Origin of the sequence: Microbacterium testaceum StLB037 (assembly GCF_008763945.1) — a bacterium.
In the GTDB taxonomy this organism is placed as follows: Bacteria; Actinomycetota; Actinomycetes; order Actinomycetales; family Microbacteriaceae; genus Microbacterium; species Microbacterium testaceum_G.
In genome coordinates, this window is record NZ_VTQH01000001.1 from 265,360 (window position 1) to 495,044 (window position 229,685).

The following is a 229,685-nucleotide window of genomic DNA, read 5'->3' on the forward strand; positions in this document are numbered from 1 at the left end:
TCGTGCGGCGCCGCGACCCCGGCTGGGGTTCGGCGGATGAGGCTCAGGATGCCACCGAAGCGACGTTCTTCTACACGAACGCCGCTCCGCAAGCGGCCGGGTTCAATCAGTCGAAAGAGCTGTGGCTCGGCCTCGAAGACCACGTGATCGCCTACGCCGAGTCGACCGATCAGCGTCTCGCGGTGTTCACGGCACCGGTGCTCGGGGGCGACGACCCGCCGTATCGCGGCATCCACGTGCCGCTGAGGTTCTGGAAGATCGCCGCGTGGCGCCAGGGCGACTCTCTCGGCGCGGCCGGGTTCGTGCTCGATCAGAGCGACCTCGTCGACACCCGGCAGGGGCTCGTGGTTCCCCCGCTCGGGGCGTTCCGCACGTTCCAGGTGCCGATCGCCGAGATCGCGGGCGAGGCCGGCATCGACGTCGGGGCGCTGGCCGGTGCCGACACCCTCGTGCGACGGGGACTGCGGCCGGTTGCGGCGCGAGAGCTCCGGGGGGTCGCCGATATCGTGTGGTGAGACCCGGGCGGTGCGCACGGGCCTATGACGCCGGGGCGGCGCGTCCTAGCATGAGCGCGTGAGCGGCTTCACCCCGACGGGCGTACGCCTCCCGCCGATGAGTCGGGGGCGTCGCCTCGCGGTGCGCGGGTACTTCGGCACCCTCGCCGTGGGACTGCTCGTGACCCTCATCGCCCAGTGCATCCTCACGGCGTCCGAGGGGCGGAGTCTCGCGAACACGTTCAGTTACTTCACCATCCAGTCGAACGTCCTCGTCCTGGTCACCTCCGCGATCCTCTGCGCACGACCGCGCCCGTTGGGAGCCACGTGGTGGCGGCTTCTCCGGCTCGCGGCCCTGGTCGGCATCACCGTCACGGGCATCGTGTACGTGCTCTTCCTCGCGCGCTCCGTGCACCTGACCGGACTCGCGGCGCTGTACAACCAGGTCTTCCACCACGCGGCACCGCTGCTGACGCTCGTCGGCTTCCTCGTCGTCGAACCCCGCCAGTCCTTCCGCTGGAGCGATCTCGCCTTCCTCGGGTGGCCGGTGGCGTGGCTGGTGTACACGATGATCCGCGGAGCCTTCTTCGACCCCCGGTTCACCGGCTTCGCCCCGAAGCCCAGCAACTACCCGTACCCGTTCCTCGACCCGAGTCAGGCGCCGCTGGCCGAGATCATCGGGTCGATCGCCTTCGTGTTCGTTCTGCTGCTCGCCGTCGGGGTCGCCTACGTGTTCGCCGACCGACACAAGCCCTTCCGGCCCGGCCGCCGGTGAGTCTGTCCCGGGTGGCGGTGCCCGGCGGTCGCGCCCGCGCGACCTAGCGGACCCGCACCGCGTGCAGCAGCGTGTCGATCGCTGCGGCGGAGTGGCCGTCGCGCAGCTCAGCGTCGGCGCTCGTCCGGGTGACCCGCTCGCAGCGCTCGATGCGGAAGCGGTCGTCGAGTGCTCCGCGCAGCAGTTCGGGCGAGTAGAGGATGGTCGGGTCGCTCGGCCCGTGCCCGCCAGCGGCGATGTTCTCGACGTCGTGGCCGAGGACGATCAGGGTGCCGCCGGGCGCCACCCAGTCGGCAATGCGCGCGACGGCCGCCGCACTGTCGGGTAGGTGCAGGTAGCACGAGACGACGAGGTCGACGAAGGCCTCGGGATGCCAGTCGTGTACGTCCGCGGTCGTCCAGGTGACGGAGTCGCCCCCGGGCCGCGCTGCGGCGAGCGCGAGGCCCGCGCTCGAGAAGTCGACGCCCGTGCACGCCCACCCACGGTCCGCGAGCCAGAGTGCGGTGCGGCCGTCGCCGGTCGCGACGTCGATCGCCGCTCCCGGGGTGAGGGCCGCGGCGATCTCGCGTACGACGGCGGGGGGCTGCGTGGCCCAGACTCCCCCGGCGGAGGCGCGGTATCGCTCGTCCCACTGCGCGGCATCCATTCCGTCTCCTTCTGCTCGGGTCCACCCTAGGTCGGCGCCCGCGGCTCTCGGGCCCACGCTCGGCGATCCGCACAACCTCAGCCCGAAACCCCGAACCACGACTGAGCCTGCGCGAATAGCTCGCCCTGCGCCATGCCGGCACCCTCGCCGGGCATAACCTCAGCGATCCGCACAACCTCAGCCCGAAACCCCGAACCACGACTGAGCCTGCGCGAATCCCTCACCACGCGCCGCGCCGCGCCCCGCCCGCGCCTCGGACAGCCTCAACCCCGAACCCGATGCCGACAGACCCCGGGCGAGTCCTCACCACCCCACCCCGGGCAGCACGAAACCCCGCCACCCGCACCAGCGGGCGACGGGGCTTCATCACGGGGTCACTCCCCCGACAGACCACCCAGCAGGTGCCCGAACGAACGGCCCTCGCCGAGGTAGGACGACGGGTCGAACGGGTCGGCGTCGCGGACGGGTTCGCGAGCGGCGATGGCATCCGCGAGCTCCCGCGCGCCGCGGTCGACGCGCGAGCCGAGCGGAGCGACCTCGTCGGCATTCGCACCCCAGTCGCTGGATGCCGCGAACACACCGGTCGGCACGGGGTTGGCGTGCAGGTAGGTGAAGAGCGGGCGGATCGCGTAGTCGATCGCGAGCGAGTGCCGAGCCGTGCCGGCGTTCGCGCCGATCAGCACGGGGGTTCCCGCGAGCGCCTGCGGGTCGAGCACGTCGATGAACGACTTGAACAGCCCCGAGTAGCTGGTGGAGAAGATCGGCGTGACCGCGATGATCCCGTCGGCCGAGACAACCGCGTTGATCATCTGCTCGAGGGCGGGCGGGGCGAAACCGGTGAGGAGGTTGTCGGTGAGGTCGTGCGCGTAGTCGCGCAGCTCGAACACGTCGGCCGTCGCGTCGATCCCGCGCTCACGCAGCTCCGCGAGTACGGCGTGGCTGAGCCGGTCGCCGAGCATGCGGGTCGATGACGGCGTCGACAACCCGGCGGTGACGACGGCGATGCGGCGAGCGGCGGACATCACGCGCCGATCTTCGTCGCGGCCGCACCGAAGGCACTGCCCGAGCGAGGCGCGGCATCCTGGTACGGGCTGCCCGCGACCATGTTGTCGCCCCGGTTCGCGCCCGGAACCGCCTGTCGCGGGGCCGCACCGGCGTAGATCTTCTCGACCTGATTGGCGTGCGTGGGCGCGTCGGGCACCTCGGCCGGACGGTTCTTCTGCAGCTCCTTGCGCAGCACCGGCACGACCTCGGAACCGAGGATGTCGAGCTGCTCGAGCACGGTCTTGGTGGGCAGACCCGCGTGGTCGATGAGGAACAGCTGACGCTGGTAGTCGCCGAACGTCTCGCGCATCGCGGCGTAGCGGTCGATGATCTGCTGCGGCGAGCCGACGGTCAGCGGGGTCATCTCGCTGAAGTCCTCGAGGCTCGGGCCGTGACCGTAGACCGGCGCGTTGTCGAAGTACGGGCGGAACTCGCGCACCGCGTCCTGCGAGTTGGCGCGCATGAACACCTGGCCGCCGAGGCCGACGATCGCCTGCTGCGGTGTGCCGTGGCCGTAGTGGGCGAAACGCTCGCGGTACAGCGTGATGAGGCGCTGGTAGTGCTCCTTGGGCCAGAAGATGTTGTTCGCGAAGAACCCGTTGCCGTAGTACGCGGCCTGCTCGGCGATCTCGGGCGTGCGGATCGAACCGTGCCACACGAACGGGGGCACCCCGTCGAGGGGACGCGGGGTCGAGGTGAAGCCCTGCAGCGGAGTGCGGAACTTCCCCTCCCAGTCGACGACGTCTTCACGCCACAGCTTGTGGAGCAGGTCGTAGTTCTCGATGGTCAGCGGCAGACCCTGCCGGATGTCCTTACCGAACCAGGGGTACACCGGTCCGGTGTTGCCGCGGCCGAGCATGAGGTCGGCGCGACCGCCGGAGACATGCTGCAGCATCGCGAAGTCCTCGGCGATCTTCACCGGGTCGTTCGTGGTGATGAGCGTCGTCGAGGTCGTGAGGATGAGTCGCTCGGTCTGGGCCGCGATGTACGCGAGCGTCGTCGTGGGCGACGACGACCAGAACGGCGGGTTGTGGTGCTCGCCGAGGGCGAAGACGTCGAGGCCGACCTCTTCGGTGTGCTTCGCGATCGTGAGCGTGTCCTTGATGCGCTGAGCTTCGCTCGGCGTCTTGCCCGTGGTGGGGTCCTGGGTGATGTCGCTCACCGTCATGACACCGAACTGCATTCCGGGCCAGTTGCTCGTCTCACTCATGATGCGCCTCCTACTTGTATGCACCTGAATATACATGGGGAAACGCGTACGGCCGAGCTTTATTCCGAACGCGCCGCCCGAACCACCGAGAAACGCTCGCTGCACCGGGAAACGCGTTCGGCGAGCGTTTCCCGGTGCAGCGAGCGTTTATCACTCGGATGAGGAGGCCTAGGCCCCCAGCAGCCCGGCCCCCAGCAGCCCGGCCCCCACAGAGGCTCCCGCAGCCGGCGCGGGTGGCACGGCCCACAGCCCCGAGCCGACGTGGCGCACGTATTCGTTCATGGCATCCGTCGACAGGGCTTTCTGCACCGTGATGTAGCGCTGCGGGCTCTTCTGGAACGACAGGAAGAACAGCCCCGCGTTCAGACGCCCCAGATCGGTCGTGCCGTCGACGAAGTTGTAGCCGCGGCGCAGCAGCCGGATGCCGCCGTTCGTGTCGGGGTGCGCGAGCCGCACGTGGCTGCGCGGGTCGATCGCCGGTGTTCCCGCCGCCCCCGCCGCCGCGAAGTCGGGCGCGGTGAACTCGTCGCCGCCCGACAGCGGGGCGCCCTTCGCTTTGTCGCGCCCGATCACGCGGTCCTGCTCGGCCAGGCGCGTGCGGTCCCAGGTTTCGATGAGCATCGAGATGCGCCGCGCGACGAGGTACGACCCGCCCGCCAGCCACGCCGGACCCTCGGATGCCGAGACCCACACGTTCTCATCCAGAGCGGCCGTGTCGTCGGCGAGGATGTTGGCCGTTCCGTCCTTGAAGCCGAAGAGATTGCGCGGAGTGGTCTGATCCGCGGTGGTCTTCGACGTGCGGCCGAAGCCGAGCTGCGACCACCGGATGGTGGCTCGCCCGAACGCGATGCGGCTGAGGTTGCGGATCGCGTGGACCGCGACCTGCGGGTCATCGGCGCACGCCTGGATGCACAGGTCGCCGTCGGAGCGCAGCGGGTCGAGGTCGTCGCCGAGGAACGCCGGCAGCCGCTCGAGACCGTCGGGACGCTGCCCCTCGAGACCGAAACGCGCATCGAACAGCGAGGGACCAAACCCGAACGTGATGGTGAGGTTGCTCGCGGGGAGCCCGAGCGCCTCGCCCGTGTCATCCGGCGGGGCCTCGGGCGAGCCACCCACGGCGCCCGTCGCCGTGACCTCGAGCCCCTGCATCATGCGCGTCGCCGCGTACGTCCAGTCCGAGAGCAGCTCGGCGAGGTCGTCGCGGGTCGTGCGGGCCATCATGTCGTACGCCGCGAAGTGCAGGTGCTCCTGCACGGGTGTCGTGATGCCGGGCTGATGAATGCCGGTCGTCGCCGCCGCGGCATCCCTCCCCGCTTTCTGCTGCTCGAGGGCGTACGCCTGCCCGCCGACGAGACCCGCTCCGGCGCCGACCACGAGCCCCGTCGCGCCAGCGCCGAGGGCGAGGCCCATCAGTCCGCGGCGAGACAGGCCCGCGGCATCCGGGGTCTGCTGCTCTTCTTCGGCCACGCTCACTCCAGGATCGTCACCGTGAGCTGCGACAGCGGCTCGGCGAGGGCGTTGATGAGGTCGGTGAGCTGGCGCTTGTCGGCCTCGGTGATTTGGCTGTAGGGGACGAAGCCGGCCTCGAGCGAGCCGTACTTCGCCAGCGCCGCCTCGAGGTCGGCGTACCCGCCGTCGATGCGCGAGACGAGCGCCGCGCCCTTATCGCCCTTCGAGTCGGCGAAGTCGCGCACGAGCGAGAACGCCATCTTCGATCCCTCGACGTTCGCCGCGAAGTCGTTGAGGTCGGTCCCCGACCACCAGTCCTCTTCGCCGCTGATCTTGCCGGTGGCGACCTCGTCGAGCAGCGCGATCGCGCCGTTCGAGATCCCCGCGACGCCCTGCGTGGTCAGCGCCTCGGTGAAGGCGTCGGAGTGGACGTAGTCGTAGAGCTCCTGCGTGTCGGAGATGAGCTTGTCACCGTAGGTGGCGCGCTCGGCCGTCGTCGAGGGCGCCCAGTTCTTCCACGCCGGGGTTTCGCCGTCGGCGTTCAGCGCGTCCTGAGCGGGGACCCACAGGTCTTTCTCGATGCGGTGGAACCCGGTCCAGTCCAGCCCCTCTGCCACGGCGTCGACCTCGCGGTAATCGATGCGCGGGTCGAGATCGCCGAGCGCCTCGGCGATCGGTTCGATGCGCTCGTAGAACGCGCGCACGCGGGGGAACTGCTCCTTCGCTGCCGCGTCGTCGCCCGACTCGTAAGCGGCGGTGAACGTCTGCACGGCGGGGATGAGCTGGCCGACCTGGTCTTTCACGAACGCCGCGTAGAGGTCGACGGCCTGCTGCTTCTGCTCGGCATCCGGTCCGCTCACGGCGACCGCGTCGCCGGTCACCGAGAAACTCGCCCGGCCCACGCCGTCGCCGACCATGCCCGGCTTGCACAGCGTGAAGTAGTCGCCGGGCTGGGCCACGACCGTGAGGTTGCGCGAGGCACCGGGGGCGATGTTCTCGACCTCCCCGACGATGCGCAGACCATCGGATGCCAGCAGGTAGAACTCCGTGACCTGGTCGCTCTTGTTGCTGACGTCGAAGGCGACGGTGCCGCTCGGGGCGGTCGCCGCTGACACGGCGCAGCCGTCGTCGGTCGACGTGACCGAGAGGGCTCCGGAGGCGGCAGCGTCGGATTTGGCGACGCAACCGGAGAGGACGAGGGCGGCCGCGCCGGCCACGGCCGTGGCCGCGAGGAGGCGAGTCGGGTTCATGATGCTCCGTTCGGAAGGAGGGAGGGATGCCGCGGCGTCGGGCACGCGAGCGGCGTCGGGGGTTTACGGTGCGGCGGGAGCCGCGCCGGGGGTCGAGGTGACGGCGGCGGGAGCCGCGCCGGGAGCCGAGGTGACGGCGGCGGGGTCCGAGTGGGTGCGCGGGGCGGCGGTCGCCGCGGTGGGCTGCGCGTCGAGCGACGCAGCGGAGGTGGCTTCGACCGGGCGGCGCGGCCGCCGGTGGGCGCGGACGCCCCGCACGAAGAGGGGGACGACGACCGCAACGTAGGCGAACCAGGCGAGCACCTGGAGCCAGGTCATCTGCGGCATGAATCCGACCGTGGCCTGCAGGAGCGCGGCGAGGGGCCCGTCGGGCGCGATCGCCCCGGAGACGTCGAAGGCCCAGCCGAAGGGGAAGCCGGACCACCCGGTGGCCACCAGGCCCGTCGCCGCGTCGACGGGGGCACCGGCGCCGAAGGGTCCGGGAAGCGCCCCGGCCTCCTGCAGATCGTGGAACGCGTAGGCGAGTACTCCCGCGGCGACGACGACGAGGAACCCGCCGGTCCACGTGAAGAACCGGGAGAGGTCGAGACGCAGCATGCCGCGCGCGATGAGCCAGCCGAGAACGACCGCGGCGACGAGGCCGAGAAGGGCGCCCAGCAGCGCGAGAGGGGCGTCGCCGAACGACTGCACCATCGACCACAGCAGCAGCGTCGTCTCGACGCCCTCGCGCGCGACCGACACGAAGCCGATCGCCACCAGCGCCCACACTCCGCCGCGGAGCGCTTTGTCGACGCCGCCCTCGAGGCCGGCCTTGAGCGTGCGTCCGGCGCGCTGCATCCAGAAGATCATCCACGTGACCATCGCCACCGCGAGCAGCGAGAGGCCGCCGCCGAGCAGCTCCTGCGCCTCGAAGGTGAGCATGTACGCGCCGAAGGTGAACACCGCGCCGATGGCGAGCGCGAGCGCGACGGCCAGACCGACACCCGCCCACAGTCGCGGCAGGGCGTCGCGGCGGTCGAGACGCGAGAGGTAGGCGACGAGGATGCCGACGACGAGGGCGGCTTCGAGGCCTTCGCGGAGGCCGATGAGGAAGGTGGCGAGCACGGGCGGGTGTTCCGACTTTCGTTTCTCGGGTGGGAGCCGCGGCGCTGCGGGTAGGTAAGGACAGCCTCACCTGACCAGCACACATTACGCAAGTCGATGGACCATTCGCACCCCGCCGATCGGCGGGGATTGCCTGTCCTCACCCCTGGACCGAGGCGTGACGGTAACCGTCGGCAACATTCCTGCGCCCGCCACCGGTGACGACCTAGCCTCGACGCATGTCCGACCTGAATCTCCCCGTGCTCGACCTCTCGCTCCTCGACCAGGGTCCGGATGCCGCCTCCCGCTTCCGCGACGAGCTGCGCGCCGCGACCCACGACGTCGGCTTCTTCTACCTCACCGGAACCGGCGTGAGCGCCGAGCTCGAGGCGCGCCTGCTGCAGGCGGCGAAAGACTTCTTCGCCCTCCCCGAGGCCGACAAGCTGTCGATCGAGAACGTCACGAGCCCCCACTTCCGCGGGTACACGCGCGTGGGCGGCGAGCGCACGCAGGGGCGGGTCGACTGGCGCGAGCAGATCGACATCGGCCCCGAACGCGAGCCGATCACGACCCCCGACGGCCCCGGCTACGACCGCCTCGTCGGACCCAACCTGTGGCCCGCGGCCCAGCCCGAGCTGAAGGACGTCGTCACCGAGTGGCACGACCACCTCACCGGCGTCGCCCGCAAGCTGCTGCGCGCGTGGGCGCTCGCCCTCGGCGCCGAAGAGCAGTACTTCGACCGCCACTTCGGCGACCCTCAGACCCTTATCAAGATCGTGCGCTACCCCGGCAAGGACGACCCGACCCCGCAGCAGGGAGTGGGCGCGCACAAGGACTCGGGCGTCCTCACGTTGCTGTGGGTCGAGCCCGGCAAGGGCGGCCTGCAGGTCGAGCGCGACGGCGAGTGGGTCGACGCTCCCCCGGTCCCGGGCGCCTTCGTCGTCAACATCGGCGAGCTGCTCGAGTACGCCACGCAGGGCTACCTCCGCGCGACGAACCACCGCGTGATCTCACCGAAGTTCCCGGACGAGCGCATCTCGGTGCCGTTCTTCTTCAACCCGGCTCTCGACGCGCGCCTGCCGATCATCGAGCTGCCGGCCGAGCTCGCGGCCGAGGCGCGCGGCGTCGAGGACGACCCCACCAATCCCATCCACGCCACCTACGGCGAGAACGCCCTCAAGTCGCGCCTGCGCGCCCACCCCGACGTGGCCGAGCGCTGGCACCCCGACCTGGTCGCCGCGCGCGCGGCATCCTGAGTCTCCTCCGCCGCCGCCCGCGGGGTGCCGGCCACCCGTCGCACCTCGCCACCCGCCGATAAACGCTCGCTGCACTGGAAAACGCTCGCCGAGGGCGTTCTTCGGTGCAGCGAGCGTTTATCGCGGGTCTGGCGCCGACCACGGACCGCGCGTCACGCCGCGGTCACCCGGAAACGCCGAAGGCCGCCCCACACCGTGGGGCGGCCTTCCAAGAATGTTTTGCGCGATAGAACGCTGGTGCGATTAGCGACGCAGACCGAGACGCTCGATGAGCGAGCGGTAACGGTTGATGTCGACGTCCTGCAGGTAACCCAGCAGGCGGCGGCGCTGACCGACGAGCAGGAAGAGCCCACGGCGCGAGTGGTGGTCGTGCTTGTGGGTCTTGAGGTGCTCGGTGAGGTCCTTGATGCGCTGCGTCATCATCGCGACCTGCACCTCGGGGGATCCGGTGTCACCGGGGTGCGTCGCGTACTCTTCGATGATCGCCTTCTTGACGTCTGCTTCGAGTGCCATAGATGGGATCCCCTTCCTTCTCATTGCGCGGCGCCCGTCACGGGATGTGCGAGCTCTCTTTATCCGCGGCCGATCGAACGGCAACCGCATGAGTCTACCAGCATCGGGATGCCGGCACCGCACCGGTCCGCGACGCCCGGTGTCGCAAGGCCTGGCGTAGCCTCGAGCCGTGCAGCTCACCGTCCGCGTCAAGCCCGGAAGCCGGCGGGGTCCCCTCGTCGAGGACACCGAGGACGGCCTCGTCGTCCATGTCCGCGAGCGCGCGGTCGACGGCGCGGCCAACAACGGCGTCGTGAAGGCTCTGGCCGCCCACTTCGCCGTCGCCCCGCGCGACGTCGAGATCGTGCGCGGCCACATCGCTCGCATCAAGCGCGTCGAGGTCGACGCGTGAGCGTTCGCCAGAGCGCCTTCATCGACCTGCGTCCCCTCACCACCTCCCCCGCCTTCGCGCGGCTGTGGGTCGGGTCGACGCTCGCGGGGCTCGGCGGACAACTGACGATCGTCGCGGTCATGCTGCACGTGTTCGATCTCACGCAGAGCACCTTCGCGGTGTCGATGATCGCCGTCGCCGGTCTCCTGCCGATGGTCGCCGCGGGGCTGTACGGCGGGATGCTCGCCGACGCCTTCGATCGGCGCACCGTCGCCCTGGTGGCCGCCGTCATCACCTTCGCCTCGACCGCGCTGCTGGCCGTCCTGGCCTGGACCGGCCTCGAGACCGTCGGGTGGCTCTTCGCCCTCAGCGTCGTCAACTCCGCGGCCAACTCGATCGTGTCGGCCACGAAGTCGGCCATCACCCCTCGCCTCATCTCCCGCGAACTGCTCCCCGCGGCCGCCGCGCTGCAGGGCGTCACGGTCGGGATCATGGTCATGGCCGGGCCCGCGCTCGCGGGAGTGCTCGTCGCGGTCGCCGGTTACGCCTGGACGTACTCGCTCGACGTGCTGCTGATGACGTCGCTCTTCCTCGGCCTCTGGTCGCTGCCGCGCCTGCGCCCCGAGGGCGAGGTCGTGCGCCCCGGACTGGCGTCCCTCCGCGACGGCGCGCGCTTCCTCCGCCGCGCGCCCAACATCCGCCTGCAGTACATCCTCGACATCCTGGCCATGACCTTCGGCCAACCGGTCGCCCTGTTCCCCGCGATCGGGGCGGTGCTGCTCGGCGGCGGGGCCGTCACGACGGGCGTCCTCACCGCCGCCGTGGCCGCGGGCGCCTTCCTGTCGAGCCTGTTCTCGGGGCCGATCGGGCGCGTCCGCCGCCAGGGGCTGGGCATCGAGCGTGCCATTCAGGTCTACGGCCTGTCGATCGCCCTCTTCGGCGGCGTGCTCCTCGCCGCCTCGCTCGGCTGGCTGCGTCCCGCCCTCGTCGACGAGACCCACGCCGCCGTCGCGCTGATCGCCCTCGCCGCGATCGTGCTGGCCGTCTCGGGCGCGGCCGACAACGTCAGCGCCATCTACCGTTCGACCATGATGCAGGCGGCGGTTCCGGATGCCATGCGCGGCCGTCTTCAGGGCGTGTTCATCGTCGTGGTGGCCGGCGGACCCCGCGTGGGCGCCCTCTACGCCGGAACTCTGGCGACCGTCGCCGCCCTATGGGTGCCGCCCCTGTTCGGCGGCATCCTGATCCTCGCCCTCGTCGGCACGCTCGTGCGCTTCTCGCCGCGCTTCCGGCACTACGACGCCCTCGACCCGCAGCCCTGACCCCGGCGCGCGCGCGACGGCGCGTCCCTCCGGTTCAGCGCCCCTGCGGTTCGGCGTCCCCCGGCGCACAGCTGCCGACCGTCGGCGGATAACGGACGTCGCATCGCCCGGGCACCCGCGATGTCGCACCTGCGCCCTAGGGTCGGGATCGTGGCATCCTCTCCCGCTCCCTCCCCCGTCTCGATCGCGGTGCAGTTCGTCCTCACCGGAATCGTGTGGGGATCGAGCTTCCTCTTCATCGCCGTCGCCCTGACAGGCATGACCCCGGCGCAGGTCGCGGGTGGACGGCTGTTGTTCGGGGCCCTCGCCCTCGCGGCCATCGTGGCGGTCCGCCGAGAGCGACTGCCTCGCGGCCGGCGGGTCTGGGGTCACCTGTGCGTGCTGTCCCTGAGCTTCTGCGTCGTGCCGTTCCTGCTGTTCGCGTGGGCCGAGCAGCACGTGTCCTCGGGCCTGGCGAGCATCTTCAACGCCACGACGCCGATCATGACGGCGATCATGGCCTGGGCGGTGTTCCGCGTCGAGAGCCTCAAGCTCGGGCAGCTGATCGGCATCGCGGTGGGGATCGCGGGCGTGATCGTCATCATCGCGCCAGGCGCCGTGGCCGACATCGGCGACAGCACCATCGCCCAGGTCGCCCTGCTGGGAGCGACCGCCTGCTACGGCTTCAGCCTCGCCTACATGCGCCGCTTCCTGGGCGGCACGGGGCTCTCCGGCATCGCGTTCGCCTTCGGGTACATCGGTCCCGCGGCGACGTTCATGGTGCTGCTCTCGCCGGTCATCCTCGCCGAGCCGATGCAGCTGAGCCTCCCAGTCGTGGGCAGCATCGTCGCCCTCGGCGTCCTGGGCACCGGCATCGCCTACGTCTGGAACCAGAACACGCTGCGCGCCTGGGGCCCCACCCGTGCCTCGACCGTCACGTACATCACGCCGGTGGTGGGGGTGGCCCTCGGCATCCTGGTGCTGGGTGAGCGCATCTCGTGGAACGAGCCCGTGGGCGCGGCGGTGGTCTTCGCGGGGATCCTGCTCGTGCAGCAGCGCATCCGTCTCCCGCGCCGATCACCGGCCTGAGCCGCGGTGCGAAAGCGACGGTGGCCCCGGATGCCGAGCACCCGGGGCCACCGCGAGGGGTTCAGATCCGCAGCGCGAGCTGCGGGCGGATCACGCCTGGAGCGCGAGCTGCAGGTCGAGCTCGATCGTGACGTCCTTGCCGACGAGCACGCCGCCGGTCTCGAGGGCGGCGTTCCAGGTGAGACCGAAGTCTTCGCGGTTGACGACCGTCTTCGCGGTGGCGCCGGCCTTGTAGTTGCCCCACGGGTCGGTGCCGAAGCCGCCGAAGTCGAGGGCGAAGGTGGCGGGCTTGGTGATGCCGCGGATGGTCAGGTCGCCGTCGACGAGGAAGTCGCCGTCTTCGAGGCGGACGCCGGTGGAGCGGAAGTCCATCGTCGGGTAGGTCTCGACGTCGAAGAACTCTGCGGAGCGGAGGTGCTGGTCGCGACCCTCGTCCTTGGTGTCGACCGAGGTGACGTCGACGGACGCCTCGACGGTGGCCTCGAGGGGGTTCTCCGGGGCGACGATGGTGGCGCTCTTCATGCCGAAGGTGCCGCGCACCTTCGAGATCATCATGTGGCGCACCGAGAAGGTGACCTCGCTGTGGGCCGGGTCGAGGACCCAGGTGCCGGCCTTGTAGCCGGGGATGTCGAGGGCGGTGGTGTCGGTCATGTCACTCCTAGAGGTCTGGGGAGCCGCTTCGGCGTCCTGCGGGGGAACAACTCCCATTCATCCGAATGTATTCCACGATCGAGGAAAACGACGAACCCGAGGGAGCCGCAGCCCCCTCGGGTTCGTGAATTCTCGGTGAAGAACGCCCGATCAGCCGACCTTCAGCAGGTCGATGATGAAGATGAGGGTCTTGCCGCCCAGGAAGTGCCCACCGGCGGGACCGTAGGCCAGGTGCGGCGGAATCACGAGCTCGCGGCGTCCGCCGACCTTCATGCCCGGGATGCCGTCCTGCCAGCCCTGGATCAGGCCGCGGAGGGGGAACTGGATGCTCTCACCACGACCCCACGAGGAGTCGAACTCTTCACCCGACTCGTACTCGACACCGGCGTAGTGCACGGTGACGGTGTCGCCGGGCTTCGCCTCGTCGCCGTCGCCGACGATGATGTCGCGGATGACGAGGTCGGAGGGGGCGGGGCCGCTGGGAGCGTCGAACTCCGGCTTGGTGCGATCAGTCATGAGTCCATCCAAGCACGAAGGGCGCCTCCGCGAAGCCCCTGGACAGCGTCCCGGAGAAAGACTCAGCGCCCGGTGCCGCGGCGATGCCTGCGTGTCTACCGGGCGCTGAGTTGGCCTACAACGATGGTGCCCCCGCCCTTCGGCGGTGTCAAGACCCCGGCGCGCGGTCGGGTCAGGGCCGCAGCAGCGCCGCCCGCGCGGCGGTCGTCCGCTCCAGCAGGTACCGCTCGGTGGCGGGGGCGTGCGGGTCGCGGCCCGACAGTGTGCGTTGGCGGGCGGCGGCGAGAGCCGTGGCATCCGTGATGAAGCCCTTCATCACCGCCGAGCGGTCTCCGGGCAGCGTGCGCGACCAGGCAAGGGCCGAGCGCCGCCCCGGCCCGGTCGCGAGCATGTCGACCTCTTGAGGGGTGAACCACCCCGCCGCGGCATACTCCCCCAGTCGCGCTCGGGTCAGTCGCGATTCCTCGCGGCGCAGGGCCAGGATGCCGAGGATGAACAGCACGAACAGCGGCACCTGGAGCGCGGCGTACAGCTCGAAGAAGTCGAAGAAGGTGGCGGAGCCGTTCCAGAGGGCGTGCAGCACGATCGCGCCGGCGACGCCGGGAACCCCGTAGCGCAGCGCCGCACCGGTACGCAGGCCCCGGCGGGCCGCCAGCCCGAATGCGAACCCCGTCAGGCTGGTGAACATCACGTGGGCGAAGGGCGAGAGCACGGCGCGCAGGAAGAACGTGCTCGCGACCTGCCCGGGGCCGCCCTCGAGATAGCTGATGGCGAAGTACTGCACGTTCTCGGTCAGGGCGAAACCCGCCCCGATGAGGGCGCCGTAGACGATGCCGTCGACCGGACCGTCGAACGCGCGGCGGGCGAACGCGAAGATCAGCAGAACCCCGATCCCCTTCGCGATCTCTTCGACGACGGGCGCCTGGATCACGCTGCTGAAGGCAGCCGGTTGCGGACCGAGGATGAGTGTGACGACGAGGTCGACACCGAGCGCGATCGCGACGGCGGCGATCGCGCCCCACGCGACGGCGAAGACGAGCAGACGCCGCGGCTCGGGCTCCCACCGGTCGATGTAGCGCACCGCGAACCAGACGATCACGAACGGGATGGCGGCGAGCACGAGCCCGATGAACGACGCCGCGGTGCCCAGGAACCCCGTGAAATAGCGCACCAGCAGGGCGAGCAGGGGCACCAGGAGCACGGCGACGATCCACAGCGCCAGACCACCCCGACGTGAGCCGGGCGGCGTGGCCGAGACCGCCGCCTGCGGGGCCGTCGAGATGCGCGGCGGATCGGCCGACCCGGGCTGCGACAGCGGGGAGGGGTAGCTCATGGGGTCAGCCTAGGGGCGGCTTCCGACACGGCATCCGGGGCTTGCGGGCTGCCCCACCGCGCGGGGCCGGGTAGCGTGGAGGCATGCGCTTCGCCCACGTCCGTGCACAGGAGGGGGCGGAAGCCCCCCGTCTCGTCAGCGTCCACGACGAGGAGTTCTCGTTCGTCGACGAGGTCTTCGCCGGTGCTCCGAGCACCCTCGAGCAGCTGATCGCCGGCGGCGACGAGCTGCTGGAGCGCGTGCGCGATGCTGCGGCCACGGCTGCGCGGCATCCGCTCTCCGGCATCCGCTACGCCTCGGCGGTGCTCGCTCCTCCCTCCATCCTCGCCGTCGGTCTGAACTACGCGGCGCACTCGGGCGAGCTCGGCCTCAAGACCGACGCCGGCCCCACCGTCTTCGTGCTCTGGCCCAACTCGCTCAGCGCGCACGGCGAGACCACCTCGTGGCCGCGCTCGCTCAGCGAGGCCGTCGACTACGAGGCCGAGCTCGGCGTCATCATCGGGCGGCCCGGCCACGACATCAGCGAAGAGGACGCCCTCGACCACGTGTGGGGCTACACGGTCGTCAACGACGTGACGGCGCGCAACATCCAGTTCTCCGAGGCCCAGTGGTCGCGCTGCAAGTCCTTCGACGGGTTCACCCCGACCGGCCCCTTCGTCGTGACCGCCGACGAGATCCCCGACCCGCAGGATCTGCACATCTGGACCGTCGTCGACGGACACACGGTGCAGGATGCCAGCACGGGCCAGATGGTGCGGTCGGTGGCGACGCTCATCCACAAGCTGTCGGAGTCGGCGACGCTCCTGCCCGGCACCCTCATCTCGACCGGCAGCCCCGGGGGCGCCGGCTACTCGCGCGACCCGCAGATCTTCCTGCGCGACCGCTCGACCGTGACCGTCGGAATCGACGGCATCGGCGAGCTCACCACGCACTGCCGCATCATCGACTGATCAAGTGACGCACGGCGAAGGGCCGGAACGATCGCGTTCCGGCCCTTCGCTGTTCGTGCGGCTCAGCCCTCGACGACGCTGTCCGCGGCCCGCTGGATCGGAATGGCGGCCGTGACGGCCTGCAGGCCGGAGAGGCGCGCGGGCGAGATCTGCTTGATGACCTCGTCACGGGTCATGAGTCCGGCCTCGACGACGAGATCGGCGACGTTGCGGTGCGTGAGCAGTGCGGTCTTGGCCAGGGCCGCGGCCGCCGCGTACCCGATGAAGGGCGTGAGGGCCGTGACGACGCCGACCGACGAGCCGACCATCGCGCCGAGACGCTCGCGGTTGGCCGTGATGCCGTCGACGCAGTTGACCCGCAGGGTCCACATCGCCTGGCGCATCCACGTGATCGACTGGTAGATCGAGTGCGCGATGACCGGCTCGAAGGCGTTGAGCTGCAGCTGTCCGCTCTCGACGGCCATCGTCACCGTCATGTCGGCGCCGACCACCGAGAAGGCGACCTGGTTCACGACCTCGGGGATGACCGGGTTGACCTTGCCGGGCATGATGCTCGAGCCGGCCTGACGTGCGGGCAGGTTGATCTCACCGAGACCGGCCTGGGGGCCGCTCGAGAGAAGTCGCAGGTCGTTACAGATCTTCGACAGCTTCACGGCATTCCGCTTGAGCGACGACGAGAACGACATGAACGCGCCCGTGTCGCTCGTGGACTCGACGAGGTCGGTCGCCGTCTCGAGGTCGAGACCCGTGATCTGGCGCAGGTGCCGCAGCACCGCTCCCCCGTACCCGGCGTGGGCGGTGATGCCGGTGCCGATCGCCGTCGCGCCCATGTTGATCTCGTAGAGCAGGTACGCGTTCTCGGTCAGTCGGTTGTAGTCCTCGCCGAGCGTCGTGGCGAAACCGTGGAACTCCTGGCCGAGCGTCATGGGCACGGCATCCTGCAGCTGGGTGCGTCCGACCTTCAAGACGTCGTGGAACTCCTCCGACTTCGACAGGAACGCCTTGCGCAAGAGGTCGAGCTCTTCGAGCAGGCTCTGCAGGGTCAGGCTCAGGCCGATCTTGATCGCCGTCGGGTAGACGTCGTTGGTGGACTGGCTGCGGTTGGTGTCGTCGATGGGCGATAGGAAGGCGTAGTCGCCCTTCTCGCGTCCGGCCATCTCGAGGGCGATGTTGGTGATGACCTCGTTGGCGTTCATGTTGGTCGAGGTGCCCGCCCCGCCCTGGATGACGCCGACGGTGAACTCGTCGTGGAACTCCCCGTCGATCACGCGCTGAGCGGCGCGGTCGATCAGGTCGGCCTTGTCGTGGTCGAGCACGCCGATCTCGCGGTTGGCACGGGCCGAGGCCTGCTTGACCATCGCGAGGGCCCGCACGAGGTCGGGATAGACCGAGATGGGGCGCTTGGCGATCGGGAAGTTCTCGAGGGCGCGGGCGGTGTGGATCCCCCAATACGCGTCGGCGGGGATCTCGAGCGATCCGAGGGAGTCGGTCTCGGTGCGGGTGCGCGTCATTGCGTCCAAAGCCATGTGGGAGTCCTCGTGGGTGTCATGGTGGAGTGGGATGCCACGAGCCTAACGAGCGCGCGGGTGGGGGTCAGTGGACACGGCGGATGGTCGTCCGATCCGCACCGGCCGCCGCGTCTATTGCCGTGGCGTGAAGGCGGCGAGGGGCCGCGTGCCGCCTTACGAGGGCTTGCGCGAGAACGCCTCGAGGCGTTCCTCGGGGCTCAGCTCCGCCATGCGCGCCGTCCACTCCGGGGTGAACACCCCCGACGCCTCGGCGTCGACCACGGGGACGACGGCGTGCGTGATCGTGTCGTCCCACACGTGGACGAGGTGAAACGAGCGACCGGCATCCATTCCATTGACCGCGTCGGCAGGACGGGCGAGATCCATCGTGTAGCAGGAGGCGGACGCGACGCTCACCGGCACCCCGGCGAAGGTCCCCGAGGTCGAGTAGTGCAGGTGGCCGGCCAGGATCGCGCGGACGTCGCTGCCCGCGATCGCCGCGGCGAGGCCCGCCTGATCGCGCAGCTCGAGGATGTCGAAGAACGGGATGTGACTGGGCAGCGGCGGATGGTGCAGGGCGAGGACCGTGCCGAGCGGGGCGGGGGTCGACAGCTCCGCCCGCAGCCACTCGAGCTGCGCTGCGTCGAGGTCGCCGTGATGCCACCCCGGGACGGTGGAGTCGAGGGCGATGAGCCGCAGCCCGCCGAGGTCCCACACGCCCGTCACGGGCTCCTGCGTCGGCTCGGCGTCGAGCAGGCCCGCGCGCAGGGCGGGGCGCTCGTCGTGGTTGCCCGCGACCCACACCACCGGAGCGCCGAGGCGCGCGGCCCAGGGCTCGACCGCCTCGCGCAGGGCACGGTAGGCCTCGGGCTCGCCCAGGTCGGTGAGGTCGCCCGTGAACACCACGGCATCGGGCCTCACCCCGGTCGCCTCGGCCGCGTCGAGCGTGCGGCGCAGGTGCCGAGCGGTGTCGTAGCGGTCGCCGAGCAGGCGGTCGCCACCCAGCAGGTGGGTATCGCTGAGGTGGAGGATCACGCGCGCCGCGGGCGCGTGCTGACCGAATTGCACGGATGCCATGCCCCTCAGCCTACGAGGGACCTCCGACATCGCACCGGGCGGGGTCGGCGGCGTCAGTGGTTGAACAGGATCAGCAGCAGCGCCCCGAGCACCGCGGCCGCGCACACCCCGAAGCAGAGGTAGGCGCCGACCAGCGACACGCGCTTCTGCGCCTCGCTCAGCGGGTTCTTCTTGGCGGCTTTGGCCACCGCCTTCTCGGCACGGCGCTTCTGCTTGTCGCTGAGCACGGTGATGGCATCCGTGAACTCGGCCGGAGCGACCAGGGGCGGACGACCGCCGCGAACGAGCAGGCGCAGGCCCAGCGCGTAGAAGGTCACCACGATCGAGGCGCCGAGGATGGCGGCGACGAAGACGTGGAGGAAGGCTTCCCAGTTGATCAGCATCAGGCGTCCTTCTCGGCCTTGTCGCGCTCGAGTCGGCGCTGACGGCGCGTGGGTCCGGGCTTGCGGGGTACCTTGACCGCGGCCACCGAGTCGGCGACCTCGCTCATCGCGTTGGCCGAGGTGACCGAGTCGCGACGCGAGCGCAGGAACAGGCCGAGGATGATGACGACGGCGATCACCGCATCGACGGCCACGCCCCAGCCGCCCAGCCAGACGACGATGAGAGCCGCAGCAGCACCGACGGCACCGGCGGCGGGGAGGGTGAGCACCCAGCCGATCATGATGCGGCCCACGGTGTTCCAGCGCACGGTCGAGCCGCGGCGGCCGAGACCCGAGCCGATGACCGAGCCCGAGGCGACCTGCGTGGTCGACAGGGCGAAACCGAGGGCGCTGGATGCCAGGATCGTGGCCGCCGTGGAGGTCTCGGCCGAGAAGCCCTGCGCCGGTTTGACGTCGGTCAGGCCCTTGCCGAGGGTGCGGATGATGCGCCAGCCGCCCATGTAGGTGCCGAGCGCGATCGTCAGCGCGCACGCGAAGACGACCCAGAGCTGCGGGTCGGGGTTCGACGTCGACTGCCACCCCACGGTGATGAGGGCGAGGGTGATGACGCCCATCGTCTTCTGCGCATCGTTCGTGCCGTGGGCGAGGGCGACCAGCGACGAGGTGAAGATCTGCCCCCAGCGGAAACCGTCTCGGCCGTCGGCCTTCATGTCGTAGCGGCGGGTGATGCCGTAGGCGATCTTGGTGACCGCGAAGGCGATGATCCCTGCCGTGAGAGGGGCGATGAGCGCGGGCAGGATGACCTTGCTGAGCACGACGCCCAGGTCGATGGCGGATGCGCCGACACCCACGAGGGTAGCGCCGATGAGGCCGCCGAAGAGGGCGTGCGACGAGCTCGAGGGCAGGCCGAGGAGCCAGGTCAGCATGTTCCAGGTGATCGCGCCGATGAGGCCCGCGAAGATGATCGGCGGGAAGATGTCGGGACTCAACTGGTCTTCGCGGATCATGCCGCCCGAGATGGTCTTGGCCACCTCGGTCGACAGGAACGCGCCCACCAGGTTGAGGCTGGCCGCCAGCAGGACGGCGACTTTCGGCTTCAACGCACCGGTGGCGATGGGCGTGGCCATCGCGTTCGCGGTGTCGTGGAATCCGTTGGTGAAATCGAAGAACAGTGCCAGCGCGATGACCAGCACGATGATGAGGGCTGCGCTCTCCACCGTTCGCTTTCCGTGAGAAGGAGGAAGGGATGCCGACGGGATCGGCGCGACGAACGAAGAGTTCACCTGGAGTTCGACCCTCGTTCATCGGGGTCGACACGACATCCTTTCACCGAGGACGGCGGTGGTCAAACTTGCGGGCGCGGGGGTGCCGGCATCCTGTGCATACTCCCGGACCGATGTCGGACGGGCGCACTAGCGTGGAACGGTGACCGACCTCGACCCGAAGCTCGCCCCGCCCGTCGCCGACCGCCGCCCCGTCGCGCGCACCCACCACGGGGACACGTTCGACGACCCCTATGAGTGGCTCCGCGCCAAAGACGACGCCGAGGTGATCGCGCACCTCGAGGCCGAGAACGCGTACACCGGCGAGCGCACCGCGCACCTCGGCCCCCTGCGCGACACGATCTTCGGCGAGATCAAGGGCCGCACGCTCGAGACCGACCTGTCGGTGCCGGCGCGGCGCGGTGACTGGTGGTACTACGGCCGGACCGTGGCGGGGGCGCAGTACGGCATCCAGTGCCGCGCTCCTCTCGACTCCCCCGACGACTGGACCCCACCGACCCTCTCGCCGGACTCCCCCGTCCCCGGCGAGCAGGTGCTGTTCGACGGCAACGTCGAGGCCGAGGGCACCGACTTCTTCTCGCTGGGCAGCTTCGAGATCTCCAACGACGGCACGCGGATGCTCTACGGCATCGACACCGCCGGCGACGAGCGGTACACCGTGCGCGTACGCGATCTGGTGACGGGCGAGACGCTGCCCGACGAGATCCCCGGCACCTTCTCCGGCGCCACGTTCTCGCCCGACGGGCGCTTCATCGTCTACACGACGGTCGACGACGCCTGGCGCCCCGACACCGTGTGGCTGCACGAGATCGGCACCGCGGTCGCCGACGACGTGAAGCTCTTCCACGAGCCCGACGACCGCTACTGGGTGGGCGCCGACTTCACCCGCAGCGACCGCTTCCTGATGATCGAGATGGGCTCGTCCATCACGAGCGAGGAATGGATCCTGGATGCCGACGACCTCCGCGGTCAGCCCCGCGTGGTGTGGCCGCGGCGCGAGGGCGTCGAGTACTCCTCCTCGCACGCCGTGGTCGACGGCGAGGACGTGCTCTACATCCTGCACAATGACGGCGCCCTCGATTTCGAGCTCGTGCGGGTCTCGGCATCCGACCCTCAGGGCCCCCGTGAGACGGTGATCGCCCACGAGTCCGGCCACCGGCTGCTCGGCGTCGACACCTTCCGCGACTGGGGCGTGGTCGGTTACCGCCGCGACGGACTCGCGCGTCTGGGCATGCTGTCGTACGCCGACGGGGCCGTGACCGAGATCGCGTTCGACGAGCCGCTGTACAGCGTGGGCACGGGCGGCAACCCCGAGTACGCGCCGCCGGTGCTGCGCCTCGGGTACGGATCGTTCGTGACCCCCGGAACCGTGTACGACTACGTCGTCGAGACCGGTGAGCTGCTGCTGCGCAAGCGCCAGCCCGTGCTGGGCGGCTTCGACCCCGCCGACTACGGGCAGGCGCGCGTGTGGGCCCCCGCCGACGACGGCACGCAGGTGCCCGTATCGCTGGTGTGGAAGCGCTCGTTCGGCGAGCCCGGCTCCTCGCCCCGCCCGGTGCACCTCTACGGCTACGGCTCGTACGAGCACTCGATCGAGCCCGGCTTCTCGGTGCCGCGTCTGTCGCTGCTCGACCGCGGCGTCGTCTTCGCCGTGGCGCACGTGCGCGGAGGCGGCGAGATGGGCCGGCAGTGGTACGAGGACGGAAAGATGCGCGCGAAGCGCAACACCTTCACCGACTTCGTCGCCGCGGGTCGGCACCTGGTGTCCGAGGGATACACGACGCCCGACCGGATCGTCGCCGAGGGCGGCAGCGCCGGCGGCCTGCTCATGGGTGCGGTGGCCAACCTCGCCCCGGAGCTGTTCGCCGGCATCCTCGCCGACGTGCCGTTCGTCGACGCGCTCACGACGATCCTCGACCCCTCGCTGCCGCTCACGGTGATCGAGTGGGACGAGTGGGGCGACCCGCTGCACGACGCCGACGTCTACGCCTACATGAAGTCGTACTCGCCGTACGAGAACGTGCGCGAGGGTGTGCAGTACCCGCGCATCCTCGCCGTCACCTCGCTGAACGACACTCGCGTGCTGTACGTCGAGCCCGCGAAGTGGGTGGCGCGTCTGCGCGAGGTCGGCGCCGACGCGCTGTTGAAGTGCGAGATGGTGGCCGGCCACGGCGGCGTCAGCGGCCGCTATAACGCCTGGCGCGAGCGCGCGTTCGAGATCGCGTGGCTGCTCGACGTGCTGGGCCTGACGGACTGACCCGCGCCCGCGTCCTGCCGAACGCCCCGTCGCCTCGCGCGGCGGGGCGTTCGCCGTGCGGCGGGGGGCGGGGCGGTGCGTCACGAGAACAGGAGAAGTCACGAGAACAGGCCCGGACAGCGAATTCCCCCCTGTGTGCGTCGCGTCTGCTGTTCTCGTGACGTCGATGGTCGGCGGCAGCCGCCGCATCGGCTCCTCCCCAAGGCAGTTCTCTGCGGAACCATCCCCAAACGTCGGTCGGCGACGGTCGTGGGCGGCACCGACCAGCCAGCCTTGAGAGATGGAGCTTGAATTCGTCACCTGGTTGACGCGACGCGGCGGCGTCGCGCACACCTCCTCGGCTGCCGCCGCGGGCTACACCCCGCGGACGATCGCGGCGGCGGTGGCGGCTCGAAAGGTCGAACGCGTTCGGCGTTCCTGGATCGTCACGCCCGACTGTCTCGCGAGCCGGAAGCGCGCGGCATCCGTCGGCGGCCGGGTGACGTGTGTAAGCGCCGCCGAGCATCACGGACTCTGGACGCCGAGCAGCGATGACGATCACGTGTGGGTGCCCGCTTCAGCATCGCGCCTCGACGCGAGGGGCATGCTACTGCACCGCGCCACCGCACCCGTTCCCATGGCCCGCACCGATCCCTTCGAACCGATCGTCAATGTGCTGTTCCACGTGGCCCGTTGCCTCCCTCCCGCCGACGGTCTCGCAGTCTGGGAGTCGGCGCTGCGCGCGAAGAAGGTGGATGCCGACACACTCACGGCGGTGGGATGGCGCTCCACCCGCGCCGCGCGGTTCGCGCGCGTGGCGACGTTCCTCTCCGACTCGGGCCTCGAGACCCACTTCCGCGAGATGATGCTGGCGCTCGGTATCCGCCTGCGACAGCAGGTGTGGGTCGACGGCCACCCGGTCGATGCCGTGATCGGTGAACGTCTCGCGGTGCAGTTAGACGGTTTCGCCTTCCACAGCTCGCCCGCGGATCGACGTCGCGACCTTCGGCAGGACGCGCGGCTGATCCTGCGCGGGTACACCGTCCTCCGCTTCGACTACGTGCAGATTCTGTTCGAGCCGGACTATGTGATCGACACCGTTCGGCTCGCGATGGCGCAGGGTCGGCATCTCAAGACGTTCGTATGAGCCCGGGAGACGGCGCGAGCGCTTTGCGCGTTCCTCGCGCGTCACGAGAACAGGCGATGTCACCGAAACAGGGGAAACTCGCTCCAAAGGTCCTGTTCTCGTCGCACCTCCTGTTCTCGTCACCAGCAGACGGCATCGGCTTCAGACTCGCCCGGGAGGCGCGACTGGCATGGCGGCCTCACGCGTCTCCAGAACAGGCGATGTCACCGAAACAGGGGAAATCCGCTTCAACCGTCCTGTTCTCAATGCAGGAGCCTGTCTTCGTCACGGGCGTGAGGCAGACCCCGCCTCACGCTCAGCGCCCCGGCCTGCACAACGCTCAGCGCCGCCCAACGCTGAGCGCCCCGGTCCGCCTAACGCGGACGCCCCGCCCCGCACGAGAGGGGACGGGGCGCCGAAGAAGCAGCGGCAGGATCAGCCGAACAACGCGGCGGCCTCCTCGTAGCGGTACAGGGGCACGCTGTTGAGCTCGCCGAGGGCGTCGGCGAAGGGGACGCGCACGATGTCGGTGCCGCGCATCGCGACCATCTGCCCCCACGCTCCCTCGTGCAGAGCGTCGGCGGCGTGCAGACCCAGGCGGGTCGCGAGCACGCGGTCGAAGCCCGACGGCGAACCGCCGCGCTGGATGTGGCCGAGCACGGTCGAGCGGGTCTCGATGCCGGTGAGGCGTTCGATCTCGGGCGCCAGCAGCTCGCCGATGCCGCCGAGGCGCGGGCGGTTGAACGCGTCGAGGCCCTTATCGCTGAAGGCTTCGTCCATGCCCTTGAGCTTGAAGCCCTCCGAGACGACGACCAGGGGCGCGCGACCGCGGTCGTGCGCCCGGGTGACCTGCTCGACGATCTCGTCGATCGACATCGGCACCTCGGGGATGCAGATCACGTGGGCACCCGCGGCGATTCCCGCGTGCAGCGCGATCCAGCCGACGTGCCGACCCATGACCTCGGCGACCATGCACCGCTGGTGCGAGTCACCTGTGGTGCGCAGGCGGTCCATGGCATCCGTCGCGATATTCACGGCGGTGTCGAAGCCGAACGAGTAGTCGGTGGCGCGCAGGTCGTTGTCGATCGTCTTGGGGACGCCGAGGACGTTGATGCCGTCGTTCGACAGACGGTCGGCGGCGGCCAGCGTTCCCTCGCCGCCGATGGCCAGGATGCCGTCGAGCCGGTGCCCGTACATGGTCTTGGAGATGTTCTCGGCGCCGCCGCGCGCGCCCTCGTAGGGGTTGGTGCGGCTCGTGCCGAGGATCGTGCCGCCGACCTTCGACAGACCCTTCACCTCGTGGCGCGTGAGCGGGAAGAAATCCCCGTCGACCACGCCGCGCCAGCCGTCGCGGATGCCGACGAACTCGATGTCGTAGTTCGTCGTGCCCTTGAGCACGACGCCACGGATGACCGCGTTCAGCCCGGGGCAGTCGCCGCCGCTGGTCAGGATGCCGATCTTCATGGGCAGAGTCCTCTGGTGCTGTGTGTCGGGTGGAGGGGGGCGGCGCCGTTGCCGTCTTCGACCTTATCGCCGCGGGCGGGACCGCTGCCACACGGTGACGAAGGGGCGGACGGATGCCGGGACCCCGCGCCCTGACCGGAGCGGGGCCCCTTCCGGCGGCGCACCGGACGGGCGGATGCCGGGCACCCAGCCCCCGGCCCCCGTCGATGGCGCCATGAGAACAGGACACTGCACCGGAAACAGGCCGTTCCGTCGGGAATCGACCTGTTCTCGTCGCGCCCCCTGTTCTTGTGGCAGCCGAGTCGCTCCCCCGCGCGCGCGTCTCGACGCCCCGCCCCGCCCGCAACGCACGAACGCCCCGGCGCCGAAGCGACCGGGGCGTCCGTGGCGAGGGGACTCAGGCCTTGCCGAGCGCCTGACGCAGCAGGTGCATGAGGGCCGAGAGCTGCACCGAGTCGCTCGAGCCGGGCTCGATGGCCTGGCCGTCGAGGGCGCGGGCCGCGAGGCCCTCCTTCGAGTCGATGAGCTCCGCGATCTTCGTGTCGATCGTGTGCGCGGCGATGATGCGCCACGCGGTCACGGGCTCTTCCTGACCGATGCGGTGCACGCGGTCGATTGCCTGCGTCTGCTCGGCGGCGGTCCATGACAGCTCGGCGAGCACGACGTTCGATGCGGCCTGCATGTTCAGGCCGACCCCGGCGGCGGTCAGCGAACACACGGCGATCCCCACATCGGGGTCGCTGTTGAACGCGTCGATCGCAGCCTGGCGCGCCGTCGAGGTCTGCTCACCGCGCACCGACACGGCCTTGAGGCCGGAGGCTTTGAAGTGGGCCTCCGCGGCATCCATCACATCGATGTGCTTGGCGAAGAACACGACCTTGCCGACCGAGCGCTGCAGCTGCACGGCGTAATCGGCGGCGAGGTGAGCCTTGGCCTGACCGATGCGGCGGACCATCGTGAAGACGTTCTCGCTGCCCGAGCCGGCGGCCTTGCTTTCTTCGAGCTCGCCATGGGCGACGAGACGCACGATGTCTTCATCGATCTCGCCCGCGGCCAGGCCCCGGTCGCCGCGCGCCTCGATGATGCGGCGGTACTTCGCGGCCAGTCGCGCGCCGAGTTCGCGCTCGGCCTGGCGAATCGAACGACCGTACTCGTCGTCGAGCTCCACGGGAAGGTCGGCCACGAGCTTATCGGGCAGGTCGGCGGCGACGTCCTTCTTCTTGCGTCGGACGATGCCCATCGAGATCACCGCTTCGCGCGCCTCGGGGTAGAACGCCTTGTCCGCGGGCGTGAGGCCCGTGGCATCCAACTTCTCCATGAGTTCGGGGCCGGGCTTCTCGCCGTTGGTCCACCCGAGGAAGCGCCAGATCGCGTCGAAATCCTCGACGTCGTTGATCAGCGGGGTACCGGTGAGCGCGAGAAGGAGCGGATCACGGGTCTGCTGACGGACTCGGGATGCCAGCGCCAGCACGTTCTGCGAGCGCTGGGACGTGAGGTTCTTGATGAAGTGGGCCTCGTCGACGACGATGCCCTTCAGCCCGATTGACGACAGCCAGGACAGGTGCCGGTCGAGGATCTCGTAGTTGACGATGAAGACGTCGGCGAAGGCATCGATGTCGGCACCGCCGCCCGAGATCACGGTCGCGCGACGCTGCGGCGTCCACCGCTGCACCTCGCGGGCCCAGTTCATCTTCACGACGTTGGGCACGACGACCAGGAGCGGGTAGGCATCGGCGACGGATGCCGCGAGCACCGACTCCGCGGTCTTGCCGAGGCCCGGCTCATCGGCGAGCAGGAAGGAGCGGTGTCCGGTGCGGACGGCCTCGAGGAAGCGCGACTGGTGCGGCATGACCTCGAGTCCGCGCGGCGAGAGCCGGTCGAACTCGGGTACGGGCGGGAGCTCCATGCTCGCGGCCGACCCGCCGGCGCCGGTCTCGAACGCCTTGTACAGCGGGCCCATGAGTTCCCAGCCGTCGAGGCGGCGACGCGGGGCATCCCCGGTCGCGCGGGGCGTGAGGTCGGGCGCGAGGAAGGGGTTCGCCATCTGACGCGCCTCGATCGAGGGCGGGACGACCTGCTTCTCGGCCAGGGCCGCCGGGACGACGGGTGCGACCTTGGGCGTGTTGTCGGTGATGATGAGCTCGTCCGGCGGCAGCTCCGCCCCGGATTCGAGCAGCCAGTCGCGACGCATGCGGCGGGCGACCGGTGAGGTGGCCTGATCCACCTCGAGCAGCTGGATCAGCGAGGTGTCACGCGCGGCGGTCTTGGCGAGGATCGTGGCGACACCGTCGAGACGCTTCAGCAGCTCGGCGCGCGCGGCGTCGGTGATCTCGGTGTCGGCCTTGACCCGGGCGCGCTCCTCGCGGACGAGGAAGGCGATCACCTGGAACTTGACGCGGTTGGTGGGCCCGAGCTTTCCGCGCTGCGCCTTCGCCTCGATCTCGCGCACCTTGCGCGCGAGGATCGGGATGACGGGTGCTTCGTCGTCGCGTCGGGATGACGTGGTCTTCCTGCGTCGTTGGCTGGAGCCTCGGGACGCGGTTGCCGTAGTCGGCATGCTCCTCCTGAGCGTGTCGTCCGGATGACAGTCCGGAGCGTCCGGCGAATGCCGGTGGATCAGTGACCCCGGGAGTTCGTCGCGCGAACCGCCGCCGGAGAAGCGGTGTCGGCGACCCGCAACGCGTCTACGCCATAACGGCTCGCGAGGACAGCGGGAATCGGAGTCGCCACCATTCTAGCGGCCGACGACCGCTTTCCGCGTGAGGTGTCAGAATTTGTCGCCGCGGAGAGCCGCGAAGCGACAAATCCTGGCGCCTCACGCGCAGCGAGTCAGCCCGCGCGTCGCAGCCGCAGGCTGTTCAGCACCACGAACACGCTCGAGAACGCCATCGCCGCCCCGGCCAGCATCGGGTTCAGCAGACCCAGCGCGGCCAGGGGCAGCGCCGCGACGTTGTACGCGAACGCCCAGAACAGGTTGCCGCGGATGATCCGCATCGTCCGGCGGCTGAGGGAGAGGGCGGTGACGATCCCCCGCGGGTCGTCGCGCATGAGGGCCACGTCGCTCGCGTGCAGCGCGGCATCCGTCCCCCCTCCCATCGCGATACCCAGATCGGCGGATGCCAGGGCGGCGGCGTCGTTGACCCCGTCGCCGACCATCGCGACGGTGCGCCCCTCCGCTCGCAGCGTCGTGATGGCCGCGACCTTCCCCTCGGGCAGCACCCCGGCGCGCACCCGCTCGATGCCCAGTTGCTCGGCGACGGCGCGGGCGACGTGCTCGTTGTCGCCGGTGAGGAGCACGGGCTCGAGCCCCATCCGCTTCAGCTGCGCGATCGCCGCGGCGCTTTCGGGACGCACGGTGTCGGCCACCTCGATGACGACCCGGGCGCTCATCGCCCCGTCGCGACCGGCCCACCCGGCGACCACGACGGTGCCGCGGCGCTCCCCCTCATCGACCGCCTGGGCGAGCGTCGCGGGCAGCTGCCCTCCGAGGTCGGCGGCCAGCGCCGGGCGACCCGCGAAGACGCGCACGTCGTCGACGGTTCCCGTGACCCCGCGCCCGGGCAGGGCCTCCAGATCGGCGGCGACCGGCCCCTCCCCCGCCGCGGCCACGATCGCGTGGGCGATCGGGTGCTCCGACCCGCGCTCGACCGCGGCGACGCGCCGCAGGGCGTCCGCGGCATCCTGTGCCTCGACGGTCGTGACCCGCGCGACGCTCATGCGTCCCGAGGTGAGGGTGCCGGTCTTGTCGAGCACGATCGTGTCGATGCGCTCGGCGGACTCCAGGGCGGCGGGACCCGTCACGAGGATGCCGAGCTGCGCCCCCCGCCCGGTGCCCACGAGGATGGCGATGGGGGTGGCGAGCCCCAGGGCGCAGGGGCACGCGATGATCAGCACCGCCACCGCCGCGGTGAAGCCGGCGGCGACGGGTTGCCCGGCGACCAGCCATGCGACGAGGGTCAGCGCGGCGAGCGCGATGACGACGGGAACGAACACGCCGGAGATCCGATCGGCGAGGCGCTGCACGCGGCTCTTGCCGAGCTGGGCGTCTTCGACGAGGCGGGCGATGCGGGCGAGGCGCGTCTGCTCGCCCACCCCGGTCGCGCGCACGACCAGCCGGCCGCCCGAGGCGATCGTGCCGCCGGTGACGGTGGATCCGGGACCGACGTCCACGGGGAGGGACTCGCCCGTCAGCATGCTCTCGTCGATCGACGCGCGTCCTTCGAGCACGTCTCCGTCGGTGGCGACGATGGCTCCCGGACGCACGACGAAGACGTCGCCGACGGCGAGCCGGTCGATGTCGATGCGGCGCCCGTCCGCGAGCTCGGCCTCGCGCGCGCCAAGGTCGAGCAGGGCGCGCAGGGCCGCCCCGGCCCGCCGCGTGGACCGCTGCTCGATCACGCGCCCCAGCAGCAGGAACACCGTCACCGCCGCCGCGACCTCGAAGTACACGACCGCGGAGGCGTCGTGCACCGGGCCGAACAGCATGACCTCATGACGGATGCCGATCCGCCCGGCCGTTCCGAACACGAGAGCCCACACGCTCCACAGGTAGGCGGCGAAGGTGCCCAGGGTGATCAGCGTGTCCATGGTCGCGGCGCCATGGCGGGCGTTGCGCAGCGTCGCACGGTGGAACGGCCACCCGCCCCACAGCACGATCGGCGTCGAGAGAACGAGCGACACCCACTGCCACCCCGGGAACTGCCACGCCGGGATCATCCCGAGTGCGACGACCGGCACCGCGAGAGCGAGCGAGACCCACAGCCGCACGCGCAGCGGCGTGGATCCGGGGGCGTCGCCGGTGTCGTGGACGTGACCGCCGTGATCCGCGTCCTCATCGAGCGCTCGACCCGTTGTGGCGTCGATCTCTCCGCCGGGGGCGGGGACGGCGACGGGCTCGGGCGTCGGGGTGCCGGCATCCGCTCGCTCCTCCCGCCGGGATTCGTCCGGGGCGACGGATGCCGAGGGGCCCGGCGCTGCGAGAGGGGTGGCGGAACGCGGACGAACGGTGGCGTCGTAACCGGCGGAGCGGACGGCGTCGACGAGCGCCGTGGGGTCGAGGTCGGCCGGGTACCGCACGCGCGCGGTCTCTGTCGCGAGATTGACCGCGGCCTGAACGCCCTCGACCCGGCCGAGCTTCTTCTCGACGCGGGCGACGCAGCTGGCGCAGGTCATGCCCTCGATATCGAGCACGGCTTCCGCGGTCGGCGCTTCGGTGTTCTCGCCCATGGCTTCTCCTCCGGTCACTCCGTTCAGAACAGGATACCCCCTGGGGGTATTCCTTGGGCGGGCGGATCGCACGCCGCCACCCGCCCCGGGCACTGTGCGCGACCCTACGCTGGAGTCATGGCCGAGACGATGACACGCGAGCAGCGGGTCGTGCTGGCGGTCGCCGTTCTGGCGTCGTTCGTGTCGTTCCTCGACGGGACCGTGGTCAACGTCGCCCTCCCCGCGATCGCCGGCGAGCTGGGTGGCGGTCTGTCGACGCAGCAGTGGGTCGTCGATGCCTACCTCGTGACCCTCGGGGCGTTCATCCTCGTCGCAGGATCGCTGAGCGATGTGCTCGGGCGGATCGTCGTGCTGCGGATCGGCCTCGTCGGCTTCGGCCTGACCTCGCTCGCCATCGCCGCGGCCCCCACCGCCGAGTTCCTCATCGTCGCCCGGGCTCTGCAGGGCGTTGCCGGAGCACTGCTCGTCCCGAGCTCGCTGGCGCTGATCACCTCGACCTTCCGCGGGCCCGCGCAGGCGCGCGCGATCGGCATCTGGACCGGGGCGACCACGGTCGCCATGCTCGCCGGCCCCCTGGTGGGCGGCATCTTCGTCGACACGCTGTCGTGGCGTCTGGTGTTCCTCGTGAACGTGCTGCCCATCGCGGTGACGCTGTGGTTGCTCATCCGCCTCGGGCACCGCGACCACCGTCGACCCGACGCGCGCGTCGACATCCTCGGCGCCGTCCTGTGCGCCCTGGGCCTGGGCGGCATCGTCTTCGCCCTCATCGAGCAGCCGAACCTCGGGTGGGCATCGCCCGTGATCTGGGTCCCCGGGCTCGTCGGCATCCTGTCGTTCGCGGGTTTCCTCGTGCGCCAGCGGACCGCGCGCGACCCCATGATGCCGCTCGACCTGTTCCGCTCCCGCAACTTCTGGGCGGGAAACCTCACGACCGTCTTCGTCTACGCCGCCCTCTCGCTCAATGGCTTCGTCTTGAGCGTGTACCTGCAGCAGGGCGCGGGGCTGCCGGCCACCCTCGCGGGGCTCGCCTCGCTGCCGAGCACGGTGCTGATGATCCTGCTCAGCTCACGGATGGGTGCCCTCGCGGGTCGCTTCGGACCGCGTCTGTTCATGACGCTCGGGCCCGTCGTGATGGCCGGCGGGGCGCTGCTGCTCCTGAGCGTCGGCGACGACTTCGACTACTGGACGCAGGTGCTGCCGGGCGTCATCGTGTGGGGGTTGGGCCTGACCGCCACGGTGTCGCCCCTCACCGCAGCCGTGCTCGGCGCGATCGACACCGAGCGCTCGGGCATCGCGTCGGCCGTCAACAACGCGGTGTCGCGCGTAGCGGGCCTTCTCGCGATCGCCGCCGTGTCCGCCGTCGTCGGGGGCTCGCTCGATCTGGGCGGGTTCCATCGCGCGGCCGTCTTCACCGCCGTGCTGATGCTGCTCGGGGCTGCGGCGTCGTTCCTCGGCATCCGGAATCACCTGTCGCGGCAGGACTGAGCTGCGGTCCGGGCGGCGCGTGGGTCGGGTGATGTTTTCGCTCGCACCGGCGTGGCCCCGGGACCACCAACAACGCCCCGGGGCCACGAAACCCGCCCCGAAAGTGACGCGTCAACGCTCCCCGCGTTCCCCTCGCGCCGGCGTGGCCCCGGGGCCACGAAACCCGCCCCGAAAGCGTGCGTCCGGCGCTCAGTGCCCGGTGCCCAGCACCCCGGCGCACACCCCCGCGCTCAGCGCAGGATCGCCCGCGCCCGCTCGACGTCGTCGGCCATCTGCACGAGCAGGGCGTCGATGCCGTCGAAGGCCGTCATCTCGCGGACGCGCTCGACGAAACGCACCTCGACGTGGTGCCCGTACAGGTCGAGCCCGGTCTCATCGATCACGTAGGCCTCGACCTGGCGCGCGTGCACGTCGTCGAACGTCGGGTTCGTGCCGACGCTGATCGCGGCCGGGTAGCTGATGCGGCGCGCCCCGTCGACGTCGACGAGCCAGCCGGCGTAGACGCCGTCCGCGGGGATGAAGCCCTCGAGGTCGGGCGAGAGGTTGGCGGTCGGGTAGCCGAGCTCGCGACCGCGCTTGAGTCCGTGCACGACCTCGCCCCAGACCGACGGCGCGCGACCGAGCAGACGCGCCGCCGTGGTCACGTCGCCGGCCGAGAGGGCCTCGCGAATCCACGTCGACGACACCCTCCGGTCGGCGTGCACCGCGCGCACGTCGTCCACCACGTCTACGCGGAAGCCGTGCTCGGCACCCATGCGCTCCAGCAGGTCGGGGTCGCCCGCTCCCCCGGCGCCGAAGCGGAAGTCACGGCCGACCAGGACCGTGCGGGCCTGCAGTGCCTCGACGAGAACCCGCAGGACGAAGGCGTCGGCGGGAATCGCGGCGAGCTCCGCGTCGAACGTGAGCAGCAAAGTGGCGTCGACTCCGGCGCGCTCGAGCAGCTCCAGCTTCTGGTGCGGGCCGATCACGTCGGGCGGGCACTTCTCGGGACGCAGCACGCTGAGCGGGTTGCGGTCGAAGGTCACGGCCACGACCCGCGCACCGTCGGACGCGTCGATGCGCGCGCGGTCGATCACGGCACGGTGCCCGGCGTGCACGCCGTCGAACTTGCCGATGGCCACGACCGAGGGACCGAAGTGCGCGGGCACCTCGGACGGGTCGCGGAAGACGATCACCGCGACGCCCGACGGTGGCGCGTGAGCCACCAGAGTCCGACGAAGGGCAGCACCAGCGGGATGAACAGGTACCCGTAACCGTAGATCGACCACACCGTCGGGTGCTGGAACAGCTCGGGCAGCACGAGGCTCAGGGTGCCCACGACGAGCACCCCCACCAGTTCGAAACCGATCGCGATCCACGCGACCCGGTACCAGACAGGACGCGCCGAGAACACGAGGGCGAGGGTCGCCAGGATGTAGACGACCGCCGCGAGGGCCGACAGCGTGTACGCGAGGGGGGCGTCGTCGAACTCGCGCACGATCTGCACGAACGAGCGGCCTGTGGCGGCGAGCGCCATGATGCCGTAGACGACGACGAGGACACGGCCGATGCCGGTCATCCCCCGGGAGCGGGTGGGAGCTGTGGATGCCATGACCTCACGATTCTAGTTCTCCCGCGGCCGGAGTGCCCGGCGCTCGCCCCGGGGTCCCGGCATCCGGGGTCTCAGGCGATCTGCACGGTCCAGATCTGGTGCATGCGCCACACCATGACGGCGACGGCGAGGGCGGCGACACCCATGACGACGGTGCTCCAGCGGCTGCGTTCCAGCAGGGCCCAGGCCGCGCCGGCGACGGGCACGAGGGCGGCCGAGACGAGATACGTCCAGAACTCGAGCAGGCTTCCGGTCGGCGCATTGCCGGCCAACGGCGCGATGATCGCGACGACGATCTGCACGATGAGCAGCAGCTCGATGAGCGCGAGGGAGCCGACGGTCACATCTCCCGGTCGGCGGCCGATGAGCCCCGCCGTGATCGCCACGAGACCCGCGAGCACCGCGATCCCCACCTGTACGAGGGTGAACCACAGGATCATCGGGCGGCCTCCTCGGGCATGTTCATGGCGCTCTTGAGCTGCGTGCCGCGCTTCTCGACGATGCCCACGAGGCGCCCGTCGGGGTCGATCGCGGCGGCGACGGCGCCGGTCAGGCGTCCTCCCCCGTCGATGCGCTTGCCGTGCCGCAGATCTCGCGCTTCGTCGGCGCCGACGGCCAGGGCGCCCACGACCACCGCGGCGGCCGTGGCCGGCTCGACGAGGGCGTCTTCGGCGATGTCATCGACGGATGCCGCGGCCGAGACGTCGAAGGAGCCGATGCGCGTACGACGCAGCGCCGTCAGGTGCCCGCCCACGCCGAGGGATCGACCGAGGTCGCGGGCCAGGGCGCGGATGTACGTGCCGCTCGTGCAGTCGACGACGACGTCGAGCTCGATCGTCACGCCTTGCCGGCGCGTCTCGCGGACGTCGAAGCGCGAGACGGTGACGCGTCGCGCCTTCAGCTCTACCTCCTCGCCCGCCCGGGCGAGATCGTAGGCACGCCGGCCGTCGACCTTGATCGCCGAGACGGTGCTCGGCACCTGGTCGATCTCTCCGGTCAGCTGCGCGATGCCCGCGACGATCTGGTCGTCGGTCACTGCGGAGGCGTCCGTCCGCAAGGTTTCGACCCCGTCGGCGTCGTCGCTGTCGGTCTCGACGCCGAGCAGGATCGTCGCCTTGTACGTCTTGTCGGCGCCGACGATATAGGTGAGCAACCGAGTCGCGCCCTCGACCCCGAGGACGAGCAGGCCCGTCGCCATGGGGTCGAGCGTGCCGGCGTGGCCGATCTTGCGCGTGCCGAGGGCGCGGCGGGCCCGCGAAACGACGTCATGGCTGGTGATGCCTCCGGGCTTGTCGACCAGGAGGATGCCGGGACGCACCATCAGCAGAAGTCCCCGAACACCTGCACCGGGTGCGTCGGGTCGGAGTTCTCGACGATGACGGAGGCCGCGACGCGCGGTCGCGCGGTGTGGACGTAGTGCTTCTGCGCCTCGGGCAGCTCGGGCCGTGGTTGCCCGACCGGAGGATTGACCTCGAGCCACACCGACCAGTTCCACAACCCCCGGCGCGCGGGCGTCTGCAGGAACACTCCGTCGACCACGAGCACGGCGTCGCCTTCCCCGGCGCGGAACGGTGCCACGACGGACTCGCGCACGTCGGTCTCGCCGTCTTCGACGCTGGCCCGGTGCACGGGCGTGCCGTCCTCGGCCACCGCGGAGGCGAAGCCGTCGGCGAAGACGCGGGCCCCCTCGGCATCCAGCCCCTCGATCGCCACCACCACGCGCCCCGCGCGGTTGTTCTGCCGCATGAGGTCGCGCAGGCTGCGCTGGAGGGTCTCGACGGGGTTCTCGCTCGACATGCTTCCAGCCTACGGTCGACCTCCGACATCGGACCGCCGCCACCCCCGACCGCTCGTTCACGCTCCCGACGGCGCGCCGGGCCGGGGCCGGGCGAGCCTAGGCTGGAGGGATGCCAGCCCTCGCCGCCCCGCTCATCGAGTGGTACCGCGACGCGGCGCGCGACCTTCCCTGGCGCCGCCCGGGGTTCGGGGCGTGGGGCACGCTGGTCAGCGAGTTCATGCTGCAGCAGACGCCGGTCGCGCGCGTCATCCCGCACCTCGAGGCGTGGCTCGAGCGCTGGCCCACCCCCGCCGATCTCGCGGCCTCTCCCCCGTCCGACGCGGTCACGCAGTGGGCGAACCTCGGCTATCCGCGCCGCGCGCTGTGGCTGCACCGGGCGGCGGTCGAGATCCGCGATCGGCACGACGGCGTCGTCCCCCGCGAGGTCGAGGCCCTCCTCGCCCTCACCGGGATCGGCGATTACACGGCGCGCGCGGTCGCGGTCTTCGCCTACGGCGACCGGCACCCGGTCGTCGACACGAACACCCGGCGCGTTCTCGCGCGCGCGGTCGAGGGCGTGGCGCAGCCCGGCCCCCCGCACCGCCGTGATCTCGAGCGGATGGATGCCGAGCTCCCCCGCGACCTGCTCGAGGCGGCCGTCGTGAACGCCGCCGCCATGGAGCTCGGCGCGATCGTCTGCACGGCCCGCGCGCCGAAGTGCGACCTGTGCCCGCTCGCCGCGCAGTGCGCGTGGCGCGCCGCGGGATACCCCGCCTCCGAGGACCGGCGGCGTCGGCAGGCGAAGTACGAGGGCAGCGACCGGCAGGCGCGCGGCGCGGTGCTGAAGCTCCTTCGCGACGCGGCCCCGTCCCCGATGCCGCTGTCCGCGGTGCTGCCGGACTGGCCCGACGCCGCCCAGCGCGACCGGGCGATCGACTCGCTGATCGCCGACGGCCTGGCCGAAGCGGACGACGACCTCCTGCGGCTGCCGGGCCATCCGGCATCCTGAATTCCTCGTCCGGGCCGCGTGCCGCGCTCCGGACATCTCCGCCGTCTTCGGGCGATCCGGGCTGTTCTCCCCCGCCGGTTCGCGCGTTCGTCCGAAGCCCGGTACGCACCGCGCCGGGGACGACGACGGCCGGATGCCACCCCACTCAGGGGCGACCTCCGGCCGCGTGCGTCGAGGCTCAGGCGCGCGGGGCGTCCTCGTCGTCGATCTCGTCTTCGGGGTCGTCGTCTTCGTCGTCTTCGCGCGGCTTGACGTACGGGTCGGCGTCGCCGGCGTAGGCGGCCGAGGCGGCCAGGCCCGCGACGGATTCGTCGCGCTCGCGCGCTTCGCGCAGCAGCGCCGAGATGTGGTCGGCGTTCTCGGGGATGCCGTCGAGGATGAACTCCAGCGACGGGGTGAGACGCGTGTTGAGGTGCTTGCCGACCTCGCTGCGCAGCATGCCCGTCGCCGACTTCAGCGCCGCGGCCGTGTCGGCCCGGTGCGCCTCGTCGCCCATGACGGTGTAGAACACCGAAGCGCGCTGGAGGTCACCCGTGACCCGCACGTCGGTGATGGTCACGAAACCGAGCCGCGGGTCGCGCAGCCCCTTCTCGAGACGCTCGGCGAGCACCACGCGGATCCGGTCCGCCACCCGTGCCTGTCGTTCCCCTGCCACAGCCTTCTCCTTCTTTCTCCATACCGCCGCGAGTCGAGTGCCCCGTGGCTCATCGCCGGGTGGCGGTCCTGACGAAGGAGCGTACCCAGCGGAGGCCGGAGGGGTGTGCATCTCCGAGAGCATCGGGGTAGGGGCCCCGCTCTGCTCTCGGAGATGCACACCCCGCAGGCCGAAGCGGGGGCCGCACCCGAAGGCACGACCCCCGCTTGACGATCAGCCTCGCGGCTTCTCGACGAGTTCCGTCGTCTCGATCTCGTCGCCGACCTGGATGTCGTTGAACTTGCCCAGGCCGATACCGGCCTCGAAGTCCGTCCGCACCTCGGTGACGTCGTCCTTGAAGCGACGCAGCGACTCGATGGCCAGGCCGTCGGCCAGCACGACACCGTCGCGGATGACGCGGGCCTTGGCGTTGCGCGTGATCGTTCCCGACCGCACGATGACACCGGCGATGTTGCCGAACTTCGAGGAGCGGAACACCTCGCGGATCTCGGCGACACCCGACTGCACCTCTTCGAACTCCGGCTTGAGCAGACCCTTGAGCGACTGCTCGACGTCGTCGATCGCGTTGTAGATGACGGAGTAGAACCGCACGTCGACACCCTCGCGGGCGGCGCGCTCGCGGGCCTTCGTGTCGGGACGGACGTTGAAGCCGATCACGATCGCGTTGTCGATCGTGGCCAGGTTGATGTCCGACTCGGTGATCGCACCCACACCGCGGTGGATGATGCGCAGCTGGACGCTGTCGTCGACCTCGATCTTGAGCAGCGACTCTTCCAGCGCCTCGACGGCACCCGACACGTCACCCTTGATGATGAGGTTGAGCGACTCGACCTTGCCCTCTTCGAGAGCACGGGTGAAGTCTTCGAGCGAGATGCGCTTGCGGGCCTTGGCCAGCTGGGCGTTGCGCTCGGCCGCTTCACGCTTCTCGGCGATCTGACGGGCGGTGCGGTCCTCCTCGGTGACGATGAAGACGTCGCCGGCGCGGGGCACGGAGTTCAGACCCTGCACCTGGACGGGACGCGACGGGTAGGCCTCTTCGACCGCTTCGCCGTTCTCGTCCATCATCGCGCGGACGCGGCCGTAGGCCGTTCCGGCGACGATCGCGTCGCCGACGCGCAGGGTTCCGGACTGGATGAGCACCGTGGCGACCGAACCGCGACCCTTGTCGAGCTTCGCTTCGATCGCGACACCGCGGGCCGCCTTGTTCGGGTTGGCCGTGAGGTCGAGGCCGGCGTCGGCGGTGAGCAGGACCGCATCCAGGAGAGCCTGGATGTTGAGGTTCTGTCGCGCCGAAACGTCGACGAACATGACGTCTCCGCCGTACTCCTCGGCGACCAGACCGTACTCGGTGAGCTGCTGGCGCACCTTGGCGGGGTTGGCGTCGGGCTTGTCGACCTTGTTGACCGCGACCACGATCGGCACGTTCGCCGCCTGGGCGTGGTTCAGCGCCTCGACCGTCTGGGGCATGATGCCGTCGTCGGCCGCGACCACGAGGATCGCGATGTCGGTCACCTGCGCACCACGGGCACGCATGGCGGTGAACGCCTCGTGACCCGGGGTGTCGATGAAGGTGATCGCGCGCTCGATGCCCTCGTGCTCGGTCCAGATCTGGTACGCACCGATGTGCTGCGTGATGCCGCCGGCCTCGCCCGCGACCACGTTGGTCTGGCGGATGGCGTCGAGCAGTCGCGTCTTACCGTGGTCGACGTGACCCATGACGGTGACCACGGGAGGACGGATCTCGAGATCGTCCTCGCTCTCGGCCTCGAGCTCGGCATCGAGGTCGAGACCGAAGCCCTCGAGGAGCTCCTTGTCTTCGTCCTCGGGCGAGACCATCTGGATCTTGTAGCCGAGCTCCTCGCCGAGCACCTCGAAGGTGGCCTCGTCGAGCGACTCGGTCGCGGTGGCCATCTCGCCCAGGTTGAACAGGATGGTCACGAGCGTGCCGGGCTGCACGGTGTAACCGCGCAGGGCCTCGAGCTTGTCCGCGAAGTCGGCGATGGAGGCACCGCGACGAAGGCGGATGATCTCGCCGTTGCCCTTCGAGACGTTGACGCCGCCGACGACCGGCGCCGACCGCATCTCGAATTCCTGCCGCTTCGCCCGACGCGACTTACGCTGCTTCGACTTGCCGCCGCCCTTACCGAAGGCACCTGCGGTACCACCGCCGGGGCCACGGCCACGGCCACCGCCGCCACCGGGACGACCGGCGAAACCGCCGCCGCCGGGAGCGCCGCCACCGGGGCGCTGGAAGCCGCCACCGGCACCGCCGGGACGACCGGGACCGCCGGGACGCTGCTGGAACGGAGCGCCGGGACGACCGCCGCCACCGGGACGACCGGCACCACCGGGGCGCGGGGCACCGGGACGCGGGGCGCCGGGGCGCGGAGCCTGCGGACGCGGGATGTTGCCGGGGGTCGGGCGCTGGCCCATGCCCTGCGCCGAGGCGAAGGGGTTGTTACCCGGGCGCGGGCCGGACGGACGCTGGCCCATGCCCTGCGACGAAGCGAAGGGGTTGTTGCCCGGGCGGGCTCCACCCGGACGCGGGGGCGCGCTCGGACCGGGCTTGGGGGCACCGGCGCCGGGGGTCGCTCCACCGGGGGTCGGCGCGGTCGAGCCGGGGCTCGGGGGCGACGACGGAGTCGACGGCTTCGCCGCCGGCGTGGCCGCGGGGGCCTCGGAGGCGGGGGCGGATGCCGCGGGTGCGGCCTGAGCCGGAGTCGCCGCGGGAGCGGCGGGAGCCGCAGGCTTCGCGGGGCCGGGGGTGGGGCCCGAGGGACGGGCACCGGGGGTCGCCGCGGGACGCGCGGGGCCCGGACGGGCTCCGGGGCGCGCCGCGGGCGCGGCGGAGGAACCGCCGCCGGCCGGGGCCGACGAGCCCTCGGCCGCGAGGGCGGCGCGGAGCTTACGGGCCACCGGGGGTTCGATGGTGGATGAGGGGCTCTTGACGAACTCGCCGAGCTCCTTCAGCTTCGCAAGCGCGACCTTGCTGTCGACGCCGAGCTCGGAAGCGATCTCGTGCACGCGTGGTTTAGCCACAATTCTCCTGTCTGAGGGCCTACCCCGGACAGGGCAGACCGTTAGTTGCGGACGGGTCTCATTTCGAGCCGTTCACTTCGTGTCCATAGCCGTTCAGCCTTTTCGCTGGAGGTGTGATTCGAAGGTCTGCGTGTCAAGCGGGCCTGATACACGCAATGCTCGTACGAAGGCGCGGCGCGTGAGAGCTTTCCTCACGCATGCGTCCGTCTCGTGCACCCACGCTCCCCGCCCGGGAAGGACCGCTCGCTCATCTGCGACGAGGACCGATCCGTCGGCGACCACACGCAGAAGCGAGGATCGGGGGGCGCGTGCGCGGCATCCGACGCACGTTCGTACGGGTTCCATCCTACACCTCGCGATCGTGGGGACGATCGGACCCTCAGTTGTCTTCGAGGATGCTGTCGGGCTGGATGTCGATCTTCGCGCCGGTGAGCTTGGCGGCCAGGCGGGCGTTCTGGCCCTCCTTGCCGATCGCCAACGACAGCTGGTAGTCGGGCACGAGCGCGCGGACGGCCTTGGTCGTGGCATCCAGGACGAAGGACGAGGTCACCTTCGCGGGCGACAGCGCGTTCGCGACGAAGCGCGGCAGCTCGGCGTCGTAGTCGATGATGTCGATCTTCTCGCCCGCGAGCTCCTCGGTCACGGCGCGCACGCGTCGCCCGAGCTCTCCGATGCACGCGCCCTTGGCGTTGACCGTGGGGTCGGTCGCCTTCACGGCGATCTTCGAGCGGTGGCCGGCCTCGCGCGCGAGCGAGACGATCTCGACCAGGCCCGCGGCGATCTCGGGAACCTCGAGGGCGAAGAGCTTGCGCACCAGCCCGGGGTGGGTGCGCGAGACGGTGATCTGCGGGCCCTTGTTGCCCTTCGACACGCTCGTGACGTAGACGCGCAGGCGCGAGCCGTGCGCGTACGTCTCACCGGGAACCTGCTCCTCGGGCGGGAGGATCGCCTCGACGGTGCCGAGGTCGACGTGCACCATGCGCGGGTTGGGGCCCTGCTGGACGACACCGGCGACGATGTCGCCCTCTTTGCCCTTGAACTCCCCCAACACGGCGTCGTCGGCGATGTCGCGCAGACGCTGGCTGATGACCTGCTTGGCGGCGAAGGCGGCGATCCGGCCGAAGTCGTCGGGAGCCTGCTCCTCTTCACCGATGACGGCACCCTCGTCGTCGGTCACGGGCGTGAAGATGCCCACGTGACCGGTCTTGCGGTCGAGCGAGGCGCGAGCGCCCGACGGGATCTCGCCGGTGGGCGAGATGTGCTTCGCGTAGGCGGTGAGGATCGCCTGCTCGATGATGCGCGCGAGTTCGTCGAAGGGGATCTCCTTCTCGCGTTCGATCGTCTTCAGAAGTGCGAGATCGATGTCCACAAGGCCCTCCGTTGTTCAGCTTTCGTCGGCACGACCGGCGCCGACAACCCTCCTACGATACCCGGGATGCCACGACCCTCGCATCTCGGCGGACGATTCCGGATGCCAGGACCTCACGGATCACAGCGATTCGAGGGGATTCGCGGCGAGCTTGGCCACCACTCCCCCGTCCACCAGGCGCTGGGCGGCGGTATCGGGCTTGCGCGCCGCCTGGTCGAGCACGCACGCGCCGAACTCGGCGGCTAGAGCTCCGCGCGGGTGAGCGGCGAGCACCTCGCGTCGGAAGTCCTCGGGCAGCGCGTCGGGGCGGGCACCCGAGATGTCGAGGCCCGTCGCGATCTCGAGCAGGTGCCCCTCGGCATCCATCGACGGATCCACCCGCGGCCAGTTGTGTCGCACGATCACCTCGAGCGCACGCTCGCGTCGGGGCTGCTCCCACCCCGCGCCCGCGGTGAGCGCGACACCGACATGGCCGGCGGCGTGCTCGTACGAGATCGAGTGGTTGTCGAACTCCGTCACCGTGCCGATGTCGTGCAGGACGGCGGCGACGTACAGCAGCTCATGATCGATGTTCCGGATGCCGTCGACCACCGCGAACGCCTCGGCCCACAGCCACGACCGCAGCGCGTGCGCCGTGATCGCCGGCGATTGGTATTGCCGGGCGAGCGCGAGGGCACCCCGGGCGGCGAGGGTGTCGGGAACGGTGAAGTCGCTGATGTACACGGGCCCTCCGGGGTCGAGAGGCTTCCACTCTCGCGCAGGTCGCCCCCACGACGCCGTCGCCGGCCTGCCAGCCTTCGCAGCCTTCCCGCCAGCCGCCGTGCACAACGCAGGAGAGAACGGCGCAACGCGCCGCGATGCCCCCACGGTTCCGGGGTGCGCTGGCCACGCGGCCCCCGGATCTCCGGAGTTGTACACGCACCGCGCCCGGCACCGTCCCGCATACCGCCGACAGAATGACGGATGCCGCGACCTCGGGCGCTCGCCCGGGTCACGGCATCCGGAGACCGCGTCAGCTCACCGGGGTGGCGTGCCAGATGCGGTCCAGGTAGTCGCGCATGGCGCGGTCGGACGAGAAGTAGCCGCTGCGGGCGACGTTCAGGATGGCCGCGCGGACCCACCCGTCCTGGTCGGCGTAGGCGGCGTCGACGCGGTCCTGCGCGTCGAGGTACGACGAGAAGTCGGCGAGCGCCATGAACCGGTCTTCGTACAGGAGGTTCGACACGAGGGGCTCGAACACCGTGCGGTCGCCGTCCGAGAAGGCGCCCGAGGCGATGAGGTCGATGGCGCTGCGCAGCCGCTCGTCCTTCTGATAGAAGTCGGCGGGACGGTAGCCCTCGGCCCACAGCGCCTCGACCTCGGGCTCGCTCATGCCGAAGAGGAAGAAGTTGTCGTCGCCCACGAGCTTGCGGATCTCGACGTTCGCGCCGTCGTCGGTGCCGATGGTGAGGGCACCGTTGAGGGCGAGTTTCATGTTGCCCGTGCCCGACGCCTCTTTGCCGGCGAGGGAGATCTGCTCCGACAGGTCGGCGGCGGGGATGATGCTCTCGGCGAGGGTGACGTTGTAGTTCGCCGGGTAGAGCACCTTCAGCTTGCCCTGCACGCGCTCGTCGGCGCTGACCACCTCGCCGACGGCGTTGATGAGATGGATGATGCGCTTGGCCATGCCGTAGCCGGGGGCGGCCTTGGCACCGAACAGGAACGTGCGCGGCTGCACGTCGGCGACGTCGAGTCGACCCGACACGATCCCCTCGTAGGTGCTCACGATGTGCAGCACCTTGAGCGTTTGCCGCTTGTACTCGTGCAGGCGCTTGATCATGACGTCGAGCATGTGGCCGTCGTCGAGGGGGTCCTCGCCCCGCGCCTCGAGCACGCGGCTCAGGCGACGCTTGTTCGACGCCTTGACCGCGGCGAAACGCTCGCGGAAGTCGGCGTCGTCGGCCAGGGCCTCCAAGCCCCGCAGGCGCTCGAGGTCGACGGTCCAGCCGGCACCGAGCGCCTCGGTGATGAGGGCTGAGAGGTCGGGGTTGGCCAGACGGAGGAAGCGGCGGGGCGTGACGCCGTTGGTGACGTTGGTGAACTTGTCGGGCCACATCTCGGCGAAGTCCCTCAGCACGTTGTCGCGCAGCAGCTGCGAGTGCAGCTCGGCGACGCCGTTGACCTTGGAGCCCGCCACCGTGGCCAGGTAGGCCATGCGCACCGAGCGGTAGGGGTGCTCGCCGATGATCGACATGTTGCGGATGAGCATCTCGTCGTCACCGAAACGCTCGCGCACCTCGAGCAGGAACTCGTCGTTGATGCGGTAGATGATCTCGAGGTGGCGCGGCAGCAGACGCCCGAGCAGGTCGACCGACCACACTTCGAGCGCCTCGGGAAGCAGCGTGTGGCAGGTGTACGCGAAGCACTTCTGGGTGATGGCCCAGGCGGCATCCCACTCGAGCTTCTTCTCATCGACGAGCACGCGCATCAGCTCGGGGACGCCGATCACCGGGTGGGTGTCGTTGAGCTGGAAGATCACGCGCTCGGGGAGCTTGTCGAGGTCGAAGTCGTCGGGCAGCACGTGCTCGATGAAGTCGGCGATGGATGCCGCGACGAAGAAGTACTGCTGCTGCAGGCGCAGCTCTTTTCCCTGGGGCGTCGAGTCCTCGGGGTAGAGCACCTTGGAGATGTTCTCGGCGAAGGTCTGAGCGCGCACCGACTCGACGTAGTCGCCGGAGTTGAAGGTGTGCAGGTCGAAGGCGTTCGTGGCCACCGCGCGCCACAGGCGCAGGGTGTTCACGCGGCCGTTGTGGTAGCCCGGGACCATCATGTTGTACGGCACCGCGAGCACGTTCCACTCGGGAATCCAGCGGGTGCGCTCGACGCCGTCGTCGTCGTAGGTCTCGGTGGTGCCGGCGAACGAGATGGTCTGCGCGGCCTCGGGGTGGGCGAAGTCCCACGGCGAGCCCATGCGCAGCCACGCGTCGGGCTGCTCGATCTGCTGACCGTCGGCGAAGGCCTGGCGGAAGATGCCGTACTCGTAGCGGATGCCGTAGCCGATCGTCGGCACGCTCATCGTCGCGAGCGAGTCGATGAAACAGGCCGCGAGGCGTCCGAGACCACCGTTGCCCAGGCCCGGCTCGATCTCGACCTGACGCAGGTCGTCGATGTCGATGCCGCACTGGGCGAGAGCCTCGGTCGCGATGTCGGTCAGGCGGGCGGCGAGCAGGTTGTTGTCGAGCTGGCGCCCCAGCAGGTACTCGGCCGAGAGGTAGCAGACGGTCTTGTTCTGCTGGGCCTTCTGCTGCGCACGATCGTCGAACCAGCGCGCCATGAGGTAGTCGCGCACGGTGTACGCCAGCGCGAGGTACTGGTCGTTGACGTCGGAGGTCGACAGCGTCACGCCCTGGTCGAAGTTCAGGTTCTGAAGGAACTGTTTCGCGAACCCGTCGACGGATGCCGCGGGGGCGACGACCGGCGCGATGGCGAGCGGGTGAGTGGGACGCAGCTCTGAGGTGTTCTCGGGCACCATCCGACCGTAATCAGATCGGCACCACCCTGCCAAGACGGCAACGGCCTTGACACAGGATCTTCACCCGTTCGCCGCACGAGCGCCTTCGGCGGGGGAGGCGAGTGGATGCCGGAAACCCGCGCCGCAACCGGATTGCCGCGCGGGCCGGGATCGGCATACGGTGCGCAGATGCCCTCCTCCGCTCGCGTCGCCGCCCGCGAGGCGGAGGCCAACCCCGCGTTCCGCGTCACCGCCCGCGCGGGGTACGTCGCCAACGGCATCCTGCATCTGCTCATCGGCGGACTCGTGATCGCAGTGGGTCTCGGGGCGCGAGAGGACAGCGATCAAACGGGGGCGTTCCGCGCGCTGGCCGCCGTACCCCTCGGGGCGGCGGCGCTGTGGTGCCTCGCGATCGGACTCGTCACGCTGGGGGCGTGGCATCTGCTGCAGGCGTTCGCGCCGCGGCGCCTCACGGTGTGGCGCCGCATCGGGCGGATTCTGACCGAGGCCCCGCAGGGCGTGGTCTTCGTCGCGATCGGTCTGGTCTCGGCATCCGTCGCCCTCGGCGCGCGCCCGCGGGCCGAAGAGGCGGCCGAGACCCTCAGCCAGGGGGTGCTGTCGTGGCCCATCGGAGGCTTCGTGCTGGGGACGGTGGGCCTCGCGGTCGCCGGCGTCGGGATCGGGTTCGTCTGGATGGGGCTGCGACGGTCGTTCCACTCCAAGGTGCGCACGCCGGACGGACCCGCCGGGTTCGCCCTCACCGCGCTGGGCGTCGTCGGCTTCCTCGCGAAGGGTGTGGCGCTGATCGTCGTCGGCGTCCTCGTGGTCGTCGCGGCGGTCACCGTCGAACCCGACACCGCGGGAGGGCTCGACGGGGCGACATCGGCGCTCATCGCGCTGCCCGCCGGGCCGGTCCTGGCGGCGCTGGTCGGGCTGGGTTTCCTCGCCTACGGGGTGTTCACGATCTTCCGTGCGCGCTTCGCCCGGCTCGACGCGTAGCCGGTCTCAGTCGAGGTCGGGGTTGCGCCCGGTCCGCTCCCCGGTCTCGAGGGTGGCGATCGCCTCGTGGTCGTCGGCATCGAGCGTGAAGTCGAAGACGTCGCCGTTCTCGCGGATGCGCTCGAGCGACACCGACTTGGGGAACACGACGAGTCCGCGGTCGAGGTGCCAGCGCACGACGACCTGAGCCGGGGTCTTGCCGTAGCGCTCGGCGATCCGGGCGAGAACGGGCTCGTCGAGCAACCCGCCGCGCGCGAGCGGCGCCCACGACTCGGTGACGATCTCGTGCGCGACGTGCCAATCGACGAGCTCGTCCTGCGGGAAGCGGGGGTGCAGCTCGACCTGGTTCACGGCGGGGAGGACCCCCGTCTCGTCGCGCAGGCGCTCGAGGTGCGGTGCCGAGAAGTTGCTGACGCCGATCGAGGTGGCCCGCCCCTCCTCCTGCAGGCGTTGGAGGGCTCGCCAGGTGTCGACGTAGCGGTCGGCGCTCGGGATGGGCCAGTGGATCAGATAGAGGTCGACGCGGTCGAGGCCGAGCTTCGCGGCGCTGGTGTCGAAAGCGCGGAGCGTCTCGTCGAACCCCTGGTCGTCGTTCCACACCTTGGTGGTGATGAAGACCTGGTCGCGGTCGAGACCCGACGCCCGCAGGCCCTCGCCCACCTCGGCCTCGTTGCCGTACAGGGCGGCCGTGTCGATGTGGCGGTAGCCCGCGGCGAGCGCACCCTCGACGAGGCCGGCCGTCGCCTCGGCGGGCACCTTGTAGGTGCCGACGCCCAGCTGCGGGATCGTGGAGCCGTCGGACAGGGACAGACGCGGGGCCGAGATCATGGCATCCACGCTACCGAGGGATACAGCCGTGCGGACGACGAAACGGCACCCCTCCCGGCGGATGCGGGACGGATGCCGTTTCGGTACGGGATCAGCGCGTCAGCGCCGCCACGGCGTCGTCGACCGACACCGTCTCGCGTTCGCCCGTGCGGCGGTCCCACAGCTCGACCTGGCCCTCGGCCGCGCCGCGACCGACGATCAGGATGCGGGGGATGCCGACGAGCTCGGCATCGCCGAACTTCACACCCGGCGACACCTTGGGGCGGTCGTCGTAGAGCACGTCGAGACCGGCGGCCTCGAGCTGGTCGGAGACGGATGCCGCGAGCTCGAACGCCGCCGCGTCACGGCCGGTCGCCACGACGTGCACGTCGAAGGGCGCGACCGACGTCGGCCAGATGAGCCCCTTGGCGTCGTTGTTGAGCTCGGCGATGATCGCGAGGATGCGGGTGACGCCGATGCCGTACGAACCCATCGTGACCGTGGCGAGCTTGCCGTTCTCGTCGAGCACCTTCAGCCCGAGAGCCTCGGCGTACTTGCGGCCGAGCTGGAAGACGTGGCCGATCTCCATGCCGCGCGCGAGCTCGACCGGGCCGGAGCCGTCGGGGGCGGGATCGCCCTCGCGCACGGTCGAGACCTCGACGAAGCCGTCGCCGACGAAGTCGCGGCCCGCGACGAGCGAGTGCACGTGCTTCTGGTCGATGTTGGCGCCCGTGATCCAGGCGGTTCCGTCGACGACGCGGGGGTCGAGGTAGTAGCGGATCTTCGTCGCCGACTCCTCGCCCAGCACCGCACCCGTCGGCGACCAGGGGCCGATGTAGCCCTTCACCAGCAGCGGGTTCTTCGCGAAATCGGCCTCGGTGGCCGCCTCGACCTCGGCGGGGGCGAAAGCCACCTCGACGCGCTTGTCGTCGACGTCGCGGTCACCGGGAAGACCCACGACCACGAGCTCGCGGGTGCCGTCGAGGTGCGTCAGGGCGAGCACGACGTTCTTCAGCGTGTGCGCGGCGGTCCACTGGGTCGCCTCGGCGGTGGCCTGGCCCGCGATACCGGGCGCGGGGGCGTCGAGGTGCGCGTTCGAGTGGTCGACGAGGGTCGCGATCGTCGGGGTGTTCGGCGAGTCGAAGACGACCGGCTCGGGCTGCCCCTCGATCGGCAGAGCGTCGGGGACCACCGTCGTGAAGGCCTCGACATTGGCCGCGTAGCCGCCCGCGGACCGCACGAACGTGTCTTCGCCGATCGGGGTCGGGTGCAGGAACTCCTCCGACTTCGATCCGCCCATCGCGCCGGCGTCGGCGGCGACGATCACGTATTCGAGACCCAGGCGGGTGAAGATGCGCTCGTAGGCGTCGCGCTGAGCTTGGTACGACGCGTCGAGCCCGGCATCCGTGGCGTCGAACGAGTAGGCGTCCTTCATCGTGAACTCGCGGCCGCGCAGCAGGCCCGCGCGGGGTCGGGCCTCGTCGCGGTACTTGTCCTGGATCTGGTAGATCGTCAGGGGCAGGTCTTTATACGACGAGTAGAGATCCTTCACCAGCAGGGTGAACATCTCCTCGTGCGTGGGCGCGAGCAGGTAGTCGGCGCCCTTCCGGTCCTGCAGGCGGAACAGCGCGTCACCGTACTCCTCCCAGCGGCCGGTGACCTCGTAGGGCTCGCGCGGCAGCAGCGCCGGGAAGTGCACCTCGAAAGCGCCCGCGTTCGCCATCTCCTCGCGGACGATCGTCTCGATCTTGGCCTTGACCCTCAGACCGAGCGGCAGCCACGCGAAGACGCCGGGGGCGTTGCGACGGATGTAACCGGCGCGCACGAGCAGGCGGTGGCTCGTGACCTCGGCATCCGAGGGGTCTTCGCGAAGCGTGCGGAGGAAATAGTTCGACAGACGGGTGACCACGAGAGTCGAGTCTAGAACGCGGGGGTGGGAGGGGCGGATGCCAGGGGTCACCCGAGCGCGCCGATGATGTTCGCGGCGAGGGCGCGCATCTGCTCCTGCGTGAGATCCGTGCCCACCGCCTCGATGATCCCCCCGTCGGCGTCCGCCCGCAGGCGCCCGCCGACCCCGTTCGCGGGTGGGATCCACCACGCCGCACGGGCACCGTCGACCTGAACCGGGATGCCCCCGAACCGCTCCACCTCGCTCGGGTCCGATTGCAGGCCTGCGGCGATGCTGAGCCGCAGGGTGAAGAAATCGGGGTCATCGGCGGAGGGAGGGGCGACCGAGCACCAGGCGGCGGCGCCGCGCCCGGTGAGGACGTCCCACTCCTGGCCCTGCGGGACGTTGTCGGTTCCCACCGGTTCGAGCCCGACACGTCCGAGGGTCTGCTCGACGGCGCCCCGGAGCCGGTCCTGACAGTCGTCGAGATGCCAGGCCGCCGCCGGAAGCGCCCGCTCTGTCCCCGGCGACGTGGCTGCGCGCGGTCCCACCGCTGCTACGGCGTCCATCGCCACGGAGTCGCTGCTCGCGTATGCGGAGACCCACGCGTCCCCGAAGCGCTCCGAGTAGTCGCACGGCCCACCCTCGCAGACGGGGGCGACGCCGATCTTCGCGCGGACGGCGTCCGGCACGACGGAGTAGGGAAGAACGCTGACGCCCACCGACTGCCACCCCGAGGAGTCCTGGGTCCGCCAGTGACACGAGATGCCGCCCAGCGATCGAGCGTCCCAGACGGACAGCCCCTCCCACAGACGCATCGGAACACCGACCACCGAAGAGGCCGCACTGTCGTCAAGGACAGCCGAACAGTCGCCGCCGAAGGCGAGGACGGGCGCCGTGGCGAGGGGGGTGGGTGCCGGGGTGGGGGTCGACACGTCGGTGGGCGTCGCCGTCGGCACCGGTTCCGCCGTCACGGTCGGGCTCGGCGACGGCGTGGTCGCGATCTCGGGTGCGCTGAGCGTCGAGGTCACCGTCACTCCCCCGGCGATCGCGACGACGAGGACAGCGGCCACGGATCCCGCGATCCAGGCGTTCCCGTGCGCCCCGACGGGCTTGATGTCGTGAGCGCCGCCCACGATACGGGCGCGCAGGGCTGCGCGCTCGGAGGGCGTCAGTTCGTCGTTCATGCCCGTGCCCCTTCCAGCGCGAGCTCATCGCGCAACTTCGCTTTGGCGCGGGCGAGCCGCGATTTGACCGTTCCGGCCGGGATGCCGAGCGCCTGGGCGATCTCGCGCTCTGCGTACCCCTCGAGCACCGACAGCACCACGACCGCCTGCTCGCGTTCGGGGAGGCGTTTCAGCGCCGAGAGGACCCCGCTGTCGTCCGAGGATGACGTCGACGCCGGCTCGGCGACCAGCGCCCGATCCAGCAGCGCGCGATAGCGCCGGCTCGAACGCTCCAGATTCCGCGCGGTGTGCGCCACCGTCGTCAGCAACCACGGCAGCGGCGACCCGTCGACCAGACGCACCGAGGCCCGCTTGCGCCACAGCTCGAAGAACGCCACGGTGACGGCATCCTTCGCATCCTCCCGGTGAGTCAGCAGACGGGACGCATGGCGGAACAGCCGCGTCTCGTGCCGGTCGAACAGCGCGGCGAGCGCGAGCTCATCGCCTTGGAGTACCCGGTCCCACAGCCCGGCGTCGTCTTCATCCACACTCAGTAGTGTCCGCGGAAGAGCCATGGGTTCCCGCATTTGCGCCTCGGTGGATAACGGAACGGTGACGATCGGGCCGTCCCGGCTTCACCCCGTCCTGCGCCGCACCGTCACCGCCGGCCCGCCTCCTATGGTGAACGCATGCGCAGCCCCTGGATCGCCGTGACCGCAACCGGCGTGGCCATCGTGCTCGGCGCGGGGCTGTGGGGCACCGTCGGTGCGGCGGCGCTGGCGGTCTCGCTCGCCACCTCGGCCTCGCCCGACACGTGGGGGGAAGACTTGCCCGTGCCCTCCGAGCCCGGCCCCTCGGCGGACGAGCTCGAACCCCCCGCCGACGAGCTCGACCCGTTCGCGATCACCGAGGTCTACGAGGTGGGCGCCGACGGCACCCTCTCTCCCGAGCCCACCCCTGAGGCGGCGGAGGTGTGGGCGGGCATCGAGCGCGTCTTCACCCCACGCGGGGCGGCCACCCGCATCGAGGAGCTGCGCCTCGGTCGCGACGTGTCGAGCGACACGATGGCCTGGGTGTCACGGTCTCAGTCGGGCGAGTACTGGACGTTCGCGGCGAACCTCTCCTACGCCGACGACAACGATTATTGGATGGCCACTCTGGTGCACGAGTACGCGCACGTGCTCAGCCTGGGGCCGGAGTCGTCGGACACGTTCACCGAGACCTGCGACACCCTGTGGACGGGTCAGGGATGCCTGCTCGCGGATGCCGATCTCCTGACGTTCTCGGACCTGTTCTGGGCCGACTACACCGACGCCCCGGACGCCGACAACATCGACGTCGACATCGCGGAGGCGTTCTACGCCGCTCACGAGCAGGACTTCGTCGACGCGTACGCCGCGACCAACGTCACCGAGGACTTCGCCGAGAGCTTCCTCAGCTACGTGAGCGAGGACGCGGTCGAGGGCGACGACCTGCTCTCGCGGAAGATCGCGTTCTTCGGCGAGTACCCGCGGTACGTCCTCGTGCGCGAGCGCTTGCGCGCCGAACTCGGGTGGGGCTGACCACTCGAGCGTCTCACTACCGGGGTTTCGCTGAGCTCGGGGACGGCTGACGGGTGCCGAGGGGCGTCTTCCTCGCAGATCGGCACGAACCTCGCAGAATCCCGCGGAAATTCTGCGACATTCGTCGCCTTCTGCGATTCCGGGCCGCGCCGCGTCACCGCACCCGCCGCCCCGGTGCCGGTCAGGCCACCCGCCGCCCCGCGTGCAGCACCGTGCGCACCACGAGTCCCGCGACCAGCGCCCAGAACGCCGCGCTCACGCCGAACACCGCGATCCCGGATGCCGCGACGAGGAACGTGACCACGGCCGGCACCCGCTCGCCGGGGTCGTCGATGGCCTGTTGCACGGCCGAGCCGAAGGCCCCGAACAGCGCGACGCCCGCCACCGCGGGGATGACCCCGGCCGGAGCCAGCAGCACGATCGCCGCGAACGCCGCCGACAGCGCGCCGAGCACCAGGTAAGTCGTCCCGGCCGAGACGCCGGCGACCCAGCGCTTCTTCGGATCGGGGTGCGAGTCGGGGCCCGCCGCGATCGCCGCGCTGATCGCGCCGAGGTTCATCGCGTGTCCGCCGAAACCGGCCGCGGCGGCCGAGCCCAGCCCGGTGACCAGCATCGCGGGGCGCCAGGGGATCGTGTATCCGAGGCTGCGCATCACGGCGACGCCGGGCACGTTCTGCGACGCCATCGTCACCACGAACAGGGGCAACGCGATCCCCACGACCGCCCCGACGGTGAGCGAGGGGGTGGTGAACTCGAGCCGGGGCAGGAGTGAAGCGGCATCCGTGTCCACTCCCGAGCGGGTCAATTCCACTGCGACCACCGCGATCGCCGCGACGAACGCGAGCGGCACGGCCCACCGGGGCAGGAATCGGGATGCCAGCAGCCACACGATCAGCACGGGCGCCACGCCCCAGGGGTCGTTCACGAGACCGGTGAACGGCGCCACGCACAGCGGCAGCAGGACGCCGGCGAGCATCGCCTGCGCGATCGACGGGGGGATACGGGCGATGAGCGCCCCGAGCGGAGGGAACAGCGCCGTGCACAGGATGAGCGCTGCCGACACGAGGAACCCGCCGACCACCGCGGGCCACCCGCCCTCGACCGTTCCGGTCGCGGCGAGCAGCGCGACGCCCGGGGTCGACCAGGCGACGGTGATCGGGATGCGGTAGCGCCCCGCGAGCACGATGCAGCCGATACCGACGACGAGCGTGATCGCGAGTAGACCGCTGGCTGCCTGCTCGGGGGTCGCGCCCACGGCGCGCAGACCCGTGAGCACCACCGCGAAGGTGCTGGTGAAGCCGACGAGGGCGGTGACGACCCCTGCGATGAGCGGGCGGGCGAGGGAGGCGGGAGGAGTCTCGGTCATGAGACTTCCGACGCTATCGGAACAAAAGCCGAACGCCGGCGGTCCAATCCGCTTCGCGCGGACCGCGGTGGCCGGGTCAGGCCGTGATGACCTGCGCGGTGCCGGTGGCGGCGTCGGGCCCCATCTCGTCGGCGAGGCGGTTCGCCTCTTCGATGAGGGTCTGCACGATCTCGGACTCGGGCACGGTCTTGATGACCTGACCCTTGACGAAGATCTGTCCCTTGCCATTGCCCGAGGCGACCCCCAGGTCGGCGTCGCGCGCCTCGCCGGGACCGTTGACGACGCAGCCCATGACGGCCACGCGCAGCGGAACGGTCATGTCCTTCAGGCCCTCGGTGACGTCGTCGGCGAGCGTGTAGACGTCGACCTGCGCACGCCCGCACGAGGGGCACGAGACGATCTCGAGCTTGCGCTCGCGCAGGTTGAGCGACTGCAGGATCTGGTGGCCCACCTTGACCTCTTCGGCCGGCGGAGCCGACAGCGAGACGCGGATGGTGTCGCCGATGCCCTCCGAGAGCAGGATGCCGAAGGCCGTGGCGCTCTTGATCGTGCCCTGGAACGCGGGCCCGGCCTCGGTCACGCCGAGGTGAAGCGGCCAGTCGCCCCGCTCCGCGAGCTGGCGGTAGGCCTTCACCATGACGATCGGGTCGTTGTGCTTGACCGAGATCTTGAAATCGTGGAAGTCGTGCTCCTCGAACAGCGAGGCCTCCCACACGGCGCTCTCCACGAGCGCCTCGGGCGTGGCCTTGCCGTACTTCTCGAGCAGGCGACGATCGAGCGACCCGGCGTTGACGCCGATGCGGAGCGAGACGCCGGCGTCCTTCGCCGCCTTGGCGATCGCGCCGACCTGGTCGTCGAACTTGCGGATGTTGCCCGGGTTCACGCGCACCGCGCCGCAGCCGGCGTCGATCGCCTGGAAGACGTACTTCGGCTGGAAGTGGATGTCGGCGATGACCGGGATCTGGCTCTTCTTGGCGATGATGTGCAGCACGTCGGCGTCGTCCTGCGACGGCACCGCGACGCGGACGATCTCGCACCCGGATGCCGTGAGCTCGGCGATCTGCTGAAGAGTGGCGTTGATGTTGGTCGTGGGCGTCGTGGTCATCGACTGGACGCTCACGGGGGCATCGCCGCCCACGAGGACCTTGCCGACGCGGATCTGGCGGGTCTTGCGACGGGGCGCGAGGGTCTCCGGCACGCGGGGCATTCCGAGGTTCACTGCAGGCACGGCCTCAGCCTACGCCGCCCGCGCCGCACGGCGGCTGAACCGGCGCCGAGAGGGCGCTGTGGTAGGTTCGGCGCCATGCGCGTTCACACATCCTGGTGGCCCACCGTCTAGGCGGTGCGCGCATGCAACAGACCGCCCTCCCCCTGGGGAAACCGGGCGGTCTTCGTGTTTCGGCGGCCGCAGGGGACTCCCCGCTCAGCACAGACGGAAAGACTTCTCGATGACCGTGCTCGACCCCTCCCCCCTGTTCGCGGACCTCGTCGCGGGCTCCGCCCCCTTCGCTCTCATCGCCCGTGACGGGGCGACCGTCGAGGTGCTCACCGGAGACGTCGTCGACGTGGAGCTACTCGCCGACATCCCCCTGACCGACGCCGACGGAGTGGCGCGCGAGGTGCTCGCCCTGGTGCCGTACCGCCAGGTGCGCGAGCGCGGTTTCGTCTGCCACGACGACGGGGCACCGCTGAGATGCCTGGTGATCGAGGACCGCGTGGCCGTGCCGCGGGCGGAGGCTCTGGCATCCCTCCCCTCCTCCCCCGTCCCCCTCGTCGACGCCGGGTTCGACATCAGCGACGAGGACTACGCCGACATCGTGCGCCGCGTGATCGCCGAGGAGATCGGCCGCGGCGAGGGTGCGAACTTCGTCATCCGCCGCGACTTCGTCGCCGGGGTCGACGTCGATCCCCGCACCGCCGCCCTGACGTGGTTCCGCGCGCTGCTGGAGCACGAGAAGGGCGCGTACTGGACCTTCGCCGTCGTGACCGACGACCACATCGCCGTCGGCGCGAGCCCCGAGGCGCACGTGAGCGCGAAGGACGGCATCGTCACGATGAATCCCATCTCGGGCACCTTCCGCCACCCGGCGGGAGGTGCGACCGCCGAGACCCTCGCCGAGTTCCTGCGCTCGACCAAAGAGACCGAGGAGCTCTTCATGGTCGTCGACGAGGAGCTGAAGATGATGAGCGCCGTCTGCAGCGACGGCGGACGCATCACCGGACCGCACCTGAAAGAGATGTCGCGCCTCACGCACACCGAGTACATGCTGCGCGGCTCGAGCGAGCTCGACCCCCGCGACATCCTGCGCGAGACGATGTTCGCCCCCACGGTCACCGGCTCTCCTATGCAGAACGCGTGCACGGTCATCGCCCGGCACGAGAGCGTTCCGCGCGGCTACTACTCCGGGGTTGCGGCCCTGTTCACCCCGAACGGCTCGACCGAGGGGCCCACGCATGACCTCGACGCGCCCATCCTCATCCGCACCGCCTACCTGGTCGACGGGCGCCTGCGCGTCCCCGTCGGAGCGACGCTCGTGCGCCACTCCGACCCCGACGGCGAGGTGGGCGAGACCCACGGCAAAGCCGCCGGCGTGCTCGGCGCCATCGGGGCGATCCCCCGCGACGTCCCGGCCGCACCCGCCGCGAGCGACCCCGACGCCCCCGCCGCCCCGCGTCGCCCGCTCGCCGAGGATCCCGCGATCGCCGAGCTGCTGGCATCCCGCAACGATCGTCTGGCACCCTTCTGGATGAACCCGCAGGACCCCGACGGATCGGGCCCGTTCGCGGGACGCACGGCTCTGGTGGTGGATGCCGAGGACCGCTTCACCACGATGCTCGCCCATCAGCTGCGCCACCTCGGTCTCGACACCCGGATCGTGCACTGGTCCGAGGCGACGGATGCCGAGATCGACGCGGCCGATCTCGTGGTCTCGGGTCCCGGGCCCGGCGACCCCCGCGACGACAGCCCGCGGATGAGCGCGATGCGCCATGTCGTCGGACGCCGCACCGCGCGTCGCGATCCGCTTCTCGCGGTGTGCCTGAGCCACCAGATCCTGGCCGACTCGCTCGGCATCGAGCTCATGCCGCTCGATCGGCCCCACCAGGGTCTTCAGAAGAGCGTCGACGTGTTCGGCGAGGACGCGTCGATCGGGTTCTACAACACCTTCACCGCGCGCGTGAATCCGGGCGACCGTCGGGGGATCTTCTACGGTCCCGACGCACCCGTCACCGACCTCGAGATCGACGTCGCGGCCGACCCCGTGACCGGCGACGTCTACGCCCTGCGCGGGCCGGGCTTCGCCAGCGTGCAGGGGCACCTCGAGTCGATCCTGTCGCGCGACGGCATGCGCACGCTGGAGCGGCTGATCGCCCACGCGCTCTAGGCACGGTGCGGCTCGACGGAGAGCCGGGTGCGCGCGACCGCGTGCCGGACTCCGGCGTTCCGGGGCCATCGGCCCGTTCCGAGGCGCTGCGACAGCGGGAAACGCGTATCCGGTCCGGAGCCCGGCACGCCCCGCGGTCCGCGGAGCCCAGCTGGCGCTTACGGGCACGGCGGCTCGGCGAGCGCGCATCGGGCGTGTCGATCCGCCCGGCTAGAGCAGCTGGACCGGGTTGACGACGTCGGCGAGGAACAGCACGCCGCCCGTCGCCACGAGCAGGATCACGACGACGAAGGTCACGGGCACGAGCTTCGTGGCATCCACGGGGCGCGCGACGGTGCCCCGCAGGCGCGCGATCCAGCGCTTGACTCCGTCCCACAGCGCCACGACGACGTGACCGCCGTCGAGCGGCAGCAGCGGGATGAGATTGAAGACGAACAGGGCGACGTTGAGGCCGCCCAGCAACGTGATGATGGTGCGCACGCGATCGAGGATCGGTGCGTCGACGGCGGCGATGTCGCCCGCGAGCCGGCCCGCACCGACCACGCTCATGGGACTGTTCGCATCACGCGGCTGGCCGTTGAGCGTGTCGGCGACCACGTCGTAGATGCGCGCCGGGAACTGCGACACGATCTGGGCGACGGTGCCGATGTACTGCCCCGTCGCTTCCAGGCTCGTTCCGATCGGCTGGGGCACGAGCGCGCTCTGCGGGCTGATGCCGGCGAACCCGACGGTTTCGTACTCGGTAGCGCCCGACGCGTCGACGACCGGGCGGCCGTTCGCGTCGGTGACGGCGCGATCGGTCGTCGCGGGGGTGAACTGGACGGTGCGGTCGGTCCCGTCCCGGTTGACGACCACTGACAGTTGCTTTCCGGGCGAGCGCTGGATGATCGCCGCGGCCTCGGCGAACGTCGACACGGGCGTGCCGTCGATCGAGACGAAACGATCACCGGGCTGGATGCCGGCGGCGGCAGCGGGGGCGACCGGATCGCTGGACGTGCACTCGGTGCGCCCCTCGCTCGCGGGGATCACGCATTGCGAGACCGAGGCGACGGTCGTCGTCCCCTGTGGGATGCCGATCCCGCTCAGCGCGATGGCGAACAGCACCACCGCGAGGACGAGGTTCATCACGGGACCGCCGAGCATGATGATGATCCGCTTGTAGACGGGCAGCTTGTAGAACACGCGGTCGTCGGCGGCGATCAGGGTCTCGGCGTTCGCGTCGCGGGCGTCCTGCACCATGGTGGCGAAGAACCGAGAACGCTTGGTTCCGGGTTTCGCGTCCTCCGGAGCGGGCGGATACATGCCCGCCATGGAGATGAACCCGCCGAGCGGCAGCACCTTGACGCCGTACTCCGTCTCGCCGATCCGCTTGGACCAGAGCGTGGGCCCGAAGCCGATCATGTACTGGCCGACACGCACGCCGAAGAGCTTGGCGGGCAGGAGGTGCCCGACCTCGTGCAGCGCGATCGAGACGGCCAAGCCGAGCACGAGCACGACGACGCCGATGAGGAACGCGATCGCAGTCACCCGCCGACGATACCGCCGCTCGGCTTTGAACCGCCCGTGCGGCCCCGATGCGGTGTCTGTGCGACCCCGGGTGAGACAATGGACTCGATGTCCTCCGCCGCACCCTCGAACCTGCCGCCCGTCCTCCGACCGGAGAACCCGCCGCGTCGCGACCTCGCCGAACTCGCCCGACGCTACGGCGTGCGCACCGTGGGCGAAGTCGACGGGACGACTCTCACCGGTATCACGCTGGCCACCGCCGACCTGCGGGCGGGCGAGGCCTTCGTCGCCATCCGGGGCGTGAATCGCCACGGCGCCGAGTTCGCTCCGACCGCGGCCGAACGCGGCGCGGTCGCCGTCATCACCGACGCCGCGGGGGCGGAGATCGCCGGTCCCACGGGTCTGCCGATCGTCGTCGTCGACGACCCCCGAGCGCTGCTGGGCGACCTGTCGGCCTGGGTCTACGGCACCGGCCCCGACGACGATCTCCCCCAGCTGCTGGCGACCACCGGCACCAACGGCAAGACGAGCGTCTCGCATCTGCTCGAGGGCATCCTCGGCCAGCTCGGCGTCGTCACCGGTCTGTCGTCGACCGCCGAACGTCACATCGCGGGCGAGGTCATCGTCTCGCGGCTGACCACCCCCGAGGCCTCCGAGTTCCACGCCCTCCTGGCGCTCATGCGCGAGCGCGGCGTGCAGGCGGTCGCGGTCGAGGTGAGCGCCCAGGCCCTCACGCGTCACCGCGTCGACGGACTCGTCTTCGACGTCGCGGGCTTCACGAACCTCACCCACGACCACCTCGACGACTACGCCGACATGCGCGAGTACTTCGAGGCGAAGCTCCCCCTCTTCCGCCCCGACCGCGCCCGTCGCGGCGTCGTGTGCCTCGACTCCGCCTCGGGCGCCGAAATCGCCGCGCGCGCCGAAATCCCCGTCGTCACCATCGCCACACCGGCGATCAGCGAGAACGCCGCCGCCGCGGCATCCGCCGACTGGACCGTCGAGATCGTCGACGAGCGCCAGGAGGGGACCGAGTTCACCCTCAGCGACGGCAAGGGGCGCTCGCTCACGACGGTCGTCCCGGTCATCGGTCGGCACATGGCCGCCAACGCCGGTCTCGCGATCGTGATGCTGCTCGAGACCGGGTACACCTGGGAGCACCTCTACAGCACCCTCGACGGCTCTCACATCGAGGCGTCCCTGCCCGGCCGCACGCAGCTCGTGTCGGGTTCCGAGGGCCCCGCGGTCTACGTCGACTTCGGTCACTCCCCCGACGCGTTCGAGAAGACGCTCGCCGCGGTCCGGCGCGTCACGCCCGGCACGGTCGTGATGGTCTTCGGCGCTGACGGCGACCGCGACGCCACCAAGCGCCTCGACATGGGCCGCACGGCGGTCGAGGGCAGCGACATCCTCGTCGTGACCGACCACCACCCCCGTCACGAGAATCCGGATGCCATTCGCGAGGTGCTCGTCGAGGGCGCGCGCCGCGCACGGCCCGACGCGCAGATCCTCGAGTTCACCCCGCCCGAGCGCGCCATCCTCGAGGCCGTGAAGCTGGTCGGCGAAGGAGACGCGATCCTGTGGGCCGGCCCCGGCCATCAGGACTACCGCGATATCCGCGGCGTCCGCACGCCCTATTCGGCGCGCGAGCTGTCGCGTCGGGCGCTGCGCGCGGCGGGCTGGCCCGTGCCCGCCCCGCAGTGGCCCGTGCCGTACCCGGCCGACAGCACCCCGTCGTCCGACCCCGAGCGTCCGGTCGACTTCCCGGCCTGAGTCCGGTCGGGTCGACGCGTTCGGCCGCGGCGCGCTCCGGCGTGCCGCACAACTCCTGCACTTCCGGGTTGCGGTCGCCGCTGTGGGGCGGACCGGGCCGGGTGGTGCAGGAGTTCTGCCGCCGCCGGGCTCAGGCGCGCGCCGGGCTCAGTCCGCCGCCCGCCGGGCTCAGGCCGCGGCGATGATCTCGTCGGCCGTGCGGCGCGCCCAGGCCTCGGCCGCGGCGAGGGACTCGCGCGTGAGCGCCGCGGGCGGCTCGTGGCGGTCGACGACGCGCGCGATGAGCTCGACGATCTCGAGGAAGCCCAGTCGCCCCTCGTGGAACGCGTCGACGGCCTGCTCGTTCGCCGCGTTGAAGACGGCCGGGTACGTAGCTCCCGCGCGCCCGACCTCTTTGGCCAGGGCAACGGATCCGAACGCCTTCTCATCGAGCGGCTCGAAGGTCCACTGCGAGGCGCGCGTCCAATCCAGCGGCGCGCCCACGCCCGAGATGCGGTGCGGCCAGTCGAGGCCGAGCGAGATCGGCAGGCGCATGTCGGGCGGCGAGGCCTGCGCGATCGTCGACCCGTCGACGAACTCGACCATGGAGTGCACGATCGACTGCGGGTGCACGGTCACCGCGATGCGGTCGTAGGGCACGTCGAACAGCAGGTGCGCCTCGATCACCTCGAGACCCTTGTTCACCAGCGTGGCGGAGTTCGTCGTGACGACGCGGCCCATGTCCCAGGTGGGGTGGGCGAGGGCCTCGGCCGGGGTGACGTTCGCCAGCTCGTCCCTCGAGCGCCCCCGGAAGGGGCCTCCGGATGCCGTGAGCACCAGCCGTCGCACCTCACCGGCGTGACCCGAGCGCAGCGCCTGAGCAATCGCCGAGTGCTCGGAATCGACCGGGACGATCTGGCCCGGAGCCGCGAGCGCGGTGACGAGCTCGCCACCGACGATCAGCGACTCCTTGTTGGCGAGGGCGAGGGTGCGCCCCGTCTCGAGAGCGGCGATCGTGGGGCCGAGCCCCACCGAACCGGTGATGCCGTTGAGCACCACGTCGGCCTCGACGTCGCGCACGAGCTGTTCCGCCTCGACCGCGCCGAGAGCGGTGTGCTCCACGCCGAAGGCCGCGGCCTGCGCCTCGACGCCGGCACGGTCGGTGCCGGCGGCCAGGCCGACGACCTCGAAGCGGTCGGCGTTGTTCGCGATGACGTCGAGCGCCTGCGTCCCAATCGAACCGGTGGAACCGAGGATGAGGACGCGGCGCATGCCCTCAGCCTACTTAGCCCGCCGTCTCGACGTGCTGGACGCCCAGGATGTCGACGACGAAAAACAGGGTCGAGTTGGCGGGGATGTCTCCCTGCGCCTGATCGCCGTAGCCCGCCGACGGCGGGATCACCACGACGACCTGCGAGCCGACGGTCTGCCCCTCGAGCGCCTGACGGAACCCGTCGACGACCTGGTTGGTCACGAACTGCGCGGGGGTGCCGCGCTGCCAGCTCGAGTCGAAGACCTGACCGCTGTCGTAGAGCGCGCCGGTGTACTGCACGATGACCTGGTCGCCGGGGTTGACGGTTTCGCCCGAGCCCTGGCGCAGGTTCTCGATGCGCACCTCGGTGGGGGCTGCGGCGGTGGGCTTGGGAAGCATCTGCTTCCCGTCGGCGTCGGTGGTGGTCGTGGGCGCGCCGTTGTCGTCGAACGTCACCGTCGGCATGCCGTCGACGGGGGCGACCTCGGTGCCCTCGGCGCGGGTGGCCAGCTCCGAGATGGCGTCGGCGACGAGCACGAACGCGGGCGAGCCCTCGCCGAGCGTGCCCGCGGGGAACGACGAGACGGTGCGCGAGCCGAGCGGCACGCACTGGAGGGCGGCGCCGAAGATCTGCTGCGGGGAGATGAGGGTGTCCATGCCGTTGGGCGCGGTGTCGACCGTCTGCAGCTGCACTTCACCAGAGTCGGTGTAGATCAACGTGAAGCTCGCCTTGAGCACGTCCCCGGCCTCGATCTTCTGGCCGGTGCCCTCGATGAGGGTCGTCCGCTGCAGCGCGGTGGGCGTGTATCCCTCGGGCAGGGTCACGGCCACCTTGTTCTGGAAGTCGCCCGAGACCGTGAGACCGTCGGGGGCCGGAGCATCGGCGAGCGCGCTCTGGCACTGGCTCGCGTCGGCCGTGCCGGTCGCATCGGGCGTCGACGCCTGATCGGGCGAGCCGGCGCACCCGGCCAGCAGCAGTGCCGCGGCGGCGACGACGGACAGGGAAGCGATCGGGCGGAAGCGCACGGGTGACCTCTCGAGCGAAGACGGGGAAGCTCCATCCTCCCGCATCCTGCTTTGCCGCGGCTGAGAAGCACGTGCACACCCGCCCGATCGATACGCGCATGCCCGTGCGCGTACACGCGCGCACCATGCGCGCCCGGGCATGCGGCGGCGAGTAGCCTCGACGGGTGAGTTCCGACCTGCCCGCCGAGACCCCCTCGACCGTCCCGGAGCAGATGGGCGCGACCTACCGCCTGGGTCGATTCCTCATCGCCCCCCTGGCCCGGGCCGTCTACCGCCCCCGCATCGAGGGGCGCGAGAACGTGCCGCGCACCGGCCCGGTGATCTTCGCGAGCAACCACCTGTCGTTCATCGACTCCATCGCCATCCCCGTCGCGGCCCCGCGGCCCGTGCACTTCATGGCGAAGTCGGCCTACTTCGAGAAGTGGGCGTCCCGGCAGTTCTTCACCGCGATCGGCGCGATCCCGGTCGAGCGCGGGGCCGGGCAGAAGGCACTCGACGCCCTCGACCAGCAGCGCGCCCTCCTGGAGGACGAGCGGGCGGTGGCGCTCTACCCCGAGGGCACGCGATCGCTCGACGGCCGCCTGTACAAGGGCCGCACCGGGGTCGCCTTCCTCGCGCTGCAGACCGGTGCCCCCGTGGTTCCGGTGGGCCTCATCGGCACCGATAAGGTCATGCCGGTCGGGGCGAAGATCCCCACCACCAAAGAGCGCATCACCGTGCGCTTCGGAACGCCCCTCGACCTCTCCCCGCACGGCGCTGCCTCGTCGGGCCGCGCGCGTCGCGGCGCCACCGACGAGATCATGGCCGCGATCCACGCCCTGAGCGAGCAGGAACTCGCCAACGCCTACAACGAGGCGCCCGCGCAGAACCCGATCGAGCGCATCAAGCAGGTGCTCCCCCACGAGCGCCTCTGAGGCACGGGCCTTTTCGTCCTTGACGTGACGGCGCCCGGCGAGCAGGGTCGAAACCGACGGCCCGGACCGTCGTCGCCACAACGAGGAGGCACCGTGAAGAAGTTCGTCAACGACCCCGCCGACGTCTTGGCCGAGGCCCTCCGCGGCATCCAGGCCGCTCATCCGGAGGTGCGGGTGGATGCCGAGAACCGGGTGATCCTGCGCGCGGAGCCGACCCGCGCGGGCAAGGTGGCGCTGGTGTCGGGCGGCGGTTCCGGGCACGAGCCGATGCACGGCGGTTTCGTCGGGCGCGGGATGCTCGACGCCGCGGCCGCCGGCGAGGTGTTCACCTCACCGACCCCCGATCAGGTTCTCGCCGCGACCCAGGCGGTCGATTCGGGTGCGGGCGTGTTGCACATCGTGAAGAACTACACCGGTGACGTCCTGAACTTCGAGATGGCGGCCGAGCTCGCCGACGCGGAGGGCGTCCGCGTCGAGTCGGTCGTCGTCGCCGACGACGTCGCCGTGACCGATTCCACCTGGACCGCGGGACGGCGCGGCACCGGCACCACCGTGATCCTCGAGAAGGTCGTCGGTGCTCTCGCCGAAGAGGGGGCCGACCTCGACGCGGTCGCCGATCTCGCGCGCCGAGTCTCGGCCGCGGGCCGGTCGATGGGCGTCGCCCTCACCAGCTGCACCGTTCCCGCGGCGGGCCGCCCCACCTTCGAGCTCCCCGACGACGAGATGGAGGTCGGTGTCGGCATCCACGGCGAGCCCGGCCGTTCGCGCGTGAGGTTGGCATCCGCTCGAGAGATCGCGAAGCTCATGGTCGACCCGATCGTCCACGACTTCGGCGAGGCGGTGGGGCCGGCGATCGTCCTGCTCTCGGGCCTCGGCGGAACCCCGCTGATCGAGCAGTACCTGCTGTACGGCGAGATCGCGCCCCTGCTCGCCGAGGCCGGCGTCGACGTCCAGCGCGTGCTGATCGGCGACTACATCACGAGCCTCGACATGGCCGGGGCCTCGCTGACCGTGGTGAAGGCCGACGACGAGATGCTGCGCCTGTGGGACGCCCCCGTCGTGACCCCCGGGCTGCGGTGGGGCGCATGAGCGGCACCGTCTCGACCGACGATCTGGTGTCGTGGATCCGCGCGTTCCGCGACGCCGTCCAGGAGCACAAAGACGAGCTCACGCGCCTCGACTCCGAGATCGGCGACGCCGACCACGGCTCGAACATGGCACGCGGCCTCGACGCGGTGGTCGCCAAGCTCGACCCCGCTCCCGCGACCCCCGCCGAGCTGTTCAAGACGGTCGGCATGACCCTCGTGTCCTCCGTCGGCGGCGCCAGCGGCCCGCTGTACGGCACGCTGTTCCTGCGCATGGGTCCCGCCCTCGGAACGGAGGGAGGGGTGGATGCCGACACCCTCGGCGCCGCCCTCCGAGCCGGTGTCGAAGGGGTCGTCGCCCGCGGCAAGGCCGAGCTCGGCGACAAGACGATGATCGACGCCCTCTCCCCCGCCCTCGACGCGTGGGACGCCGCGAGCGTCGACGGACTCGCTGCGGCCGCCCGCGCCGCCGCAGAGGCCGCCGCCCGCGGGCGGGATGCGACCGAACCGCTCGTGGCACGGAAGGGTCGAGCGAGCTATCTCGGCGAGCGCAGCGCCGGCCACCTCGACCCGGGGGCGAGCTCCGCGACCCTGCTGCTCGAGGCCCTGCGCGACACCCTCGAGGCCGCCGCGTGATCGGGCTCGTCGCCGTCTCGCACTCGCGCGCCCTCGCCGAGGCCGCCGTGCACCTCGCCCTGCAGATGGGCGGAGACTCGCCCCCGATCGTGCGCGTCGCGGCGGGAGGACCGGATGACGACCTCGGAACGGATGCCGTGGCGATCGCCGCCGCGATCGACGACGCCGATTCCGGAGACGGCGTCCTCGTGCTGATGGACCTCGGTTCCGCCATCCTCAGCGCCGAGACGGCCCTGGAGTTCGTGGCCAAGCCCGACCGGGTGCGCCTGAGTTCCGCCCCCTTCGTCGAGGGGCTCGTCGCCGCGGTCGTCGCGGCCGCGGGAGGAGCCGACCTCGAGACCGCGGCCCGCGAATGCGCCACCGCCGCCGCGGCGAAGGCGCGTCAGCTGGGCGGGGACGCCGCAGAGCCGGCATCCGCTGCGCTCTCCCCCGCCGGCACCGCCGGCGCGGAGGGGTTGTCGTTCGAAGCCGTCGTGATCAACCCCTCGGGCCTGCACGCGCGTCCCGCCGCCACCTTCGTCAAGGCAGCCTCGCGGTACGACGCCGAGGTGCGCATCGCCGATCTGGAGACGGGGGCCGACGAGGTGTCGGGGCGGAGCCTGCTCGCGCTGATGGCGCTCGGGATCCGGCAGGGGTCGCGGGTGCGGGTGAGTGCGGCGGGACCGCAGGCGCAGGCCGCGCTCGACGATCTCCGGGCCCTGATCGACGACGGCTTCGGCGAGCGCTGAGCGCGCGGCGCGACCGGGGTCAGCGCGTGACGCTGAGCAGACGCCGAGCGAGCGACTCCTCGACGACCAGCTCGGTCACGAGGTCGGCGGCGAGCGCGCCGCGCAGGCCGTCGAGCTTGGACAGGCTCGACACGACGCAGAACCGACGCGGGATGCGCCGGACCGTGTCGAGGTCGGGTCCGCTCGAGCGGGCGTTGAGCTCGGGGATGTCGCTCGAGCCGTCGGCGCGGTAGAACACGGTGGCGCAGTCGCCGACCACGCCCTCGCGTTCGATGACCGCACGGTCGCGCTCGTCGAAGTAGTCGCCGCTGTACACGTGCGAGGGCACGTCGGCGTGGGGCGAGCCGAGGCCGAAGACGAACAGGCCGACGCGCTGCTGGATCTCGAGCACGGAGCGCACCGAGCGCTCGCGCCACATCGCCTGCTTCGTGTGCGGGTCGTCGAACAGCGCGGGCACCGGGAATTGGTGCACGGACGACGACCAGGCCGCCCCGAGCTTGGAGAGGATCTCCCCCGCGTACGGGATGCCGGAGGTGCGGACGTTGGCCGCGCCGTTCATCTGGACGATGTGGGTGTCGTGCACGTCTTTATGCGGGACGTGGCGGGCCACGGCCGAGAGGGTCGATCCCCACGCGACGCCGACCGTCATCGACGATTCGACGCGTTCGGCCAGGATGCGGGCGGCGGTCAGGGCGGTGCGTTCGAGGCGCTCCGCCTCGGAGGTGCGCGCGGGGGTGGGCACGACGTGCGCGGTGATGCCGAAGCGATCGGCGATCCGCTGGGCCATCTGACCACGGGCGTCATCGGGTGGGCTGATCGAGATGGTGACGAGCCCGACGTCGCGGGCGTGCTGCAGCAGGCGCGACACCGACGACCGGGAGACCCGCATCTCGTGTGCGATGGCATCCATCGTGAGGTCTTGCATGTAATACAGCTGCGCCGCGCGCAGAGCGTCGCGGGAGCGCTCCTCGGCCTGCGTCACCACCGTCGGGTCACCTTCATGAACACCATTCTGCACGTTTGTTCAAGGGGCTTGCAACAACGTGCAGACAGGCGCATTGTGATCGTCGTACCAACAACGAAAGGTCGCAGTCGACATGTCGTCCCCCGCAACTCCGCTCCGCGCCGACGTCCAGGCGCTCCGCGACGCCGAAGACCTCGACGTCCTCATCATCGGAGGGGGCATCAACGGCCTCGCCACCCTCCGCGACCTCGCCCTGCAGGGCGTGAGCGTCGCGCTCGTCGAGCGCGGCGACTTCGTCTCCGGTGCCTCCTCGGCCTCCAGCCACATGGTCCACGGCGGTATCCGCTACCTCGAGAACGGCGAGTTCCGCCTCGTGAAGGAAGCGGTGACCGAGCGCAACGACCTGCTGAAGACGGCCCCCCACTACGTCAAGCCGCTCGAGACGACGATCCCGATCTACAAGACGTTCTCCGGCATCCTCTCGGCGCCCTTCCGCCTGCTCGTGACGCACGGTCGCGGCAAGCCCAACGAGCGCGGTGCCCTGCTGATCAAGGTCGGCCTCATCATGTACGACACCTTCTCGCGCGACGGCGGGTCGGTGCCCCGGCACAAGTTCCTGGGCAAGAAGAAGTCGCTCGCCGAGCTGCCCAAGCTCAACCCCGACCTCGCGTACACCGCGACGTACTTCGACGCCTCGATGCACGACCCCGAGCGCATCGCCCTCGACGTGCTGCGCGACGGCATCGAGGCCGGCGCCGGACGCACGCAGGCCGTCAACTACGTCTCGGCCGTGGGCGCCGACGCGAACGGCGTCCGCGTGCGCGACGAGGTCTCGGGCGAGGAGTTCAGCGTCAAGGCGAAGGTCGTCCTCAACACGGCCGGCCCCTGGACCGACCTCGCCAACAAGGCGATGGGGCTCGACACCACCTTCATGGGGGGCACCAAGGGCTCGCACATCGTGCTCGACAACCCCGAGCTGCTCGCCGCCACCGGAGGACGCGAGATCTTCTTCGAGCACTCCGACGGCCGCATCGTGCTGATCTACCCGCTCAAGGACCGCGTCCTGGTCGGAACCACCGACATCGACGCCGACCCCGCAAAGCCAGTCGTGTGCACGGACGACGAGATCGAGTACTTCTTCGACCTCATCGGACACGTGTTCCCGACCATCGGCGTGGACCGCTCGCAGATCGTGTACACCTTCTCCGGCATCCGCCCCCTCCCCCGCCACGATGACACGGCCCCCGGCTTCGTGTCGCGCGACTACCGCATCGTCGAGGACGAGATCGCGGGCGTTCCGGCCATGAGCCTGGTCGGGGGGAAGTGGACCACGTTCCGCGCTCTTGCCGAGCACCTCAGCATGAAGACGATGCAGAAGCTGCGTCGTCCCCACCGCGTCAGCACCCAGGGCCTGGCCATCGGCGGCGGCGCGGGCTTCCCCGCCACCCCCGAGCAGCGTCGTCGCTGGATCGCTGCGCGCACGAATGCGCACTCCGCCGAGCTCGTCGAGACGATGCTGGAGCGCTACGGCACCCGCGCCGACGCCATCCTCGCCGCCCTGCCCGCCGAGCCCACGCCGGTTCCCGACGCCGCCGGGTACTACCGCGAAGAGCTCGCCTTCATCGCGAAGAACGAGCAGGTCGTGCACCTGATCGACGTGCTGCTGCGCCGGACGCACCTCGCCTTCGTCGGCGGGATGACCGAGCGCACGCTGCACGAGGTCGCCGAGGCCGTAGCCGAGCCCCTCGGTTGGGACTCCGCCCGCGTCGACGACGAGGTGACCCGTACTACGGAGATTCTGCGCTCCGCCCACCGTGTCGACCTGGCACAGGCCGGAGTGGCTCGAATCTGAGAGAACGTGCGGGCGCGCCACCTGTTGCGCGCCCGCACGTGAGCCATAGGTTCGGAGCACCGAGCCGCACTACCACCCGAGCCGAAGGTGTCCGGGTGACGAAAGAAAGGTCGATGACGACATGCAAGAAGTGAACTTGGGGCTGTACTTCCTCTCGGAGGTCGTCGGCACCGCGATGCTCATCCTGTTGGGCTGTGGCGTGGTCGCCAACGTGGCCCTCGCCAAGACCAAGGGCAACGCCGGCGGCACCCTGATGGTCAACTGGGGTTGGGGCCTGGCGGTCTTCGCCGGTGTCATCGTCTCCGCGTACTCCGGCGCTCAGCTGAACCCCGCCGTCTCCATCGGCCTCCTGGTCGCCGGCAAGATCGCCTTCGTCCAGTTCCTCGTGGCCGTCGCCGCGCAGATGGTCGGTGCCATCATCGGCGCCGTCCTCGCCTGGGCTTCGTACAAGCAGCACTTCGACGACGAGCCCGACCCGGCCGCCAAGCTCGGCGTGTTCTCGACGGGCCCCGCGATCCGCTCCTACGGCTTCAACTTCCTCACCGAGGTCATCGCGACCTTCGTCCTGGTCTTCGTGATCTTCGGTTTCGCCGATTACGGCGTGGCCAGCGTCGGCGTCCCGGCCGGCATCGGCGGCCTCTCTGCCGTTCCGGTGGCCCTGCTCGTCGTCGGTATCGGTGCCTCCCTGGGTGGCCCGACCGGTTACGCGATCAACCCCGCCCGTGACCTCGGCCCCCGCATCGCCCACGCGATCCTCCCCATCAAGGGCAAGGGCTCGAGCGACTGGGGCTACTCCTGGGTTCCGGTCGCCGGCCCCCTCGTCGGTGGTCTGCTCGCGGGTCTGCTGGCCCCCGTGCTCCTCGGCCTCGCCAACTGAGCACTCCCCGGCGGGGGTGTCGCCCGGCGCCCCCGCCCCCTCTTCTCTTCCTCTTCACCCGTTACAGACACTGACAAAGGAGTCCATCCATGGCCGACTACGTCCTCGCCATCGACCAGGGCACGACCTCGACGCGCGCGATGATCTTCGACAAGTCCGGGAGCGTCGTCTCCGTCGGACAGAAGGAGCACGAGCAGATCTTCCCGCGCGCGGGATGGGTCGAGCACGACCCCGCCGAGATCTGGCGCAACACCCAGGAGGTGATCGGTCTGGCCCTCAGCCGCGCCGACATCACCCGTCACGACATCGCCGCCGTCGGCATCACCAACCAGCGCGAGACCGCGGTGGTCTGGGACAAGAACACCGGCAAGCCCGTGTACAACGCCATCGTCTGGCAGGACACGCGCACGCAGTCGATCGTCGACCGCCTCGCCGACGGCGACCCCGAGCGCTACAAGAGCATCGTGGGCCTGCCGCTGGCGACCTACTTCTCGGGCACCAAGATCGTCTGGATCCTCGAGAACGTCGACGGAGCCCGCGAGAAGGCCGAGGCCGGCGACCTGCTGTTCGGCACGACCGACACCTGGGTGCTGTGGAACCTCACCGGCGGTATCGACGGCGGCGTGCACGCGACCGACGTCACCAACGCCAGCCGCACGCTGTTCATGGACCTCGAGACGCTGTCGTGGCGCGAGGACATCCTCGCCGACTTCGGTGTGCCCGCCTCGATGCTCCCCGAGATCCGTTCCTCCTCCGAGGTCTACGGCACGGTCGAGTCCTCGTCGCTGCTGCGCGAGACCCCGATCGCGGGCATCCTGGGCGACCAGCAGGCTGCGACCTTCGGCCAGGCGGCCTTCGACCCGGGTGAGAGCAAGAACACCTACGGCACGGGCAACTTCCTCATCTTCCAGACCGGTGAGGAGATCGTCCACTCCAAGAACGGCCTGCTGACCACGCTCGGCTACAAGCTCGGCGACCAGCCCGCCCGCTACGCCCTCGAGGGCTCGATCGCCGTGACCGGCTCGCTCATCCAGTGGCTGCGCGACCAGCTCGGCATCATCTCCTCGGCCCCCGAGGTCGAGAAGCTCGCCGAGAGCGTCGACGACAACGGCGGCGTGTACTTCGTGCCGGCGTTCTCGGGTCTGTTCGCCCCCTACTGGCGTCCCGACGCCCGCGGCGCGATCGTCGGTATGACCCGTTACGTCAACCGCGGCCACATCGCCCGCGCCGCTCTCGAGGCCACCGCCTTCCAGTCCCGCGAGGTGCTGGACGCCGTCAACGCCGACTCCGGCGTCGACCTGGCCGAGCTCAAGGTCGACGGCGGCATGACCGCCAACGACGCGCTGATGCAGTTCCAGGCCGACATCCTGGGCGTGCCGGTCGTGCGTCCCGTCGTGGCCGAGACCACCGCCCTGGGCGCCGCGTACGCCGCGGGTCTCGCGGTCGGTTTCTGGGACAACCTCGACGACCTGCGCGCCAACTGGCAGGAAGACAAGCGCTGGGAGCCGAACATGGACGACGGCGAGCGCGAGCGCGAGCTGCGCTTGTGGAAGAAGGCCGTCACCAAGTCGATGGACTGGATCGACGACGACGTGCGCTGATCCCGCACCTCACGTCAGGAACCCCGTCGGCTTCGAGCCGGCGGGGTTCCGTCGTTCGCGAGACGCCGGGTTCCCGGCATCCGGACGCCGAATATGACTCCGGATGCCGGGAACTCAGCGCTGCGGCTTGGGATACGCCGCGCGCACGGCGTCGGACTGCAGGTAGTCGGAGACGCCGATGAGCAGGATCGCGAAGAGGATCTGTTCGGTCACGACCCAGAAGGGGTAGAGCCCCGGGATCGCAGCGAGCACGAGCGCCACGACCGGGAAGATGCGGCTGAACAGCTGCAGGCGCCGGAACGCCCAGTACCACCCGGCGCGAGCGCGCCAGAGGAAGTAGAACAGCGTGGTCGTGATCGCCAGGACCACGAGACAGCGCATCCACACGGCGATGCCCACGTCGTCGCCGTTCAGGGTCATCACGAGCGCGACGACGACCGTCGCGACGCCGAGCACGAAGCCCGCCGCGAGCAGGATCGTGATCGCGCGGAAGGCGCGCCGCACCTTCGGATCGTGCGAGACGTCGACGCGGTGGTCGGCCTGCCGACCTCCCGCGAACCGATCGAGGCGGCGCAGGGCGGGTTCGAGCTGCATGCGCTCACTGTACGACGGCGCGGACGCGCCTCGAATCAGCCGGCGACGACCTCGGGCTCGTGGCGCACGGGGAAGTTCACGGAATTGGCGATGAAGCACCACTCGCGGGCCTGTCGGTGCGCCGCCAGGGCCGCCTCGACCATCGACTCGTCCGCCACACGGACGCGCGGGCGCAGCACGACCTCGGTGAAGGCTCCCCCGCCGTTGCCGTCCTCCTGCAGGGTGCCCGAGGCGTCGTCCTCGTAGCCGGTCACAACGACCCCTACCTTCACGCACGCGTAGAGGTACGACAGCAGATGACACTCGCTCAGCGCCGCGATGAGCAGCTCCTCGGGGTTCCACTTGGCCGGGTCGCCCCGGAAGGGCTTGTCGGCGGATGCCGCGATGGCGGGCTTCCCGTCGACCTCGAGGGTCACGGCCCGCTCGTAGTCGCGGTACCCGCTCGTGCCCGACCCCAGGTCGCCGGTCCAGGTCGAGCGCAGGCGGTAATGGTGCTCTCCGTTCATGCGTCCAGTCTGCCTCTCTAGCATCGCGTGAGTCGCCATGATCGGTCGCTTCGAGGGGATTCGAAGCGACGAATCCTGGCGACTCACGCGGGCCAGCGCCCCGGGGCGGAGGGAACCGGCGGGATACCATGGAGGGATGCCCGCAACACCCCCCGCCTCCGTCGAACTCGCCGTCGTCGACCGCAACGGCTTCGTCGAATCCCGTCACTACGGCGTCGCCGTGGTCCTCGCTCCCGACGGGTCCGAGAAGCTCACCCTCGGCGAGGCGAGCGCCCTCTTCCTCCCCCGATCGAGCATGAAGCCCCTGCAGGCCCTGGCGTGCCTGTCCGCGGGAGCGGAGCTGGCCGACGAGCGTCTCGCGATCTCGATGGCGAGCCACGCGGGCACCGAGCGTCACGCCGAGGTGGCCCGTGGCATCCTGCAATCCGCCGGCCTCACCGAAGACGACCTGGGCTGCCCCGCCGCGTGGCCGACCGACACGGCCTCGCGCGACGAGATGGTCCGCGACCACGCCTCGCCCTCGCCGTTGCGCATGAACTGCTCGGGCAAGCACGCCGCGATGCTGCTGACGTGCGTCGCCAACGGCTGGAGCACGGGCGACTATCTCGACCCGCAGCACCCGCTGCAGGCGCACATCCGCGAGGTGATCGAGCGCCTCGTGGGCGAGCGGACGACGACCACCGCGATCGACGGCTGCGGCGCGCCCGTCTACGCCATGAGCCTGGTGGGGCTCGCGCGGGCCATTCAGCGCATCGCCACGTCGTCGGAGCGCTCCCCCTTCGCGCTGCACCGCAGCGCCGGCACGCTCGTGCGCGCGGTGAAGGAGCACCCCTGGACGATCGACGGTCCCGGGCGCCCCGACACGGTCGTCATCGAGCGACTCGGCGTCTTCTCGAAGATGGGCGCCGAGGGCGTGCAGGTCATGACCGCACCCGACGGCACCACCGTCGCCCTCAAGATGCTCGACGGGTCGAACCGTGCCGGTCACGTCGTCGCCCTGCGTCTGCTCGAGCGCGTCGGTGCCCTCGGCGCGCAGGAGGTCGCCGACACCGTCGCGCAGCTCTCGCTCGCGGTGCTCGGCGGCGGCCGAGAGGTCGGCTCCATCCGTTCCGCCGTCTAGCTCCCGGCATCCGCCCCGCTGAGGGCGGCCCCGGTCAGATCCCTCCGTCGACCGATCGGGGGTGGGCGATCGGCTCGTCGGGGACGAGCACCTCGGTCTCGCGGTTGAGGCTCTCGCCCCGGAAGAACGGCTTCGACCCCGGGAACACGAACCACAGCGCCATCAGCACCACGCCGATGGCCAGGGCGCCGACTCCCACGACGAAGGTGCCGCCGATCCCGAACAGCACGGTGTTGCCGTACTCGGGGTCGTACATGTCGATCGCCGACTGCACGAACGCGTAGGTCAGCATGAGCGCGCCGAGCAGGGGCAGGATGCCACGGTAGACGAGGTTCTTCGCCGAGGCGAACAGCTGCCGACGGTAGTACCAGACGCAGGCGTAGCCGGTCATGGCGTAGTAGAACGCGATCGCCAGGCCCAGCGACAGGATCGAGTCCTGCAGGATGTTGTCGCTGATGATCGTCATGCCGACGTAGTAGACGCTCGCGACGACGCCCATCACGAGGGTCGAGAACGACGGGGTGCGGTAGCGCGGGTGCACCGTCTGGAAGCGCCGCGGCAGCGCCCGGTACGCCGCCATGGCGAGCGTCCCGCGAGCGGTGGGAAGGATCGTGGTCTGGGTCGACGAGACCGCCGAGATCAGCACCGCGACGATGAGCACCCATCCGAACGGGCCGAACAGTTCATCCTTCAGCGCGAGGAAGACGTCGTTCGAGTTCTCGGGGTTGGCCAGGCCCGCCCCGTCCTCCCCGACTCCCGCGTACATCATCGCGGCGACGGTCACCGTGACGTAGGTGCCGAGCAGGATCACGGTCGTGAGCAGCGCCGCCCGCCCGGGGATGCGCTTCGGGTCCTTCGTCTCCTCGTTCAGGGCCAGGCAGGTGTCCCACCCCCAGTAGATGAAGAGCGCGAGCAGCACGGCCTCGGTGAAGCCGCTCCAGTCCGTGAAACCGAACGGGTTGAACCACGCCAGGTCGAACGGTGTCGGATTCGGGGCCGTACCGTCGAAGAACTTCCACAGGGCCAGGACGACGAACAGGGCGAGCACGAGGTACTGCACCGCGAGCAGGATGTTCTGGATCCGCTCGCCGATCTCCACCCCGCGGTAGCTGACGTAGGTCATCGCCGCGATGAAGGCGACACCGGTCGCGGTGACCAACGGCACGTTCTCGGCGAGCGAGCCGTCGCCGACGAGCGACCACAGGTACACCCCCGCGATCTGGGAGAGGTTGGCGAGCACGACCATGCCGGCCACCGCGACGCCCCACCCGCCCATCCACCCGACCCACGGACCGAAGGCCTTCGTGCCCCAGGTGAACGTCGTGCCGCAGTCCGGAACCTCGTTGTTCAGCTCGCGGTAGGCGAACGCGATGAAGAGCATCGGGATGAAGGCCAGCACGAACGCGATCGGCGCCGAGGCCCCCACCGCCAGTACGACGAAGCCGAGCGTGGCCACGAGGGAATACACGGGGGCGGTGGATGCCAGACCGATCACGGTCGAGCCCCACAGGCCCAGGGTGCCGGTGGCCAGGCCCTTGCCTGCCGTCCGTTCGGGTGCGGAGGTCATATGCCGAACGTAGAATCCGCGGGTTCCCGCGGTCAAGATGAATTTCAGGCGGAGCGGCGAACGACGTCGAGCACGACGATCGAGATGTTGTCGCGGCCGCCGTTCTCGAGCGCAGCGGCCATCATGGCGTCGACCGCCGCGGCCGGATCGGCGTTCGCCTCGAGGAAGTGGCGGATGCCGAAATCGGTGAGCTCTTTCGTGAGCCCGTCGGAGCAGATCACGAAGCGGTCGCCGTCGAGCACGTCGAGACGGAGGTAGTCGGGCTTGACGCTGTCGCTCGGGCCGACGGCGCGCGTTATGACGTTGCCGTAGGGATGGTTCTCGGCCTCTTCGGGGCTGAGCCGCCCCGCCGCGATGAGCTCCTGCACGACCGAGTGGTCGGTCGTCACCTGGACGATCTCGCCGTCGCGCAGGAGGTAGACGCGGGAGTCACCGATGTTCAGGGTGACCCAGTGCGGTTCGTCCGTCTGCGTCTCGAGGTAGACCCCGGTGAGGGTCGTGCCGGTGCCCTCGTCGGTCGTCTCGGGGTGGGCCACGATGTCTTTGACCGCGCGGGACAGAGCCTTCTCGATGTTCTTCGTCGAGACGGGCCCGGTCGCCACGACGGCGCGTAGGCGCTCGACCGTGCTCGCGCTCGCGATCTCGCCGCCGAGGTGTCCGCCCATGCCGTCGGCGACGACGAAGAGCGGGTAGTCGGCGAGAACGGCGTCCTGGTTCACCTCGCGACGGCGCCCCACCTCGGTGCTCGCCGCCCACGACAGCTCGAGCACCGTCTCACCGAGCGGGACGGTGCGCGTGTGGGTGGTCACCTCGGGCACGAAAGATCCTCCGGTTGGCCGACGACAGCGCCGGCGGAACCGCACGGCCCTGTCATCCTAGTCGACGCGCGCCCCCGATCCGGGGATGCGCCACACGTGTGCATCCGCACCGGATCGTTCACCCCGCGGCCGGATCGGCGGGCAAAGGCAGGATGCCGTCGATCTCGGCGAGGTCGTCGGCGCTCGGCGTCCACGCCGTCGCCGCCGCCGCATTCGCCCGCACCTGCTCGGGACTCGTCGCTCCCGCGATGACGCTCGCGACGACCGGACGAGCCAGGAACCACGCGAAGGTCGCCTCGAGCATCGTGATGCCGCGCGCATCGCAGAACGCCTGGTAGCGCTCGAGTGCGTCCCAGGGCGCATCGCGCCACAGGTGCGGCCGCTGGCGCATGATGCGGCTCCCCTCCGGTCCGCCCTCTCTCGTGAACTTCCCGGTGAGCAGGCCGTTGTGCAGGGGGAAGAAGGGCAGGAAGCCCAGACCGTACCGCTCGGCCGCGGGCAGGACCTCCCGCTCGGCGGCTCGGGCGAGCAGGCTGTACTGGTTCTGCGCCGAGACGAACCGCACGCCCCGCGCGGCATGCTCGGCCTCGGCGATTTGCCAGCCCGCGAGGTTGGAGTGCCCGGCGTAGCGGATCTTGCCCTCGCGGACCAGGTCGCCCAGCACGTCGAGCGTCTCCTCGATAGGGGTCGTCGGGTCGGGCGTGTGCAGTTGATAGAGGTCGATCCAGTCCGTACGAAGTCGCCGCAGCGAATCCTCGACCGCACGGCGGACGTGCGTGCGGGAGCCCTTCGACCCGCCCGGCACCGCCGGGGCGAAATCGGCGTGCCCGAACTTCGTCGCCACGACCACCTGATCGCGCCGACCGTCGAGGGCCTCTCCCATGAGGGTCTCCGACAGGCCGAACTCCCGGCCGTACATGTCGGCGGTGTCGAGGAAGGTCACTCCCGCCTCGATCGCCGCGTCGAGCACAGCCCGCGTCCCCTCGATCGTCTCGGTCGCCGTACCGGCGCGGCCGAAGTTGTTGCACCCCAGCCCCACCGCGGAGACGCGGAGTCCGGAACGGCCGACGGTGCGAAGCGGAAGTGCGGGAGAGGTCATCCCTCCACGCTATCGCCGCGAACGGCGAAGGGCTCCCCGCGATGGCGGGGAGCCCTTCGGTGAGGTCAGATCCGGGGATCGGCCGGCGGAGCCGGGGGCGGCGGGGTGGTCCCCGTCGCGGGCGGCGGCGGGGTCGTGCCGGTGGCCGGCGGGCTGTAGGGCTGCTGCGCCGGGGGCGCTCCGTAGCCGGGACCCGCGTATCCGCCGCCGTTGCCGGCGACGGGCTGGCTCGGCTGGACCGGGATGCCGTTCCACACCGTCTTGTCGGCGAGGAAGGTGTTCGCCCACGGGGCCGGTGCGATCGCGGGGTTCCAGCGGTTGTTGCTGAACGCGACGATCGCGAGCCAGATGAGCGCGCCGATGCCGGGGATCAGCCAGAGCAGGAGCAGGGGCCAGTCCTTGCCGAGCTTCAGGCCGATGCGCCACGAGTACATGACCGCGACGGCGATGATCGCCAGGCTGAAGACCGGACCGATGATCGGGATGTTCGACAGCACGCTCGACGCGACAGCGACGATCAGAACCACCCAGGGCGAGACGTCGCCCAGCTTCGCAGCCACCAGGCCGTTGTACACGGGCACCCAGGCGCGCCACTTGCCCTGCACGCCGGCCTTCTCGAAGATCTTCATGTAGAGGAACGACGAGATCACGTAGGCCGCGAGGGCGAGGATCAGCAGGATCGGGACCAGGACGAGCAGGAAGGCGAGGGCGGCGACACCGCTCCCGTCGTCGTAGTAGTAGGAGTCACTCATTCGAGTTCCTTTCCAAGCGAGTGCGCGGAGAGCGTCCGCGCACCCCCCGCGCCTCACATGCTAGCGAAGCTGAGACTTTCCTGATAGGGGCGCGCCCATGTCATACAATCAGGGCCGTCTCCGCGGAGCCACCGGCACGCACGATCCATCCGGCGTCGCGCGCCCACGTGACGAGCTCGTCCACGGAGCCGATCTGCGCCTGCCCCGAGGCCAGCGCGCGGACGAACTCCCCCTTCGCCCTCTTGTTGAAGTGATTCAGCGCCCGCGCCTGCCCGCCGGAGTCCTCGCTCATGACGCGCACGTACGTCGACGAGAGGTCGTCGGGGACCGGCCCGAGCGCGGCATAAGCCTCCGACCGCAGGTCGAGGACGAAGTCCGGACGCGCGAGCGTCCACGCCTCCCGCACGGCGTCCGCCCAGATCCGCCGGAGCGGCGGAACGCCCGGCAGCGACGTCCCCGCCGCGAGCCGATAGGCCGGGATGCCCTCGAGCGCACCGACCGGACCCAGAGGCGCCGACTGAATCATCACGTGTTCTCCGAGCCACGAGCGCGCAACGGCGTCGAGGCTGCCGGCATCCAGGGCATCGAAGAGGACCCCGGTGTACCGATCGATCGCGGGCATGGTCGGCGCGGTCCGCAGAGCAGCGTTGTCGCCGATCTCGTGTCGACGCGCGGCGCTGATCTTCAGCACGCGCGCGGCCTCGTCCGGGTCGGCGGACAGGGCGACCAGTGCGTCGACGACCGTCTCACGGGCGGAGCGGAGCGACGGCAGGGCGAGAGCACCGAGATCGAGCGGTGGACCGTCGCCCCCGGGGCGCTTGGTCTCAGAGGGTGGGAGCAGGACGAGCATGGGTCCTCCGGGAAAAGACGACGCGCGCCGCCCGAACATCGGGCGACGCGCGTCGAGAGAAGAGACGACGTCAGGAGACGAGTGCCGCGTTTCCGGCGACGATCGTGAGTTCGTCGTTCGCCATCGACAGGAAGCCGTCCTCGGCGTTGGCGAGGATCTTCGAGCCGTCGGTGCGGGTGATGCGCACCTCGCCCTGGGCGAGGATCGCGAGGACCGGTTCATGACCCTGCATGAAACCGATCTCACCCTCGACGGTCTTGGCCACGACGAGCGAGGCCTCCCCCGTCCACACCTCGGCGTCGGCCGACACCAGGCTCACGCGCAACGACATGTCAGCCGTTCTCCTTCTGGATCTGCGCCCACTTGGCCTCGACGTCGGAGATGCCACCGACGTTGAAGAACGCCTGCTCGGCGACGTGGTCGAAGTCACCCTTGACGATCGCGTCGAACGACTCGATGCTCTCCTTGATCGGGACCGTGGAGCCCTCGACACCGGTGAACTTCTTGGCCATGTAGGTGTTCTGCGAGAGGAACTGCTGGATGCGACGTGCACGCGACACGACGATCTTGTCCTCTTCCGAGAGCTCGTCGACACCGAGGATCGCGATGATCTCCTGCAGTTCCTTGTTCTTCTGGAGGATCTGCTTGACGCTGGTGGCCACGCGGTAGTGGTCGGCACCGATGTAGCGCGGGTCGAGGATGCGGCTCGTCGAGGTCAGCGGGTCGATGGCCGGGTAGAGACCCTTCGACGCGATCTCACGCGAGAGCTCGGTGGTGGCGTCGAGGTGCGCGAACGTCGTCGCGGGAGCCGGGTCGGTGTAGTCGTCGGCGGGCACGTAGATCGCCTGCAGCGAGGTGATCGAGTGACCACGCGTCGAGGTGATGCGCTCCTGGAGCACACCCATCTCGTCGGCGAGGTTCGGCTGGTAACCCACGGCGGAGGGCATGCGGCCGAGCAGCGTCGAGACCTCGGAACCGGCCTGCGTGAAGCGGAAGATGTTGTCGATGAACAACAGCACGTCCTGCTTCTGGACGTCGCGGAAGTACTCCGCCATCGTCAGGGCCGAGAGGGCCACGCGAAGACGCGTTCCCGGCGGCTCGTCCATCTGGCCGAACACGAGGGCGGTCTTGTCGAAGACACCCGCCTCTTCCATCTCACCGATGAGGTCGTTGCCCTCACGGGTGCGCTCGCCGACACCGGCGAACACCGACACGCCACCGTGGTCCTGCGCGACGCGCTGGATCATCTCCTGGATGAGGACGGTCTTGCCGACGCCGGCACCGCCGAAGAGGCCGATCTTTCCACCCTGCACGTACGGGGTCAGGAGGTCGATCGACTTGATGCCGGTCTCGAACATCTCGGTCTTGGACTCGAGCTGGTCGAAGCTGGGCGCCTTGCGGTGGATGCCCCAGCGCTCGGTGATCTCGACCTGCTCACCGGGAGCGGCGTTGAGCACCTCACCGGTGACGTCGAAGACCTTGCCCTTGGTGACGTCGCCGACGGGCACCGAGATGGGGCCGCCGGTGTCGCGCACCTCCTGACCGCGGACGATGCCGTCGGTCGGCTTGAGGGCGATCGCGCGGACGAGGTCGTCGCCGAGGTGCTGGGCGACCTCGAGGGTGATCTCGGTCGACTCGTCACCGATGGTGATCGTGGTCTTCAGCGCGTTGTAGATGTCGGGGATCGCGTCGTGCGGGAACTCGATGTCGACGACCGGGCCGGTGACGCGCGCGACGCGTCCGACGACGGCCGCGTCGGTCTTCTCGGCGGTGAGGCTCATGGCTTCTTCTCTCCTTGGGAACTTACTTGCCGGATGCCAGGGCATCGGCGCCGCCGACGATCTCGGCGATCTGCTGCGTGATCTCCGCCTGACGCGCGTTGTTGCGCAGACGGGTGTAGTCGGTGATGAGCTTGTCGGCGTTGTCGCTGGCCGACTTCATGGCCTTCTGGGTCGCGGCGTGCTTGGCGGCCGACGACTGCAGGAGGGCGTTGAAGATGCGGCTCTGGACGTAGACCGGCAGAAGCGCATCGAGCACGGTCTCAGCGTCCGGCTCGAACTCGTAGAGCGGGTAGATCTCGGCCTGGCCCGGGGCCTCATCGGCCTCGAGGACCTCGAGCGGGAGCAGACGCACCGATTCGGGCGACTGCGTCATCATGCTGACGAAGCGGTTGTACACGAGGTGGATCTCGTCGACGCCCTCGTTCTCGCCACCGGCGCGGTACGCCTCGAGAACGGCATCCGAGATCTCCTCCGCCGTCGAGAACTGCGGGGTGTCGGTGTCACCGACCCACTGCGCGGCACTCGCCATGCGGCGGAACTGGAAGTAGCCGACGGCCTTGCGACCGACGAGATAGAACACCACGTCCTTGCCCTGCGAACGCAGGAGCTCCGCCAGCTCGAGGGCCTCGCGGAGGATCTGCGAGTTGAACGCGCCGGCGAGGCCGCGGTCGGAGGTGAAGACCACCACGGCCGAGCGGCGGATGTTCTCGCGCTCGGTCGTCAGCGGGTGGTCGACGGAGGAGTGCGTGGCCACCGCGGAGACGGCGCTCGTAACGGCCCGCGCGAAGGGCGATGCCGCGCGCACACGCGCCATCGCCTTCTGGATGCGCGAAGCCGCGATGAGCTCCATCGCCTTCGTGATCTTCTTGGTCGTCTGAGCAGAAGAGATCTTCTGCTTATAGACCCGCAGTTGTGCGCCCATGATTCCGTTCTCGTGTCGTCGCTATCAGCGACGGCCCTTGACGATCCGCTCCTGGTTGACGTCTTCCGCCTCGGCGGCGTCGACCTTCTCGGCGCCGACGACGCTCGAGTCCTTGCCGGGCTGGAATTCCTTCGCGAACGCGTCGATCTTCTGCTCCAGCTCGGCGAGGGTGTCGTCGCCCAGCGCGTTGGTCTCGCGCAGGGTGTCGAGCACGGTCGAGTTGCGACGGAGGTAGTCCAGCAGCTCGCGCTCGAAGCGGAGCACGTCGGAGACCTCGACGGTGTCGAGCTTGCCGTTGGTGCCGGCCCAGATCGAGACGACCTGCTCCTCGACCGGGTACGGCGAGTACTGCGGCTGCTTGAGCAGCTCGGTCAGACGCGCACCACGGGCGAGCTGACGACGCGAAGCCGCGTCGAGGTCGCTCGCGAACATCGCGAAGGCCTCAAGCGAGCGGTACTGCGCGAGCTCGAGCTTCAGCGTTCCGGACACCTTCTTGATCGACTTGACCTGGGCGTCACCACCCACGCGCGACACCGAGATACCCACGTCGACCGCGGGACGCTGGTTGGCGTTGAAGAGGTCGGACTGCAGGAAGATCTGGCCGTCGGTGATCGAGATCACGTTGGTCGGGATGTACGCCGAGACGTCGTTGGCCTTGGTCTCGATGATGGGAAGACCCGTCATCGAACCGGCGCCGAGCTCGTCGGACAGCTTCGCGCAACGCTCGAGCAGACGCGAGTGCAGGTAGAACACGTCGCCGGGGTACGCCTCGCGGCCCGGCGGGCGGCGCAGCAGGAGCGACACGGCACGGTAGGCCTCGGCCTGCTTCGACAGGTCGTCGAAGATGATGAGGACGTGCTTGCCGCCGTACATCCAGTGCTGGCCGATGGCCGAGCCGGTGTAGGGGGCGAGGTACTTGAAGCCGGCGGGGTCGGAGGCGGGCGCCGCGACGATGGTGGTGTACTCCATCGCGCCGGCGTCCTCGAGCGCGCCCTTCACCGAAGCGATGGTCGAGCCCTTCTGGCCGATCGCGACGTAGATGCAGCGCACCTGCTTGTTGACGTCGCCCGACTCCCAGTTGGCCTTCTGGTTGATGATCGTGTCGATCGCGATGGCCGTCTTACCGGTCTGGCGGTCGCCGATGATCAGCTGACGCTGGCCGCGGCCGACGGGGATCATGGCGTCGATGGCCTTGATACCGGTCTGAAGGGGCTCGTGAACGCTCTTGCGCTGCATGACGCCCGGCGCCTGTAGCTCGAGGGCACGACGACCCTCGGTCGCGATCTCGCCGAGACCGTCGATCGGGTTGCCGAGCGGGTCGACCACGCGACCCAGGTAGCCGTCGCCCACGCCGACCGAGAGGACCTCGCCCGTGCGCGTGACGCTCTGGCCTTCTTCGATGCCGGCGAAGTCGCCGAGGACGACCACACCGATCTCGTTCTCGTCGAGGTTCTGAGCGAGGCCCAGCGTGCCGTCCGCGAAGCGGATGAGCTCGTTGGCCATGACGCCCGGAAGGCCCTCGACGTGCGCGATGCCGTCGGCCGCGTCGACGACGGCGCCGACCTCGGTCGCCGCGGCGCCGGTGGGCTCGTAGGCGTTGACGAAGTCCTTCAGCGCGTCACGAATGACGTCGGGGCTGATAGAGAGATCTGCCATTGTCTTCCTTCGTTCGTGGGGCACTCGGCCCCCAGATCCACGCCCACTCGGGCGGAAAGTCTTTAGCCTGCGATCCGCTGGCGGAGGTCAGCGAGACGTGCGGACACGCTCGCATCGATGACGTCGTCCGCGACCTGCACGCGCAGTCCGCCGACCACCGTCGGGTCGATCACGGTGTTCAGCGTGACCGCCGAACCGTAACGTGCGCTGAGAGCGTTCTGCAGACGGGTCTGCTGCTCGGCGCTCAGGGGGGCCGCGGCGTAGACGGTCGCGACGATGCGCGCGCGCTGATCGGCGACGATCTTCTCGGCGCGACGCAGCAGAGCGCGCACGCGGCGACCGCGGGCGTTCTGCACCAGCGACGACACGATGAGCGCCGTGCCCGCGCTCACGCGACCGTCGAGCAGCGTCGACACGAGCGAACCCTTCGCCGACGCGTCTCCGAGACGACCGCCGAGGGCCAGCTCGAGCTCGCCGTTGGCGGCGACCGTGCGCGAGAACGAGAACAGCTCGGGCTCGATGTCGTTCGTCTCGGCGACCGCCGTGGCGCGCACCGCGAGCTCTTCCAGCCCCTCCACGAACTCGGCGGAGTTCGACCAGCGCTGCTGGGCGGCGCTCGTGAGCAGGGCCACCGTGGTGGGCCGGTACGACGAGCCGAAGACGCCCGACACCAGGGCCGCGCGAGCGGCGGCCGGCGCCGACGAGTCGGACAGCGCGCCGCTCAACTGCGCCGAACCGCTCACGGCACCGACGGCCGCGAACAGCTCGCGCGCGACGTCGAGATCGACCCCCGACGCGGAGGCCAGGGCCTCCGACGTCGAGGTCCGCGCCTGAGTGGTCGCGCTGCCCATTACTTGGCCGCCTTCTCGGAAGCTTCGAGCTCGGCGAGGAAGCGGTCGACCACGGCGTTGGCACGCGCGTCGTCGGACAGGCTCTCACCGATCACGTTGCCGGCGAGGTCGACCGCGAGGGTACCGACCTCGGAGCGCAGCTGGACGAGGGTCGCCTGACGCTCCGCCTCGATCTGCGCGTGCGCGGACGCGGTGATGCGGGCGGCGTCGGCGGTAGCGGCCTCGCGCGCCTCGGCGACGATCTTGCGGCCGTCCTGCGTGGCGGACTCGCGGATCTCACCGGCTTCGCGACGCGCTTCGGCGAGCTGTGCGGTGTACTCCTCGAGAGCGGCTTCGGCCTGGCGCTGGGCCTCGTCGGCCTTCGCGATGTTGCCCTCGATGGCAGCACTGCGCTCGTCGAGCAGCTTCGCCATGCGCGGCAGGGCGACGCGCCACACCACGAAGATGATGACGACGAAGCACACGGCCGACCAGATGATGTCGTAGACCGCGGGAAGCAGCGGGTTGTGCGCTTCCCCCGCGGGCTCCGCGGCGAGAGTGACAAGAGCGTTCAGCATCCTGTCTCCTTACAGTGAGTCGAGAGCGGCCGGGATCAGGTGAAGATGAAGCCGGTCGCGATACCGATGAAGGCGAGCGCCTCGGTGAAGGCGATACCGATGAACATCAGGACCTGCAGGCGGCCCGCGAGCTCGGGCTGACGGGCGACGCCCTCGATCGTCTTGCCGACGACGATGCCCACGCCGATGGCGGGGCCGATGGCGGCGAGACCGTAGCCGATCGTGGCGACGTTACCGGTGACCTGGGCGAGAACCGTAGTTGCGTCCACGGGTTTTTTCCTTTCGTTGGGTGGCTCGGCGTGCGCCGGGCCGCTCAGTGCTCTTCTGCGACCGCGAGCTGGATGTAGACCGCGGTGAGGATCGCGAAGACGTACGCCTGGAGGAAGGCGACGAAGATTTCGAACAGGGTGAAGGCGAAGCCGAAGGCGAGGGAGCCGGCGCCGAGGGCGGTCCACCATCCGCTGAGGTCAACGACGAAGAACTGCGTCGCGGCGAAGAACAGCACCAACATGAGGTGGCCGACGACCATGTTCATCAGCAGACGCAGCGTCAGGGTGACGGGGCGGATGATGAACGTCGAGAGGAACTCGAGCGGGATGATCAGGATGTAGAGGAACCAGGGCAGCCCGGGAGGCATCAGCGAGTTGCGGAAGAAGCCGCTCGGGCTCTTCTTGATGCCCGCGTAGATGAAGGTGACGTAGGCCACGATCGCGAGCAGCATCGGGACGGCGATGACGCTGGTACCGGCGATGTTCAGGAACGGGATGACACCCGTGATGTTCATGAACAGCACCATGAAGAAGATGGTGGTGAGGATCGGCAGGAAGCGCTTGCCGTCCTTGCGGCCCAGGATGTCTTCCGCGATGTTGACGCGGACGAAGTCCAGGCCCATCTCGGCGATGCTCTGGAAGCGACCGGGGACGACCTTCATGCGGCGCGTGCCGAGCACGAGGAAGAGGACGAGGGCCAGCGTCGCCAGCATCTGCGTGAGGTTGATACGCGTGATCGCGAAGATCGTGCCCTCGAACAGCACCGCATCGGGGAAGAACTCCGAGATGGACGGCGGGTGGAACTCGGCACCCGCGGACGCGAAGTTCGTGATCAGGGTCGCAGCTTGAGTAGTCAGCGCTGGCTCCAGCTTCGGGGCATCGGTGTGAACCGTTGCGACGATGGTCGGTGATTGTTACCCGAAGTGCGAGCCTGGAGAAGAGTTCCGATCGCGGGTGGGTACTTACCCCACCCTATCAAACTCCCGGCGGATCCATGAGTCCGGCCGCGACGATCGTCTCGCCGCCGGAGTAACGTGCCGCCGACGCCCGGGGCATGGGGTACGAGCCGCTCAGGAGCGGCGATCGCCCGCGTCGGGGTCGGTGGGCAGGGTGACATCGCTCACGCTGGGGATGCGCATACGCAGCAGCACCACGACGTCGACGGCGAGCGAGGCGATCACGCTCACGACGAGGGCGACGTAGAAGACGACCGGATCGACCCAGCCCTGCCCTCGCAGGACAACGATCGCGACGATGAAGAGGATGAGCTTGAGCAGCCACCCGCCCAGGACGATCCCGAAGAAGATCGGAACGTAGAGCGGGTCGCCGAACCAGCGGTTCGCCACCAGGATGCTGATGGCGGTCACGGCGAGGAAGATCGCGCTGACCGCGACACCCGACAGCGCACTGCCGAGGCCTCCCCCTCCCCCGACGAGGAACCCGACGACGGCGCCCACCACGAGCAGCACCGCCGTCACGATGCCACCCCAGACCAGGGCGGTGCGCAGCACCGGGGTACTGGAGAGGGGTCGACGGGGGGCGGGCGAAGCAGCGCTCATGAGGGGGACTCCGGTCGGGTGGGTCGGGGGCGGCGGGACAGCCGCAGACGGTGCTGGGAAGGAAGGAGCGTGAGCACGACGCACGCGACGACGCCGATGACGCCGAAGACGATGCCGAAGGCGTAGTCGCCGGGCCACCCCTGCTGCGTGCCGATGTACATCAGGAGGAACGCCAGGCTCACGACGGCGGTCCAGCTGTAGAAGATGAGGACGGCGTCGCGGTCGGTGTGACCCATGTCGAGCATGCGGTGATGCAGGTGCTTGCGGTCGGGCGAGAACGGCGACCGCCCTGCCCATTGACGGCGGGCGACGGCCAGGGCGAAGTCGAGCAGGGGCAGCAGCACGATCACCACCGGTAGCAGGATCGGGATGAAGGCACCGAGCAGCTGCGAACGGCCGATCTTCTCGGGGTCGAGCACCGCCGGATCGAGCTGACCGGTGATGGCGACCGCGGAGCTGGCCATGAGCAATCCCAGCATGAGGGCGCCGGCATCGCCCATGAAGAGCTTGGCGGGCGTCCAGTTCATGGGGAGGAACCCGAGGCAGGCTCCGACGAGTACGGCGGCGATGAAGGAGGCGAGGTTGAAGTAGGTGCTCGCGCCGGTGTCGCGCACGAGAAGGTACGAATACGCGAAGAAGACGCCGTTGGCGATGAGGCAGACGCCGGCGACCAGGCCGTTCAGCCCGTCAATGAAATTGACCGCGTTCATGACGACGACCAGCGCGAACACCGTGAGCAGGAAGCTCACCCAGCTCGAGCCGACCGTCAGCGCCCCGATCGGCAGCGACAGGATCTGCAGCTGCCCGAACCACGCGATGATGCCGGCCGCGACGAACTGCGCCCCGAGCTTGATCATCCAGTCGAGGTCCCACAGGTCGTCGGCGACGCCGACGAGCACGATGAGCAGCACCGCGCCCAGGAGCGAGAGCACCGGCACGGGGTCGACCCAGAAGATCGCGAAGTAGGGGTTGCGGCTCGACAGCGCGAAGGCTGCGACCACGCCGAGGAACATCGCCACACCGCCCAGGCGGGGGGTCGGCGTCTTATGTACGTCGCGGTCGCGGATGCCGGGGTACAGCTTGAACCGCAGCGCGAGCTTCCACACCACCCACGACAGCGCGAGCGTGACCGCCGCCGTGAACAGGATGGTGAGGAGGTATTGGGTCACGGACCCGGCGCCTCGGCATCCGGGGTCGTCGCAGTCGGCGCCGCGAGGGGGTCCGCGACGTCGTCGACGGGGTTGGGCTCGAGCAGGTCGCCCACGACGGCGCGGAGTCGGTCGCGCGAGATCGCTCCCTCGCGCAGCACCCGGATCTGCGGCTCCGCTCCCCCGACGAGGGTCGTCGCGTCGATGATCGTCGAGGCGATGCCCGTCTCGCTGACGCCGGCGTCGAGGTAGACCGCCACGCTGTCGCCGAGCATGTCGCGTGCGGAGTCGATGTCGACGGCCGCCGCCCGACCGGTCAGGTTCGCGCTCGACACGGCGAGGGGACCGGTCTCTTCGAGGAGTTCGAGCGTCATCTTCTGCGCGGGCATGCGCACCGCGACGGTGCCGTGGGTGTCGCCGAGATCCCACGACAGCGACGGCTGCGCGGGCAGCACGATCGTGAGGCCCCCCGGCCAGAACTCGCGCACGAGGTCGTCCACCGCGGGCGGGATCTCGGCGACGAGCGCCCGCAGCGTCCCGACCCCGGGCACGAGGACGGGCGGGGGCTGCTGGCGTCCGCGGCCCTTCGCCTCGAGCAGGCCCGCAACGGCGCGCGCGTTGAACGCGTCCGCGGCGATTCCGTAGACGGTGTCGGTGGGGAGCACGACGAGTTCGCCTCGGCCGATCGCCTGACGCGCGTGGCGCATTCCGGACAGCAGCTGCGACTCGTCTCGGCAGTCGTAGACGGGTGACATAACGCGCGCCAGTCTAGTCGCGCGCCGTTGCGCGCGTGGTCACGGGCGGGTGGCCGTCGTGGCGCGGTCCCTGCTCGTCAGATCGGGGTGGGTCTCGGCCGAGCGCCAACCGTCGGCGGTGAGGATCTCGCGGATGGCCGCCCCCTGCCACTCGCCGTGCTCGATGACGATGGTGGCCCCCGGGTGTCCGAGGCGCAGGCCGACGCGACTCAGGTGGCGCACGGCATCCAGTCCGTCCGGTCCCCCGTACAGCGCCGCCGGCGGGTCGTACAGGCGCACCTCGGGATCGCGCGGAATCGCCTCGTCGGGGACGTACGGAGGGTTGGATGCCACCACCGACACGGTTCCGTCGAGCTCGGGGAACGCGTCGGCGAGGTCGACGAAGGCGAGGGTCACGTTGTCCGCTCCGATGCGGGCGACGTTCTGCTTCGTCCAGACGAACGCGTCGACGGAGTTCTCTGCCGCGAAGACCCGGGCGTGGGGAACCTCGGTGGCCATGGCCAGCGCGATGGCTCCGCTCCCGGTGCCCAGATCGACCGCGATCGGCGCCGGCGAGGCCACCGAGCGCAGCGCGTCGATCGCGAGCTGGGCGACCATCTCGGTCTCGGGGCGCGGGACGAACACCCCCGGCCCCACCTCGAGCTCCATCGAGCGGAAGGGCGCGAGACCGGTCAGATGCTGCAGCGGCTCGCGGGCCGTGCGCCGATCGAGCAGGGGCGCGAGGGCCCGCGCGGCGGGCTCCGGCATGCGGTCACCGCGGATCGCGGCCGCCTGCACGCCGCCGCGCGAGGTGTCGAGCACGTGCGCGACGAGCAGTTCGGCATCGACCTGCGGGTCGGGCACCCCCGCTCGAGCGAGCCGCTGCGCCGCGGCGCGGACGACGTCGGCGACCGAATCGACCGGAGGGGCGGGGGGCGGAGGGGTCTCAGGCATGACGGGAGCCCAGCCTAGTCGCGCGGCGTCACACGGACCGGCGGTGTCGGAGCGCTCGCCTAAAATGATCGCGTCCCGACCGACGGCGAAAGGCGAGCCATGCCCGGCATCCACTCCGACATCACCTCTGCATTCGGCGACACGCCGCTGGTGCGGCTGAACCGCGTGGCCGAGGGCGCCGGCGGGCAGATCCTCGCGAAGCTCGAGTTCTACAACCCCGCCTCCAGCGTCAAGGACCGCCTCGGCATCGCGATCATCGACGCGGCCGAGGCCTCGGGCGAGCTGCAGCCCGGCGGCACGATCGTCGAGTCGACCAGCGGCAACACCGGCATCGCCCTCGCGATGGTCGGCGCCGCGCGCGGGTACAAGGTCATCCTCACCATGCCCGCGTCGATGTCGAAGGAGCGCCGCATCCTGCTCAAGGCCTTCGGCGCCGAGCTCGTGCTCACCGACCCCACCAAGGGCATGTCGCACGCGGTCGACGAGGCCAAGCGCATCGTCGCCGAGACACCCGGCGCCGTGTGGGCGCGCCAGTTCGAGAACGAGGCGAACCCCGCGATCCACCGCAAGACCACGGCCGAAGAGATCCTGCGCGACACCGAGGGCAAGGTCGACTACTTCGTCGCGGGCATCGGCACCGGCGGCACCATCACCGGTGTCGGCCAGGTGCTGAAGGAGCGCGTTCCCGGCGTCAAGGTCGTGGCCGTCGAGCCCGCCGACTCCCCCGTACTCACGAAGGGCCACCCGGGTCCCCACAAGATCCAGGGCATCGGCCCCAACTTCGTGCCGGCGATCCTCGACCGCGACATCATCGACGAGGTCATCGACGTCGAGTTCGACGACGCGATCCGCCTGGCCCGCGAGACCGCGGCGAAGGACGGCATCCTCGTCGGAATGTCGTCGGGTGCGGCCATCTGGGCCGCCCTCGAGGTCGCCCGTCGCCCCGAGGCGGCCGGCAAGAACATCGTCGTCATCATCCCCTCGTACGGCGAGCGGTACCTGTCCACGGCGCTCTACGAGCACCTGCGCGAAGACTGACGTGGGGGTCCTCTCCCGCGTCCGTGAAGACATCGCCTCGGCCAAGCTCCGCGACCCCGCGGCGCGCGGTGGTCTCGAGATCGCTCTGCTGTACCCGGGTCTGCACGCCGTGTGGGCCTACCGCATCGCCCACCGTCTGTGGCGGCGCGGCCTGCGCTTCCCCGCGCGCGCGCTGTCGCAGGTCACGCGCTGGCTCACGGGTGTCGAGATCCACCCCGGCGCCACCATCGGCCGCCGCTTCTTCATCGACCACGGCATGGGTGTCGTGATCGGCGAGACGGCCGAGGTCGGCGACGACGTCATGCTCTACCACGGCGTCACCCTGGGCGGTCGTCAGCGTGAGGGCGGCAAGCGCCACCCCACGCTGCACGACGGGGTGGCCGTGGGCGCGGGGGCGAAGATACTCGGCCCCATCACCCTCGGCGCGCGCTCGGTCGTCGGCGCGAACGCGGTCGTCACCCGCGATGCCCCCGTCGACAGCGTGCTGGTGGGCGTTCCCGCGAAAGCCCGCACCCGACGCACCGGCGAAGACACCCGTGCCCTGCTGACCACGCCCGAGTACTGGATCTGATCACATTGCCCGTGCGCGCGGAGCCGTAGGCTCGTGAGGTGCCCCGTCTCCACGACCTCTCGCTCGTGGCGCAGCTCGATGCGCTGCGCGTCGGCGACCTCTCCCCCGCGGAGCTAACGGTTCACTACCTCGACCGCATCGACAGGCACCGGGGTCTCGGGGCCTTCGCCGAGGTGACTCCGGATGCCGCGCTCCGGCGGGCCGCCGACCTCGCCCGACCCGCCGACGGGTCGCTGTGGGGCCTCCCCCTCGCCGACAAAGACCTCGTCGCGCGCGCCGGCGTGCCCACCCGGTACGGCTCGCGATCGCGGGTCGACCACGTGCCCACGGCATCCGATCCCCTCGCTGTCGCGCTCGACGCCGCGGGGGCGATCAACCTCGGCAAGACGAGCACGTCGGAGTTCGGGCTGACCGGGTTCACCGAACCGCTCATCCACGCGCCCGCGCGCGACCCGTGGCGCGAGTCCGCCGGCGCCGGCGGGTCGAGCGGCGGCGCAGCGGTCGCGGTGGCGGCGGGGCTGCTCCCCGCGGCGGTCGGTTCGGACGGTGGCGGTTCGATCCGCATCCCCTCGGCGACCGTGGGCGTGGTGGGCGTGAAGCCGTCGCGCGGGCGGCTGCCGATCGGCTCGGGCTTCGACTCGCCCGACGGGCTGTCGGTCACGGGGCCGATCGCGCGGTCGGCCGAGGACGCCGGGCTCCTCCTCGACGCCCTCGTCGGTCTCGCCCCCTTCCGCTACGCCACGGCGGCCCCGGGCGCCGGGCCGTTCGTCGAGGCGGCGCGGCGCGCGCCGGGCGCCCTCCGCGTCGGCGTCACCACCGTCTCCCCCTGGGACGACGCCGAGGACATCCGCCTCGACGCCGACGCGAAGACCGCGTTCGACACCGCCACCGCCTGGCTCGACGACACCGGACACGCGGTGACGGATGCCGACTGGCATCCGTTCGGCTATGCGGAACTCTTCCACGTGCTCTGGCGCGCGAGCGCCGCGCGCATCCCCCTCAGCGACGCCGACGCGGAGTTCGTCGAGCCCCTGACCGCGTGGCTCGTGCGGGAGGGACGCCGGCTCGGCGCCCTCGAGCTGCTCGACGGGCTCGCCGCCGCGCGGGCTTTCGAACGCCGCACGATCGCGGACTTCGCGGGTTTCGATGCCGTGCTCATGCCCGCCCTCGCGCAAGCGCCGCAGCCGGTCGGCGCCTACGCGGGCCACAGTCCCGAGCGCACCTTCGCGATGCAGGTCGAGTACGCCCCCTATTCGAGCTTCGTCAACGTCGCGGGGCTTCCCGCCCTGACGATTCCGGTGACGACGGACGCCGGGGGCCACCCGGTGTCGGTGCAACTCGTCGGGCGGCCCGGCGGTGAGGCGGTGCTGCTGTCGCTCGCCTCCCAGCTCGAGGGCCGCCGCGGTCCGCTCCCCCACCCACCCGCCTGGGACGCCTGACGCCCACCCCGACACAACGCAGGAGATCCGGTCTCTGTCGGCCTCCGGCGCCGGTCAGCGGACGGGCGGCGTCCGGGAATCCTGCGTTGGGGTCCCGGAAGGGCGGCCGTCAGCCGGACAAACCCGCCGCGGCGAACGCGCGCGCGTAGATCTCGCGGATCACACCCTCTTTGCGCGCGTTGTATTCGCTCATCAAGCCGTCGGTGGCCACCGCGCGTTTGACGGCGGCGTACCGCTCTCGATCAGCCTCGTCGGCGCGCAGCCAGTCGCGGAAGATGCGGTGCCGCGCGGCCTCGGGGCTCTCGGGCGGCCACACGTGCAGGTTCGCAGCCGGGTCTGCGGAGACCAGGCAGCGGTGCCCGAGCCACCACGGCTCGCGCACCCGCAGCACGAAGCCGAGCGTCTCGAGGGCGGGGACGTACGCGTCCTCGTCATCGGTGTCGGCGACCGTCAGGTCGATGTCGATGACCGGCTTGGCGGCCAGCCCGGGCACCGACGTCGAACCGACGTGCTCGACCTCGAGAGCGCGGTCTCCCAGCGCCTCGACGATCCGAGCGCGGAGCGTCGCGAAGACGTCGGGCCAGGCGGCATCCGGATCCACGATCTCGATGCGCCGCACCTGCTCGGGGACACCGACCCACGGCGAGAGTCCGGGCGGGGGCGGGGTGTCGTCGAACGACACGATCTGAGCGGCGGTGAGCACCACCCGAGCTTAGGAGTCGGCGAGGGCCGCGAGGCGCGCTTCTTCGTCGGCGGTGATCGCCGACTCGATGATCGGGCCCAGGGCGCCGTCCATCACCTGATCGAGGTTGTACGCCTTGTACCCGGTGCGGTGGTCGGCGATGCGGTTCTCAGGGAAGTTGTACGTGCGGATGCGCTCGGATCGGTCCATGCCGCGGATCTGCGATTTGCGGGCGTCGGCGGCGACGGCGTCGCGCTCCTCCTGCTGCTTGGCGAGCAGGCGGGCGCGGAGCACGCGCATGCCGGCCTCGCGGTTCTGCAGCTGCGACTTCTCGTTCTGCATCGACACGACGATCCCGGTGGGCACGTGCGTGATGCGCACGGCGGAGTCGGTCGTGTTGACCGACTGACCACCGGGGCCCGATGAGCGGAAGACGTCGATCTTCAGGTCGTTCGGGTCGATCGCGACCTCTTCGGGTTCGTCGACCTCGGGGAAGACGAGGACGCCGGTCGTGGAGGTGTGGATGCGCCCCTGCGACTCGGTGGCGGGCACGCGTTGGACGCGGTGCACACCACCCTCGTACTTCAGGTGCGCCCACACGCCCTGGGCGGGGTCGCTCGAGGAGCCCTTGATCGCGACCTGGACGTCTTTGTAACCGCCGAGGTCGGACTCGGTGCGTTCCAGCAGCTCCGTCTTCCAGCCCATGGATGCCGCGTACTGCAGATACATGCGCAGGAGGTCGGCCGCGAACAACGCGCTCTCCGCTCCCCCCTCGCCGCCCTTGATCTCCATGATCACGTCACGGGCGTCGTCGGGGTCACGCGGGATGAGCAGGCGCCGCAGACGCTCCTGCGTCTCGGCGACGCGCTCCTCCAGAGCCGGCACCTCCTCGGCGAACGCCTCGTCTTCACGGGCGAGCTCGCGGGCGGCATCCAGATCTTCGGATGCCGCGGTCCAGGCGCCGTAGGCGTGCACCACGCGGCTGAGCTCGGCGTAGCGCCGGTTCACCCGCTTGGCGCGCGCGGCATCGGCGTGCACCGCGGGATCGTTCAGCTCGAGCTCGACCGCCTTGTGCTCGTCGAGCAGTCCGCGGACCGACTCGAACATCGAGGGCACCGACATGGCGTCAGGCCGTCGGCTCAGCGGATGCTGTTGTCGTCACCGCCGCGCGCGGGCGCCGGGATCGACTTCTGCATCTGCACGAGGAACTCGACGTTCGACTGCGTCTCCTTGAGCTTGCCGAGCACGACCTCGAGGGCCTGCTGGGGCTCGAGACCGGCCAGCGCGCGACGCAGCTTCCAGGTGATCTTGACCTCGTCGTTCGACAGCAGCATCTCTTCGCGACGCGTACTCGACGCGTTGACGTCGACGGCCGGGAAGATGCGCTTGTCGGCGAGCTGGCGGTTCAGGCGCAGTTCGCTGTTACCGGTGCCCTTGAACTCCTCGAAGATGACGTCGTCCATCTTGGAGCCGGTCTCGACCAGGGCCGTCGCGAGGATCGTGAGCGATCCGCCGTTCTCGATGTTGCGCGCGGCGCCGAAGAAGCGCTTGGGCGGGTACAGCGCCGAGGCGTCGACACCACCGGAGAGCACGCGGCCCGAGGTGGGGGCGGCGAGGTTGTAGGCGCGGCCGAGGCGGGTGATCGAGTCGAGCAGCACGACCACGTCGCGCCCGAGCTCGACGAGACGCTTCGCGCGCTCGATGGCGAGCTCGGCGACCGTGGTGTGGTCTTCGGCCGGGCGGTCGAACGTCGAGGCGATGACCTCGCCGCGGACGGTCCGCTGCATGTCGGTGACCTCTTCGGGACGCTCGTCGACGAGCACGACCATGAGGTGGACCTCGGGGTTGTTCGTCGCGATCGCGTTGGCGATCTGCTGCAGCACGATGGTCTTGCCCGCCTTGGGGGGCGCGACGATCAGGCCGCGCTGGCCCTTGCCGACGGGGGCGACCAGGTCGATGATGCGCTGCGTGAGCTTCTCGGGACCGGTCTCGAGGCGGAGGCGCTCCTGCGGGTACAGGGGCGTGAGGTTGGTGAATTCGACGCGCGCCGCGGCATCGTCGACGGACAGGCCGTTGATCGAGTCGACCTGCACGAGGGCGTTGTACTTCTGGCGCCCCTGCTGCTCGCCCTCGCGGGGCTGCTTGATGGCGCCGACGACGGCGTCACCCTTGCGCAGGTTGTACTTCTTCACCTGGCCGAGCGAGACGTAGACGTCGCTCGGGCCGGGCAGGTAGCCCGTGGTGCGCACGAACGCGTAGTTGTCGAGCACGTCGAGCACACCGGCGATGGGAACGAGGACGTCGTCCTCGCCGATCTCGGTCTCGAACTCGTCGCCCGTGGTGTTCTGGCCGCGGCGCTTGTTGCGCTGACGGTTGCGGCTGTTCGCCGCCCCGCCCTGCTGCTGCTGGGCCTGCTGGCCGTTCTGCGCGTTGTCGCGCTGGCCGTTCTCACGCTGACCGTTCTCACGCTGACCCTTGTCGGCCGCCTCCGCCTCGTCGGCGGCGGGCGCCGGGGCCTCGGTCTTGTCGGCGTCGGCCTTGTTGCGGTTGCGGTTGCGGGAGCGGCTGCGACCCCGGCCGCGGGCCGGCGTCTCGTCGGCCTGCTCGGTGCCGTCGGTCGCGGCGCCCTCGGCCTGCTCGGCGTCCGTCGACGCGGATCCGGCGGCGGCGTCGCTCGAGGCGGCGGCGGGCGCGGTCGCGGCGTCCGTTGCGGCAGCCTCATCCGAGGAGGCTTCGGTCGCGGGGGCCTCTGCCTGGGTGGCTTCGGCGGCGGGGGCCTCGTCGACGGTCGGCGTCTCGGCGGCGACCTCGGCGTCGGCGGCGACATCGGCGGCGGTGGTGACGGGCGTGGTGGCGTCGGCGGGCTCCGCGACGGCCGGGGCCTCGGCGGCGGCGGCGTCCGCGGCAGCGGCGTCCACAGCAGCAGCCTCTGCGGCAGCGGCCTCGGCCGCGGCCTTCTCTTCGGCGGTGGCGCTCTTCGCACGGCGCGGGGCGCGCTTGCGCGGGGCGCGAGCGGGCTTCTCGGCGGGCGCGGGCTCTTCCACCGGAGCCTCGGCAGCAGGCGCCTCGGCAGCGGCGGCCTCGTCCGCCGCGGGGGCGTCGGCGGCGGGCGCGGCGTCGGTGGCGGGCGCGGCGTCGGCGGCGGGCGCGGCGTCAGCGGCGGGCGCCTCGGCCAGAGTGTCCTCGGTGAACAGCGCCTCGGGCTGCGCGTCGGCGGCAGCCGCGTCCGCCTCGGCGGGCTCCTCCGCGGCGGGGGCGTCAGCGCCCTCGGCGGCGGCCTCGGTGGCCTGTTCGATGTCGGTGCCCTGTGCAGCAGCGGTGGGCTGCTCGTCGGTCTCGGCGCCCTCGGGCGCGTCGACGGGCTGGGTCTCGGAGATGGACTCCACGAGTGCTCCTCAGAAAATGACGGTGATCAGATCGCGCTTCGCCAAGCAGAACGCAGACGAAGGACACCAGCGGTTCGGGAGAGTGCAGCCGTTACCGGGTTCGCGATGTGTTGCGGATTTCGCAGGTGGTGCAGAGGCTCAGATTCGCGAAGTTACGCGGAACCCTCTGCGTTTTTCACTGTACCACCCTTGACGTCGACGGCGAGCATGAGCGCCTGCCACGGAATGTCGACCACGGATGCCATAAGATCTGCGGCTGCAAGTCGCTGCCCCGGCCCGTCGGCGAGCACGAGCACGCTGGGTCCGGCACCCGAGACGACGGCGGCGTAGTCCTCGGCCCGCAGCGCCCGCACGAGGCGGTCGGTCTCGGGCATCGCCTGCGCGCGGTAGTTCTGATGCAGCTTGTCTTCGGTGGCCGCCATCAGCAGCTCGGGGCTCTGGGTCATCGCGGCGATCAGCAACGCCGAGCGCGAGACGTTGAACACCGCGTCCTCGCGCGGCACCTGCAGCGGCTGGAGGCTCCGGGCCACGGCGGTCGACATCGTGAAGCTCGGCACGAACACCAGCGGCGAGACGCCGCGGTGCACGATCAGTTGCTTGTGCTGGGGGCCCTCGGCATCCATCCACGCGATCGTGAGGCCGCCGAACAGGCCCGGGGCGACGTTGTCGGGGTGCCCCTCCAGCTCGGTCGCCAGGCGCAGCAGGTCGACGTCGCTGAAGGCGACCTCTCCCTCGAGCAGGCCCTTGGCGGCCAGGATGCCGGCCACCACGGCGGCGCCGGACGAGCCCATGCCTCGCCCGTGCGGGATGACGTTGTGCGCGGTCAGTCGCACCCCCGGGAGGGTGCGGCCGACCGAGGCGTACGTGTGCGCCATCGCGCGCACGACGAGGTGCGACGCGTCGCGGGGGACGTCGGCCGTCCCCTCTCCTTCGACCTCGATCTCGAGGCGGTCGCCGTCGAGCTGCTCGACGACGAGCTCGTCGTAGACGCTCAGCGCGAGACCGAGGGTGTCGAAGCCGGGCCCGAGGTTAGCGCTGGTGGCGGGAACGCGGACGGCGACCCGACGACCGGGGCCTGAGCTCACGCGGTCACCGGCTGCAGGTCGAGCACGGAGGCGACCTCCGAGGTGGCGGCGTCGACGACCGTGGGCGTGACGTCGGTGCCGTCGGCACGACGCAGAGCCCACTGCGGGTCTTTGAGCCCGTGGCCCGTGACCGTGAGGACGACCTTGGCCCCGGCGGGGATGACCCCGGCCTCGGCCCGCTCGAGCAGACCCGCGACGCTGATCGCCGAGGCGGGCTCGACGAAGATGCCCACCTCTCCGGCGAGGATCTTCTGCGCCTCGAGGATGCCGGCGTCGTCGATCGCGCCGAAGTAGCCGTCGGTGTCGTCGCGCGCCTCGAGGGCGAGCTCCCACGACGCGGGGTTGCCGATGCGGATCGCGCTCGCGATGGTCTCGGGCTGCTTCACGACCTCGCCGCGCACGAGCGGTGCGGAACCGGCGGCCTGGAAGCCGAACATTCGGGGCACGCGCGTGGCGACGCCGCGGGCGGCCTCTTCGCGGTAGCCGCGCGAGTACGCGGTGTAGTTGCCGGCGTTCCCGACCGGGATGACGTGGAAGTCGGGGGCGTCGCCGAGGACCTCGACGACCTCGTACGCCGCGGTCTTCTGACCCTCGATGCGGTCGGGGTTGACCGAGTTGACCAGGTGCACCGGGTAGTGGTCGGCGAGCTCGCGGGCGATCTCGAGGCAGTCGTCGAAGTTGCCGCGGATCTGGATGAGGCGGCCGTTGTGGGCGACGGCCTGGCTGAGCTTGCCCATGGCGATCTTGCCCTCGGGCACGAGCACCGCCGCGGTGATGCCGGCGTGGGCGGCGTAGGCCGCGGCCGAGGCCGAGGTGTTGCCTGTCGAGGCGCAGATGACGGCTTTCGCGCCGTGCTCGACGGCCCGCGAGAGGGCCACGGTCATGCCGCGGTCCTTGAACGAGCCGGTGGGGTTCATGCCCTCGTACTTGACCCACACGTCGGCGCCGGTGCGACGCGACAGCGCGGGTGCGGGCAGCAGCGGCGTGCCGCCCTCGCCGAGGGTGACGACGGTGGAGGCGTCGGTGACACCCAGACGGTCGGCGTATTCGCGGAGGACTCCGCCCCAGAGGTGTGCCATGTCAGTTCCCTTCCACACGCAGCACGGAGACCACGCGCTCGACGACGCCGCTTGCGGCGAGACGCTCGACGGTCTCGCTCAAATCCTGCTCGCGGGCCTTGTGTGTTCCGATGACCAGGCGGGCCGAGCCGCCGGTCTGAGTGGTCTGGTCCGCCTCGATGACGGTCTGCTCGACGGTCGCGATCGACACGCGCCCCTCGCTGAGGATCCCGGCGACGGTCGCCAGGACGCCCGGCTGATCGTCGACCTCGAGGGTGATCTGGTAGCGCGTGATGACGTGCCCGATCGGCACGGCGGGCAGGTTCGCGCGCGTCGACTCGCCGACGCCCACACCGCCGGCGATGTGACGACGCGCGGCCGAGACGACGTCGCCGAGAACGGCGGAGGCCGTCTGCACGCCCCCGGCGCCGGCGCCGTAGAACATCAGGTCGCCCGCGGCCTCGGCCTGGACGAAGACGGCGTTGTTGGCGCCGTGGACGCTCGCGAGCGGGTGCGTCCGGTCGACGAGAGCGGGATAGACGCGAACCGAGATGGACTCCGAGCCGTCGGCGGCCGTCAGGCGCTCGCAGACCGCGAGGAGCTTGATGACGTAACCGGCGTGACGCGCCGACTCGATCATCGCGGCGTCGACCGAGGTGATGCCCTCGCGGTGGACGGCATCCAGGGGAACCGTGGTGTGGAAGGCGAGGCTCGCGAGGATCGCCGCCTTCTGCGCGGCGTCGTAGCCCTCGACGTCGGCGGTGGGGTCGGCCTCGGCGTAGCCGAGGGCCTGCGCCTGGGCGAGCACGTCGGCGAAGTCGGCGCCCTCGGTGTCCATGCGGTCGAGGATGTAGTTCGTCGTGCCGTTGACGATGCCCATGATCCGCACGACGCGGTCGCCGGCGAGCGAGTCGCGCAGCGGCCGGATGATGGGGATGGCGCCCGCGGCGGCGGCCTCGTAGTAGACCTCGGCACCCACCTGGTCGGCGGCCTCGAAGACCTCGGAGCCGTGGGTGGCCAGCAGCGCCTTGTTGGCGGTGACGACGTCGGCGCCCGAAGCGATCGCGTGCAGCACCTGCGTGCGGGCGGGCTCGATGCCGCCCATGAGCTCGATGACGATGTCGCTGCCGACGATGAGGGTCTCGGCGTCGGTGGTGAACAGCTCCTGCGGCAGCTCGACGTCGCGTTTGGCGTCGAGGTTGCGCACGGCGATGCCGGCGAGTTCGAGCTTCGCGCCCGCGCGGTCGGCGAGCTCGTCGCCGTGCTTGAGCAGCAGGTCGGCGACCTGCGAGCCGACGGCGCCGGCGCCGAGGAGCGCCACGCGGAGCGTGCGGTAGTCGGTCATTCGGTGTCTCCGTGGGGTGTAGCGGAAGAAGCGGATGCCGGGATCCCGGCGTCGCGCGAGAGGAGGTCGTCGATGCTCTCGCCGCGGACGATCACGCGGGCCTGTCCCCCGCGGACGGCGACGACCGGGGGGCGCGGCGTGTAGTTGTAGTTGCTCGCGAGCGAGAAGCAGTAAGCGCCGGTGGCCGGCACGGCGAGCAGGTCGCCGGGGGTGACGTCGGCGGGGAGGTACTCGGCATCCACCACGATGTCTCCCGACTCGCAGTGGTGGCCGACCACGCGCGAGAGCGCCGGCGTGGCGGAGCTCTCGCGCGAGACCAGCCGTGCCGAGAAGTCGGCGCCGTAGAGGGCGGGCCGGGCGTTGTCGCTCATGCCGCCGTCGACGCTGACGTAGGTGCGGTCGAGGTCTTCGCCCGCGGTCACGGTCTTGACCGTGCCGACCTCGTAGAGGGTGACACCGGCCTGACCGACGATCACGCGGCCCGGCTCGGTGGCGACGTCGGGCATCGGGATGCCGCGCACCGCGCACTCGTCGGCGATGGCGTCGACGATGCCGTCGGCGATCTCTTCGATGGGCTTCGGGTCGTCGACCGAGGTGTACGAGATCCCGAAGCCGCCGCCGACGTTGAGGAGGGGGATCTCTCCCCCGGCCAGCAGGTCGGCGTGCAGGTCGACCAGGCGGGCGGCCGACTCCCGGAAGCCGGAGGAGTCGAAGATCTGCGAGCCGATGTGGGCGTGCAGGCCGACGAAGCGCAGGCTCGGCAGCTCGCGGATCCGGGCCACGGCCTCGGCCGCCCCCTCGAGCGAGAAGCCGAACTTCTGGTCTTCGTGGGCCGTGGCGAGGAACGCGTGGGTCTCAGCATGGACGCCGGTGCGCACGCGCACGAGCACCGACTGCACGGCACCCCGGCGCTCGGCGATCGCGGCGAGACGCTCGATCTCGATCGGGCTGTCGACCACGACCGAGCCGATGCCCACCTCGACGGCGCGCTCGAGCTCGGACACGCTCTTGTTGTTGCCGTGGAAGCCCAGGCGCGCGGGGTCGGCGCCCCCGGCGAGCGCGACCTCGAGCTCCCCGCGCGTGCACACGTCGACCGAGAGCCCCTCGTCGACGACCCAGCGCACGACCTCGGTCGACAGGAACGCCTTTCCGGCGTAGTAGACGCGGGCCCGGATGCCGTGGCGAGCGGCCGCGGCGTCGAAGGCGGAGCGAGCGCGACAGGCGTGGGCGCGCACCTCGTCTTCGTCGAGGACGTACAGCGGCGTGCCGAAGCGGTCGCGCAGGTCGAAGACGGAGACCCCGCCGATCTCGACGGAGCCGTCGTCGACGCGGTGCGCCGAGGCGGGCCAGACGGAGGCGACGAGCTCGTTCGCTTCGGCCGGGGCGGTGAGCCAGTCGGGCACGAGCGCGGAGTGCGAGGCGGACACAGGGGGACCAATCGGGTTTTGCGGCGACGCGACGGCCGCGGATCACGGCTCCCACCCGCGCGGAGAGTCACGCGGCGGGCAGTCCTTGCAGTCTAGGGCACGACGTATGCCGCCCCTTTCCCACGCGACCCTCGCGGTCAGACCACGAAACGCCCGCCGGCGATCGTCAGGGTCTGAGGCCGCGTGGTCAGCGCATCGACCCGCGCGCTGTCGCGATACACGCGCACGCGGTCGACCTCCGCGGCGTCGACGACCAGGGTGAAGCCGTCGGCGATCGCGAGACCGTCGAGGGCGGCGACCACCTTGTCGTGCGTCTCGTCGCCGTTCACCGAGACCGTCGCGAGGTCGGTGCCCGCGGCATCCCGCAGCGTGAGCTCGTAATAAAGACGCCCCTGGAAGTAGTAGTCGTGGGGGCGGATCCCCGTCGAGGTCGCCGTGAGATGCGTGCCGTCGCGGCTGATCCCGACCCAGCCGGAGAGCCAGTCCATGATGCCCACGAACTTCAGCCCCGAGGCGACGGTGACCGGCGCCGTGCGCCACAGGGCCTCGAGGGTGCCGTCCGCGCCCTGCAGCACGACCGTGATGTGACCGCTGTCTGCGCCGAGGTCCTTCGCCGTGGACTCGGCGGCCACGAGCGTGCTGGTCGCGCCGCCGAGAGTGGACAGGGCCGTCACCCGCGCGGACGCGCCGTCGTGCTCGCCCAGATCGATCGAGCCGTCGACGAGCGAGAGCGCTCCGACGGGCAGGTCGTAGCCGACGGAGCGTTCCACGACGGCATCGTGGGAGTCGACGGCGACCCAGATCGGGTTCTGCAGCGCCGGGTAGGCCGAGAGGGATGACAGGACGGATGCCGACACCGGAACGCCCCACTGCGTGAAGAACGGTCCGAGATCGCGGTCGGCGACCTGGGACGCCATCTCGGCGAAGAGGTCTTTCTTGTCCTGATCGGGCTCCGGCATCGACCCGCCGCGGATGCGTCGCACGCGGTACGCCTGGTTGAGCGCGGGGTAGAAGCCGTCGCCGAACGATCGGCGCAGCTGCTCGAACAGGTACAGGCCCAGGAAGGGGTCGTCCGCGGTCAGTCGCTCGTGGTCGCGCTGGTCGAGCGGCTGCGAGAGGTACTGCGCGACGCGGTCCTTCCGGTCAGCCTCGTCGTCGAGGCGGTTCTGCCCGGTGAGCCGGTGCTGCAGGATGAGGGCCGAGATGTTGACGGTGACCTCCATCAGACCGCTCCAGCGATAGACGGGCGCCTGGAAGGTGTGCCCCACCTCGTGCCAGACGCCCCAGCTGTCGGTGTCGGTCAGCAGGGTCTCGCTCGCTCCCGTGTCGATCTGGAAGCACACCCATTGGCTGGTGGCGAACGCCCAGCCGCCGCCCGAGTCCGGTCCGCCGAAATAGACGCGTCCGGGCAGCTTCCGCCCGATCCCGACCGCCGCGTACGACAGGCCGTAGACGTCGCAGGTGTACTCCACGACCCGATCCAGACGCAGGATCACGTCGGCCGGATCCCAGGCGACCGCGCGCGCCGCCAGGTCGTCGACGAGGCGACGCTGCACATCGGCGAAGGCGCGCTGCCCGACGAGGGTGACCGCGGGAGCGCTCGGCCACGCCGCGAGCTGCGCGGCGAATTCGTCCGCTGTCGTCCGATCCTTCACCCACACCGGGTGCGGGGCTCCCCCGCTGAGGGTCAGCTCGACGGTGCGGTCGACGGACGTGTTCTGCACGTAGACGATGCCGTCCTGCGAGGCGATGACGTTCTGCCGCCCGGCGACGAGCGCGGTGGCCACGAGCTCCGTCTTCTGCCCGCCGTTGAGGTCTCGCCACGGCCCCCGGGTCCCGATGATCAGCGACACCGTCGTGGGCGCGTCCTCGGGCACGAGCACCTCGAGACTCTGGCCGGAGAGAACGTATCGGCCGGTCGGCTGGAGGTCGCTGTGCGGGAACTGCCGGTTCTCGAGGTTCACCACGTCGTTCTGCCGTCCGTGCGGCAGCGCGCTGACGCGGGTCGATCCGCCCGTCACGTCGTGCGCCACGACCCCTGCGGCGCGGACCTCGAACGTCGTGCTCGCCGTCCCGGACGCCGAGGACACCGTGAGGGTGCCCGTCTCGGCGATCGCGCCGGTGCGGACGCGCAGGGTCGTCTCGAAGACGCCCGAGTCGTCGGTGAGCCCGGACGGCTGGTCGATCACGCCCTGGTCGGGGTCGCCCAGCCAGAGGGCGAGCGCTTCTCCCCCGCGGCGGGCTCCGGTGTCGTCGACGCTGGTCGCACGGACCGTCAGCACCTCGTCCGGGTACGCCCACGGGCGAGACGTCGTCACGTCCCAGATGCGGACTCCGCTGACCGCCCACGCGGGCGTCGCCACGACGGTGGACACCGCGGGGACCGCCCAGGCTCCCGCGACGAGGACGGATCGGCGGGTGAGGGAAGAGGTCATCGGTCGCCTTTCACGGCACGTGCGGGGCCCGGGGCACGACCGAGCGGACGACGGGATCCTAGGTCTGATCGCGCGACGCGCCGGCTCGTTCGTCCCGGCCGCCCGACGGGTGAACCCGCAGGCCGGTCTTCGGCCCTGGGCCGCCCGCGGGTGAAAGAAGTGACCGTCCAGGGTGAGTCTTGGAGCGACGACAGCGGAGTCCCGCACCCGGCCCGAGGCCGCGCCTCCCGACGGCTCTACGGTAGGCCGGTGACCCCTTCCCTCCCCGCCGAACAGCTCATCGTCGACGCCGTCGGCGCCCGTATCGGCATCGACGTCTCGGGGCTCGACGCGACGGGTCGCGCGGCGATCGCTCGCGCGTGGGAGGACGCCCTCGCCCCCGGCTCCACTGCCGCCCTCACCGTCGTCACCCCCTCCACCGACGCACCTCTCGCCCAGATGCTGTCCGACCTGTCGAGCACCGTCACCCAGGCCGCGATCTCCGCGGGCCGCGGCACGCTGCTCCTGCTGCACGCGGCGGGACTCGCCACGGCCGACGGGCGGGTGAGCGTGCTGGTCGGCCCCTCGGGCGCGGGCAAGACGACGGCCACGCGCACCCTCGCCCGCCACCGCGGATACGTCACCGACGAGACGGTCGGCATTCGCGCCGACGGGACGGTGCACCCGTACCGCAAGCCGCTGTCGGTCATCACCGAGGGCCACGCGTTCAAGGTGCAGTCGTCCCCGGGCGAGCTCGGCCTGCGGCCGCTTCCCGACGCGCCGTTGCGCGTGGGCCGGTTCGTCCTCCTCGACCGTCGCGCGGAGCCGACGCCCGCGCGGCTGACGCCGATCGCCGACTCCGAGGCGCTGACCGCCCTGGCCCCGCACTGCAGCGCCCTCGCGGTGCTCCCCCGGCCGCTGCGCACGATGGCGCGCCTTCTCGGCGAGACCGGTGGCGCCCTGCGCGCGGAGTACTCCGAGGCGAGCGACCTCGTCGCACTCCTGAGCGACATGGATGCCGCAGAGCTCGCGCTCCCCTCCGGGGAACCGACCGACCCGTCGGTCGAGCACGACATCGCGCTGTCCCTCGACGACGGCGCCCCCGCCCCTCGCTACCGCAGACCCGAGGTCGCCGACTGGGTGCCCCTGACTGGCGGCCGCCTCGCGGTGCTCACCGCCGCGCACGACGGAGGCGGCACCCTCCGCGTCCTCGCGGGCCTCGCTCCCCTGCTGTGGGATCTCGCCCCCGGAGCATCGCGCGCCGCCGTGGTGCGGGCCATCGTCGACGAGATCGGCGATCCGGCCGCGGAGGCCGGGGTGCTCGGCATCCTGGACGAACTCGTCGAGGCGGGGCTCCTCGAGCTCTCGAGCTGAGTGCTCAGCCGCAGGTGCCGTCGCTCTGCAGCGCCGGATCGTTCAGGATGCCGCCGGCCACATCGAACGTCGCGACGAGGTCCTGCCCCTGGACGGTGGCGGAAGTCAGGGTGAGGCCCGCCGGAAGTCGGTCGGCGATGCACAGGCTCGTCGTCTTGAGCACCGAATCGGCGACGCCGCCGAACTGGGAGCGCAGCGTATCGGCGTCGATCGCGTTGCCGCCCACCTGGAACGTGGACGGCGTGAGGGTGAGATCGCCCGCGTCGGCGCCGGGGGTGACCCCGATGCCCACGGGGATCGCGATGCCGAAGAGCGAGAGCGAGGTCTCGATGTTCACGTCGGGCGCGGCGACGGTGACGGAGCTGGCCGGGAGGTCGGGGACCTCGGAGAGCAGCGCCTTGAGCTGGTCTGGGTTCAGGCGCACCGAGGCCACTCCCCCGTCCGCCGCGGCGTCGCCCGAGACGGGCACGCCACGGAGGTCGACGCGGACGTCGCCCGTGATGGGCCCGAGGGTGACGTCGTCCGACGACACCGTCACCTCGTTCAAACGCCCGCCGAGCAACTGCGGCAGGACCAGGCCCGCCACCGACACGGCGACGTCCTGGTCGTCGGGCAGGCCGACGTTCTTCACGACGAGCGAGCGCACCGTGCTGGTCACGACCGAGCGCGCGATGAACTCCGCGGCGACGACCGCGCCGGCCAGCAGCACGACCGCCACCACCAGGACGGCGATCCAGCGACCGGTCCGGCGGCGGGGAGCCGTGGCATCCGTCATCGTCTACATCCGCTCCGGAGCGCTGACGCCAAGGAGGTCGAGGCCGTTGCGCAGCACCTGACCCGTGGCGTCGTTCAGCCACAGACGCGTGCGGTGGACCGACTCCACGGGTGCGTCGCCGAGCGGGATGACACGGCAGTTGTCGTACCAGCGGTGGTACAGGCCCGCAAGCTCCTCGAGGTAGCGCGCGACGCGGTGCGGCTCGCGGACCTCGGCGGCGAACGCCACGACGCGCGGGTACTCCTGGAGCGCGCCGAGCAGCGCCGACTCGGTCTCGTGATCGAGCAGTTCGGGAGCGAACTCGGAGCGGTCGACGCCCGAGTCGGCGGCGTTGCGGGCGACGTTGTGCGTGCGCGCGTGGGCGTACTGCACGTAGAAGACGGGGTTGTCGTTGGTGCGCTTCTGCAGGATCTCGGGGTCGAGCGTCAACGGCGAATCGGCCGGGTAGCGCGCGAGCGAGTACCGCAGGGCGTCGGTGCCGAGCCACGCCTGCAGATCGTCGAGCTCGACGATGTTCCCCGCGCGCTTGGACAGGCGCGCGCCGTTGATCGAGACGAGCTGACCGATCAGCACCTCGATGTCCTTCTCGGGGTCGTCTCCCGCCGCGCCGGCGAGGGCCTTGAGGCGGTGCACGTAGCCGTGATGATCGGCACCGAGCAGGTAGATCTTGTGCGCGAATCCGCGGTCGCCCTTGTTGAGGTAGTACGCGGCGTCCGCGGCGAAGTAGGTGTACTCGCCGTTCGAGCGACGGATGACGCGGTTCTTGTCGTCACCGAAGTCGGTCGTGCGCACCCACACGGCGTCGTCTTCGTCGAAGACGTGGCCCTGCTCGCGCAGCCGGTCGACGGCCTCGTCGACGAGACTCGGCTGTCCCTCGATGCGGGCGTGCAGATCGCGCTCCGAGAACCAGACGTCGAAGTGGACGTTGAAACGCGCGAGGGAGGCCTGGATCTCGCCCAGCTGGAAGTCGTAGGCGAGCTCGGTGGCGACCGCGATCTGCTCCGCACGGTCGAGCTCGAGGATGTCGGCCCGGGCCGCCCGCACGCGCTCGGCGAGAGCGGCGATGTAGGCGCCGCCGTAGCCGTCTTCGGGGGTCGGCTCGCCCGCGATCGCGGCGACGACCGACCGGCCGAAGCGTTCCATCTGCGCGCCGGCGTCGTTGATGTAGAACTCGCGCACGAGCGTTGCGCCACTGGCCAGCAGGACGCGGGCGATCGCGTCGCCGAGAGCGGCCCAACGGGTGTGGCCGATGTGCAGCGGACCGGTGGGGTTGGCGCTGACGAACTCGAGGTTGATCGTGTTGCCGCGCTGGCTGTCGTTCGTTCCGAACGCCGCCCCCTGCTCGACGATCTGGCGCGCGAGCGCGCCGGCGGCAGCGGCGTCGAGGCGGATGTTGATGAAGCCGGGGCCGGCGACCTCGACGCTGGCGATGCCGTCGACGGCCTCGAGGCCCGCGGCGATCTCGGCCGCGAACTCGCGCGGGTTGGCGCCGACGACCTTCGACAGCTTGAGCGCGGCGTTCGACGCCCAGTCGCCGTGGTCACGGTTCTTCGGCCGCTCGAGCGGGAGGTCGGCCACCGTGATCCCGGCCGACGACCCCTCTCGTCGCCCCTCGGCAAGGGGGGCGATGACGGTGAGCAGGGCGGCGGAGAGGGCTGCAGGATCCATAACCCTGCAAGTCTAGGGCGCGGCGCCTGGGAGGCCGCGTCAGGCGATCCGCACCAGGGCCCGGTGATCGTCGGGCTCCGCCGCGGGGGCGTCTTCGAGCACGGCATCCACCCTCATCCGCTCGAGTCCCACGTACCCGCCGTGGAAACTGAGGAAGGCGCAGTCGGCCGCATCGCGCCCCGTAGCGATACGCACGAGCGAGCGCCGGTCGGCGAGGCGTGTCGCGTCGACGACGTACCAGGCGCCGTCGAGGTACGCCTCGGCGACGGCGTGGAAGTCCATCGGCTCGAGCCCGGGAGCGAAGCACGCGGTGTAGCGGGCGGGCATGTCCATCGCGCGCAGGAGAGCGATCACCACGTGCGCGTAGTCGCGGCAGACGCCCTGGCCTGTGGACAGGGTCGTCACGGCACTGTCGGTGCCGAGGCTGAGCCCGGGCGTGTAGGTGACGGTGGATGCCACGAAGTCCGACACCGCGGTGAGCAGCTCGCGCCCCGACAGACCGCGGAATTGCCGCCGGGCCTGGGCGAACACCTCGTCGGACTGGCAGTAGCGGCTCGGACGCAGGTAGCCGATCGTGTCGAGATCGGTCGTGCGAGGGCTCTCGGCGGAGCCGGAGACGACCGCTTCGTAGCGCACCGAGAGGGGGCCCTGGTCGGCGGTGAGCCGGTGCAGTCGACTGCCGGCGTGGTCGACGAGCTCCGTGGGCGCATAGGTGCGATCGCCCTGCGAGAACGTCAGGTCCTCGCTCGCGAGGGGTGCGCCCTGGGCGGCGGTGATCTGGAAGATGAGGTCGACGGAGGCCCCGAGATCGAGGTCGAGTTCAGCGGTCACGCGGCGCGGCACCGGGCAATCCTCGCACGCATTCCGACCCCCTCGGCGCGCGTTGTGCGAGGCGGCTCAGCCGTCTTTCTTGCCCGGGCCCTTGCCGCCCCCGGGTCCCTTGTCGTCTTTTCCGCCCGGACCCTTGTCGTCGGGAGCGGGTTGCGAGGGCCCGTCTCCGCCGTCGTCGGTGACGGTGTCCTGCGACTGTTCGGGAGCGAGTTCCGTCGACTCCTCGGTCGATGAACCGGTCGACGAACCCGTCGACGATTCGGTCGTCGGGGTGGGCTCGGGGCTGGGCACGAGCGAGGTGAGATCGGCGCGGACGGTGGCGATCCGATTCAGGATGCCGTCGGCCTCGTCGGCCGTGATCTCGCCGGCGTCGCGACGGGCGATCACGTCGGCCTCGAGCGCGTCGAGGCTCGCCAAAGCGGAGGCGTAATCGCCGGTCGAGGCCTGGTCGGCGACCGTCTGGACGTTCTGCTGCCACGCGGTGGGGGCCTGCGCCGGCGGGGTGCACGCGGCGAGGGCCACGGATGCAGCGAGCAGGAGCCCGGCAGCGGGAGCTGCTCGCCGGATCACGGACCCACCTCCTGGTACAGGTCGTCCATGTGCTGATCGAGGGGCTGCGGAAGGGACGGCAGGGCGGGCTCGGTCGTCCCGCCGGCCCCGCCGACGGCCGCGGCGACGCCGATGCCGCCCGCGGCCAGGAGCACCGCGACGATCACGCCGATGACGAGCGCTCGACGCGACGGCGTGCGCTTCGCCTCGCGGGGCGCCGTCTTCGCGGACGGCTCGAAGACGCGGGTGGGCGCCGTGCTTCCGCCGAGGGCGGCCGTGGTCAGCGAGGTGGCCGGCAGCGAGGGGGCGGGAGGGGGCACCGAGACGCCCGACAGGGTTCGGAGCGCGACGATGAGGCTCGTGGCATCCGGTCTCTCACTCGGCTCGATCGAGGTCATGCGCTCGAGCACCTCGCGCCACGCCGCGGGAATCTGCGCGGGGATCTCGGGGGGAGCGACGAGCCGCGCCGCCAGCGCCTCGTGCGGGGTGCGGGAACCGAAGGGACGAGAGCCGGTCAACGCCTCGAGCAGGACGAGCCCGAGCGCGTAGACGTCGCTCGCGGGGCCCGCCGGCATCCCGCGCGCCTGCTCGGGGCTGAGGTAGGCCGCGGTGCCGATCACGGTGTCGGCGCGGGTCACGCGCGTGGCGCCGACGAGAGAGGCGATGCCGAAGTCGGCGAGGGTCGCGCGCGGAGTCTCGCCGGTGTGTGCGGCGGGGCGGATGAGGATGTTGGAGGGCTTCACATCGCGGTGGACGATCCCCCGGGCGTGGATGACGGCGAACGCCTCGGCGATCTCGCGGCCGATGCGGGCGACCTCCGGCCCGGGCAGTGCTCCGCGCGCGATGCGATCGGTGAGCGTCGGCCCCGAGATGAGCTCCATCGCGAGATAAGCGGGCTGCGCGTCGAGCTTCGCGTCGTAGAGGGTGACGAGCGACGGGTGCGACAGCGAGGCGAGCAGCCGGATCTCGGAGCGGACGCGTGCGACGTCGGACGGATCGGCGCCGTCGCCATCGATGACCTTGAGGGCGAGAGTGCGCTCGAGAGCGGTGTCGACGGCCTCGTAGACGCGCGCGTACCCGCCCTGGCCGATCACGCGACCCAGCCGATAGCGCCCGTCGAAGAGGTCGTCGACGGCCGGGTCGTAGGCGACGGTGGGGGTGGGTTCGGTCATTCTCGTACTCCGGGGTCGGACCCCGTGGACTCAGACGAGGTCGTCGTTCGAGGAGCGCGTGGTCGAACGCGTGACCTGCGCTCCCCCGACTCCTTCGGTGCGGGTGACCGTATCGGTTTGGCGGCGACGCACCAGCAGGACGACACCGATGAGGAAGACGATGACACCCGCCCCCATCATGATGTAGCCGATCGTGGTGAGGTCGACGAACTCGTTCGGGAGGTTGACCGCGAAGGCGAGGATGGCGCCGATGACGAACAGCGCGATGCCGGCTCCGATGCTCATGACAGACCCCTTTCGAAGGTGACCCCAGCATCCCAGTCGCCCTCGAAATCGCGGTGTGGTCTTGACAACGGCTGTCAAGACGGGGGCGGAGTACTCGAGACGGGTGTCACATGGATGCCATGAGCCAGAACGACGTGACCACCCGATCGAACCGAGGCCAGTGGGAGAACGCGGTCGAGGGTCGCCCCGACCTCTCGGCGAGCTTCTCGAGCCGCGAGGAGGCGGTCGATCAGGGCCGCGCCGTCGCCGACGAGCTGGGCTCCCGGCACATCGTGGAGGATGCCGAGCCGACGGGCGCGGTCACCGACGAGGGCTGAGCCCGCGGAAGGCGAAAGGCCGCGATCGGAGGATCGCGGCCTTCTTCGTGTGCCCCCGACAGGAATCGAACCTGCGACCTTTGGTACCGGAAACCAACGCTCTATCCCCTGAGCTACGGAGGCGGACCGGTCAAGGTTAGCACCGCGGCGCGGCAGGCCCTGACGCGCGGGGCGGGGGCCGACACGCCGACGCCCGCCCCGCGGCATCCGGATCATTCGTCGCCGATGACTCCGATGCCCGTCGCCTGGTGGTCGGCGTTCGGGTCGTCCTTCGAGGGGGCCTTCGCGCCCTCGTCGGGGTCGTTCTCCTGGCTGGGCTTGACCGTGGGGTCGTCGCCGAGGTCGGCGGCGTCGTCGGCCGGCGCGGAGTTCTGCGGGTCGCTCATGGGATTCCCTTCGTCGCGTACCGCTCCAGCCTGGCAAGACAGCGGTCGGAGAACACCGGCTTGACCGCGGCGGTGGTCGGGCCTAGCGACCCAGGAGCCGAGCGGCTGGAGCCCTATCGACCGAACAGCCCGCGGAACCGACGCCCCACGGACTGCGTCAGCAGCACCTGCCGACCGTTGACGTCGACGGCGAGCACCGATCCGCCGATGCCGCCGGCGCGTCCGGGCTCGGCGTCTCCGCGAACGTACGCCTCGGCCACGTCGACGTACACCGCGAGCAACTGTGCGCTCTGGTCCTTCGAGGTGTTGGCGTCGACGATCTGCAGGCGGTGGCCCGTGTCCGTCTCGACCGAGAACCAGCGGGAACCCGGCGTCGTCACGACGGCCCAACGCTGGCCCCGCGACAAGCGCGCCCACGCGGCGCCGTCACGCAGCTCGGTGGTCACGTCGAGATCGGCCTGGGCGATGACGAGCACCTCGAGCATGGCCAGCGCCTCGGCCGCGGTGACGTAATCGCCGCGGTCGGCGCTCAGTCCACCCCACTCGAATCTGCGCTCGCCCATCACCCCTCCTCCGCCCTCGTCCTGCCACGAGCGTAACCCCGCGGGCGGGCAGGCGGACCCGCACCCGGCGAACACACGGGACAGGCGGGGGGCGCCGCGTCAGACCGAGCGGAGCCGGTCGTCGGGGTGCAGGCTGCGCAGGGGCACCGAGCCGTCGACGATCGCCCGGATCGCGCCGGTGCTGACCTCGAGTTCGGCCGAGATGCGCTCGAGGGCGGCTCCCGACGACACCGCCGAGCGCAGCGCCGCGACCGCCGCGTGCGAGGTTTCGACGATGTCGTCGGCGGTGCTCTGGACGAAGGCCGCGAGCCGGACCCGGGCCAGCCGGATGCTCGCGCTCTGGCGCTCCCTCCCGTCGGTGGGCTCGGGGCGGTGGGCGACGGTACGGGCTCGATCGAGCGACATGGATCTCCACTCCGGGGGGAAGCGTCCGCCCGCGCGGCTTCGCGGGCTTCCGCTCCATCGTGGCCGCGGGGCCGCCTCGGCCGCATCCTCCGAATGGTGTATTTCACCCCTCCGGAGGACGGATGCCATGACTGCGGCGCGGCAGTCACGGCATCCGGTCTCAATCGCCCTTCACGTTGACGATCTGATGCAGCGTGTGCCGTACCGTGACGAGGTCGGCGGCGTCGGCCATGACTCGGTCGATCGGCTTGTAGGCCTGCGGGATCTCGTCGATGAACGCGTCGGTGTCGCGGTACTCGATTCCCGCCATCGCCTCGCGCAGCTGCTCGTGCGTGAAGGTCTTGCGGGCGGCCGAGCGCGAGTACTCCCGGCCCGCACCGTGCGGCGAGGAGTTCAGGGCGACGGGGTTGCCCCTCCCCTCGACGACGTACGACGCGGTGCCCATCGAACCGGGGATGAGCCCAGGCCGACCGGCGTCGGCCATGATCGCACCCTTTCGCGACACCCACACCCTCTTGCCGAAGTGCATCTCCGACTCGGTGAAGTTGTGGTGGCAGTTGATGCGCTCGCGCTCCTCGACGGGGGTGTCGAGGAAACGTCCGAGCTGGTTCGCGACGCGGTCCATCATCTCCTCGCGGTTGAGCAACGCGAAGTGCTGCGCCCACCGGAGCTCGCGGATGTACCGCGTGAACTCGGGCGGGCCCTCGACCAGGTAGGCCAGGTCGGGGTGCGGGAGCTCGATCCACCATTGCTTCGTCAGGCGCTGGGCGACACCGATGTGGTGCTTCGCGATCCGATTGCCGACGCCCCGCGAGCCCGAGTGCAGGAACATCCACACGTCGTCGTTCTCGTCGAGCGAGATCTCGATGAAGTGGTTGCCGCTGCCGAGCGAGCCGAGCTGGTGGCGCCAATGGCCCGCGTACGAGGCAGGGTCGAACTCGGCCTTCTCGGCGAGCGCCTCGAGCTCGGCCACGCGCGGCTCGGCGGTGGCGACGATCTTGCGATTGTCGCGCCCGGCCGACAGCGGGATGGCGCGCTCGATCTGCTGCCGCAGTGCCGACAGGTCTCGGCCGGTCACGTCGACGGCCGTGAACTGCGTCTTGACCGCGATCATGCCGCAGCCGATGTCGACGCCGACGGCCGCGGGCATGATGGCCCCGAGCGTCGGGATGACCGAGCCGACCGTCGCGCCCAAGCCCAGGTGGGCGTCGGGCATGAGGGCCAGGTGAGGGTAGATGAACGGCATCCGCGACGAGGTGCGTGCCTGCTCGATGGTCGTGTCATCGATCAGGCTCGCCCACGACACGAGCCGTTCGGTGAGCTTCTGCATGGGTCCTTTCCTTCGTGTGGTGCGCTGCTGCGCGGGGAGTCGAGCCTGCGGACGAGGCACTCCCCCACACGGTGGAAAGAGAAACGCCCCGACCTGACGGTGCGGGGCGCGAGAAGACGGATGTCTAGACGACCGGCGCCGGAGGGTACGACGAGGGGAGGAACGGCAGGTATTTCGCCTGCTGCTCCGGACGCAGATCGCGCTTCGCGGTCATGCTCTCGTCTTTCCTCGGCTCACCGTGCCGACCGGCACGGACTTGAGAAGATAACGGATGCCAGAAGCCGTTGACAACGCTCCCGGCGCGTTTCACCCGGGACGGGGCGTCTCTCACCCGTCGGCTCAGGCCTCGATCGGCTGGTCGAAGTCGTAGTCGAGGGGCTCGTCCTCGTCGTCCGACTCCGGCTCGACGGCGCGGAGATGGGGCCGCGGGAACAGACGGTGCTCCTTGAGCTCCGCGGCGGCGTGCGAGAAATCCGGTTCCTCGTCGTGCCACTCCACCGGTGCCGAGAGCACGTCGTTGCCGACGCCGATGACGAGCTCGGCCTGAGCGACCGTCCGGTCATCGGTGACGATGGGGATGCTCACGGCCTCGGCCTGACCTTCCTTCGCCACCGCCGCGGTCAACTCGATCAGCGCCGCCGCGACGTCGTCGGTGGTGATCACGGTCTCGCCGGCATAGGTCACGCATCGCATACGGCCACTGTGACGGAAGGTCGCTCGCGACGCAGGTGGCTTGCCCGCCGACCGGGTGTGAGGTACGGCTCAGTCGCGACGCTGCGCGGACCGGAACATCGCCTCGTCGAGTTCGAACCACACCGCGCGCACGGTGTCGAACTCGCCGAACGGTTCGGGCTGAGGATCACTGAGGGAGAGGCGGTAGCCGCGAGGCAGATCGTCTACGTGCTGTCCGTCGCGCGGGCCGCCGACGAGCACGTAGATCACGGGGACTCGACCGCCGGGTGGTCCACGGCGACGCCGTCCACGGCATCGCTCATGCGTCGGAGGAAGGCGACCACCGCGGCGGACTCGTCGGGGGTCATGTCGATCACGGCCGCGAGCATGCGATCGTGCATGTTGCCGAGAGTCTGTCGGACCTCGGCGTGAGCGCGGGGCGTCGCCTGGATGAAGATGCTGCGCCGATCGTCGGGGTTGGCCGCGCGGGTGACGTGACCCGAGCGTTCCAGGCGATCGAGGATGGCCGTGGTCGAGGCGGTGGAAAGACCGAGATACCGGGTCAGCTCCCCCGGCCGCACCTGACGGGTCGAGTCGCGCAGGAGATAGCGCAGGACGAGGAGTTCGTTCTCTCCCATCGACATCGAGTCGCGCGTGCGCCGCCGCATGGCCACCTCGGCCGCGCGGTAGATGCGGAGCGCCTCGAGGACGGCTTTGCCGCGCTGACGACGATCGGCTGGCTCATCGCCGTACCAATACGTGACCTCCGGCGGGGCGTCTGAGACCGCGGGCCGGAGAGACGTGGTGTCGACACCGGTCATGGCACACTCCTCCCGCTCGTCCGCCGACTATACCTCGGAAATAATAGTTAGACAAACTAGTTACTAGTCGAGTATGTTCTACGTATAGCTAATCGCTTTTGAAGGGAGTACCCCATGGGCCACCTGTTCTACGGAACGTCGACCGAGTCGATCGTCATCCCCGACCGACTGCTCTCCCACATCAAGGTCGTCACGACCACCAAACTCCGCCGCAGCGAGAGCTTCACGCTCAGCTGGACGCATGTCGACGGCACCCCCGGCCGATCCACGCTGTGGCTGCAGCCCGCCATCCCCCTGCGCTTCGTCTTCGACTCCGCCGAGCCCGAGACGCTCAACGCCACCGTGCTGAAGAACATGGCCGACCTGGCGAACTCCTCGGCCGGCCTCGTCGTCGACCTGAACGCGGAGATCCCCGCGAACGACGCCGCGCAGCGCCCCCAGCCGGTGCGCGCTTCCGCTCCGGCCCGTCGCCGCACCCTCTCGGCAGCGGCCTGACATGGACACCTCCTCCGGATCTCCTGCTGCCCTGGCCTCGGCACGCGTGATGTGGGCGAAGGTCGACACGGGCTTCTGGGTCGCTCATCGCGGCGGCGAGTATTTCGGCTGCGTCGATCAGGTCGCGGGCGGCTTCGTCTCGCGTGACGCCCACGGCGTGCCCGTAGGCCGCTACGACGCGCTCGACATGGCGAAGGCGTCGTTGCGCTCGACGACCCACCCCGTCAACGTCTCGCGCCGCCGTCGGCTCGAACGTGCCGCCGTGCTCACGGCGACCGGCGTCGGCGGTACGGCCCTGGCCCTGGCCCTGACCGCCGGCGCACTGGCTCCGTTCCTGTGATCCCCGTGGGCGACGTCGACCTGCGCGACGAGGCCGACGACTTCGAGGACGCCGCGAGCGCCGACTTCGTCGAACGCTTCGGGATCGTTCCGCTCTGAGCCCGTCGAGCCCCTGGACACGGGTCGCGCTCCGTGCCAGCGTCGAACCCCACCACGAGGAAGAGGACGACCATGGCCCCGAACGACGGACGCGCAGAAGACGCACCCGACCAGGACTCCAACGGCGCGGGGAGCGAGTCTCCGGAGGAGGGTGCTGCCGCGCAGCAGGACGCTGACGAGGCCGCCACCCCCGAGGGCTCCCCCACGGGCGACATCGGCTGACGCGGCTCAGAAGGCGTAGCGCACCCGGCAATACGGGAGCGTGCGGGCGATGAGGTCGGTGAGCGCGGCGACCGCCTGAGCCTTCAGCGGGTGGCGGTAGCGGACGTTGACGGCCCCGTTCTGCGAGCGCTTCTCTTCTTGCACCGCCGGAGTCCACAGCAGCTCCTCGCCCCGGGGGTGCCACCCGAGGTTCACCTCGTGCAGCCCCTCGTTGTGCGTGAGAAAGATCACCTCGCACGCCAGTTGTGCCTTGGCCCTCGGGTGCAGCGCGGCGTCGAGGTGCTCGAAGAGCTCCGCCCAGTCGGCGAGCCACGTCGGCGTGAGGATGACGGGCGAGAAGTTGACGTGCACCTCGAATCCCGCGTCGACGAAGTCGTTGATCGCGGCGATCCGCTCGGCCATGGGCGAGGTGCGCAGGTCGGTGACCTTGGCCGTGCTCGCCGGCATGAGCGAGAACCGGATGCGCGTCCGGCCCGCTGGATCCCAGTCGAGCAGGTCTCGGTTGACGAACTTCGTCGCGAACGACGCTTTCGCGGTGGGCGTCATGCGGAACAGGTCGCAGACGTCGCGCACGTTCTCGCTGATCAGGGCGTCGACCGAGCAGTCGCCGTTCTCGCCGATGTCGTAGACCCACGCGTCGGGGTCGCACTGGTTCGGCTCGGTCTTGGGACCGCGCGCCGCGACGTGTCGCGCGAGGTGCCGGGTGATCTGGTCGATGTTCGCGAACACCGTGATGGGGTTGCTGTACCCCTTGCGCCGCGGGACGTAGCAATAGCTGCAGGCCATGGCGCAGCCGTTCGAGAGCGAGGGGGCGATGAAGTCGGCCGAGCGGCCGTTGACCCGCGTCGTCACGCTCTTCTTCACACCCAGGACGAGCGCCTCGGTCTTGATGCGCACCCAGCGGGCGACGTTCGTCTCGTCGCCGTGCACCTCGGGGATCTGCCAGTGCGAGGCGATCGGCACGATATCGGCCTCGGGCCAGCGCGCGACGATCTCGCGTCCGCGCTCGAGCTCGAGGGCGGCGTCTTCGGCGTAAATGCGGGTGACGCGCAGCAGGTTCTCGCGGGGGACGGCCATGATCCCGTTCTACTCGGGGGTTCCGACATCGGCGGTTCCGGGCTGCGGCTGACACCGCGGACACCACCAGGTCCGCCGCTGCTCGGGGTCGTTCTGCACCTCGTCGCGCACGCGCACGCGCGTTCCGCACCGCAGACACGGTCGGCCGGCGCGACCGGCCACCCAGTGCGAGGAGCCTTTCCTCCGGTCACCGGTCGTCACCTGGTACATCCCGGGCACGGTCGCCGAGATCCGCAGGCACCGCGCCGCGAGCGCCGTGAGCGCGTCGAGATCGGTCGTCCCGATGGGGGCGAACGGATGGATGCCGCGGAGGAAGGCGAGCTCGTTCACCCACAGGTTGCCGAGACCGGCGATGGCCGTCTGATCGAGAAGCGCCGCGACGAAGGCCCGGTCGGGGCGCATCGAGAGTCGGCGCACCGCCTCGGCGGCATCCCAGTCCGCGCGGAGGGGGTCGGGGCCGAGGTGACCGATCGCGTCGCTCTCGCGTGCGGTGGGGACCAGCTCCACGACGGGGAGGTCGAGGCCCCACACCTCTCGCCCGTCTTCCAGGCGCAGGCGCACCCGCGCCGTCTCACGAGCGGAGCTCGGCAGGGAACGCCCGGCCCGGGTGATGGTCCAGCTCCCCTGCATCCGCAGGTGGGTGTGCAGGGTGGAACCGTCGTCGAAGCGCGTGAGCAGGTGCTTGCCGTGGGTGTCGTACTCTTCGACGCGGAGTCCGGCCAGAGAACGACCCGCGGCGTTGCCCGACCGCAGCTCCCCGTCGCGCACCCGCGCGCCGCGGGTCGCGACCTCGAGACGTCTGCGGAGTCGATAGACGCTGTCCCCCTCGGGCACGACTACCCGGCCGCGGTGAGCAGCTGGTCGTCGCGGGGAGCGAGGTCGGGGCGCAGACGCGTGCCGAACTCGTGCCGCAGTGCGCTGAGCGCGGCCTGCCACCCCGCGAGACCGTGCACGCCCGGACCGGGGCTGGTCGACGACGAGCACAGGTACACGCCTTTCATCGGCGTGCGCCAGGGATCGGGGCTGTAGACCGGGCGTCCGAGAAGCTGCGTGAGCGTGGGTGCCCCCGCCGAGATGTCCCCACCGGGGAAATTGGGATTCCACGCCGCGATGTCGACAGCTGTCCGCGACGAGGAGGCGAGCACGGTGTCGCGGAATCCCGGAGCGAAGCGCTCGATCTGTCGGACCACGGCCTCCTCCCGGTCGGCGGGACTCCCCGACGGCACGTGCGTGTACGCCCAGAGGACGTGTCTCCCCTCGGGTGCGCGCGTGGAGTCGAACAGCGTCGGCTGCGCGGCCAAGACGTAGGGGGCGTCGGGCAGGTCGCCGCGGGCCACGGCGTTCTCGGCAACCGCGATCTCGGACCGGGTGCCGCCGATGTGCACGGTGCCCGCGCGGGCCACGTCGGCGTTGCTCCACGGCACCGGATCCGACAGGGCGAAGTCGACCTTGGCGACACCGCCGCCGTAGCGGAACCTTTCGAGAGCGCGGCGATAGGCCGCCGGCATCCGGTCTCCGGCGAGTCGGATGAGCGAGCGCGGGGTGGTGTCGAGCAGCACCGCCCGGGCCGGGGGCAACTCGTCGAGGGAGGTCACCTCGACGCCCGCGTGCAGGACGCCGCCGTGGGCGCGGATGTCGGCGATCATCGCATCGGCGATCGACTGACTGCCCCCGACCGGGATCGGCCAGCCGCGGCCGTGACCGTAGGTGGCGAGCACGAGGCCCGCTCCCCCGGCGGCGAGGCTCGGTTGGTGCAGGATCGTGTGGGCGGAGACGCCGGTGATGAGACTGGGCGCGATCTCTTCGCGGAAGCGCGCGTTCCACCACGGCCCGCCCTGTTCCAGAGCCCGGATGCCGAAGAAGAACGCCGCGAGGGGATCGCCGGGAATGCGCAGCAGGGCATTGCCGGTGAAGTCGGCGACCCCGCGCAGGTGCTCGACGAGGGGGCGCATCAGGCGCTCGTACGCCGGGCCGTCGACGCCGAGCCCCTCCGCCGCGCGCGCGAGGTCGCGATAGGCGAGGCCCGCCCGGCCGCCGTCGAGGGGGTGGGCGTACGAGATCTCGGGGACGAGGAGAGGGATGCGGCGGTCGAGGCCGAACTCGCGGAAGAACCACGACTCCAGCGCCAGGGGGTGCACGGCCGACCCGACGTCGTGACGGAACCCGGGCAGAGTGAGCTCGGCGGTCAAGGCCGCGCCGCCGAAGGTCGCGGACTTCTCGTAGACAGCCACCGAGAGGCCCGAGCGGGCCAGGGTGACGGCGGCGGCCAGACCGTTCGGTCCGGAGCCGACGATGATCGCGTCGTAGCTCTCGCTCATCGGTCGATCGGCTCCTTCTCGGCGGTGGACTCGTGTCCCAGAGCAGCGGCGCCGCCCGTCGTCCCGGGTGCCCCGCCCTCGGCGAGGTAGGCGAGGCGGTGCAGGGTCTCGGCGTTGCGATACCGCGTGATGGCGTCGAACACCGTGTCGGGCAGGAGCTTCGTGGGGCCGGTGACGGGCTCCTCCTGGATGCGCACGACGCAGCGGTCGCCGCGGGCCTTCACGTCGATCGCGACGCGGGCGACGCCGATGGGTCCGCCGTGGGGTTCGAGCACCGCCCGCCGCGGCGGATCCCACTCCCGCATGACGGTCGTGTCGTTCACCACCAGCGGCCACGACCCGAAGGAGTGATGAAGCGTCGATCCCTCGGCGGGCCACGACTCGGCGACATCGCGCATGCGCGAGGTGCCCACCACCCACAGCGGGTAGAGCCACCCGTTCGCGAGCACCCGGAAGACGTCGTCGGGGGTGCAGTGCAGCAGACGCACGTTGCGGGCCATGGGGCGTTCCTCCTCGGCATCCGGGATCGATGACGCGGACCCGTCGGCCCGCGTGACACCGCCCACGCTACGGCCCCCTTCCGACACCCGTCGCGGAGGTTGCTTCTCGGCGCCTCGACCGATAGCGCTCAGGCTGCCGCCGGGAGGACGAACCACGCTCGCGTGCCCCCCGCGGGAGAGGCGTCGAGGCCGATCGTGCCGCGGTGCGCCTCGACGATGCGGCGACAGGTCGCGAGGCCGATGCCGATCCCCTGCACCTCGGCGCCGTGACCGCGCTGCATCGGTTCGAAGACCCGCTCGCGCAGGTCCGGCTCGACGGGATCGCCATTGTCGTCGACCGAGACCCGCCACCCGTCGGGGAGCGTTTCGACACTCACCGTGATGCGCGGGACCTTCTCGGCGGCGACCGTGAACTTCACCGCGTTGGCGATGAGGTTCTGCAGCAGCACGCGCAGCAGCGTGTCGTCGGCCCGCACGGGGGTCGCGGCCTCGACCGTCACCTCGGCGCCGGTGCTCACGAGCACGCCGTCGAGGTCTTCGAGCACGGCGTCCACCGTGTCGGCCACGTCGACCTCGGTCACGTGCGGGCGGGCGCCGCCCATGCGCGCGAAGTCGAGCAGGTCGGTCACCATCGCGGTCATACGCCCGGCGGCGGCCTCCGCGCGCGAGAGGGACTGCGCCGCGCGCGGCGCGTCGACCATCTCGGGGCTGTCGGCGGCGAGCTCGAGGAACCCGCTCAGCGCCGTGAGCGGATTGCGCAGGTCATGGCTGACCTGCACCGCGAAGCTCTCGAGCTGAGCGTTCGAGGCGAGCAGATCGCGCTGCACCCGGCGTAGTTCGAGAACGTCGATCACCTGGTGCGCGAGCAGATCGAGGGCGCGGCTACTGGCATCCGAAAGCTCTCCGACCTCGTCGTCGAAGACGCAGAGCGTGCCGATCGCGACCCCCGCCGGAGTGACGAGCGGGCTCGAGGCGTAGAACCGCACGTGGGCGATCTCGCCGGTCACGAAGGCGTTCTGGGCGAAGCGGGCGTCGATCCGCGCGTCGGGGACGACGACTCTGCCCGGGGTGCCGATGACCGCGGCGCACATGGAATCCTCGCGCGAGCACGAGGCGGCCTGGATCCCGACCGCCGCGACCTGGTGCTGCATACGGTCGTCGATGATGTTGATGACCGCCGTGGGCACATTGCACACGGTGGCAGCGAGCTCGACGAGCCCCTGCAGATCGGGTTCCGGCGGCTCGCCGACAAGGCGGTACTGCGCGATCGCATCGCGCCTGGTCACATCGTGTGCGGTGGACACCTCGGCCCCTTGTCGTCGAATCCCCGCCGAAATCCTAGCCGCACTCGGGTACACCGAGGCAGCGGGAAGCGGAAGGGGCTCGCGCACCGCCGGCACGAGGCGGAGAGTCGTCCCATGAGCACACCGACCTTCCCCCAGACCCCGTCCGATCCCTCGCAGCCGGCGCCGTCGGAGCCCATCGCCCCGAACCCCGCCGAGCCGACCGCCCCGACTCCCGCGGAGCCGACCATCCCCCTCCCGCCCGAGACGGAGCCTGCGCCCGCCGGGGCCTCCGACTCCTCGGCCGGCGCGTTCGCGACCACCGAGGAGGGCGCGACGGGATCGGCGGAGATGGATGCCGACAACGCCGCCGAACAGGATGTGGTCGACGCCGTCGATCCCGGTGGGCAGCCCGACTGATCCCCGGGACGACGAAGAGGGGCGGTGCCTGACGGCACCGCCCCTCTTCGTCTGTCAGCGCGAGATCACGGATTCCCGCGCGTCCACAACAGCAGGATCGCGACGGCCTGGAGCACGAGACACCCGACCAGGATCGCCGTCCGGCGGCGCGGCGTCGAAGACCACCGCTCGTCGCCGAGCAGCGGGGCCATCGGCATGAGCAGGCGGAACGTGCTCTGCTGCGGCAGGAACACCGCGAAGATGTAGACGCCGTAGCTGAAGCCGTACGCGACGACCATGAGACCGAGCTTGCGGACGGGGCGCGACCAGATGAGCGCCGCGAAGGCGACGATCAGCGCGATCACGAGGATGATGCCCACGACGCCCAGGTGCGTACCCGCCTGGCGGAACCACGGGGTGAAGGGCGTGAACTCGTCGTTGCCGACGTAGTCGAGCCACCAGCCGAGCTCGGTACGGATGTAGGCGTTGTGCGTGCCCGTCACGTACTGCGCGATGTGGTTCCACGACAGGCCCGCCGCGGCGATCACGAGACCGGATGCCATGAGCGAGAGCCACTCCCGCATCGGGAAGGGGTCGACCTTGCGGCGGAAGAACCGCACGAGGAACACGATGCCGAGGGCCAGCCCCAGGGCCAGGACGCCGGGACGGGTGTAGGCCGTGATGAGGCCGATCGGCAGGATCCACAGGTAGCGCCGTTTGATGGCGAGCAGCATGCCCGCGAACATCAGCAGCATGAACAGGCCCTCGCTGTAGCCGATCACGAAGAGGAACGACATCGGAGCGAAGGAGAAGAAGACGACGGCCCACCAGGCCGGCTGCGGCTTGGTGACCGTGCGCATCAGCACGAACAGCAACCAGGTCGCGCCCAGGCTCGCACCCAGGCTCAGAAGCACGGCGACCGGCTGCCAGCCCAGACCCGTGGTACCCGACAGCACGCGGACCAGGGTGGGGAACACCGGCAGGAACGCCCAGTTGTTCGGGAGGATGTCACCCGAGACGTTCATCGGCAGCGACATCGGGTAGCCCTGCGCGGCGATCTGCCCGTAGCGGTCGGCATCCCACCCGGTGAGGTAGTCCCAGAAGGTGCCGAGGCGCTCGCCGTCGGGACCGAAGCCCCAGCGCGCGGCCTTGGCGATGGAGTAGAAGCCCCACAGCATGCCGAAGTTGACCACGCGGGCGAGGGCCCACAGGATCAGGATCTTCGTGAAGGCGCCGCGCTCGACCGGGACGATGCCCTCGGGCTTGCGCAGGACGTCGCGCCCGTACTGGGCGAGGGCACGGCCGAGGCGCGAATCGCGCACTCGATCGAGTCGACGCTGTCGCCCGATGACGGGTGACGGGCGTGTCGCGGGGGCAAGCTCGCTCGGCGGTGCGCTCACTCGGAACCTTTCACAGGGGAAGACATGGGCGAGTGACGACGGTGTCTGGCCCGGACAAGTGCAGTTGGGCAGGATCGTACCGGATGAAACCGAACGTTCCATCCGGTTGACTTTCGGCGAAATGCCCTGGTCAGTGGGCGTCGCCCACCAGCTTCAGACCGACGACGCAGCCCACGAGCCCCAGGACGAGCAGCACCTTCACGAGCGAGACGGTCTCGGTTCCGCTCACCATCGCGACCACGACCGTAAGCGCGGCACCGATCCCCACCCACACCGCGTAGGCGGTTCCGGTGGGGATCTCGCGCATCGCGAAGGCGAGACCGCCCATGGATGCCACGAGCGCGACGCCGAAGATCACGCTCGGCCAGAGCTTGGTGAAGCCCTCGGTGCGGCCCAGGGCGGTGGCCCAGACGGCCTCGAGGATCCCGGAGAGGATGAGGACGATCCAGGACATGGCTGTGCTCCTTGGCCAGTCTTGTCGCTGTCCGGGTACTGATCCCTCGTCCGGGGACGCGGGTCGGCGTCCGGGGTCCAGCGTAGCGAGCCGTCCTGGGCAGTGCCCGTGCGCCCGCTCCCCCGCCCCGTCGCCCCGCGGCGGGCGTAGGCGGGCGGGGGTAGGCGCGGGTGGGAGTGATCAACGCTCGCTGCACGGACAAACGCCCGCTGCGAGCGTTTCCGAGTGCAGCGAGCGTTTATCACGACGGGGGGCGCCGGCCGGGCGCGACCGCGAGTCGGCGGAGCGGCCGGGGCGCCGGCATCCGGGATCAGATCAGGAAGATGGATGCCGAATCGGGATTGTGCGCGTGCACGAGGACCCCGAAGACGACGGCGTCGAACAGCAGGTGCACGGTCACGACATACCAGAGCGAGCGGGTCTTCAAGAAGAGGAAACCCTGCACGATCGCGAACGGGATCGTCAGCAGCGGGCCCCACGCCTGGTAGCCGAGCTCCCACAGGAACGACACGAACACGATCGCCTGCAGGAGGTTGGCGGTGAGGTCGGGGAAGTGACGGCGCAGCAGAACGAAGACCGTGCAGATGAAGAACAGCTCGTCCCAGATGCCGACCGCGCCCACGCCCACGAAGAGGCGGCCGATGAGCTCGGGGGTGACGACCTCGGGCCAGTTGCGGTAGACGCCCGAGGTGATGAAGTAGAAGGGCAGGATGAGGTAGCCCAGCACGATGACCCCGCCCAGCCACGCCCACTGCCACCAGGTCCAGCGTCCGCCGCCGCGCCACGGGAACGAGATCGCGCGGTCCCGGTACACGAACCGCGAGATGACGTAGGGGACGACGACCGCCCCGCCGAGCGCCAGGGTGAAGCGCACGAACGCGGCGTTGTCGAGCTCGGCGTGCAGCGGGATGAGGCTGACGATGAACTGCCCGACCGCGACGAGAGAGATGTCGCGGGCGATGCTCGGCTCCTCGCTGCGGGCGAGGGCGACGCCATTGCGGCGATCGACGAGAACGGCGGATGCCACCGCGAGGGCGAGCAGGATCCAGCCCAGCCACACGATCTGGACGACGAAGAGGGCCGGGGCGGCGAGGCACACCGACAGTGCCGGGATCAGCTTGGGCGTCCACGTGGAACGCTCTCGGACCGGCACCGCGGTGTGCGCGGTCACGGCGAAACCCGCGTGTAGGTGAGGTCGCGGATATCGCGGCCGACGCGCAGGCCCTTGCGCTCGAAGGCGGTGAGCACGCGGCCCTCGAAGCGCTCGGCCCACTCCCCCGCGAAGGCCCGTTCGAAGCCCGGGGCCTCGTCGAGCACGTCGCGCATCTGGTCGGCGTAATCCTGCCAGTCGGTCGCGAGGCGGAGCGTGCCGCCGGGGCGGATCGCCTGAGCTGCGATGCGCGCGAACTCGGGGGCGACCAGGCGGCGCTTGGTGTGCTTGTTCTTGTGCCAGGGGTCGGGGAAGAACACCCAGAGCTCGTCGACGGATGCCGCGGGCAGCAGGTGCTCGAGCGCCTCCGGCGCGTTGGCCTCGACGAGGCGGAGGTTCTTCACGCCCTCGCGATCGGCGTCGAGCATGGTGCGGGCCAGGCCCGCGGTGAAGACCTCGACGGCGAGGAAGTCGGTGTCGGGTGCGGCGGCGGCGGCCGAGACGATCTGGTGGCCCTGGCCGGAGCCGATCTCGACGACCAGGCGCGCGGTGCGACCGTAGACCTCCACCGGATCGACTGCGGTGCCCGGCTTCACACTGGTCGCGGCGGCGGTGCGCTCGACCGGAAGCAGGTAGAACGGCGAGAGCTCCGCCCAGGCGCGGTCCTGCGCCTCCGACATGCGGCCACTGCGACGCACGAACGACACCGGCTTGTCTCGGAAGACGGGGGCGGTGGCATCCATGTCGTCCAGGCTAGGCGAGCCCTCGGGGGTGTGCCGAACGGGCACCTTGCGGCCGCTCACGGGACGGTCACGAAATCGATGAGTTCCTCGACCCGACCGAGCAGGGCCGGCTCGAGGTCGCGGAAGGTGGTGACCTTCGACAGGATGTGCTGCCACGCGCGCGCGGTGTCGGCCTGCTCCTCGGCGGGCCAGCCCAGGGCGCGGCACACGCCGACCTTCCATTCGATCCCGCGCGGCACCTCGGGCCAGGCGGCGATGCCGAGGGCACGGGGGGTCACGCACTGCCACACGTCGACGAAGGGGTGGCCGACGATGCGCACGTGCGCACCGTGGCGGCCGCGGGCGATCTTCTCGGCGATGCGCGACTCCTTGGAGTTCGGCACGAGGTGGTCGACGAGCACGCCGTACCGGCGCTCGGCGGTCGGGGGCTCGGCATCCAGCTTCTCTTCGAGCAGGTCCACGCCCTCGAGGAACTCCACGACGACGCCCTCGGCGCGCAGGTCGGCGCCCCACACCTTCTCGACGAGTTCGGCGTCGTGCTTGCCCTCGACGAAGATGCGGCTCGCGCGAGCGGTGCGCGCGCGCTGGTCCTCCGCCGCGAACGATCCGGACGCCGTGCGGGTGCGCCCCTTCGGCGCGGCGGCGGGAGCTTTGAGCACCACGGGCTTGCCGTCGACGAGGAACCCGCCGCCGAGCGGGAACAGGCGGCGCTTGCCGAAGCGGTCCTCGAGCTCGACGTTCATGCCGTCGACGCGGGTCACCGCGCCGACGAAGCCGTCGCCCGCGACCTCGACGACGAGATCCGCGGATGCCGGGACCTCGGCGGGTCTGATGCGTCCGGCGTCGCGCCACCCGCGGGCGAGCACGTCCGTTCCGTAACGGTCGTCCATGGTGTACCTCCGAGGGATCGAGCCTAAGCGGCGCTCCCGTGCGCTCTCAGCGGACGCGCCGCTCCTCCCTCCGTGTCGGTGGTCGTTTATAGGGTGGACCCATCCGGCGAAGCGAAGGGGACCGCATGAGAAGGCAGACCGTGTGGCACACGATGACGGTGCTGCTGCTCGCGTTCGTCGGCGTCCTCGTCGCTCCCCTCAGCGCGGCGGCGATCCCCCCGCCGACGCTCGGCTCGAGCTACGTGCTCGATCAGGCGAACGCCCTGACCGACGCGCAGGAGGCCGAGGTCCAACGGCGCCTGCTGACGCTGTCGGAGCAGACCGGGCTCGATCTCTGGGTCGTCTACGTCGACGCGTTCCAAGACCCGCCCGGGGCCGACGACTGGGCGAACGAGACCGCCAACCGCAACAACCTCGGGCCGCACCAGTACCTGCTGGCCGTGGCGATCTCGGGCGACACGTTCCAGTACTACCTCTCCGGCGACGTCGACGCGGGGAGCATCTCGGCGGCTCAGCTCACCTCGATCGAACAGAATCAGGTCGAGCCCGCGCTCGAAGCGGGCGACGATGCAGGAGCGGCGATCGCCGCGGCCGACGGCCTGCGAACCGCCCACGCGCAATCGGGCGGCAACATGCCGAACCCTCCCCCGACCCCCGCGACACAGAACGGTCCGGCCATCGTTCCGATCGTGCTCGTCGGGGTCCTGCTGCTGGCCATCGCCGCAGCCCTCGTGTGGCTGGCGATCCGTCGACGCCGTCGCGGGTCGACGGCCGCCGGGGGCGGGGCTCCGACCGAGAGCGTCGAAGACCTCTCCCGTCGCGCCGGTTCCGCCCTCGTCGCCACCGACGACGCCCTCAAGACGAGCGAGCAGGAGCTCGGGTTCGCCCGCGCGCAGTTCGGAGACGAGGCCGCGGCGCCGTTCACCGAAGTCCTGGCCCAAGCCAAGGCCGACCTCGATCGGGCGTTCTCGATCCAGCAGCAGCTCGACGACGACACCCCCGAGACCCCGGAACAGCAGCGAGCGGGATATGCGGAGATCCTGCGCCTCTGCGCCGCCGCCGATGAGGCACTGGATGCCAAGGCGGCGGCCTTCGACGAGCTGCGAGCCCTCGAAGCCGACGCACCGTCCGCACTCGCCGCCGTCCGCCGAGACCACGCGACCGTGGCGGCGGCGCTGAGCGAGACCGAGGCGGGGCTCGAGCGGTTGCGGCAGCGCTTCACCGACGACGCCGTCGCCACCGTCGCCGACAACCCGGCCCAGGCCCGAGCGCGCCTCGATCTGGCGAGCGCCCAAGAAGCGGCGGCCGATACCGCCCTCGCCGCCGGCCGCACCGGGGAGGCGGCCGTCGCGATCCGCGCCGCCCAAGCGGCCGTGGCCCAGGCCGACACCCTCGAGCGCGCCGTGGGCACCCTCGATGCGGCCCTGTCGGATGCGCAGCAGCGCGTCACCGCCCTCGTCGCCGAGATCGAGGGCGACCTCGCCGCGGCGGCACAGCTGCCCGATTCCGACGGGCGGATCGCCGCGGCCGCGGCCTCCGCGCGGTCGCAGCTCGACGGCGCGCGCGCTTCGCTGTCGGGTCCCCGGACGAACCCCGTGCGGTCGCTCGAGACCCTGCAACAGGCGAACGCCACGATCGACGCCGTGCTCGACGAAGCCCGCGACGCCGCCGACCGCCGACGTCGCGCCGAGAGCCAGCTCGACGCGACACTCGCTCAGGCCCGCGCCCAGGTGACAGCGACCGAAGACTTCATCTCCGCGCGTCGCGGAGCGGTCGGAGCGACCGCGCGCACGCGTCTCGCCGAGGCCGGCGCGGCCCTCGTGCAGGCCGAGCAGCTCCGCACCGCGGATCCGGTCGCGGCCCTCGCCGCCGCGCAGCGTGCGACCCAGCTCGCGAGCGCCGCCGGTTCCGCCGCGCAGAACGACGTCGGATCCTTCGAGGGCGGCAGCGGAGGCGGCGACATGATGGGCGCCATCCTCGGCGGCATCGCCGTCAACGCGATCCTCGGCGGAGGGCGCTCCCGCGGCGGCTTCGGCGGCGGGGGGTTGGGCAGCCTCGGCGGGCTCGGCGGCCTGGGCGGGGGTCTCAGCTCCGGCGCCGGCCGATCGCGCGGCGGCGGCTTCGGCGGAGGGTTCTCCGGCGGGCGCTCCCGCAGTGGGGGCGGCGGAGGCTTCTCCGGCGGCGGGCGCAGTCGCGCCGGGGGCGGTCGAGGATCGCGCCGCTAGTCCACCCCTCGCGCGCGCCCCGCCCGATCACAGACAATTCGTAGTATCCGCCACCAGACTCGACACCGTCGCCCTCAGGAAGGAACACCACGCATGGCCAAGCAGTCCATCTTCGGTCGCATCCAGACCCTCGTCCGCGCGAACGTCAACGCGCTCCTCGACCAGGCCGAGGACCCGCAGAAGATGCTCGACCAGCTCGTCCGCGACTACTCGAACTCGATCGCCGACGCCGAGTCGGCCATCGCCGAGACCATCGGCAACCTGCGTCTGCTCGAGCGCGATCACCAGGAAGACGTCCAGGCGGCGGCCGAGTGGGGTAACAAGGCCCTCGCCGCCAGCCGCAAGGGCGACGAACTGCGCGCCGGCGGCAACCTGAGCGAAGCCGACAAGTTCGACAACCTCGCCAAGATCGCCCTCCAGCGTCAGATCACCGCCGAGGGCGAGGCCAAGGCCGCCGCTCCCACCATCGCCGCGCAGACCGAGGTCGTCGACAAGCTCAAAGACGGCCTCAACGGCATGAAGACCAAGCTCGAGCAGCTCAAGGCCAAGCGCAACGAACTCACCGCCCGCGCCAAGGTCGCCGAGGCCCAGAACAAGGTGCACGACGCCGTCAAGTCGATCGACGTGCTCGACCCGACGAGCGAGCTCGGCCGCTTCGAAGACAAGATTCGCCGCCAGGAGGCCCTCGCCGCCGGCAAGCAGGAGCTCGCCGCCTCGAGCATCGACGCGCAGTTCAACGCGCTCGAAGACGTCGGAGAGCTCACCGAGGTCGAGGCCCGGCTCGCCGCCCTCAAGGTCGGCGGCCCGCAGCGCGCCGCGATCGACGCGCCCAGCCCCGACCAGGTCTGATCCGCCACCGCGAGTGCACCGCCCGGTCGATCGGGCGGTGCACTCGCGTCTCCCGGTGAGGGAATACCGCCATGACTCGATTCATCGTCGCCCCGCAGTGGCAGGGGTCGTCCTCTTCGCGCGCGATGCAGCTCGTCGACGGCGCGGAGGCCATCGCGGGCGATCTACCCCGCGCGTCCACCACCGTCCTCGAGGCGCCGGCCGAGGCCGGTGACGCACAGGGCACCCGCGTTCAGCGGATCAGCGCGCTCGTGCGCATGCGCGAACGCATCGAAGACGCCATGCGCGTGTCCGACGAGCCGGCCGTCGTCGTGGGCGGGGACTGCGGAGTCGCCCTCGGCGCGGTGTCGGCCATCGCCGGCGACGACCTCGCGGTCGTCTGGATCGACGCGCACCCCGACTTGAACACCCCCGATTCCTCTCCCAGCGGAGCCTTCACGGGCATGGTCCTGAGAGCGATCGCCGGCGAGGGCGAGCAGCTCCTGCGCCTCGAGCCGGGAATCGCGCCGTCCCGCCTCGTGCTCGTGGCCACCCGCGCCTGGGACGCCGAAGAAGAGGCGTTCGTCGCCGCTCACGGCGTCACCGTGGTCCGCGCCGATGAGCTCGGCTCGCCCGATGCCCTGGCTGAGGCCGTCGCCGCCACCGGCGCGACCCGCGTGCACGTGCACGTCGGCCTCGATGCCCTCGACCCCGCCGAGATCGCCGGCGTCGCCCAGGCCGTTCCCTTCGGCGCGCGGACGGCGGAGGTCGTGGCATCCATTCGCCGTCTTCGCGAGCGTCTCTCGCTCGCCGGCGCGACCCTGACGGAGTTCTCCCCGTCGAGCCCCGAGGCGGCCGTCGAGGATCTGGGAACGATCCTGCGCCTGATCGGAGCCCTGGCGTGAGCCCCCTGCCTCCCCCTCCCCCGGGTTGGCGGGAGCGTGCGGAGAAGGCGGTGGCGCGCGGGCGCCGCTTCGACCGCTTCATCCCGCGGGTGCTGCTCGACTCCCCCGTCAGCCGCGTCGGCTATTGGTACGGCTGCACCGTGGGGTGGGTGTGGGGCTCGCTCTGGAGCACGGGCCGCATCGAGAAGCGTCAGGGCCTTTGGGTGTTCCGCGGGCTTCCGTCGTGGGCGTTCCCGCGCGGAGGGGTCTGCGTGGGCGGTTGCTTCCTGACCGGCGACGATCGACCGACCGACATCGTCCTCGGGCACGAAGCGGTTCATCAGCGCCAGTGGCGTCGCTATGGCTTCCTCATGCCGGTGCTCTACGCCCTCGCGGGGCGCGACCCGCTGCGCAACCGATTCGAGATCGAGGCGGGGCTGATCGAGGGCAATTACGTCCGCCGCGGGAGCTGACCCGCCCACCGACGTTGGGCGCGCCGCGCGCGAACTCAGAGATCCGCACAACCTCAGCCCGAAACTGCCGCAGGCGACTGATCCTGCGCGAATCCCTGAGCGAGCGACCACGCAACCCGAGGAAGTCAGCGCGCGGCCACGCCGCGCACAAACTCAGCAATCCGCACAACCTCAGCCCGAAACTGCCGCGGGCGACTGATCCTGCGCGAATCCCTGAACCACGCCCCCACACGGGCGCGCGAGTCGAACCCGCCTCAGCGCGCGGTGGCGAGGCCGAAGCGCTCGGGCGTGTGGATGGCCTGCGCGTCGACGCCGTGGCGCGTGACGAGTTCGTCCACGATCTCGGCCGTGCCGAGGTAGCCGCCGAGCAGGATGACGCGCGTCGCGTCGTCGTCGCAGCACAGCATCTCGCCGGCCCAGCCCGAGACGGCGCGCGACAGCGCCTCGCCGACGGCACAGCCGCGTCCGGTCCCCGGGGCGCCGCCTCGGCGCGAGCGGTCGAGCCACGTGAGCGTCATGCGCGCGGGGGCCGCGATCGAGCCGATCCACGACGCATCGGGAACCTCGATGAACACCCGACCCGTCGAGCAGATCGGCAGGGTCGCGAGCAGGGCCTCGAGCTCGGCGAGCGAGGTCTCGTCGGCCGTCACCAGGTGCTGGACGCGGGTGTGCCGCGACGCGCGGCACGCGGCGGCGTTGTGCTCGGTGGGGGTCGACATGATGCCTCCACTATACCCGCGACATAGGTTTGCCTAACCTGTGTTCCGGCCCAGTATCTCGACGTCGACAGACGCCCCGGTCAGTCGGTCAGGACCTCGCGCAGTCGCTCGAGCTCCGCCTCGGTCATCCCGTGGGCGAGCAGATACCGCGCGGGCGAACCGAAGTCGCGGTCCAGCCGCTCGAGCAGAGCGCGCATCACCGGCGCGGGCGAGCGCGTCGCGAGGGCCTCGGCGTGGCGGTTGTCGGGGTGCACCGCGCGGATCGCCGCGAGCACCCGCGCGTTGCGCTCGGCGGGGAGGAACTCCTCGGTGCGGGCGTAGTCGGCGATCACCGCCTCGCGGTCGACCCCCGCCGCGGCGAGCGCGATCGCGACGGTGACCCCGGTGCGGTCTTTGCCGACGGTGCAGTGCACGAGAACGGGTTGAGCACTCAGGATGCCGCGGACCGCCGACACCACCCGGTCGGCGGAGTCGTCGACCAGGGCGGCGTACATGTCGTCGAGGCTCAGGTCGCGTGCGAAGAACGAGGCGACCGACCCGAGGAACAGCGGCTCGTGCTGCACCTCGACCCCGGCATCGAGGCGGCTGGGCGCGTGGGCGACCTCCGACTCGTCGCGCAGATCGATCACGAGGCGGATGCCGAGATCTCGCAGAGTCCGCGCGCCCTCCTCGTCGACCGCGACGAGGTTGCCGGATCTGTAGAGCACGCCCGAGCGCGTGCGACGCTCCCCCGCGGGCAGGCCACCGACGTCGCGGAAGTTCACCGCGCCCGAGACGAGCGAGCCGCTCACGCGGTGCCATCCGCGTGCACGTGGGGCTCGCGCGGGGCCGTCGTCGCCGGAGGCGCGGCATCCGGAGCGACCGTCGCGGCAGACGGGGTGCGAGGCGGCACGGGATACCGGCCCGCGATGGCGACGCGATTGAAGGCGTTGATGGCCACGAGCACCCAGCTGAGGGCGACGTACTCTGCCTCGCTCAGGATGCCGCCCGCCTGGTCGTACACCTCGTCGGGAATGCCGTCCTCGTGGATGAAGGTGAACGACTCCGTGAGCTCGAGGGCGGCCCGCTCGCGGTCGTCGAACACGCCCGACTCACGCCACGTCGCGATCTGCGCGATGACGTCGGCATCGAGCCCGGCCTTCGTCGCGGCATCCACGTGCACGCGCACGCAGTAGGCGCAGCCGTTGAGCTGCGAGGCGTGGATCTGCACGATCTCGCGCAGCCGCGCGTCGATACCGGCCTCGGTGGCGATACGACCCACGGTCGTCGAGAACGAGCGCAACGCGGCGTACGCCTCGGGAGCCGACTTCGACAGGTGTACACGCCGTTCTTCGCCCATGCCCTCAGCCTACGGCGGCCCCACCGGGCGGGGAACGAACGGATGACGCCGCATGGCGCGGCGGTGGCGGCATCCCTCCCGCGGTGACAAGCTGGCCAGATGCCCGAGCGCGACGAGTTCTCGTTCCTCCCCGCCCAGGCGGCCCACCTCGGCTGCGACCTGCCTGCCGTCGAACGGGTGAGTCTCACCCTCGCCGACGGCCGCACCCTCAGCGGGCTGCGCTGGGGGGACGCTCCCCCGGCGGTCACCCTCCTGCACGGTGCCGGTCTGAACGCGCACACGTGGGACACGACGCTTCTGCACCTGGACCTTCCCGCTCTCGCCCTCGACCTGCCCGGCCACGGCGATTCCTCCTGGCGTGACGACGCGGCGTACGTCGCGCGCTTCCTGGCCCCCGACGTCGTCACCGCCCTCGAGGAGTGGACGGCGGGCCCACAGGTGCTCGTGGGGCACTCGCTCGGCGGTCTCACGGCGGCCGCCGTCGCGGCATCCCGACCCGATCTCGTCTCGCGCCTCGCGATCGTCGACATCACCCCGGGCGTCGACCCGAGCGCCGGGCCCGCGCAGATCCGCGCGTTCTTCGCCGGTCCCACCGACTGGGCCTCTCGCGAGGAGCTGGTGGAGCGCGCCCTGTCGTTCGGTCTCGGCGGGTCGCCCGAGGCGGCGGCACGCGGGGTCTTCCTCAACTCGCGGGTGCGACCCGACGGGCGGGTGGAGTGGAAGCATCACTTCGCGCACCTGGCCGCGGCCGCCGCCAACGCCGGAGCCGACCCCACCACCCCGGATGCCGTGCGAGCAGTGCTGTCGGCGACCGGCTGGGACGACCTGGCGGGGGTCGCAGCTCCCGTCACGCTCATCCGGGGCGAGCGCGGCTTCGTCACGGGAACGGATGCCGAGGAACTCGAGCGTCGCGTGGCCGGGGCCGAGGTCCGCGTGCTCTCGACCGGGCACAACGCCCAGGAGGAAGACCCCGAGGGGCTCGCCCGTCTCATCCGCGCGCTCCTCTGAGCGGCCCACCGCCGCCCGTCATCCTCCGTCTCTCATCGTCACAGTGGGCGTCGAGGGAATACGGGTGAAAGTAGGCTGTTTCCACCCCTGCTCGGCATCCACAGCACCTCGATGCCTCGGCCTGCGAAAGGACACACCCCGCAATGCTGCGCCGCACCGCTCTCGCCACGAGCATGCTCCTGATCGGAGCCCTCCTGCTCACCTCGTGCACCGGCTCCAACACGACGCCGAACCCCACCGGAGAAGCCGACCCGAACGCCACCCTCACGGTGCGCCTGTCGCTCGAGCCGTCGAACCTCGACATCCGCCGTACCAGCGGCGCCTCGCTCGAGCAGGCGCTCATCGACAACGTGTACCAGGGCCTGGTGACCCGCAACGGCGACGACTCCAACGCGATCGTGCCCGCCCTCGCCTCCGCCTGGACGGTGTCGTCCGACGGTCTCACCTACACCTTCACCCTCCGGGACGGCGTGACCTTCCACGACGGCAGCGCGCTCACCGCCGACGACGTGGTCACCTCGCTCCAGACGGCGAAGGACGACCCCACGATCGCCAACAGCGCCGACCTGGCCGGCGTGGCGTCCATCGCCTCCCCCGGTGCGTCGACCGTGGTCGTGACCCTCGCGCAGCCCGACATCAACTTCCTGTTCGCGATGACCGGCCGCGCGGGCCTCATCTTCAAGAGCGGGGACACCACCAACTTCCAGACCGCCGCCAACGGCACCGGCCCCTTCCGGGTCGAGAGCCGCAACGCCGGGCAGAGCCTGACCCTCTCGCGGTACGACGGGTACTGGGGCGAGAAGGCGGGTGTCGCAGAGGTCGTGCTCGACTACATCCCCGACCAGAGCGCCGCCGCGAACGCGGCCGTCGCGGGCGACGTCAACGTCGCGCTCGAGATCGACCCCGAGCTGCGCGGTCAGATCGAGGGCACGAACAACTTCACGATCGAATCGGGCCTCACCACCGACAAGGGCACGCTCGCCTTCAACAACCAGCGCGCCCCCCTGAACGACCAGCGCGTGCGCGAGGCGCTGCGCCTCGCGATCGATCACAAGGCCCTCATCGAGACGCTCGGCTCGGGCAGCGAACTGTACGGACCCATCGCCCCGCTCGATCCCGGATACGAGGACCTCTCCGGCAGCATCTCGTACAACCCCGACCGCGCCCGCGAGCTGCTCGCTCAGGCCGGGGCCGAGAACCTGAACCTCACGCTGACCATCCCCAACGTCTACCCGACGACGATCCCCACCTTCCTGGTGTCGTCGTTCGCCGACGTGGGCGTGACCCTCAAGGTGAACTCGGTCGACTTCAGCGCGTGGCTGCAGGACGTCTACACCAACCACGATTACGACCTGAGCTTCGTGCGCCACGTCGAGGCCCGCGACTTCGGCAACTGGGCGAACCCCTCGTACTACTTCGGTTACGACAACGCCGAGGTGCAGGGCTTGTACGCGCAGGCGCTCGCGACCACCGACCAGCAGCAGTCCTCCGACCTGCTCGCCGAGGCCGCCCGCATCGTCAGCGACGAGGACGCCGCCGACTGGCTGTTCCTGTCCACGCCGCTGACCGCGGTGGGCACGAACGTGGCGAACTTCCCGAAGAACTCCCTCAACGTACGCCTGCCCCTGGCGGGCGTGACGGTCGCGGCGGAGTGATCCGCTACACGCTGACACGGCTGGGCCTGCTCGTGCTGGGCCTGGCCGTGGCCAGCGTGCTGATCTTCGTCTCGCTGCGGGTACTCCCGGGCGACGTCGCGCAGCTCATCGCCGGATCCGAGGCGACCCCCGAACAGGTGGCCGCCCTGCGCTCGAGCCTGGGGCTCGAGACCCCACTCTCCACGCAGTACTTCGACTGGGTCGGGGGGCTCGTGCGCGGCGATCTCGGCACCTCCCTCATCACGGGCACCTCCGTCGCCGTGGAGCTCGCGGATAAGGCCCGCGTCACCGTCCCCCTCGCGGCGATGTCGCTCGCGGTGGCGCTGGTCGTCGGCATCCCGTTCGGAGTCCTCTCCGCCCTCGGACGCCGGCGCGCGGCCGGAACGGCGCTCAGCGTCGGCGCTCAGGCCCTCGCGGCGGTCCCCGTGGTCTGGGCGGGAATGATGCTCGTGGTCGTCTTCGCCGTGTGGCTGGGGTGGTTGCCGCCGCAGGGCTTCCCCCGCGCGGGATGGAACGACCCCGCCGCGGCGCTGCGCGCCCTGGTGCTCCCCGCCCTCACCATCGGGGTGGTCGAGGGGGCGATGCTGCTGCGTTTCGTGCGGAGCGCGACCCTGCAGGCGCTCGGTCAGGACTACGTGCGCACGGCCGCGGCCAAGGGCCTCACGCGCACGCGCGCCCTGCTCAGCCACGGGCTGCCCAACGTCGGTCTCTCGGTCATCACGGTGCTCGGCCTGCAGATCGCCGGGATCATCGTGGGAGCCGTCGTGATCGAGCAGCTGTTCACCCTTCCGGGCGTCGGGCGCATGCTGGTCACCGACGTCGCCTCGCGCGATCTCCCGAAGGTCCAGGGCGAGCTGCTCGCCCTGACCGGCTTCGTCCTGCTGGTGGGCTTCGTCGTCGATCTCGCGCACCGGCTCATCGATCCGCGCCAGAGGGAGGCATCATGACCACCCTGCGGCGTCTGTGGAATCTCGGCACCGGGCGGTTCGGCATCCTGATCGTCGTCCTCCTGCTCCTCACCGCGGTCGTCTCGCTCGTGTGGACGCCCGTCGACCCGGGCGCCGTCGACGCCCGCGCGCGCTGGAGCGAACCCTCGTGGCCGCACGTGCTCGGCACCGACAACAGCGGCCGCGACATCGCGAGCCTGCTGATGGCCGGGGCGCGCACCACCGTCGTCGTCGCGGTCGGCGCAGGGATCGTCGCCTCGGTGCTGGGCATCGCCCTCGCGGCCCTCGGATCGCTCACCGCCCGGTGGATCCGCGAGAGCGTCGCGGTGCTCGTCGACATCCTCATCGCGTTCCCGGTCCTCATCATCGCCATGATGATCTCGGCCGTGTGGGGTGGCTCCCTCGCTGTCGTGATCTGTTCGGTGGGCATCGGGTTCGGAGTCAACGTGGCGCGTGTGACACGGCCCGAGCTGCGGCGCGTGCTGCACAGCGATTTCGTGCTCGCGGGTCGGGCGAGCGGCCTGTCGACGTGGCAGAACCTCACCCGGCATCTCCTGCCCAATGTCGCCCCGGTGTTCATCGTGCAGCTGTCGTGGGGCATGGCCGTGGCGGTGCTCGCCGAGGCGGGGCTGTCGTACCTCGGCTTCGGCGCTCCCGTGACGCAGCCCTCGTGGGGCGTGCTCCTCAGCGATCTGCAGGCGTACATCGCCGTGCACCCCCTCACCGTGGTCTGGCCGGGCCTGGCGATCACGCTGACCGTGCTGGGTCTGAACCTGCTCGGCGATGCGCTGCGCGAAGCCGCCGACCCCACCCTCGGCGAGCGCACTCCCGCGGTGAGGACGCACGTTCCGGGGGTGGTCGCGTGAGCCTCGTCGTGACAGACCTGCGGATCGAGATCGGCGGACGCCCCGTCGTCGACGGCGTGTCGTTCGAGGTGCCGGACGGAGCCCGGGTGGGCCTGATCGGCGAGTCGGGGTCGGGCAAGTCGCTGACCGCGCTGGCGATCCTCGGGCTCCTGCCCGACGGGGCGCGCGCCTCGGGCAGCATCACGTGGAACGGTCGCGAGATCCTCGGGCTCCCCGATCGCGAGCTCGCACGACTGCGCGGCGATGACATCGGCATCGTCTTCCAAGAGCCCCGGACCGCGCTGAATCCCATCCGCACGGTGGGTCGGCAGATCGGCGAGTCGGTGCGCATCCACGAGGGCGTCTCCCGCCGCGAGGCGCTCCGCCGCGCCGTCGCCGAGGCCGAGCGCGTGGCGCTCCCCGACCCCGAGCGGATCGTCTCGCGCTACCCGCATCAACTCTCCGGCGGGCAGCGTCAGCGCGTCGCGATCGCGATGGCGCTGGCCTGCCGCCCGCGCCTTCTCATCGCCGACGAGCCGACCACGGCCCTCGACGTCACCATCCAGGCGGGGATCCTCTCCCTGCTGCGATCCCTCGTCCAGGATGCCGGCATGTCCCTCGTCTTAATCACGCACGACCTCGCGGTGCTCGCTCAAGTCGCCACGCACGCCGTCGTCCTTGAGGACGGACGGGTGGTCGAGCACGGCGCGGTCGCCGACCTGCTCACGGCGCCGTCCTCGCCCGTCACGCGGGCGCTGCTGCGGGATGCGACCGCGACGCTCTGGCATCCGGAGCTCCCCGCTCGGGGGCTCGGAGCCGACGGGGCCGCCTCCGCCGAGTCCGCCTCCGACTTCGACACCGAGGCCGAGGAGACCCCGTGACCGAGACGCTCCTGCGCACGCGCGGACTCTCGCGCACCTACCCCGCCCCGCGCACCCGGGGTTTCGGCCGGGCCGAGCAGACCGTGGGCCTCGCCGACGTCGACCTCTCGGTGCTCGCGGGCAGCGCGGTGGGCATCATCGGCGAGTCCGGCTCGGGCAAGTCGACCCTCGTGCGCCTGCTGCTGGGCCTCGACGTGCCGAGCGCAGGAACGGTCGAGGTCGATGGGCGCGCCGTCGACGCCCGCGGCTCGGCGCGGTCGCTGCACTGGCTGCGCCGGGCGACCGGCATCGTGTTCCAGGACCCGTACGCCTCGCTCGACCCCCGCATGAACATCGGACGCATCGTCGGCGAACCGTTGTGGGCCCTGGGGATCGAGGGCGACCGCCGCGCGCGCGTGCGCGAGGTCCTCGAGCAGGTCGGTCTCGAGGCCGAGATGGCGGAGCGCTTCCCGCACGAATTCTCGGGGGGTCAGCGTCAACGCATCGCACTGGCACGCGCGATCGTGCATCGCCCGCGCATCCTCGTCGGCGACGAACCGCTGTCGGCCCTCGATGTGACGGTGCGCGCGCAGATCCTGCGTCTCATCGCGCGCCTGCGGGCCGAGGACGACCTCACGCTCGTGCTCGTCTCGCATGACATCGGCGTGGTCCAGAACGTGTGCGATCAGGTCGTGGTCATGAAGGACGGCCGGGTCGTCGAGCAGGGCCCGACCGAGAAGGTCCTGCTGCAGCCGCAGGCGGCGTACACGCGGCAGCTGTTGGCATCCATCCCGACCCTGCCCGCCTGAGGCGCGGGTGCGGCGCGCGCGCCCGCCCGCGCGCCCGCGTGTCGCGAGAACAGGACGACGTCACCGGAACAGGCCGTTCTCGCCCGGATCCCCCTGTTCTCATCTCCTCCCCTGTTCTCACGCCGGATGCCGAGACCCCGGCGCTTCGGACGCGCCGCGCACGCGCCGATCAAGGGCTGCCGCGATGTCGGAGGTCGGCGCTAGCCTCGGCGCATGACCCCCGGCATCGTTCCCCCGTTCCTGCTCGACCGACTCGCCTCCACCGACGACCCGCGCCTGGCCCGGGCCGCCGCTGCCGCGCGCAAGACCCTCGCCGCCCCGCGGCCTCCACGCCCCACACGCACGCGGCTGCGTTTGTCCATCGACGGCGACACCCTCGTCGCCGAGACGGGTCCCGCCCCCGACCGCATCATCTCGGATGCCGCGAACACCGAGAACCTCCCGGGTCGGCGCGTCCGCAGCGAAGACGACGGACCGAGCGGCGACGCGGCCGTCGACGAAGCCTACGACGGGCTGGGTGAGACGTACGACTTCTTCTGGGACGCCTTCGCGCGCGACGGAATCGACGGCGCGGGCGGCTCGCTGCTGGCGACCGTGCACTACGGCGACGACTACGACAACGCGTTCTGGAACGGCGAGCGCATGGTGTTCGGCGACGGCGACGGCGACGTGTTCGTCGGCTTCACCCGCTCGCTGAGCGTCATCGCGCACGAGCTGGGCCACGGGGTGACCGAGGCCGCCGGGGGGCTGGAGTACCAGGGGCAGTCCGGGGCGCTGAACGAGTCACTCTCCGACGTGTTCGGAGCGCTCGCCGAGCAGCACCACCTCGGCCAGAGCGCCGACCAGGCCACCTGGCTGATCGGCGCGGGCATCTTCGCCGAGGCCGTGCAAGGAGAGGCGTTGCGCTCGATGAAGGCCCCGGGCACCGCGTACGACGACGACGTCCTCGGAAAAGACCCGCAGCCCGGGCACATGCGCGACTACGTCGAGACCACCGACGACAACGGCGGGGTGCACATCAACTCCGGCATCCCCAACCGGGCCTTCTACCTCGCCGCCACCGCCCTCGGCGGGTTCGCGTGGGAGCGCGCGGGGCTCATCTGGTACCGCACGATCACCGCGGGCACCCTGTCGACCACGGCCGACTTCTCGGCCTTCGCCACCGCGACCCTGCGATCGGCGGCCAGCGAGTACGGTGAGGAGTCGGAGGAGGTCGCCGCCGTCCGCGCCGCATGGGCCGGGGTCGGCGTCGAGGAGGATGCCCGAGCCTGACGACGAAGAGCGCTGGAGCGTGCTGGTCGTGCGCTCGGGCGGCATCGCGGGCCTGTCGAAGCAGTGGCGCGCCGAGCCCGACCGCGACCGACTCCCCCGCTGGCGGCAGCTGGTCGAAAGCTGCCCGTGGGACGCCCCTCCCGCCGAGACCCGCGGCGCCGACCGGTATCAGTGGCGCATCGAGGTCCATCGCGGCGACACCGCCGTTCACCAGGCACGCCTGGCCGACGGTCAGGTCGAGGGACCCTGGCGCACGCTGGTCGACGAGGTGCGCCAGGCCGCTCCGTCGCCCTCGCGCGAGCGCTGAGGCGCCGCGTCGACCTGCCCACCGGGCACGTCGCGTCGCGCTCCGCGTGAGACCGCCGGTCCTCCTCGCCGCCGCCGGCCAAGGGTGATCGGCCGCCGCTCCGGAGAATCGCCGCGCGACACCGTCCACGACACCGGTACACGGCATCCGGATGCCGAATCTCCGGAGCCCGGCCCGCCGGCGGCCCCGCACCAACGCGATCGACCCGCAGCCCACCCCGCCCGCCCAACACGCCTGCTGAAGCCGCGCGACCGAACCCCCGCAGCCCGCCCCGCCCGCCCGACACGCCTGCTGAACCCGCGCGACCGAACCCCGCATCCGGACCGGGACGCCCGGGACCCCGGATCCTGCCCCGCCCGGCTCAGCCGAACAGCTTCCGCCGCTTCTTCTTCGACGGGATGCTCTTCTGCAGGTAGACGACCCCGAGCCACCGGCCGAACTTGAACCCGACCCGGCCCATCCGGCCCACTTCGGTGAAGCCGAGCTTCTCGTGCAGGGCGATCGAGGCGTCGGCGCCTTTGTCGCTGATGGCGGCGACCATCTCGCGGATGCCGAGCTCCTGGCACGCAGCGATCAGCGCCTCGAGCAGCGCGCGGCCGAGGCCCTTCCCCGCGGCCGCCTGCCCGAGGTAGATCGAGTTCTCGACGGTGTACCGGTACGCCGACTTCGACTGCCAGGGCTGCACGAGCGCGTAGCCGAGGATCTGGCCGCTCGGCGACTGGGCGACGAGGAACGGCAGGCCGAGCTTGTGCAGGGTGGCGAACTTGTCGCGCCATTTCGCGAGCGACCAGGCCTTCTCGTCGAAGGTCACGACCGAGTTGCGCACGTAGTAGTTGTAGATCTCGCGGATGTCGGGGATGTCCGCCTCGGTCGCGGGGCGGATCTCGAACGAGAAGGGCTGCTCCGGCTTCGGCGCGGGGCGCAGGTGGGCGGGCAACCGCCGCCGGCTCTTCTCGTACTCCTCTTCCAGCACCCCGCCACTCTACGGCCGTCGCGGTTTCGCGCGTGTGACGGGCGGGAAGACTCCGGATGCCGGGATCCCGAGCGCCGACGGACGTCACCGCGGCATGGCATCCGTCATCGAAGAATCTCAGGCGGGGAGGCGCCAGTCCACCGGCGTCGCACCCTGCTCCTCGAGCAAGGCATTCACGCGCGAGAAGGGCTTCGATCCGAAGAAGCCGCGGCTCGCCGAGAGCGGCGAGGGGTGCGGTGACGCGACGATCGCGGTGCCGCCGAGCAGGGGCGCGAGGCCCTGCGCGTCTTTGCCCCACAGCACGGCGACCAGCGGAGCGTCCCGCGCGACGAGGCACCGGATGGCGTGCTCGGTCACGCGTTCCCACCCCCATCCGCGGTGGGATGCCGGTGCCCCCGGCGCCACGGTCAGCACCCGGTTCAGCAGCATGACGCCTTGAGCCGACCAGGCGGAGAGATCGCCGTGCGGCGCAGGGGCGATGCCCAGGTCGTCGGACAGCTCGCGGTAAATGTTGGCGAGGCTCCGCGGGAGCGGCCGCACGTGCGGGTCGACGGCGAAGGACAGACCGATCGGGTGCCCGGGGGTCGGGTAAGGGTCCTGGCCCACGATGAGGACGCGGACCGCGTCCAGCGGGGTGCGGAACGCCCGTAGCACGAGGTCGCCCGCCGGGAGATAGGGCTGGCCCTCCGCGCGCAGACGCTCCCCCACGGCCGCGATGTCGGCCGCGACCGGTTTGAGGGGTGCGATCCACGAGGGGTCGATGAGCCCCGCCTTGGCGAGCTCGGGAAGCGCGAGAGCGCTCACGCGGCGTCTTCCTCCCGCACCGATCCGACGTGCGACCAGGGGAACTCGATCCACAGCGACGTGTCGCGCCACGAGTAGTCGGGGGCGATGATCGTGGTGGGCTTCGTGTAAATCACCGCCGAGCGCACGTCGGCGCCCTGCCGGTTCAGGAGCTTCACCGCGAGATCCAGCGTGCGGCCGCTGTCGGCGACGTCGTCGACGAGGAGCACACGCCGGCCGGTGAGGTACGAGAGGTCCAGGGCCGGAGGGAGCACCTCGGGCGCATCGAGCACCGTGCCCACCCCGGTGTAGAACTCCACGTTCAGCGCTCCGCAGTTCTTGGCGCCGAGACCGTAGGCGATCGCGCCTCCCGGCAGCAGTCCCCCGCGGGCGATGGCGACCACCACCTCGGGCTCGAAACCGTCCGCGACGATCGCGCGAGAGATGTCCCTCGTCGCCGCTCCGAACTCGTCCCAGCTCAACCGTTCGCGTTCCTCAGCCACGCGGGCCCCTCTCGTCGTCCCCCTCACCCTAGAGCCCGCCGACGACCCCGCTCGCATCGCGTCTCGGGGCCCTCCGTGGCGGTGCTACTCTCTCGCCATGTCGCGCGTCTCCGGCGCGGTCACCCGGGTGCGCACGTCCGCGCTCGGGGTGACCGCGGGCCTCATCGGCTGGTTCGTTCTCGTCGAGCTGGCCAGTGGCATCCTCCAAGGCTTCTACATCCCCCTGCTGCCCGAGATCGTCAAGCACCTCGGCATCCGCGACGCCGACGTCAATTGGTTCGAGGCGGCGCAACTGCTGCTGGGAGCCCTCGTGCTGCCCGTGCTCGCCAAGCTCGGCGACATGTTCGGCCACAAGCGAATCCTGCTCTTCTCCGCCATCGCCACGGCGGTGGCGAGCTGGGCGCTGGTGTTCGCCGACTCGTTCGCGACCTTCCTCGTCGCGTGGGCGTTCCAGGGGTTGTACATCGTGTGGCTGCCCTTGGAGATCGCGCTGATCTTCGATCGCGGTCGGCGCCGGGCACGCGGGGTCTCGCAGACGCGTCGCGCCGCGGGTCTTCTGGTCGTCGGGCTCCAGTTCGGCGGCATCGTCGGCGCGCTCATCGCCGGTCGCGTCTTCGCCGCCACCGGTGGCGACCTGAAGCTGTCGATGCTGATCCCGCCCGTCGTCGTGACCCTCGTCTGCCTCGCCATCGGGCTGGGCGTGCCGGAATCCGAGCGCGTGGACGGGGAACGTCGGCTCGACGTGCGCGGCTTCGTCATCCTCGCCGGGGCCCTGCTGTTCATCACCGGCGCCCTGTCGTTCGTCCGACTGCCCGCCGGCCCCGGCCCGGCCGTCATCGTCGGGCTGCTGGTGATCGGTGTGGTCCTGAGCGTCGTCTTCGTGCGCTTCGAACTGCGTCAACGCGACCCCGCGATCGACATCCGCATGCTCCGCCGCCCCGAGATGTGGCCCGTGCAGGCCACCGCCTTCCTCGTCGGCATCAGCCTGCTCGGGGCCCAGGGGCCGCTCGTCACCTACGTAGGCACCGACCCCGCCCTGGGGTACGGGCTCGGCCTGGACGCGACGCAGCGGTCCAACGTCGTCGGCGCCTACCTGCTCTCCCTGATCCTGGGGGCGGTGCTGTTCGCCGTCACCTCGCGCCGGGCCAGCCCGCGCGTGGTGCTCATCGGAGCTGCCGCCCTCGTCGGCATCGGCTACGCGCTTCTGCTGGTGCTGCACGGCGAACTGTGGCAGTTCCTCGGGAGCCTGTGGATCGCCGGGATCGGCGCGGGCGCTCTCGTCGCGGCGATGCCCGCCGCCGCGGCCGCGGCCGCTCCACGCGGACAGACCGGTGTCGCCTCGGCCATGACGAACACGACCAAGACCGTGGGCGGAACGATGTCGTCGGCGATCTTCGGCGTGGTGCTGGCGGGCGGTGCGGGCACGGCGCTGGGCACGGCCGCACCTTTCGCGGGGTACGTCGCGGTGTGGGTCATCTGCAGCGCGGGGGGCGTGCTGGCTGCGGTGCTGCTGTTCTTCGTGCCAAAGGTCGCGTTCGCGGATGACGCGGCGACCGAGGTCGCCGCCACGGCCGCGCGCGGCGAACTGGGCTGACCGGCTCGCGGTTCAGCGGCCCGCCGGGATCGCCTCCCGGCGCCACGGCGTCGGAGGGTCACCGCGGCGCCCGCGGGGTGTCACCGCGGCGCCGGAGGAACCCCGCAGGGCGCGCGTCAGCGCGTCTTCAGCGGCCCGCGCGCGAGCAGGTGCTGCGCCGACTGCGCTACCGGGCGCATGGTCACCAGGTCGAGGTTGACGTGACCGGGCGCGTCGAGCGCGTACGCGATCACGTCGGCGACGTCGTGGGCCACGAGCGGCGCCTCGACACCCTCGTACAGCTTGTCGGCGGCATCCTGATCGCCGCCGAGGCGGTTCAGGGTGAATTCCTCGGTGTGCACCATGCCCGGGGCGATCTCGATCACGCGCAGCGGCTCGCCGTTGAGCTCCTGCCGCAGGGCGTGCACGAGCATCGACTCCCCCGCCTTCGCCGCGTTGTATCCCCCGCCGCCCGGGTAGGCCGTCTGCGCGGCGGTGGAGGTGACGAAGAGCAGGTCGGCGTGACCGGCCGCATTCGCGGCCTCGCGCAGGAGCGGCAGAAGGGATGCCACCAGCCGCTGCCCCGAGAGCACGTTCGCCTCGAACATCCAGCGCCAGTCCTCGGCATCGCCGTCTTCGACGCGGTCGCTGCCGCGCGCCCCGCCCGCGACGTGGACGAGGGCGTCGAGGCCCCCGGTCTCGCTCAGCCACGACGTCAGAGCGGCGATGTCGTCGGCGTCGGTCAGATCGGCCGCATGCGCGACGACCCCCGTCTCCGCTTCGAGAGCCGCGAGGCGCTCGGCGCGGCGGGCGACGCCCACGACCTCCCACCCGCGCGACCGCAGAAGGCGTGCGGTCGCCTCTCCGATACCCGAACTGGCCCCGGTCACCATTGCGCGTCGTGTCATGGCATCCACGTTATCGGTCCCCTCCGACACCGGGATCGCCGGGGTGTTACGGCCCGTGTCCGGGACGCTTGTCGGTGTCGGAGGCGGTCCCTACGCTCGCAGCAGGCCACGGCGACCGCCCGGCCTCCAGAAGCTGAGGAGCAGTCATGTCGGCACCCGAGAACTGGCGTTTCGAGACCAAGCAGATCCACACGGGCGCGCAGCCCGACCCGGTGACCAAGGCTCGCGCCACCCCGATCTACCAGACCACCTCGTACGTGTTCGACAACGCCGACCACGCCGCGAACCTGTTCGCGCTGGCCGAGTTCGGCAACATCTACACGCGCATCCAGAACCCCACGCAAGACGTCGTCGAGCAGCGCGTCGCGGGCCTCGAGGGCGGCACCGGCGCCCTCCTCGTCGCCAGCGGCCAGGCGGCCGAGACCTTCGCCGTGCTGAACATCGCGCAGGCGGGCGATCACATCGTCTCGTCGAGCTCGATCTACGGCGGCACCTACAACCTCTTCAAGTACACCCTCGCCAAGCTCGGCATCGAGACGACGTTCGTCGAGAACCAGGACGACCCCGAGGAGTGGCGCGCGGCGGTCCGCCCCAACACCAAGCTGTTCTTCGCCGAGACCATCGGCAACCCCAAGATCAACGTGCTCGACATCCGCTCCGTCGCCGATGTCGCGCACGAGGCCGGCGTGCCGCTCATCGTCGACAACACGATCGCGACGCCGTACCTCATCCGTCCCTTCGAGCACGGCGCCGACATCATCGTGCACTCGGCCACGAAGTTCCTCGGCGGTCACGGCACCACGATCGGTGGCGTCATCGTCGACGGCGGCACCTTCGCGTGGTCGGAGCACTCCGACCGCTTCCCCGGTCTGACCACCCCCGACCCCTCGTACCACGGCGCCGTCTACACGCAGGCGGTCGGCGACGGCCTCGCCTACATCATCAAGGCGCGCGTCCAGCTGCTGCGCGACCTCGGAGCGTCGATCGCCCCGCAGAGCGCGTGGCAGCTGATCCAGGGCATCGAGACCCTGTCGCTGCGCATCGAGCGCCACGTTCAGAACGCGCAGGAGATCGCGGAGTGGCTCGAGTCGCACCCCGACGTCGCGACGGTGAACTACTCGGGCCTTCCCACCTCGCCCTGGTACGCCGCGGCCAACAACTACGCCCCCAAGGGCGTCGGCGCCGTGCTGTCGTTCGAGCTGAAGGGCGGCGTCGAGGCGGGCCGCGAGTTCGTCAACTCGCTGAGCCTGTTCAGCCACCTCGCCAACATCGGCGACGTGCGCTCGCTCGTCATCCACCCGGCGTCCACCACGCACTCGCAGCTCACGCCCGAGCAGCAGCTCACGGCCGGGGTGACCCCGGGTCTGGTGCGCCTGTCGGTGGGCCTCGAGAACATCGACGACCTCAAGGCCGACCTCGACCAGGCCCTCACCGCGGCGCGCCGCCTGTCCGAGGCCGCTCGCGCCTGAGCCGCACACGTCGAACGCCCCGCCCCGGTCTTCCCGGGTCGGGGCGTTCGCGTATCCCCTGCGCGAGAACTCGGGGCGTTCGCGTATCCCCCGCGCCAGGACTCGGGGCGTTCGCGTATCCCTCTCGCGTGAGGGGTCGAGAAGTGTCGCCCCGCCGCTCGCTCGGCGACAGAGAACGACCCCTCACGCGAGGGCGAGGTCGGCGCCCGCCGCGGTCACACCTTCTGACGCGGACGCAGGCTCCCCAGGCCCCCGTCGACACCGAGCACCTGTCCGGTCATCCACGCGTTCTCGGGCGCGAGCAGGAACTCCACGGCCCGCGCGACGTCGTCGGGCTCGCCGAGGCGGCCCAGCGGGTGCATCGCCTCCGACACCTTGCGCGACATGTCGCTCGAGGTGAGCTTCTCGGTCAACCGCGTCTGCACGAGGCCCGGCGCCACGGCGTTCACGCGCAGCCCGTGCGCGGCGTAGCTCGCGGCGGCGGAGAGCGTCAGACCGATGACCCCGGCCTTCGCCGCGGCGATCCCGTCGTGGTTCGGCAGCCCCGCGAGGGCCGCCGCCGACGACACGAGCACCACCGCGCCCCCGTCTCGCATGTGCGAGCCCGCCGCACGCACGGCGGCGAACGCTGTCGTCAGCGAGGCCGCGATCAGTTCGTCGTACTGCTCGCGCGAGGTCAGGTGCGCGGGCTTGAGCAGCATGGATCCCGCGAACACCGCGATGCCGTCGAGCTCACCCGCCTCGGCCACGACGCGATCCACGGCGTCGAAGTCCGTGGCATCCAGGGTGAAATCGGGTTCGATCCGCGAGGAATCCCGCGCGGTGGTCACGACGCGGTGTCCCGCGCCCTGCAGTCGTTTCGCCGTCGCCTGACCGATGTCGCTCGAGGCCGCGATGAGGAGGAAGTTCGCCATGCCCGGATCATGACGACCCCACCCGAACGGAAGCGGGTTCTTGACAAGCGCGTCCGCGGTCGTCCGCGACCGTAACAGTCCGATCGACCCTGCCGACACCGGAGAGAATGGATGCCATGGACTGGCAGATCTCCGAAGACACGGTGCCCTCGGCCCCGGTGACGGAGGCCGACGCCCGTTCGCTCCTCGGCCGCCCGCCCGCGACGGGGGCCTGGCGCGACGGCGACCCGGTCGGCGACCGGCGCTTCGCCGCCTTCGGGGCCTTCGAGACCGAGAGCGGCGAGTCCCTCCCGGGGTTCCGCCTCGCCTTCGAGACCTGGGGCGAACTCTCCCCCGCCCGTGACAACGCCATCCTGATCCTGCACGCCCTCACCGGCGACAGCCACGTGCGCGGGGCCGCCGGCCCCGGACACCCCACGGCCGGATGGTGGAGCGACCTCGTCGGCCCGGGTGCCGCGATCGACACCGACCGGTATTTCGTGGTGGCCCCCAACATGCTGGGCGGATGCCAGGGCTCCACCGGCCCCGCGAGCATCGCGCCCGACGGCTACGAGTGGGCCTCGCGCTTCCCCTACCTCACCATCCGCGACCAGGTGAAGGCCCAGGCCCTGCTCGCGGACCGCCTCGGCGTGGAGCGCTGGCACGCGGTCGTCGGCGGCTCGATGGGCGGGATGCACGCTCTCGAGTGGTCGGTCGGGTTCCCCGATCGCGTCGAGCGCGCGGCCATCCTCTCCGCCCCGCCCATCACCACGGCCGATCAGATCGCGCTGAACTCGGTGCAGCTCGACACCGTGCGCGTCGACCCGCGCTTCGCCGGCGGCGAGTACTACGACTCCGGCGACGGCGACGGCCCGCACCGCGGTCTCGCCCTCGCCCGGCGCATGGCGCTGCTCAACTACCGCAGCCCCACCGAGCTGAACCAGCGCTTCCAGCGGTCGTGGCAGTCGGGAGTGAGCCCGCTCGGCCGCGGGGGCCGTTTCGCGGTGGAGTCGTACCTCGACTTCCATGGCAACAAGTTCACCCGCCGGTTCGATGCGAACAGCTACCTCGTCCTCGTCGAGGCGATGAACTCGCACGACGTCGGCCGCGACCGCGACGGCGTCGAAGACGCCCTGCGCCGCGTCACCGCCACCACCCTCGTCCTGGGCGTCGACAGCGACCGCCTGTTCCCCATCGACGGACAGCACCGCATCGCCCGCGGCATCCCGAACACCCTCGACGGAGACAGCGCGATCGTCCTGTCGAGCGACTTCGGCCACGACGGCTTCCTCATCGAGACCGCCGCGGTCGCCGCGCACCTGCGCCGACTGCTCGCGGCTTGACGATCCCGGATGCCGTGAGCCCCCGGCATCCGTCCACCCCCGCCCGAGTCAGCCCTGCGTCGGGATCGATCCGGTGATGGCGGTCTGCGCGGCTTCGGCGGCCGGCATCCGGTGATCGGGGTGGCGTCCGCTGCGGTCCTCGCCCCGGTACGCCACGACGGCGACGACGAGCCCGCCCGCGGCGAGCACCGCCCCGACCCACGCGGGGGCCACGAGACCCAGCCCCGCGGCGATCGCGAGACCGCCGAGGAACGCGCCGAGGCTGTTGCCGATGTTCAGCGCCGAGTGGTTGAGCGCGGCGGCGATCGACTGGTTGTCCTCGGCGACGTCCATCAGGCGGGTCTGGATGGCGGGGCTGAGCGCCGATCCGCAGAACGCCACGAGGAAGGCGAACAACACGAGACTCACGATCCAGCCGGCCGTCAGGGCCAGACCGACGGATGCCACGCCGAGGGCGACGAGGCCCGCGAACAGCCAGAACCGCAGGTCTTTGTCAGCGAGGGCGCCCCCGACGATGTTGCCGATCGTCATGCCGATGCCCACGAGCACGAGCACGATCGAGACGGTCCACTCGGGTTGTCCGGCGACGTCGGTGATCATCGGGGCGATGTAGCTGTACATCGCGAAGAACCCGCCGAAGCCGATCGCGCCGATGCCGAGGGCGAGCCACACCTGGCCGATGCGGAACACCCGCAGCTCGTCGCGCAGGCGACGCCCGGGAGACCCGGGGTGCTTCGGCACGAACATCGCGATGCAGATGGTCGCGAGCAGGAAGATGCCCGTGACCACGGCGAAGGCCGCGCGCCAGCCGACCTGCTGCCCGAGGAGGGTGCCGAGGGGGACGCCGACGACGTTGGCGATGGTCAGACCCGTGAGGACGAAGGCGACGCCCTTGGCACGGTTGCCGGGGCCCAGGGCGTCCGCGGCGACGAGAGCACCGATGCCGAAGTATGCACCGTGCGGGAGACCGGCGAGGAAGCGGGATGCCGCGACGAGCTCGAACGTGGGGGCGATCACCGTCAGGAGGGTGAAGAACGCCAGCGCCGCCGCCAGCACGATCATCACGCGGTGGCGCGGGAAGCGGGCGACGGAGCCGGCGATGGTGGGGGCTCCGACGACGACGCCGAGCGCGTACAGCGAGATGAGCCACCCCGCCTGTGCGATCGCGTCGTCGGGAGATGCCGCCCACGCACCGGGGACGAGCTCGCGGGCGATGTTGGGCAGCAGCCCCATCACCACGAACTCGGTCATGCCGATGCCGAAACTGCCGATGGCGAGAGAAAGGAGCGCCCGCATCGCCGCACCTCTCGAGGTCGTCGAAGAGGTCACCCGCCGATCGTAGTCGGCGGGAGCGGCCCAGGTCGAATCGTTTCGAGAGTCGGGAGTGGCGCCCGCGCGGTTCAGTCCTCGCGCCGCTCCAGCGCGTCCTCGAGGCGCTCGATCTTCCCGTCGAGCTCGCCGGTACGCCCAGGGCGGATGTCGGCCTTGAGCACGAGCGAGACGCGCGAGCCGTACGGCATCACGGCATCCGTCGCCGCTTTGACGACGGCGAACACCTCGTCCCACTCCCCTTCGATCTCGGTGAACATCGAGGTCGTGCGGTGCGGCAGGCCCGAGGCGCGCACGACGGCGACGGCCGCGGCGACCGCATCGTGGACCGATCCGTCGGAGTTCTCCGCGGCGGCGGTGCCGACACCGGACGGGGCGACCGAGAAAGCGATGAGCATGACTCGAGACTACGTCTCCGCCCCACCGGGCGGAACGGCTCGGCCCGCGCCGCGCTCAGCGGCCGGACGAAACCCGGTCGGGGATCGGCCGACGGCCCGTGACGATCTCGCGCAGCCCGGCCGGCGGACGCACGCGCCCCGTGGGAACGCGCACGACACGGACGATCGCCCACACCAGCAGCACGAGCGCGAGCAGGTTGCGCGCCTCGAGGACCACCACCGGGAAGGGGTTCGGGTGCGTGGCCATGAGCCCGTCGTACAGCAGCGGGTACATCCATTGCGTGAGCGCGGCGATCACGAGCGTCATGCCCGCGAACGCGTACCAGCGGCGTCGGTCGATCATGAGCCCTAGGACGACGGGGGCGAACAACCACACGTAGTACTGCGGCGAGCCGACCTTGTTCAGGGCGATGAACGCGGTCACCAGCGCGAGCGACAGCGGCGGGAAGAGCGAGAGGAACGTCGCGCCGCGGCGCATCTTCACCACGCCGACGACCGCGACCGCGACCATCGTGAGCAGCATGATCGGCGTCATCGCGGCGATGAGCGGCTCAGCGCCCGGCCCGGTCACCTGGAAGGTGAGGACGCCGCCGTCGTAGTAGACCTCACTGCCGGGGACGTAGAACGCCGCGAGGAACATGTACAGGCCCCCGACGGGAGCCTCCATCTGGATGCCGCGCGAGGTCTGATCCCCCACGAAACCGAAGACGTAGGGCGCCCCGCCCAGAGCCACCACCGGGATGATGGTCGCGAGCGACACCGCGACCGCTCCCCACACGAGCGCGAGGCGACGGCGCACGACGATGAGGCCGGCGGCCAGGATCGCGGCGGGCCACACCTTCATCCACACCGAGATCGAGAGCAGAAGGGATGCCACGAACGGGCGCCGGAGCATCCAGATGCTGCCGAGAATCGCGAAGGGCACCGTGATGCCGTCGATGCGATACAGGCCCACGGGTCCGATCAACAGGATGGCGGCGAGCCAGAACCACGCGGCGAGCACGCGACCGGTCGAGCGGCCCTTGCCGACCAGCACGACGAAGGCGACGAGGTTGAACAGCGCGACGGTGATCGCCCACGCGGGGGTGTATCCGACGGCCCAGGCGAAGACCCACGCGAAGGTCATCGGCAGGAACGCGAGCTGCGGGTAGATCCACTTCTCGGTGATCCCCGGCCACGCCCATGCGTCGCTGCGCGTGCACGAGGTCACGTCGATGCCGCCGAAGAGCGCGCACCGAGACCACGGTTCGTACACCAGGTAGACGTCGCCCATGGGCTCGTTGGGCTGCTGATAGCCCAGGATCCCCACCACGACGTGTACGGCGACGAACGCGACCAACAGGGGAATGACACGCCTCAACACCGCCTCATCCTAAGCGGGCGGCGCTCGCCGACCTGGACGGACGCCGGTCGCGGGCCGCCGTCTCGTGCCTCGGCGGGGTGAACCGTTACGCGATCGAGTCCCCCCGCACCGCGGCCACGACGCCGGGGAGCGCCTCAGCGACGTCGAGCGCGGTGATCGGTCCGCCGCTTTCTCCAAGGGCGAGGGATGCCACCCGCCCCGCCCGTCCGTGCAGCCATGCGGCCGCCGCGGCCGAGGCGGCCAGATCCTCGATCCCGTCCCGCCCGGCGGCGACCGACCCCGCCAGGACCGCTCCGAGCACGCCCCCGAGCACATCGCCGGTGCCCGCCGTCGCGAGCCACGGTGTCCCCGCCGAGACCCGTCGCATCCACCCTCCCGCCGCGGCGACGATCGTGACAGCGCCCTTCGAGAGCACCACTCCCCCGAAGGCCTCGGCCGTCTCGCGTGCCGCCTTCTCGCGCGCGTCATCGTCGCGGGCGTCGGCCGCCGGCATCCCGAGGCTGTCGCGCAGCCGGTCGAGTTCTCGCGCGTGCGGCGTGACGATCACGGGGGCCGTCGCCGAGGGAACGAGGTCGAGAGCTCCGGCGTCGACGACGACCGGGACGGCGCCCGACAGGATGCCGCGCAGCGCCGCCGTCTCCTCGGCGTCGCGCTCGGCGGCATCCGTGCCCGATCCCATCACCCAGGCCTGCACACGTCCGTCGGCGGTCACGGTCTCGGGGCGTCGTTGCAGCACGAAGTCCTGGGCGCGAGCAGGTCCGAGGTAGCGGACCATTCCCGTGCCGGTGCGCCACGCGGCCTCGACGCCGAGAACGGCGGCACCCGGGTACCGCGTCGAGCCCGTCCGCAGGCCGACCACCCCGCGGGAATACTTGTCATCGTCCGCCGTTGGCTTCCGCAGTGCGCGGGCGACATCCTGCTCGCCGAAATCCTTCGCCGTCATGGCGTCACCCTAGAACGCAAAGGCCCCCATGAGTGCCCTCTTCACACCCCTGTCCATCCGCGATATCGAGATGCGCAACCGCCTCTGGGTGTCTCCGATGTGCCAGTACAGCGCGATCGAGGGCATGCCGAACGAATGGCATCACGTCCACCTCGCGCAGTTCGCGGCCGGCGGAGCGGGACTCGTGATCGCCGAGGCCAGCGCCATCTCGCCCGAGGGCCGTATCTCGCCCGACGACGCCGGCATGTGGACCGATGCCCAGGCCGAGGCGTGGGCTCCGATCGTGGCCGCCATCCGCTCGCGGGGAGCGGTGGCGGGAATCCAGCTCAGCCACGCGGGGCGCAAGGCCTCGACGTCCTCGCCCCTGAGCGGCGCCCGCGGCTCGGTCACGCACGCCGACGGCGGCTGGACGACGGTGGCCCCCTCGGCGCTGGCGTACGACTCCTTCGCCGCCCCCATCGCCCTCGACGCCGCCGGGATCGAGAAGGTCGTCACCGACTTCGCGGATGCCGCCCGCCGCGCCGTTCGCGCCGGATTCCAGGTCGTGGAGGTGCATGCCGCCCACGGCTACCTCCTCCACCAGTTCCTCTCGCCGCTGACGAACCACCGCGACGACGGGTACGGCGGATCGTTCGAGAACCGCGTTCGCCTTCTCGTCCGCGTGACGGAGGCCGTCCGCGAGGCCGCGGGCGAGGCTGCGGTGTTCGTGCGGTTCTCGGCGACCGACGCCGCCCCCGGGGGCTGGGACGTCGCCGACACCGTGGCGGCCGCACGCCTCGTCGCCGACGCGGGCGCCGACCTCATGGATGTTTCGAGCGGCGGGCTCGTGCCCGAGCAGCGCATCGTGCCGGGTCCGGGCTACCAGGTCGACTATGCCGCGGCCGTCCGCCGCGAGACGGGCCTGCCCGTCGCCGCCGTCGGGATGATCGACGACCCCACCTTCGGCGAGCAGATCCTGGCCGACGGCCGCGCCGACGCGATCCTGTCGGGTCGGGAGTGGCTGCGCGACCCGCACTACGCGCTGCGCGCCGCCGCGGCCCTGGGTGCGGACTCCCCCGCCCCCGCGCAGTACCTCCGCGCGTACTGACACCCGCCCCGCCCCACGCGCGAGATCCCGTGATCTCGCCGAAACCACACGCCACGGCAGGTGCTCTCGCCCGGATCACGTGATCTCGCGCCGCACCGCCGTCCCGACGCGCCAGATCACCTGATCTCGCGCGACGACGCCCCCACACGCAGACACCGGATGGTACGAGGCCCAGGCCCCGCGGCATCCGGTGTCTGCGTTCAGGCGAAGCGGCGACGCTCGGTGGCGTCCTGCACCTCGCCGACGAGCTCCTCGATGACGTCCTCGAGGAAGAGCACCGACTGCACGTCGCCGCGCTCGTCGCGCACCTGCGCGAGGTGGCGACCCGAGCGGCGCATGAGTGCCAGGGCGTCCTCGAGGTCGGTGGTCTCGAGCATCGACACCATGTGGTGCACGCGCTTGGCGGGGATGGGGCGGGCCATGTCGGCATCCGATCCCTCCGCCGCGCGCAGCACGTCTTTCAGGTGCACGTATCCGGTGGGGTGCCCGCTCTCGTCGACGATCACGTAGCGCGAGTACCCGTGCTGGGCGACCGCCCGCTCGATCTCGGCCGGCGTGGTGGTCTCGGGCAAGGTCACCAGGGCGCTCACCGGCACGGCGATGTCGGCGGCCTTCTTCTCGGTGAATTCCACCACGGCGGTCACCGTGCCCGCCGAGTCGTCGAGCACGCCCTCGCGGCGCGACTGCGTGACGATGGTGGCCACCTCGTCGAGCGTGTAGGTCGAGGCGGCCTCGTCCTTCGGCTCCACCCGGAACAGGCGCAGCACGTGGTTCGCCGTCCAGTTGAGGGCGACGATGATCGGGTGGAACGCCTTCGAGACGGCGACCAGCGGCGGGGCGAGCATGAGAACGGCGCGATCCGGCAGCGAGAACGCGAGGTTCTTCGGCACCATCTCGCCGAACACCACGTGCAGGTACGACACCAGCAGCAGCGCCACGACGAAGCCGATCACGCCGACGGCGGCCTCGGGCAACCCGGTGAGCCCCAGCGGCCCCTCGAGCAGGTGGTGGATCGCGGGCTCCGAGACGTTCAGGATCAGCAGCGAGCAGATCGTGATGCCCAGCTGACAGGTCGCGAGCATGAGCGTCGCGTGCTCCATCGCGTACAGCGCGGTCTTGGCCGCGCGCGAGCCGCGTTCGGCGTGCGGCTCGATCTGCGAGCGGCGCGCCGAGATAACGGCGAACTCCGCGCCGACGAAGAAGGCGTTGGCGGCCAACAGGACCACTAGCCAGGCGATTCCGGCCCAGTCGTTCATCGCTGGTCACCGCCCTTCGCGGCGCGCACGAGCTCGTCGACGTCCTGCTCGACCGGGTTCGGGGTGAACTGCACTCGGTCGACGCGACGGCCGTCCATGCGCTGTACGGCGAGCCGGCCGTCCTCGAGGTCGACCGTGTCCCCGACGACGGGGATGCGCTCGAGCGCGGCCATGATGTAGCCGCCGACCGTGTCGTAGACCTCTCCCTCGGGCACGCGCACGCCGGCGCGGTCGAGGGCCTCGTCGGGGCGCAGGTCGCCCGGGAAGGTGACGAACGCGGCGGAGCGCACGACACCGGCGCGCGAGCGGTCGTGCTCATCGAGCACCTCGCCCACGATCTCCTCCACCAGGTCTTCGAGGGTCACCACCCCGGCCGTGCCGCCGTACTCGTCGATGACGATCGCCATCTGATAGCCGCGCGAACGCAGCTCCGACACGAGGGCGTCGAGATGCACGGTCTCGGGCACGCGCAGCGGCTCGGTCGACAACGCCGCGACGGGCACCTCGCCGCGCTTCTCCCGCGGCACGCCGATCGCGGCCTTGAGGTGCACGACGCCGACGATGTCGTCCATCGACTCCCCGTACACGGGGAAGCGGCTGTGACCGGTGCGGCGGGCGAGCTGCACCACGTCGTCGGCGGGATCGCCCGCGGCGAGCGCGTGCACGCTGGGTCGCGGGGTCATGACGTCGGCGGCGCTCAGGCGCGCGAAGGTGAGGCTGCGGTCGAGGAGGGATGCCGTGTCCTTCTCGAGCATGCCGGCGCTCGCCGATCGCTTGACCAGGCTCGACAGCTCCTCGGCGGAGCGCGCTCCCGACAGCTCCTCCTTGGGCTCGACGCCCATCGCGCGCAGCACGCCGTTGGCGCTGCCGTTGAGCACCACGATCGCGGGCTTGAACACCGCGGTGAAGGCGACCTGGAAGGGCATGACGAGCTTGGCCGTCTGCCGAGGGATCGCCAGCGCGAAGTTCTTGGGCACCAGCTCGCCGAGGATCATCGACAGCACGGTCGCGAAGCCGACGCCGATGACGGCGGCCACCGAGACGGTGAGCGCCTCGGGCAGCCCCCACGATTGGAAGACGGGCCGCAGCAGGTTCGAGATCGCCGGCTCCATCGTGTAACCGGTGAGCAACGTCGTGAGCGTGATGCCGAGCTGGGCGCTCGAGAGGTGCGTCGAGGTGATGCGCAGGGCGTCGATCGTCAGCGACAGCCGGGTTTCTCCGGCGGCACGGCGCGATTCGAGATCGGCGCGGTCGAGGTTGACGAGGGCGAACTCGCTCGCGACGAAGAGTCCGGTTCCCACGGTGAGCACGAGCCCCACAACCAGCATGACGTAATCCATCAGGCATCACCCCCGCTCGATCGCTCGGCGGAAGAGGGTCGTTGGGGCCTGGGTCTACAACTGGGAGGGTCGTCCATCGTGCGGACGATTCTATTGCAGCCCGGGCCCGACGGCATCCGTCTCGTGCACATCCGCGAGCACTGGAGAGGATGGAGGAATGGATGCCGACACCCCGGCGCAGCACCGTGCCGCCGCCGCGGAACGAGCGGTGCTCGATCGTTATCTTCACCGCTACGGTCCGGTCGCGTGGGCGCACGCCGCGGTGCCCGGTCGCGAGAACCTCCGGATGTGGCACTACTGGTGGCACGCGCACCTGCTGCACGTGCTCGCCGACGCCGAGACGCACCGCCCCGACGCCCGCCGACGTCGCCTCATCCGGCGCGTGGCCCGTGGGGTGACCCTGCGCACCGTCGGACGATGGACGACGCCCTTCTACGACGACATCGCCTGGATGGGTCTTGCCCTCGCGCGGAGCGGGCGGCACCCCCGCGCGCTGCGCAAGATCGCGCGCCTGCTCGCGAATGCCGTGGACCCGACCGTGGGCGCCCTCCCCTGGCGCGTGGGCAGCGAGCTGTACAACGCGCCCGCCAACGCCCCGGGCGGGATGGTGCTCGCCCTGACCGGCCGCCGCACCGAGGCCGCCGGACTCGCCGAGTGGATGGCATCCGTCCTCGACGAACCCGCTTCCGATCTGGTGCGCGACGGCATCGAACGCGGGCAGGTGCGCCCCGACCTGTGGACGTACAACCAGGGCGCGGTGATCGGCCTCGAGCTCCTGCTCGACGGGTCCGCCCCTGCGGGCGGGGCGCGGGATCACCGCGAACGTGCGCGGGCGCTGGTGCGCGCGGTCGAGCGGTGGTGCGCGGACGACGACGGTCTGTTCCCGGCGGCCGGAGGGGGCGACGGCGGCCTGTTCGCCGGCATCCTGGCCCGTTATCTCGCCCAGGCGGCCGTGGAGCTCGCGGAGCGGGGGGATGCCGCGGACGACGACGCCGCTCGCCAGGCCCGGCGCCTCGTGGAACGCAATGCCGACGCCCTGTGGGAGGGCCGCCGCGATGGACTCTTCCCGTCGGATCCGCGTCGTCCCGCCCGGCCGGAGGGCGACGACCTCGACCTCTCGGTGCAGCTGGGCGCCTGGATCACGCTCGAGGCCGCCGCCGGCCTGGAGCGCGCGGTCACCAGCTGACCGGCAGCGCCTTGCCCTCGTCGTACCCGGCGGCCGACTGCAGGCCGACCCGCGCACGCTCGTGGAACTCGGCGACGGTCGCCGCCCCCGCGTACGTGAACGACGAGCGCACACCTGAGGTGATCATGTCGAGAAGGTCTTCCAGGCCCGGTCGCTGCGGGTCGAGGTAGATGCGCGACGAGGAGATGCCCTCGGCGAACAGCTCCTTGCGGGCACGCTCGAAGGGGTCGAGGCCGCCGAAGCGCCCCTGCACGGCCTTCGTCGAGGCCATGCCCCACGACTCCTTGTAGATCCGGCCGCCCGCGTCGGCGAGCAATTCCCCCGGGGCCTCGATCGTTCCGGCGAACCACGAGCCGACCATGACCGAGGCCGCGCCCGCGGCCAGCGCCAGGGCGACATCGCGCGGGTAGCGCACGCCGCCGTCCGCCCAGACGTGCGCACCCACGCTCCGCGCCGCCTCGGCGGTCTCGAGCACCGCCGAGAACTGGGGGCGCCCGACCGCCGTCATCATGCGGGTCGTGCACATCGCGCCGGGGCCCACGCCCACCTTGAGGATCGTCGCGCCCGCACCGGTCAGATCGGCGACGCCGTCGGCGGTCACGACGTTGCCGGCGGCGATCGGGATACCCAGATCGAGGGATGCCACCGCCTGCAGCGCCCGCAGCATCTGCGCCTGGTGACCGTGCGCGGTGTCGACGACGAGCACGTCGACGCCGGCGTCCGCGAGGGCGCGCGCCTTGGTGGCGACGTCGCCGTTGACCCCTACGGCCGCGGCGACGATGAGACGCCCGTCGGCGTCGACGCCGGGGCGGTAGACGGAGGCGCGCAGGGCGCTGCGCGCGGACAGGGTGCCGACCAGCCGGTCGCCGTCGACCACCGGCGCGATGTCGACGCCCGCGGCCTCGATGCGGGCGAAGACCTCGCGCGGGTCGTGCACGTCGGCGGCGTCGATCGGCTCGGCGTCGCGGCGCGCGATGTCGCCGAGGGTCGCGTCGGGCAGAGCCGTGGCCAGACGCCCGGCGGGCACGATGCCGCGCACGTCGGCGAGGTCGACGACACCGTCGGCGCGAGGGGTCGCCACGACGATGCCCCGGCCGGGCACGGCGGGGAGGATCCGGCGGGCATCGGCCACGGTGGCCTCGGGCGGCAGGATCAGCGGGGTGTCCCACGCCGCGGGCTGGGCCTTCACCCACGACACGGCCTCGACGAGGTCGTCGAGCGCCATGTCCTGCGGCAGGACGCCGAGGCCGCCGCGACGCGCCAGGGTCGCCGCCAACCGCGTCCCCGTGACCGAGTTCATGTTGGCCGAGACCAGGGGGAGGGTCGCGCCACTGCCGTCGGCGGGGGCGAGGTCCACGTCGAGGCGGCTTCGCACCTCGGAATGACGGGGGACGAGGAAGACGTCGGAATACGTCAGGTCGACATCGGGCTGCGCACCGGAGAACTCCATGGCATCCACCTCACCACATCAGGGGAATGTAAAGACCCGAAGGGCGTCCAGAAACCTCGGCTAGGCTGGACGGAACGCGAGACGGCGACGTCCGCGTATCCACAGGAATCTTCATCGAGGAAAGCAGGCGATCGACTGTGTCGAGCCAGGTGACGGGCGTCGGTACTTCGAGCGAGGGCGAGTTCGGCGCGAACGAGTGGCTCGTAGACGAACTCTACGAACAGTTCAAAGTCGACAAGCACTCCGTAGACAAGGCCTGGTGGCCGATCCTGGAGGCGTACCACCCGGTCGTCGACGGGTCCTCCGCCGCCGCTCCCCCGCCCTCCGCGCCGCAGGCGCCGGCGGCATCCGAGCCCAAGCCGGTGACGGCCCCCATCCCCGTGGTCGGCCAGGCGCCCGTCGCCCGTACCACCGCCAAGCCGGCCAAGCCGCAGCCCATCCCGGCGCAGGCGCCGAACGCGGTTCCCTCCGCGGCCGCGGAGAGCACCGAAGAAGACCGCGTGACGGTGCTCAAGGGCATGCCGAAGGCGCTGGCGTCCAACATGGACGACTCGCTCACGGTCCCCACCGCCACGAGCGTGCGCACGATCCCGGCCAAGCTGATGATCGACAACCGCATCGTCATCAACAACCACATGTCGCGGACGCGCGGTGGCAAGGTCAGCTTCACGCACCTCATCGGGTGGGCGCTCATCCAGGCGCTCAAGGAGTTCCCGAGCCAGAACGTCTACTACGCCGAGATCGACGGCAAGCCCTCGGTCGTGGCCCCCGCGCACGTCAACCTCGGCATCGCGATCGACATGCCCAAGCCCGACGGCTCCCGCGCGCTGCTGGTGCCGAGCATCAAGCGCGCCGACACGCTCACGTTCGGCGAGTTCCTCGCGTCGTACGAGGACCTCGTCCGCCGCGCCCGCAACAACAAGCTCACGCCGGCCGACTTCCAGGGCACCACCGTCTCGCTGACCAACCCCGGCGGCATCGGAACCGTTCACTCGGTGCCGCGCCTCATGCGCGGCCAGGGTGCGATCATCGGCGCCGGAGCGCTCGACTACCCCGCCGAGTTCATGGGCGCGAGCGAGAAGACGCTCAACGAGCTCGCGATCGGCAAGACGATCACCCTCACCAGCACCTACGACCACCGCGTCATCCAGGGTGCCGGCTCGGGCGAGTTCCTCAAGAAGGTGCACGAGCTGCTCATCGGGCAGCGCGGCTTCTACGACGACATCTTCGCCGCCCTGCGCATCCCCTACGCCCCCATCCACTGGGCGGCCGACATCTCCGTCGACATCTCCGAGCGCATCGACAAGAGCGCGCGCGTGCAGGAGCTCATCAACTCGTTCCGCGTGCGCGGCCACCTCATGGCCGACATCGACCCGCTCGAGTACGTCCAGCGCACCCACCCCGACCTCGAGATCGAGTCGCACGGGCTGACCTTCTGGGACCTCGACCGCGAGTTCGTCACCGGCGGCCTCGGCGGCAAGCGCGTCGCCAAGCTGCGCGACATCCTCGGCGTCCTGCGCGACTCGTACTGCCGCACGATGGGCGTCGAGTACATGCACATCCAAGACCCGGCGCAGCGCCAGTGGTTCCAGCGCAACGTCGAGGTGAAGTACACCAAGCCCGGCCACGACGAGCAGCTGCGCATCCTCTCGAAGCTGAACCAGGCCGAGGCGTTCGAGACGTTCCTGCAGACCAAGTACGTCGGCCAGAAGCGCTTCAGCCTCGAGGGCGGCGAGTCGCTCATCCCCCTGCTCGACCAGATCCTGCAGGGCGCCGCCTCCGCGGGCCTCGACGGCGCGGCGATCGGCATGGCCCACCGCGGCCGCCTGAACGTGCTCACCAACATCGCGGGCAAGACCTACGGTCACGTGTTCCGCGAGTTCGAGGGTGCCGTCGCGATCGGCAGTAAGCGCGGGTCGGGCGATGTGAAGTACCACCTCGGAACCGAGGGAACCTTCGTCGGCGACGCCGGCGACGAGCTCCCCGTGTACCTCGCGGCCAACCCCTCGCACCTCGAGACCGTCGACGGCGTGCTCGAGGGCATCGTTCGCGCCAAGCAGGACCGCAAGCCCATCGGCACCTTCTCGTGGCTGCCCATCCTCGTGCACGGCGACGCCGCGTTCGCCGGTCAGGGCGTGGTCGTCGAGACGCTGCAGATGTCGCAGCTGCGCGGCTACCGGACCGGCGGCACGATCCACGTGGTGGTCAACAACCAGGTCGGCTTCACCACGACGCCAACGGACGCCCGCACCTCGGTGTACGCCACCGACGTCGCGAAGACCATTCAGGCGCCCATCCTGCACGTGAACGGCGACGACCCCGAGGCCGTCGTGCGCGCGGCGGAGCTCGCGTTCATGTACCGCGAAGAGTTCCACCGCGACATCGTGATCGACCTCGTCTGCTACCGTCGCCGCGGTCACAACGAGGGCGACGACCCCTCGATGACCCAGCCCCTGATGACCAACCTCATCGAGGCCAAGCGCTCGGTCCGCCGGCTCTACACCGAGTCGCTCGTCGGCCGCGGTGACATCACCGAGGACGAGTACGAGCAGGCGAAGCAGGACTTCCAGAACCGCCTCGAGGTCGCCTTCGCCGACACGCACGAGGCCGAGACCGGCACGAACCCCGTCGTCACCACCGACGCCGCGGACGAGCCCGCGGTCGGCGCTCCCGAGACCACAGGCGTCTCGCGCGAGGTCGTCCAGCACATCGGCGACGCGTTCGTGAACAAGCCCGACGGCTTCACGGTGCACACCAAGCTGCAGCAGCTGCTCGACAAGCGTCTCGACATGAGCCGCAACGGCAACATCGACTGGGCGTTCGGCGAGCTCCTCGCCTTCGGCTCGGTGCTGATGGAGGGCACGCCCGTGCGCCTGGCCGGTCAGGACTCGCGCCGCGGCACCTTCGTGCAGCGTCACTCGGTGCTGCACGACCGCGACAACGGCCAGGAATGGCTGCCGCTGGCGAACCTCAGCGAGAACCAGGGCCGCTTCTGGGTCTACGACTCGCTGCTCAGCGAGTACGCCGCGATGGCCTTCGAGTACGGATACTCGGTCGAGCGAAGCGACGCACTCGTGCTCTGGGAGGCGCAGTTCGGCGACTTCGCCAACGGTGCCCAGTCGGTCATCGACGAGTTCATCTCGTCCGCCGATCAGAAGTGGGCGCAGCAGTCGAGCGTGGTGCTTCTGCTCCCGCACGGCTACGAGGGCCAGGGGCCCGACCACTCGTCGGCGCGCATCGAGCGCTACCTGCAGATGTGCGCGCAAGACAACATGATCGTCGCGCGTCCCTCGACCCCCGCGTCGTACTTCCACCTGCTGCGTCGTCAGGCGTATCAGCGTCCGCGTCGGCCCCTCGTGGTCTTCACCCCGAAGGCGATGCTGCGTCTGCGCGGCGCGACCAGCCCCGTGGAGGACTTCCTCGAGGGTCGCTTCGAGCCCGTCCTCGACGACAACCGCGGAGTCGACAAGGGCGCGGTGAAGCGCGTCCTGCTGCACGCGGGAAAGATCCACTGGGACCTGCGGGCCGAGCTCGACAAGAACCCGAACCCCGAGATCGCGCTCGTGCGCCTCGAGCAGTACTACCCGGCGCCGATCGAAGAACTGGTCGGCGTGCTGGAGCAGTACCCGAACGCCGAGCTGGTGTGGGTTCAGGACGAGCCCGAGAACCAGGGTGCGTGGCCGTTCATCTCGCTCGAGGTCGCCGACCAGCTCGGTGGCCGCTCGATCCGCCGCATCTCTCGCGCCGCCGCGGCGTCGACCGCGACCGGTTCGCCGAAGGTGCACGCGAACGAGCACGCCGCGATCATGAAGGAAGCGCTCGCGCGCTGATCCCGAAACGCTGACGGGGCCCGATCGACATCCGTGTCGATCGGGCCCCTCGCCGTTTCTCAGATGCTCGCCGTCAGCGCCGCGCGCGCGTCAGACCGTCGCGGAGCGCGCACCGCGGCCCGCCTCGGAACAGGTTCAGGATGCCGGCGCAGCCAGCCCCAGCGTCGGCGCCAGCGCCGGGATCGCATACGCCAGACTGCCGTCGAGCGCCTCTCCGGTGTGCCCCGCGCCCTCGACGATGTGCGTGAGGACGGTGAAGCCCGCCGCCTCCGCAGCCTTTGAATTCGCGAGCTGGCCCGGACCGTAGGTCTTGTCTTCGCTCCCCCACGTGAAGATCGCGGTGTGGCCGGTGTAGGTGCCGGGCGCCGCGGCCGCCATGACCACCGAGGGCTTGTTCGCCTGGAAAGCGGCTGCATCCCCGTTGTAGACGTCCTTGACGGTCTGATCGACGTGCTCCGACCCGGGGAACTCGTTGCCCATGATGTCGAGCATCTGCCCCCAGGTGTCGGGGTACTTCGAGCCGTACAGCGCGGCGCACGAGCCGCCGTTCGAGAAGCCTCCGATGACCCAGTACTTGTGATCGGTGATGATGTTGAGGTTCTTCTCGGCCCACTGCGGCACCAGCTGGTTGATGTAGGTCGCGACGGCACCGTACTTCGCCGAGTCGACGCACGTGGGGTCGCGGTCGGGCGCGGTGAGCTGATCGACGACGATCGCGATGGGGGCGAGTCCCTTGTTCTTGGCCGCGAAGGCGTCGAGCGCCTTGGCCAGGGCCGTCGGATCGGGCGAGCCGGGCTGGCCCATCATGAAGACGAGGAGCGGGAGCGCCGGGGGGTTGGCGACCTGAGCGGCGGGCGGCAGGTACAGCGAGGCGTCGCGGGCGGCGTACTGCCCCGTGGGGATCTTCGTCGCGCCGGTCAAAGCACTGACCGACCCCTTCGTCGGCATGTCCGCCGGCGGGTCCCACCTCTGGTAGAGCGTCGCGGGGTCTCCGCCGGTCGCGTCCTGCGGCGGGAGGGTCGCCGGGTCGAGTGCCTGGACACCGAGGATCGCCGCGAGATTGTGGGTCACGCCGTACGACGTGTTCACCCCGAGGGTCCCCGCCAGAAGCGCGGCGATGACCGTCACCACGCCGAGGACTCTCCGCGGCCAGGGGGCTCGGAAGATCCCGACGATCCCGACGGCGACCGCGATCGCCGCCCCCGTCGCCCACCAGATGGCGCCGCCGGGCAGCGGTCCCTGGAAGGTCCCCATGGCCTCGAGGATCTTCGCCACGATGAACATGACCACGCCGGCGCCGACCCCGACGATCGAGGTGAGGATGAGCCGGCGCACGCGCCACAGGAGGACACCGGCCAGCCCCAGCGCGGCGACGATCGCGCTCACGGTGAGCATGGGGCTGTCGATCAGTTCGAACGACAGGATGAACTTGTTCACCGGCGGCCCTCCCAGGCGGTTCGGGCCAGGGCGACCATCTCCCGGCGGGACGCATCGGGCAGATACGCGCGTCCGACGGCGGCGCCGATCGCGGGCAGCTCGAGCGGATCTCGGTAGGCGAGGGCCAAGGGCCGGTAACGGGGCCGGAACTTGCCCTTGAACCGGAAGAGCGAGGCGAAGCCGTAGGCCGGCTCCAGAACCTCCGCCAACCACCGCAGCAACGCGCGCAGAGGAGCGGGATCACCGTCGACGACCTCGTCGGGGTCGTCGGCGAGGGGGGCACCCGACAGGCTCAGGACGGTCGCGCCCTCCTCCTGCAGTTCGAGGGCCGCCTTGGCGATGAGGAACTCCATCATGCCGTTGGGCCCGTCGGTGCGCCGGCGCATGAAGTCGAGCGTCCAGCCCGTGATCTCTCCCGCCGTCCAGGACGGCATCCAGCTCGTGACCGCTTCGATGCGATCGTCGGGGCCGATCGCGAGCAGCAGCCGCACGTCGCGATCGCGCAGCTCGTCGAGGGAGCCGAGGGTGAAGCCCATCTCGGGCAGCGCCCGGTCGGCCACCCACTCCTCGTCGATCGCGATCACCTGCGACGCCTGTCCGACGCTCAGCTCGTGCCATCGCGACCACACGGCGGTGTAACCCTCCCGCTCGGCACGCGTGAGCGGCTGCCGCACCTTCTGCCACGTCTTGCCGGCGAAGGTGAGGCCGGGCAGATCCATCACCGTCTCGACCCCGACCGGGACATGCCTCCATCCGAGCGCAACGAGGTCGTCGAGGGTGTCGCTGTGGATGCTGTAGAACGCGGGCGTCCAGCCGTGTTCGACGCAGTAGTCGGTGAAGCCGCGCAGAGCCTCGGCGCGGCGTCCCTCGGGCGCGAGCGGATCCCCGACGGCGAGAGCCACGTCTCCGCTCAGGCGATAGGCCACCGCGCACTCCCGGTCGGCCGAGTACCAGTGGCTGTTGCCCGCCCACGTGCCGAGGAAGCCGAGAGTGTCGCTCCCCCGCCGCAGAAGGTCCCGGTAGTGACCGTCGTCGACCGCCGCGGGGCGCCGCGAGCGGCGGTAGAGCCAGAGGATCGCCGCCACCACGATCGCCCAGAACAGCACGCCGATCCACTGGTACGCGAACAGCGCCGGCCCGCTGTGCGGGAACGCGGTCGACCCTCCCGGGTGCGTGAATGCGGGAGGGAGGAACCGTCGCAGCGTCAGTCCGAGCAGGTCGAGGATCGAGACGTCGCGGTCGAAGGCGCGATGACCGACGGCCTCGACCACGAAGAGCGTCGTCGCGCAGGCGAGGAAGGCCAGCGAGACCACCGCCGCCACGATCCGCGCCGCGCGACGGGTCGCGCGCACGGAGAACCGGGCGCGAGCGACGAACAGGGCCGCAGCGAGGGCGAGGGGGATGACGATCGTCGCGATCGCCCAGAGCACGTACTCCGCACCGCTGCCGTCGACCCAGGGGTCGATCCGCAGACGGCCGTCGACCAGCGAGACGACGGGAAGGACCGCGGATGCCACGAGCACGAACTCCGCGACCATCCAGGCCGAGCGCCGGCCCTGGCGCAGACCCCACGCGGCCACCAGGAGCAGCGCGAGCGGCACGATCGCGAGCAGGGCGGGACCGGCGCCGCGGGTCATCAGCAGCGCGATCTGCTCATCGCAGACCGACGAGGCGACCGAGCCGCACTGCGCGAGCAGTTCGTCGTCGTACTGTGTGTAGGCGTCGACGACGAGCGAGAGCGGACCTCGACCTCCGCCGCTGATCAACGCCACGATGGGCCCGCTCCCCACGACCGCGACCAGCAGCGCGAGCAGGGTGCGCGTCTCGCGCGTCGAACTGCGATGCCAGGACCGTCGCTCGCGCCCTCGCGCGAGGACGGCGCCCACGAACAGCCCGATGACAGCGGACGACAGGCGGTACCAGGAGTCCGCGTCGCCGGCGTAGAGCGCGAAGAGCGCCAGCAGGGCGAAGCCCACCAGGCGCAGCCGACGGCGCCACAGCGTCGGGGCGAACGCGGATCCGGCCATGACGGCGCCGGCGATCGCGGTCGTGGGGTCGAGGACGGGGACCTCGGCGGCGACGACGGGGCGGAGGTCGGTGATCGTCCAGGCCGCGGCGTGGAACCCGATGCCGACGAGCAGACCGCTCAGCCCGATGGCGACCAGGAGGACGCTCGTGCGCCGTGACCCGACCAGCCGCTCGACGGCGGCCAGGGCGGTCAGGGCGAGCACCACCGACGAGAGGGCGTCGATCGCGGAATCGGGGATGACCAGCGCCGTCAGCAGCGTCCACCACCGGCCGCTCGCGAAGGTCGCCAGGGGCCCTGCCCCCCAGGCGGTGGCGTCTTCACCCCAGAGCGACCCCGTGGCCGCCGCGGACGCCACGACGACGACCGCGACGACGACGGCGACGGGATTGTGCGAGACGTATCGACGCAACGCTGCACCGACAGCCGTCAGGCGCGACGGCGCTCGTTCGGCGATCGGAGGGGCGGCGGATTCGGACATCGGCGAAAGCGTATTGCCAAATGCTATGAGAAGGCGTCAGTACCAGATATCGAGCAGCGGGGTGGACTCGGGGGCGAAAGTCCGGTCCAGATCGGCCAGCGCCTCGACCGCGCCGCTCACCAGCCCCGTCTGCGCCAACTCCGTGGGGCGAACCCCGCCGAGCAGGATCGACCCCAGCGCCCCCACGGTCAGCTCGACGTCGGCGGCGGGGTCGCCGTCGACCGCGGCCACCTCGGCCTCGCCGTCGGCTCCCACGTGCAGACGCCATGCTCCCGCGGCGAATCCGAGCGGGTCGGTCACGCGCAGCACGAGATCGAGGCCCGCCGCGTACCGGCGCGCGGTCAGAGCGCCCGGCACGTCGAGGATGCGGAGCCAGTGGTGATCGGTGAGCGTCGCTTTCACTGCGCGCCGGTCAGCGACCATCCACTGCACCGGCGGCACGGCCGGCTGCAGCCACGCCTTCACCCGGCCCACGAGATCGTGCTCGATCGCGAAGCGCCAGAGCGCCGCAGACGCCTCGCCGTCGACGGCGAAGATCGCGCGGACGTCGAGATCGTGCGACGAGAAGTCGTCGCGTTCGTCGATCGTGTACACGAGGATCCCGGTCTCGTCGCCGTCGGCGTCGCGGTAGGACACCGCGCGCACCTTCTCGGCCGACTTGTCGCCGGGTGCGAGCCCGGCCACGCCGCGCCACCGCCCGTCCCACCCCGGAACCGAGCCCGGACGCTGCACGCGCACGCGCTCGTGCACCGCGCTCAATCGCTGCACCACGGCGTCGCGCGGGACGAAGTCCAGCCGCCCGGGAGCCGTCGGACCCGTCCACCGGGCACGCCCCGTATCGATCTCGACGTCGGAGGCCCACGCGGCAGGAGAGAACCCCCACCGGCCGTAGATGGTCGCCTCGGTGACCGTGAGCCCGGCCACGGCGAACCCCGCCGCCGCGGCCGTGCGCAGCTCGCCGCCGATCATCGAACGCGCGATGCCCCGACGGCGGTGCGTCGGTGCGACCGTCACGGCGCTGATCGACCACAGGGCCGTCGTCCGACCGGGTGAGGTCGTGAGCTCGGACGCCCACGAGTCGATCGTTCCGACCGGCACCTCGGGCTCGACGCCTCGTCGGTCGTAGACCGCCGTGAGGCGCCGCGTGCGCAGCGTCGTGCGGGCGTTCTCCGCCTCGTCGTCGGTCGACTCCCCGCCGAGGAAGCCCCGGGCCACGGCTCGCTGGAACGGGCGGAACCCGTCACCGTCGGCGTCCACTCGCGCGTACTCGAGCCCGGAGGCGGCGAGGTCGGCGGCAGAGGTCTGGTCGAGGGGCAGCGTCAGGGTGTCGATGGATGCCATGACCCCAGCCTAGGGACCCCCTCCGACACCGGAGGAGACCCGGCTCACGTCCGCCCGCGGGTCAGTGCGTCGCTTGGATGGCGCGCAGGCGCGAGAGCACCTGATCGCGCAGTTCGTCGGGCGCGGTCTCCTTGCACGCGCGCGCGACCACCTCGGTCAGGGTGCGTGCCACGAGGGCCTCGTCCTGGCATCCGGGGCAATTCTCGAGGTGCTCGCGGATGTCCGCCTGCTGGGTCTTGCAGACCTCGTTGCGAAGGTATTCCTCGAGGTCGCGTCGCGCCTTGTCGCAGCCGCAGTCGCTCATTTCGTCTCTCCCGTCGCGGCCTGGATGCCGCGCTCCTTGGCGTAGTCCGACAGCAGGTCGCGCAGCAGCCGCCGGCCGCGGTGCAGGCGGCTCATGACCGTGCCGATCGGGGTTTTCATGATGTCGGCGATCTCCTGATAGGCGAAGCCCTCGACGTCGGCGAGGTACACCGCCATCCGGAAATCCTCGGGGATCGACTGCAACGCGTCTTTCACGACGGATGCCGGCATGTGGTCGATCGCTTCGGCCTCGGCCGAACGGGCGCTGCTCGCGGTGGTCGACTCGGCCCCGCCGAGCTGCCAGTCCTCGAGGTCGTCGATCGCGCTCTGGTAGGGCTCGCGCTGCTTCTTGCGATACGTGTTGATGTACGTGTTCGTCAGGATGCGGTAGAGCCACGCCTTGAGGTTCGTGCCCTGCGTGAACGTCGCCCACGAGCCGAAGGCCTTCACGAAGGTCTCTTGAACGAGATCGGCCGCGTCCGCGGGATTGCGCGTCATGCGCATGGCAGCGGCATACAGCTGGTCCATGAAGGGCAGAGCCTGCTCTTCGAACTGTTCGCGGGGCTCCGTCTGTGGGCCGGCGTCGGCGGTGTCGTTCATCGCGCGCCAGTCTACGTCGGGCATGCCCGACAGCACCGGGCCGGCCTGCGCCGGGCGGTCGCGCTCGAGAAGTGCGGTCACGTGTCGTCCCCTTTCAGTAGGCTAGGAACCGATGTCTTCGCTCGGGTATTCCCCTTCCGCCGCCACTCCCCGCGGCGAGTGGGACGCGCCCGTCGCCGACGGCCCCCTGGATGCCACGGTCACCGTGCCCGGATCCAAGTCGCTGACCAATCGCGAACTGATCCTCGCCGCCATCGCCGACGGCCCCGGAACCCTGCACGGGCCCCTGCACTCCGACGACTCCGCCCGCATGGTCGATGCGCTGCGCGTCCTCGGCGTCGGCATCGAAGAGATCGACACGGGGTCCCCCTTCGGGCCCGATCTGCTCGTCACGCCCCCGTCCTCTTTCACGGGCGAGGGCACGATCGACTGCGGACAGGCCGGAACCGTCATGCGCTTCATCGCGCCCGTCGCGGGTTTCGCCCGGGGCGACGTCCGCGTCACCGCGCACGAGAGCGCGCTGCACCGGCCGATGGGCGCCATGATCCACGCCCTGCGCGACGTGGGCGTCGACATCGACGACGGCGGCCACTGGGCCCTGCCTTTCTCGGTCCGCGGGCACGGACACGTGCGCGGCGGCGAGGTCGAGATCGACGCGAGTCAGTCGAGCCAGTTCGTCTCCGGCCTGCTGCTGGCGGCCGCGCGGTTCGACGTCGGGCTCCACCTGCGCCACGTCGGCTCGAGGCTGCCGAGCATCCCCCACATCGACATGACCGTCGAAGCGCTCGCCCATCGCGCGGTGCACGTCGAACGCCCCGCCCCCGGCGAGTGGATCGTCCCGGCGGGACCGGTGCGGGCGAAAGACGTCGCGATCGAGCCCGACCTGTCGAACGCCTCGCCGTTCCTGGCCGCGGCGATGGTCACGGGCGGCTCCGTGAGCGTGACGGGCTGGCCCCTGCACAGCACGCAGCCGGGCGCCCTCCTCGTCGACATCCTCACCGAGATGGGGGCTCGCGTCAGCCGTCGTAGCGGCGCCCTCACGGTGGCCGCCGGAGACGAGGGCATCCTGGGCGTCGAGCTCGATCTGTCGGCGGCCGGCGAGCTGGCTCCGACCCTTTTCGGTCTCGCGGCCTTCGCCGACGGGCCCACCACACTTCACGGCATCGGGCACATCCGCGGGCACGAGACCGACCGCATCGCGGCTCTCGTGGGCAACCTGCGCTCGCTCGGCGGCGAGGCGCACGAGCTCGACGACGGCATCCGCATCGTCCCCCGACCGCTGACCGGGGGCGAATGGAAGGCGCACCACGACCACCGTCTGGCCACCACCGGTGCCCTGATCGGCCTGCGGGTGCCCGGCGTGCGCATCGACGACATCGGCACGACCGCCAAGACGCTTCCCCAGTTCGCCGCCCTGTGGAAGAACATGCTGGGTCCGGATGCCGCGGGCGCGTGAGCGATGAGCTGGCTCGACGACGGCGATGACGACGACGACCTGGAGTTCGACGAGTCGTCGATCCGGGTCCGTCCCAATCCCAAAGCCAACAGACCGCGCACCAAGCGGCGCCCGGCTCACGCCGACGCGCAGATCGCCCGGGTGCTCGGTGTTGATCGCGGCCGATACACGGTCCTCGTCGACGAGGACGGCCCCGATGAGCGACGGGTGCTGGCCACGCGTGCCCGCGAGCTGCGCAAGCAGCCCATCGTCAACGGTGACCGCGCGCGCGTCGTCGGCGACCTGTCGGGAGATGAGGGCACCCTCGGGCGCATCGTCGGCCTCGAGGAGCGCACCTCGCTGCTGCGCCGCAGCGCCGACGACACCGACCAGGTCGAGCGGGTCATCGTCGCCAACGCCGACCAGATGCTCATCGTGGTCGCCGCGGCCGACCCCGAACCCCGCGCCCGTCTCGTCGACCGCTACCTGGTCGCGGCGCTGGATGCCGGCATCCGTCCCCTTCTCGTCGTCACCAAGACCGACCTGGCCGATCCGACCGAGTTCCTCGCGCACTTCGTCGGCCTCGACCTGCGGGTGTTCACCAGCGCCCGAGGCGAGATGCCCCTCGACGAGATCGGCGAGGCGCTCGTGGGCCACTCGACGGTGTTCGTCGGACACTCCGGGGTCGGCAAGTCGACGCTCGTCAACGCCCTCACGGGGTCGGAGCGCGCGATCGGTCACGTCAACACCGTGACCGGCCGGGGCCGCCACACCTCATCGTCGGCGGTATCGCTGCGCTACCGCGGCCGCGACGGCTCGGGGTGGGTCATCGACACCCCGGGGGTGCGGTCGTTCGGCCTGGGCCACGTCGACCCCGCGCACGTGCTCGGCGCCTTCACCGACCTCGCCGAGGTCGCCGAGGAGTGCCCGCGCGGCTGCACGCACCTGCCCGACGCCCCCGACTGCGCGATCATCGAGGCGGTCGAGTCCGGACGCCTCGGCCCCGGAGCCCCCGCGCGGCTCGATTCCCTGCAGCGCCTGCTGACGACGTTCCAGGGCATCGAGCGTTCTAGGCTGGACGGGTGACGAATCTCGCAAAGGGCGATATCGCCCCCGACTTCACCCTCCTCGACCAGGACGAACACCCCGTCTCGCTGGGCGACTTCCGCGGCCGCCGCGTGATCCTCTACTTCTACCCCGCGGCCCAGACCCCGGGATGCACCACCCAGGCGTGCGACTTCCGCGACAGCCTCGCCTCGCTGCAGGGCGCCGGCTACACGGTGCTCGGCATCTCGCGCGACACTCCTGAGAAGCTGCGCGCCTTCCGCGACAGCGACGGGCTGACCTTCCCGCTGCTGAGCGATGCCGATCACGCCGTCCACGAGGCCTACGGCGCGTGGGGCGAGAAGCAGAACTACGGCAAGACCGTCACCGGTGTGCTGCGCTCCACCTTCGTCGTCGACGAGGACGGGAAGATCGTCGAGGCGATGTACAACGTCAAGGCCACCGGTCACGTGGCGCGACTGCGCAAGACCCTGGGTCTCGCCGCGGCCTGACCCGACGGATGCCGAGACCCCGCCGCGCGAGAGCGTCTGGCGGGGTCTTCGCGTTGCGGCGGGGGGGCTCAGCCGTCGTCGCGACGGCGGGGAGCGGCCGCGCGCACGGCCAGCACGAGCAGGACCAGACCGACAACTGCCGGGACGGCGATGAGCACGGCGATGCCGGGAGCCGCCCACTCCCCCGTCACGGCGCCGATGGCCACCGACAGGATGAGCAGCTGGGTCACGATGCCGCCGGATCGACCGGCCGAGACCTCGCGAGCGGTCGCGACGGCGAAGGCACCGACGATCGCCGCCCCGATCACCGTGAGGACGATGAGGGCGACCGAGCTCACCACGGAGTCGGTGTCGCCGCCGATGAGGGCGACCGTCTGCCAGCCCGCGAGGGCCAGGATGCCGAGGCTCTCGAGGCCCAGGAGAGCCGCGGCCGCAAGACGAATCGGCATCCGGAAAGCCTCCCCGGCGGGCGCACCTGCGCCGTTACGATCTGGAAACCTCGCGGTTACCTCTTGATCAGGCGGAATCGCTATGGGAGCATGGAACAAGCCGTGTGCTCCCACAGCGAAGTGGGGCGAGCAATCGCTCGCGTTCCCACCAGGGTACCGGACCCGAATCCCGGTGCCGAATCGACCAATTTTCTGTTACAAGGAGCACCCCCATGGATTGGCGCGACAAAGCAGCCTGCCTCACCGTCGACCCCGAACTGTTCTTCCCTGTCGGCAACACCGGCCCCGCGGTCGACCAGATCGAGAAGGCCAAGTCGGTCTGCGCACGCTGCACCGTCACCGAGGTCTGCCTGCAGTACGCCCTCGAGTCCGGCCAGGACTCGGGCGTCTGGGGCGGCCTGAGCGAAGACGAGCGTCGCGCGCTCAAGCGCCGCGCCGCCCGCGCCCGCCGCGCCTCCTGACCACAGGTTCCCCGAAGAAGCCCGCCCCTCCGGGGGCGGGCTTCTTCGCGTCGGCGGGGATGCGGCGAGCGCACGTCGGCTCGCAGATGGGCGGTTCGCTCGCAGCGTGGCATCCGGAATCTGCGAGGAACGCACCCTTCTGCGAGCTTCGCGCCCTCCCGGATGCGGGCGCGCGGCGACACCCGAGAGCATCGGATGCCGTGCGACGACCCGTCAGGCGGCGGAACCGCCGATGTAGCGCAGGGGGATCTCGATCGTGACCTCGGTGCCGCTGCCCATCAGCGTGTGCCAGTCGATCGTGCCGCCGAGCTCGCCCTGGATCAGCGTGCGGACGATCTGCGTGCCGAGGCCGCGGCCGACCTGTCCTTCCGGCAGCCCGACGCCCGTGTCGCGCACGCTGACCTCGAGCATCTCGCCGGTGCGTTCGGCCGCGATCTCGACATCGCCCTCTTGCCCGGCGAGGCCGTGCTCCACGGCGTTCGTCACGAGCTCGGTGAGGGCCAGGGCCAAGGGGGTCGCGAACTGGCTCGGCAGGGTTCCGAACTTGCCCGTCGTGCGGGTGCGCGCCCGGGTGTTCGGCGCCGCCGCGACCTCGGCGACGAGCTTGAGCACGCGGGCGAAGACGTCGTCGAAGTCGACGTTCTGCGCGAGCCCCTCGGACAGGGTGTCGTGCACCACGGCGATCGCGGAGACGCGGCGCATGGCCTGTGTGAGGGCGTCGCGCGCCTCATCGGAGTGCGTGCGCCGGGCCTGGATCCGCAGCAGTGAGGCGACCGTCTGCAGGTTGTTCTTGACGCGGTGGTGAATCTCTCTGATCGTGGCGTCCTTGGTGATGAGCTCCTGCTCCTGGTGGCGGATCTCGGTGACGTCGCGACTCAGCACGATCGCGCCGATGCGGGTGCCGCGGTCGCGCAGCGGAATGGTCCGCAGCGACACCTGCACACCGCGCGCCTCCATGTCGGCGCGCCACGGCGCCCGGCCGCTCACCACGACGGGCAGCGACTCGTCGACGTCCTGCCGCTTGGCGGGGAGGATGCGGGCGGTCACCTCGGCGAGCGACTCGCCCTCGAGCTCGTCGTCGAAGCCCATGCGGTTGAACGCCGAGAGGGCGTTCGGGCTCGCGAAGGTCGTGATGCCGTCGACGTCGAGGCGGATGAGTCCGTCCGAGGCGCGCGGGGCGCCTCGGCGCGGAGCCGTCGGGGCCGACAGGTCGGGGAACTCGGCGGAGGCGATCATGCCGAACACGTCGTCGGCGCAGTCGTTGAAGGTGATCTGCTGGCGCGACGGCGTGCGCGTCTCGCCGAGGTTGGTGTGGCGGGTGAGCACGCCCACCGTCGTGACCGCGTGGCCTTCGCGCGAGAGCTCGCGCACGATCGGCACCGCGCGCACGCGTGTGGGCGTCTCTTCAAACCAGTCGGGGGATGCCGAGTCGACGATGCGGCCGCTCTGGAAGGCCTCGCGCACCTGGGTGCGCCACTGCGGACGGACCCGGTCGCCGACGATGTCGCGGTAGAAGAGCGTCGCCGCTCCCCCGGGCCGCGTGTGAGCGACGGCGACGAAGGAGTCGTCGGGGGTCGGAACCCAGATCACGATGTCGGCGAAGGCCAGGTCGGCGAGCAGCTGTCCGTCGCCGGCGAGCCGGTGCAGCCACTCGACGTCCGCCTCGCTGGAGCGGCCCTGGGCGTAGACGAGTTCACTGAGTGTCGACACCCCTCCACCCTAGAGGGACCCACCCCGCGGGCAGGGCCGTCGTGGGTATCACCCGTGGGCCAGGGGTGAATCGTCGGATGAAGAAGGACGGACTCCAACAACGCGCTGAGGGGCGATCTGCCGCGTCGCTCCTGGCACCGAACGGCGGAACGTCCGCGCTCGTACGGGCGTGCGGGTGGACGACGGGTGAGATCCGGGCGTCCCCAGAAGAGTGGACATCGTGACCCCGTGGCGAGGGGAATCTCACCCCTCGGACGAGTCCAGATGCTGCACGACGCCGCCCCGCTCGAGATGGCGGGCCGCTCGCTCTGCCCGTCGGCTCACGCCGCGGATGCCCGTCGATCTCGACGGCCTCGACGACGCCCGTGCCGGCCGCGCCGGGATCACGCGCCACTCGGCTCCTCGTCCTGCTGTCGCAGGGGCCGGCCTCGCTTGTCTCTACCGACGCTGCATCTCCCGGCACGAGGGCCCTCCGCCGTTCCTCCCCCGCCTCACCCCGCGGGCGATCTATCCACAGACCCAGCGAATCCGTCAGCGGGTATGCGTGCACCGGCCTACTGTCGGCGACATTCCCGCACCGCTGGACGCACGACCGAGAGATTGAGGAATCATGCCCGAAGCAGCCCGGCGCCGCGAGGCCGAACGACGCTCACAGCAGAACGCACGGAATCTGAGCAACCTCGGGACGAACGCGCCCGCCGGAGGCCACTCGACCATCGAGGTCTTCGTCGGCAACATGGTTCGCGGGATCCTCGAGGTGATCGCCGGCGTCCGGGACTCCGAGCAGTTGGCCCGGTGGATGACGGACGACGTCTATCGCACGCTGGTCACGCGCATGAACCTCACCACGCGCGCTCGGAGCGCCCGATCCGTCCAGGTCTACCGCGTCCGACACGAGATCCGCAGCGTCCATCTCTCCTCCCCGCGAGAGGGCATCATCGAGGCGACGGTCATCGTGACGGGCCGCATGCGCACACGAGCCGTGGCCCTGCGCCTCGAATCCTTCCGACGTCGCTGGCGCATCACCGATCTCCACCTCCTGTGACGGGCGGTGAGAGCTGCCGACGAGTGTCAGGGCCGCCAGGACGCCAGGAAGTTGCCGAGCCGCTCGATCGCGTCGCTGATCACACGGGCTTCGGGAAGCGTCACGATGCGCACGTGGTCGGTGGCGGGCCAGTTGAAGCCCGATCCCTGCACGAGCAGCACGTGCTCGGCGAGAAGGAAGTCGCGCACGAACTTGCCGTCGTCGGGGATCTCGTACACGTCCGGGTCGAAGCGCGGGAACGCGTACAGGGCGCCGCGCGGCATGACGCACGAGACGCCGGGGATCGCCTCCAGGCCCTGCCACGCGGCATCCCTCTGCTCGTGAAGACGACCCGTCGGGGCGATGAGCGCGTCGATGGACTGCACCCCCGAGAGCGCCGCCTGGACCGCGAACTGCGCGGGGACGTTGGGGCAGAGACGAGTGGATGCCAGCAGGTTGATGCCGTGGAGGAATCCCTGCGCGTGCTCCTTCGGGCCGGTGATCGCCAGCCACCCTGAGCGGTAGCCGGCCACGCGGTAGGTCTTGGACAGGCCGTTGAAGGTGAGGCAGAGCAGGTCGGGGGCGACCGTGGCCATCGGGATGTGGACGGCGTCGTCGAAGAGGATGCGGTCGTAGATCTCATCCGCCAGCACCAGCAGCGAGTGCTCGCGGGCGATGTCGGCGATCCCTTCGAGGATCTCGCGCGAGTACACCGCACCCGTGGGGTTGTTGGGGTTGATGACGACGATCGCCTTGGTGCGGGGCGTGACCTTCGAGCGGATGTCGTCGAGGTCGGGCTGCCACTCGCGCTGTTCGTCGCAGAGGTAGTGGACGGGAGTTCCTCCGCCGAGGCTCGTCATCGCCGTCCACAGCGGATAGTCGGGGGCGGGGATGAGCACCTCGTCGCCCTCGTCGAGCAGCGCCTGCATGGTCATCGTGATGAGCTCGGACACGCCGTTGCCCAGGAACACGTGAGCGGGGTCGAGGTGCGGGAAGTCGGGCTCCTGCTCGTACCGCGAGACGACGGCACGACGAGCGGAGAGGATGCCGCGGCTGTCGCTGTAGCCGTGGGCGTTCGGAACCGAGGCGATCATGTCGCGCACGATCTGGTGCGGCGCCTCGAAGCCGAAGATCGCCGGGTTGCCGGTGTTGAGCTTGAGGATCGAGTGCCCTTCGGCCTCTAGACGGTCGGCCTCGACGAGGGCCTCCCCGCGGATCTCGTACAGGACGTCCTTCAGCTTGGATGACTGGTCGAGGGGGCGCAGCGGGCTCATCGGTTCAGGATATCCCCGCCCGCATCCGGCCAATCGACACCGCGTGGACCGCTCGACCGGGTGACCACCGACCGCTCAGCCCTGCCGGGATGGCCCCGGAAACGACGGATGCCGCGCCCGGGACCTCGGGGCGCGGCATCCGTTCTCGTTTACTACTTCTTGGCGGCGCGGCGGTCGGCGCGGTTGTTCGCCGCGGGCTCGTCTGTCGACGCCACCCGCTGCCCGAAGGCTCCACGCGCGGCGGGCGCCGCCTGCTCGGCCGCGGGCTCGGCCTGCTGGCCGGCCTGGCGGAGGCGGTTGGTGGCCGCCTGCTGAACCTGGCCGCGATCGTTGCGGACCTCGACCTCGCCGGCGTCATTCGCCGCGGAGTACTCGAGGCGCTGCGTCTCGACGGGCGTCGGGGCGAGCCCCTTGGCCTCGACCTGCGCCTCGTCTCCCTCGACCTTCCGCACCTCGACCTCGAGGTTGTAGAGGAAGCCGACCGACTCCTCCTTGATCTGCCCCATCATCGACTGGAACATCTGGTAGCCCTCGCGCTGGTACTCGATGAGCGGGTCGCGCTGGGCCATCGCGCGCAGGCCGATGCCGTCCTTCAGGTAGTCCATCTCGTAGAGGTGCTCGCGCCAGCGGCGGTCGAGCACCTGCAGCACGACGCGACGCTCGAGCTCGCGCAGGGCCTGCTCGCCGAGCGACTTCTCCCGGTTCTCGTAGGCGATGCGGGCGTCGGAGATGATCTCGCGCTTGAGCCCATCGGGGGTGATGCGTCCCTTGTTGCCGCCGGCCTCGGCCACGACCTCATCGATCGTGACGCTCACCGGGTACATCGTCTTCAGTTCGGTCCACAGGGCGTCGAAGTCCCACGACTCGGTGTGACCCGACCCGGTGTGGTCGTCGATGACGGCGGTGATCGCATCTTCGATGAAGTGCTGCACGCGGTCGGCGATGTCGTCGCCCTGGAGCATGTGGCGGCGGTCGGCGTAGATGGCTTCGCGCTGACGGTTCAGGACGTCGTCGTACTTGAGGACGTTCTTACGCATCTCGGCGTTGCGCGACTCGACCTGCGACTGCGCGCTCTTGATCGCGCGCGAGACCAGACCCGACTCGATCGCGACGTCGTCGGGGAAGTTCGTGCGGGCGAGGATCGCCTCGGCCGCGCCCGACTGGAACAGACGCATGAGGTCGTCGGTGAGCGAGAGGTAGAAGCGGCTCTCACCGGGGTCGCCCTGGCGCCCCGAGCGACCGCGCAGCTGGTTGTCGATGCGGCGCGACTCGTGGCGCTCGGTGCCGAGCACGTACAGACCGCCCGCCTCGACGACCTTCGCGGCCTCTTCGGCGACGGCGTCGCGCATGCCCTGATACACGGTGTCCCACTCGGACTCGTACGCCTCGGGGGTCTCGACGGGGTCGAGGTTCTTCGCCTTCATCTCCTGCACGGCGAGGAACTCGGCGTTTCCGCCGAGCATGATGTCGGTTCCGCGGCCGGCCATGTTGGTGGCGACCGTGACGGCACCCAGGCGTCCCGCGCGCGCGACGATCTCGGCCTCACGCGCGTGGTTCTTGGCGTTCAGCACCTCGTGGCGCACGCCCTTCTTCGCCAGCAGGCGGGAGAGGTACTCGCTCTTCTCGACGCTCGTGGTGCCCACGAGGACGGGCTGGCCCTTCTCGTGACGCTCGACGATGTCTTCGACGACCTGCGCGAACTTCGCGGTCTCGTTCTTGTAGACGAGGTCGGGCTGGTCCTTGCGGATCATCGGCTTGTTGGTGGGGATGGGCACCACGCCGAGCTTGTACGTCGACATGAACTCGGCCGCCTCGGTCTCGGCGGTACCGGTCATGCCGGCGAGCTTGTCGTAGAGGCGGAAGTAGTTCTGCAGGGTGACCGTGGCGAGGGTCTGGTTCTCGGCCTTGACCGGAACGCCCTCCTTCGCCTCGATGGCCTGGTGGATGCCCTCGTTGTAACGGCGACCGACGAGGATGCGACCGGTGTGCTCGTCGACGATCATGACCTCGTCGTTCATGACGACGTAGTCGGTGTCGCGCTTGAACAGCGCGATCGCCTTGATCGAGTTGTTCAGGAACGAGATGAGCGGGGTGTTCGCCGACTCGTACAGGTTGTCGATGCCGAGGTAGTCCTCGACCTTCTCGATACCGGGCTCGAGTACGCCGATCGTGCGCTTCTTCTCGTCGACTTCGTAGTCGACCCCGGCCTCGAGGGTGCGGGCGAGCTTGGCGAACTCCGCGAACCAGCGGTTGGCTTCACCGGATGCCGGACCCGAGATGATCAGAGGGGTACGGGCCTCGTCGATGAGGATCGAGTCGACCTCGTCGACGATGGCGTAGAAGTGACCGCGCTGCACGAGGTCTTCCTTGCGCCACGCCATGTTGTCGCGGAGGTAATCGAAGCCGAACTCGTTGTTCGTGCCGTAGCTGATGTCGGCCTCGTACTGCTCGCGGCGCACCTCGGGGGTCTGTCCGGCGACGACCGTTCCCGTTGTCATGCCGAGGGCGCGGTAGACGCGGCCCATGAGCTCGGACTGATAGCTCGCGAGGAAGTCGTTGACGGTGATGACGTGGACGCCCTGGCCGGCGATCGCGTTGAGGTACGCGGGCAGCGCCGCGGTCAGCGTCTTGCCCTCACCCGTCTTCATCTCGGCGATGTTGCCGAGGTGAAGAGCCGCACCGCCCATGATCTGCACGTCGTAGGGACGCTGACCGAGGGTGCGCTTGGCGGCCTCGCGGACGGCGGCGAACGCCTCGGGCATCAGCTGGTCGAGCGTCTCTCCGGCCTCGTAGCGTGCGCGCAGCTCGACGGTCTCGTTGCGCAGCTCGTCGTCGGTGAGCTGCTCGTAGTCCTCTTCGAGCGCCCCGGTCGCCTTCACGACGCCCTGCAGTCGGCGCAGGATGCGGCCCTCGCCGGCGCGCAGCAGTTTCTCGAGCGGATTGGCCACGAAGCATCTCCATCTGTCGGGTGCAGCGTCCGCGTGGACGCCGGCCTGCGAACAGGCATACATCGCCTATGTTATCCGTGTTACCCGTTCGTGACCTGCGAGGAGGCCGCAATCCGCAGACCTCACCGCCCGCCCGTAGCGAACACACGGCGACGCGCGGGAATGCGGCGCTTAGGATCGAGCCATGGCCGGTTTCTGGGGCAAGAGGAAGCGCGAAGAACAGGACGCGGCGGATGCCGATCTGGCACGCCGGGCGGAGCTTGCGATCGTCGCCGCCGACGAGCGCGTGCGCCTGACCTCGGACGAACTCGACTTCGCCCGCGCCGAGCTCGGCGACAAGGCCACCGAAGACCTGGCCGCGGCGCTGGACTCCGTCCGCACCCACCTCGCCGAGGCGTTCCAGCTGCACCAGCTCAACCACGACGAGATCCCCGACACGAAGGAGGAGCTGCGCACGCGCAACGCGCGCATCATCCAGCTCTCGCAGTGGGCCGAAGATCTGCTCGAGGAGCGGACGCAGGTGCTGCAACCGAAGATCGACGCCGTGCGCCGCGCCCCCGAGACGCTGGCCCGCGTGCGCGCCGATCGCGACCGTCTCGCCGAACGCATCCCCAACGCCCGCGAGGTCGTCGACCGGCTCTCGCGGCGTTACAGCGACTCCGCCCTGGCGCAGATCGGCGGGAACCCCGACGAGATCGAGCAGCTCCTCGATTTCGCCGTGCACACCGCTGCCGTCTCGGAGCGTCGGCGCGAGGCCGGCCAGCGCGAGCAGGCGTCGGTCGCCCTCGAGGCCGCCACCGAAGCCGTTCGCCGAGCGGAATCGCTCCTGGATGCCGTGGACACCTTCGAGATCGAAGCGCTCCGCGCCGAGTCCACCCTCGCCGCCGTCGTCGACGACTCCCGCAACGACCTCATCGAGGCGCGACGGGGAGCGCAGACTCCCGCGGTGACCCAGGCCATGGCGACGCTCCAGCAGGCGCTGACCGCACTGCCCGCCTCGGGAACGCGCAGCGACCCCTTCCAGGCGCTGTCGTCGCTGCGCCAGGCCAACGCCGACCTCGACGTCGCCCGCGAGCGCGCGGCCCGCCCCGTCCCCTCCCAGGACCAGGTGGAGCACGCCATCGACGACGCCGACCGTCAGATCGCGGTGGCGCGCGGACTCATCACCGGCCACCGCGGGTGGATCGGCGCCGATGCGCGCACGCGCTTCGTCGAGGCAGAGCGCCTGCGCGCCGGACTGCCGCTCGGGCCCGTAGCGGAGGAGCAGCGCGAGACGGTTCTCGCCACCGCGCGACGCGCCGGGGCCCTGGCATCCGAGGCGCTGCAGATCGCCCAGCGCGACATCGAGCAGTCCCGCCCGGACGACTGGGGCAACGACGGCCGGGGCGGCGGCTACGGCCGCGGCGGCGGCATGGGGGGCGGCAACATGGTCGGCGGCATGCTCGGCGGCCTCGTGATCGGCTCGCTCCTCGGCGACATCTTCGACGGCTGAGTGCGCGCTGTCGCGCGCCGACGGAGCGCGCGGTGGGCGCGTGTCGACATGCGCACATCCTGGTGAAATCCCTGCCCCGAGCGGGTGACGGACATCGACCAGGGCGCCGGGCGCGACCCGCGACCGTGAGTCTGGACGGAGCGTGACGCGAAGCTCGCCACGCTCGGTCAGCTCCCGCACTCTCGCCGAAGGACGGTTCCGCATGAATTCTCCTCACGAAACACCCGAACCACCTCGCACAGGCGGCATTCGTCGTCGTACCGTCCTCACCGGTACGGCGTGGGCCGTTCCCGCGATCGCCGTCACCGCGGCGACCCCCGCGCACGCGGCGTCCGGAACGACGATCACGATCACGCGCGTGCCCGCCGAGACGCTGTCATGCCAGGCAACGACCAGCCCCCTCGTCGCGCACGTCGAATCGGCGAACAACGTGGGTCAGGTCGTGCAGTTCTCGCTCCCGTCGGGCTGGCGGTGGGCGAACGGTAGCGGCAGCTACGTCACCGACAGCGGCGGAAACGCCACCGTCCCCGCCGGTGACATCGTGGCCGGCGTCCGTGTGGGTTCGGTCTCGGCGACGAACTCCGGGGTGACGACGGCCGCGGACCTGCAGGTCGCCGGAACGGGCACGCTCGCCACGGGCTCGAACTCGGTGGCGTTCCCGTCCAACGCCAACTCGCAGATCCTCCGCGTCAACACGAACCTGTCCGGAGCGGTCGTCACGAAGACCACCGGCGACATCTGGTCGTGGTTCGACAACGGCACGTCGAGCGACGAAGCGTGGACGCAGATCGGCACCGGTGCGAACACGAACGCGCAGGCGGCCACGTACGTGTGGGCACCCAACACCAAGGCAGCGCTCTGGGTGAAGTCGGGCGTCCTGCAACTGGGGACCTCCGCGGTGACGTTCCCCTCCGGTGGGAACAGCGATTTCGCGCGCGTCGCGAGCTGCGGCCCCCTGGCGATGGCCCTCAAGTCGAACGGGGACGTCTGGGGCTGGCAGGAGGGCGGGTCCTGGACGCAGCTGGATACGGGGGTCACCGATGATCTGGACCAGATCGCGCCCGTTTGGGACAGCACGGCGGGCAACACCTTCTACTGGGTCAAGAGCGGCGTCGTGAAATCCTCGTCGGGTGCCGTGACGATCGGCACGGGAGAGAATGGCAACGTCGTCCGACTCACCGTGTCGTGGACGAGTGGTGGGGACCGGACGGGCCTATCCGCAGTGCGCGCGAATGGTGACGTCTGGACGTGGAGCCAACGGGCCGGGTGGCAGAAGGTGGCCACCGGCGCCTCGACGAGCCCGGAGCAGACGCACCCTCTGGCGGGCGCCAACGGAAGCCCGACGATGACCATCTCGGGCGGTCAACTCCAGCAGAGTAATCGAGCCGTGCAGATGGGGACCGGGGAATCGAACGACAACTTCCTCCGGGATGCCGTGGCGAGCGCCAGGGTGATCGCCGTCAAGCGAGACGGGTCGCTCTACGACAATTACGGCGGTCGTGCCCCCAACCAGTACGTCAAGATCGCGAGCAACGTCTCCACCGGTTACAGCGAGATGGGCCTCACGGCGAGCTCAAGCGGGTCCCAGCGGTACCGACTCTTCTGGATCACCCCCGCCTCCTGCTGACCGACAGCACGGTGCCCCCGGTCCGAGGACCAGGGGCACCGTCTCAGCTCAGGACGCGACCTCGACGGCGGGTGAGGCCTGGGTCGCGAGGGCGATCACACCGTAGTCCCAGCCCTTGCGGCGGTAGACGACGCTCGGGTGGTCGGTGCGGGCGTCGATGAAGAGGAAGAAGTCGTGGCCGACGAGCTCCATACGGTCGACGGCGTCTTCGACGGTCATCCACTCGGGGCCGAATTCCTTCTGGCGGATGACGACGGGCGTGTAGTCCTCTTCGTCGGTCTCAGCCTCTTGCACGGGGATCGAGCCGGTCGCCACCGCGCGCAGGACCTCGACGGAGGCGGGCTCGACGTCGATTCCGGAGAGCTCTCCGGTGCCCTTCTCGAACTTGGCGCCCCGGGGGTGGTTCCGGGCGTCGATCCGCTTGTCCTTCGCGCGACGCACCTGCTCGGAGATCTTGTCGACCGCGAGGTCGAGGGCCGCGAACTTGTCGGTGTCGGTCGCCTCCGCGCGAACGACCGGGCCCTTGCCGTCGAGCGTGAGCTCGACCGTATCGTCCTCCAGACGACCGTTGCGATAGGAGCGGTGAGTGACCTTGACCTCGAGCGCCTGAGCCCGCGGCGCCAGGTGCTCGATGCGGCTGACCTTCTCTTCGACCACCGAGCGGAAACGATCGGTGATACCGACTCCCACGCCGACGATGTTGGTGTCCATCCGTGACCTCCTTGTTCCGGGTTCCGCCCGGTCTAAGGGCGGAACATCCGTCGCCTTCAGTCATCCCCACGCTAGTAGCCCGACAGTCCCCTGTCACGTCTCAATCACCCGGGATTCACCTCCGAGGTCTCCGCGTTTCGGCGTGTGCGCCAGCGCGACGGCGACCACCTCATCCGCTCCCGCAGCGCGCAACGCCCGCGCCGCCTCGGCCAGGGTCGCCCCCGTGGTCACCACGTCGTCGACCACCACGACCACCCCTCCGGGAAGGGGCCGGCTCACGAACGCTCCCCCGACGTTCTCGCGCCGCGCGTGGCGACCGAGGCCGCGCTGGTCGTCGGTCGCCCGGGCGAGGCGGAGGAGACGCACGTGCCTCCAGCCGGCCCGACGCATCAGCACGTCGAGCGGGCGGAACCCGCGACGACGGAAGGCCGCGCCCGTGCTCGGAACGGTGGTCACGAGCGCGCCGGCGGGTGACGCGAGCCGCAGCACCTCCCCCAGCGCGGGGGCGAGATCGCGCGCGAGGGACGTCCGCCCCTCCTCCTTGAGCGCGCGGACCACGCGGGCCGCGACGCCCTCGAAGGCGAGGGCGCTCGTCACCGTCAGCCCCGGCCCGATCGGGCGGCGCACCGGATGCGCGGCCAGGGCGTCGCGGCATCCGGAGCAGAGGTCTGCATCGACCACGCCGCAGCCGGCGCAGGCGACGGGCAGCCAGAACGTGAGGGCATCACGCAGCGACGCCGAGACGGCGGAGGAGACCGACATGCGCCCAGCGTGACGCGTCGCGTGTCCGCCGGGCGGCGAGATCGCCCCCGTCCGTGGACAACGCGGAGGATCCGCCCCGTGGGGAGGAGCCTCAGGAGGTCGTGCCCTGCTGTGCGGCCAGCACGCGGATGTCGGTGGCGACGAGGGTCCAGGAGCTGCCGCGGCGGCTGTAGAGGCGGCCGGTGCCGTCGAGCACGCGGACGCTCGTGCTCCCGGCGGCGAGGGTCGTCGCGCCGTCGGGCGCCGCGGCTTCGGTCCCGCGACCGCCGACGTTGAGCTCGCGCAGGCGGCTCGCGCCGTCGACGTCGGCGAGCACGCCGATCGTGGTGTCGTCGAGCCACGCCAGATCGAACGCCCCCTGCTGCGAGAACGACAGCACGTGCGGGACGCCGAGATCGACCTCGCCGCCCTCGCGCTGGATGCCGGCCACCCACACCTCCCGCGTCCCCGAAACCGTCACGATCGCGGCTACGCGGGTGCCGTCGCGCGAGATCTGCATGGCGCTGATCTCGGAGGCGTCGGGCCACGCGTTGCCGACGTTGCGCGGTACGCCCTCGGCGGTGATCACCCTCAGCTGGGTCGGGGAAGTGCTCGGCACGCTCCAGATCTCTCCCTCGGCGTCGATCGTGGGGGCGATCAATCCCGAACGTTCGTCGAGGAGGAACGTCCGCCCGTCGGCCAGAGCGCTCGCGACGGCGCCCTGCTGAGTGCGGACGGCCGCCAGGCTGCGGTCGGCCTCGAGCTCGATCGAGGCCGGGGCGAGCGACTCGATCGCCGCGGAGAGCCCGCCGATCGGCTCGACGGCGTCGCCGGTGAGCGAACCGAACGCCCCGGCGGTCGTGACCACCGCGGGAGACGGGTCGACGCGGGTCACACGGACCGAGACCTCCGACGCGGGCACGGGGGTGCCCTCCACGGTCATCTGGACCTCGCTGATGCCCGCGGTCACGAGGCTCTTCGACAGCTGCGTCTGCATGCGATCGAGGGTCGTGCGGTCGAGGCTGAGGGCCGCCCGCGGCAACTGCACCTGGGCGACGCCGCTCGAGGACAGGGTGACCGATCGACCCACGAGGGACAGTTCGTCGGGAAAGGCCGACTTGACCGCGCCGGCGAGCCACGCGCTCGGCTGCCCGTCGACCAGGGCGGTGGCGACGCGGCTGGCCACCAGGGCGCGGGGGAACCAGCGGACATCGGGGACGATGAAGCTCCACGTCGGATCGAAGTACGCGATGGATGCCGACTGGTACACGGTCGGGAACACCTCCTCGTACAGCACGACACCGTCGGGCGCGGAGGTGATGCGCCACTGATCGTCGACGCGGGCGAGGGTGAACGACAGCGACTCCGCGCTGCCGGACGCCGTCGGGGCGTAGGCGCCGTTGGCATCCACCCCCGCCACCGTCGTGAGCGAGACGGTGACGCCGGTGCCGTCGGCGTTGGCTGCGGCGCGACGGTCGGCCAGCCGGTCGATCGTGACGCGGGCACGCGGGTCCCACTGCGTCCCGGATGCCAGGAAGAGCTTCGCCGTGGCCCAGTCGTCGGCGGGACCGGAGCCGGCGCGCAGGAACCCCTCCACGATCTCGGCGGGTGAGGCGTCGTCCTGCGGACCGTCCGGGACGAAGGCGAAGGCCTGGGCGTCGTCGACCTGCGGACCGCGGCCGGGGTTGACGTAGCCGGAGGTCGGGAGCCCGGTGCACGCGGTCAGCGCGAGCACGAGGGCGAGACCGACGAGGGCGAGGGTGCGTCTCATGTCGTCTTCCTCACTCCCGGGCGGGTGGAGATGGGCTGGGTCAGGCCGAGGGCCTCGAGGGCCCCGCCCTGCTCGTCGTCGGGGACCAGGGGCAGGGGCGAGCTGCCGACCGGCTTGCCGTCGCGCGGCAGGGTGAGCAGGAAGTTCGACCCGCGCCCGGGCTCCGACCAGACCGACAGGGTACCCCCGTGGAGTTTGGCGTCGCCGAGCGCGATCGACAGCCCCAGGCCCGTCCCGCCGATGGTGCGCACGCGCGAGGGGTCGGCGCGCCAGAAGCGGTCGAAGACGCGTTCGACGTCGTCGGGGTGCATGCCCAGGCCGAAGTCGCGGACGCCGAGGGCCACGGCATCCCGACCACTGTCGACCGAGACGACGATCGGGCGGCCCTCTCCGTGCTCGATCGCGTTGCCGAGGAGATTGCGGACGATCCGGCGGATGCGTCGGGCATCCATGTCGACGGGCGTGTACCCGCCCGGGGCGACCAGCCGTACGTCGGAGCCGTGCCCCTCGGCGAGCTGCTCCATCGACAGGATCACGTCTTCGGCGAGATGGGCCAGGCTCGTGGGCTCGAGTTCGAGCTGAACCGAACCGGCGTCGTAGCGGCTGATCTCGAGCAGGTCGGTGAGCAGCACCTCGAAGCGCTGCACCTGCGCGTGCAGGAGCTCGGCGGCCCGACCCGTCGCCGGATCGAACTCCTGACGCTGGTCGTTGATCATGTCGGCCGCGAGCTTGATGGTGGTCAGGGGCGTGCGCAGCTCGTGAGAGACGTCGGAGACGAAGCGCTGCTGCACGAGCGAGAGGTCGGCGAGCTCTTTGATCTGCGACTCGATGCTGTCGGCCATGGCGTTGAACGAGCGGTTCAGCGTCGCCAGCTCGTCTTCGCCCCGGACCGGCAGGCGCACCCCCAGATCACCGGCAGCGAGCTTGGCGCTGGTCTCGGCGGCGTCGGCGATGGGAGTCGTCACCGACCTCAGCACGAACCACGCGATCGCACCGATGAGCAGCACGAGCACCAGACCCACCACCCACAGCAGCACCTGCACGAAGGCGAGGGTCTGCGAGGCGCTCGTGAGGTCGTACCCCATGTAGAGCTCATATGAGTCGACGCCGTCCTCGGCGGGGAAACGCAGTTGATGACCGACCAGGATGCCGGGAACCTCGCGGCCGTCGTCGGCGGGAAGCGCCACCGACTGCCACCACTGCAGATCGGGGCTCGACTGCACCTGGGTGCGCAGCGCATCGGTGACCAGGCCGGACTGGAAGGCGGGAGAGATGAAAGGCTGCGGGGCCAGAGGGGGCGGCGGGCCGATGCGGTACAGCGCGATGAGATCGCTCGAGGACTGCTGCGACAGGCGGGTCGCGATGCCGTTCATCAGCGTCTGGGCCGCGGCCGGATCGGTCGAATCGACGGCGGCGTCGAGGGTCGCCTGGGCCGAGGCGGTGGCGCGCTGGGCCTCGAGCAGGACCTGGTCTTTGCGGGCGGTGAACAGCTCGTTCTGGATGACCAGCGCCATCGCGACGCAGGTGACGAGGATCGTCACGGCCGTGAGGGTCACGGTCAGCACGATGGTGCGGAAGCGCAGGGACCGACGCCACAGGGTCGCCAGGCGATCGCGCACCACGCGCCAATCGCGCCATCCCCGCACCCGCGTCCGCGGGAGGGTGCGCACCGCCCCCGTCATGAGGGGGTCAGGCCACCGCGCCGGCGCGGTAGCCCACGCCGCGCACGGTCGTCACGATGCGCGGGTTGTCGGGATCGGCCTCGATCTTCGCGCGCAGGCGCTGGACGTGCACGTTGACCAGGCGCGTGTCGGCCTTGTAGTGGTAGCCCCACACCTGCTCGAGCAGCATCTCGCGGGAGAACACCTGCTGGGGCTTCTCGGCGAGGGCGACGAGGAGCTCGAACTCGAGCGGGGTCAGGGCGATCGGGGCGTCGCCGCGGCGCACCTCGTGCGCGGCGACGTCGACGACGAGGTCGCCGATGCGCAGCGTCTCGTCGACGGGCGCCTGCACCGGGCGAAGGCGCGTTCGGATACGGGCGACGAGCTCCTTCGGGTTGAAGGGCTTCATGATGTAGTCGTCGGCACCCGACTCGAGTCCCTTGACCACGTCGGCCGTGTCGGTGCGCGCCGTGAGCATGATGATGGGCACGCCGGACTCGGCCCGCACGCGTGTGCAGATCTCGATGCCATCGACGCCGGGCAGCATGAGGTCGAGCAGGATGAGGTCGGGGCGCTCGGTGCGCCAGGCGTCCACCGCTTGCGCTCCGTCGGCGCAGAACACGGTGTCGAATCCCTCGGTGCGCAGCACGATGCCGATCATCTCGGCCAGCGCGGTGTCGTCGTCGACAACCAGGATCCGTGAAGTCATTCGGGTGTACGTCTTCCGTTTCGAAACCCGCTCGGGCACGGGCACTACGCCCCGGGTGGGGGCACGTCCCATCGAGAGTAGTCGACGTGCCTGCACGTCAGGCGTGCGTGTCGGGGGTGTGTGACACGATGAGGACACCGCCATGTGACGAGGAGGGGCCCCACATGACCGCGTACCCGGCTTGGACTCCGGCATCACGCCCGGGCATCGTCCCGCTGCACCCCTTCGGGTTCGGCATGATCCTCGGCCGCTCGTTCACCGCGCTTCGCCACAATCCGAAGGTGCTGCTCGGCTTCGCGCTCGTCGTGCAGGCGGTGGCCTACATCGTCGTGACCGTCGCGATCGGCGGGGTGGCCGTCGCGAGCTTCTCCCGTCTCGACACCGTCGCCCCCGGCAGCGACGACTACGACGCGATCATGGCCGGGTCGGTCGCGATCACCGCCATCACCGCCCTCGTCCTGGGCGTGCTGTCGGGCGCGCTGAGCGTGGTGGTCCAGGGCATCGTCGTGGCCGAGGTCGCCCACGCCGTGGTGGCCGAGAAGCCCTCGCTCCGGGCGGTCTGGGCGCGCGTGCGCCCGGTGTTCTGGCGCCTGATCGGCTACAGCGCACTGACGATCGCCGTGGTCGTCGTCGTGGTCGGAGTGCTGGCGGGCATCGTCGCCCTGCTGGTGATCGCCGCGACCTGGGTCGGCGCCCTCGTCGGAGTGCTGTTCTTCCTCGGGCTCATCCCGCTCTACCTCTGGCTGACGCCGAAGCTGTTCCTCGTGCCCTCGGTCATCATCCTCGAGCGCGCCCCCGTCTTCCGCGCGATCGGCCGCTCGTGGCGGCTGACGCGCGGGCGTTTCTGGTCGACGCTGGGGGTCGTCGTCATCATCGCGGTCGCCTTCAGCGTCGTCGGCCAGATCATCTCGATCCCCCTGGGGCTCATCAGCGGGTTCGTGCCGACGATCATCGCCCCCACGGGCGGCGACGGCGTCGAGGCCGTCGTCGGCTTCGTCGCCCTGCAGGTGGTGGGGCAGTTCGGCATCCTGCTCGTGCAGTGCATCGCACTCGTGGTGCAGTCGACCTCCGCGGTCCTCGTATACGTCGACGCCCGCATGCGTGTCGAGGCGCTCGATCACGACCTCCAGGCGTACGTCGAAGCGCGCGACGGCGGCGCGACCGAGCTGAGCGACCCCTACCTCGTCGGAGTCGGCCGGATCGTCGAGCGCCCCGCTCCCGTCCCCGTCGGAGTCGCCCCCGCGTTCGCGGGCTACGGCCCGCCCGCGGGGTACCCGGGCTACGGGGCGCCGGTGGGATACGCGACGGGCGGGCCCTCTCCCGCACCGCAGAGCCCCGCGGTTCCTCCGGGGCCGCCCACCGCGTCGGCAGTGAGCGAGCCCGCCCCGGTATCGCCCCCGTACGCGGCTCCCGCTCCTGCGGCCGCGCAGACCCACTCCGCTCCGGCCGCCCCGCCCGCGGTCGATCCGCCCCCGGCCCCGCCGTCCGCAACCGACCGGCCGCAGACCACGTGGGCGGCCCCCGGCTCGAACGGCGACGCGTGATCCCTTCCGCTCTGGCGGCGGTCTTCCCGCTGCTGCCCGACCCGGATGAGGCGCGGGAGTGGGCCGAGCGCGAACTGAGCGACCCGACGTATCAGTCGGCGGAGCCCACCCTGCTCGACCGGATCTCTCAGGCGGTGGGGCGCTTCCTCGAAGACCTGCTGCGCATTCCCGACACCTCGGGGTGGGGTCCGTCGGCCCTCGTGGTCCTGGGCATCGTCGTCGTCGCGGCGATCGTGGTCGCGGTCCTCATCTGGGGGCGCCCGCGCCTGTCGACGCGCGCCACGGAACCGGCGCGCGCCCTGTTCGACGACGATGACTCCCGCTCCGCCGACGAGCTGCGCGCCGACGCCGCGGCCGCGGCCGGCCGGAGCGACTGGGACGAGGCGATCGTCCTGCGCTTCCGCGCCGTCGCGCGCGGTCTGACCGAGCGCGGGCTCGTCGACCCGCCCCCGGGCGCCACGGTCCGCGCCTTCGCCCGCGAGACGGCGAGCGCCCTGCCGACGCTGGTCCCCCTGCTCGACCCCGCCGCCGCGACCTTCGATGACGTCCGCTACCTGCGCCGACCGGGCTCCGAGGAGCGCTACCGTGTCGTCGCCGACCTCGACGACGCCGCCGTCCGTGCGCGCGCCGTGCTGGTGGCCCCACGATGAGCGCGACGACGAGGAGCGCTGCCACGAGGAGATCTGCCACGAGTGCTCCGACGACGGCCGGCCCGGTCCGATCCCGGCGCCGGGCCGCGCTCGGGTGGGTCGCCCTGGTGGCGGGTCTCCTGCTGGTCGCCCTGGTGGGCGGCACCCTCGTCTACGGCGGCTACGCCCAGCGCAGCATCCTCGATCCGGAGTCGGCAGGGCCCGAGGGCAGCCGCGCGGTCGTGCGGATTCTCGAGCAGCAGGGCGTGACCGTCACCGTGGCGCGCGACCGCGCCGCCGCCGAGCGGGCTCTCGCGGGAGGCGACGCGACTCTGGTGATGCGGGATGCCCCGATGCTCTCGGACGCGGGACTCCGCGACCTCGCCGGCCGCGCCGCGCACGTGGTCCTCATCGAGCCGCGCTCGCGGGCTCTCGACGTCCTCCTCGACGGCTCGACCCTCGGCGGGTTCGCTTCCGACCTGTCCGCGAGCGCCGCGTGCACCGTTCCCGCCGCCGCGACCGCCGCAACCGCCCGCGTCGGAGAACTGATGCGGCCCGGGGACGGCGTCGACGCGTGCTACCCGGTCGACGGCGACTTCGGTCTGCTGCAGGCGGTCGACGACGACGGTCGGACGGCGACGGCCCTCGACGGTCTCTCCGTCCTCACCAATACGGCGCTGCCTCTCGACGGCGATGCCGCCCTCGCCCTCGGCATCCTCGGCCAGACGCAGTCGCTCGTCTGGTACGTGCCCTCCCTCTCCGATGCCGATCGGGGAACGGCCACTCCCACCCTCGGCGACCTCACTCCCGAGTGGGTGACGCCCGCCATGCTGCTGCTGCTGACGGCGGCTCTCGCCGCCGCCCTCTGGCGCGGACGCCGCTTCGGCCCGCTCGTCGCCGAGCGCCTTCCCGTCACGGTCCGTGCGACCGAGACCACCGAGGGTCGAGCGCGCTTGTACGCCGCGTCGAAAGACGCCTCCCACGCTCTGAACGAGCTGCGCCGCGCCGCCCGCGGGCGCATCGGCCGCCTGCTCGGCCTCACCGCCCGCACTTCGCCGCACGACGTCGCCGATGCCGTCGCACAGCGGCTCGGCGCGGATCGCGCGCGCGTCCGCGGCATCCTCGTCGACGACCTCCCCCGCACCGACCGCGACCTCGTCGCGGCGGCCGACCGTCTCCGCGACCTCGAGGAGAGCGTGCGCGCCGCCGTCCGAACCGAAGGGACCACCCGATGACCGACAGCCCCGAGACCCCCGCAGCCGCGGCCCCCGTGGCGCCCGGCGACGACCACGCCGAGCTGCGCGACGCGATGCACCGCGTGCGCCTCGAGGTCGGCAAGGCCGTCGTCGGGCAGGACGGCACGATCACCGGCTTGCTCATCGCGCTGCTCTCGCGCGGTCACGTGCTGCTGGAGGGCGTCCCCGGTGTCGCGAAGACCCTGCTCGTGCGCTCGTTCAGCCGCGCGCTCGGTCTCGACACCCGCCGCGTGCAGTTCACCCCCGACCTCATGCCGGGGGATGTCACCGGCTCCCTCGTCTACGACGCCCGCGCGGGCAACTTCGAGTTCCGCGCCGGTCCCGTGTTCACGCACGTGCTGCTCGCCGACGAGATCAACCGCACGCCCCCGAAGACCCAGGCGGCGCTGCTGGAGGCGATGGAAGAGCGACAGGTGTCGTCCGACGGCGAGAGCCGCGCGCTGCCCGACCCCTTCCTCGTCGCCGCCACGCAGAATCCCATCGAGCACGAGGGCACGTACACCCTGCCCGAGGCGCAGCTCGACCGCTTCCTCCTCAAGCTCGTCGTCGACCTCCCCGGTCGCGACGCCGAGGTCGACGTGCTGCGCCGCCACGCCTCCGGCTTCGATCCCCGCCGGCTCGACGATGCGGGTGTCGCGCCGGTCGTCACGGCGCCGCAGATCCTCGCGGCGCAGCGGGCCGCGGCATCCGTCGCCGTCGACGACGACCTGCTCGGCTACGTCGTCGACCTCGCCCGCGCGACCCGGCAGAGCCCCTCGGTGCTGGTCGGGGTCAGCCCGCGCGCCTCGACCGGTCTGCTCGCGGCCGCCAAGGCATGGGCGTGGCTGAGCGGCTACCCCGCGATCACCCCCGATCACGTGCAGACCATGCTCGTGCCGGTCTGGCGTCACCGCATCCGCCTGCGTCCCGAGGCGGAGATCGAGGGCGTCTCGGTGGATGCCATCCTGACCTCTGTCCTGCAGCAGACCCGCGTTCCCATCTGATGTTCGTCACCGGCCGTCTCGCTCTGCTCGTCGCCCTCGGCGTCGTGCCCCTGGTGCTGCTCAGCACGGCGGGGCTCTCGGCGTGGGCGGTCGCCGGGGGCTGGGTCGTGCTCTGCGTCGTGCTGGTGGTCGTCGACACGGTGCTCGCGGCCGATCCGCGTCGCGTCGAGATCACGCGCACCCACCCCGAGCGGGCCCTGCGTGACGAACCCGTCGCCGGCGAGCTGCGCGTGCGTAACCTCAACACCCGCCTGTTGCGCGCCCGGGTCCGCGATGCGTGGCAGCCGACCGCCGGGGCGCCCTCCGAACGTCTGCGGCTCACGGTTCCCCCGGGCGAGCGGCGTGGGGTTCCGCTGCCCCTGCGCCCCCGACGCCGGGGAGAGGTGCGCAGCGGCTTCGTCGTCGTGCGGGCAGCCGGTCCCCTGGGGCTGGCGGGGCGCCAGGGCGTCGTCGACGCCCCCGGCCGGATCCGCGTGCTCCCGCCGTTCACCTCGCGTCGGCACCTCCCCTCTCGCCTCGCCCGGCTCCGCGAGCTCGACGGAAACACGAGCCTGCAGGTGCGCGGTCAGGGCACCGAGTTCGACAGCCTGCGCGAGTACGTCCGCGGCGACGACGTGCGCTCGATCGATTGGCGCGCGACGGCCCGAGCGGGCACGACGGTGCTCCGCACCTGGCGCCCCGAGCGTGACCGCCACGTCGTGATCGTGATCGACACCGGGCGCACCGCCGCCGCCCGCGTGGGCGACGGGGTCCGCCTCGACGCCGCGATGGAGGCGGCCCTCCTGCTGTCGGTGCTGGCGGCGCGGGCGGGCGATCACGTCCACCTGCTGATGTTCGACCGCGTCGCCCGCGCCCGCGTGACGCGCGTCGACGGCACGCAGCTCCTGCCCGCGCTGGTCGACGCGATGGCCCCGGTCGACCCCCAGCTGATCGACACCGACTGGGATGCCGCTCTCGCGCACGTCCGCGGATTCACCGTGCGCCCGGCCCTGGTCGTGCTGCTCACCGCGGCCGACGACCCCGAAGCGGCCCGCGCGTTCCTCGCCTCGCTGCCGGCCGTGGCCGCGCGGTCACGTCTGCTCGTGGCCACCGCCACCGACGGGCCGGGCGAGATCCCCGTCCACCGCGATGCCTCCGACGTCTACGCCGCCGCGGCCGTCGAACGCGCCCGGCACGACGCCGACCGGGTGGCCGCGGCGATCGTGCGCGCCGGGGGCGACGCGGTGTCGGCCTCGGCCGACGACCTGCCGCCGCTCGTGGCCGACCGATACCTCGCCCTGAAAGCGGCCGGGCGGCTGTAGCACACCGCTTCCCCATGCAGCCCGCGACATATCTCGCGGCTTATCCTGGGGGGTACCCTTTCCAGCCGTCGATGCGTCCCCTCCGCGCCCGGCTGCGCCGTCTACGCACAGGATGCGGGAGATCTCTTGCCAGGTAACGCCACCACGCACTTCGACGATGTGGCCCTCGTTTCGGTGGCGAGCGTCTTGCCCAGCCGCGTCACGACGTCGGACGACATCGAGGAGCGCCTCGCCCCGGCGCTGAAGCGACTCAAGCTCAAGCCGGGTCTGCTTCGCCGCGTCGCCGGCGTCACCGAGCGTCGCAACTGGGCGGAGGGCGAGTCCTCCGACGAGGCCACCATCTCCGCGGGGAAGCAGGCCCTCGCCGAGGCGGGCGTCGACCCGAGCGAGATCGGGCTCATCATCAACACCTCGGTGACCCGCAAGCACCTCGAGCCCTCGGTCGCCGTGCGCCTGCACCACGGCCTGGGCCTGCCGAGCTCGGCGATCAACTTCGACGTCGCCAACGCGTGCCTCGGCTTCATCAACGGCATGAGCCTCGCCGCGGGCATGATCCAGTCGGGCCAGGTCAAATACGCCCTGATCGTCAACGGCGAGGATGCCGACGAGATCCAGGTGAACACCATCAACCGCCTCGTGCGCGAAGACCTCGACCGCGACGCCTTCATGCAGGAGTTCGCCTCCCTCACCCTCGGTTCGGGCGCGGCCGCCGCGGTCCTCGGCCGCGCGAGCGACCACCCCGAGGGGCACCGCATCGTGGGCGGCGTCACGCGCGCCGCGACGCAGTTCTACGACCTGTGCGTCGGTAGCGTCGACGGGATGTTCACCGACGCCAAGGCCCTGCTCAAGGGCGGCCTCGACCTCGTCGTCTCGGCCTGGAAAGAGGCCAAGGACGAGTTCTCGTGGACCGGCATGGACCGCTACATCACCCACCAGGTCTCGTCGGTGCACACCTCGGCCATCGTCCGCGCCGCCAAGCTCGACCGCGATCTGGTGCCGGTGACATACCCCACCCTCGGCAACGTCGGTCCCGCTTCGATTCCGATCACCCTCGCCGCCGAGCAGAAGACGCTGCGCCGAGGTGATCGCGTCCTCCTGATGGGAGTGGGTTCCGGCCTGAACACCGGGATGCTGGAGCTGGCCTGGTGAGCTTCCCCCGCGTCACGGGAGCGCAGGCCACTCTTCCCCCCGCGGGCCTGCCCGGGCTCGATCCGGCCCTGTCACGCCTCGTGGGCGTCGACGGCGTCCTCGCCGACGCGGGGGCGACGCGCCTCTGGCACGTCCTCGACACCGGCGACGCTCTCGCCGAACGCGGCCTCGAACCGCTCGGCACCATCGTCGCCGTGCACGGCAACCCCACGTGGTCGTACCTGTGGCGCGCCCTCGTGAACGCCTCGCTGGCGCGGGCCGAGGCCGGAGCGGCCGTCTGGCGCGTGGTCGCCGTCGACCAGCTCGAGATGGGCTTCTCGGAGCGCTCGTCGTTGCGGCGCACCCTGGCCCAGCGCATCGCCGACCTGGATGCTCTCGTCGGGGGTCTCGGCATCCGGGGTCCGATCGTGACCATCGGTCACGACTGGGGCGGACCGGTCTCGCTCGGCTGGGCCGTCGAGCACCGCGACCGCCTCGCCGCGGTGATCGCCCTCAACACCGCCGTGCACCACCCCGACGGGGCCGCGCTCCCGTTCGCCCTGCGCGTCGCGACCGCCCGCGGCATGCTCGCGGCGGGCACCACGGGCACCACGGCCTTCCTCGACACCACCCTGGCGCTGGCCGAGCTCGACCCCGCGGTGAAGGCGGCGTTCCGCGCGCCGTACGCGACCGTCGCCCGCCGCCGCGGCATCGGCGGTTTCGTCGCCGACATCCCCGCGACACCCGACCACGAGAGCACCCCGGCCCTGCACCGCATGTCGTCGGGGCTGCGCGAGCTCGAGGTGCCGGCCCTGCTGCTGCGCGGTCCGAAGGACCCCGTGTTCGGCGAGGACCACCTCGACGACCTCACCGATCGACTTCCGCACGCCGACGTCCACCGTTTCGAGGGCGCCGGACACCTCATCGCCGAGGAGCGTCCCTACGCCGACGTCGTGCTCGATTGGCTCGACGAGAAGGTCGTGGATGCCGTGACGCCCGCGACCCGTTCGCGTCGCGCCGCCGCCGCGAAGCACGCCGCCGCCGAGACCGCACCCGAGGCTGCCGACGCGCCCTCCGGCCACCTGTGGGACGCCCTCGACGCCCGCCGCGACGACGACGACACCGCCGTCATCGACATGACCACGGCCCGCGACGGAGAACCGCTGCGCGTGAGCTGGCGCCAGCTGTCCGCCCGCGTCGACGAGATCGCCGCGGGTCTCGACGCCTTCGGCGTGCGCGCGGGCGACCGCGTGTCGCTGCTCGTCCAGCCCGGCCCCACGCTCACCGCGGCCCTGTACGCGTGTCTGCGCATCGGCGCCGTGGTCGTCGTGGCCGATCGGGGTCTCGGCATCCGGGGTCTGTCCCGTGCCGTGCGCGGAGCGGTCCCCGACGTCGTCATCGGCGAGGTCGCCGGTCTCGCCGCCGCACGCGCCCTCGGGTGGCCGGGCCGACGGATCTCCGCCGCGAACCTGCCCGCCGTCACCTCACGCGCCCTCGGCGTCGAGGCGAGCCTGTCCGACCTCGCTCGCGCCGGGCGCGGTCGTGCGCTGCCCGCTCCTCCCGCCGCGGATGCCGAGGCCGCGGTGCTGTTCACCTCGGGCTCGACGGGACCGGCCAAGGGCGTCGTGTACACGCACGCCCAGCTCACCGCGCTGCGCGACACCCTCGCGGCGCACTTCGGCGTCACCGCCGAGACGGGTCTGGTCACCGGCTTCGCCCCCTTCGCCCTGCTGGGGCCGGCGCTGGGCACGCGCTCCGCAACGCCCGACATGGACGTCTCCGCCCCGCGCACCCTGACCGCCGCCGCCGTGGCCGCGGCCGTCCGCGCCTCGGACGCGCGGATCGTGTTCCTCTCGCCCGCGGCCGTGTCGAACGTCGTCGCGACGGCCGCGACGCTCACCGACGACGACCGCGCCGCGCTCGCACGCGTCGAGACGTTCCTGTCGACCGGCGCTCCGGTGAGCATCGAGCTCCTCCGCCGCGCGCAGGAGCTGATGCCGAACGCGACGGCCCACACGCCCTACGGCATGACCGAGTGCTTGCTCGTCGCCGACGTCACCCTGCCCGAGATCGAGCAGGCCCGGGGCGATCGCGGCGTATGCGTCGGCCGCCCGCTCGGCACCGGCCAGGTGCGCATCTCGGCGATCGACGCCGCGGGTCGCGCCTCCGGCGAGCCGTCGAAGGAGCCGGGAATCACCGGCGAGGTCGTCATCTCGGCGCCGCACCTCAAGCGCGGATACTTCCGCCTCTACCTCACCGACCGGGAGGCACGGCGCGGTCTTCCCGACCGCTGGCACCGCACCGGAGACGTCGGCCACCTCGACGACGACGGACGCCTCTGGATCGAGGGGCGCCTCCCCCACGTCATCACCACCGCCGACGGCCCCGTCACCCCGGTGGGCATCGAGCAGGACGTCGAGGCCGTGCCCGCCATCGAGCGCGCCGCCGCTGTCGGCGTGGGCCCGGTGGGCGGCCAGGTCGTGGTCGCGGTCGTCGAGGCGGGCGTCCGGCGCCCGGGCCTGGCATCCCCCGATCTGACCGAACAGGTGCGCCGGGCGACGACGCAACGACTGGCCGCGGTGCTCGCGGTGCCGTCGTTGCCGACCGACATCCGCCACAACTCCAAGATCGACCGCTCGCGCCTGGCCGCCTGGGCCGAGCGCGTGCTGGCCGGAGAGAAACCGACGGCGCCGTGAGGGTCCTCGCCACCGGATCGTCCGGGTTCCTCGGTCGCGCCGTCGTGCGCGCCCTGCAGGACGCCGGTCACCACGTCCGCACCCTGCAGCGCCGCCCCTCGGGTGTGGACGGAGCCGAGGACCGGCAGGGTTCGGTCACGGATCCGGATGCCGTGGCCGCCGCCCTCGAGGGGATCGACGGCGTCGTGCACCTCGCGGCGAAGGTCTCGCTGGCCGGCGACCCCGCGCAGTTCCACGCCGTGAACGTCGAGGGCACGCGCATCCTGCTCGATGCCGCCGCCGCCGCCGCCGTCACGCGCGTCGTCCACGTCTCGTCGCCCTCGGTCGCGCACGCCGGTCATGCCCTGGCGGGGGTGGGGGCCGAGCCCGCGGATCCGGATGCCGCGCGCGGCGAATACGCCCGCACGAAGGCCCAGGCCGAACTGCTCGCGCTCTCCCGCGCGACGGGCGACACCGCCCTGGTCGCGATCCGCCCGCACCTCGTCTGGGGCCCGGGCGACACGCAACTCATCGAGCGCGTCGTCGCCCGCGCCCGCCGGGGCACGCTCCCCCTGCTGGACGGCGGCACGGCGCTCATCGACTCCACGTTCGTCGACAACGCGGCATCCGGGATCGTCGCCGCCCTCCATCGCGTCGACGAGGTCAGCGGTCGCGCGTACGTGTTGACCAACGGCGAACCGCGGCCGGTCGGCGACCTTCTCGCCGGGATCTGCCGCGCCTCGGGCGTGACCCCTCCGCGCTTCAGCGTGCCCGCGGGGGTGGCCAAGGCCGCGGGATCGCTGATCGAGCGGGTGTGGGCCGTGCGCCCGGGGCAGGACGAACCGCCCATGACCCGCTTCCTCGCCGAGCAGCTGTCGACCGCGCACTGGTTCGACCAGACCGAGATCCGCCGCGACCTGCGGTGGACGCCGGCGGTGTCGATCGACGAGGGCCTGCGCCGCCTGTCGCGAGCCTGAGCCGCGGCATCCGCCCCTCAGCGGCCATGAAGCCGCCGCGCTCGGCATGCGGGCGCAACGCAGGACTTCCGTCGGCGATGCGGCCGCCACGGCCGGTCCGGCCACCTCGGAGCGTGGAAGTCCTGCGTCGTGTCCGCGCGGGCGGCTTCCGCAGACGCGGAAGGCCCGCCCCCCGCAGAGGGGACGGGCCTTCCGTATGGCGCGGCTCAGACCAGGTCGAACCGGTCGAGCTCGGTGACCTTGCGCCACGCGGCGACGAAGTCGCGCACGAACTTCTCCTTGGCGTCGTCGGAGGCGTAGACCTCGGCGAGCGCACGCAGCTCGGAGTTCGACGAGAACACCAGGTCCACGCGGGTGCCGATGCCGACCTTCTCGCCCGAGCCGTCCTTGGTGCCCTCGAACGCGTGCTTGCCGCTGTCGAGCGGCTTCCACGTCGTGCCGAGGTCGAGGAGGTTCACGAAGACGTCGTTGGTCAGGGCACCGGGGGTGTCGGTGAACACACCCCAGTCGCTGCCGTCCCAGTTCGCCCCGATCGCGCGCAGACCGCCGACCAGCACCGTCATCTCGGGCGCCGTGAGCGTGAGCAAGTTCGCCTTGTCGAGCAGCAGGAACTCCGCGGGCAGGCGCGCCTCGCGCGAGGCGTAGTTGCGGAAGCCGTCGGCGATCGGCTCGAGCCAGCGGAACGACTCGATCTCGGTCTGCTCCTGCGAGGCGTCGGTGCGGCCCGGGGTGAAGGGCACCTCGACCTCGACGCCGCCGGCGAGGGCGGCCTGCTCGACACCGGCGTTGCCCGCGAGCACGAGCAGGTCGGCGATCGAGACCTTCTTGCCGTCCTGCGCCTGCGCGTCGAACTCGGCCTTGATCTTCTCGAGGACATCGAGGACGGATGCCAGCTGCTCGGGGTTGTTGACCGTCCAGCTCTTCTGCGGCTCGAGGCGGATGCGCGCGCCGTTCACACCACCGCGCTTGTCGCTGCCGCGGAAGGTCGAGGCGGCGGCCCAGGTGGTGGTGACCAGCTGCTGCACCGACAGACCGCTGTCGAGGATCTGCTGCTTGAGGGCAGCGGCATCCGTCTCATCGATCAGCGTGTGGTCGACCGCGGGCACGGGGTCCTGCCAGACGAGCACCTCGGCGGGCACCTCGGCGCCGAGGTAGCGCTCGCGCGGGCCCATGTCGCGGTGGGTGAGCTTGAACCAGGCGCGGGCGAAGGCGTCCTGGAAGGCGGCCGGGTCCTCGGCGAAGCGACGCGAGATCTTCTCGTACGCCGGGTCGACGCGCAACGCCAGGTCGCTCGTGAGCATGCGGGGCTCGCGGCGGCCGTCGGAGTGCGCCTCGGGGACCATGTCGGCTCCCCCGCCGTTCTTGGGGCGCCACTGGTGCGCACCCGCGGGGCTCTGGAAGAGCTCCCACTCGTAGGCGAAGAGGATGTGGAAGAACTCGTTGTCCCAGCGGGTCGGGTGGTAGGTCCACGTGACCTCGAGGCCGCTGGTGATGGTGTCGTCGCCCTTGCCGGTGCCGTGGCTGTTCTTCCAGCCCAGGCCCTGGTCGTTGATGTCGGCGGCCTCGGGGTTGGCGCCCACGTGGGAGTCGCTCGCGGCGCCGTGCGTCTTGCCGAAGGTGTGGCCGCCGGCGATGAGGGCGACGGTCTCCTCGTCGTTCATGGCCATGCGGCCGAACGTCTCGCGGATGTCGTGGGCCGACAGCTGCGGGTCGGGGTTGCCGTTGGGGCCCTCGGGGTTGACGTAGATGAGGCCCATCTGCACCGCGGCGAGCGGCTTCTCGAGCTCGCGGTTGCCGGTGTAGCGCTCGTCGCCGAGCCACGTGGTCTCGGGGCCCCAGTACACGTCGTCGTCGGGCTCCCACACGTCGGTGCGGCCGCCGGCGAAGCCGAAGGTGGGGAAGCCCATGTCCTCGAGAGCGACGTTGCCGGCGAGGATCATCAGGTCGGCCCACGAGATCGACTGGCCGTACTTCTTCTTGACGGGCCAGAGCAGACGGCGGGCCTTGTCGAGGTTGACGTTGTCGGGCCAGCTGTTCAGCGGGGCGAAGCGCTGCATGCCCGCGCCCGAGCCGCCGCGGCCGTCGGTCACGCGGTAGGTGCCGGCGCTGTGCCAGGCCATGCGGATCATGAGGGGGCCGTAGTGGCCGAAGTCGGCGGGCCACCAGTCCTGCGACGTCGTCATCACCTCCTTGAGGTCGCGCTTGACGGCGTCGAGGTCGAGCGCTTCGAAGGCGGCCTTGTAGTCGAAGCCCTCGTCGAGCGGGTCGCGCAGGGCGTTGTTCTTCGCGAGGATCTTGACGTTCAGGCTCTCGGGCCACCACACGCGGTTGGCGGAACCCTGCGTGGGGTGCGGGAGCGCGCCCGCGGGCTCGCTGTCCGCGGGGGCTTCTCCCACGGGCAGTCGGTTGTCGTCGGGGGCGGCGCCGTCGTGGAAGACGGGGCATCCGTTCAGAGTGTCGCTCATCGGGATCCTCTCGGTGTTTCGGCTTCGGACTTCGCTCGACAATCGGAGCACACGCCCCAGAACGTCACTTCAGCGGTCTCTATGAGAAAGCCGCTGCCCTCCGGCATGTGCAGGCACGGGGCCGCCCCGACGACGCAGTCCACGTCGTCGATGCGTCCGCACCCGGTGCACACCACGTGGTGATGGTTGTCGCCCACCCGCAGCTCGAACGTGCCGGCGTGACCGGCCGGTTCGATGCGGCGCGCAAGGCCCGCGTCGGCGAAGTCGCCGAGCGCGTTGTACACCGATTGCTTGCTCGTTCCGGGGAGGGAGCCGACGATTCCGTCGTAGACGGCGTCGGCGGTGGCGTGCGGCCGGGCGCGCAGGGCCTCGAGCACGGCGACGCGCGTCGCCGTGACCCGCAGACCCGCACCGCGGATGAGGGCATCCGCGGCGGCATCCGGCTGACTGTCGAGCATGCGGCCAGCTTAGCTAGTTTTGAGTGAATCAAAAATGACACGCCGGGAAACGGACGGGAACCTCGGGCGCGATTCACCTAAGCGAGCGGATGCCGTCACCCCGCCGTGAGCGTGGGAGTCCCCGCCTCGTACTCGGTGAGGTCGCCGGTCTCGCCCGCACGGGCAGCGCGGCCCCCGACCCACAGCATGTAGAACAGGAACACCCCGAGGGCGGCGGCACCGATCGCGATCTTGATCTGCCACGGCCATTCCCGCGGGGTCACGAACCCCTCGACGATTCCCGAGAGCGCGAGGGCGAAGACGAGTCCCACCGCCACCGTCGCGAGCGATCGACCCGCCGCGGCGAGCGCCTCGGCCCGCGAGCGCCGCCCCGGAGCGACCCACGCCCAGAAGATCTGCATCCCCGCCGCTCCCGCGACGAAGATCGCGGTGAGCTCGAGCAGACCGTGCGGGAGGATGAACTGGAAGAACAGGTCGCCGCGGTCGAACGAGAACATGATCGCCGCCGATGTTCCCACCCCGATGGCGTTCTGCATCATCACCGCGAGCGGCCAGATCCCCGTGACCCCGAACAGGACGCACTGCGCCGCGATCCATGCGTTGTTCGTCCACACCGACCCGGCGAAGATCGCGTTCGGGTTCTCGCGGTAGTAGTTCACGAACTGCTCGTCGGCGTAGTTCTGCAGCTGGCTCTCCTGCCCCAGGGCCGCCACGGCCGCGGGATTTCCCGAGATCCACAGGGCGACGAGGGTCGTCACGACCAGGAACCCGATCGTGACGGCCAAGGTGCTCCACCGCACGCGGTACAGCGCCGCCGGAAGCTGCAACAGGAAGAACCGCGGCAGCTGCTTCAGCACGTTGTCGCGCACGCCGGTGAGCCGCAGGCGCGTGCGCGCAAGCAGGATCGAGACGTGGTCGCCCTCGGGGGTGCGCCCGGCCGAGGTCTTGATGTCGGCGAGATCGGCCGAGGCCGCGCGATAGCGGGTGACGAGCTCGTCGACCTCGGGGCCGGTCAGGTGTCTGCGGCGACCCAGGTCGTCGAGCCGCGCCCACTCGTCGCGCCGGGCGGCCGTGAGGGCGTCGAGGTCCATGTGGTCAACTGTACGCATGGCTTCCTCGTCGACCCCCGCTCCCGCGGTCGCCCTCGTGCACACGGACGCCGACGAGACACTCACCGGAGAGGCCGTCGCCCTCGACGTCCAACCCGTGGGCTTCTTCCTCCGCGCCGTCGGCGCTCTCATCGACGTCCTCGTCGGCGTCGCGCTGCTGATCGGCGGCGCGGTGCTGCTGACCTCGATGGTCGGCGCTGGCACGCTGCCGGAATCCGCGATCCGCATCGGCGTCATCGCCCTGCTCGTGCTCGTGACGGTCGCCGTTCCCACCACGGTCGAGACGCTGTCGCGCGGCCGCAGCCTCGGCCGCCTCGCGGTGGGGGCTCGCATCGTGCGCACCGACGGGGGCGCCGCGGGCTTCCGCCAGGCGCTCATCCGGTCGCTCACCGGGGTGCTCGAGGTGTGGTTCACCCTCGGCGCGATCGCGGCGGTGGTCGGGATGTTCACCCCCCGGGCTCAGCGGCTGGGCGACCTGCTGGCCGGTACCGCGAGCGAGCGCACGCGGACGCGCCGACTCCTCCCGCCCGCTCCGGGCCTTCCCGCGGGCTGGGAGTCCTGGGCCGCGGTCGCCGACGTCTCGCGCCTGCCCGACCGGCTGGCGGCGCGCGTGGCGCAATTCGTACGCGGGGCCGAGGCGCTCGAGCCCGCCGCGCGCCTGCGGGTCGCGGCATCCCTCGCCGAGGCGGTCCGCCCCTTCGTCTCACCGATCCCCGCGTCGGACGACGAGGCGCTCGTGCGCGCGGTGGCGTCGGTGCGCCGGGATCGCGAGTACCGCGCCCTGATGCTCGAGAACGAGCGGGCAGCAGCTCTCACCGAGAAGGCGTGAGTCGCCCGACGGGGACGCACGGCCGGAGGGCACTCACGCCCGAGAGGTCGGCGCCTCAGGTGCGCAGGGTCTCGTGCCGCACGACGACCCAGCCCTTCGGGACCGACAGCCGGTCGGCGTGGATGGCGCAGAGGTCGTGCGCGTGCGGGTCGCCCGCGGGACCGAGGGGGCCCAAGGCCGCCATCTGGTCGCCGTAGTCGTAGGTGAGGGTGCTCATCGCCTCGCGGGCGCATCCCACCTTCGAGCAGAGTCTGTCGCGCATCGCCCGTCAGCCTAGTCAGCCCCTCCGACACCGCCTCGACGCCGCGCCGCCGGATCCCGGATGCCGGCACCCCGGCGCCGCACGAGAGCCGCTGCCCTCCCCCGCGACGCGCTCCCCCGCGCCGCGGGGACGACCGTGCCGCCGCGGACGACCCGGGCCGGGCCCGCCCGTGCACAACGGAGGGCGGATGCCGCGCCACGCCGCCTGACGTCCCCGACAAGCGGCGTGTCGGCCGCCGGCCCCGCCGTTGTGCGCGCCCCTGCCGCACCCCGCACTCCCGCGCCCCGCCCACCGCCCCCTCGAACGTAGGATGGGGCCATGATGCGTCGCCGATCCCGGGAAGCGCGACCGGTGGTCCGCCCCTCACGGCACGGCCGTCACGGTCGCGAGAATCGCAGTCCCGTCGTACGCCCGCCGCTTCCCCCGATCGACACGCGCGTCGAGCGTTTCGACATCGCGGTCGGCGCCGCAGCCGAGTTCCTGCGCTCCGCCTGGAGCGATCTGCGCGAGGTGTCGTTCGAGATCGGCATCATGCCCCCGGCTGCGGCCGACGGCATCCCGCGATGGACGGTCCTGCGCGACGAAAAGCGCATCATCCTGTACCGCGTTCCCATCGAGCGCCTGGGCCACCCCCACCACGACGACGACCTGCACCGTCGCATGATGATCGAGGGCGCGGTCTTCCGCGCGGCGGCCGAGTACCTCGACCGCGACCCGTGGGACCTCGGTCCCGAGCGGTTCCGCTTCTTCTGATCCGCGGCGGGCGATGGGGCGCTACGGCAGGATCGTGAGCGCCGAGGCCGCGGCATCCGCGGGCCACAGGGGGTACGACGCCAGCGCTCCCGCGCCGGCGTACGACACCGCCGCGCGGACGGGGGCTCCCGCCTCGAGTCGATAGACGCCCGCGCCGACCGGGATGGCGACGCTCGCACCGGCGGCCACGTTCGCGGTGACGGGGGTGCCGCCATCGGACGGCGTCAGAACGACTGTGGTGTCGCTGTCGCCGCCGGCGACGACCACGCTCGCTCCCACCCCCGCGGCGACCGCGATCTCGCTGGGAGCGGCGATCTCGGGCGCCGGCACGTACCAGGCGAAGTCGGCTCCCTCGCCGAAGCCGGTCGTCGACCAGGCGGCGCCGACGATGGGCGCTCCCGCCGAGACCTGCACGGTGTAAGCGCCGGCGGCCAGACCCGACAGGTCGAGAGAGGTGGGCAGACCGGAGGTGAGCGGGACATCGCTGGGCGCGGGGGCGCTCACCGAGGCGTCGAGGGGGGTGAGCGTGACCGTCGCCGTGGTGTCGGCGCCCGGCGACAGCAGCCGCAGCACCGTGCCCGCCTGCCCGGCGTCGGCGGCGAAGGCCTGAACCCCCGGGATGACCAGGTTCGCGTCGGCCTGGGCGAGAGGGGCGACCTGATCGGCGCCGCCGGGCAGCAGCAAACGGGTCAGCGTGGCCTGCAGGGACGCGTGCACCGGGGCGCCCGCCGAGACCACCCGCACGACCGGGCTCTGCTCGCCGAGCAGCAGTCCCGCGAGCGGAACCACGCGCCGGCCGCCCGCCGGGACCACGATGTTCTGACCGCTCGGCGGCGTCGACACGCCCTGCGCGCCGTACACCGACAGCTGCACGGTCGCCGGGACGGTGCCCGGGTTCGCTAGCACGACCAGATCGTTGGCGCCGGTGTTCGATGCGCCTCCGATCAGCCACGACTCCGAGAGGGGCGGACGACACGCGGATGCCGAGAAACCGATGAGATCGGTCGCGGCGGCGGTCGACGACCCGGCGGCGGCGAGCGGGGCGGGAACGCCGTCGCGGGGAGCGGCGCGCAACGCCTCGGCGTCGCCGGAGGAGTCGCCCGTCACTCCCGTGAGCGCCGTGGTGGTCGCGTCGGAATCGGCGGGTCCGCTGACCACCTGCTGCGATGCGGCCGCGCTCAGCGACCCCGCCGCGTCGGCGCTGCGCCCGAGAGCCAACAGCGGTCCGTCGCAGGCGAGCACGGTGTCGCCGGGAGCCGGCGTCGCCTCCACCCGTACGGGCGTCGCGGTGTACTGGGGCCAGGGGGCCGCGATTCCGAGGACCGTGCCCACGACGGCGGCGGTGGCCACGGCCGCTCCCGCCACGACGCGGGCGCTCGTGGCCGCGACACGGACGATTCGCCGCTCGTTCATCGGGATCCTCCCGGGTTCGGGCCGACGATGCGCGGCGTGCGCCGGGCGACCCGACGCGACGCCGCGGTGGGCACGGCGAGAAGCAGGGCGACGAGCACGACGCCGATCGAGCCGGCGGCCACCAGACGCCGCAGCGCCAGGCGGTGGTCGTCGAGGGGTGCGCGAGGGGTCACCTCGGCGTTCACGCGCCACAGATCCCCGCGCGAGGTCGTGCCGACAGGGTCGAGCAGGTCGCGCTGGTCGAGCGAGGTCGCCGCCCCCAGGCGCGCTCCGCGGATGACGTCGTCCTCTCCGGCCGGCGCCGACTCGAGCAGCACGAAGGCGATGCCGCGCTCGGCGAGGCGCGAGACGACGTCGTCGGCCGAGGGCGTGACGAGGTCGGCGGCGAGGGCCGCAAGCTCGACATCCTGCGCGTCGGCCGAGGTGCGCGTGGCCTCGACGGTGCTCTGGCCCGAAAGGGTCGCGCTGCCGCCCCACACCACCTTGACGCGTAGTCCGTCGGTACGCGGATCGAGCACGATCGTGCCGATGTCGAGCGAGCCGCGGCCCTCGGCGGCGACGAAGGCGGGCAGGGTCGAGACGGGTCCGTTCGTCAGGACCGATCGGCCGCTCGCGGGATCGGCCGTCTGGGCGGTGAGAGCCGGGGCCACCGAGATCGCGAGGGCCCCGAGCGCGAGGAGCGCGGCGATGGGCCGGATCACGTGTACGCGCGCCGGGATCCCCGCGTCGAGGGCGACGACGGCCGCCCCCACGAGGCCGATCCACGCGAGGCTCAACCCCGCGCCCGGCCACAGCGGCACCGCGACGGAGTGGTCGAACGCCACCGCGACGCCCACGGCCGCGAAGGCGGTGGCCAGGCCCGTGACGGTCAGGACGATGAGGGCGGATGCCGTGATCCACCGCGGCGTGAGGACGGCGAGCACGGCCAGCACGGCGAGAGGCGCGATGAGCAGGCCGACCCACCAGACCGATCCCCCGGTGAGGCTCGCCCAGCCACCCGGGTCGGAGGTGGGGAAGCCGGCGGCGAGCAGCGCGCGCCCGAGGGGGGTGGCGGAGGCCTCATCCCCCGCGTAGGCGATGCCCGGATCCGCCAGCAGACCCCAGGGGTTGCCGGCGCGGATCTGCGTCCACACGAGCGGGGCGAACACGACGATCGACGGGACGAGAAGCCAGACGACGCGAGCGACCCCGCGACCGGCCACGAGGGCCACGACGACGAGCGCCGCCGACCACAGCACGATGACCGCAGGAGCGAGGGAGGGGGCCGAGGCGAGGACGGCGACGAGGAGGAGGGATGCCGCTCCCGCCGGCGCCCACGAGCGGTGGGCGACGCTCGCGGCGTAGAAGAGCCACGGGAGGAGCAGGTGCACGAGGACACCCGCCGGGCGCCCCTCGACGAGGGCCGCGAGGAACGTCGGCGCGAGCGCCCAGGCGACACCCGCGACGATGCGCAGCATCGACGACTCCGTCACGCGGGTCGCCGCGAACCATCCGCCGAGCACCGCGAGCGGGAGCGCGAGCACCCACAGCACGACGAAGGCGCGCGACGGGTCGCCGGGCGACAGCGTCCCGATCAGTGCGACGACGGCCGAGAAGGGGTCGGCCGGTCCGACGGCATCCAGTCCGAGGGGACGAGCGCCCCAGGCGGCGTCCTGCCAGAGCTGGGCCACGTTCTGCCGGAGCGGCGCCAGAGCGCCCCCGCCGAGCACCGGCCACGCCAGCAGCGGAGCGAACAGGGCCGCCGACACCGCGAGGGCCCCCAGGACCGCCCACGCCCCGCCGCCCACGAAGAATCGCAGCTCCGAGCGCACGGGGGCGTCGGGGTCGGCGACGTCGCTCTCCCACCGCAGGCGCATCTCGGCGCGCGACACGCGCAGCGACGCGAGACGCGACCATCCCACCTTCCGCGTCGCGCGGATGCGCCGTCGCGCGCGCGCGACGGCGGCGGGCCGCGCCATGACCAGAAGCGTCGCCCCCCACTCGGGCAGCACCCGGTAGGGAACCTTCGTGACAAGGTGCAGGATCGTGCGCCACAGCGCGAGCGGCAGCAGCGAGAGCCAGTGCAGGGCCACGGCGGGACCGGGCGCGTAGACGAGTCGGCGATGCAGCTGGGCGGTTCGCGTGGCGAAGGCGCGCCGTCGGGCACGCCGTCGACCGCGCGCCATGGCGGCCACCCCGTCGCCCGCGACCGCGACCCGGGCGGCGGGCACCAGCGAGACGAGGTGACCCGCGAGCCGCGCACGCACACCGAGGTCGAGGCCCTCGTCGGCGCCGCCCAGGGCCGGATCGAGTCCGCCGAGAGCGGTCCAGGCGTCGCGGCGCACGAGCAGGCCCCGGACGTCGGCGCCGAGCACGTCGGCATCCGCGTCGCGCTGCCCCTGATCGAGTTCGCCCGCCGCGAGCTCCACGGTGCCGCCGTAGCGGTTCATGCTGACGCCGAGGGAGAGGATCGCGTCGCGGTCGTCCCACGCCACGAGTTTGGGGGCCGCGACGACGAGAGGAGGAGACAGCTCGAGGGCGCCCGCGAGGCGCACGAGGGCGTCGGGGTCGGGCGCGGTGTCCTGCGCGAGGAGCCAGACCGCGTCGCCGGTGAGGCGGGGTGTGGCCAGGGCGGTGGCTGCGGCGAAAGACGTGCCCGCCGCAGCGGTGATGACGCCCTCGGCCCCGGACGATGCGGCGAGCTTCGTCAGCGTGGCGTCGGCGCCGCACAGCACGATCGTGAGCGCGTCGACGGGGCGGGTCTGGGCGGCGAGGGCCGCCAGGGTGCGCTCCAGATGGTTCGCTGCAGGAGTGCGTCCTTCGGGACGCACGACGAGGATGGCGTGAACACGGGCGGGCATGACGCGGATCAGCCTAAGTCCGCTCCCCCACGATCGCGGACGCCGCGCCGTCGGCGCGAGGAACGTTCAGGAGGATGCGCGCGGACGCGCGTCAGGCGCGGCGCTTGAGCTTGCGACGCTCGCGCTCACTGAGGCCGCCCCAGATGCCGAAGCGCTCGTCGTTCTGCAGCGCGTACTCGAGGCACTCGGACTTCACGTCGCACGAGGTGCAGATGCGCTTGGCATCCCGTGTCGAACCGCCCTTCTCGGGGAAGAAGGCCTCGGGATCGGTCTGCGAGCAGAGGGCGTCGGTCTGCCAGGCGAGAGCGTTCTCTTCGGTGGAGTCGATGTCGCGGCGGACGCCGGGAACACCGAGATCGACCGGATCGACGAACCAATTCTCCGGGACACCGGACCGGTACTGCGACGTCGCCATATCGTCCTCCGCCTCGTTCAAGCCCCCATGACGCGGTTCCGCGCAGTCATAATTACACCCGTGTGATTACGCCGAGTCAAGTCGCGGATCGTAAACCCTCAAGGGCGAGGTGAACCTTCAGTCGCGGCTACGGCGTGTCGCGGCTCTCACGCGCCGGGCATGGCGACGAACACCTCGCCGCCGCCGTCGGACACGAGGGGCGTCTCATCGGGGGTCACCAGGGCCGCCTGCCCCGGCCGGACGGTGAGGCTGGCACCCGAGGCGCCCGTGAGCGTGGTCTCGCCTGCCACACCGAGGGCGATCGAGACGCCGCCGAGATCGAGCTGGGCCCGGACACCCGCCTCGAGGTGCCCGAGGGCGAAGTCGGCGATTCCGGGGGCGAAGAGCTCGGCGCCGTCGCCCGCGGTGGACGGGCGCAGGAACGGCGGCTCGGCCGGACGGAAGTCGACGAGGCCGAGCAGTTCCTCGACGTCGATGTGCTTGGGGGTCAGGCCGCCGCGCAGCACGTTGTCGCTCGCGGCCATGATCTCTACGCCGAGACCGGCGACGTAGGCGTGCAGGACGCCGGCCGGGACGAAGATCGCCTCGCCGCGGCGCAGCTCGACGAGGTTCATCAGCAGCGCGACCACGATGCCGGGATCGGCGGGGTAGGCCGAGTGCAGCGAGCGGGTCAGCGCCAGCTCGGCGTCGAACCCGGACGCGTCGGCCGACGACGCGGCATCCACGATCTCTTCGATCTCGGCGCGCTCCGCTCCCCCGAGCAGCCAGCCGATCGCCGATCGGAGGGCGGCAGCGGCGTCGTCCGCCGAGAGGTGCGCGCGCAGCGCCCGCACCGCGGGAGCGTCGCCGAGCGCGTCGACCAGGGCACGCGTGCGGTCGAGGTCGCGCAGCCCCGCCAGCGCGGTGAAGGTGTCGCTCAGGGCGACGATCACCTCGGGCTTGTGGTTGTCGTCCTTGTAGTTTCGCTCCCCCGCATCGCGCGGGACCCCGGCCTTCTCTTCGCGGGCGAAGCCCGCGACGGCCTGCTCCTTCGAGGGGTGCACCTGGATCGAGAGGGGCGCACCGGCCGCGAGCAGCTTCAGCAGGTAGGGCAGCTTCGTGGGGACGCCCTGGTCAGCGGCGACGGAGGGCAGCCACGCGTCGAGCGTGCGGCCGGAGCCGTCGTGCACCTCGGCGGGCGAGCCGGGGTGATCGCCGAACCACACCTCGGCCTCGGGCGCCCCGGTGGGCTCGCGTCCCTCGAGGTCGGCGATGAGGGTGGGGCTTCCCCAGGCGTAGTCGCGGGGGGTGTTCGAAAGGGCGATCAGCACGGCGTCAGCATAATGCGCTCGCCTGACGCCGGACGGATGCCGACCGCTACCCTGAACACACCATGGCGATGCACACGAGTCACCCGGTGTCGGCGCTGCCGACGGCCCCGGCGCGCGAGACGACGGGGCATCTGCTGCTGCGGGCCTGGTGCGTGCTTCTGCTCGTGCTCGCCCTGGGCGGGGTGGGTCTGGTCAACGCCGTCGGCCCCGCGATCACCGCGATCGTGGTCGCCGCCACCGCCGTCGTGTCGGGCATCGTCTGGCTCGTCGTTCGCCCGCCCCTCGCCGTGCGGCGCCTGCCCTGGCTCGCGTTCGGCTACCTCGCCTGGGCGACGGCGTCGGTGCTGTGGAGCGCCTGGCCGATGGCATCCCTCCTCACCCTCTCCCTGCTGATCGTCACGACGTTCCAGGGCCTGTTCATCGGGGCCGTGTTGACCTGGCGCGACGTCGTGCGGGCCCTCGCCTCGGCCGCGAAGTGGATCGTCGGGCTGTCGCTGGTGTTCGAGCTCGTCGCGGCTGTGTTCGTGCGCGGACCGGTGCTGCCCGGGTTCGTCGTCACCGCCGCGGGCGAGGATCCGGTGGGGCCGTGGTCCAGCGGCACCCTGTTCACCGGCGGGCGCGTCGAGGGTCTCTTCGGCAACCCCGATCTGCTCGCCGCGGTCATGCTCGTCGCCGTGATCGTCTTCGGCGTCCGGATCGCGGTCGGCGCCCCCCGGCGCGTGCTGCTCGCGGTGTGGACCGCCGTCGCCGCGTTACTCTTCGTCCGCGCGGAATCGGTCACCGCCTGGATCGCCGCGGCCTTCGTCGCCCTGGTCCTGGCCACGGTGCTCGTCATGCGCACCGCGCGCCGCCCCGGCGAACGCACCCGCTGGTACCTGCTGTACGCCGCGATCGGGCTGGGCGGGGGCGGCGCCCTGTGGCTCAACCGCCCGGCGCTGTTCGATCTCCTCGGCCGCGGCGCCGACCTGACGGGGCGCGACAGCATCTGGACCGAGGTCATCGCGCGGGCGGAGCAGCGTCCTGTCATCGGGTGGGGCTTCTCGACGCCGTGGATCCCGACCGAGCCGCTCATCGACGGGTGGATCGTCGAGGACGGCCGGACGGTGATCCAGGCGCACAGCATGTGGCTCGACGCCTTCCTCCAGCTCGGCGGGATCGGCGTGATCCTGCTGGCGCTGGTGGGACTGGCGTACGTGTGGCGGTCGTGGTTCTTCGCCGTCGACCGACCGCGCTGGGACCTGCGCGACGACCGCCCCCACTCCCCCCTGACCCTGCTGCCGACCCTGCTCGGGGCCCTGCTCGTGGTGCAGGGGCTCACGGATTCCGGACCGCTGCTGCTGTGGGGCTGGCTGTTCGTGATCCTCTTCGGCGCGAAGATCAAGCAGACGCCGCTGGTGGGGGTCGGCCCCAGCGAGCAGAGCATCTCCATCGAGCGGGGCGAGCTGCGGCGGCCGGGGCCCTGATCCCGGCCCAGGGGCGTTCGACGCTCAGGGTCGCGGGATGCGTGCCCGGTAGACTTCCCGCTGGCTCTCCGCGGCCGCGGCTCCTCGACCGAAAGATCCCTTCGTGACGTACACCCTGCAGAACGCCGTTCTTCCGCTCGACCGCGACCCCGACCTCCTCCCGCTCTACGTCGATCCCGAGACCTGGTCGACCATCGACGAGGAGCCGGTGCGGGTGACCAACGTGGCCCAGCTGGGCAACATCCTCGACCGCCACCGCGCGCGCATCGTCGCCGGCCGCCGCGTCTCGTTCGGCACCTACTTCAACGCCTTCCCCGCCTCGTACTGGCAGCACTGGACGGCCGTGCGCCAGGTGCGCCTCACGGTCCACACCTCGGGGGATGCCACGGTGCTCGTGTACCGCTCGAACGGCGGCGGCACCAAGCAGCGCATCGAGACGCGCGAGGTCCGCGGCGACGCCGTCGCCACGTCGTTCGACCTGGTCCTCGATCAGTACAGCGACGGCGGCTGGATCTGGTTCGACGTCGCCGCCGACCACACCGACGCGATCTTCGAGGGCGCCGAGTGGACGACCGAGCAGGAGCCGGTCCGTGGCGGCAAGGCGAGCATCGGCGTCACCACGTACAACAAGCCCGACTACTGCGTCGAGACGCTGCAGGCCCTCGCCGACGCCCCCGACGTGCTCGACGTCGTCGATCGGGTCTTCATCATCGACCAGGGCACCGACCTGGTCGAAGCGCAGGACGCCTACCCGGCCGTCGCCGAGCGCCTCGGCGACACCCTGCAGGTGCTCCGCCAGCCCAACCTTGGCGGGAGCGGCGGCTTCGCCCGCGCCATGGTCGAAACGCTCGCCCGCGAGGGCAGCGACTTCGTCCAGCTGCTCGACGACGACGTGCGCATCGAGCCCGAGTCGATCCGCCGCTCCGTGGTCTTCGGCCGCTACGCCTCGGTGCCCACCATCGTCGGCGCCCACATGTTCGACCTGCTCGACCGCCCCAAGCTGCACGCCTGGGCCGAGGTCGTCGACGACGCCCCCTTCATGTGGCGCGCGCTCTTCCAGGAGCGCCTCCCCCACGACTTCAGCGTCGCCAACCTGCGCCAGAGCCCTCTGCTGCACATGCGGCTCGACGCCGACTACAACGGCTGGTGGATGTGCCTGATCCCCACCAGCATCCTGCGCGAGATCGGTCTGTCGCTTCCCGCCTTCATCAAGTGGGACGACGCCGAGTTCTGTGTTCGGGCTCGGGATGCCGGCTACCCCACGGTCTCCATGCCCGGTGTCGCACTGTGGCACGTGTCGTGGATCGGCAAGGACGACTCGATCGACTGGCAGGCGTATTTCCACGCCCGCAACCGCATCGTCGCCGCGCTCCTGCACTCGCGGTCACCGCTCGGCGGCACCCTCATCCGACACAGCCGACGCGTCGACCTCAAGCACCTCATGATGATGCAGTACTACCCCGTCGAGCTGCGGCACCGCGCGCTGCGCGATGTGCTGTCGGGACCCGAGCACATGCGCGCCAACCTCGCGACGGCGATGCCGGACGCCCGCGCGGTCGCGAAGAAGCACGCCGAGACGGTCGTGCACAAGGACTCGGGCGTCCCGCTGCGTTCACGCCGCGGACGCCAGGTGTTCAAGCGCCTGAAGCAGCACCAGTTCGACAGCCCGACCGGCCTCGCTCTAAGGACCTTCACCGTCCGGACGCTGCTGTCGCACTGGTTCCACACGCCCAAGGCCGAAAACGTCGCACAGCCCGAAGTCGAGTTCGGGAAAGGCGATGCCAACTGGTGGCGCGTTCCCTTGTACGACAGCGCCCTCGTCAGCGCCGCCGACGGGTCGGGCAAGAACATCTACACGCGCGACCGCGCGATGTTCCGACGCATGCTCATCGACAGCTGGAAGCTGCACCGTCGCCTCCAGCGCGAATGGCCCCGTCTGTCCCGTCAATACCGCCGCGCCCTGCCCGACCTCGTCTCCGAGGCCAACTGGCGCGCGACCTTCGAGGAGCGTCCGTGACCACGGCACCGTTCGACCCGAAGACCGCGACGATCGTCGTGGTCACGTACAACCGCACCCACCTGCTCACGCGCCTGCTCGAGAGCATCGAGCGGATGTCGCCGGCACCGGGGCACCTCGTCGTGATCGACAACGCCTCGACCGACGACACCACGGAGGTCGTCGAGTCGTTCCGCTACCGCCTGCCCACCGAGCTGGTCTACCGCCGTCTCGAGACCAACACCGGCGGCTCGGGCGGATTCAGCGAGGGGATGCGCGTCGCCTACGAGCTCGGATCCGAATGGATCTGGCTCATGGACGACGACGTCGAGGTGGTCTCCGACGGACTCGCCCGCATGGGTCACTGGACGCCCCGCTTCCGCAGCATCCAGGGGCGCCGGTACGACTACGACGGCAGCGAGTTCTACTGGCAGTACCGCGTGGCCGAGTCGATGGCGATCCCGATCCCCTTCGCTCCCGCCGCCTTCGACGAGTCAGGCTTCAAGCCGATGAACTCGGGATGCTTCGAGGGGATGTTCATCCACCGCGACATCGTCGCGAAGATCGGTCTGCCCGACCCGCGCTTCTTCATCTACTGGGACGACCAGCTCTACGGCTGGTTGGCGTCGCGCCACACGCCCTCGGTGATCGTCAACGAGTTCGTGCTGCGCCGCACCCGCGAGATCAAGCAGTGGGACATGGGCATTCGCCACATGAACGCCTCCAGCGACGCCTACCGGTACTACATCATGCGCAACCGCGCGTATCTGCAGAAGTACTACCGCGCGCTGGGCGTGTACAACGCGCTGCCGTTCACCCTGGGGACGGCGCTCACCTTCGTCAAGGAGCTCATCCGCCTCGTCGTCGTCGAGCGCAAGATCACCGGCACCAGCAACCTGTTCCGGGGGCTCCGCGACGGGCGACGCATCCTCGGCGACGCGTCGTGGAAGCCGATGCCGCCGTTGGAGCAGTCACAGGCGGCCCGCTGACTGCCCATCTGCGTACGAGGCACCCCGAGGACGCCTCGCTGCTCAGCCGAGAGTGGTCGGGAGCTCGTCCGACAGCGTCGGGCTGAGCGAACGCGCATACAGACGGCTCAGGTGGTTGTCGTCTCGATAGACGGCGACGTTGCCGATCACGCCGACGCACAGGTCGTCGGGGCAGATCCACGGCGTGAGGTCGACCAGGTGGAGACCTGCGCGGTCGAGGTCGTCGGCGGGGTTGCGATCGGCGAGCGACGCCGACCGCGGCACCGCGCAATCCAGCGGGTCGTCCGCCTCCACGACGCAGTCGTACATGTTGAAGGTGAACCGCGGGTTGTCCCGCACCCCCCACACCTGCACCCCGGCGTCGTCCATCCGGTCGAGGAAGCGCTCGATCCCCGGGCGCAGGCGCTCGTCGTCCTCACCGGCGTCGGAGCGGGTCACGATGGTCAGGGCCGCGTCCGGTCGGACCCTCTCGACGAGCTCGATCGCCGCCTCGCGCCACCCGTCGCAGAGCTCGTCCATTCCCGGCTCATCGAGGCCCATCGAGCAGCCCCCCTTGATGAGAAAGACCACGCCCCACCCGTTGGCTTCGGCCACCGGGAGCAGGGAGCCCGTGATCTGCTGCGCGTGCGAGTCGCCGATCACGACGACGGTGTGCTGGGCGCGCGGAGTGCCGACGGTCTCGGAGCAGGTGCCCCGCAGCTGTTCGACATCGTTGGCCCACTCCGCCGAGCACTCGCGGTCCAGATGCACCCATTCGTCGTCGATCAAGGTCGGTAGAGGAAGCAGCGGGGCGTCGGCCGGCGTCTCCGACAGGGCCGGATCGCGCAGCACCGCCGCCCCCGGGTTGTCCTGCAGGGCGCGGGCCTCGATCGCGCGCTCCTGGATCCAGGTCGAGGTCTGCCAGGTGCCGACGGGTACGGCGACGACGGCAGCGGCAGCCGTCAGGATCGCGAGAGGTACCAAAGGCGAGGCGTCGCCGCGTCTCCACGCCCGTACCGGCCGATCGACGGCCCAGGTCAAGACGCGGGCGAGGATGAGCGAGAGCACGATGATCCCCGCACCACCGACGAACCCCACCTCGGTGCGACCGTTCACGACGAGGAAGGTCACCAGAATCGGCCAGTGCACCAGGTAGAGCGCATAGGCGTCGCGCCCCACCGCTTGCAACGGACGCGAGGAGAGCATCCGCGCCAGCGAGAACCTCCCCGTCTCGCCGGACCCTGACACCACGATGGCCGCGGCGCACAGGACGGGCCACAGCGCCAGGAAGCCCGGGAATCCGCCCTGCACGTCGAGCACCGCACCCAGCACGAGCAGCCCGGCCAGTCCCGCCCAGCCGACGACGGTGCGCGCGACCGCGCCGAAACGGATGTGCGGCAGGGCGATGACCAGCAACGACCCCGCAGCGAACTCCCACAGGCGTGCCCAGGTGTCGAAGTACGCCAGCTGTTGAGCGGAGGCGGTGCGGACGACCGAGTAGACGAACGAGATGGCGAAGACCACACCGAAGACCACACCCACCACGCGGTCGGGCGAGAATCCCCGACGGCGCACCACGATCTGGCAGAGCCCCAGCAGAACCACCCAGAGCACGAAAGCCTGGCCCTGGACCGACATCGACCAGAAGTGCTGCAGGGGGCTCGTCACATCGGTACGCGCGTAGTAGTCGACCGCGTCCGCCGCCAGCAGCCAGTTCTGCACATACCCGAGAGACGCCCAGGTCTGCTCGGCAACCGCGCGGTACATCGTCTCGGGATACACCGCCCACACCACCGCGAGGACGCCGACGAGAGTCACCGCCGCCGCGGGGAGCAGGCGACGGAAGATGCCGAGGAGGTGACGGACGGGATGAATCGGGGTGGGACCGGCCATGCGGCGCACGAAGCCCCGGGTCAAGAAGAACGCCGACAGCATCAGGAAGACGTCGACGCCGCCGGAGACACGTCCGAACCACACGTGATACGACACCACCAGCAGGATGGCGACGGCGCGGAGCCCGTCGATGTCGCGACGGTACGTCCAGCGTCCCTCCGACTCCCGCGCGGCGGCCAGGGGACGGGTGGGCGACCCGAGGGTCAAACGCACGAGAACATCACGCGAGCTGGTTGTTCCACATCGAGAGGGCGGAACCGATGGCCATGTGCATGTCGAGGTACTGGTAGGTGCCCAGGCGGCCACCGAAGTGCACGTCGCGCTCGCCCTTCGCCAATTCGCGGTAGGCGAGCAGGCCGGTGCGGTCGTCGGCGGTGTTGACCGGGTAGTACGGCTCGTCGGCGCGCGTGGCGAATCGGGAGTACTCGCGCACCACGACCGTCTTGTCGGTGGGGTAACGGTCGGCGCGCTCGGGGTGGAAGTGCTTGAACTCGTGGATGCGCGTGTACGGCACGTCGGCGTCGGCGTAGTTCATCACGCTCGTGCCCTGGAAATCGCCGATCGGCAGGACCTCTTGCTCGAAGTCGAGCGTGCGCCAGGAGAGCTCGCCCTCGGCGTAGTCGAAGTAGCGGTCGACGGGCCCGGTGTACACCACGGGCACGTGGCCGACCGTGGCCTTCTTGTTCAGCGGCTGGGACTCGTCGAAGTAGTCGGTCGACAGCTTCACGTCGATGTTCGGGTGATCCGCCATGCGCTCGAGCCACGCGGTGTACCCGTCGACGGGCAGCCCCTCCCACGTGTCGTTGAAGTAGCGGTTGTCGTACGTGTAGCGAACGGGCAGGCGCGAGATGACCTCCGCCGGCAGATCCTTCGGGTCGGTCTGCCACTGCTTCGCCGTGTAGTCGCGGATGAACGCCTCGTAGAGGGGCCGGCCGATCAGCGCGATGCCCTTCTCCTCCAGGTTCGCGGCGTCTTTCGCATCGAACTCCCCCGCCAACTCTTGCACGAGGGCCCGTGCCTGGTCGGGCGTGTACGCCGCCTGGAAGAACTGGTTGATCGTGCCGAGGTTGATCGGCAGGGGGAAGACCACGTTCTTGTGCGTCGTATAGACGCGGTGCACGTAGTTGGTGAAGTTGGTGAAGCGGTTGACGTACTCCCACACCGTCGGGTTCGACGTGTGGAACAGGTGGGCGCCGTACTGGTGCACCTCGATGCCGGTCTCGGGCTCGTCCGCCGAGTAGGCGTTGCCGCCGATGTGGTGACGACGGTCGATGACCGTCACCTTTCGGCCCGCGGCGGCGGCGCGCTCGGCGATGGTGAGGCCGAAGAAGCCGGAGCCGACGATGAGGAGATCCATGAGAGAGGGCTTTCGATTCGGATGCCGGGGCTCACCCCCGGGAGGGAAACGTCCGCTCGATACTACCCGCGGCGTCTCCGAGGTCCGCTGACCGCGTCCAGCGGCCCCGCAGAGACGGTCCGATACGATGGCGTGTCGAAATGACCGCAGACGGAGAAGAAATCGTATGAGTGAGTGGATCAGCGCGGTTCCGGCGTACCTCGTCGTCGCATTGGTCCTGATCCTCCCGGGTGCGTCGGTCATCGTCGCCGGATGGGGATGGCGAAGCCCTCAACGCCTGCTGCTCGCACCGGCGATCTCGGCCACGATCGCGGCCGTCGCCGCGTCGGTCGCCCCCCTCGTCGGGCTGAGCTGGGGCCTGCTCCCCCTCGCCCTGGTCACGCTCGTCGTGGCCGGTATCGGCCTCATCCTCCGCCGTCGCGCGACGGCGGACCCGCGCCCGCCCGCGCCGCGCACGGGCCTGTTCGTCCTCGTCGCCCTGGCCCTCGCCGCCGTCGCCAACGCCGTCAACTTCGCGCGAGCCTTCGGCGCGCCCGGAAACATCGCGCAGCGTTTCGACAACATCGTCCACCTGAATGCCATCGCCTCGGCTCTGCAGAACGGCAGCGCGTCGCCCTTCCAGATCGGGTCGACCTCCGACATCGGCTTCTACCCGAATGCGTGGCATGCGCTGACGACTCTCGGTGCCGAGATGACGGGCGCGACGGTTCCGGTCGCGGTCAACGGCGCGAACCTGGCCATCGTCTCGATCCTGTGGCCCGCGTCCGTGATGGCACTGGCCGGAGCGTTCTTCGCCGAACGTCGGACCGCCTACGTCACCGCCGCCGCCCTCGCCACCGGCTTCGGCGCCTTCCCGGCCCTGTTCTTCAACTGGGGCGTGCTGTACCCGAATCTCGTCGGGTACGCGATGATCCCCGCGGCACTCGCTGCCGTCGTGACGATGCTGCCGGAGCGGGGTGCACCCGCGCTGGTGCGCTCCGCCCTGCTCGTCGCCCTCCTGGCCGGAGGAACGTTCCTCGGACACCCGAACGCGTTCCTCAGTCTCCTGTTCTTCGCCGCCGCGGTCGTCATCACCTCCGCCGCCGTGAAGGCGGCGAGCGAACGCACGCGCGGATCGATCCTGTTCCTCGCGGCGGCGGTCGTCGGTTTCGGCCTCGCGCTGGCGGCGACCCTCGCGGTCTTCCGAACGGGAGCGGAGCACTCGGGATGGACCCCGTGGCAGCAGCTGTCGCAGTCTCTGGGAGAGGGGCTGTTCGTCTCACCGCGCGGATACAACCCCACCACCCTGATCTCGATCCTGCTGATCGTCGGGTTCTTCGCCGTCGCCCGCCGTTCGCGGTGGCTCCCGGCCGTCATGCCGTTCGCCGTGGCCGTCGCCCTCTTCGCGATCGCCTCCGGGTTGCGCATCGACAGCCCCTTGCGTCAGCTGGTGACCAACCCCTGGTACAACGACTCGAACCGCCTCGCCGCCCTCCTACCACTGGTAGCCATCCCGGTGGCGACCCTCGGCGCGATCACCGTCGTCGACCTGGTCCGGCGCGCCGCGCGCCACCGTCGGACTCCTCGATGGGTCGGCATCGGCGCCGCGGCGCTCGGAGTTCTCGCGCTCTTCTCGGTCGCGACGGGTCCGAACGTGCGCATGGCCCTCGACCAGGTCCGCGAGGCGTACGCGTACACGGACAGCTCCCTCATCCTCTCGTCGGACGAAGAGGCATTGCTGGAGCGCCTCGACGGCGAGACCCCCGAGGATGCGCTCATCGCCGGCAGCCCTCGGACGGGGGCTTCGCTCGCGCTCGCCTTCGCCGACCGGCAGGTGACCCAGAAGCACGTCTTCGGCAGTCCCTCGCCGGAACTGCTGTTCCTCAATGCGCATCTGCGCGACATCGACACCGATCCGGCCGTCTGCCGGACCGTCGATCAGCTCGGCATCGACTACGTGCTCGACTTCGGGACGCAGGACGTCATCGATCCCGCGGGGGCGGCAGCCTTCAGCGGCATCCAGGACCTGTCGCCGGGAACCCACCTCGTCCTCGTCGATGAGCAGGGCCCCGACGCGCGTCTGTTCCGTATCGAGGGGTGCTGACGTGACCCGTGCCTCGACGGTCGCCGTCGCCTACGACTGCCTCTTCCCATATTCGACGGGAGGCGGCGAGCGGCAGTACCGAGCCATGGCGGATGTGCTTGGTCGCGAAGGCTTCGACGTCGACTACCTCACGTCGGTGCAGTGGGACGGCGCGACCCCGGCCGAAGAGCACTTCCGCATCCTGCCGATCACGCCTCGCCTCTCGCTCTACGACGCGGGCGGGGTGCGCCGCATCCCCGCCGCCCTCCGCTACGCCGCCGCGTTGTTCACCGCCCTCGTGCGGCGACGGCGCCGCTACGCCGCCGTCATCGTCAGCGGCCTGCCGATCTTCAACGTCTTCGCTGCGCGACTTGCGCTCCTGGGCTCGGGGACGAAGCTCGTCGTCGACTATCTCGAGGTATGGCACCGTCGGCAGTGGGTCGAGTACTCGGGCGCGCTCACCGGCACGATCGCCTGGGTCCTGCAGCGTGTCGCCATCGCCATCACCCCGCTCGCGACGTGCCACTCGCAGCTGAGCGCCACCCGTCTGCGTCGCGAGGGACTGCGTCGACCGCCGCTGGTCAGTCCCGGTCTCATCGACGGCGCCGTTCAGGTCGCCGAGGCCGGGCCGGCCGCGTCGCCGCCCTACGTGCTCTACGTCGGCCGGCACATCCCCGACAAGCGTGTCGAGGTCCTTCCCGCGGCGGTCGCCGCGGCGCGCGAGAGCGTCCCTGATCTGCGTCTCGTGATCCTCGGCACCGGTCCGAGTTCCGGCGCCGTCCGCGCGGAGGTGAGCCGCGTCGGCGGCGACGTCTGGACCGATCTCCCGGGCTTCGTCTCGGATGCCGAGCTCGACGCGCTCCTGCACGGCGCGGTGTGCCTGGTGAATCCGTCGCGGCGCGAGGGGTACGGTCTCGTCGTGGTCGAGGCCAACGCTCACGGCACTCCTGTCGTCCTCGTCGACGACGAGGGCAACGCCTCGACCGAACTCATCGACGCCGGAGTGAACGGCGTCGTCTCGCCCACCACCGACCCCACCGGCCTCGCCCGGGCCATCCGGGACGTCGTCGACGGCGGTGACGACCTGCGCCGCTCCGCGCGCGCCTGGTACGACACCGCCCTCGACACCCGCACCATCCGCCGCACCGTGGAAGGGATCCTCTCGGCACTGCCGCTGCCGAGCCCCGCCTCGGTGAAGACGAAAGAAGACAGCCCGTGACCACTCCCGCACCGACGGACGTCGAACTGACGATCCTCATGCCCTGCCTCAACGAGGCCGAGACGCTCGAGGTCTGCATCCGCAAGGCACAGGGATTTCTGGACCGCAGCGGCATCCGGGGAGAAGTGCTCATCTCCGACAACGGCAGCACCGACGGCTCGCAGGCCATCGCCGAGCGACTCGGTGCGCGTGTGTCGCACGCGCCGCGCCGGGGCTACGGCGCCGCGCTCATCAACGGTATCGAGACGGCCCGCGGACGGTACATCATCATGGCCGACGCCGACGACAGCTACGACTTCGAGAACCTCGAGCCCTTCGTCGAGCGCCTCCGCGCGGGCGCCGACCTCGTCATGGGCAACCGCTTCCGAGGGGGCATCGAGCCGGGCGCCATGCCCCCGCTGCACAAGTACCTGGGCAACCCGGTGCTCTCGTTCATCGGCGAGCTCTTCTTCAAGCCCGGCATCCGCGATTTCCACTGCGGCCTGCGCGGCTTCAACCGCGCCCGCATCCGCGAGCTCGACCTGCAGACCACGGGCATGGAGTTCGCCTCCGAGATGGTAGTGCGCGCCTCGCTCGCCCGCTTCCGCATCGAAGAGGTGCCGACGACCCTCAAGAAGGACGGCCGCTCGCGTCCGCCGCACCTGCGCAGCTGGCACGACGGCTGGCGTCACCTGCGCTTCCTCCTGCTCTTCGCCCCCCGGTGGCTGTTCGTCTACCCGGGTCTGGTCGCGTTCTTCCTCGGCGCGATCGCCGTGGCGGTGCTGGCCTTCGGCGGGGTGAACATCGGCGGCGTCGGCTTCGACGTCACGACCATGGTGTACGCGAGCGCCCTGTGCGTGATCGGATTCCAATCACTGTTGTTCTTCTGGCTGACGAAGCTGTACGCCACACAGGAGGGCTTCCTCCCGACGAGTGAGCGGTACCGACGGATCGTCGCGAAGTGGTCCGCCGAACGCGGTCTGCTGATCGGTGTGGGCCTGTTCTTCCTCGGCATCGTCATCGGTATCGTCCAGGTCGCCGTATGGGGCAATCTCGACTTCGGTCAGCAGAACGCGGCGCAGGCCGTGCGGATCGCCGTGCCCAGCGCGCTGCTGATCATCCTCGGATTCCAGACCGCGATGATGAGCTTCTTCTCGGGCGTGCTCACCACGCCCCGGCGCGAGCAGCGCCCCGAAGCCGTCATCGAGAGTTGATGACCTCGAGACGCGTCCTGGTCGACCTGCTCGGTTTCACCGGTGCGCGGGGCGGTACCGAGGCGTACGTGCGGGAGATCCTGCCCCGCCTGGCCGAACGTCTGCCGGACGTGCGCTTCGCGGCGCTCACGGGACGAGCGGGCACCGACCGGGTCTCGGCGTTCTTCCCCGGCTCCGTGCGGACGCTCCCCTGGGTCGGCGCCGACCCGGCGACGTGGGCGTTGGGGGCCGTGGCCGGCACCGAGCTCGCCGGTCGCCGCGCCCGCGCCGACCTCATCTGGGCTCCGGCGAACTTCGGTCCGGTCCTGCGGGGCCTGCCGCGGGTCGTGACGGTCCACGACGCCATCTACGACGAGGTCCGCGGCAGCCTCGCGCAGCGGGCGCAGCGCGCAGTGACCTCGACGCTCATGCGCCGGTCGGCGCGGTCGGCCGACCGGGTGATCACGGTCTCGCACGCCGCCGCCGCCAGCATAGGCCGCCATCTCGGGGTGCCCACGGAGCGCATCTCGGTGGTGCACAACGGCAGCTCCACCCCGCGTCCCGTCGACGACCCGCGGGCCGAGCTCGCGTCCTTCGCCTTCCCGGCCGGCCGCCCGATCGTGATGAGCGTCGGCAACCGGATGCCGCACAAGAACTTCCGCGGCCTGCTCGAGGCCGTCGCGACCCTGCCCGCCGAGGACCGTCCCGTGACGGTGATCGCCGGCAGCAGCCTGCCCGATCCGCTCGCGGACGACGTGGCCCGTCTCGGCCTGCAGCAGGATGTGGTGCTCCCCGGCTGGGTGAGCGACGCACAGCTGGAAGCGCTGTTCCAGGTCGCCGATCTCTACGTGTGCCCGTCGCTGGTCGAGGGCTTCGGTCTTCCCGTGGTCGATGCCCTCCGGCGCCGTGTGCCCGTGCTGGCGAACGACGTCCCGGTGCTGCGCGAGGTCGGTGGCGACGCGGCCCGTTACGCCGATGCGACGGATGCCGCGACCTTCGGCGCCGCGATCTCGGCGGCGCTGTCCGCCCCGACAGACGCCGCTCGGCGCGCGGAGGCGAAGGACTGGGCCGCCCGATTCACCTGGGACGACGCCGCGGACGGTACCGCTCGCGTGCTCGACGCGGTGCTCGCGGGGAGCCGTCGATGACCGCTCCCTCGATGAAGCGCCGCCTCCTCGGCTTCCTGCTCGTGCCGGCGATCGCCGCGCTCTCGCCGATCATCGCCCTGCCCGCCGTCACCCAGATCGCGGGGCCCGGCGGGTGGGCGAGCGCGATCGCGGGAGAGTCGATCGGCACGTTCGCCGCGATCGCCATCGGGTGGGGGTGGGCCACGGTGGGCCCCGCGCTCATCTCGATCGCGGGGAACGACGACGAGCGCGCCCGGCTCTATCGCGAATCGTTGATCGTGCGGCTGTCGATCTCGATCCTCGCCCTCCCGGCGCTCGCCGTCATCTGCTGGCTGATCGCGACGCCGGGTGCGGAGTGGCTGACGATCCTGATGGGCATGCAGGGCGCGCTCATCGCGCTGTCGTTCACGTGGTTCTCCGCGGGCGTCGGCGACCCGCGCACGATCGTCATCTTCGACGCGGCCCCGCGCCTGCTCGCCAACCTCGCCGCCGCGGCCCTCGTGCTCGCCACGGGCGTCGTCGTGCTCTATCCGCTCGCGGGAATTCTCGTCACCCTCGTCGGCACGAGCATCTTCACGATGCGTCTGCTTCGCCGGCATCCGGGTCCGTGGCCGCGCCCCCGGGATTTGCCGCGACTGCTGAGGTCGAACCTCGCCGTCGCCCTGAACGATGCCGGCCTGAGCGGCTACTCCAGCGTCCCGGCGCCGGTCGTCAACGTGACGGCGATGCCCACCGCGGCCTCGGGCTACGCCACCGCCGACAAGATGCTCAAGCTCGGGCAGTTCATCCCCATGACCCTCGCCAACGCCCTGCAGGCGTGGATCGGCGAGGCGCACGGCCCGCACCGGGCGCGGCGCATGACCGTCGCGATCGGTCTGGCCACCGCGACCGGACTGCTCGGCTGGGCGGGCCTGGCGCTGGTGGGACCGTGGCTGACGAGCGTCTACCTCCCGGCCGCTCCCGCACCTTTCGACATCCTCCTGGTCATGGGGCTGGTGTTCTTCTTCTTCTCGGTGCGCACGGCCGTCGCGCGACTCGTGCTGTTCCCGGCGGGTCAAGCCGCAGCCGTCATGCGGGCCACTCTGATCGCCACCGTGCTCGGCATCCCCCTCATGATCGGCCTCGGCATCGCGTGGGGCCCGGTGGGAGCCGCCCTCGGCTATGCGTTCACCGAGGGCGCCGCCGCCCTTCTGCTCACCCGTCGCTGCCTCCGCGTGCTGCGCGACCTGCGCCACGAGACCGTCGAGGTGGCGCCGTGAGCGCCGCCTCCCCCGAAAGGACCGCGCGATGACCGTCGCCATCAACGGCCGTTTCCTCATCGACTCGTTCGGCGGCGTGCGCCGTTTCGCCACCGAACTCACCCACCACCTGGCGGCGGCACGCGATGACGTCGTCCTCCTGGTCCCCGCAGCGGCCGACACCTCGAGCGTCGCCGGTGTGCGCACCGAGACCGTGGGCCGGCTCGCCGGACCCGCGTGGGAGCAGCTCGAGCTGCCGCGATGGCTCCGCCGCAACGGCTCACCCCTGCTGCTGAACTTCGCGAACATCGCCCCGATGCTCTATCGGCGACAGATCACGGTGCTGCACGACATCGCCCCGGCCATCCGGCCGCAGGACTTCACCCTCCCCTTCCGCCTCCAGTGGCAGCTCGCCGTGCGCTACGGAATGCTGCGGCCGGGGCAGCGCCTCGTCACGGTGAGCCACGCCTCGCAGCGCGAGATCGCCGAGCGCTTCGGTGTGGACGTCTCGCGGATCGAGGTCGTCTACGAGGGCGCCGACAGCCTGCCCGTCCCGCCGCAGAAGGCTCCGGATGCCGGCTCCCCCACCCGCCTGGTCGCCTTCGGCCGTCACGGGGCGGCGAAGAACACGCGGGTCGTCCTCGACGCCCTCGCGCTGCTGCCCTCGGACACGGCCGTCGAGGTCGAGTTCGTGGGCAAGCTCGACCCCGAGCTCGAGCCCTACGCGGCGCAGAAGGGCATCGATCCGCAGCGCCTCGTGTGGAGCGGACCGGTGAGCGACGAAGAGCTCGCGGAGGCGTTCGCCCGGGCCGACGCCTTCGTGTGGCCCTCCCTGCACGAGGGCTTCGGGCTCCCCCCGCTCGAAGCGCAGCGCCTCGGAGCGCCGGTCCTCGCCTCCGATATCCCGATCAACCGCGAGATCCTCGGGGACTCCGCCCGCTACTTCCCGCCGACCCGGCCCGACGCTCTCGCCGCGCTCATGGCCGAGGTCGCGGCATCCTCCGTCCTTCGGGCCGACCTCTCGCGCGCCAGCCGCGTGAACGCCGAGCGGTTCACCTGGGATGCCACGACCTCCGCCTGGAACGGGATCATCGCCGCGCAGGCGCGCTGATTCCGCGCACCGCGGGCATCCCGGGCAGAATCGAAGACGTGAACATCGGCTTCGTCGTGACGACCCTGGGGCGCCTCGACCCCCTCCACGCCCTCCTGACGTCCCTGCAGGGCCAGCTGCAGCCCGGTGACCACGTGGTGCTGGTCGCGCAGGGGGCGCAGGACGAGGTCTCCGCCCTCGCCGCCGAGTTCGCCGAGAGGGGGTTCGCGGTCACCGCCGCCTCCTCGGGCCGTGGCGCTTCGCTGGGGCGCAACACCGGTGTCGCGGCACTTCCCGCGGGCGAGGCCGTCGTCACATTCCCCAACGACAACACCACCTACCCCGCGGGCACCGTCGAAGCGCTGCACGCCGCCGTCGACGACCCGTCGTTCCGGGCGGGCGGTTTCACGTCGTGGGACGAGCGGGGCCCGAAGACCACCCTCCCCGAACCCGGGACACCGCTGGACAAGTACAACGTCTGGTCGGTCATCGAGATGGGCATCTTGATGCGGCGCTCGCTCTTCGACGCCGTCGGCGGCTTCGACGAGAACATGGGCCCGGGCTCGGCGACGCCGTGGCAGGTCGCGGAGGGCACCGACCTGCTCCTGCGGGCTATGGCGCTCGAGCCGGGACTCGTCCGCGACTTCCGCTGGCTTCCCGCCGCCGTGCACGTGGATGGGATCTCGACCGGCTTCGGACTGAGCGACGCCGAGCGGCGTCGCAAGCTGCGCGCCTACGGGCGAGGCACCGGGCGCGCGTTCGCGACCCACGGCTACCCGCTCTGGTGGCGCGCCGCGTTCACCGTGGCGGGCCTGCTCTACGGTGTGCGCAACCCGAAGCCCATCACGCTCCTCGACGGGTGGCCGATGTTCCTCGGCCGACTGGAAGGCGCACTGGGCCGCACGTTCGGACAGTCCCGCATGGTGTCGACCACCCGCTGACGCGAAGGCACCCCCGGGCCCGGCAGGGCCCGCTGATAGGGTGAGGAAGTGTCAAAGAGAGTTCTGATCACCGGCGGCGCCGGCTTCATCGGGTCCCACCTGTCGGAGCGCCTCCTCGCCGAGGGCAACGAGGTCATCTGCGTCGACAACTTCTTCACGGGGTCGCGTCGTAACGTCGAGCACCTCTTCGGCAACCCGCACTTCGAGTTGATGCGCCACGACGTGACGTTCCCGCTCTACGTCGAGGTCGATCAGATCTACAACCTCGCGTGCCCCGCCTCGCCGGTGCACTACCAGCACGACCCGGTGCAGACCACCAAGACCAGCGTGATGGGCGCCATCAACATGCTGGGCCTGGCGAAGCGACTGCGCGTACCGATCCTGCAGGCCTCCACCTCCGAGGTCTACGGCGACCCCGCCGTCCACCCGCAGACCGAGGACTACTGGGGCAACGTCAACCCCATCGGCACCCGCTCCTGCTACGACGAGGGCAAGCGCGCCGCCGAGACGCTGTTCTTCGACTATCGGCGCCAGCACGACCTGTCGATCAAGGTCATCCGCATCTTCAACACCTACGGCCCGCGCATGCACCCCAACGACGGCCGCGTCGTGTCGAACTTCATCGTGCAGGCGCTGCGCGGCGAACCCATCACCATCTACGGCGACGGTTCGCAGACCCGCTCCTTCTGCTTCGTCGACGATCTGGTCGACGGCATGGTGCGCCTCATGAACACCGGGCACGAGGTCACGGGCCCCATCAACGTCGGCAACCCCGGCGAGTTCACGATGCTGGAGCTTGCCAACGCCGTCCTCGATATCACGGGCAGCTCGTCGCAGATCGAGCACCGCCCGCTCCCCCAGGACGACCCCAAGCAGCGCCAGCCCAACATCGACCTCGCCCGTCGCGAACTCGGTTGGGAGCCGACGATCGCGCTGCGCGCCGGTCTCGAGCGGACGGTGGAGTACTTCCACGGGGTTCTCGCCTCGCCGACGGCGTAGTTCATGGCTCCGCCCGTCGCGGTTCGCCCGAAATGATCCGCTTCCGCTCGCGCACGAGTTGAGGGCAAACGCATCTGACTCGGTCGCCTGTACCCAACTGTTGTGGCGATAGGAGGGTGAGAAACCCCGACCTCGACTACAGTGCGGCGCCGCCGCAGGCTTCATTGTGCGATACAGCAAGTGGGCGACAGCGGAGTTTTTGAATCCGAGGCAGCGCCTGCGGCGACCTCGGCGGAGTTACGATTGCAATTATTGCGCGCAGCTGCGGATGCGTGCCAGCGAGGGCGGGGCTTCGAAAATCCGCGGGTGGGCTGAGTCATGTGCGGACAGCCGAGCGGAGCTCCTTCGAATTCGGCACGAATGTGTCGCCCCGCATCGCCGTATCGCGGAAGCTCGACCACAGCGAAGTGATCAGGCAATCATGGGGCCCGCCGTCGACTCGGGCCATTTATACCCACCGAGACTGTTTTCCTCGCCCGGCATATTCAGTGAACCACTGAACGAATGCCGCGCGCACTCGCCTCAGTGCGAGGAGCCGTGGCATCGCACCTCACGAGCCCACGCAGTCACCTCTCGCAGGCAACGCCATCGCCGTCGCGATCGAGATGACTACCGTAGCCGGGCTGTCCCCGGTATAGCGGCGCTGCCCCTGCTGCGCGAACCTCCGTGCAGTTGGCGTAGTACGGCGCGGGGGTTCCCGTCGAGGGACCGTTACCAGGAACCCACGTCGTGATCCAATAGGGGGACGGCGCAGTCACCTCGATTTGATACGGCCCGGGAATTTGATATCCGGACGGGACGGCGAGCGTCGACACGCAATGCACCCCCGTCGAGAGGGAAATGCCGAAGCCCCCCTCAGCCCACCGGTTTGCCGCGGTGGTGTTCTGCCACACGCCCCGCCCCTGCTCGGCGCAGGATCCCTCTCGAATGTATGCGGTGACACCGTTAATTGGGGTGCCGCTGCTGTTCTTCGCCACCAGCGCACCGGTGACCATGACCGGGCCGGGAACCCACACGGTGACCCAGTTGGCAAAGCGTGCCTCCATGGTGAAGGTCACGTCGGCCGGGACAGAATACGGCGATGGCACTGCGAGTGTTTTGATGCAGTAGGTGCCCTGCTCGAGCCCGATGCCGAACGCGCCGTAGGCGTCGGGTCGGTCAGTGGTCGTCGTACGCCACACGGCCTGACCGTCACAGTTGTTCTTGCGGATCTCGACCGTCACGCCGGGAAGGAGCTCAGATGAGGGGCCCTTGATGGAGACGGCGCCGGTACCAAGTGGTTTGGGGCCGGGTGCGGGTGCGGTACTCGGCTCCGGGATAAAGACGGTGTGCGACTGGATTACGCCTTCGGTGTATCCCGGCTCCTTCCCGACTACGAGCACGGAGATCGACTTGCCAATGTCGGCGGGCTGCACCGTGTACTCCGCTGGCGATGCGCTCCGGGAGAAGAGAATCATCTGACCGTTTCTGCGCCACTCGAAATAGTAGGAGTCAGGCTCTGGTGACCATCCGCTTGTCGTCGCCGTGAGCGTTCCGCCGACCACAGGGTCACCTTCGACCACAACAGTCCCGACAGTCATCGGAGGTCCAGGAGGAACTTTGACATCGAAGCTGGTTCTGCTGACGACCTCATAACCCGGGCGGGTCGTCGTGGCCTGGAGCGAGATGCGACTGCCGCCATCGGCGAACTGAACTACGTACGTCTCACCCGTAGCGCCCTCGATGGGTATTCCGTCTCTCAACCACTGCCACCGGAATGTTGGCGTCGGCGACCACTGCGGACCGAAGGTCGGGTCGATCCACCGTGCGTTGAGTCGAGTTCCGACGCTGGCGTCGAAGATCTCTTCACCATTGTCGGAGAAGATCATAGGGTCATCGGTGAAATGCCATTTCGCTGGGCCGCCTATGCCGAAACCGAGCTCGTAGTAGCCCGTCCAAGCGGAGTTGCGCCCGTCCGACACTGTCACCCTGGTGGACGACACCGTGCCCGTTCCCCAATCCGCTGTGATTGGAAACTCCACCGTCTCACTGACGCTCGCCTGCCCCGGCGCGAAGGTGAACTTCAGCTCGTGAGACTTATTGAGCGGATCGGTCAGATAGATGAGAAGTTCAGTCACCCCGTTGCCGCCCTCGTCGTGAGCGGTGAACGCGACCTGAACGACGTCGCCGGGTTCGAACGGGCCGGGGTTGATCAGAGAAACAGACTCGAGCACAGGACGGATTGTGTCCTGGGCGGCCTCCGCGCTGGCGGCCGGAATCACCGCCGTCAGAATCGCAATCGTTGCGATCGTCGCGACGAACACCGACTTGATCTTGCGCATCGCGCACCCCCACAGAAAGTTACAATTTCTACCGTAGCGGGTCCGCTCGAAGCGCTACGGGCTTCTGCCTCCAGCGCCATGTCGGCCGGGGGCAACAAAGTAGCCAAGCGCTACCGAGCGTCCTTATCGGGAACAAGCTCGTCCTGGGTCTCCCTGCCAGGAGCGCCACCCGACCAGCGTCTTGGGCTGAAGCATCGCGTGGTCTGTACGCCGCAACCACTACATG

At 70.8% G+C, this 229,685-nt stretch carries 206 protein-coding genes, 1 tRNA gene and 1 riboswitch (1 of these 208 running past the window's edge); of the genes, 78 read left to right on the plus strand and 129 right to left on the minus strand.

Going from position 1 to position 229,685, the window contains the following annotated elements:
* Nucleotides 1–515, plus strand: the 3' portion of a protein-coding gene (locus F9B98_RS01335; protein WP_191966616.1) for a DNA/RNA non-specific endonuclease. Its footprint begins 268 nt before the window's first position; the window shows 515 of its 783 coding nt (coding positions 269–783); the start codon falls outside the window, past its left edge; it ends in the stop codon at nt 513–515.
* Nucleotides 516–573: 58 nt separating this feature from the next.
* A complete protein-coding gene (locus F9B98_RS01340; protein WP_150951809.1) occupies nt 574–1,269 on the plus strand; it encodes a Pr6Pr family membrane protein in 696 nt (231 codons plus the stop codon).
* A 43-nt stretch (nt 1,270–1,312) separates the two neighbouring features.
* Here the strand turns inward: F9B98_RS01340 and F9B98_RS01345 are convergent, their stop codons facing one another.
* From F9B98_RS01345 to efeU, 6 genes are all read right to left on the minus strand, one after another.
* Nucleotides 1,313–1,915 carry a class I SAM-dependent methyltransferase gene (locus F9B98_RS01345; RefSeq protein WP_150951812.1) on the minus strand — a complete coding sequence of 201 codons (603 nt, stop codon included), beginning with the start codon at nt 1,913–1,915 and terminating at the stop codon, nt 1,313–1,315.
* Nucleotides 1,916–2,289: 374 nt separating this feature from the next.
* Complete coding sequence (locus F9B98_RS01350) at nt 2,290–2,937, minus strand: FMN reductase (protein WP_150955726.1); 648 nt, start codon at nt 2,935–2,937, stop codon at nt 2,290–2,292.
* Nucleotides 2,937–4,169, minus strand: coding sequence for an LLM class flavin-dependent oxidoreductase (locus tag F9B98_RS01355; RefSeq protein WP_150951815.1), 1,233 nt, complete (start codon nt 4,167–4,169; stop codon nt 2,937–2,939). The genes F9B98_RS01350 and F9B98_RS01355 overlap by 1 nt, the downstream gene beginning before the upstream one ends.
* A 168-nt stretch (nt 4,170–4,337) precedes the next feature.
* Nucleotides 4,338–5,642 (minus strand): iron uptake transporter deferrochelatase/peroxidase subunit, encoded by a 1,305-nt coding sequence (gene efeB / locus F9B98_RS01360; protein WP_150951818.1) that lies wholly within the window; start codon nt 5,640–5,642, stop codon nt 4,338–4,340.
* Nucleotides 5,639–6,868, minus strand: a complete 1,230-nt coding sequence (gene efeO / locus F9B98_RS01365) for an iron uptake system protein EfeO (RefSeq protein WP_150951821.1) — start codon at nt 6,866–6,868, stop codon at nt 5,639–5,641. The genes efeB and efeO overlap by 4 nt, the downstream gene beginning before the upstream one ends.
* A 63-nt stretch (nt 6,869–6,931) precedes the next feature.
* The gene (gene efeU / locus F9B98_RS01370) at nt 6,932–7,972 is read right to left on the minus strand and encodes an iron uptake transporter permease EfeU (RefSeq protein WP_150951823.1); all 1,041 of its coding nucleotides are present in this window, start codon (nt 7,970–7,972) and stop codon (nt 6,932–6,934) included.
* 218 nt (nt 7,973–8,190) lie between these two features.
* Between efeU and F9B98_RS01375 the strand changes: the two genes are divergently transcribed.
* Nucleotides 8,191–9,207, plus strand: a complete 1,017-nt coding sequence (locus F9B98_RS01375) for an isopenicillin N synthase family dioxygenase (protein WP_150951826.1) — start codon at nt 8,191–8,193, stop codon at nt 9,205–9,207.
* A gap of 243 nt (nt 9,208–9,450) precedes the next feature.
* On the opposite strand, the gene rpsO is transcribed toward F9B98_RS01375, so the two are convergent.
* Entirely contained in the window at nt 9,451–9,720 is a 270-nt protein-coding gene (rpsO, locus tag F9B98_RS01380; protein ID WP_056227311.1) for a 30S ribosomal protein S15, read from the minus strand.
* A gap of 169 nt (nt 9,721–9,889) precedes the next feature.
* Between rpsO and F9B98_RS01385 the strand changes: the two genes are divergently transcribed.
* The 3 genes from F9B98_RS01385 (at nt 9,890) to F9B98_RS01395 (ending at nt 12,480) form a co-directional block, all read left to right on the plus strand.
* Complete coding sequence (locus F9B98_RS01385; protein WP_150951829.1) at nt 9,890–10,111, plus strand: DUF167 domain-containing protein; 222 nt, start codon at nt 9,890–9,892, stop codon at nt 10,109–10,111.
* Nucleotides 10,108–11,412, plus strand: coding sequence for an MFS transporter (locus tag F9B98_RS01390; RefSeq protein WP_150951832.1), 1,305 nt, complete (start codon nt 10,108–10,110; stop codon nt 11,410–11,412). The genes F9B98_RS01385 and F9B98_RS01390 overlap by 4 nt, the downstream gene beginning before the upstream one ends.
* A gap of 150 nt (nt 11,413–11,562) precedes the next feature.
* The gene (locus tag F9B98_RS01395) at nt 11,563–12,480 is read left to right on the plus strand and encodes a DMT family transporter (protein WP_150951835.1); all 918 of its coding nucleotides are present in this window, start codon (nt 11,563–11,565) and stop codon (nt 12,478–12,480) included.
* Nucleotides 12,481–12,570: 90 nt separating this feature from the next.
* Here the strand turns inward: F9B98_RS01395 and F9B98_RS01400 are convergent, their stop codons facing one another.
* The 3 genes from F9B98_RS01400 to F9B98_RS01410 all read right to left on the minus strand — a co-directional run bounded on the left by F9B98_RS01400 (nt 12,571) and on the right by F9B98_RS01410 (nt 14,980).
* Entirely contained in the window at nt 12,571–13,131 is a 561-nt protein-coding gene (locus F9B98_RS01400; RefSeq protein ID WP_150951838.1) for a YceI family protein, read from the minus strand.
* Nucleotides 13,132–13,281: 150 nt separating this feature from the next.
* Nucleotides 13,282–13,647, minus strand: coding sequence for an FKBP-type peptidyl-prolyl cis-trans isomerase (locus tag F9B98_RS01405; RefSeq protein ID WP_013583439.1), 366 nt, complete (start codon nt 13,645–13,647; stop codon nt 13,282–13,284).
* A gap of 172 nt (nt 13,648–13,819) precedes the next feature.
* Entirely contained in the window at nt 13,820–14,980 is a 1,161-nt protein-coding gene (locus tag F9B98_RS01410; RefSeq protein ID WP_150951841.1) for a PrsW family intramembrane metalloprotease, read from the minus strand.
* 83 nt (nt 14,981–15,063) lie between these two features.
* On the opposite strand from F9B98_RS01410, the gene F9B98_RS01415 reads away from it, so the two are divergent.
* The gene (locus F9B98_RS01415) at nt 15,064–15,930 is read left to right on the plus strand and encodes a fumarylacetoacetate hydrolase family protein (RefSeq protein WP_150951844.1); all 867 of its coding nucleotides are present in this window, start codon (nt 15,064–15,066) and stop codon (nt 15,928–15,930) included.
* Between the two features lie 62 nt (nt 15,931–15,992).
* On the opposite strand, the gene F9B98_RS01420 is transcribed toward F9B98_RS01415, so the two are convergent.
* From F9B98_RS01420 to F9B98_RS01435, 4 genes are all read right to left on the minus strand, one after another.
* Nucleotides 15,993–17,456 carry an aspartate ammonia-lyase gene (locus tag F9B98_RS01420; RefSeq protein ID WP_150951847.1) on the minus strand — a complete coding sequence of 488 codons (1,464 nt, stop codon included), beginning with the start codon at nt 17,454–17,456 and terminating at the stop codon, nt 15,993–15,995.
* 156 nt (nt 17,457–17,612) lie between these two features.
* Nucleotides 17,613–18,515, minus strand: coding sequence for a phosphodiesterase (locus F9B98_RS01425; RefSeq protein WP_150951850.1), 903 nt, complete (start codon nt 18,513–18,515; stop codon nt 17,613–17,615).
* 53 nt (nt 18,516–18,568) lie between these two features.
* The gene (locus F9B98_RS01430) at nt 18,569–18,898 is read right to left on the minus strand and encodes a peptidase (protein ID WP_150951853.1); all 330 of its coding nucleotides are present in this window, start codon (nt 18,896–18,898) and stop codon (nt 18,569–18,571) included.
* Nucleotides 18,898–20,115, minus strand: a complete 1,218-nt coding sequence (locus tag F9B98_RS01435; protein ID WP_150951856.1) for an inorganic phosphate transporter — start codon at nt 20,113–20,115, stop codon at nt 18,898–18,900. The genes F9B98_RS01430 and F9B98_RS01435 overlap by 1 nt, the downstream gene beginning before the upstream one ends.
* A gap of 208 nt (nt 20,116–20,323) precedes the next feature.
* Here F9B98_RS01435 and F9B98_RS01440 point away from each other — a divergent pair, with 208 nt between their 5' ends.
* Both F9B98_RS01440 and F9B98_RS01445 read left to right on the plus strand, forming a co-directional pair.
* Nucleotides 20,324–22,438, plus strand: a complete 2,115-nt coding sequence (locus tag F9B98_RS01440; RefSeq protein WP_150951860.1) for a S9 family peptidase — start codon at nt 20,324–20,326, stop codon at nt 22,436–22,438.
* A gap of 280 nt (nt 22,439–22,718) precedes the next feature.
* Complete coding sequence (locus tag F9B98_RS01445; protein ID WP_150951863.1) at nt 22,719–23,564, plus strand: endonuclease domain-containing protein; 846 nt, start codon at nt 22,719–22,721, stop codon at nt 23,562–23,564.
* 414 nt (nt 23,565–23,978) lie between these two features.
* On the opposite strand, the gene F9B98_RS01450 is transcribed toward F9B98_RS01445, so the two are convergent.
* The 3 genes from F9B98_RS01450 to F9B98_RS01460 form a co-directional block, all read right to left on the minus strand.
* Nucleotides 23,979–25,007, minus strand: coding sequence for a 6-phosphofructokinase (locus tag F9B98_RS01450; protein WP_150951866.1), 1,029 nt, complete (start codon nt 25,005–25,007; stop codon nt 23,979–23,981).
* 397 nt (nt 25,008–25,404) lie between these two features.
* On the minus strand, nt 25,405–27,564 hold the full coding sequence (locus F9B98_RS01455) for a DEAD/DEAH box helicase (protein ID WP_150951869.1): 2,160 nt from the start codon (nt 27,562–27,564) through the stop codon (nt 25,405–25,407).
* A gap of 272 nt (nt 27,565–27,836) precedes the next feature.
* Entirely contained in the window at nt 27,837–30,233 is a 2,397-nt protein-coding gene (locus F9B98_RS01460) for a heavy metal translocating P-type ATPase (protein WP_150951872.1), read from the minus strand.
* Nucleotides 30,234–30,350: 117 nt separating this feature from the next.
* On the opposite strand from F9B98_RS01460, the gene F9B98_RS01465 reads away from it, so the two are divergent.
* Nucleotides 30,351–31,718 carry an MFS transporter gene (locus tag F9B98_RS01465; protein ID WP_150951875.1) on the plus strand — a complete coding sequence of 456 codons (1,368 nt, stop codon included), beginning with the start codon at nt 30,351–30,353 and terminating at the stop codon, nt 31,716–31,718.
* A 230-nt stretch (nt 31,719–31,948) separates the two neighbouring features.
* Here the strand turns inward: F9B98_RS01465 and F9B98_RS01470 are convergent, their stop codons facing one another.
* The 5 genes from F9B98_RS01470 to F9B98_RS01490 all read right to left on the minus strand — a co-directional run bounded on the left by F9B98_RS01470 (nt 31,949) and on the right by F9B98_RS01490 (nt 35,106).
* Nucleotides 31,949–32,893, minus strand: a complete 945-nt coding sequence (locus tag F9B98_RS01470) for a bifunctional riboflavin kinase/FAD synthetase (RefSeq protein ID WP_150955729.1) — start codon at nt 32,891–32,893, stop codon at nt 31,949–31,951.
* Entirely contained in the window at nt 32,890–33,309 is a 420-nt protein-coding gene (locus F9B98_RS01475; RefSeq protein ID WP_150951878.1) for a hypothetical protein, read from the minus strand. The genes F9B98_RS01470 and F9B98_RS01475 overlap by 4 nt, the downstream gene beginning before the upstream one ends.
* Nucleotides 33,310–33,380: 71 nt before the next feature.
* A complete protein-coding gene (locus F9B98_RS01480; protein ID WP_150951881.1) occupies nt 33,381–33,749 on the minus strand; it encodes a hypothetical protein in 369 nt (122 codons plus the stop codon).
* Entirely contained in the window at nt 33,746–34,630 is an 885-nt protein-coding gene (gene truB / locus F9B98_RS01485; protein WP_150951884.1) for a tRNA pseudouridine(55) synthase TruB, read from the minus strand. The genes F9B98_RS01480 and truB overlap by 4 nt, the downstream gene beginning before the upstream one ends.
* Complete coding sequence (locus F9B98_RS01490) at nt 34,630–35,106, minus strand: hypothetical protein (protein WP_150951887.1); 477 nt, start codon at nt 35,104–35,106, stop codon at nt 34,630–34,632. The genes truB and F9B98_RS01490 overlap by 1 nt, the downstream gene beginning before the upstream one ends.
* Before the next feature lie 110 nt (nt 35,107–35,216).
* Between F9B98_RS01490 and F9B98_RS01495 the strand changes: the two genes are divergently transcribed.
* A complete protein-coding gene (locus F9B98_RS01495) occupies nt 35,217–36,095 on the plus strand; it encodes an A/G-specific adenine glycosylase (RefSeq protein WP_150951890.1) in 879 nt (292 codons plus the stop codon).
* Nucleotides 36,096–36,273: 178 nt separating this feature from the next.
* On the opposite strand, the gene rbfA is transcribed toward F9B98_RS01495, so the two are convergent.
* From rbfA to F9B98_RS01525, 6 genes are all read right to left on the minus strand, one after another.
* On the minus strand, nt 36,274–36,750 hold the full coding sequence (gene rbfA, locus F9B98_RS01500) for a 30S ribosome-binding factor RbfA (RefSeq protein ID WP_150951893.1): 477 nt from the start codon (nt 36,748–36,750) through the stop codon (nt 36,274–36,276).
* A 213-nt stretch (nt 36,751–36,963) separates the two neighbouring features.
* Complete coding sequence (gene infB, locus F9B98_RS01505) at nt 36,964–39,789, minus strand: translation initiation factor IF-2 (RefSeq protein ID WP_191966617.1); 2,826 nt, start codon at nt 39,787–39,789, stop codon at nt 36,964–36,966.
* Between the two features lie 93 nt (nt 39,790–39,882).
* Nucleotides 39,883–40,134 carry a YlxR family protein gene (locus tag F9B98_RS01510; RefSeq protein WP_094733408.1) on the minus strand — a complete coding sequence of 84 codons (252 nt, stop codon included), beginning with the start codon at nt 40,132–40,134 and terminating at the stop codon, nt 39,883–39,885.
* A gap of 34 nt (nt 40,135–40,168) precedes the next feature.
* Nucleotides 40,169–41,158 carry a transcription termination factor NusA gene (gene nusA / locus F9B98_RS01515; protein ID WP_150951896.1) on the minus strand — a complete coding sequence of 330 codons (990 nt, stop codon included), beginning with the start codon at nt 41,156–41,158 and terminating at the stop codon, nt 40,169–40,171.
* A gap of 120 nt (nt 41,159–41,278) precedes the next feature.
* Entirely contained in the window at nt 41,279–41,881 is a 603-nt protein-coding gene (locus tag F9B98_RS01520) for an HD domain-containing protein (RefSeq protein ID WP_150951899.1), read from the minus strand.
* 289 nt (nt 41,882–42,170) lie between these two features.
* Nucleotides 42,171–44,666, minus strand: a complete 2,496-nt coding sequence (locus F9B98_RS01525; RefSeq protein ID WP_225310183.1) for a glycogen/starch/alpha-glucan phosphorylase — start codon at nt 44,664–44,666, stop codon at nt 42,171–42,173.
* Between the two features lie 171 nt (nt 44,667–44,837).
* Here F9B98_RS01525 and F9B98_RS01530 point away from each other — a divergent pair, with 171 nt between their 5' ends.
* On the plus strand, nt 44,838–45,647 hold the full coding sequence (locus tag F9B98_RS01530) for a DUF1206 domain-containing protein (protein ID WP_150951906.1): 810 nt from the start codon (nt 44,838–44,840) through the stop codon (nt 45,645–45,647).
* A gap of 6 nt (nt 45,648–45,653) precedes the next feature.
* On the opposite strand, the gene F9B98_RS01535 is transcribed toward F9B98_RS01530, so the two are convergent.
* The 4 genes from F9B98_RS01535 to F9B98_RS01550 form a co-directional block, all read right to left on the minus strand.
* Nucleotides 45,654–46,475, minus strand: coding sequence for an aldo/keto reductase (locus tag F9B98_RS01535; protein WP_150951909.1), 822 nt, complete (start codon nt 46,473–46,475; stop codon nt 45,654–45,656).
* A 91-nt stretch (nt 46,476–46,566) separates the two neighbouring features.
* Nucleotides 46,567–48,363: a proline--tRNA ligase gene (locus F9B98_RS01540; RefSeq protein ID WP_150951912.1), complete on the minus strand. Its 1,797-nt coding sequence runs from the start codon at nt 48,361–48,363 to the stop codon at nt 46,567–46,569.
* 47 nt (nt 48,364–48,410) lie between these two features.
* On the minus strand, nt 48,411–49,529 hold the full coding sequence (locus tag F9B98_RS01545) for a DUF3597 domain-containing protein (protein WP_150951915.1): 1,119 nt from the start codon (nt 49,527–49,529) through the stop codon (nt 48,411–48,413).
* On the minus strand, nt 49,526–50,056 hold the full coding sequence (locus tag F9B98_RS01550; RefSeq protein ID WP_191966618.1) for an RNA polymerase sigma factor: 531 nt from the start codon (nt 50,054–50,056) through the stop codon (nt 49,526–49,528). The genes F9B98_RS01545 and F9B98_RS01550 overlap by 4 nt, the downstream gene beginning before the upstream one ends.
* Before the next feature lie 141 nt (nt 50,057–50,197).
* On the opposite strand from F9B98_RS01550, the gene F9B98_RS01555 reads away from it, so the two are divergent.
* Nucleotides 50,198–51,070 (plus strand): NADH:ubiquinone oxidoreductase subunit 4 (chain M), encoded by an 873-nt coding sequence (locus F9B98_RS01555; protein WP_150951921.1) that lies wholly within the window; start codon nt 50,198–50,200, stop codon nt 51,068–51,070.
* Nucleotides 51,071–51,251: 181 nt separating this feature from the next.
* On the opposite strand, the gene F9B98_RS01560 is transcribed toward F9B98_RS01555, so the two are convergent.
* Both F9B98_RS01560 and ispG read right to left on the minus strand, forming a co-directional pair.
* A complete protein-coding gene (locus tag F9B98_RS01560; RefSeq protein WP_150951924.1) occupies nt 51,252–52,436 on the minus strand; it encodes a benzoate/H(+) symporter BenE family transporter in 1,185 nt (394 codons plus the stop codon).
* A gap of 76 nt (nt 52,437–52,512) precedes the next feature.
* Nucleotides 52,513–53,664, minus strand: a complete 1,152-nt coding sequence (ispG, locus tag F9B98_RS01565; protein WP_191966619.1) for a flavodoxin-dependent (E)-4-hydroxy-3-methylbut-2-enyl-diphosphate synthase — start codon at nt 53,662–53,664, stop codon at nt 52,513–52,515.
* A gap of 220 nt (nt 53,665–53,884) precedes the next feature.
* Here ispG and F9B98_RS01570 point away from each other — a divergent pair, with 220 nt between their 5' ends.
* Nucleotides 53,885–55,819, plus strand: a complete 1,935-nt coding sequence (locus F9B98_RS01570; RefSeq protein ID WP_191966620.1) for an anthranilate synthase family protein — start codon at nt 53,885–53,887, stop codon at nt 55,817–55,819.
* Between the two features lie 210 nt (nt 55,820–56,029).
* On the opposite strand, the gene F9B98_RS01575 is transcribed toward F9B98_RS01570, so the two are convergent.
* The gene (locus tag F9B98_RS01575; RefSeq protein WP_150951927.1) at nt 56,030–57,346 is read right to left on the minus strand and encodes a M50 family metallopeptidase; all 1,317 of its coding nucleotides are present in this window, start codon (nt 57,344–57,346) and stop codon (nt 56,030–56,032) included.
* Nucleotides 57,347–57,433: 87 nt separating this feature from the next.
* On the opposite strand from F9B98_RS01575, the gene F9B98_RS01580 reads away from it, so the two are divergent.
* Complete coding sequence (locus F9B98_RS01580) at nt 57,434–59,098, plus strand: Mur ligase family protein (RefSeq protein WP_150951930.1); 1,665 nt, start codon at nt 57,434–57,436, stop codon at nt 59,096–59,098.
* A gap of 168 nt (nt 59,099–59,266) precedes the next feature.
* Here the strand turns inward: F9B98_RS01580 and dxr are convergent, their stop codons facing one another.
* Together dxr and F9B98_RS01590 are read right to left on the minus strand one after the other, a co-directional pair.
* Nucleotides 59,267–60,349 carry a 1-deoxy-D-xylulose-5-phosphate reductoisomerase gene (dxr, locus tag F9B98_RS01585; RefSeq protein ID WP_150951933.1) on the minus strand — a complete coding sequence of 361 codons (1,083 nt, stop codon included), beginning with the start codon at nt 60,347–60,349 and terminating at the stop codon, nt 59,267–59,269.
* A 13-nt stretch (nt 60,350–60,362) separates the two neighbouring features.
* Nucleotides 60,363–61,355 (minus strand): FKBP-type peptidyl-prolyl cis-trans isomerase, encoded by a 993-nt coding sequence (locus tag F9B98_RS01590; protein WP_150951936.1) that lies wholly within the window; start codon nt 61,353–61,355, stop codon nt 60,363–60,365.
* A gap of 212 nt (nt 61,356–61,567) precedes the next feature.
* On the opposite strand from F9B98_RS01590, the gene F9B98_RS01595 reads away from it, so the two are divergent.
* The 4 genes from F9B98_RS01595 to dhaM all read left to right on the plus strand — a co-directional run bounded on the left by F9B98_RS01595 (nt 61,568) and on the right by dhaM (nt 64,718).
* On the plus strand, nt 61,568–62,269 hold the full coding sequence (locus tag F9B98_RS01595; RefSeq protein ID WP_150955739.1) for a lysophospholipid acyltransferase family protein: 702 nt from the start codon (nt 61,568–61,570) through the stop codon (nt 62,267–62,269).
* A gap of 93 nt (nt 62,270–62,362) precedes the next feature.
* A complete protein-coding gene (gene dhaK, locus F9B98_RS01600) occupies nt 62,363–63,358 on the plus strand; it encodes a dihydroxyacetone kinase subunit DhaK (protein ID WP_150951939.1) in 996 nt (331 codons plus the stop codon).
* Nucleotides 63,355–63,990: a dihydroxyacetone kinase subunit DhaL gene (dhaL, locus tag F9B98_RS01605; RefSeq protein ID WP_150951942.1), complete on the plus strand. Its 636-nt coding sequence runs from the start codon at nt 63,355–63,357 to the stop codon at nt 63,988–63,990. The genes dhaK and dhaL overlap by 4 nt, the downstream gene beginning before the upstream one ends.
* Nucleotides 63,987–64,718 carry a dihydroxyacetone kinase phosphoryl donor subunit DhaM gene (dhaM, locus tag F9B98_RS01610; protein ID WP_150951945.1) on the plus strand — a complete coding sequence of 244 codons (732 nt, stop codon included), beginning with the start codon at nt 63,987–63,989 and terminating at the stop codon, nt 64,716–64,718. The genes dhaL and dhaM overlap by 4 nt, the downstream gene beginning before the upstream one ends.
* A 19-nt stretch (nt 64,719–64,737) precedes the next feature.
* Here the strand turns inward: dhaM and F9B98_RS01615 are convergent, their stop codons facing one another.
* On the minus strand, nt 64,738–65,703 hold the full coding sequence (locus F9B98_RS01615; protein WP_150951948.1) for a sugar-binding transcriptional regulator: 966 nt from the start codon (nt 65,701–65,703) through the stop codon (nt 64,738–64,740).
* Between the two features lie 112 nt (nt 65,704–65,815).
* Here F9B98_RS01615 and F9B98_RS01620 point away from each other — a divergent pair, with 112 nt between their 5' ends.
* The 3 genes from F9B98_RS01620 to glpK all read left to right on the plus strand — a co-directional run bounded on the left by F9B98_RS01620 (nt 65,816) and on the right by glpK (nt 70,012).
* On the plus strand, nt 65,816–67,534 hold the full coding sequence (locus F9B98_RS01620; protein ID WP_150951951.1) for a glycerol-3-phosphate dehydrogenase/oxidase: 1,719 nt from the start codon (nt 65,816–65,818) through the stop codon (nt 67,532–67,534).
* Between the two features lie 121 nt (nt 67,535–67,655).
* Nucleotides 67,656–68,411: an MIP/aquaporin family protein gene (locus F9B98_RS01625; protein WP_150951954.1), complete on the plus strand. Its 756-nt coding sequence runs from the start codon at nt 67,656–67,658 to the stop codon at nt 68,409–68,411.
* A gap of 89 nt (nt 68,412–68,500) precedes the next feature.
* Nucleotides 68,501–70,012 (plus strand): glycerol kinase GlpK, encoded by a 1,512-nt coding sequence (glpK, locus tag F9B98_RS01630; protein ID WP_074694199.1) that lies wholly within the window; start codon nt 68,501–68,503, stop codon nt 70,010–70,012.
* A gap of 114 nt (nt 70,013–70,126) precedes the next feature.
* Here glpK and F9B98_RS01635 read toward each other — a convergent pair whose 3' ends face one another.
* Nucleotides 70,127–70,606 (minus strand): hypothetical protein, encoded by a 480-nt coding sequence (locus F9B98_RS01635; protein ID WP_150951957.1) that lies wholly within the window; start codon nt 70,604–70,606, stop codon nt 70,127–70,129.
* 35 nt (nt 70,607–70,641) lie between these two features.
* Entirely contained in the window at nt 70,642–71,112 is a 471-nt protein-coding gene (locus F9B98_RS01640; protein WP_150951959.1) for an OsmC family protein, read from the minus strand.
* A gap of 136 nt (nt 71,113–71,248) precedes the next feature.
* On the opposite strand from F9B98_RS01640, the gene F9B98_RS01645 reads away from it, so the two are divergent.
* Complete coding sequence (locus tag F9B98_RS01645) at nt 71,249–72,232, plus strand: asparaginase (protein ID WP_150951962.1); 984 nt, start codon at nt 71,249–71,251, stop codon at nt 72,230–72,232.
* Nucleotides 72,233–72,266: 34 nt separating this feature from the next.
* On the opposite strand, the gene F9B98_RS01650 is transcribed toward F9B98_RS01645, so the two are convergent.
* The 17 genes from F9B98_RS01650 to prmC form a co-directional block, all read right to left on the minus strand.
* A complete protein-coding gene (locus tag F9B98_RS01650) occupies nt 72,267–73,799 on the minus strand; it encodes an APC family permease (protein WP_150951965.1) in 1,533 nt (510 codons plus the stop codon).
* A gap of 44 nt (nt 73,800–73,843) precedes the next feature.
* The gene (locus tag F9B98_RS01655; protein WP_150951967.1) at nt 73,844–74,617 is read right to left on the minus strand and encodes a PP2C family protein-serine/threonine phosphatase; all 774 of its coding nucleotides are present in this window, start codon (nt 74,615–74,617) and stop codon (nt 73,844–73,846) included.
* Nucleotides 74,618–74,735: 118 nt separating this feature from the next.
* Nucleotides 74,736–75,716 (minus strand): aldo/keto reductase, encoded by a 981-nt coding sequence (locus F9B98_RS01660; RefSeq protein WP_150951970.1) that lies wholly within the window; start codon nt 75,714–75,716, stop codon nt 74,736–74,738.
* Nucleotides 75,717–75,781: 65 nt separating this feature from the next.
* Nucleotides 75,782–76,468, minus strand: a complete 687-nt coding sequence (locus tag F9B98_RS01665; RefSeq protein WP_150951973.1) for a large exoprotein — start codon at nt 76,466–76,468, stop codon at nt 75,782–75,784.
* A 100-nt stretch (nt 76,469–76,568) separates the two neighbouring features.
* Nucleotides 76,569–77,318: a YaaA family protein gene (locus F9B98_RS01670; protein WP_150951976.1), complete on the minus strand. Its 750-nt coding sequence runs from the start codon at nt 77,316–77,318 to the stop codon at nt 76,569–76,571.
* A 70-nt stretch (nt 77,319–77,388) separates the two neighbouring features.
* Nucleotides 77,389–77,649 (minus strand): F0F1 ATP synthase subunit epsilon, encoded by a 261-nt coding sequence (locus F9B98_RS01675; RefSeq protein ID WP_058597269.1) that lies wholly within the window; start codon nt 77,647–77,649, stop codon nt 77,389–77,391.
* Nucleotide 77,650: 1 nt separating this feature from the next.
* Nucleotides 77,651–79,099 carry a F0F1 ATP synthase subunit beta gene (atpD, locus tag F9B98_RS01680; RefSeq protein ID WP_150951979.1) on the minus strand — a complete coding sequence of 483 codons (1,449 nt, stop codon included), beginning with the start codon at nt 79,097–79,099 and terminating at the stop codon, nt 77,651–77,653.
* A gap of 22 nt (nt 79,100–79,121) precedes the next feature.
* Nucleotides 79,122–80,021 carry a F0F1 ATP synthase subunit gamma gene (locus tag F9B98_RS01685; protein WP_150951983.1) on the minus strand — a complete coding sequence of 300 codons (900 nt, stop codon included), beginning with the start codon at nt 80,019–80,021 and terminating at the stop codon, nt 79,122–79,124.
* Between the two features lie 24 nt (nt 80,022–80,045).
* On the minus strand, nt 80,046–81,677 hold the full coding sequence (gene atpA / locus F9B98_RS01690; protein WP_150951986.1) for a F0F1 ATP synthase subunit alpha: 1,632 nt from the start codon (nt 81,675–81,677) through the stop codon (nt 80,046–80,048).
* A 62-nt stretch (nt 81,678–81,739) separates the two neighbouring features.
* Nucleotides 81,740–82,528 (minus strand): F0F1 ATP synthase subunit delta, encoded by a 789-nt coding sequence (locus tag F9B98_RS01695; protein WP_150951989.1) that lies wholly within the window; start codon nt 82,526–82,528, stop codon nt 81,740–81,742.
* Nucleotides 82,528–83,085 (minus strand): F0F1 ATP synthase subunit B, encoded by a 558-nt coding sequence (locus F9B98_RS01700; protein WP_150951992.1) that lies wholly within the window; start codon nt 83,083–83,085, stop codon nt 82,528–82,530. The genes F9B98_RS01695 and F9B98_RS01700 overlap by 1 nt, the downstream gene beginning before the upstream one ends.
* A gap of 35 nt (nt 83,086–83,120) precedes the next feature.
* Entirely contained in the window at nt 83,121–83,354 is a 234-nt protein-coding gene (gene atpE / locus F9B98_RS01705) for a F0F1 ATP synthase subunit C (protein WP_043360904.1), read from the minus strand.
* 44 nt (nt 83,355–83,398) lie between these two features.
* Nucleotides 83,399–84,118 carry a F0F1 ATP synthase subunit A gene (atpB, locus tag F9B98_RS01710; protein WP_412177021.1) on the minus strand — a complete coding sequence of 240 codons (720 nt, stop codon included), beginning with the start codon at nt 84,116–84,118 and terminating at the stop codon, nt 83,399–83,401.
* A gap of 306 nt (nt 84,119–84,424) precedes the next feature.
* Nucleotides 84,425–84,913, minus strand: coding sequence for a hypothetical protein (locus tag F9B98_RS01715; RefSeq protein WP_150951998.1), 489 nt, complete (start codon nt 84,911–84,913; stop codon nt 84,425–84,427).
* Entirely contained in the window at nt 84,910–86,082 is a 1,173-nt protein-coding gene (locus F9B98_RS01720; protein ID WP_150952000.1) for an MraY family glycosyltransferase, read from the minus strand. Before F9B98_RS01720 ends, F9B98_RS01715 begins: the two co-directional genes overlap by 4 nt.
* Nucleotides 86,079–86,816, minus strand: coding sequence for an L-threonylcarbamoyladenylate synthase (locus F9B98_RS01725; protein ID WP_150952002.1), 738 nt, complete (start codon nt 86,814–86,816; stop codon nt 86,079–86,081). The genes F9B98_RS01720 and F9B98_RS01725 overlap by 4 nt, the downstream gene beginning before the upstream one ends.
* Nucleotides 86,817–86,855: 39 nt before the next feature.
* Complete coding sequence (gene prmC, locus F9B98_RS01730) at nt 86,856–87,749, minus strand: peptide chain release factor N(5)-glutamine methyltransferase (protein ID WP_150952005.1); 894 nt, start codon at nt 87,747–87,749, stop codon at nt 86,856–86,858.
* Between the two features lie 99 nt (nt 87,750–87,848).
* Between prmC and cysK the strand changes: the two genes are divergently transcribed.
* The 3 genes from cysK to F9B98_RS01745 are packed head-to-tail and all read left to right on the plus strand — an operon-like array spanning nt 87,849 to nt 90,797.
* Nucleotides 87,849–88,787 carry a cysteine synthase A gene (cysK, locus tag F9B98_RS01735; protein WP_150952008.1) on the plus strand — a complete coding sequence of 313 codons (939 nt, stop codon included), beginning with the start codon at nt 87,849–87,851 and terminating at the stop codon, nt 88,785–88,787.
* A 1-nt stretch (nt 88,788) separates the two neighbouring features.
* Nucleotides 88,789–89,358 (plus strand): serine O-acetyltransferase EpsC, encoded by a 570-nt coding sequence (epsC, locus tag F9B98_RS01740; protein WP_150952011.1) that lies wholly within the window; start codon nt 88,789–88,791, stop codon nt 89,356–89,358.
* Between the two features lie 38 nt (nt 89,359–89,396).
* Nucleotides 89,397–90,797: an amidase gene (locus F9B98_RS01745; protein ID WP_150952013.1), complete on the plus strand. Its 1,401-nt coding sequence runs from the start codon at nt 89,397–89,399 to the stop codon at nt 90,795–90,797.
* Nucleotides 90,798–90,906: 109 nt separating this feature from the next.
* Here the strand turns inward: F9B98_RS01745 and F9B98_RS01750 are convergent, their stop codons facing one another.
* The 8 genes from F9B98_RS01750 to F9B98_RS01785 form a co-directional block, all read right to left on the minus strand.
* The gene (locus F9B98_RS01750; protein ID WP_150952016.1) at nt 90,907–91,500 is read right to left on the minus strand and encodes a GrpB family protein; all 594 of its coding nucleotides are present in this window, start codon (nt 91,498–91,500) and stop codon (nt 90,907–90,909) included.
* 9 nt (nt 91,501–91,509) lie between these two features.
* Complete coding sequence (gene prfA / locus F9B98_RS01755; RefSeq protein WP_150952020.1) at nt 91,510–92,586, minus strand: peptide chain release factor 1; 1,077 nt, start codon at nt 92,584–92,586, stop codon at nt 91,510–91,512.
* Nucleotides 92,587–92,618: 32 nt separating this feature from the next.
* Complete coding sequence (rho, locus tag F9B98_RS01760) at nt 92,619–94,865, minus strand: transcription termination factor Rho (protein ID WP_191966622.1); 2,247 nt, start codon at nt 94,863–94,865, stop codon at nt 92,619–92,621.
* A gap of 152 nt (nt 94,866–95,017) precedes the next feature.
* On the minus strand, nt 95,018–95,950 hold the full coding sequence (gene thrB, locus F9B98_RS01765) for a homoserine kinase (protein WP_150952023.1): 933 nt from the start codon (nt 95,948–95,950) through the stop codon (nt 95,018–95,020).
* Nucleotides 95,947–97,029, minus strand: coding sequence for a threonine synthase (thrC, locus tag F9B98_RS01770; protein ID WP_150952026.1), 1,083 nt, complete (start codon nt 97,027–97,029; stop codon nt 95,947–95,949). The genes thrB and thrC overlap by 4 nt, the downstream gene beginning before the upstream one ends.
* 1 nt (nt 97,030) lies before the next feature.
* Nucleotides 97,031–98,353, minus strand: a complete 1,323-nt coding sequence (locus tag F9B98_RS01775; protein WP_150952029.1) for a homoserine dehydrogenase — start codon at nt 98,351–98,353, stop codon at nt 97,031–97,033.
* Complete coding sequence (gene lysA / locus F9B98_RS01780; RefSeq protein ID WP_191966623.1) at nt 98,350–99,780, minus strand: diaminopimelate decarboxylase; 1,431 nt, start codon at nt 99,778–99,780, stop codon at nt 98,350–98,352. The genes F9B98_RS01775 and lysA overlap by 4 nt, the downstream gene beginning before the upstream one ends.
* 137 nt (nt 99,781–99,917) lie before the next feature.
* Nucleotides 99,918–102,215, minus strand: coding sequence for a M60 family metallopeptidase (locus tag F9B98_RS01785; RefSeq protein WP_150952035.1), 2,298 nt, complete (start codon nt 102,213–102,215; stop codon nt 99,918–99,920).
* 249 nt (nt 102,216–102,464) lie between these two features.
* Between F9B98_RS01785 and F9B98_RS01790 the strand changes: the two genes are divergently transcribed.
* On the plus strand, nt 102,465–103,568 hold the full coding sequence (locus F9B98_RS01790; RefSeq protein ID WP_150952038.1) for an ATP-binding protein: 1,104 nt from the start codon (nt 102,465–102,467) through the stop codon (nt 103,566–103,568).
* Nucleotides 103,569–103,572: 4 nt separating this feature from the next.
* Here the strand turns inward: F9B98_RS01790 and F9B98_RS01795 are convergent, their stop codons facing one another.
* The 6 genes from F9B98_RS01795 to F9B98_RS01820 are packed head-to-tail and all read right to left on the minus strand — an operon-like array spanning nt 103,573 to nt 108,848.
* Complete coding sequence (locus F9B98_RS01795; protein WP_150952041.1) at nt 103,573–104,343, minus strand: DUF2993 domain-containing protein; 771 nt, start codon at nt 104,341–104,343, stop codon at nt 103,573–103,575.
* A gap of 3 nt (nt 104,344–104,346) precedes the next feature.
* A complete protein-coding gene (locus F9B98_RS01800; protein ID WP_150952044.1) occupies nt 104,347–106,011 on the minus strand; it encodes an arginine--tRNA ligase in 1,665 nt (554 codons plus the stop codon).
* Between the two features lie 39 nt (nt 106,012–106,050).
* A complete protein-coding gene (locus F9B98_RS01805; RefSeq protein ID WP_150952047.1) occupies nt 106,051–106,854 on the minus strand; it encodes a transglutaminase-like domain-containing protein in 804 nt (267 codons plus the stop codon).
* A gap of 54 nt (nt 106,855–106,908) precedes the next feature.
* On the minus strand, nt 106,909–107,412 hold the full coding sequence (locus F9B98_RS01810) for a hypothetical protein (RefSeq protein WP_150952050.1): 504 nt from the start codon (nt 107,410–107,412) through the stop codon (nt 106,909–106,911).
* Nucleotides 107,409–108,563 carry a serine/threonine-protein kinase gene (locus F9B98_RS01815; protein WP_150952053.1) on the minus strand — a complete coding sequence of 385 codons (1,155 nt, stop codon included), beginning with the start codon at nt 108,561–108,563 and terminating at the stop codon, nt 107,409–107,411. Before F9B98_RS01815 ends, F9B98_RS01810 begins: the two co-directional genes overlap by 4 nt.
* Nucleotides 108,564–108,593: 30 nt before the next feature.
* On the minus strand, nt 108,594–108,848 hold the full coding sequence (locus F9B98_RS01820; protein WP_150952056.1) for a DUF6458 family protein: 255 nt from the start codon (nt 108,846–108,848) through the stop codon (nt 108,594–108,596).
* 110 nt (nt 108,849–108,958) lie between these two features.
* Here F9B98_RS01820 and F9B98_RS01825 point away from each other — a divergent pair, with 110 nt between their 5' ends.
* Nucleotides 108,959–109,165, plus strand: coding sequence for a DUF2188 domain-containing protein (locus F9B98_RS01825; RefSeq protein ID WP_225310184.1), 207 nt, complete (start codon nt 108,959–108,961; stop codon nt 109,163–109,165).
* Nucleotides 109,166–109,215: 50 nt separating this feature from the next.
* Here F9B98_RS01825 and F9B98_RS01830 read toward each other — a convergent pair.
* The 8 genes from F9B98_RS01830 to F9B98_RS01860 form a co-directional block, all read right to left on the minus strand.
* A tRNA-Arg gene (locus F9B98_RS01830) sits at nt 109,216–109,288 on the minus strand.
* Between the two features lie 89 nt (nt 109,289–109,377).
* Nucleotides 109,378–109,551: a hypothetical protein gene (locus tag F9B98_RS15815; RefSeq protein ID WP_191966624.1), complete on the minus strand. Its 174-nt coding sequence runs from the start codon at nt 109,549–109,551 to the stop codon at nt 109,378–109,380.
* 113 nt (nt 109,552–109,664) lie between these two features.
* Nucleotides 109,665–110,114 (minus strand): hypothetical protein, encoded by a 450-nt coding sequence (locus tag F9B98_RS01835; RefSeq protein ID WP_150952059.1) that lies wholly within the window; start codon nt 110,112–110,114, stop codon nt 109,665–109,667.
* Between the two features lie 99 nt (nt 110,115–110,213).
* On the minus strand, nt 110,214–110,519 hold the full coding sequence (locus tag F9B98_RS01840; protein WP_150952062.1) for a hypothetical protein: 306 nt from the start codon (nt 110,517–110,519) through the stop codon (nt 110,214–110,216).
* Nucleotides 110,520–110,679: 160 nt separating this feature from the next.
* Nucleotides 110,680–111,849 carry an RtcB family protein gene (locus F9B98_RS01845; RefSeq protein WP_150952065.1) on the minus strand — a complete coding sequence of 390 codons (1,170 nt, stop codon included), beginning with the start codon at nt 111,847–111,849 and terminating at the stop codon, nt 110,680–110,682.
* Between the two features lie 339 nt (nt 111,850–112,188).
* A complete protein-coding gene (locus F9B98_RS01850) occupies nt 112,189–112,542 on the minus strand; it encodes a hypothetical protein (protein ID WP_225310185.1) in 354 nt (117 codons plus the stop codon).
* Between the two features lie 69 nt (nt 112,543–112,611).
* Entirely contained in the window at nt 112,612–112,791 is a 180-nt protein-coding gene (locus tag F9B98_RS01855) for a hypothetical protein (RefSeq protein ID WP_116537942.1), read from the minus strand.
* Nucleotides 112,788–113,342: a MarR family winged helix-turn-helix transcriptional regulator gene (locus F9B98_RS01860; RefSeq protein WP_150952071.1), complete on the minus strand. Its 555-nt coding sequence runs from the start codon at nt 113,340–113,342 to the stop codon at nt 112,788–112,790. Before F9B98_RS01860 ends, F9B98_RS01855 begins: the two co-directional genes overlap by 4 nt.
* 114 nt (nt 113,343–113,456) lie before the next feature.
* Between F9B98_RS01860 and F9B98_RS01865 the strand changes: the two genes are divergently transcribed.
* The 3 genes from F9B98_RS01865 (at nt 113,457) to F9B98_RS15820 (ending at nt 114,497) form a co-directional block, all read left to right on the plus strand.
* The gene (locus F9B98_RS01865; protein ID WP_150952074.1) at nt 113,457–113,837 is read left to right on the plus strand and encodes a hypothetical protein; all 381 of its coding nucleotides are present in this window, start codon (nt 113,457–113,459) and stop codon (nt 113,835–113,837) included.
* Nucleotide 113,838: 1 nt separating this feature from the next.
* Complete coding sequence (locus F9B98_RS01870; RefSeq protein WP_150952077.1) at nt 113,839–114,177, plus strand: hypothetical protein; 339 nt, start codon at nt 113,839–113,841, stop codon at nt 114,175–114,177.
* A gap of 170 nt (nt 114,178–114,347) precedes the next feature.
* Nucleotides 114,348–114,497, plus strand: a complete 150-nt coding sequence (locus F9B98_RS15820; RefSeq protein ID WP_191966625.1) for a hypothetical protein — start codon at nt 114,348–114,350, stop codon at nt 114,495–114,497.
* A gap of 6 nt (nt 114,498–114,503) precedes the next feature.
* On the opposite strand, the gene F9B98_RS01875 is transcribed toward F9B98_RS15820, so the two are convergent.
* The 5 genes from F9B98_RS01875 to F9B98_RS01895 all read right to left on the minus strand — a co-directional run bounded on the left by F9B98_RS01875 (nt 114,504) and on the right by F9B98_RS01895 (nt 119,678).
* Entirely contained in the window at nt 114,504–115,574 is a 1,071-nt protein-coding gene (locus F9B98_RS01875; protein WP_150952079.1) for a spore photoproduct lyase family protein, read from the minus strand.
* Nucleotides 115,575–115,583: 9 nt separating this feature from the next.
* Nucleotides 115,584–116,408, minus strand: a complete 825-nt coding sequence (locus tag F9B98_RS01880) for a DNA-formamidopyrimidine glycosylase family protein (protein ID WP_150952081.1) — start codon at nt 116,406–116,408, stop codon at nt 115,584–115,586.
* 2 nt (nt 116,409–116,410) lie between these two features.
* On the minus strand, nt 116,411–117,892 hold the full coding sequence (locus tag F9B98_RS01885) for a phytoene desaturase family protein (RefSeq protein ID WP_150952084.1): 1,482 nt from the start codon (nt 117,890–117,892) through the stop codon (nt 116,411–116,413).
* Nucleotides 117,889–118,392, minus strand: a complete 504-nt coding sequence (locus F9B98_RS01890) for an SRPBCC family protein (protein WP_150952087.1) — start codon at nt 118,390–118,392, stop codon at nt 117,889–117,891. The genes F9B98_RS01885 and F9B98_RS01890 overlap by 4 nt, the downstream gene beginning before the upstream one ends.
* 128 nt (nt 118,393–118,520) lie before the next feature.
* On the minus strand, nt 118,521–119,678 hold the full coding sequence (locus F9B98_RS01895; protein WP_225310186.1) for a sensor histidine kinase: 1,158 nt from the start codon (nt 119,676–119,678) through the stop codon (nt 118,521–118,523).
* Between the two features lie 132 nt (nt 119,679–119,810).
* Here F9B98_RS01895 and F9B98_RS01900 point away from each other — a divergent pair, with 132 nt between their 5' ends.
* Nucleotides 119,811–120,095 (plus strand): hypothetical protein, encoded by a 285-nt coding sequence (locus F9B98_RS01900; protein WP_150952093.1) that lies wholly within the window; start codon nt 119,811–119,813, stop codon nt 120,093–120,095.
* A gap of 65 nt (nt 120,096–120,160) precedes the next feature.
* Here F9B98_RS01900 and F9B98_RS01905 read toward each other — a convergent pair whose 3' ends face one another.
* From F9B98_RS01905 to F9B98_RS01925, 5 genes are all read right to left on the minus strand, one after another.
* Complete coding sequence (locus tag F9B98_RS01905) at nt 120,161–121,396, minus strand: hypothetical protein (RefSeq protein WP_150952096.1); 1,236 nt, start codon at nt 121,394–121,396, stop codon at nt 120,161–120,163.
* A 208-nt stretch (nt 121,397–121,604) separates the two neighbouring features.
* Complete coding sequence (locus F9B98_RS01910; protein WP_150952098.1) at nt 121,605–121,928, minus strand: DMT family transporter; 324 nt, start codon at nt 121,926–121,928, stop codon at nt 121,605–121,607.
* A gap of 10 nt (nt 121,929–121,938) precedes the next feature.
* A riboswitch (guanidine-III (ykkC-III) riboswitch) is annotated at nt 121,939–122,003 on the minus strand.
* A 235-nt stretch (nt 122,004–122,238) separates the two neighbouring features.
* Nucleotides 122,239–123,099, minus strand: a complete 861-nt coding sequence (locus F9B98_RS01915) for a CPBP family intramembrane glutamic endopeptidase (protein WP_191966626.1) — start codon at nt 123,097–123,099, stop codon at nt 122,239–122,241.
* Nucleotides 123,096–123,821 carry a tRNA (guanosine(46)-N7)-methyltransferase TrmB gene (gene trmB, locus F9B98_RS01920; protein ID WP_150952101.1) on the minus strand — a complete coding sequence of 242 codons (726 nt, stop codon included), beginning with the start codon at nt 123,819–123,821 and terminating at the stop codon, nt 123,096–123,098. The genes F9B98_RS01915 and trmB overlap by 4 nt, the downstream gene beginning before the upstream one ends.
* A gap of 56 nt (nt 123,822–123,877) precedes the next feature.
* Nucleotides 123,878–124,711, minus strand: a complete 834-nt coding sequence (locus F9B98_RS01925) for a DUF3097 domain-containing protein (protein ID WP_150952104.1) — start codon at nt 124,709–124,711, stop codon at nt 123,878–123,880.
* Between the two features lie 125 nt (nt 124,712–124,836).
* Here F9B98_RS01925 and F9B98_RS01930 point away from each other — a divergent pair, with 125 nt between their 5' ends.
* The 4 genes from F9B98_RS01930 to F9B98_RS01945 all read left to right on the plus strand — a co-directional run bounded on the left by F9B98_RS01930 (nt 124,837) and on the right by F9B98_RS01945 (nt 129,121).
* Nucleotides 124,837–126,936 carry a TPM domain-containing protein gene (locus tag F9B98_RS01930; RefSeq protein ID WP_150952107.1) on the plus strand — a complete coding sequence of 700 codons (2,100 nt, stop codon included), beginning with the start codon at nt 124,837–124,839 and terminating at the stop codon, nt 126,934–126,936.
* Between the two features lie 93 nt (nt 126,937–127,029).
* Nucleotides 127,030–127,785 (plus strand): PspA/IM30 family protein, encoded by a 756-nt coding sequence (locus F9B98_RS01935; RefSeq protein ID WP_074694165.1) that lies wholly within the window; start codon nt 127,030–127,032, stop codon nt 127,783–127,785.
* Nucleotides 127,786–127,856: 71 nt separating this feature from the next.
* A complete protein-coding gene (locus tag F9B98_RS01940; RefSeq protein ID WP_150952110.1) occupies nt 127,857–128,669 on the plus strand; it encodes an arginase family protein in 813 nt (270 codons plus the stop codon).
* Between the two features lie 50 nt (nt 128,670–128,719).
* Nucleotides 128,720–129,121, plus strand: coding sequence for a Fe-S oxidoreductase (locus F9B98_RS01945; RefSeq protein WP_150952113.1), 402 nt, complete (start codon nt 128,720–128,722; stop codon nt 129,119–129,121).
* A 254-nt stretch (nt 129,122–129,375) separates the two neighbouring features.
* Here the strand turns inward: F9B98_RS01945 and F9B98_RS01950 are convergent, their stop codons facing one another.
* From F9B98_RS01950 to F9B98_RS01960, 3 genes are all read right to left on the minus strand, one after another.
* Nucleotides 129,376–129,840 carry an SIP domain-containing protein gene (locus tag F9B98_RS01950; RefSeq protein WP_150952117.1) on the minus strand — a complete coding sequence of 155 codons (465 nt, stop codon included), beginning with the start codon at nt 129,838–129,840 and terminating at the stop codon, nt 129,376–129,378.
* A gap of 80 nt (nt 129,841–129,920) precedes the next feature.
* Nucleotides 129,921–130,631 carry a tyrosine-protein phosphatase gene (locus F9B98_RS01955; protein ID WP_150952120.1) on the minus strand — a complete coding sequence of 237 codons (711 nt, stop codon included), beginning with the start codon at nt 130,629–130,631 and terminating at the stop codon, nt 129,921–129,923.
* Nucleotides 130,628–131,179, minus strand: coding sequence for a carboxymuconolactone decarboxylase family protein (locus F9B98_RS01960; RefSeq protein ID WP_225310187.1), 552 nt, complete (start codon nt 131,177–131,179; stop codon nt 130,628–130,630). The genes F9B98_RS01955 and F9B98_RS01960 overlap by 4 nt, the downstream gene beginning before the upstream one ends.
* 99 nt (nt 131,180–131,278) lie before the next feature.
* On the opposite strand from F9B98_RS01960, the gene F9B98_RS01965 reads away from it, so the two are divergent.
* The 8 genes from F9B98_RS01965 (at nt 131,279) to F9B98_RS02000 (ending at nt 138,882) form a co-directional block, all read left to right on the plus strand.
* Nucleotides 131,279–132,187 (plus strand): alpha/beta fold hydrolase, encoded by a 909-nt coding sequence (locus F9B98_RS01965; RefSeq protein WP_150952123.1) that lies wholly within the window; start codon nt 131,279–131,281, stop codon nt 132,185–132,187.
* 143 nt (nt 132,188–132,330) lie between these two features.
* Entirely contained in the window at nt 132,331–133,842 is a 1,512-nt protein-coding gene (locus F9B98_RS01970) for an ABC transporter substrate-binding protein (RefSeq protein ID WP_150952126.1), read from the plus strand.
* Nucleotides 133,839–134,789, plus strand: a complete 951-nt coding sequence (locus tag F9B98_RS01975; RefSeq protein WP_150952129.1) for an ABC transporter permease — start codon at nt 133,839–133,841, stop codon at nt 134,787–134,789. The genes F9B98_RS01970 and F9B98_RS01975 overlap by 4 nt, the downstream gene beginning before the upstream one ends.
* Nucleotides 134,786–135,655, plus strand: a complete 870-nt coding sequence (locus tag F9B98_RS01980; protein WP_150952132.1) for an ABC transporter permease — start codon at nt 134,786–134,788, stop codon at nt 135,653–135,655. Before F9B98_RS01975 ends, F9B98_RS01980 begins: the two co-directional genes overlap by 4 nt.
* Nucleotides 135,652–136,515, plus strand: coding sequence for an ATP-binding cassette domain-containing protein (locus F9B98_RS01985; RefSeq protein WP_225310188.1), 864 nt, complete (start codon nt 135,652–135,654; stop codon nt 136,513–136,515). The genes F9B98_RS01980 and F9B98_RS01985 overlap by 4 nt, the downstream gene beginning before the upstream one ends.
* Nucleotides 136,512–137,303: an ABC transporter ATP-binding protein gene (locus F9B98_RS01990; RefSeq protein WP_150952135.1), complete on the plus strand. Its 792-nt coding sequence runs from the start codon at nt 136,512–136,514 to the stop codon at nt 137,301–137,303. The genes F9B98_RS01985 and F9B98_RS01990 overlap by 4 nt, the downstream gene beginning before the upstream one ends.
* A 213-nt stretch (nt 137,304–137,516) precedes the next feature.
* Nucleotides 137,517–138,575: a M4 family metallopeptidase gene (locus F9B98_RS01995; RefSeq protein ID WP_150952138.1), complete on the plus strand. Its 1,059-nt coding sequence runs from the start codon at nt 137,517–137,519 to the stop codon at nt 138,573–138,575.
* Entirely contained in the window at nt 138,562–138,882 is a 321-nt protein-coding gene (locus F9B98_RS02000; protein ID WP_150952141.1) for a protealysin inhibitor emfourin, read from the plus strand. The genes F9B98_RS01995 and F9B98_RS02000 overlap by 14 nt, the downstream gene beginning before the upstream one ends.
* A 361-nt stretch (nt 138,883–139,243) precedes the next feature.
* Here the strand turns inward: F9B98_RS02000 and F9B98_RS02005 are convergent, their stop codons facing one another.
* From F9B98_RS02005 to F9B98_RS02015, 3 genes are all read right to left on the minus strand, one after another.
* On the minus strand, nt 139,244–139,855 hold the full coding sequence (locus F9B98_RS02005; protein WP_150952145.1) for a GNAT family N-acetyltransferase: 612 nt from the start codon (nt 139,853–139,855) through the stop codon (nt 139,244–139,246).
* A gap of 117 nt (nt 139,856–139,972) precedes the next feature.
* A complete protein-coding gene (locus tag F9B98_RS02010) occupies nt 139,973–140,659 on the minus strand; it encodes a uracil-DNA glycosylase (protein ID WP_150952149.1) in 687 nt (228 codons plus the stop codon).
* Nucleotides 140,656–141,141 carry a phosphoribosyltransferase gene (locus F9B98_RS02015; RefSeq protein ID WP_150952151.1) on the minus strand — a complete coding sequence of 162 codons (486 nt, stop codon included), beginning with the start codon at nt 141,139–141,141 and terminating at the stop codon, nt 140,656–140,658. The genes F9B98_RS02010 and F9B98_RS02015 overlap by 4 nt, the downstream gene beginning before the upstream one ends.
* Nucleotides 141,142–141,238: 97 nt before the next feature.
* Between F9B98_RS02015 and F9B98_RS02020 the strand changes: the two genes are divergently transcribed.
* The gene (locus F9B98_RS02020) at nt 141,239–142,735 is read left to right on the plus strand and encodes an MFS transporter (RefSeq protein ID WP_191966629.1); all 1,497 of its coding nucleotides are present in this window, start codon (nt 141,239–141,241) and stop codon (nt 142,733–142,735) included.
* A gap of 116 nt (nt 142,736–142,851) precedes the next feature.
* Here the strand turns inward: F9B98_RS02020 and F9B98_RS02025 are convergent, their stop codons facing one another.
* Nucleotides 142,852–143,622, minus strand: coding sequence for an SDR family oxidoreductase (locus F9B98_RS02025; protein WP_225310189.1), 771 nt, complete (start codon nt 143,620–143,622; stop codon nt 142,852–142,854).
* Nucleotides 143,623–143,768: 146 nt separating this feature from the next.
* On the opposite strand from F9B98_RS02025, the gene F9B98_RS02030 reads away from it, so the two are divergent.
* Nucleotides 143,769–145,091, plus strand: coding sequence for a bifunctional o-acetylhomoserine/o-acetylserine sulfhydrylase (locus tag F9B98_RS02030; protein ID WP_150952154.1), 1,323 nt, complete (start codon nt 143,769–143,771; stop codon nt 145,089–145,091).
* 215 nt (nt 145,092–145,306) lie between these two features.
* Here the strand turns inward: F9B98_RS02030 and F9B98_RS02035 are convergent, their stop codons facing one another.
* Entirely contained in the window at nt 145,307–146,005 is a 699-nt protein-coding gene (locus F9B98_RS02035; protein WP_150952158.1) for an SDR family NAD(P)-dependent oxidoreductase, read from the minus strand.
* A 116-nt stretch (nt 146,006–146,121) separates the two neighbouring features.
* On the opposite strand from F9B98_RS02035, the gene metX reads away from it, so the two are divergent.
* Complete coding sequence (gene metX, locus F9B98_RS02040; RefSeq protein ID WP_150952161.1) at nt 146,122–147,327, plus strand: homoserine O-acetyltransferase MetX; 1,206 nt, start codon at nt 146,122–146,124, stop codon at nt 147,325–147,327.
* 48 nt (nt 147,328–147,375) lie between these two features.
* Here the strand turns inward: metX and F9B98_RS02045 are convergent, their stop codons facing one another.
* The 4 genes from F9B98_RS02045 to F9B98_RS02060 form a co-directional block, all read right to left on the minus strand.
* Nucleotides 147,376–148,623, minus strand: a complete 1,248-nt coding sequence (locus F9B98_RS02045; protein ID WP_150955757.1) for an MFS transporter — start codon at nt 148,621–148,623, stop codon at nt 147,376–147,378.
* A gap of 104 nt (nt 148,624–148,727) precedes the next feature.
* Nucleotides 148,728–149,054, minus strand: a complete 327-nt coding sequence (locus tag F9B98_RS02050) for an MTH1187 family thiamine-binding protein (protein WP_150952164.1) — start codon at nt 149,052–149,054, stop codon at nt 148,728–148,730.
* Nucleotides 149,055–149,109: 55 nt separating this feature from the next.
* Entirely contained in the window at nt 149,110–150,417 is a 1,308-nt protein-coding gene (locus F9B98_RS02055) for a glycosyltransferase family 87 protein (protein ID WP_150952167.1), read from the minus strand.
* Nucleotides 150,418–150,502: 85 nt separating this feature from the next.
* Nucleotides 150,503–151,360 (minus strand): NAD(P)H-hydrate dehydratase, encoded by an 858-nt coding sequence (locus F9B98_RS02060; protein ID WP_150952172.1) that lies wholly within the window; start codon nt 151,358–151,360, stop codon nt 150,503–150,505.
* Between the two features lie 28 nt (nt 151,361–151,388).
* On the opposite strand from F9B98_RS02060, the gene F9B98_RS02065 reads away from it, so the two are divergent.
* Nucleotides 151,389–152,447 carry an NADH:flavin oxidoreductase/NADH oxidase gene (locus F9B98_RS02065; RefSeq protein WP_150952174.1) on the plus strand — a complete coding sequence of 353 codons (1,059 nt, stop codon included), beginning with the start codon at nt 151,389–151,391 and terminating at the stop codon, nt 152,445–152,447.
* Nucleotides 152,448–152,647: 200 nt separating this feature from the next.
* Here the strand turns inward: F9B98_RS02065 and F9B98_RS02070 are convergent, their stop codons facing one another.
* The gene (locus tag F9B98_RS02070) at nt 152,648–153,703 is read right to left on the minus strand and encodes a hemolysin family protein (RefSeq protein WP_150952177.1); all 1,056 of its coding nucleotides are present in this window, start codon (nt 153,701–153,703) and stop codon (nt 152,648–152,650) included.
* Nucleotides 153,700–155,043 carry a hemolysin family protein gene (locus F9B98_RS02075; protein ID WP_150952179.1) on the minus strand — a complete coding sequence of 448 codons (1,344 nt, stop codon included), beginning with the start codon at nt 155,041–155,043 and terminating at the stop codon, nt 153,700–153,702. Before F9B98_RS02075 ends, F9B98_RS02070 begins: the two co-directional genes overlap by 4 nt.
* Nucleotides 155,044–155,200: 157 nt before the next feature.
* Between F9B98_RS02075 and F9B98_RS02080 the strand changes: the two genes are divergently transcribed.
* Nucleotides 155,201–156,229, plus strand: coding sequence for a glycoside hydrolase family 76 protein (locus F9B98_RS02080; protein WP_150952182.1), 1,029 nt, complete (start codon nt 155,201–155,203; stop codon nt 156,227–156,229).
* On the opposite strand, the gene F9B98_RS02085 is transcribed toward F9B98_RS02080, so the two are convergent.
* Nucleotides 156,219–157,679, minus strand: a complete 1,461-nt coding sequence (locus F9B98_RS02085; protein ID WP_150952184.1) for a GuaB1 family IMP dehydrogenase-related protein — start codon at nt 157,677–157,679, stop codon at nt 156,219–156,221. The two genes, F9B98_RS02080 and F9B98_RS02085, sit on opposite strands and share 11 nt — an antisense overlap.
* Before the next feature lie 137 nt (nt 157,680–157,816).
* Here F9B98_RS02085 and F9B98_RS02090 point away from each other — a divergent pair, with 137 nt between their 5' ends.
* Nucleotides 157,817–161,509: a multifunctional oxoglutarate decarboxylase/oxoglutarate dehydrogenase thiamine pyrophosphate-binding subunit/dihydrolipoyllysine-residue succinyltransferase subunit gene (locus tag F9B98_RS02090; RefSeq protein WP_150952187.1), complete on the plus strand. Its 3,693-nt coding sequence runs from the start codon at nt 157,817–157,819 to the stop codon at nt 161,507–161,509.
* Nucleotides 161,510–161,644: 135 nt separating this feature from the next.
* Here F9B98_RS02090 and F9B98_RS02095 read toward each other — a convergent pair whose 3' ends face one another.
* The 5 genes from F9B98_RS02095 to F9B98_RS02115 form a co-directional block, all read right to left on the minus strand.
* Nucleotides 161,645–162,946, minus strand: coding sequence for an alpha/beta hydrolase (locus F9B98_RS02095; protein ID WP_150952190.1), 1,302 nt, complete (start codon nt 162,944–162,946; stop codon nt 161,645–161,647).
* Nucleotides 162,943–165,453, minus strand: coding sequence for a bifunctional lysylphosphatidylglycerol flippase/synthetase MprF (locus tag F9B98_RS02100; RefSeq protein ID WP_150952193.1), 2,511 nt, complete (start codon nt 165,451–165,453; stop codon nt 162,943–162,945). Before F9B98_RS02100 ends, F9B98_RS02095 begins: the two co-directional genes overlap by 4 nt.
* 36 nt (nt 165,454–165,489) lie before the next feature.
* Entirely contained in the window at nt 165,490–166,794 is a 1,305-nt protein-coding gene (locus F9B98_RS02105; RefSeq protein WP_150952196.1) for a GNAT family N-acetyltransferase, read from the minus strand.
* A gap of 61 nt (nt 166,795–166,855) precedes the next feature.
* Complete coding sequence (locus F9B98_RS02110; RefSeq protein ID WP_150952200.1) at nt 166,856–167,098, minus strand: zf-HC2 domain-containing protein; 243 nt, start codon at nt 167,096–167,098, stop codon at nt 166,856–166,858.
* A complete protein-coding gene (locus tag F9B98_RS02115) occupies nt 167,095–167,721 on the minus strand; it encodes a sigma-70 family RNA polymerase sigma factor (protein WP_150955762.1) in 627 nt (208 codons plus the stop codon). Before F9B98_RS02115 ends, F9B98_RS02110 begins: the two co-directional genes overlap by 4 nt.
* Nucleotides 167,722–167,809: 88 nt before the next feature.
* On the opposite strand from F9B98_RS02115, the gene aroA reads away from it, so the two are divergent.
* Genes aroA through bcp form a run of 3 tightly spaced genes read left to right on the plus strand, consistent with a single transcriptional unit; the run spans nt 167,810 to nt 170,688 of the window.
* The gene (gene aroA, locus F9B98_RS02120; protein ID WP_150952203.1) at nt 167,810–169,153 is read left to right on the plus strand and encodes a 3-phosphoshikimate 1-carboxyvinyltransferase; all 1,344 of its coding nucleotides are present in this window, start codon (nt 167,810–167,812) and stop codon (nt 169,151–169,153) included.
* A 3-nt stretch (nt 169,154–169,156) separates the two neighbouring features.
* Nucleotides 169,157–170,218, plus strand: coding sequence for a ribosome small subunit-dependent GTPase A (gene rsgA / locus F9B98_RS02125; protein WP_150952206.1), 1,062 nt, complete (start codon nt 169,157–169,159; stop codon nt 170,216–170,218).
* Nucleotides 170,215–170,688 carry a thioredoxin-dependent thiol peroxidase gene (gene bcp / locus F9B98_RS02130; protein ID WP_150952209.1) on the plus strand — a complete coding sequence of 158 codons (474 nt, stop codon included), beginning with the start codon at nt 170,215–170,217 and terminating at the stop codon, nt 170,686–170,688. The genes rsgA and bcp overlap by 4 nt, the downstream gene beginning before the upstream one ends.
* A gap of 68 nt (nt 170,689–170,756) precedes the next feature.
* Here the strand turns inward: bcp and F9B98_RS02135 are convergent, their stop codons facing one another.
* Nucleotides 170,757–171,137, minus strand: coding sequence for a histidine kinase (locus F9B98_RS02135; RefSeq protein ID WP_150952212.1), 381 nt, complete (start codon nt 171,135–171,137; stop codon nt 170,757–170,759).
* Nucleotides 171,138–171,349: 212 nt separating this feature from the next.
* On the opposite strand from F9B98_RS02135, the gene F9B98_RS02140 reads away from it, so the two are divergent.
* Entirely contained in the window at nt 171,350–171,598 is a 249-nt protein-coding gene (locus F9B98_RS02140; RefSeq protein WP_013583608.1) for a WhiB family transcriptional regulator, read from the plus strand.
* Nucleotides 171,599–171,811: 213 nt separating this feature from the next.
* Here F9B98_RS02140 and F9B98_RS02145 read toward each other — a convergent pair whose 3' ends face one another.
* Nucleotides 171,812–173,308 (minus strand): sensor histidine kinase, encoded by a 1,497-nt coding sequence (locus F9B98_RS02145; protein WP_144782276.1) that lies wholly within the window; start codon nt 173,306–173,308, stop codon nt 171,812–171,814.
* 610 nt (nt 173,309–173,918) lie between these two features.
* Between F9B98_RS02145 and F9B98_RS02150 the strand changes: the two genes are divergently transcribed.
* Complete coding sequence (locus F9B98_RS02150) at nt 173,919–174,353, plus strand: Rv3235 family protein (protein ID WP_150952215.1); 435 nt, start codon at nt 173,919–173,921, stop codon at nt 174,351–174,353.
* Between the two features lie 26 nt (nt 174,354–174,379).
* Here F9B98_RS02150 and F9B98_RS02155 read toward each other — a convergent pair whose 3' ends face one another.
* Both F9B98_RS02155 and secA read right to left on the minus strand, forming a co-directional pair.
* A complete protein-coding gene (locus F9B98_RS02155; protein WP_150952218.1) occupies nt 174,380–175,606 on the minus strand; it encodes a pyridoxal phosphate-dependent aminotransferase in 1,227 nt (408 codons plus the stop codon).
* A 152-nt stretch (nt 175,607–175,758) separates the two neighbouring features.
* A complete protein-coding gene (secA, locus tag F9B98_RS02160; RefSeq protein ID WP_150952220.1) occupies nt 175,759–178,554 on the minus strand; it encodes a preprotein translocase subunit SecA in 2,796 nt (931 codons plus the stop codon).
* 184 nt (nt 178,555–178,738) lie between these two features.
* On the opposite strand from secA, the gene F9B98_RS02165 reads away from it, so the two are divergent.
* Both F9B98_RS02165 and F9B98_RS02170 read left to right on the plus strand, forming a co-directional pair.
* On the plus strand, nt 178,739–180,046 hold the full coding sequence (locus F9B98_RS02165) for a hypothetical protein (RefSeq protein WP_150952224.1): 1,308 nt from the start codon (nt 178,739–178,741) through the stop codon (nt 180,044–180,046).
* Nucleotides 180,047–180,248: 202 nt separating this feature from the next.
* Complete coding sequence (locus tag F9B98_RS02170; protein WP_150952227.1) at nt 180,249–181,673, plus strand: hypothetical protein; 1,425 nt, start codon at nt 180,249–180,251, stop codon at nt 181,671–181,673.
* Between the two features lie 48 nt (nt 181,674–181,721).
* On the opposite strand, the gene hpf is transcribed toward F9B98_RS02170, so the two are convergent.
* The 5 genes from hpf to mtrA form a co-directional block, all read right to left on the minus strand.
* Nucleotides 181,722–182,384: a ribosome hibernation-promoting factor, HPF/YfiA family gene (gene hpf / locus F9B98_RS02175; protein WP_150952230.1), complete on the minus strand. Its 663-nt coding sequence runs from the start codon at nt 182,382–182,384 to the stop codon at nt 181,722–181,724.
* A 93-nt stretch (nt 182,385–182,477) separates the two neighbouring features.
* Nucleotides 182,478–183,146: a ComF family protein gene (locus F9B98_RS02180; RefSeq protein ID WP_150952233.1), complete on the minus strand. Its 669-nt coding sequence runs from the start codon at nt 183,144–183,146 to the stop codon at nt 182,478–182,480.
* Between the two features lie 91 nt (nt 183,147–183,237).
* Nucleotides 183,238–184,896 (minus strand): LpqB family beta-propeller domain-containing protein, encoded by a 1,659-nt coding sequence (locus tag F9B98_RS02185; protein WP_150952236.1) that lies wholly within the window; start codon nt 184,894–184,896, stop codon nt 183,238–183,240.
* Nucleotides 184,893–186,578, minus strand: coding sequence for an MtrAB system histidine kinase MtrB (gene mtrB, locus F9B98_RS02190; protein ID WP_150952239.1), 1,686 nt, complete (start codon nt 186,576–186,578; stop codon nt 184,893–184,895). Before mtrB ends, F9B98_RS02185 begins: the two co-directional genes overlap by 4 nt.
* Before the next feature lie 7 nt (nt 186,579–186,585).
* Entirely contained in the window at nt 186,586–187,266 is a 681-nt protein-coding gene (mtrA, locus tag F9B98_RS02195; protein ID WP_136586990.1) for an MtrAB system response regulator MtrA, read from the minus strand.
* A 164-nt stretch (nt 187,267–187,430) separates the two neighbouring features.
* Between mtrA and F9B98_RS02200 the strand changes: the two genes are divergently transcribed.
* The 8 genes from F9B98_RS02200 to F9B98_RS02235 all read left to right on the plus strand — a co-directional run bounded on the left by F9B98_RS02200 (nt 187,431) and on the right by F9B98_RS02235 (nt 197,759).
* Entirely contained in the window at nt 187,431–188,810 is a 1,380-nt protein-coding gene (locus F9B98_RS02200; RefSeq protein WP_150952242.1) for a glycerophosphoryl diester phosphodiesterase membrane domain-containing protein, read from the plus strand.
* Nucleotides 188,807–189,460: a DUF4129 domain-containing protein gene (locus tag F9B98_RS02205; protein WP_150952244.1), complete on the plus strand. Its 654-nt coding sequence runs from the start codon at nt 188,807–188,809 to the stop codon at nt 189,458–189,460. The genes F9B98_RS02200 and F9B98_RS02205 overlap by 4 nt, the downstream gene beginning before the upstream one ends.
* A 107-nt stretch (nt 189,461–189,567) precedes the next feature.
* Entirely contained in the window at nt 189,568–190,674 is a 1,107-nt protein-coding gene (locus F9B98_RS02210) for a DUF4350 domain-containing protein (RefSeq protein ID WP_225310191.1), read from the plus strand.
* Nucleotides 190,671–191,678, plus strand: a complete 1,008-nt coding sequence (locus tag F9B98_RS02215; RefSeq protein WP_150952249.1) for an AAA family ATPase — start codon at nt 190,671–190,673, stop codon at nt 191,676–191,678. The genes F9B98_RS02210 and F9B98_RS02215 overlap by 4 nt, the downstream gene beginning before the upstream one ends.
* Nucleotides 191,678–192,979, plus strand: a complete 1,302-nt coding sequence (locus tag F9B98_RS02220) for a DUF58 domain-containing protein (RefSeq protein WP_150952253.1) — start codon at nt 191,678–191,680, stop codon at nt 192,977–192,979. Before F9B98_RS02215 ends, F9B98_RS02220 begins: the two co-directional genes overlap by 1 nt.
* 126 nt (nt 192,980–193,105) lie before the next feature.
* Complete coding sequence (locus F9B98_RS02225) at nt 193,106–194,128, plus strand: 3-oxoacyl-ACP synthase III (protein WP_150952255.1); 1,023 nt, start codon at nt 193,106–193,108, stop codon at nt 194,126–194,128.
* A complete protein-coding gene (locus F9B98_RS02230) occupies nt 194,125–196,803 on the plus strand; it encodes an alpha/beta fold hydrolase (RefSeq protein WP_150952258.1) in 2,679 nt (892 codons plus the stop codon). The genes F9B98_RS02225 and F9B98_RS02230 overlap by 4 nt, the downstream gene beginning before the upstream one ends.
* Nucleotides 196,800–197,759 carry an NAD-dependent epimerase/dehydratase family protein gene (locus F9B98_RS02235; RefSeq protein ID WP_150952261.1) on the plus strand — a complete coding sequence of 320 codons (960 nt, stop codon included), beginning with the start codon at nt 196,800–196,802 and terminating at the stop codon, nt 197,757–197,759. Before F9B98_RS02230 ends, F9B98_RS02235 begins: the two co-directional genes overlap by 4 nt.
* Before the next feature lie 206 nt (nt 197,760–197,965).
* Here F9B98_RS02235 and katG read toward each other — a convergent pair whose 3' ends face one another.
* The 3 genes from katG to F9B98_RS02250 all read right to left on the minus strand — a co-directional run bounded on the left by katG (nt 197,966) and on the right by F9B98_RS02250 (nt 201,773).
* The gene (gene katG / locus F9B98_RS02240; protein WP_150952265.1) at nt 197,966–200,224 is read right to left on the minus strand and encodes a catalase/peroxidase HPI; all 2,259 of its coding nucleotides are present in this window, start codon (nt 200,222–200,224) and stop codon (nt 197,966–197,968) included.
* Complete coding sequence (locus F9B98_RS02245) at nt 200,221–200,682, minus strand: Fur family transcriptional regulator (RefSeq protein ID WP_150952269.1); 462 nt, start codon at nt 200,680–200,682, stop codon at nt 200,221–200,223. Before F9B98_RS02245 ends, katG begins: the two co-directional genes overlap by 4 nt.
* Before the next feature lie 95 nt (nt 200,683–200,777).
* The gene (locus F9B98_RS02250; RefSeq protein WP_150952272.1) at nt 200,778–201,773 is read right to left on the minus strand and encodes a stage II sporulation protein M; all 996 of its coding nucleotides are present in this window, start codon (nt 201,771–201,773) and stop codon (nt 200,778–200,780) included.
* Between the two features lie 16 nt (nt 201,774–201,789).
* Here F9B98_RS02250 and F9B98_RS02255 point away from each other — a divergent pair, with 16 nt between their 5' ends.
* On the plus strand, nt 201,790–202,620 hold the full coding sequence (locus tag F9B98_RS02255; RefSeq protein WP_150952274.1) for an RDD family protein: 831 nt from the start codon (nt 201,790–201,792) through the stop codon (nt 202,618–202,620).
* 55 nt (nt 202,621–202,675) lie between these two features.
* Here the strand turns inward: F9B98_RS02255 and F9B98_RS02260 are convergent, their stop codons facing one another.
* Nucleotides 202,676–202,882, minus strand: a complete 207-nt coding sequence (locus F9B98_RS02260) for a DUF3499 family protein (protein WP_103206488.1) — start codon at nt 202,880–202,882, stop codon at nt 202,676–202,678.
* 321 nt (nt 202,883–203,203) lie between these two features.
* On the opposite strand from F9B98_RS02260, the gene F9B98_RS02265 reads away from it, so the two are divergent.
* On the plus strand, nt 203,204–203,635 hold the full coding sequence (locus tag F9B98_RS02265) for a hypothetical protein (protein ID WP_191966730.1): 432 nt from the start codon (nt 203,204–203,206) through the stop codon (nt 203,633–203,635).
* A 21-nt stretch (nt 203,636–203,656) separates the two neighbouring features.
* Here F9B98_RS02265 and F9B98_RS02270 read toward each other — a convergent pair whose 3' ends face one another.
* The 4 genes from F9B98_RS02270 to manA all read right to left on the minus strand — a co-directional run bounded on the left by F9B98_RS02270 (nt 203,657) and on the right by manA (nt 209,613).
* On the minus strand, nt 203,657–205,048 hold the full coding sequence (locus F9B98_RS02270; protein WP_150952277.1) for a DUF5719 family protein: 1,392 nt from the start codon (nt 205,046–205,048) through the stop codon (nt 203,657–203,659).
* Complete coding sequence (locus F9B98_RS02275; RefSeq protein ID WP_150952280.1) at nt 205,045–207,888, minus strand: glycosyltransferase family 2 protein; 2,844 nt, start codon at nt 207,886–207,888, stop codon at nt 205,045–205,047. Before F9B98_RS02275 ends, F9B98_RS02270 begins: the two co-directional genes overlap by 4 nt.
* A 91-nt stretch (nt 207,889–207,979) precedes the next feature.
* Entirely contained in the window at nt 207,980–208,303 is a 324-nt protein-coding gene (locus tag F9B98_RS02280; protein ID WP_150952283.1) for a WhiB family transcriptional regulator, read from the minus strand.
* A 146-nt stretch (nt 208,304–208,449) separates the two neighbouring features.
* Nucleotides 208,450–209,613 (minus strand): mannose-6-phosphate isomerase, class I, encoded by a 1,164-nt coding sequence (manA, locus tag F9B98_RS02285; RefSeq protein ID WP_150952286.1) that lies wholly within the window; start codon nt 209,611–209,613, stop codon nt 208,450–208,452.
* A 62-nt stretch (nt 209,614–209,675) separates the two neighbouring features.
* Between manA and F9B98_RS02290 the strand changes: the two genes are divergently transcribed.
* The 3 genes from F9B98_RS02290 to F9B98_RS02300 all read left to right on the plus strand — a co-directional run bounded on the left by F9B98_RS02290 (nt 209,676) and on the right by F9B98_RS02300 (nt 214,061).
* Nucleotides 209,676–211,076, plus strand: a complete 1,401-nt coding sequence (locus tag F9B98_RS02290) for an O-antigen ligase family protein (protein WP_150952289.1) — start codon at nt 209,676–209,678, stop codon at nt 211,074–211,076.
* A gap of 103 nt (nt 211,077–211,179) precedes the next feature.
* On the plus strand, nt 211,180–213,093 hold the full coding sequence (locus F9B98_RS02295) for a glycosyltransferase (protein WP_150952291.1): 1,914 nt from the start codon (nt 211,180–211,182) through the stop codon (nt 213,091–213,093).
* Nucleotides 213,090–214,061, plus strand: coding sequence for a glycosyltransferase family 2 protein (locus tag F9B98_RS02300; RefSeq protein ID WP_150952294.1), 972 nt, complete (start codon nt 213,090–213,092; stop codon nt 214,059–214,061). Before F9B98_RS02295 ends, F9B98_RS02300 begins: the two co-directional genes overlap by 4 nt.
* A 42-nt stretch (nt 214,062–214,103) precedes the next feature.
* On the opposite strand, the gene F9B98_RS02305 is transcribed toward F9B98_RS02300, so the two are convergent.
* Nucleotides 214,104–216,146 (minus strand): acyltransferase family protein, encoded by a 2,043-nt coding sequence (locus F9B98_RS02305; RefSeq protein WP_191966630.1) that lies wholly within the window; start codon nt 216,144–216,146, stop codon nt 214,104–214,106.
* 7 nt (nt 216,147–216,153) lie between these two features.
* On the minus strand, nt 216,154–217,290 hold the full coding sequence (gene glf / locus F9B98_RS02310) for a UDP-galactopyranose mutase (RefSeq protein WP_150952301.1): 1,137 nt from the start codon (nt 217,288–217,290) through the stop codon (nt 216,154–216,156).
* 166 nt (nt 217,291–217,456) lie between these two features.
* Between glf and F9B98_RS15825 the strand changes: the two genes are divergently transcribed.
* From F9B98_RS15825 to F9B98_RS02345, 8 genes are read left to right on the plus strand one after another with little or no spacing between them, the layout of a single operon-like run.
* Nucleotides 217,457–219,373, plus strand: a complete 1,917-nt coding sequence (locus tag F9B98_RS15825) for a DUF6541 family protein (RefSeq protein ID WP_191966631.1) — start codon at nt 217,457–217,459, stop codon at nt 219,371–219,373.
* A gap of 1 nt (nt 219,374) precedes the next feature.
* Complete coding sequence (locus tag F9B98_RS02315; RefSeq protein ID WP_191966632.1) at nt 219,375–220,571, plus strand: glycosyltransferase family 4 protein; 1,197 nt, start codon at nt 219,375–219,377, stop codon at nt 220,569–220,571.
* Nucleotides 220,568–221,764, plus strand: a complete 1,197-nt coding sequence (locus tag F9B98_RS02320; protein WP_191966633.1) for a glycosyltransferase family 2 protein — start codon at nt 220,568–220,570, stop codon at nt 221,762–221,764. Before F9B98_RS02315 ends, F9B98_RS02320 begins: the two co-directional genes overlap by 4 nt.
* Nucleotides 221,764–222,891 (plus strand): glycosyltransferase family 4 protein, encoded by a 1,128-nt coding sequence (locus F9B98_RS02325; protein ID WP_150952308.1) that lies wholly within the window; start codon nt 221,764–221,766, stop codon nt 222,889–222,891. The genes F9B98_RS02320 and F9B98_RS02325 overlap by 1 nt, the downstream gene beginning before the upstream one ends.
* Nucleotides 222,888–224,129: a lipopolysaccharide biosynthesis protein gene (locus F9B98_RS02330; protein WP_150952311.1), complete on the plus strand. Its 1,242-nt coding sequence runs from the start codon at nt 222,888–222,890 to the stop codon at nt 224,127–224,129. The genes F9B98_RS02325 and F9B98_RS02330 overlap by 4 nt, the downstream gene beginning before the upstream one ends.
* A 28-nt stretch (nt 224,130–224,157) precedes the next feature.
* Complete coding sequence (locus F9B98_RS02335; RefSeq protein ID WP_191966634.1) at nt 224,158–225,219, plus strand: glycosyltransferase family 4 protein; 1,062 nt, start codon at nt 224,158–224,160, stop codon at nt 225,217–225,219.
* Between the two features lie 38 nt (nt 225,220–225,257).
* Nucleotides 225,258–226,139: a glycosyltransferase family 2 protein gene (locus F9B98_RS02340; RefSeq protein ID WP_150952317.1), complete on the plus strand. Its 882-nt coding sequence runs from the start codon at nt 225,258–225,260 to the stop codon at nt 226,137–226,139.
* 48 nt (nt 226,140–226,187) lie between these two features.
* Nucleotides 226,188–227,138: a UDP-glucuronic acid decarboxylase family protein gene (locus tag F9B98_RS02345; protein WP_150952320.1), complete on the plus strand. Its 951-nt coding sequence runs from the start codon at nt 226,188–226,190 to the stop codon at nt 227,136–227,138.
* Nucleotides 227,139–227,704: 566 nt separating this feature from the next.
* Here the strand turns inward: F9B98_RS02345 and F9B98_RS16060 are convergent.
* Nucleotides 227,705–229,459 carry an excalibur calcium-binding domain-containing protein gene (locus F9B98_RS16060; protein ID WP_225310192.1) on the minus strand — a complete coding sequence of 585 codons (1,755 nt, stop codon included), beginning with the start codon at nt 229,457–229,459 and terminating at the stop codon, nt 227,705–227,707.
* Nucleotides 229,460–229,685: the final 226 nt, after the last annotated feature.

Bases quoted from the DNA above. Each gene is read 5' to 3' on its own strand.
- F9B98_RS01825 (WP_225310184.1), top strand. From the start codon at position 108,959: ATGGATGCCATGAGCCAGAACGACGTGACCACCCGATCGAACCGAGGC.
- F9B98_RS01950 (WP_150952117.1), bottom strand. From the start codon at position 129,840: ATGTCGACCCCCACCGAGCACAACGCCGCCGCGTGCCGCGCGTCGCGG.
- F9B98_RS01860 (WP_150952071.1), bottom strand. From the start codon at position 113,342: ATGACCGGTGTCGACACCACGTCTCTCCGGCCCGCGGTCTCAGACGCC.
- F9B98_RS02170 (WP_150952227.1), top strand. From the start codon at position 180,249: ATGAATTCTCCTCACGAAACACCCGAACCACCTCGCACAGGCGGCATT.
- F9B98_RS15825 (WP_191966631.1), top strand. From the start codon at position 217,457: ATGAGTGAGTGGATCAGCGCGGTTCCGGCGTACCTCGTCGTCGCATTG.
- katG (WP_150952265.1), bottom strand. From the start codon at position 200,224: ATGAGCGACACTCTGAACGGATGCCCCGTCTTCCACGACGGCGCCGCC.
- prmC (WP_150952005.1), bottom strand. From the start codon at position 87,749: ATGCCTGAGACCCCTCCGCCCCCCGCCCCTCCGGTCGATTCGGTCGCC.
- mtrB (WP_150952239.1), bottom strand. From the start codon at position 186,578: ATGACGGGGGCGGTGCGCACCCTCCCGCGGACGCGGGTGCGGGGATGG.
- F9B98_RS02245 (WP_150952269.1), bottom strand. From the start codon at position 200,682: ATGCTCGACAGTCAGCCGGATGCCGCCGCGGATGCCCTCATCCGCGGT.
- F9B98_RS02265 (WP_191966730.1), top strand. From the start codon at position 203,204: ATGCGTCGCCGATCCCGGGAAGCGCGACCGGTGGTCCGCCCCTCACGG.
- glf (WP_150952301.1), bottom strand. From the start codon at position 217,290: ATGGATCTCCTCATCGTCGGCTCCGGCTTCTTCGGCCTCACCATCGCC.
- F9B98_RS02270 (WP_150952277.1), bottom strand. From the start codon at position 205,048: ATGAACGAGCGGCGAATCGTCCGTGTCGCGGCCACGAGCGCCCGCGTC.
- atpA (WP_150951986.1), bottom strand. From the start codon at position 81,677: ATGGCAGATCTCTCTATCAGCCCCGACGTCATTCGTGACGCGCTGAAG.
- F9B98_RS01375 (WP_150951826.1), top strand. From the start codon at position 8,191: ATGTCCGACCTGAATCTCCCCGTGCTCGACCTCTCGCTCCTCGACCAG.
- F9B98_RS01675 (WP_058597269.1), bottom strand. From the start codon at position 77,649: ATGTCGTTGCGCGTGAGCCTGGTGTCGGCCGACGCCGAGGTGTGGACG.
- F9B98_RS01560 (WP_150951924.1), bottom strand. From the start codon at position 52,436: ATGACCGAGACTCCTCCCGCCTCCCTCGCCCGCCCGCTCATCGCAGGG.
- F9B98_RS02020 (WP_191966629.1), top strand. From the start codon at position 141,239: ATGTCGCGCGTCTCCGGCGCGGTCACCCGGGTGCGCACGTCCGCGCTC.
- F9B98_RS01795 (WP_150952041.1), bottom strand. From the start codon at position 104,343: ATGACGGATGCCACGGCTCCCCGCCGCCGGACCGGTCGCTGGATCGCC.
- F9B98_RS02075 (WP_150952179.1), bottom strand. From the start codon at position 155,043: ATGGATTACGTCATGCTGGTTGTGGGGCTCGTGCTCACCGTGGGAACC.
- F9B98_RS02150 (WP_150952215.1), top strand. From the start codon at position 173,919: ATGCCCGAAGCAGCCCGGCGCCGCGAGGCCGAACGACGCTCACAGCAG.
- F9B98_RS02030 (WP_150952154.1), top strand. From the start codon at position 143,769: ATGTCGGCACCCGAGAACTGGCGTTTCGAGACCAAGCAGATCCACACG.
- F9B98_RS02110 (WP_150952200.1), bottom strand. From the start codon at position 167,098: ATGAGCGACTGCGGCTGCGACAAGGCGCGACGCGACCTCGAGGAATAC.
- F9B98_RS01695 (WP_150951989.1), bottom strand. From the start codon at position 82,528: ATGGGCAGCGCGACCACTCAGGCGCGGACCTCGACGTCGGAGGCCCTG.
- F9B98_RS02155 (WP_150952218.1), bottom strand. From the start codon at position 175,606: ATGAGCCCGCTGCGCCCCCTCGACCAGTCATCCAAGCTGAAGGACGTC.
- F9B98_RS01530 (WP_150951906.1), top strand. From the start codon at position 44,838: ATGCCCTCCTCCGCTCGCGTCGCCGCCCGCGAGGCGGAGGCCAACCCC.
- F9B98_RS01890 (WP_150952087.1), bottom strand. From the start codon at position 118,392: ATGGCCCGCAACGTGCGTCTGCTGCACTGCACCCCCGACGACGTCTTC.
- F9B98_RS01465 (WP_150951875.1), top strand. From the start codon at position 30,351: ATGGCCGAGACGATGACACGCGAGCAGCGGGTCGTGCTGGCGGTCGCC.
- F9B98_RS01685 (WP_150951983.1), bottom strand. From the start codon at position 80,021: ATGGGCGCACAACTGCGGGTCTATAAGCAGAAGATCTCTTCTGCTCAG.
- F9B98_RS02330 (WP_150952311.1), top strand. From the start codon at position 222,888: ATGACCGCTCCCTCGATGAAGCGCCGCCTCCTCGGCTTCCTGCTCGTG.
- F9B98_RS01415 (WP_150951844.1), top strand. From the start codon at position 15,064: ATGCGCTTCGCCCACGTCCGTGCACAGGAGGGGGCGGAAGCCCCCCGT.
- F9B98_RS01410 (WP_150951841.1), bottom strand. From the start codon at position 14,980: ATGAGCTACCCCTCCCCGCTGTCGCAGCCCGGGTCGGCCGATCCGCCG.
- F9B98_RS15820 (WP_191966625.1), top strand. From the start codon at position 114,348: ATGGCCCCGAACGACGGACGCGCAGAAGACGCACCCGACCAGGACTCC.
- F9B98_RS02080 (WP_150952182.1), top strand. From the start codon at position 155,201: ATGGATGCCGACACCCCGGCGCAGCACCGTGCCGCCGCCGCGGAACGA.
- F9B98_RS01925 (WP_150952104.1), bottom strand. From the start codon at position 124,711: ATGGACGACCGTTACGGAACGGACGTGCTCGCCCGCGGGTGGCGCGAC.
- F9B98_RS01725 (WP_150952002.1), bottom strand. From the start codon at position 86,816: ATGTCACCCGTCTACGACTGCCGAGACGAGTCGCAGCTGCTGTCCGGA.
- efeO (WP_150951821.1), bottom strand. From the start codon at position 6,868: ATGAACCCGACTCGCCTCCTCGCGGCCACGGCCGTGGCCGGCGCGGCC.
- F9B98_RS01635 (WP_150951957.1), bottom strand. From the start codon at position 70,606: ATGCAGCTCGAACCCGCCCTGCGCCGCCTCGATCGGTTCGCGGGAGGT.
- F9B98_RS01445 (WP_150951863.1), top strand. From the start codon at position 22,719: ATGGAGCTTGAATTCGTCACCTGGTTGACGCGACGCGGCGGCGTCGCG.
- F9B98_RS01970 (WP_150952126.1), top strand. From the start codon at position 132,331: ATGCTGCGCCGCACCGCTCTCGCCACGAGCATGCTCCTGATCGGAGCC.
- rpsO (WP_056227311.1), bottom strand. From the start codon at position 9,720: ATGGCACTCGAAGCAGACGTCAAGAAGGCGATCATCGAAGAGTACGCG.
- F9B98_RS01345 (WP_150951812.1), bottom strand. From the start codon at position 1,915: ATGGATGCCGCGCAGTGGGACGAGCGATACCGCGCCTCCGCCGGGGGA.
- F9B98_RS02185 (WP_150952236.1), bottom strand. From the start codon at position 184,896: ATGAGACGCACCCTCGCCCTCGTCGGTCTCGCCCTCGTGCTCGCGCTG.
- F9B98_RS01460 (WP_150951872.1), bottom strand. From the start codon at position 30,233: ATGGGCGAGAACACCGAAGCGCCGACCGCGGAAGCCGTGCTCGATATC.
- F9B98_RS02070 (WP_150952177.1), bottom strand. From the start codon at position 153,703: ATGAACGACTGGGCCGGAATCGCCTGGCTAGTGGTCCTGTTGGCCGCC.
- F9B98_RS01570 (WP_191966620.1), top strand. From the start codon at position 53,885: ATGACCGTGCTCGACCCCTCCCCCCTGTTCGCGGACCTCGTCGCGGGC.
- F9B98_RS01785 (WP_150952035.1), bottom strand. From the start codon at position 102,215: ATGACCTCTTCCCTCACCCGCCGATCCGTCCTCGTCGCGGGAGCCTGG.
- F9B98_RS01875 (WP_150952079.1), bottom strand. From the start codon at position 115,574: ATGGCCGTCCCCCGCGAGAACCTGCTGCGCGTCACCCGCATTTACGCC.
- F9B98_RS01870 (WP_150952077.1), top strand. From the start codon at position 113,839: ATGGACACCTCCTCCGGATCTCCTGCTGCCCTGGCCTCGGCACGCGTG.
- cysK (WP_150952008.1), top strand. From the start codon at position 87,849: ATGCCCGGCATCCACTCCGACATCACCTCTGCATTCGGCGACACGCCG.
- F9B98_RS15815 (WP_191966624.1), bottom strand. From the start codon at position 109,551: ATGAGCGACCCGCAGAACTCCGCGCCGGCCGACGACGCCGCCGACCTC.
- F9B98_RS02025 (WP_225310189.1), bottom strand. From the start codon at position 143,622: ATGACACGACGCGCAATGGTGACCGGGGCCAGTTCGGGTATCGGAGAG.
- F9B98_RS02045 (WP_150955757.1), bottom strand. From the start codon at position 148,623: ATGCGGGCGCTCCTTTCTCTCGCCATCGGCAGTTTCGGCATCGGCATG.
- F9B98_RS01940 (WP_150952110.1), top strand. From the start codon at position 127,857: ATGACTCGATTCATCGTCGCCCCGCAGTGGCAGGGGTCGTCCTCTTCG.
- F9B98_RS02105 (WP_150952196.1), bottom strand. From the start codon at position 166,794: ATGGCATCCATCGACACCCTGACGCTGCCCCTCGACCAGACCTCTGCC.
- F9B98_RS02260 (WP_103206488.1), bottom strand. From the start codon at position 202,882: ATGCGCGACAGACTCTGCTCGAAGGTGGGATGCGCCCGCGAGGCGATG.
- F9B98_RS01555 (WP_150951921.1), top strand. From the start codon at position 50,198: ATGCGCAGCCCCTGGATCGCCGTGACCGCAACCGGCGTGGCCATCGTG.
- F9B98_RS01355 (WP_150951815.1), bottom strand. From the start codon at position 4,169: ATGAGTGAGACGAGCAACTGGCCCGGAATGCAGTTCGGTGTCATGACG.
- F9B98_RS01640 (WP_150951959.1), bottom strand. From the start codon at position 71,112: ATGAACGGAGAGCACCATTACCGCCTGCGCTCGACCTGGACCGGCGAC.
- F9B98_RS02115 (WP_150955762.1), bottom strand. From the start codon at position 167,721: ATGCCCGACGTAGACTGGCGCGCGATGAACGACACCGCCGACGCCGGC.
- F9B98_RS02050 (WP_150952164.1), bottom strand. From the start codon at position 149,054: ATGCTCATCGCTTTCTCGGTCGCCCCGTCCGGTGTCGGCACCGCCGCC.
- F9B98_RS02060 (WP_150952172.1), bottom strand. From the start codon at position 151,360: ATGACGGCGAAGGATTTCGGCGAGCAGGATGTCGCCCGCGCACTGCGG.
- trmB (WP_150952101.1), bottom strand. From the start codon at position 123,821: ATGGATGCCACCGCCCCCGTCTTCCGAGACAAGCCGGTGTCGTTCGTG.
- F9B98_RS01965 (WP_150952123.1), top strand. From the start codon at position 131,279: ATGCCCGAGCGCGACGAGTTCTCGTTCCTCCCCGCCCAGGCGGCCCAC.
- F9B98_RS02280 (WP_150952283.1), bottom strand. From the start codon at position 208,303: ATGGCGACGTCGCAGTACCGGTCCGGTGTCCCGGAGAATTGGTTCGTC.
- F9B98_RS01835 (WP_150952059.1), bottom strand. From the start codon at position 110,114: ATGGGCGAGCGCAGATTCGAGTGGGGTGGACTGAGCGCCGACCGCGGC.
- F9B98_RS01665 (WP_150951973.1), bottom strand. From the start codon at position 76,468: ATGAGTGACTCCTACTACTACGACGACGGGAGCGGTGTCGCCGCCCTC.
- F9B98_RS01885 (WP_150952084.1), bottom strand. From the start codon at position 117,892: ATGAGCGAGAGCTACGACGCGATCATCGTCGGCTCCGGACCGAACGGT.
- F9B98_RS01490 (WP_150951887.1), bottom strand. From the start codon at position 35,106: ATGTCGAGCGAGAACCCCGTCGAGACCCTCCAGCGCAGCCTGCGCGAC.
- F9B98_RS01475 (WP_150951878.1), bottom strand. From the start codon at position 33,309: ATGGCATCCACAGCTCCCACCCGCTCCCGGGGGATGACCGGCATCGGC.
- F9B98_RS02135 (WP_150952212.1), bottom strand. From the start codon at position 171,137: ATGCCGATTCGTCTTGCGGCCGCGGCTCTCCTGGGCCTCGAGAGCCTC.
- F9B98_RS01625 (WP_150951954.1), top strand. From the start codon at position 67,656: ATGCAAGAAGTGAACTTGGGGCTGTACTTCCTCTCGGAGGTCGTCGGC.
- F9B98_RS01430 (WP_150951853.1), bottom strand. From the start codon at position 18,898: ATGCTGATCAACTGGGAAGCCTTCCTCCACGTCTTCGTCGCCGCCATC.
- metX (WP_150952161.1), top strand. From the start codon at position 146,122: ATGGACTGGCAGATCTCCGAAGACACGGTGCCCTCGGCCCCGGTGACG.
- hpf (WP_150952230.1), bottom strand. From the start codon at position 182,384: ATGGACACCAACATCGTCGGCGTGGGAGTCGGTATCACCGATCGTTTC.
- F9B98_RS01815 (WP_150952053.1), bottom strand. From the start codon at position 108,563: ATGACCGAACCCACCCCCACCGTCGCCTACGACCCGGCCGTCGACGAC.
- F9B98_RS01930 (WP_150952107.1), top strand. From the start codon at position 124,837: ATGAGAAGGCAGACCGTGTGGCACACGATGACGGTGCTGCTGCTCGCG.
- F9B98_RS01850 (WP_225310185.1), bottom strand. From the start codon at position 112,542: ATGCGATGCGTGACCTATGCCGGCGAGACCGTGATCACCACCGACGAC.
- F9B98_RS01425 (WP_150951850.1), bottom strand. From the start codon at position 18,515: ATGGCATCCGTGCAATTCGGTCAGCACGCGCCCGCGGCGCGCGTGATC.
- F9B98_RS01670 (WP_150951976.1), bottom strand. From the start codon at position 77,318: ATGCTCGTCCTGCTCCCACCCTCTGAGACCAAGCGCCCCGGGGGCGAC.
- F9B98_RS02085 (WP_150952184.1), bottom strand. From the start codon at position 157,679: ATGGAGTTCTCCGGTGCGCAGCCCGATGTCGACCTGACGTATTCCGAC.
- truB (WP_150951884.1), bottom strand. From the start codon at position 34,630: ATGGTGCGTCCCGGCATCCTCCTGGTCGACAAGCCCGGAGGCATCACC.
- aroA (WP_150952203.1), top strand. From the start codon at position 167,810: ATGTCTTCGCTCGGGTATTCCCCTTCCGCCGCCACTCCCCGCGGCGAG.
- F9B98_RS01650 (WP_150951965.1), bottom strand. From the start codon at position 73,799: ATGACCTCCGCACCCGAACGGACGGCAGGCAAGGGCCTGGCCACCGGC.
- F9B98_RS01900 (WP_150952093.1), top strand. From the start codon at position 119,811: ATGAGCACACCGACCTTCCCCCAGACCCCGTCCGATCCCTCGCAGCCG.
- F9B98_RS02290 (WP_150952289.1), top strand. From the start codon at position 209,676: ATGGCGATGCACACGAGTCACCCGGTGTCGGCGCTGCCGACGGCCCCG.
- F9B98_RS01595 (WP_150955739.1), top strand. From the start codon at position 61,568: ATGGGCGCGACCTACCGCCTGGGTCGATTCCTCATCGCCCCCCTGGCC.
- F9B98_RS02220 (WP_150952253.1), top strand. From the start codon at position 191,678: ATGTTCGTCACCGGCCGTCTCGCTCTGCTCGTCGCCCTCGGCGTCGTG.
- F9B98_RS02035 (WP_150952158.1), bottom strand. From the start codon at position 146,005: ATGGCGAACTTCCTCCTCATCGCGGCCTCGAGCGACATCGGTCAGGCG.
- F9B98_RS02000 (WP_150952141.1), top strand. From the start codon at position 138,562: ATGCCCGAGCCTGACGACGAAGAGCGCTGGAGCGTGCTGGTCGTGCGC.
- F9B98_RS02065 (WP_150952174.1), top strand. From the start codon at position 151,389: ATGAGTGCCCTCTTCACACCCCTGTCCATCCGCGATATCGAGATGCGC.
- F9B98_RS01645 (WP_150951962.1), top strand. From the start codon at position 71,249: ATGCCCGCAACACCCCCCGCCTCCGTCGAACTCGCCGTCGTCGACCGC.
- F9B98_RS01800 (WP_150952044.1), bottom strand. From the start codon at position 106,011: ATGGATCCTGCAGCCCTCTCCGCCGCCCTGCTCACCGTCATCGCCCCC.
- F9B98_RS02165 (WP_150952224.1), top strand. From the start codon at position 178,739: ATGGCCGGTTTCTGGGGCAAGAGGAAGCGCGAAGAACAGGACGCGGCG.
- F9B98_RS01775 (WP_150952029.1), bottom strand. From the start codon at position 98,353: ATGACCGACTACCGCACGCTCCGCGTGGCGCTCCTCGGCGCCGGCGCC.
- F9B98_RS01510 (WP_094733408.1), bottom strand. From the start codon at position 40,134: ATGGAACCCGTACGAACGTGCGTCGGATGCCGCGCACGCGCCCCCCGA.
- F9B98_RS01405 (WP_013583439.1), bottom strand. From the start codon at position 13,647: ATGACTGATCGCACCAAGCCGGAGTTCGACGCTCCCAGCGGCCCCGCC.
- glpK (WP_074694199.1), top strand. From the start codon at position 68,501: ATGGCCGACTACGTCCTCGCCATCGACCAGGGCACGACCTCGACGCGC.
- F9B98_RS01995 (WP_150952138.1), top strand. From the start codon at position 137,517: ATGACCCCCGGCATCGTTCCCCCGTTCCTGCTCGACCGACTCGCCTCC.
- F9B98_RS01420 (WP_150951847.1), bottom strand. From the start codon at position 17,456: ATGGCTTTGGACGCAATGACGCGCACCCGCACCGAGACCGACTCCCTC.
- F9B98_RS01980 (WP_150952132.1), top strand. From the start codon at position 134,786: ATGACCACCCTGCGGCGTCTGTGGAATCTCGGCACCGGGCGGTTCGGC.
- F9B98_RS01910 (WP_150952098.1), bottom strand. From the start codon at position 121,928: ATGTCCTGGATCGTCCTCATCCTCTCCGGGATCCTCGAGGCCGTCTGG.
- prfA (WP_150952020.1), bottom strand. From the start codon at position 92,586: ATGTTCGAGTCGGTCCGCGGACTGCTCGACGAGCACAAGGCGGTCGAG.
- F9B98_RS01840 (WP_150952062.1), bottom strand. From the start codon at position 110,519: ATGTCGCTCGATCGAGCCCGTACCGTCGCCCACCGCCCCGAGCCCACC.
- F9B98_RS02325 (WP_150952308.1), top strand. From the start codon at position 221,764: ATGACCTCGAGACGCGTCCTGGTCGACCTGCTCGGTTTCACCGGTGCG.
- F9B98_RS01620 (WP_150951951.1), top strand. From the start codon at position 65,816: ATGTCGTCCCCCGCAACTCCGCTCCGCGCCGACGTCCAGGCGCTCCGC.
- F9B98_RS02255 (WP_150952274.1), top strand. From the start codon at position 201,790: ATGGCTTCCTCGTCGACCCCCGCTCCCGCGGTCGCCCTCGTGCACACG.
- F9B98_RS01935 (WP_074694165.1), top strand. From the start codon at position 127,030: ATGGCCAAGCAGTCCATCTTCGGTCGCATCCAGACCCTCGTCCGCGCG.
- F9B98_RS02275 (WP_150952280.1), bottom strand. From the start codon at position 207,888: ATGCCCGCCCGTGTTCACGCCATCCTCGTCGTGCGTCCCGAAGGACGC.
- F9B98_RS01545 (WP_150951915.1), bottom strand. From the start codon at position 49,529: ATGAACGACGAACTGACGCCCTCCGAGCGCGCAGCCCTGCGCGCCCGT.
- F9B98_RS01660 (WP_150951970.1), bottom strand. From the start codon at position 75,716: ATGACCTCTCCCGCACTTCCGCTTCGCACCGTCGGCCGTTCCGGACTC.
- F9B98_RS16060 (WP_225310192.1), bottom strand. From the start codon at position 229,459: ATGCGCAAGATCAAGTCGGTGTTCGTCGCGACGATCGCAACGATTGCG.
- mtrA (WP_136586990.1), bottom strand. From the start codon at position 187,266: ATGACTTCACGGATCCTGGTTGTCGACGACGACACCGCGCTGGCCGAG.
- F9B98_RS02215 (WP_150952249.1), top strand. From the start codon at position 190,671: ATGACCGACAGCCCCGAGACCCCCGCAGCCGCGGCCCCCGTGGCGCCC.
- dxr (WP_150951933.1), bottom strand. From the start codon at position 60,349: ATGCGCCGCGTCCTCATCCTCGGTTCCACCGGTTCGATTGGGACGCAG.
- F9B98_RS01495 (WP_150951890.1), top strand. From the start codon at position 35,217: ATGCCAGCCCTCGCCGCCCCGCTCATCGAGTGGTACCGCGACGCGGCG.
- F9B98_RS02250 (WP_150952272.1), bottom strand. From the start codon at position 201,773: ATGGACCTCGACGCCCTCACGGCCGCCCGGCGCGACGAGTGGGCGCGG.
- F9B98_RS01715 (WP_150951998.1), bottom strand. From the start codon at position 84,913: ATGAGCGCTGCTTCGCCCGCCCCCCGTCGACCCCTCTCCAGTACCCCG.
- rsgA (WP_150952206.1), top strand. From the start codon at position 169,157: ATGAGCTGGCTCGACGACGGCGATGACGACGACGACCTGGAGTTCGAC.
- F9B98_RS01845 (WP_150952065.1), bottom strand. From the start codon at position 111,849: ATGCAGAAGCTCACCGAACGGCTCGTGTCGTGGGCGAGCCTGATCGAT.
- F9B98_RS01480 (WP_150951881.1), bottom strand. From the start codon at position 33,749: ATGATCCTGTGGTTCACCCTCGTACAGGTGGGGATCGCGGTGCTCGCG.
- F9B98_RS01700 (WP_150951992.1), bottom strand. From the start codon at position 83,085: ATGCTGAACGCTCTTGTCACTCTCGCCGCGGAGCCCGCGGGGGAAGCG.
- F9B98_RS01350 (WP_150955726.1), bottom strand. From the start codon at position 2,937: ATGTCCGCCGCTCGCCGCATCGCCGTCGTCACCGCCGGGTTGTCGACG.
- F9B98_RS01820 (WP_150952056.1), bottom strand. From the start codon at position 108,848: ATGAGCATCGGAGCCGGCATCGCGCTGTTCGTCATCGGCGCCATCCTC.
- dhaL (WP_150951942.1), top strand. From the start codon at position 63,355: ATGAGCGGCACCGTCTCGACCGACGATCTGGTGTCGTGGATCCGCGCG.
- F9B98_RS02335 (WP_191966634.1), top strand. From the start codon at position 224,158: ATGACCGTCGCCATCAACGGCCGTTTCCTCATCGACTCGTTCGGCGGC.
- F9B98_RS01960 (WP_225310187.1), bottom strand. From the start codon at position 131,179: ATGGGCGAAGAACGGCGTGTACACCTGTCGAAGTCGGCTCCCGAGGCG.
- atpD (WP_150951979.1), bottom strand. From the start codon at position 79,099: ATGAGCCTCACCGCCGAGAAGACCGACGCGGCCGTCGTCGGACGCGTC.
- F9B98_RS01535 (WP_150951909.1), bottom strand. From the start codon at position 46,475: ATGATCTCGGCCCCGCGTCTGTCCCTGTCCGACGGCTCCACGATCCCG.
- thrC (WP_150952026.1), bottom strand. From the start codon at position 97,029: ATGGCACACCTCTGGGGCGGAGTCCTCCGCGAATACGCCGACCGTCTG.
- F9B98_RS02140 (WP_013583608.1), top strand. From the start codon at position 171,350: ATGGATTGGCGCGACAAAGCAGCCTGCCTCACCGTCGACCCCGAACTG.
- F9B98_RS01580 (WP_150951930.1), top strand. From the start codon at position 57,434: ATGTCCTCCGCCGCACCCTCGAACCTGCCGCCCGTCCTCCGACCGGAG.
- F9B98_RS01865 (WP_150952074.1), top strand. From the start codon at position 113,457: ATGGGCCACCTGTTCTACGGAACGTCGACCGAGTCGATCGTCATCCCC.
- F9B98_RS02200 (WP_150952242.1), top strand. From the start codon at position 187,431: ATGACCGCGTACCCGGCTTGGACTCCGGCATCACGCCCGGGCATCGTC.
- F9B98_RS02100 (WP_150952193.1), bottom strand. From the start codon at position 165,453: ATGTCCGAATCCGCCGCCCCTCCGATCGCCGAACGAGCGCCGTCGCGC.
- F9B98_RS01450 (WP_150951866.1), bottom strand. From the start codon at position 25,007: ATGAAGATCGGCATCCTGACCAGCGGCGGCGACTGCCCCGGGCTGAAC.
- F9B98_RS01400 (WP_150951838.1), bottom strand. From the start codon at position 13,131: ATGACCGACACCACCGCCCTCGACATCCCCGGCTACAAGGCCGGCACC.
- F9B98_RS02180 (WP_150952233.1), bottom strand. From the start codon at position 183,146: ATGTCGGTCTCCTCCGCCGTCTCGGCGTCGCTGCGTGATGCCCTCACG.
- F9B98_RS01455 (WP_150951869.1), bottom strand. From the start codon at position 27,564: ATGCCGACTACGGCAACCGCGTCCCGAGGCTCCAGCCAACGACGCAGG.